Raw genomic sequence first — 230686 nt, 5'->3', positions numbered from 1 at the left:
ACCGACTAAAGAAGAAATCCATGCATTATCGATTCCATGGGCAAATTGGGAATCCTATGCAACCTTTTATTTATGGCGTGTTCTCTATTAACTCACAAATGACAAAACAGAATAAATTTAAGCCCACACAGGTGTTCCTCCGGTAAGTTAAAATATAAATAGGGGACGATCTTAAGCTAGTTCCCATCTGTTTTAAAAATCTGGGGTTGTGGGAATTAGTCGAGACCACTAGTTCCCGTTAGTCCGAAAAATCTGGTATTATGGGCATTAGTCAGGGCCACTAGTTCTCCTTTTACTTAAAAATAAGGAAGCACGGGTATTAGTCGAGAATTCCATTGACCGTTAAAAAAATGGAGTGCTCGATTGAAACTTAGCACTCGATTTATTGGTTTTACACTTGAGTGACAAGAATGAAGGTTACACCAAACTTGTCCTTTACGGTGCCGAATGCTGGGCTAAATGGAACTTCTTCTAAAGGAGCAATTACCTTACCGCCTTGCTGCAAGATACCAAAGATTTGTTTCGTTTTTCCCACGTCATTTATTGAAATATTTATGGTAACAACAGAGTTACCGTTGTGATGAGTTGTAAGCACTTGCTCTTGGTCGCTTTCGTTATTCCCATCAGGAACAGGTAGATTTGGCGCATCGAATAACATGAGTTCACTTTCTCCGATTCGTAGGATTGCATTTGCCACACGTTCCTTTAATGCCTCTGGGCAAGGAATTGGCATATCCCCGTAAGTTTGAAGATTTAGAACTTTTGCTTCCAATACCTTCTCATAAAAACGAACGGCCTCCTTTGCGTTTCCGTCCATAACTATACAGGGGGTTAGTCTTAATGTCATGAAAGGTCAACTCCTTAAGAACAAATTTTCTTCTATTATACTACTTAACCCCACCATTGAAAAATCCAGTACAAATGCATTACCATAGCACATTGAATGCTTCGACTAATCTCTACAAATTGATTGCACCGTATATAAGTGAAGCAAATACGATTAATCCGGGGTGCACTTTTACTTTTTCCATTAATAAATAACTGCCTATTCCTAAAAATAGAACGTGCCCTATCCCTATTTGAAAGTAAGATTCATAGAATGATTGAAATGTCATCACTCCTAGTAGAACCGCAATTGTCGGTTTGACGTAAAGTGTCATACGTTTGACTTGCGGAGATGTCCTAAACTTATACAGAAGGCCCATTAGAGTAAGCATGAGGATAAGAGACGGGGCGACTGTCGCAAATATTGCCAACCCTGAACCAATGTACCCTCCTACTTGAAATCCGATGTAGCCTCCCATCTTTGTTGCAATTGGACCGGGCAGGGCATTCCCCATTGCCAATGCCTCATTAAATTCTTGTGTAGTAATCCAATGATAGTGGTCTACTACTTCTTTTTGAATGAGAGGTATGGTGGCTGGCCCCCCACCATACCCTAAAATGTTCGTTAAGAAAAAGACCCAAAAGACATGCAAGTAAATCATCATATGGACAGTCCCTTCTGCTGGACCCTTTTCTCAGATTTTTTGGAAGGTTTTACAACAGCAATGACTAAAAGGGCTCCTATTACAAAGCCGGGATGAATGCCGAAGAATTCGATAAGGACTAATGCGCCAAGGATGTGCAATGTAGTAAAAAACCACTTGAGCCCTTTAATAGCACTCTGTACGAATTCCCACGTTAAGACTGCAAGCATCACTGCTACAACCGGAACAACTGCCTTTGTCATGCCTTGAACCCATTTCAAATCCTTGAACTGTATTAATGTACTAAGTAATATAATCATTAAAATGATAGTAGGTAAAATGGTAGAAATGATGGCATTCATCATTCCAGGTACGCCGCCAATGCGGAATCCGATATAGCCTGCCATCTTTGTTGCGATAGGACCGGGCAATGTATTTGCAATCGCTAACACATCGCCAAATTCTTCAATATTCATCCATTTAAACCGTTCGACTACCTCTTTTTGAACGAGAGGAATCGTTGTAGGTCCCCCACCATATCCAAGCATACTGCTGCGAAAAAATGCGATAAAAATGTCTCGCTGTTTCATAGAATCAATCCTTTACTATGGATTACCAACTGGCAATTGTCCCATCTGTCCTTGATTCTGTGCCACCCATCAGTACGCCTGTTTCAGGATTTCGCCAAATAATTTGCCCGCGGCCAAAAGAACCTGAGTCTACCGCCACTTGGATGTCATGTCCTTTTCGTACCAATTCTTCAGCAATATGGGATGGGAATGTTTTTTCTATTTCTACGGTTTTATCATTCTTCCACTGCCATCTTGGGGCATCTAAAGCAGCTTGAGGATTTAAATGAAAATCGATCGTATTCATAATGACTTGAACATGACCTTGCGGCTGCATATATCCACCCATTACACCGAATGGTCCAACAGCTTGGTCATCCTTCGTTAAAAATCCTGGAATGATCGTATGGTACGTTTTCTTCCCCCCCTTAAGGGAGTTGTAATGAGCAGGGTCAAGGCTGAAATCATGTCCTCGGTTTTGTAAGGCAATTCCTGTCCCTGGTACGACAACCCCAGAACCAAAGCCCATATAATTACTTTGGATGAATGATACCATGTTGCCCTCTCCGTCTGCTGTTGCCAGGTACACTGTTCCTCCGCGAGGTGGTACACCTGGTGCAGGCGTGCATGCTTCACTTCCAATCAGTGCTTGACGCTGCCGTCCATACGAAGGGCTTAATAGCTCTTTAGCAGTTACCCCCATATGCTTAGGATCTGTAATGTATTGCTTGCCGCAAGAATAGGCAAGTTTCATGGCTTCGAGTTGTTTGTGGTATGTGTCTGTTGTTTCTTTTACTGTGAAATCAAATCCTTTTAAGATGTTCAGAGCCATTAGAGCTACAATACCTTGCCCGTTTGGTGGGATTTCCCAAACATCATAGCCCCGATAGTTTACCTTAATAGGATCAACCCACTCAGGTTTAAAGGCCGCTAAATCATCTTTTGTTAAATGACCTCCATAAGCTTGAGAATCTGCTACAATTTTTTCAGCGATTGCTCCATTGTAAAAGCTTTCACCGCTTGTCCTTGCTATTTCTTCTAGTGTGTCCGCGTGGTCAAGAGACGACCATATTTCTCCGACTTCAGGTGCTCTTCCCTTTGGTGCAAACGTCTCAAACCAAGCTTCGAACTCTGTCCCTGTACATTCTTGTTTGTATTTTTCGAATGCCTTTTTCCAAAAGCGACCAAGTGTAGGTGAAACAGGAAAGCCGTTTGCAGCATAATCAATTGCTGGCTTCATAACTTCTAATAGAGGTAGACGGCCAAAGCGTTTTGATAATTCTACCCAAGCTGCCGGAGCCCCAGGTACGGTTACCGGCAGCCAGCCGTACTTTGGCATACTTTCATGTCCATCTTCTTTTACCTTCTCTATGGAGATATTCATTGGTGCTGGACCGCTTGAATTTAGACCGTGTAATTGTCCTTTTGTCCAAACAAGCGCAAAAGCGTCCCCACCAATTCCGTTCGAGGTAGGCTCGACCACTGTCAAACAAGCAGCTGTTGCAATAGCTGCGTCAATCGCATTTCCGCCTTTTTTCAAAATATCTAACCCTGCCTGTGCAGCCAAAGGCTGGGACGTAGCGACCATTCCATTCTTGGCATATACGACATTGCGTTGTGATGTATATGGATAATGCAAAGCATCAAAATTCATGTTTTATTCCCTCTCCATTCTCTAGCATTTGGATGATTTATCCAATCATTTCTTCTTTGGTTTCTTTTAACTTCCCCTCCGCAAAGAGATGGCAGGAAACCTGATGTCCGCTATCAATGTCTTGGAGAATGGGAATTTTCGTTTTACAGCTTTCATTCGCGACCGGACAACGAGGATGGAATGTACATCCTGACGGCGGGTTAGCCGGACTTGGCAAATCTCCCTTAAGAATGACCCGCTCCCGCTTGGCCTTTGGATTAGCGATAGGTACTGCCGATAATAAAGCTCTCGAATATGGATGGCTTGGGTTGTTGAAGAGCTGCTTTTTATCGGCAATCTCCACCACACGCCCCAAATACATCACGGCAATCCGATCACATAAGTGCCTGACCACTGATAGATCGTGAGAAATGAAGATGAGCGTAAGATTAAACTCCTTCTTCAAATCCTTTAATAAATTCAAGACCTGTGATTGGATGGAGACATCAAGAGCAGAAACCGGTTCATCCGCAATAATCACTCTCGGCTTAAGGATAAGGGCCCGGGCGATTCCAATCCGCTGACGCTGACCACCCGAAAAGTCATGTGGATGACGATCTAAATGCTCTTTCCGAAGCCCTACCACTTCAATAATTTCCTCCATTCTCTTCATCCGTTCCTCACGGGATGACCCAATCCCATGCACTTTCAGCGGCTCAAGCAGAATCTGCCTAATCGTTTTACGTGGATTGAGAGAAGCATAGGGATCCTGAAAGACCATTTGAATATCCTTTCGCATTTGGCGCATTTCTTCCTTGGACAGTTTCGCCAGATCCTTGCCATTGAACAACACTTCCCCAGCAGAAGGATCCAATAACCGCAGAATTGTACGTCCGGTTGTCGATTTTCCACAGCCAGATTCCCCCACAATCCCTAAGGTCTCACCTGGCATCACTTTAAAATCCACTCCATCGACAGCTCGAACATGACCGGTTACTTTATTGAAAAAACCCGTTTTGATCGGGAAGTGTTTTTTTAACCCTTTAATCTCTAAAATTGGCTGCTTTTCGTTCATGACGCATCCTCCTCCTCCGTAACCAGCCAACAGCGGCATTTATGCTGGCTTTCGATTTCCACCAGCTTAGGTGCCTGTTGATGACAAATCTCCTTTGCCCAGCTACAACGGGGAGCAAACCGGCATCCATTCGGCATTTCATAGGGAAGCGGAACAGATCCAGGAATGGTATTCAGATATTCCTGCTCATCCTCAAAGGATGGAATGGAGTCCATAAGCCCCATCGTATAGGGATGCTTCGGATTTTCAAACAAAGTATCTACGTCTGTTTCCTCAACAACTTGACCAGCGTACATGACGATCACGCGGTCGCACATTTCGGCTACAACCCCTAAATCGTGAGTAATCAGCATGATGGAAGTTCCTGTTTTCTTTTTTAAATCTTTCATTAAGTCTAAAATTTGTGCCTGAATGGTTACATCAAGGGCCGTGGTTGGTTCATCGGCAATAATTAATTTAGGATCACACGCCATCGCAATGGCAATCATAACACGTTGACGCATTCCACCTGACAACTGATGGGGATGTTCACCATAAATCTCTTCTGCTCTAGGCATTCCAACCGCCTTTAGCATCTTAATGGCTCGTTCTTTGGCCTCTAGCTTGGAAATATTCATATGGAGAATAATGGCTTCTTCGATTTGCTTCCCTACCGTATGCAATGGATTGAGGGAAGTCATAGGTTCCTGGAAGATCATCGCGATATCATTTCCTCGAACTTTCTGCATCTGCTTCTCCGCAAGGGATATCAGCTCCTTACCTTGGAAGGTTATGCTTCCTTCATTGCTGGCATTGGCCGGCAGAAGTCGCATAACGGAAAGGCTAGTCACACTTTTACCGCATCCGGATTCCCCAATCACGCCTAGCGTTTCACCCGGCTTAATGGAGAAATCTACACCATCGACAACCGAAACGGTACCCTTGTCTGTTTTAAACTTTGTTTTCAGATTCTTAACCTCCAAGATGGCACTCATGTTCACCTCTCCTTTCCATTATTTACGAATTCTAGGGTCCAAGGTTTGCTGTAATCCATCACCTAGTAGATTAAACCCGAGTACAACAAAAAAGATGGCCATACCAGGAAAAATAGTAGCATAGGGAGATTCGGTCATTATGGTTTGGGCCTGGTTTAGCATGCTTCCCCATGATGGAGTCGGCGGTTGCACCCCTAATCCTAAATAAGATAAGGAGGCTTCTGCTAAAATCCCTGATGCCATAGCAAGAGTGGATTGAATAATAATCGGATTAAGTGCATTAGGCAGGATATGACTGAAAATAATGCGAAGATCCTTGACGCCTGTCGCTTTGGCCGCATGAATATATTCCATATTCCGAAGCTGCAGCACCTGTCCTCGTGTAATCCGGATAAAGGCGGGGGCAAAACCAATCCCAATTGCAATCATCGCATTTCCGAATCCATTTCCCAACACGGCGGCAATCGCCAGTGCCAAGATCAGGAAAGGGAAAGCCTGCATGGCATCAACGGAACGCATGACCACCCATTCATCCCAGAATCCGCCAAAGTATCCGGAAAGAAGTCCAATCGGAACCCCAATGAGGATGGCAATGCCTACGGATACTAAAGCCGCTTTAATCGATACTTGTGCACCATAAACGACACGGGAGTAAATATCCCTTCCTAAATCATCCGTTCCAAATAGATGCTCCCCGCCTGGCGGCAAAAGAATAGAGTTATAGTCTTGGGCGTTCGGATCAAAAGGGGCCAACTGGTGGGCAAAAATGGCCATCAAAATCAAAGTTAGAATAATAAGCGCACCTATAACCCCTAATCCTGTTCGCAAAAACTTTTTGACTGTCTTCATTAGGAAACCCCCTTCCCCGCTTTGATTCGAGGATCTATCACTGCATAAAGCAGATCAACTACTAGATTTACACCAACAACTAATACAGCAGATACTAAGATCGCTCCCTGTACGGTTACATAATCACGTTTAAAAACGGATTCTACAATGAGTCGACCAAAGCCGGGAATGGAGAAAATCGATTCGGTAATAACCAATCCTCCAAGAAGTCCGGCAATCATCAAACCAGAGGTAGTAACAACCGGAATCATGGCATTGCGGAGAACATGCCCTAAAATTGTCTTCACTTCATTAAGCCCTTTGGCTTTAGCTGTACGGACAAAATCCATATTGACTACCTCGAGCAAAGAAGAGCGAAGCATTCTCATAAGAACCGCCGATTCTCGAAGACCAGTGGCCAAACAGGGTAAGATCATGGCCATCAAATTCTGTACTGGATTTTCTGTAATAGGAACATACCCAGAGGCTGGAAGCCATCCTAAATTAACGGAAAAATAAATTATAGCCATCATAGCTAGCCAAAAGCTTGGGATACTCATCCCGCCTAAAGCAACAAATGTACTAGTATAGTCGATGAATGTTCCTCTTCTAACGGCAGCAAGGATTCCTGCAGGAAAAGCAATCAGTAAGGCTACCACAAAAGTTCCAATCGTTAATTCAACAGTAGCAGGCAATCGTTGGGAGATTAATTCAGTAACTGGAACCCGATCAGTAATCGATATTCCCAGATTTCCTGTTATAACATGCCCAAGCCAGGTAAAGTACTGAACAATAATTGGTTTATCCAATCCTAATTCTGCCCGAAGTGATTGATAGGCTTCTGGTGTTGCCTCTTGGCCAAGAATGACCCGGGCAGGATCACCCGGAATCAAATGGATAAGAGAAAATGTCAGAACCGACACTAGGAAGAGAATCGGAATGGTTAACAGCAATCGCCTTAAAAGAAATTTCATATCCTTCTCCTCCTCAATATGATTTCTAAATGATCTTATTGCTTGTCTAATTTTTGTGTATGGATGATGCCGTCTGGTACATATTCAAAACCAGTAACTTTCTTAGATACACCAAAACGGTTGAAATCATGGTAAATATGCACGTACTCGGATTCATCATGAACAATTTCCATCGCTTGATCATAGAGCACCTTACGCTTCTTCGGATCCAATTCGATTCGAGCCTGCTTAGCCAGTTTGTCCAATTCCGGGTTTGATACAGCTGAATAGTTGTTTGGCTGACCGGTTACGACAAAATCGAAGAAGCTTTGGTCTGGGTCGGGACGTCCTGACCATCCGAGTTGAAGGGCTTGGAACTTATGATTAGCCCCATTTTCCAGCATCGTACCAAACTCGACCTTCTCTAGTTCTACCTTGATTCCGTAAGGCTTTAACATATTCTGAATAACAGCCCCGAATTGTTCATTGACAGGTGAGGTGCCGATTTGAAATTTAAAGCTGAATCCATTCGGCTTTCCGCCCTTGGCTAACAAGGCCTTAATTTCTTGTTTATTCGACTTGCTCACTTTATCCGAATCTCCATATGCTAGGTTACCTGGTGCGAACGGAGAGTTTGCAGGTGCTCCATATCCATCTAGTACTACCTTGATGAACGCTTCACGGTCGACGGCCATATTTACAGCTTGGCGAAGGTACTTATTGGTGAATGGCTCTTGTTTTGTGTTCAGATAGAACCCTTGGTAGGCCATTCCGGATTCAGCAACCACTTTTGCATTAGGATTGTTATCCAACCCTTTGATTTCCTTAGTCGGAACTTCATCTACAAAATCAAGTTGGCCGGATTTTAGGTTTTGAACCGCTGCTGTACCGTTCGTAAACACTTTGTAATTTAATTCATCAATTTTGACTTTACCATTCCAATAGTTATCATTCTTTTTCAAGGTGACATGGTCGCCATTCACATGTTCCACGAAAACATATGCACCTGTTCCTACAGGATGATTCAAGTAATCATCGCCATACTTCTTCACCGCATCTGGAGATACCATCATTCCAGATCGGTCGGTAAGGATAGAAATAAAAGGAGAGAAGGGTTCAGACAGTTCAATCTTCACCGTTTGCGGATCTACTGCATCTACTTTTTGTACAAAATTCATTTCATTCTTTCGACGCGAATTGTCTGCTTTATCACGCTCGATGTTGAACTTTACAGCATTGGCATTAAATTCAGTACCGTCATGGAACTTAATCCCTTGCTTCAATTTAAGGGTATACACCTTTCCATCTGGAGAAACGTCATAAGATTCGACTAAGACAGGTACAATTTTTCCATCCTTGTCCAGGTCAAACAGTTTGTCATAGATGCTGTTTTGAACTTGGCGATCTACTAAAGCATTGGATTGGCTTGGATCTAAGCTTGGCGGGTCAGCCTTAAGACTAATGTTAATCACTTTTTTGCCTGCAGGTGTGGAAGCCGCAGGCTTTTGAGCAGAATTTTCAGTCGATGCAGATTGATTCCCCCCAGTGCATCCTGTCATCGCAATCATCGATCCGATAATAGCAGTAGCAAATGTAAATCGAGCCTTTTTACTTAACATACTTTCAACCCCCATTTATGATTAGTATTAATTTTTAAACGATTTTACAAATCTGAAAAATATTTATTTTCTGAAATTTCAACTCAAAAAAAATTCACTATCTATACAGCCATTGGAAGAAAGTTCTTATGGTTGTCCGTTTTTCTCCCGCTGCTGTTCTTCTTTCTCCCATTTTTCATGTAGCTTTTCATATCGAATGGCTACGTCATACAAATGTTCCCTCATCATTTGTCTCGCTAGTTCGACATTATGATCTTTGATCGCCTTATAAATTTTCTCGTGGAATTGAATAGTAGATAGCTTATCCGAAATCAAAACCATTTCTGTTTTGGCGGAGGAAAGAAAATCTGCAATAGATTCATAGACTTTCATTAAGACCTGATTTCTTGTTGCTTGGACAATGGCCTGGTGAAATCTTTGGTCCGCTTCAATAATTGGTAAATTGAATTGAATCGCTTTCTTCATCATTTCTAAGGATTGCTCCATCTGAACAAAGTCCTCGTCTATTGCAACTTCCGCTGCTTTCCCGCAAATTTCAACTTCAAGCATCAAACGAAATTCCATGAGTTCTCGGGAATTTTTCGGATCGAGCAGTGCGGACACAACATGCGTGTGAACCAACCCACTCATATCAGTTTTTTTTACAAATACGCCAATCCCCATGCGCTTCTCTAAAATCTCCATATCCACCAGGCTATTTAAGGCTTCTCTCACAGATGATCTGCCTACCTTCAATGTTTCCATTAGCTCACGTTCCGAATGCAGTTTATCACCTACCTTAAATGTCCCCTTTTTAATTTCCTCCAGTATATATTCAGTTACAATACTACTGACTTTTTTCGACATGATCAGCACCCCATTCGTTTTACTTTTCTTATGTAACTTACTTGTCCTATGCGTCTTACATGTCTTACCTGTCTGATGGGTTGTTTTCATTTTATTTAATGTTTTTATTATTGTCAATATTAAATAAAAAGATCTTAGATATAAAATTATTGGTATTTCTTTTTAAAATGTTGGCTGTGTTAAAAGTTAATGTTGATTTAGCCACTCTGTTGATTGGAGAGGAAGGTGCGAAGACTCCTGCGGGAGTACGGAGCAGGAGAGACCCCGCAGGCGCTAAAAGCGCCGAGGAGGCTCCCCGCAACGCCCGCGGAAAGCGAAGCACCTGGAGCGGAAATCAACAGACATGTTTAACACAGCCAAAATGTTAAAAGAGAGGGGGATTCCCTCTCTTTGTCATTTAGTGAACTATGGTACATACTTATTTTCATAGTTCATTAATTTCTATTCTATAAATAGGAATTCTTCTGCGTTAGGAAATGTGACGAGCTTTTTTCCCTTATTGATGACTTACCCTATCCAAACTGCTAAATGAATTAAGCAATATTTGATTCTTCTTTCACATAGTTTGCTGCTGTTTTGTTTTCTTTATAGAAATAAAAAGCAAGATATAGGAAGAATATCATAGGTGCTATAAATGATAACTGTAATGACCCAACCAAATCTGAGAAAAACCCTTGAACGACTGGTCCAACCGCTCCTCCTAAGATTGCCATAACTACAACTCCACCTGCAGTTTCACGATATTTATCTTCAACCGTTTCCAAAGTTCTTCCATAAATTGTTGGCCAGCACGGGCCAAATAGAACGCTTACAAAAATTGCACCATATACTGCCGTCATATTTGGAACTAGTGCTGTATATGCCAATACAATGACACCAATAATACTATACAGTGATAATACGAACGTTGGCTTGAATTTAGTCATTAAAATATTAGCAATTAGTCGACCTACAAAAAAAGCGATAAAGCTGAAAATCATAAAGTTCGAGGCAAAACGTTCATTAATATTTGGATTTAACTCCAAAGCTAAACGAATCGTAAAGGACCATACAGTTGTTTGTAATGCCACATAAATAAATTGAGCCAAAATTCCTTTTTTGAATGGATTATTTTTAGATAAATATTTTAATGTTTCTCCGAGGCTAACCTTTTTCTTGATCTCTTTAGGAATTTCTGGTTTGGCCTTTGGAAATTTCACAATAAGAAACATTACGAGTACAACTAATAGAATAACCAAAATTACTTTATAAGGAAGTAATGTCCGTTGTAGCATTTCTAAGCTATATGCCTCTGCTTCTGCTGGAGTCATATTTGCAAGCTGGGATTTCATGCTTTCCCCATTTGTAAAAACAAAATATTTACCAAGCATGATACCAGTAATATTACCAATAGGATTAAATAACTGGGCCAAATTGATACGTCTTGTTGCAGTTTCTTTTGGTCCTAACATCGTTGTATACGTATTCGCTGATGTTTCTAAAAAACTTAATCCAATGGCAATTCCAAAAATTGCGACTAGAAACATTCCGTAGGTTGCCATGTGTGATGCTGGAAAGAATATGGAACACCCAACAATGTAAAAAAGTAACCCAATAATAATTGCTACCTTATAGCTTGTTTTTTTAATAATGGTTGCTGCTGGGATAGCTATTAGGAAATATCCCCCATAAAATGCACTTTGTACAAATGCAGTTGCCGTATCACTTAAATCAAATACTGCTTTAAATTGCGTAATTAAAACATCATTTAAACTTGACGCTGCCCCCCACAGTGGAAATAGCAATGTTACCAACACGAACTGCAAAATCGGCACACGACTTAAATACCCATCAGAGAATTGAATAATTTTTTTGTTGTTCATGATTTATCCCTTCTTTTCATCATTTTTGTGCCACGAGCAATAGTTCATTTACATCGTCAATCTTCGGTAATGATGGTTGTGCACCAAGCTTCGTAACGGTGAGTGCAGATGCAGCAACTGCTAAATTCAGAGATTGTTCAATGGTCATATTATTCGATAGGCCGTATGCAAAGCTGCCAATAAAAGAATCACCTGCTGCAGTCGTATCTACCGCTTTTACTGTATATGCTTTTACGAATTTCATTTCAGTGTTATTTTTAAAAATGACTCCTTTATTTCCCAATGTAATAATCACATTTTTATATCCTTGCAATAATAATACTTCAGCTGCCTTTTCTGCTGTTTCAAGGTTGCTTACTTCTATATTGGTCAATAAACTGGCTTCTGTTTCATTGGGAACGAAGTAATCCACTTTATCCATATATTTCGGATCAATAGGTTGTGCTGGCGCTGGATTAAGAATAATCGTTTTTCCATGTTTATTTGCCAGTTCAATAGATTTATAGACCGTTTCCATTGGAACTTCTAATTGTAAAACGACAATATCAGAATTGATGATGACGTTTTCAAAAGCCTCAATATCTTTTTCCGATAGTTTTAAATTTGCTCCTGGAACAACAATAATTCGATTATTCCCGTTACTATCAATAACAACATTGCCGACACCAGTACTAGCCTGAGAGTCAAATAAAATGGAATGGTGATTAATATTTTCGGATTTTAATGCATCAATATGTTCTCTCCCGAAGTCATCTTCTCCAAGCTTTCCAATCATAGTCACATCTCCGCCTAATCTTGCAGCGGCAACTGCTTGGTTAGCTCCCTTTCCACCGGTGAAGCGATTAAATGTATTTCCAATTATCGTCTCACCTTCTACTGGTACCTTTGGCGTCTGTACTACTAAATCTGTCATAAAGCTTCCTATAACTAATATTTTTTTCATATGTCATGTTCCCCTTTTACTATTCCTTAATTAATCCCGCTTCTAATAATTGTTTTCCTAAGCTTCCACCTGGATGGAATAAACCAAAATCCTCCTTTTGAAACCCTTTCATTTGCGATAAAGTTATTGCCATTGCATCACCAACTACTAATGTTGCCGTTGAGCTATTTGTTGGTGCTAAGTTTAGTGGATCCGCTTCCCCATTCACTTGAACTTCAAGAGAAATTTCACTGGATTTAGCTAAAGTAGAATCATTGTTTCCTGTAATAGATATAATGGTCGAGCCAATCATTTTAATGGAGGGAAGAGTATCTAGTACTTCTTTTGTCTCTCCACTATTCGAAATAGCAATCACTATATCATCTTTTTCAATCATGCCCAAATCACCATGTACAGCTTCTGTAGCATGAACAAAGAATGCAGGTGTTCCAGTACTTGCAAATGAAGCAGCTAATTTCTTTCCAATATGACCTGATTTCCCAACACCTAGAAAAATTACTTTCCCTCTACAATGAAATATCTTCTCTACCGCTTGCACATAAGCGTCATCAATACTGCTTTTAACTTCCAATATGGAATTAATTTCGGAATCCATTACTTTATTTAACATCTCTGTAATATTCATCATCATTCTCCTCATCCTTTTCCTTAGTAAACATTTTATAGTAATCGATTACTATTACTACAAAAAATATAATTATCGAAAAATCCTTTATATTACGTAATAAATTATCATAAATAATGCTTATTTTATATCTTAATCCTGATTAGATCTAATTTTATATTTAGTTGATTGGATTTTTATAGTAATCGATTTCTATAATGGTTAATTTATCGGCTGTCCCGATTACCAACAGCCGTCAAAAGAATTTTCATAAATAACCATTTAATTCCATTCTCTTACCGAATTCCCTTCGATAAAAGTACTTTCTACTATTATACTTTTCAATTTCTGCCCATTTTTTAGCTGTGCCAATAATAGTTCTGCAACTTTTTTCCCCATATAGCTTGTATCTTGCTCAATGCAGGTAATTCTCGTTTTAAAAAACTCTTGGTTTTCCATTGCACCAAAAGAAACGATTGAGATATCTTCTGGAATTTTTATATTTTCCTCGTTTAATGCTATTATAGTTCCTTTTGTCATTAAGTTATTACAGCTTAATAACGCAGTCGGTAAATCTTTATTGTTTTTTAGGAAAAGTGAAAGCACTTCATATGCTTGTTTTTCATCAAAATCCCCGTAAAAAATCCACTTTTCATCAATTGGCAATCCATAATTCCCCATTGCCATCTTAAAGCCTTCAAGTCTCTCTTTCCCAGTACTAGTATTAAGTTTACCGGTCATAACTCCAACCTTCTCATGACCCTTTTTAATTAAGTACTCGGTAAGGTTATACGCCTCTTTAAAGTTATTAGTCCCAACAAATGGTATAGGCAGAACATTTATTTTTCTATCCACGAGAACAATAGGTACATGTTGCTCTATCAGTCCCGTTAATTTTGAGTTTTCACTATCACTAGGAGCTATAACAATGCCATCGATATGCTTGCTTAATAATAGACGAATAATATCTGCTTCTTTTTCAATTGATTCGTCCGTGCTGCATGTAATTAAGCTATACCCTTCCTCAAAAAGGTAGTCATCAATTTCCTTCGCAATACTGACATAATAGGGATTTTTTATATCTGCCACAATAATTGCAACCAAATTTGATTTTCTAGATCTTAAATTTTTAGCTACCAAGTTCGGCTCATAATTTAATTCTTCTATTGCCTTCAGTACTTTTTTCTTTGTTTCAATATTCACAGGGTAGTTATCATTAAGCACCCTAGAAACGGTCGCAGTTGATACACCAGTATATTTAGCAATATCTTTCATTGTGACATTCTTTAAATCCACCCAGACTCACCCTTTTCCAATCATCAAGATTCCTATCTCACACCAACCGTGAGCAAGATATTTGCAAAAGTACGGGTTTCTCCTGTATTAATTCCAAGAATAATATTTTTCGCTTGAGCTTCTTGATAAAACTCAAAACGTCCTAACTTTTGCAATTCATTTATATTTAGTATATCAAGAAATTCTTTAAATATCTCTGGTTCTTCTCCATTTTCCGGATCCATTACTTCAGCTTTTTCAAAATTCATCGTACTGTTTAATGACTTTAGAACATCCGTTACAGTGGGTAAACCTGGGGTTAACCCAAGAAAAACCTTCGTTGTATTTTCATTAGTACAGGAATTTAGAGGGTAATTCCCATCAGCTATTAATATTTTATCCCCATGTCCGCACGAAGCAACAACTTCTAATATTTTTGGATGGATACAATCGATTGTTAACATGATATTATTCCTCCTCTTTCATAAAAAAACGCGTTTATAGTAATCGATTTCTATTTCATAGTAAAACGTTTACATACAATTGTCAACCAATCATTTTAAAAATATACAGAAAATAAAGGGAATCCGTTTTCTTCCTTCCTGAAAAAAGTACGAATAAAAGCCATTGTCCACTAATATTTACTGCTATAGCATTTAACTCCTTTTTTGTTATTATGCCTAAAACAAAAAGCTCTCCACCAAGGGAAAGCTACTTAGAACTTTATTTGAAATCATTAAAATGGTTGGTAATTCAAGTCTAGCGGTTCTTTCAACTCATGAGCAAGAGATTCAGAAAATGGAACACTTTGAGCTTTATGAAAGTATTGTTATAACAAGAATTTTAATAAATCTTAATATGATTGAATTTTTGTTATTGGAAACAGTTAGATCTCCTGTATCTGTAAAGCATTGCGGCAAAGGTAACAATGGTATAAATTAACGATGTAATAAAAATGGAAAATATTCATAGTGATCCCTAGTCTATCATGTAGTGTTCCTGTTTTAGTTTCTAACAATTTCCATTTCTTATTTTTTAGTGTATCACTCAACAAGCTGATCATCAATAAAACGCATCCTCTTAATTACCTTTCCTTCCTTACTTTTATCATAAACATTGTATTCTTTTTGTGGTTCAGCATCTGACCAAATGATCGATGCAATGAGATCATGTTTATGATGTTCCATCCGATCCGTATTCATGTAACTTTCATCAGGCTGCCAGTCTCTTGGCAAATCGTCACTTTCCCTATAGAAGGACATATAAAAAATCCTATTTTTTCCTTCTATTACTTTCATTTCACCTTCAACTGGATGATTCTTACTGTATTTTTTAACTAATTCTTTCAAATCTTTTAAATCTTTAGGTGGATTCAGAATCATGTAATGCTTTCTAAGAGTTACCACTTCTTCATCCTTTTTACCAACGTTTTGTTCTGTATTGGCAATTTCGAAAATCTTTGTTTCCCCGCTTGATTCCTCATTCTTTGTACATCCAATTAAGTATAATGGAATGAAGAATATACCAATAATCAAAACTAGAATTTTTAAATTAACTTTAATTGCTCAATTCCCCCTCGAATGGGATATCCATTTCCATTAAAGTAACAAAGGGTTTATATTCCCCATCATAATCTTCATAATGCTGTAAGACAAACCAAGAACGAAATCCTGCTAAGTTGACATACATTTTCTCCACATCTGGCTGATCTAGCCCAAAATGATCATATAAACGAACATGCATGACACCTTCAAAGTGATTGTTCTCTACTGAAAAATCTTTTACGGATATCGTATTCCCCCACGTATCATTTACCGTAATGGTAAGTCCGCCTATTCTATCACTCCAGCTGCTAAACGTCGGGTAAGAAGCATTATCCTGTATATTTTGATAAAATGTATTAGTTGCTTTTGTACTTTCATCAAACCGAAGTGCTCCCAAATTTCCTCCATTTTTCTTTATCTCATCAACTATAGCATTTTTGACAAATTCAACATATTCTTTTGTTGTCTCATGCTCACTCGCTTTTTTAGTTAAAGTCTGATTACTATACGCTGTACCAGTTCCCTCCTCAAAATGATCAATCATATCTAAAACAACATCTTCCATTTCTCCCGTAGAAAATAAGCTTGTGGACATTGTCTCGAACTCATCAAAGAGAATACCTGGGAAATATGATTCTAGTAATTGAAGATGGAACATCCAGCTAATGTCAGTCATTTCATCTCCTGTATAATCATTTGTTGTCATATCATTCGCTACATTTCCATTTTCATCATAACCTTCTGGTCGATCTGATTGAAAAATGACTAAATTGGATAAATTAGCGTACAACGGTTTTGAATCCTCATTATCAAAAATTCCATCTCCATCACTATCTTTTTGGTCTGGTAAACTGGTTGGAAAGAAACCTTCAAAATGAATCGTAATTCCAAAAATCTCAAACGTGAATGTTCTGAATGGACCCATTTCTTGCCCATCGGTTAATCCATCTTCGTCACTATCTTTCATGTCAGGATTAGTGTAGATTATACCGTATGGTGTTTTCATTCCTTCCGTTTCATAGGTATCGTATAAGCCATCCCCATCTGAATCTATCTCTTCGCCACTTGAACCATCGCTTTTTACCCCAAGCTTCTTTGAGGAGTCAGTTTTCTTACTCCAAAGCTCCAGCCATTTTTTCTTATCAACAATCATAAATTCACTAAGCTGAGTAGTTTCCACACTTATTGTATTCTTACTTGTATCTAACACAGCGTTAAGGCTTTCAAACATTTCCTCATCTTCATTATACCAAATGATGCCTAAATCATGTTCCACTGTGTCTCCTAGCTTCGCTTCATCATAAGTAAACGTAATGCTTGCTTTATCAAATTCTGATTGAGTATTGATCCCTACAGGAAAACCAATCAGACCGTATAAATTAGCTGTTTTAATATTGCCTTTGTTTGCTGTAATTCTAGTCGTTTTATTTATATTATCCGTTGCACTAAAACTAACTTCTACACTAGTAATTTCTGATTGATCAGGCTGATTCAATGATTTACGAATAGATTGTTTATGGAGTTCTTGTGAATCCGTGATCTCGTCATTATCACTGTCTGCAGTATTCGGATTTGTCTTTAAAGCAAATTCATCTCCATCACTTAATCCATCGCTATCTGTATCATCCTTATTAGGTAATGAATCAAACTGTTGTACTTCAAATCCGTCAGTTAAGCTATCTTGGTCGGAATCTTTCTTCATTATAGCTGTTTGATAAACCTGCTCGTCTTTATTATTCAGGCCGTCTCCATCGCTATCTTGATCTGCGTCACTTATGCCATTATGATCTGTATCATATTTTGTTGGGGAAATAGATGATTTAATCTCATATTCAATATTGTCCTTTAAACCATCCCCATCTGTATCCATTTTAAATGGATTCATTCCCTCTTGGAATTCTATTCCATCTGTTATCGTGTCACCGTCCGTGTCAGAGGTAGATTCAAAGAATTCTGTGTTAAATGTATAGCCTGCTTTTTCAAGTCCGAATAACACTTGTTTATATGCATTTTGATAGGACTTTGATGCAGGGATACCTAGATCTTTTTCTAGAAACTCATTACCTTTTTCAGACATTTTCACAGCGTTAGCCAAATGAGCTTTTATTTTATTTCCATTTTGATCCGATTGATCAGAGATATCTTTTAAGATGCCGATAGCATTTTTATTGACAATTTTATCCGATAAATAAAAATTAAAGAGTATATCTGCAAGTAATACTTCAGTTGGTTTATTAAAATCGTTATTTGATGCATAGCCCCATAGATATATTGTTAACTTATGTTTGATATTCAAGAGCAGATCACTTTTTAGAACTACCTCTTTTATATACTCTTCTTGAACTGCTTGTTCATATTGGTTAATCAATTGTTCAAACATTTCAAGTTCATTCATATCTGTTTGCTTAAAGTCTCCGGTTTTATCAAATTCCCCAATCAGATTATCTAGTGCATTAGAATCTAACTTAGCATTAGAATCTTTTATGACTGTTACGAAACGCTTTAATTCATTTATTGCAACCTTCTCATAGATTAATCCATCTCTGGTATCCTCATAGAATTCATATTCACTTAACCACTGTTTTACATTTTCCACACTAGAATTCTTTTGTTGTCCTTGATTAGCATCGTTAATACCCTTTGCCACCACTGTTTGCCCAATTCCGCCAAAAACAATTGCAAAGCTCAATAAAATACTCAGCATACTTTTTATTTTATTTTTCAAAATGAAAATCTCCTCTATAAAAATATTAATTTAACCTATAAAAATATAACGATATTGAGAGAAGCTGCATGCATTTACTATGGTGGATACTTATAAAACTTATGTGGTTTAATGATCGAAGCATACGATATAGTGGTTCCCATCCAAATAAATATTGTCAAAATCCTTAAGATAATGTCATTAAATCGACTCCTTTACAAGTGTTATTTTTCTAATAGCAACTAGTTGGTAGCTATCAAAAGTATATGTGGTAATATATCCCAAACAATATAATTACTGAATTTTCTGAAAAATCATTAAATCAGAAAGACACCTAATATTTAAGTGTCTTGTCTTTTTAAATTTACCGAACATAAATAAATCTTTGACATAATATATTTTCGGACTGTAAACCAATGAATGAATCCCGTTTCGCTCCCCAACCGTTAATTTGAAACGTGCTAGGGGGATGATGCTTTTTGGTCCTTAGACTGTGGCGAAAATGCAAAAAGCATTGAAGAGCATAAAATAAACAGAAACAGCTCTTATAATTCCTTGAGGGATAAATTCATTTTTTCTCTTTTTCTCCCTAAAAAATAATCTTATCAACTAAGTATTAGTTTACAGATTAAAAATATGGATTATAAGGTAAATATTTCCTATTTATTTTTATCAGACTTATGAATTAATGTGTAGGTTACTTACATTGTTACTTTTTAATTTAAAAAGAATGCCCGTTACTTTTTCGTTACTTTTTAATGCACAAAAAAAAGACGCTACTCCTCAAAGTGGCGTCTGTATCGATGACCTGTGAGGGGTTCGAACCCCCGACCTCAACCCTGTCAAGGTTGCGCTCTCCCAGCTGAGCTAACAGATCTCTTATTTAACTACAAATCTAATTATAGTAAAAAGACCAAAAATGTCAATACCATTTTTACCTTTTTTTAAAAACATCCTCATCACTACAATAACTCCAAGCGCCAGAAAAAAAATTGTCCGCTAGGCCATCAACTAAAAGTCGCTACAGATATTAACCCTTTCACTGTTGCATAAATATTTTTGTTGCAATTACAACTGATCGGAACATAAGCAGACCCCATATCAATTGCTCCACCCTTTCAATGCTAATCAAAAACTAGAACACCAGTTCTAATTTCCTTGAATAAAGAACAAATGTTTGGATATAATAATATTATAAAAAAGAAAGGAGAGATCTACATGGATGGGCTTTTCAATCGTTCAATTGAGGAAAATATTCCATTAGAAATGATTTATTTAGCCGACAACCAAGAATTATCACAACGGAGTTTAATTGTGAAAGAAGTTAATGACGAATACATTCGTGCCTATTGTCTGCTTCGAAAACAAATACGTACCTTTAAACGTGAAAATATTTTATCCATTATGCCTGAATCCCGTTCCAAATCCCGCTTCCTTCACTAAATCCACGCATATATTCACTTTTCATACAGCCCCCTTATTATTAAAAGCATTTCCACTATAGTTTTGTTATAATGCAGTGGTAAAGATTGAATCATGGGGGGTATTATCATATGGAGTTTCCAAAAGGAACAATCAAAGAACTTACTATTCATAGTGGTGAACTTGGAGAGGATATCCAGCTTCTTGTCTATCTGCCAGCAAACTTTTCACCGCTTTATAAATACTCGCTGTTAATTGCCCAGGACGGCCAAGACTATTTCCGGCTCGGCAGAATTGCGCGATTAGCAGACGAGTTTCTTTTTCAAAGAGAAATTGAAAATTTAATAATTGTTGGAGTCCCATATAAGGATGTAGAAGACCGCCGCAAGAAATACCATCCTAGCGGCTCACAAAATCAACAATACATCCGTTTCCTTGCTCATGAATTAGTTCCTTTCCTTGATCAAGAGTTTCCTACCTATCATATGGGCTCGACACGAGCACTTATTGGCGACTCTCTTGGCGGTGCTGTTTCTTTAATGACAGCGCTTCAATACCCACATACATTTGGAAAAGTCCTGCTCCAATCTCCATACGTGGATGAAAAAGTATTAGATTCGGTCAAGAACTTCTCGGAGGGACAGCTATTACAACTCTATCATGTGATTGGGAATCAAGAAACTGAAGTTTCAACAACGGATGGTCGCATAAAAGATTTCCTGTCCCCGAACAGGGCGCTTTCAAAAATTATTTCAGAAAAACCATTTACATATTTTTATGAAGAGTTTAGCGGAAATCATACATGGACGTACTGGCAGCCTGATTTAAGACGGGCACTGAAAATGTTGTTCTAAACTAATTAATATCAACATCGTGTTTAGTTATTTAATATATTTTGAAAATTTGCTATAATATTAAGAAGGTAAAATTTTTGTATATTAAAAGGTAAGTTCATCTAAATGGAGGTATACGTATGAAATTTGGAGTTGTTATTTTTCCATCAAAAAAACTTCAGGATTTAGCTAATTCCTATCGAAAACGTTATGACCCGCATTATGCTTTAATTACGCCACATCTTACATTGAAAACTGCATTTGAGGCGGCCGAAGTAGAAGCGCAAGAATATGCTGATAAATTACGAAGAGTTGCTGCCAGCCACAAGGCCTTTACGTTAAAAACTTCAAAAATCAGCTCATTTCAGCCCGTTAATAATGTTATTTATTTTAAAGTGGACAAGACTGACGAACTAACTGCATTGCATAACGAGGTCAATCAAGAATTTACAGAACAAAACTTAGAATATGCATTTGTTCCACATATCACGATTGGTCAAAAACTATCCAATGATGAGCATTCGGATGTATTTGGCTCACTCAGGATGACCAAAATTGATCATGAGGAAACGATTGACCGCTTCCATCTTCTTTATCAATTAGAAAATGGATCCTGGACCGTTTATGAAACATTTCGTCTTGGAAAGGAATAGTTTAAGTGACAGTAAAGATTGTTGAAAATCAAAAAGAACTTGAAGATGCCTATTCAGTAAGGAAAACCGTTTTCGTTGAAGAACAAGCGGTTCCCTTAGAAGAGGAAATAGATGCCTACGAGGAAGAAGCAAAACATTTTATTATGTACCAAGATGGTTCCCCTGTTGGTGCTGGCCGCTTTCGTCTTGTTGACGGCTTTGGAAAAGTCGAACGGATTTGTGTCATGAAAGAGGCAAGAAATACGGGTGCAGGAAAAGCCATAATGAATGCGATTGAAGACTTTGCTCTTAAAAACGATATTCATAAATTAAAGCTCAATGCCCAAACACATGCCATTCCTTTTTATGCTGGACTTGGTTATGAGGTTGTCTCAGAGGAATTTATGGATGCAGGAATTCCTCATAAAACGATGGTAAAGAAAATATAACCTAAGGAAGAAGCACTTGACGCTTTTGCGGCAAGTGCCTTCTTTGGTAATTCCAGCAATGTTGTTGAACCCCTTTCAGTTCCCTCTTGGTTTTGATATGATAGAACATGTCTTGATTTTTAGATATAGAGGATAATAAATTATGAAAACAGCTATTTATCAAAATCAGAATATTGTTCTTGAGCAATTAAGCAGGGACCAATATCAGAAAATATTTCTTGTCGGAAAAAGTGGTCAGTTGAATTGTCCCATTTGTAACGAATCCGTCCGATTGTTTTTAGGTATCCACAAGGAACCACATTTTTTCCATACAAATTCACCTGAGATACATTGCCCAGATCCCTCTGTTATACTGGAAAAAATAGATTCACAACCATCTTCAGAATTAAATGGATTTAGCATCCCAAAGGGTAGAACTATTACAAAGACCCCGCAAAGCATTGATCATTTCAAAGCCGCCAAAACGATTGAATACACTGTTCCGTTTACTACGACAAGTAACGATAAACAGATGGAACTTTCACCCTTTTTACAGCAACTTGCAGATCATGGAGTTGTTCTTGATGACAGTCAGGCTGCCGCTGTCAAAGAGACAGAAGGTTCTCTATTGGTACTTGCCGGTGCCGGGAGTGGTAAAACTCGGGTGTTAACAGCACGTACAGCCTATATGCTTGCAGACAAACTCATCGACCCGAGGACGATTTTGCTTGTTACTTTCACATCAAAAGCTGCTGCAGAAATGAAGAACCGATTGCTCTCATATCCACAAATGAAACGAGATAAAATTAATCAACTTGTAACTGGTACCTTTCATAGCATTTTTTATCGTATTCTGATGTTCCACGACTCACATAATTGGTCATCAAGCAAACTATTAAAAAAAGAATGGCAGCGAGACAAAATCCTGAAAGAAGCAGGTAGAGAACTCGACTTATCTGAAAAAGAGTTCGCTTATGATGTGGCTCTTCAGCAAATCGGCCTCTGGAAAAACTCTCTGCTAATGCCAAATGAAGTGAAGCCCGCTTCCGAATGGGAAGAAAAAACAGTCTTTTTATATAAAAGGTATGAAGACTATAAGAAAAACGAGGGTCTGTTTGATTTTGACGATATGCTGATTGGCTGCTATCACCTGTTTGCCTCAACCCCTTCATTACTTGAGCAGTATCAAAATCGTTTTCATTATTTTTTAATTGACGAGTTTCAGGATATCAATAAGGTCCAATACGAACTTATCAAACTATTATCTGGAAAACATAAAAATGTTTGTGCAGTTGGAGATGATGATCAAGCCATTTATTCGTTTAGAGGTAGTGACCCAAGCTATTTGTTAGAGTTTGAAAAAGATTTTCCGTATGCAAAGATGGTCACACTTGATCAAAATTATCGATCCTCTCATGAAATCGTTTCGTCTGCAAACCAAATGATTGCAGCCAATAAAATAAGAAGAACCAAAAAGATGAAGGCACAGTTTTCTTCTGGAGCACTTCCACAGTTAATTTTTCCCTATGATGAAGAGGAAGAGGCAACGATGATCGTTACAGATATACAAGAGCGGATATTCCTTGGCGCAAACCCTTCAGACTTTGCCATTCTCTACCGGACCAATGCCGGGTCACGAGCGGTATTTGAAAGACTGGCCGGCTCCAACCTTCCTTTTAAGATTGATATGGATGCAGATGCTTTTTACGATCGTTATATAGTTAGAAGTGCTCTTTCATTTTTAAAGGTGAGCTTAAATGAGGACGACCCACAGGCAATGTCTGATATTTTACCTTTGTTGTTTCTTAAGCAAACCATCCTTAAAGAATTAAAAGCTCAAAGCATCTTAAAGGATTGCAGTCTGCTTGAGGCTCTTTCCCACTTAACCACCGCCCATGCCTTTCAGGAAAAGAAACTAAAAAAAGCGGTCACGATTATTCGGGGGCTGAAGCATTCTTCACCTCACTCTGCACTAGAAAAAGTAGAAAAAGATATTGGCTTTCTTGATTTTCTGAAAAAACGCGGTAACGAGTCTAATAAGCTTGAAAAGGGCTCTGACGATCTTAAGGACTTAAAAGTGGCAGCCAAAAGTTTCGATAATATTGAGGCGTTTCTAGCTCACGCAGAGCATATGTCTGCTATGAACAAAGAAATCAAAAGTTTAAGCAAACATTTTCATGAAGCCATTAGTCTTAGTACCATTCACCGCTCGAAAGGCCTTGAATACAAAACGGTTTATATAATCGGTGCCGTCGATGGCAGTCTGCCCCATGATTTTGCACTTGACGCCTATCGGAATGGTGACTTTACAGCGATTGAAGAAGAAAGAAGATTATTTTACGTGGCAATGACTCGAGCTAAGGAGCAGCTGTTTATCTCCGTTCCAGAAAACAGACGCGGAAAAAAAGCTCATCGCTCGAGGTTTATAGCACCACTAACTAAAAAGAAGAAGACCGATTCCTAATTTAGGAATGCGGTCTCCTTCTTTTTATTTTTTATTAATCATATTGGAAATCGTATTAAGATCAAGCTGCTTGCCATCATTAACAATGGATTTAACAATTTGGTCTTCCATTTCTTTATTCACCGGTTTATTGGCAATTTGAGAAACTCGACGAATCACATTACGGACTGTTTTTTCATCTTTAAAATTAGCATTTTGTAATGAATTCGCTAATTCAAAAATGTCTTTCATATTAACGCCCGTTTTCTTTTCAATGTTTTTAAAAAAACCATTATCCATATTCAAAGATCACGCTCCTTCATAAACTACTTTATTGTATGAAGGAAGAGTAAATTGGTGAATGAAATAGGAAAAGCGTACGCGCCCCCCTGGGCACTTTTTAAGAAAAAAGATGAAAGGGCTGGCCATTTTTTTAGGCCAACCCCTTCCATTAAGCAAGCACTAATTATTAATAGAAGCTTGCACCAACAATGATTAAAAGGATGAATAATACGACGATTAATACAAAAGTTGAACCGCCATAAAAACCGCCGTAGCCGTAACCGCATCCGCCATATCCAAACATAGAATGTCACCTCACTTCTGTAATCTCATTAATAACATATGAAATTACTTTATACTGTGTGTAGGCTCGACATCTATTTCAGTAAATTTCAATATTGTGTAATTTACCCCTTAGGTTTAAAAATTAGTGCCCCAATAAATCCAAAAATAATCGCGGCTGAGATTCCAGAGCTTGTCACCTGGAACATCCCTGTCAATACCCCTATCAGTCCATGTTTCTCTGCATCCTGCAGTGCCCCGTGAACTAAGGAGTTGCCAAAACTGGTAATTGGAATGGTAGCTCCTGCCCCCGCAAAGTCAACTAATGGTTCATATAGACCGAAACCGTCCAATATAGCACCAATAACAACAAGCAAACTCAGTGTATGACCAGGGGTAAGCTTTGCGATATCAAACAAAAGCTGCCCAATAACACAAATAATCCCGCCAATCACAAATGCCCAAAAAAACATAGCTAACATAGGATCACCCCTTATCTCCATTCATTTCAATGGCTACAGCATGTGCAATACATGGTATCGATTCGTTCTGCTGAAAGCTGAGCGGGGACAGCAATGCGCCAGTTGCGACTACTAAGATCCGTTTATATGTACCCTTTTTTAATTGGTTCAATAAATGTCCATACAAGGCTGTTGCAGAGCATCCTGCACCACTCCCCCCCGATTGGACAGGCTGATCATCCTTGTACATTAGTAACCCGCAATCCTGGAATTGTTTTCGTTCTAATTCAAGACCACTTTTGTTAATTAACTCAAATGCTGTATCATGACCTACCCTGCCTAGGTCCCCTGTCACAATCAAATCGTAATAAGAGGGATCTAGTTGAAGGTCGCGGAAATGAGCAATAATCGTATCGGCTGCTGCTGGTGCCATCGCACCGCCCATATTAAACGGATCTGTAAGTCCCATATCGATCACTTTTCCAATCGTTGCCGAGGTTGTAACCGGATGTACCTGCCCTGGCACATTAGGCTGAACAATTGCCACGCCCGCTCCTGTTACCGTCCATTGTGCAGTTGGCGGTTTTTGTCCTCCATATTCTGTTGGATAGCGAAACTGCTTCTCCACTGCAGCATTATGACTTGATGCACCTGTCAGGACATAATTGGCTCCTTGGTAATTGACAACGAAGGAGGCTAGAGCCAACCCTTCCATTGATGTTGAACATGCCCCAAAAAGACCAAAATATGGAATTTGCATGGTCCTTGCCGCAAAACTTGTTGGAGTTATTTGATTGATTAAATCACCAGCAAATAAAAATTGAATCTGTTCTTTTTCAATATTCCTTTTATTTAATGCCGTTCTAATTGCCTGTTCTAACAGTTGCCGATGCGCTTTTTCATAAGTTTCCTTCCCCATCCATAAGTCTTCATATAATAAATCAAAATCATTTGCTAAGTTTCCATTTGCTTCAAATGGTCCGCCAGTCACGCCTGTTGCTGTAATCATTGGCCGGTTGGCGAAAACCCATGATTGATGTCCTTTTAACAATTACAAAACCCCCCACATAACCAACAGCGTTTTAATAAGTGCGACAATAAAGGCTGAGAAAACACCGAAGAGAACGACCGATCCTGCGAGCTTAAACATATTTCCACCTACACCTAAAACAAAGCCTTCCGTTCGATGTTCAATACATGCCGAGATTACAGCATTACCAAAACCTGTAACGGGCACAGCACTTCCTGCTCCGGCAAACTGTCCAAGTCGATCGTAAACTCCAAGCCCAGTTAATAACATTGATAAAAAGACCATAGTTGCCACAGTAGGATTACCTACACTCTGTTCAGTAAAATCAAAATAATAAATATAAAAATAACTGATGGCTTGACCGATCACACAAATAATTCCTCCAACAAAAAATGCCTTAATACAGTTCTTCAGAACAGGCCGTTTAATTTCATGCTTCTGTTGAAGTTGTTGATATTTGCGCTGCTGGGGCGTCATGTTTTTTTGCTTACTCGTTGCCATCTTTTTTCTTCCTTTCTTACTTCATATCTTTGGTCATTTTAACGATTTCGTTAAAACGTTTTTCAGCTTTCTGATGTGTAAGTTTAGAGGATTTCATTTTCTCATCAAGTCTGACTGTTTCTAGAAAAATTTTATAGTCACTTGAGATTGTAAAGTTTTCATCTGGATATTTTTCTTCAAGCATTTTGTTGATGTCTTTTTCAATTTTTTTCATTTTAAATCGGTATAGATGCTTAACCTTATAAACAACCAGTGTATCTTTTTTCCCTTTCACAACTGCCACATCATATAATTCTGGAAACGCGCTTACATCCTGTTCAATTTCTTTTACGTGATCTTTACTTTTATTTTTCTGTGTCACAATCGGGCTAGGATTCGTTGTTTTCATAAGGGTTAATTGGCTATCCTTAACCTGTGGGTTTTGACTACAGGAGGAAAGAAATAATAAACACGCGAATAATACCCATCGATGAATAGTTCTCATATGATTCCCATCCCTTGTTCCATTTTTAAATACCACTACTATGTAGTTTTTTCGACATTGATAAAAATTATGAGTAGTATCTTGCAATATTTATTTATGGTTTAGCAGAAAAACAAAAAACTGCCAGCTAATCTGACAGTTTCTCTAAACTTATCTTGAAGTTTTTTTACCGCAGCCACAACCTGATCCCTTTTGCTTTATGGATTTTGATGGTTGATACATTTGAGTCGATTGGGATAATTGTGTTGATTGTGTTGATTGTGAATACTCAATGGATTGAGTTCTCCTTTTCTTTTGACTCATTATTATCTCTCCTTCGCTGTTAATTCTTTGTTAATTGATTATAGAATATGAACAACCTCCAAGCCTAGTCTCAGCGGACACCACTATTTTTCGATAAAAAACTGCACAATGGACTCGATGATTGAAGCAAATCCCGCAACCCCTAAAATTAAGATAATTGGGAACGAAAAGTCTGGGTAAAGCAGTGATATACTAATAATTCCAGTGGTAGTCCATATCCCTGTACACCAATAACAGCTAAGAAGCTCTCCGAAAAACTTTTTGAGCCCCTTTTCCTTCGGAAGGTAATAAACTTCAATTTCTCCATCCTCAGTTTCTTCTTTTATTTCATTAAAAAAAGGAACCCGAATAAATTCGGTTATTTTATCAAAAACAATTAACCTTGTCAGCCTAAAGCTCGCCAGTGAGAGTAGAAGCAGGTTTAATAAGGTTATTTTCATGATGTAATATCCTTTCTTCCTTTCAAAAACATTTTACCAGCCTAATTTGTTCAAATAAGGCTATTGTCCGTTACCCAAAAGGGCTCTGTTAAATATGTTAGTAATGTAAGAGATATATCGGATAAGGAGGAAAAATAAATGGGTTGTGGAAATAGTAATCATGATTTTCGTAATGGTAATTGCGTTTGCGAAGTCGTTAGAGCCATTAAAGATATACAGGATAATGCTGTAGAAGAAAACGAATGCCCAGAGTGTTCCAGTTGTTTCGCTGAGCCTCTCGGTTCATTGGTATCACCGGTGAGGAGAGATCCTGTCGATACTCGCGTCTTTGTATTAAGTAATGCAGATGGTTCTCCATTCCATGCATTCTTTAGTAACGAAAACAATGCATGTGTATCGATCTACTTCCGCGTAGAGGATGTATTTGACAACTGCTGTGCTACACTTCGTGTATTAGTACCAGGACGTCGCGAAGGTGGAACTTTCTGTCCAGTAAACTTGGTTTCTGGCGGAGATAAGTGCTGCATCAACCTTGAAAAAGTTTGTCAGGTTGAACGATTCCGCGCAAGTAACGACTGCATTACTGTTGATCTAGGCTGCTTCTGCGCAGTGCAATGTATTGCGGATGTTAACTTAGGAATTTGTAATTAAAAATCGAGCCAGTCGGTAAAACGGCTGGCTTTTTTAATTACCAACTATTTCTTTAACCCAATCAGAAGAACATTTTTTAGTGCATGTACTGGCATGATTTTTGTGGTTTGATCATGAAATCGAATTGTTACATCTTCACTATCGTATTCGATCAGATAACCTTGATAGTTTTTTTCCTCAGTAACAAAAACACAAGGAGCAGGTGGGAGGACCTTTGGATAATTTATTAAATAATCTAAGCGCTCTTCTAAATTCATTTCTTTAAAAGGTTTTACCCGATTTAATGATGTTTGTTTCTTTTTCTGAAACTTAGTCATATCTTGTGTTATTTGCTCTTGTACTAGTTGCTTTTTAGCAAGAGAGATTGTCTTTTTACTATCATCCTCGCTCGGCATTTCTTCGTCAGGGTCCACTAGTTCCTGCCTGATTGTATATGTGTCCTGCATGTTTGTGGCAGGAGTTCTAGCAAACGGCTGATGTATATAAAGTAATGGTCCTTTTCTCTTTTTGGTCGACATGCTCAGCACCTCCATTTACGAAATCCTACAATCATATTTATGCGAAATGCCTATACACGTTCATAAAAAAATAAGAAATTTCTACATAAAAACAGCCCGCAATAATTGCGGGCTTCAAAATTATAGGATATGGTATCCGGAATCAACGTGGATGTTTTCACCAGTAATACCACGGGAAAGGTCACTGAATAAGAATACAGCTGTATCTCCCACTTCTTCTGGTGTGGTTGCTCTGCGTAATGGAGCTCTTTCTTCAATTTCTTTTAAGATAGAGTTAAAATCACTGATTCCTTTAGCAGATAATGTTCGAATTGGACCTGCAGAAATCGAGTTGACACGAATGTTTTCTTTTCCAAGGTCTGCAGCTAAGTAACGTACACTAGCATCGAGAGAAGCTTTGGCTACACCCATTACATTATAGTTTTGGATAGCACGTTCTCCACCTAAGTATGTTAACGTGACAATGCTTCCACCTTCAGTCATTAATCCGCGTGCTTCTTTCGCTACGGCTGTTAAGGAATATGAGCTGATATTGTGAGCGAGCAAGAAGCCCTCTCTAGTGGTGTTCAAATATTCTCCGCTTAGTTCTTCTTTATTTGCAAATGCGATGCAGTGGGCAACCCCATGAATGGCCCCAACTGATTCTTTGATTTCAGCAAAGCATTTTGCAACTTCTTCATCACTTGTCACATCACAAGGTAATACAAGTGTCCCTTCAGCTTCTAGAGAACCTGCTAGTTCACGGACACTGCTTTCTAACCTTTCTCCTGCATAGGTGAAAATTAATCTTGCTCCTGCATTGTGAAGGGAGCGGGCAATCCCCCACGCAATACTGCGTTTATTGGCCACACCCATTACTACGTATGTTTTTCCAGATAAAGAAAAATTCATATTGAAAAAGTCCTCCTACAGTTACACATGATATTAGTACTTGGTACTAATTTTACACTAATTTACGAGAAATGAAAAGTTCAACAATCAACATCCTTTTTATAAATAATTTAACAGATTTCGCAAAATTCCAGCTCCCTTTTCAACTCATCTACATACTCCTTGGAGCCAGTAACGATCAACCGATCATTCATCTCCAACTCTGTATCTCCATGTGGGACGATGGAATCCTTGCCCCGAAAGATACGGACAAAAATGATATCGCCTGTAAAAGGAAATTTCCGTAAAGACATCCCATCAAATTGGCTATTCATCATAACAATTTCATAAAGACCTGTCTCTTGATTTGTGAGTATATTTATCACGGTTGGTGATTCAATTAACGCACGAAGTAATACTTTCGTAGACATAAATGCAGAAAACACTTCTATATTATGTTCACGTAAGGTCTCCTCTAAATCGGGACTTTCAATTCGAGCAATGATCCTAGATACTCCTTTTTCTTTCGAAGCGATCGACAATGCTGCGTTTACGTTCTCATCACCTGTTGAAATGACAACAACCTCTGATTGAAATACTTTTGTATTCTCCAGCGTCTCGATTGAATAATCTGGAATTTCAACGATTTCAAATAAAGAATTGGCAATTTGCTTTTCTGATTTCTCCATTTGGGTATGATAAAGAATTGGATCATATAGGCCTGATTTTAATTCTCGAGAAACAGGCAAAGTAGTTTGATTGGCACCTAAGAATGCAACACTAACCTTTTTATTAGCAACCTCTTCTCTTGGGAATAACTTTTTAAAAACAATCGGTGTAAAAATAGACGTGAGGACTGCAACAAGTATTAGTGTTCCACTCATCTCCGCAGTTATGATTTCTAGTCTTTCTCCAATTGTCGCTGCCGCAATGACAAGTGAAAGCGTAGAGGTGAGTAAAAATCCAGATGCAAGAACTGTTTTCAAATCATACCAAATTTTCAAGAGGTACACTGGTACAAGTTTGGATAAGAGTAATCCGGCAAGTAAAAGCGGTATTAATAACAAAAGCTTTTTTTCATTAAAAAGAGACCAAATATCAAGATTTACTCCTACCATTACAAAAAAGATGGGAATCAAAAATCCATAACCAAAAGAATCTAACTTATGTACAAGCTCTTGGTTCGGGGCTAACAACGAAACGAGTACACCGGCTAGAAACGCCCCTAAGATGTTTTCAGCACCCACTGTTTCAGACAGCCCAACTAAAACGATGATCAGTGTAAAAACAGCCCTTGTTCCAATTTGGACTGTCCCTGTTGATAATGATTCGATAAATGTACGGTTTTTAAATCGTTTGCCGAGAAAATAAAGCACAATTCCTGCTGCAAACAAAATAAGTAACAGCCATGTATTCCCATGCCCTGATTCATTTAACGACACAAAGACGGCGAGTAAGATCATGGTCACTAAATCTGCTATAACCGCAATCAATAAGATGATTTGCCCAATAACTGTTTTCATCAAATGGGCTTCTTTTAAGGTTGGTACAACTACCCCTAATGATATGGTCGAAATAATTAGCGTCATTAAAAAGGCATTATCAATGAAACCTGCAAAGACAAATAAAATGGATAAACCAAGTGAGAATATAAATATACCTGCAAAGACCAGTGACGCGACGATAAATGAATTGGGCTCTCTTTTCCCATTCGGAAGTACCTTACGCTTCTTCTCTCCAGAAAAGGCCTTAAAGTCAATTTCAAGCCCACTTAAAAACATGAGAAAGATAAAACCAAGGGTCGATAAAGTTGAGAGCCAAATATCTTCATGGACCACATCGAAACCACTCTTTCCAATGACAAGTCCCATGATAATTTCAGCGACGACCACAGGGATATAATTTAATTTAAATCGATGTAAAAGAATGGGAGTAATAAATGCCATCGTAACAACAATTAATAACGAAATGACTGAAACATGCTGCTCCATAGAAAATACTCCTCCTTTTATACATTAGAATAGAAACTTTTATAAAGGCTCTTTTCGTAAACTTTGTTGCTATTGGAGCTTTATAAGAGTCAATTACTAAGTTTCTAGGTAATTTTCGCACAGGTTCTTACGAAAAGATGACACGAAGCATATAGGTATACGGGTTGATGAACTTATACGAAAAACAACAATCTATGCGAAAATAACCTTTATAAAAACAAACACTTCGACTAAAAATATAAGAGATAAGGAGTTGATCCAATGAAAATTGATGTAATCGGTGATATACATGGGTGTTTAACTGAATTAAAGGAACTCACCTTGAAACTCGGCTATAGATGGGATAACGGATTACCTAGACATGAATCTAGAGTGCTCGGATTTCTTGGTGATTTAACCGACCGCGGACCCGCCTCACTTGATGTAATCGAAATTGTATGGCAGTTAGTTTTTAAAGAAAAAAAAGCTTATTATACGCCTGGAAACCATTGTAATAAGTTATATCGCTTCTTCCTTGGCAACAAAGTTCAGATTGCACATGGACTTGAAACAACTGTTGCCGAATATGAATCATTATATAAAGAAGATCAGCAATCCATTCGAAAAAAATTTATTGAACTATACGAAAGGGCTCCACTTTATTTAGTATTAGACAACAAGAAGCTTGTTATCGCACATGCAGGAATTAAAGAAGAATTTATCGGACAATCCCATGGAAAAGTTAAAGAATTTGTCCTTTACGGAGATATCACAGGCAAAAAGCACCCTGATGGTTCTCCAATTAGAAGAGATTGGGCGAAAGAGTATCATGGTGAACCATGTATCATTTATGGACATACTCCTGTGAACGAGCCTAGGATCATAAATAATACTTATAATATTGATACAGGCGCAGTCTTTGGCGGGAAACTTACAGCATTAAGATATCCTGAAATGGAATTGGTTTCGGTTAAATCTACTATGCCACATGTGGAGGAAAAATTTAAACAATTTGATTGAAGAAGGAAAGCGAGCGCCTTTCGCTGTAACCAACAGCCTAGCTCAACAGAACCAAAAATAAAAAAGGCTGCCACTTTATCATCAAAGTAGGTCAGCCTTTAATAATTCCCCCATATCTTTAGGCAGTAGGGCGGTAAACATCATTTCTTCGCCTAAAAATGGGTGAACAAATACTATCTTCTTACAATGGAGTGCCTGCCGTTCTATTAACGAGACATCTCCTCCATACAAATCGTCACCGAGCAAGGGATGTTTTAAATATGACATATGAACTCTAATTTGATGTGTCCGTCCCGTTTCTAGCGCAAGTTCCAAATATGTAAAAGTCCGATGTCTCTTAAGGACGTGATAATGAGTACAGGCAAATTGTCCATCCTCACGAACTTCCCTTTCAATAATACTATCTTCTTTACGGCCGATTGGGGCCCTTATCGTACCATTGTCTAAGGACATCCTGCCCTCAGCAAATGCCTCATATGTCCGCTTAACTTGCCCGCTTCGCTGCATCATACTAAACAAATGATGGACATGGCGATGTTTAGCAATTAAAACAATTCCTGACGTATCCCTATCAAGCCGAGTAACAATGTGAGAAGTAGCCTGCAGACCACAGTGCTGATAATAACCAACTAGCGCATTCGCCAGACTGCCATCAGGGTGTTCTCGAGACGGAATCGTGTTCATACCTGCTGGTTTATTGACCACCAGCAAATACTCATCTTCATAAAGAATCGATAAGGGAATGTCTTCGCCTAATAGACCCTCACTTGGACATTCTCTGGGAAAAATAACCGTTAATTCATCGCTCAATTCTAACCGATATCGGACATTAACTTCGTCTCCATTTACTAGGATATTTCCGCCCTTGAACTTTATATCTGTTAATGCCGTACGAGAAATCTCTTGCTCTTTTAAAAATCCCCTTACCAACTTGCCTGCATCGCTCTCACCAATGACCCACTTCATTTGAAACTGCTGAGACATTACAACGATCCCCGCCTCTTAGTCCGAAATAAACGAATCATGAACTCTTTTCCAAAACGGAAACGGCCGGAAGCGAGCAAAGCGGATTTTTTCTTCTGGCACCCTAAATTGAATTGACTTTACATCCTTATGAAGCAATGTCAGGTGGTCAATTGTCACTTGAAAATCAGAACGATTGACTGGTTTAAGCATACATGTATGGTGGGCTGGAAGAATTAATGGTGATCCTATTGTCCTAAAGACCTTGTTATTAATTGATGCCATCTCAGCAATTTGAAGGGCAGAAATCGATGGATGGATAATCGCTCCGCCAAGTGCCTTATTATAGGCGGTACTGCCCGAGGGAGTTGAAACACATAAGCCGTCACCACGGAACCGTTCGAAATGTTGTCCGCGAATCTCCACATCCATAACAAGCGTTCCCTCGACACTTTTTACTGTAGATTCATTTAAGGCGAGATACCTAGACTCCTTCCCAGCATGAGAATAACGGATTATGACCTCTAAAAGCGGGTATTCAACAACCTGATAAGGTGTTTTAGCAATTGCAATCACTAGTTTCTCAATTTCATCCGGAATCCAATCTGCATAAAACCCAAGATGTCCCGTATGAATTCCAACAAAAGCCGTTTTATCTAAGCGGCTGCTATAGCGATGAAAGGCATAAAGCAGCGTGCCGTCACCACCAATGGAAACAACAATATCAGGTTGGTCTTCATCGTACGTAAGATCAAAATCAAGTAAATACGTCCTCATTTTGTGCATTAATATATTTGATTTTTGATCCCCTTTTGACGTAATCGCAAATTTCATATATTTTTGGCTCCTTGTGCTGAATGGCTTATCAATAGACGGTCATGGCAAATTAATTCTTCTCTTCTTGTTTGAATTCTTTTTTTCTTGTAAAAAAGGCCTGAGCATCCTGTATTTCACCGCGAATCAATGACATTTCCTCATCTAAACGAAATGCAGCTTCAGATGCTCTTTGCAGTCTCATTTGAATATCACTTGGAAATAACCCCTTGTACTTATAGTTTAAGGTATGTTCAATTGTCGCCCAAAAATTCATTGCAAGCGTTCGTATTTGAATTTCCGCTAAGATATTCTTTTCCCCATGTATTGTTTGAACCGGGTAGCGAATAACAACATGATATGACCGATACCCGCTTGTTTTTTTATGGGAAATATAATCTCTAACTTCAACAATTTCAAAATCATTGCGGTTTCGTAATAAATCGACGACTGTATGAATGTCATCAACAAATTGACACATAATACGCATTCCTGCAATATCCTGCACTTCTTCTTCTAATCGTTCAAGTGGAATACCTTTTTGATTTGCCTTATCAAGAATACTTGCAATCGGTTTAACTCTTCCCGTAACAAATTCAATCGGTGAATGAGTAGCATCAAGGTCAAATTGACCTCTCATCCCCTTTAATTTCACCTTTAATTCTGCAACAGCTTGTTTATATGGGGCTAGAAATTGGTCCCAATGCTTCATAATGTCACCTCAAAAACGAATTATGTTAAGAAAATACTCTCTACTTTTGTAACCATTTCTTTCCCATAATTACTATTACCCTTTATATTATTTAGAACATAATTAAATTCATCATGGAAGTTATTCAGTTCTTTTTGCTCTTCGTTAAAAGTAATCCATACGGGTAATTTTTTTTCTTCTGCCGTTTTTAAGAGTGGCCAGATTTGTTCATGTAAAATGATATATGTATAATCATTCATATCCTCCATTAAATATATGAAAGAATAGTGGTCAGAATCTACAAGAATCTGTTCTCCTGGAACCAACTCAGTGATGGTCTCATTCGTTTCTAACATTAATTTCTCTTCAGTTATGTATGCCTTTTCGATTGTAATTCTTTTCTTCATCTCTTTACCTCCATATCCACTCCCTATTTTAGCATAATACAACGATTTCTCCCAAGGATTGATGTTTAGTTTAGAAATGAGATAATAAAGAAAATTCCCTTCTGGAAGGATGACGAACTTTTGTCGCAAAATATTGAAATTGAATTTAAAAATATACTATCAAAAAAAGAATATGAACACTTCCTTGAATCTTTTAACGTAGGCAAAAATCTAATTTTCACACAGGAAAACCATTACTTTGACACTCCCAATTTCTCCTTAAAGAGTAAAGAAACTGCACTAAGAATTCGCAAAAAGGGCACAAACTACGAAATGACATTAAAACAACCAGCTGCGGTCGGCCTATTAGAGACAAATCAATCTATCAGTGAAGCTGAAGCACAAATAGCCATTCACAGTGGTAAACTTCCACTGGGCATTATTCAACGTCTTATTGAAGAATGCGAGATTTCCTTTTCAACGCTTGAATATTTTGGTTCATTACTAACGAAACGAGTTGAATTCGAATATCAGAAAGGATTACTAGTTTTAGACCATAGTATTTATCTAAGTACAGAAGATTATGAATTAGAATATGAGGCACAAAACTTTCAGGATGGAGAGAAGATCTTTTACGAACTACTTGAATTATTTAAGATTCCTGTACGTAAAACGGAAAATAAAATTCGCCGATTCTATAACCGAAAATACGAGCAATCTTTTCACAATGAATCTTAAATGTATTTCAAATGTAGATTGAAATTGATTGGAGTTATTTCCAACATACTAATTCCTGTTTTTCCTATTAAGAATTGCTCACTTGGCATACATTAATAATGTGTTCAAGTGACAAATTTACATTTTTAAAGCAATTCATTTGAGATATGAAATAGGCATTGATAAAATAAATCTACATAATACATTTAAGGGAGTTGGCAACATGATTGAAAGAAAGCTTTCACCATTTGAATCCATTGGTGAGGAAACTTTACACCGTCTTGTGGACACTTTTTATGGGCTTGTTGCGCAACATCCTGATCTAGCACCAATATTCCCAAATCAATTTACAGAAATTGCTCGGAAACAGAAGCAATTTTTAACTCAATATTTAGGCGGTCCTTCTCTGTATACGGAAGAACATGGTCATCCTATGATGCGTGCTCGTCATTTGCCATTTCCTGTTACCCCAACACGCGCCAAAGCATGGCTATCATGTATGGAACAAGCGATGGACCAAATAGGCTTAGAGGGCCCATTAAGGGATGAGTTTTATTCACGACTTTATCTTACGGCCCAACACATGATTAACACGCCTGATGACGGCGGAATCTCGGGTGAAGAAAGTGAATAGATCAAAGTCTTCAAGCGCCAAACAGCATTGCAGTGATAAAAAGCCGATTGAGATTTATATGTTTATTGACCCTTTATGTCCTGAATGTTGGGCATTAGAGCCTATATTAAAAAAGTTGCAAATCGAATATGGACGTTATTTTTCTATAAAGCATATTTTAAGTGGACGATTAGCCGATTTAAATTTAAGCAAGAAAAAGAATTTTGAGAATATCGCTCAAGTGTGGGAGAAGACTGCAAGCAGGTCAGGAATGTCATGTGATGGAAGCCTATGGTTAGAGAATCCAGTCGATACTCCCTATACTGTTTCCATTGCTTTAAAAGCAGCTGAATTACAAGGTAGACGGGCTGGACTTCGTTTTCTACGGAGAATCCAAGAGGGATTATTTTTAGAAAAACAAAATGTTTCAAATCTAGAGGTGTTAAAAGATTGTGCAAGGAGTTTAGGTTTGGACGTGGAGGAATTCATGTATGATATCCATTCCGAAAGTGCAGCGAAAGCCTTCCAATGTGATCTGAAAATTACTTCTGAAATGGATGTAAAGGAGATTCCTACCTTAGTATTTTTTAATGAGAATGTTGAGGATGAAGGAATTAAGATAACGGGCTCTTACCCATATGAGGTATATGTCCAAATACTAGAGGAAATGCTTTCTGAAAAACCTATTCAATCTCCTCCACCTCCATTAGAAGCGTTTATGAAATTTTTTAAATTTGTCGCCTCAAAAGAAATTGCAGTGGTTTATAATATGTCTATTTCGCAAATTGAACGGGAAATGAAAAAACTACTGTTAAAGCAAGTGGTTGAACAGATCCCCGCTAAATATGGAACGTTTTGGAGATATATCGAAGAGTAAATAAGACGGAAGCGCCAAGGAAAAAAGAAGTTCATTTTTTATACTTGGCGCTTCCACTTATTTTACAAAGGCTATTTTCGCATGGATTGTTATTTTTCGTATAAGTTTCATCAACCCGTATAATTATTTGCATCGTGGCATCTTTTCGTAAAAACATTTGCGAAAAGAGCCTTTACAAAAAATGAAAATGCCTTGCAGTTTCCACACTGCAAGGCATTTTTCTTTTATACGAACAAAGGGGATGGGAGAAATTTTTCACGGTCAAACAAAGGGGTATATGTTTGTTGTGATCAACTTCACGTATATAATATAGCATGCTATTTCTGAGTGAGGCAATAAGTTTGTGCTTTATTTCACATAATTGTCAAATTATCATAAATTCAGAGAATGGACAATAGACATAGTAGTACGAGGAATGAAAACTCACTTTTACGAGGGTGGCATTAAAATTATGAGAAAATTCCCTTTAACGATTATGGTTCTGTTTATTTTGATTGCTTTTTTTCTCCAAATACTTGCACTATTAAAGATCTTCCCGCTTTTTCTCAGTATACCTATATTGTTTGTTTCGATATTTATCTTCGTTAATTACCTTAATGACAGAAAACGATTCAGAGGATTTTAAAAAGGGATGGTTGCCATTTAGGGCACCATCCCTTTTAATTATGCTTGCGATAACAATTGCTCTAATTCATTCAACTTTTCTTCAAATACCTTACAAGCATCTTTAATTGGCTCAGCACTTGTCATATCGACACCAGCTTTTTTCAGCACTTCAATCGGATAATTTGAGCTTCCTGCACTTAGGAAGTCAATGTATCTTTTTACTGCCGGTTCGCCTTCTTCTAAAATTTGCTTGCTAAGGGCAGTAGCCGCACTAAAACCAGTTGCATACTGGTAAACATAATAATTGTAATAAAAATGCGGAATTCTCGCCCATTCTAATCCGATTTCCTCATCTATCACAATATCTTCCTCGCCAAAATATTTTTTATTTAATGCATAATAGCTCTCTGTTAATGCTTCTGCCGTTAATGCCTCGTTGTTTTGTGCCTTTTGATGGATCATATGTTCAAACTCAGCAAACATCGTTTGACGGAACACGGTACCTCTAAAGCCTTCTAAATAATGGTTGAGCAAGTAAATTCGTTTTTGTTCATCATCAATTGTTTTTAATAAATAGTCGTTTAAGAGTGCTTCATTACAGGTCGAAGCCACTTCTGCTACGAAAATAGAATAATTGCCATATGGATATGGCTGTGATTTCCGAGTATAGTAACTGTGCACGGAATGGCCAAATTCATGAGCAAGTGTAAATAAATTATTTACATTATCCTGCCAATTCATGAGGATATATGGATGAGTGCCGTATGCTCCTGAGGAGTAAGCGCCACTTCGCTTTCCTTTATTTTCATGCACATCGACCCAGCGATTTTCAAAGCCCTCTGATAATATTTTCGAATATTCCTCTCCTAATGGAGATAACCCTTTAAGGACTAAATCCTTCGCCTCTTCGTATTTGATTTCCATTTTCACATCTTTGACAAGTGGAGTAAATAAATCATACATATGAATCTCATCAAGACCAAGGACTTTTTTACGAAGCTTCACATAACGATGTAATAAATGAAGATTATCGGTAACCGTATTCACAAGGTTATCGTACACGCTCTCTGGTATATTGTTTGCAGAAAGGGCAGCGTGTCTTGCTGAGTTATACTTTCTTACCCTTGCGTTAAAATTATCCTTCTTCACATTTCCACTTAATGTGCTTGAAAATGTATTTTTAAAATGACCATACGTTTTATATACAGCCTTAAATGCATCTCGTCTCACCCGTGGATCTTTACTTTCCAAAAAGCGAATATAGCGGCCATGTGTAATTTCAACCTCAGCACCATTTTCATCTTTAATAGATGGAAATTCAAGGTCTGCATTATTCAACATCCCAAATGTATTGCTAGAAGCATCCATAACTTCGCTTGCTTCCGCTAGTAATGCTTCCTGTTCTGCTGAGAGGACATGCGGCCTTTGTAGATTAATTTCAGCTAGAGCATGCTCATATAGCTTTAATTCCGGTTTCTCATTTAAGAAACCTGTTACTTGGCTTTCATCTAATGAAAGAATTTCAGGGACAATAAATGCTAATTGACTGGCCGCTTGTGAATACATATTTTTCATTCTGTCATCTAAGCCTTGGTAAAAAGAGTTCGTGGTGTCTTGGTCATAACGCATATGTGAATATGTATAAAGCTTTCCAATTCGTTCCAACAGTTTATCTTGAAACTGGAGCGCTTTATATAGTGTCTCCGCACTTACTCCTAATTTACCTTCAAATTCTTTAATTCCAGGGATTTGGTTTTTTACTTCTTGAAACTCTTGTTCCCATGCTTGGTCATTCGAGAATATATCTTCTAATTTCCATGTATCTTGCTCAGGGATCTCTTTTCTTGCTGGTAGCGATTTTATTGCTGTTTCATTCGCCATCCTTCATCCTCCATTCTATTTTCTTCGAAAAGAAAGTATCATTACTAATATTCTCCTTATCTTACCAATTTCCTTTTAAAAATTGACAGTACAGAAACTATTTATACTTCAATAATAGTATGCCCTTCTGTACATTTTCATTTATCTATTCAATAGGATTTGCTGATATTTTTGAAAAAATATCACCTTTGCTTCCTCTTTTTCTCGATTTGACCTCGGGATAAATATTTTCCGTTTTAATTGAAATATTGTTTCTCCTTTTTTCGTAATAATCCCCAATTTCTCTAATATTAAAAGATACTCAAGAATAGCTACTAACGGATATACCGTTTCAAATTGTGGTAAATGTCTTACAACAATATCTTTACTATAAATCCGTTTATTAAAATGGATCATTATTTCTTGAAGGGTTATTACATCATCAATATTTTTGGCAGCAATGATATCCAAAAATAAATAGGTTTGCCAAATAATCGGGGCTGTTTGAATAACTAGTGAATGAGGAAGCGGGAGTCCAATTTCTGGCGGCAATAAGAAGAGATTCATATTTCTGTTATAAATTTCATTGAGGAATGATTTATGTTGTTTATTAGGATGAAGAGTCCAATTCAGATTCATTTTTTCAATTTCCCTGTTCCAGCTTGATAAATCAAATGGGTTGTTTATGTTTGGTTCTAATAAACCATTCAAGTCCATTTCCTTTATTGGGTAAAAAGAATGATGGGAGAAGGCATTTTTTATAGAGTAAGGGGTAATTGATTCAACAAAATGAAATTGATGTTTTTCGGGGCAATAAGATGGTATATAAAACTTTCCTGAAGCAGTCTTCCGTATGAATAGGTATTGAAAGTTTGATAAAGCAACCATACTATTTCGTTTATGACGTATTTGATTACTAGATAAAATCCATATTGGCTGATAGCCATTCTGAAGATATGAATGGGTTCTCTTAATAAATATGCTTTCTGGAATCGTTGAACATTGGTACTCTAATGCATATTTTTTCCCATTAATCTTGAACATTATATCAGGTCGCTGCTGTATTTCTCTATCATAGTACTCCAAAATAGAAGGGATCTTTTGTTTTATTAACCACTGATAGAGCTGACGTTTGCCCTCCATATGGTAAATTGTTTCATTTTCAAAAAAATCACGGCAAACTCCCCCTTGCTTATGGGCAAAATGAAAAATGCGCTGATCCCCTAGTTTTAGCAAAACACCTTCCCCACAAATAGGGCAAATAAATTCTTCTTTGCTTCGAAGTTCTAAAAGAGCGGCTTTATTGTAATCGAGTCCGAGACAGATACTGATCCCCATTTTTGTTTGTGCAGTTAACAATTATTTCTCTCCTCCTTTTACGAGGATAATTCGTCATAATCTTTAAGAATACCTTTTAACCCACAAAAAAAACTCGCCAAATTTGACGAGTTTGTTAACTATTTATTTAGAGTAAGGGAGAGAGCAGCCTTGCTGTCGATTCAAGCACCTTAAAGCCAAGGTGTCTGTCATGGAAGGTTGCTTTATCCAACTGTTTGGAAAATTCAAGGTCATTTAAATATTCCTCAACTAGTTTTTGTGTACTTTTTGTACGGAACAAGAATGCATTTACCTCGAAATTTAAATGGAAGCTTCTCATATCCATATTCGATGTCCCTATCGAGGCCAGTTCATGATCAACAATAACTATCTTACTGTGCATAAAGCCTCGCTGGTATTCATAAACCTTCACCCCTGCATCTAAAAGTTCAGGAAAGTATGACCTTGAAGCATGAAAGACGATTCGTTTATCTGGTTTGTTAGGTACTAAAAGCCGGACATCAATACCACTCAGTGCAGCTACTTTTATGGCTGAAAAAATATCTTCATCTGGAATAAAATAAGGGGATGCAATCCAAACTGATTTCTCTGCACTTGCAATCATGGAGAAAAATATATTTTTAATAACACTCCACTCATTATCAGGTCCTCCAGCAATTAGCTGTACTCCGCCATGACTTTCATCATCATTCTGGGGTGATAGGTATTCGGCTGTTAAAAAACTGTGATTCGTCATATAATACCAGTCTTGTAAAAAAATTAATTGGAGGGTTCTAACAGCTTCTCCCCGGAGCATTAAATGAGTGTCACGCCAAAATCCAATATGTTTATTTCTTCCCAGATATTCATCCCCAATATTAAGCCCACCAACAAAGCCAATACTTCCATCAATTATGATCATTTTACGGTGATTTCGGAAATTAAATTTATTATTTAAAAAAGGAAGTTTAACTGGTCCAAAAGTAACCATTTCAATCCCTTCATTTTTTAGTTCATTAATATATGAATTTGAAAGTTGCCAAGAACCCACTGCGTCATATAAAAAACGAACTCTAACACCTTGACGCACTTTTTCAATCAGGATATTTTTAATTTCCTGTCCAATATGGTCATGTCTAACAATATAATATTCAAGATGGATATGATGCCTAGCTCTTTTTAACTGCTCTATAATATGCTGAAAGGTTTCCTCACCGTTTGTTAATATTTTTGTGGCTGTGTCAAAGGAAATGGGGCTATTCCCTAGTTTTTGAGCCAGGGTAAATAATTTCCCTTGATGTTCACCCAATAAACTAATCTTTTCATCATTTCTTGGGTCTTCATCCCCTTCTACCGTCAAAAAAGCTTGTTTATCTAAAAAATATTTTTTTCTAAACATTTTTTCTTTACGATAATTCCTACCAAAAAGGAGGTAAAAAATAAAACCAACTAAAGGAAAACTACCAAGGACAACTAACCAAGTTATCGTTTGTGTTGGATGGCGATTTTCAAAGAATATTACAAAGCTAATGAAAATGACAGACAGTGTAACCAATACACTTAAGATACCAAATATCCCACTAGCTAATTGTTCCTTAAAGAAAAACAAGAGTACGGATAATACCAATAAAAATAAAATAACCCTTACTGTGTTTTTCAGTGTCCTCACCTGCCAGATTTTATTTCAAAAAATAATTCATGCTAAAAATACCGATTTCAATATTGAAATCGGTACATTAATTAGCGAAAATATTTCCGTAATTCTGCAAAAACATTGGCAGAAATTATTTCTTTTCCATATTCTTGAATACGATGAATCGTAAGCTGTGTTTCATAACCGTACTCAAGTAAAATACTTAATATATCATCAATTTCATCTTCTTCAAATAAGTCTTCAGGAAATTCTGTAAATAAATAGTACCTTCCCTCAAAATGATAAAGCTTTGTCACTAAATCATCTAATCCTGAACGATTTGATAAACTAATGACATCCTCGAAATCTTTAAAACCTATGAGGAATTCTAATGTCTCTTCCTCAAGTAGGATATCCTCCTCATCAGTATGATTTGGATTAAAATGATGATCGAGTATTTCTTCCATTTTATCATCAACAGGAAACTGATTTATTTTTTCATTAGGAATCGGTAGTTCAAACTTTTGTCCATCTTTTGATATTTGTGCTTTTGTTACAAGAATTTCCAACCCTTTATCAAGTGCTTGGACTTGAATCCAAAGAGGACCTTCAATAACAAACTCTTCCTCATCATGAACCTCATCCATCATTTCCCAAAAGAGTTCTTCACTTCGTTCCCGATTGTACCAGATCTCTTCACGGTCAAAGCCTCTTTCTTCTATATCACCATATGAAATGTAGAATTTAACTGTGTTTTCATTAATGCGTTCAATCTCCATCTAAACATCTCCCTTCCGTTTTCCAGATTGAAGGGACAAAATACCCCCAAGCAGATACCGCCTTAGTATTTACTTAAATCCAAAGATTCTTCATAGGGTGAAAAAGTAAATACTCGTGTACTTTCATTTTATGACAAAAGTACTAATAAGGGAAATAAAAAAGGCTGAAATCTAAAAAACCGTGATAATGCCTAATTATCAACATTACAATAATTCTTTATATTGTAGCAAAGTGGAACTAAAACTACAAATAATTCAAATCTTTTTTTATATACAAAAAAAGACCTCCAAAAAGAAGGCCTATTTATTTAATTAACCATTCGCTGAGCTTCGCGCAGCTGGAACGTTCTAACTCTTCTTGGAAGGAATCGTCTGATTTCATCCTCGTTATACCCAACCTGTAATCGTTTTTCATCAATGATTATCGGGCGGCGTAATAGCCCTGGATTTTCCTTTATTAAACCAAATAGATCTTGAAGCGGCATTGCATCAAGGTTTACATCTAATTTTTGAAATGTCTTTGATCTTGTAGAAATAATTTCATCTGTACCATCTTCTGTCATTCGAAGAATTTCTTTAATTTCTTCCATGGTTAATGGCTCTGAAAAAATATTTCTTTCTGTGTATGGAATTTCATGTTCTTCTAACCATGATTTTGCTTTTCTGCATGATGTACAACTTGGTGAAGTGTATAGTGTTACCATCCGATCTTCACACTCCTCTTTTATTAAGACTATTAATAAATCAAGTATATTGAAGCAAACGATTTGGTTATAATCAGGTTGCAGCAAATTCGATAATAATTATAAATTAGGAATTTATATCATTGATTATACACCACTGTTTCTTAAAAGGGTATCCCTTTTCCAAAAAAAAAATGTTAGACCAAAACATTCAAAAATATTTATTACACTATATTAGACGAATAATTGTCCTAAAAGTTTCATATTTTTTAATAAATTTAACTTAAAAATTCGCAATCATAATTATCCGTTTCTAATAATGTTCGTAAACATTGTGTGAATAAATGAGGGTCTTCATGAAAAAATTTCCTTCATTCTATGTTTAATGAAAATATATGAAAGACCCATTCTCAATTATAAATCCAAAATGAAAACGCATTCATTGATTTTAGAAAACTTACCATTGATATTTAATTTCCTCTTTAATTCAACGGTAAGTTCTTTTACAATAAAGTAGTGGATATTTAATTTTGCACAACAAATATTCTAAGCTGCTGACAAACGGAGGGATTATTACCTTGGGAGCATACATAATGGATTTAACGATTGTTGCTTTACTAATCGTGGGAATCACTGCCTTAATGGGTGTTATTACGAACAGTTTTGGGGAAAAAGTGTTCGGTGGTAAAAATCGTAGTGAATTTGTTGATGAAAGTGCCAAATACCAGACTGGCTGGAAAGCAGTTGGGGGAAAACGGAAATAAGTTAATGGCATTTTTAAGGAATAGGGTTCATAAAAAAACGATCTCAACGTGAGATCGTTTTTTTTATTATTTAGATTGTGCTTTATATTGTTTAAATTCTTTCTCAGAACATAGGACAAAATGACCTGGAGTAACTTCTCTAAATTCCACTGGTTCATTAGGCTCGTAGTTATGACTAGCTGGGTCATAGGATCTCCGTTTACGAGTTCGTTCACTGATTGGATCTGGAGATGGAATTGCTGATAAAAGAGATTGAGTGTACGGGTGAAGTGGGTTTTTATACAGTTCATCCGCAGGTGCAAGCTCAACCATTTTACCAAAATACATAACCCCGATCCGATCACTAATGTATTTAACCATGGAAAGATCATGAGCAATAAAAAGATAGGTCAAGCTTTTCTCTTTTTGTAGTTTTCTCATTAAGTTTACTACCTGAGCTTGGATTGAAACATCCAGTGCTGAAATCGGTTCATCGGCAATGATAAATTCAGGTTGAACCGCAAGTGCACGTGCAATACCAATCCGCTGACGCTGACCACCACTAAATTCATGTGGATAGCGGTTTGCATGTTCTCTATTTAAGCCCACGGTTTCTAGGAGCTCATATACTTGCTCCATCCGATCTTGCTTAGATTTGGCTAACCCATGAATATCGATTCCCTCGGCAATAACATCAGCTATTTTTAATCTTGGATTTAATGATGCATAAGGGTCTTGGAAGATCATTTGCATTTTCCGGTTAAAATCTTTTAATTGCTTCTTAGACTTTTTCCCATGAACGTTAACTCCATCGTATAATACTTCTCCCCCAGTAGCATCATATAACCGGATAATTGTGCGCCCTGTTGTGGACTTACCACAACCTGACTCACCTACTAGTCCCATTACTTCGCCCTTATAGATATCAAATGATACATTATCAACTGCTTTTACTTCATTTATTTTACCTTCATTAAAATATTGCTTGAGATTTTTGATCTCAAGTAATTTTTCTCTTTCAGCCATTTATATCCCCTCCTTTTTTCCAGGGAATTGAGCTTGATTACCAGAAAATTGACTTTGGCGTCTTAAAACAGCAGCTGGCGGTTCCACTTTTGGTGCATCCGGATGCAACAGCCAAGTTGCTGCATAATGAGTATCAGACACTTTGAAGAATGGTGGTTCTTGCTCTAAATCAATCTTCATAACAAATGGATTACGTGGGGCGAACGCATCCCCTTTTGGTGGATCTAATAAATCTGGTGGTGTTCCAGGAATCGAAAATAATTCATCATCTTGGGTATCCATATCAGGCATTGAACTAATTAATCCCCATGTATATGGATGCTTCGGATTATAGAAAATCTCATCAGCAGTCCCAATTTCAACTATTTTTCCTCCATACATAACTGCAACACGGTCGGCTACATTAGCAACAACACCAAGATCATGCGTAATAAAGATAATCGATGTATCGATTTTCTTTTGTAGATCTTTCATTAATTCAAGAATTTGTGCTTGAATAGTAACGTCAAGCGCTGTTGTCGGTTCATCAGCTATGAGAACTTTCGGGTTACAGGCCAAAGCTATCGCGATTACCACCCTTTGCCTCATACCACCGGAGAACTGATGCGGGTATTGATCTACACGTAACTCTGCCTTAGGAATACCAACGAGTTTTAATAATTCAATTGCTCTTTCCTTGGCAGCATGTCTGCTCATATTCTGGTGTTTTATAAGCGGTTCCATAATCTGATTGCCAATTTTCATTGTTGGATTTAGGGAAGTCATCGGATCCTGGAAGATCATCGAAATATCTTTTCCACGGATTTTTTGCATTTCTTTATCTTTTAATTTGGTTAAATCCTTACCTTCAAATAGAATCTGTCCGCTTTTAATTTCTGAATTTTGCTCAGGAAGTAAACGCATGATTGATTTGGTGGTTACAGATTTACCGGAACCAGATTCACCCACAATAGCTAGTGTTTCACCATTATATAAATCAAAACTTACGCCACGAATTGCTTTAACTTCACCCGAAAACGTATGAAACGAAATATTTAAATCTTTTACTTCTAGAATTTTCTCCATTTACATCCACCTGCCTTCTAATCACGCATTTTTGGATCCAATGCATCACGTAATCCGTCTGCAACAAGGTTGAAGCATACCATGATTAATGCAATCATAATAGAAGGAATAATCATTTGATACGGAAAAGCAATCATTGATTTAAATCCTGAATTTACTAATGTTCCTAAAGATGCATGAGGTTCCTGTAATCCTAACCCGATAAAACTTAGAAATGCTTCAAAGAAAATTGCATTCGGGATGGAGAACATCGTATTTATAATAATTACACCAAACATATTCGGAATCATGTGTTTAAAAATAATAGACGAATTTGAAGCACCCAGGGTTTTAGCTGCCAAAACAAATTCTTGACCTTTAAATTTTAATACTTGCGCCCGTACGACACGAGCCATACTTGTCCATCCCGTAATGGTTAAGGCAAGAATAATTGGGATAATACCAGGTTTTAACACGAGAATCATCAATACAACAACGATAAGATTCGGAATACCAACTATAACCTCAATGATCCTCTGCATTACACTATCTATACGTCCACCTAGATAACCTGATATTGCGCCATATGCAACCCCAATAGCCATATCAATTAACGCAGCCATAAAAGCGATAAATAACGATACTTGTGTACCTTTCCACACACGTGCAAATTGGTCTCGTCCTAAATTATCGGTACCAAACCAATAATAGGCATCCACCTTTCGAACTTCATAAGCGTTATATTCGGTACCATCTCTTCTTGACAAGGTACCATCAAACGGAAGCCAGTGAACATCCTCTAAACCTTGGATTCGCGGTGGCAAATTATTATGTTTAGTATTTTGTGTATCGTAGGAATATGGCGTAATCATTGGTCCAACAAAGGCCATGATAATCATAATAACTAGGATGATCATGCTGACTACAGCACCTTTATTTTTCCGGACTCTTAGCCATGAATCCTGCCAGAAATTCAAACTTGGTTTAGAAATTTTTTCACTTTTTGATGGATCAATATGGACAGGAGCAAACATATCCTTTGAAATTGTTATGTCTTTGTTGCTCATTTAGTTTTCCCCCCCGATACACGAATACGTGGGTCGATGATTCCATAAAGAATATCAACAATTAAGATAACTACAATAAATAATACAGCAAATAAAATGTTCGTTCCCATAATAACAGGATAATCATTCATGTTAATTGATTTAACAAACTGCTCACCAATTCCTGGGATTCCAAAAATTTGCTCAATAACAAGTGACCCAGTCATTAAGCTAACCGCTAATGGTCCTAAGACAGTTACAACAGGAATTAAGGCATTTCTCAAGGCATGCTTAAAGCTAATCTGCCAGCGGCTCGCACCTTTAGCTCTCGCTAAAGTAATATAATCAGTTCCTAAAACCTCAACCATTTCTGTACGCATAAAACGCGCTGCAATTGAGATTGGGAACATCGCAAGTGCAATAGTAGGAAGGATCGTATATTCAGGTCCCTTCCATAACATTACCGGAAGCCATCCTAATTTAACCGAAATATAATATTGCATTAATCCAGCAAAAATAAATGATGGTACAGATTTACCAACAACTGCGATAAAAGTAGAACCGTAATCTATCCAAGTGTTTTGCTTTAGAGCAGCAACTACACCTAATAAGATACCTAAAATTGAACCTACAACCATTGCTTGAAAACCTAATTGTGCAGAAGGTCCAAGTCGATTAGCAATAAGTTCTGTCACAGGGGTATTATCAAATTGGAAGGAAACTCCTAAATCCCCTTTTACCAAGCTCACCATATAGTTAAAATATTGAACAGGCAGGGGGTCGTTCAAGCCATATTTATCCAGCAAAATAGCACGCTGAACTTCAGATAGCTTTTCGAAGTTATTAAAAGGACTACCTGGAATTAGCTTCATGAGGAAAAAGGTAAGCGATGTTACGACAAAAAGTGTAATAATCATATAGCCAACACGTTTTAGTATATATTTGACCATGCCTACACCTCCTAATTAGTTAAATTTTCGACATATTGTGACAATTCTCGTACAGGTAAAAAGAGAGTATATTGGTATAATATACTCTCTTTTTTTTTGATTAGGTAAAGTTACTATTTTGTGATTTTAATCCACTGGTAACTATAGTCAGGACCAAATGCATGGTGAGCAAAACCTTGAACCTTAGGATTGATTAAAAGATTAACTGAACGTTGGTAAAGTGGTGCGATTGCCGCATCATCTTCTAACAAGATTTTTTCTGCATCTTGAAGAGCTTTCCAACGATCTTGTGGCTTAGCTACAAGTTCTTCACTAGCTGATTTGATTAACTTATCAAATTCAGGATTGCTATAGTCCATATGGTTTTGTCCGCCGCCAGTAACCCATAGATCCATGTAAGTCATTGGGTCAGCGTAGTCTGGTCCCCAACCACCCATTAATAAATCATAATCCATTGCATCTTCACGAGCGATACGAATTTTGAAAGGAACTGCTTCGATTGTAATTTTTAGTCCTGGTAAGTTTTTCTCTAACTGGTCTTTAATGAATGCATCAGTTACTTTTGAAGTTTCAGTATCTTGACCTACATAAGTAAACTTAACTTCTTTAAGTCCAGTTTCTTTAAGACCTTGTTCCCAAAGCTTTTTAGCTTCTTCTTTGTTAGTGCTTAAGTAAGTTCCAGCAGTATCGCGGAAATCTTTATTATCTAAGAAAGAGAAACCTTTTGGTACAAGGAAATCAGCAGCGATTGATCCGTTTGCTAAAACATCCTCTACTAAAGCTTTCTTGTCTACAGATAGAGCAATTGCTTTACGGATATTAACATTCTTTAATGCTGGGTTCTTTTCGTTCATCTTCAACCACCAGATAGATGGTTCTTGGTAGCGAAGTAAATCTTTTTGTCCTTCAAATTGAGAAAGGATCGCAGCTTGTGCAAGCTTCGGTGTGATATCAGCTTCGCCAGCAGTATATGCGTTAGCAGATGCTTGTGGATCTTTAGAAACGTTAAAGTTAATTTTTTCTAATGTAACGTCTTTTGCATTGATATAATCAGCATTCTTTTCTAATACCCACTCAGTACCAGTAGGACCATCCCATTTAGTCATTTTAAATGGACCATTGAAAAGTAAGTGAGAAGCATCTTTAGCATAGTTATTGCCTTCAGCTTCAACAAACTTTTTGTTTTGTGGATAGAACAATGGGAAAGTTAGGTAAGACTCAATATATGGAAGTGCTCTTACTAATGTAATTTCCAAAGTATAATCATCTAGTGCCTTAATACCTAGATCTTCAACTTTTGCTTTACCAGCAACAATTTCAGATGCATTTTTGATTTTGCCTTCCATGAAGTATGCACCGTATGGAGCAGCAACTTTTGGATCAATTGCACGTTGCCATGCAAACACAAAGTCATGTGCAGTAACAGGATCACCATTAGACCATTTTGTATCTTGTTTTAATTTAATAGTGATAACAGTTTTGTCATCATTATAAGTTGGCGCACCTTCAGCAACTCCAGGAATAACTTTTTGGTCTGGATCTAAACGATATAAACCTTCGTTTGTAGCATTAAGTGTTGTAAAACTTAAAGTGTCTTGAGACATTACACTATCCATAGAAGGAATTTCTGCAGACTCAAGAACATTTAGAACTTGCTCATCAGCTAAAGCGGTTTCTTTAGTGCCAGTTTTGCCTTCATTCTCTTTCTTGCCTTCATTCTTGTCTCCGCCTGAACACGCCGCTAAGAACATGCTTAGAACTAGTGATAGTACTAAAAGTAGTGAAAGTTTTGATTTCTTCACTAGTAGACCTCCCTTTTCTATTATTCTGAAAAATTACTACATTCCCTATTATACATATTTTCTTTTAATTGTACATTATTTTTTTGAATTTAATTTACAGAATAGCAACAATCTTTACGTTAGTGTTACATTTTACTGTGTTACAACCTAGACTTCTACAGAATTTTTGTATAATATACTTAGTGACTCCCTACTACATCAATCTTTTGGAGGTTATTCAGTGAATTATCAGCTTAAGAAACGACTCTTAATAGTTGTATTAACACAACTTGTGATCATTGCTATATCTTTCATTACTTATCACAAAGTTTCTTTGTTAATCTATATCAATATATCTTTTTATTTCACTGCAGTACTACTACTAACCTCTTTACTCGTCTATACTATCCATTCAGGTTTTTTTGATGTTATTTCAAGGTCATTTAGTCTTGCATTTGAAAGAGGGCCCAATAAAAGACGCTTTGAAGAAATCCCTCCTTTATCAGAACTTGTTACATTCAACCAAAAACCACTTGTCTTTTACGGGCTGATGAATGGACTGTTAATGACTTTGGCACTAGTCATATATTATTTTTAACAACTTGAAATTAATTATTCGTTTCATTATAATAAGAGCAATTGTATAGTTACTTTAAAGGCGATGATAAAGAATAGTACGTATTTTCCTTCGTATCAGAGAGTTTGTGGGTGGTGAAAACAAACACGAATAAATACCGAATGGACTTTGGAGCCTCTGTCCGAACAAATAGTATTATGGATTAAAAGTAGGATTAGACGTTATCCTTGCGTTAAAAGGGGTCCAAACTATCTTCGAGATAAATTGGCATTGAGTGACTCTTTTTTGAGTAATTTAGGGTGGTACCGCGAACCATTCGTCCCTATTCGTTTTTGGGGATGAATGGTTTTTTTATATATTTTTTTAGGAGGAAGTTGATTATGAAAACGATTTTTTCTGGTATTCAGCCAAGCGGAACAATAACACTTGGCAACTATATCGGTGCATTGAAACAATTTGTAGAAATGCAAAATGAATACAATTGTTACTTTTGTATTGTTGACCAGCACGCAATTACAGTTCCACAGGATCCACAGACACTTCGAAAAAATATCCGAAGCCTAGCTGCATTATATCTAGCAGTTGGAATTGATCCTAACAAAGCCACATTATTTGTTCAATCAGAGGTTCCTGCTCATGCACAAGCGGGTTGGATGATGCAATGTGTAGCCTATATAGGCGAATTAGAAAGAATGACTCAATTTAAGGATAAATCTACCGGGAAAGAGGCAGTACAAGCAAGTTTATTAACCTATCCCCCGCTAATGGCTGCTGATATTCTCTTATATAACACAGATCTTGTACCTGTAGGAGAAGATCAAAAGCAACATATGGAATTAACACGAGATTTAGCAGAAAGATTTAATAAAAAATACAGTGACATTTTAACCATTCCCGAAATTAGTATTCCTAAGATCGGTGCTAGAATCATGTCACTGCAAGAACCAACGAAAAAAATGAGCAAGTCTGATCCAAATCAAAAAGCCAATATCACACCTTTGGACGATCCAAAGCAAATGGTAAAAAAGATTAAGAGTGCTGTCACTGATTCCGAAGGGATTGTTAAATTCGATAAAGAAAACAAGCCTGGTATTTCAAACTTATTATCAATTTATTCGATCTTGGGTGGAAAATCTATATCTGAAATTGAAGCAATGTATGAAGGAAAAGGCTACGGAGATTTTAAGAGTGACCTAGCAGATGTCGTAGTCAATGTCTTTAAACCAATTCAAGATAGATACTATGAGTTACTTGAATCACCAGAACTTGACCGGATTTTAGACGAAGGTGCAGAAAAAGCAAATTTAGTGGCGAATAAGACCCTAAAAAAAATGGAAACCGCCATGGGACTCGGTAGAAAAAAGAGAAAGTAAAAAAAAGCCTGAACCCCAAAAGATATGTTGTGCATATCTTTTGGGTCAGGCTTTTAGTTTACTTTCGGACCGTGCTCCATTTCCCATAGCTTTTCAAAAAATGGCTGACCTTTTATTAGATTCTCACAAAAAGTTTCATGCCTCTTCGACCAGCCATCCTTTGTTTCCTCAAATAACTGTTCCCATGCTGCTTCAAAATTTAATTCTTGAATCGTTGAATAATTCTCTGGGCACCATTCGGTATACCAATACCTAACCTCCGCTTCATTACTTGATGAGAGTAATTGGTCAAGTGCCATAAATAACAGTTGTTTTAATTGACGTTCTTTTCTGGTTAAACCTCTCATTAATTCTGGTTCAGGTGAGAGAATGTGGTAGTCCTTTATCTTTGGCTGCTCATAAAAGTGATATTTATTAGCTTCATGTTGTCCAATCATTTCGTATACCAACTGCTCTTGTCTAGGTATTAATCTACTTTTGCGTATCGGGATATTATAGCCAATTGTATCAATAGCTAAAATTCCAATCCCATCTGTTACCACGAAGCAATAATCAAGTTGAACTCTTTCATGGTTTTTTCTCAAATAAGCTTTCTGATAGATATCATCTAGTAGTTGTTGAGGTAACTCAGATAAATCATTTTCAATGTAATTAAACAAAATTGGTTCAACTTTCAACAGTGGCACTTGGTCTAACAGTTCCACCCCGTCATCCTTCCGCCATTCATGGAAGTGGCATACATTATAACCGTTTTCTTCCCCTTCAAACCAATTAACCCATACATCATGAAGATACAACATTGTACAACCCCTCACTTCAAGAAACTGTTTGTAAATCAGTATGGGCAGACCTTAGTTAAATTATTCCTTTATATATATTTTGCTCCAATTACATTTATGTACCTCAGATTATTTGAACATGTTTTTTATTTACCTTCATATATATTAGTTTTGATATTGGACTTAGAGATTTGACTATTATAGAAGCAAAAAAAAAATCCACCATGTTAATGGCAGATCTTTAACGTTTTGATTTTGGATTAAAGGCATCCTTTAGGCCTTCACCGATAAAGTTAATTGATAAGATGGTAATCGTGATTATTAATGCGGGTGGGACCCAAATCCAAAGTTTAAATTGGAGAACATCCGGCTCATTTGCCGAATTCAACATATTTCCCCAACTTGGTATTTCTTGTGGCACACCAAAGCCAAGAAAACTTAAACCTGTTTCAGCAACAATCATCGTTGCAAATGTAATCGTTGCTTGAACAATAATTGTAGATAAAATATTGGGCAGAAGATGTTTTATAATTACTTTAGCTGGTGAACACCCAATAGAAATGGCTGCTGTAATATATTCATTTTCTTTTTCGGCGAGGATCTTACTACGGACAATCCGAGCAATTCCGCCCCAGCTTAGCAAACTAATTGTTCCGATTAAGACCCATAACCCGTTTACTTTTCCAAAAAGAATAGCATTTAAGACAATTACAAATACAAGGAATGGAAAGTTTAAGATAAAATCGGTAAATCTCATTAATAAGCTATCTACGGCACCACCGAAATAACCTGAGATAGAGCCGATTAACGTTCCAAGGAAAATAACAAATAATGTACAACTTATCCCTACTAGCAATGATATCCGTCCACCATACAGTAATCTTGTAAATACATCACGCCCAGACTTATCCGTTCCTAGCCAATGTTTACCAGATGGCTCTAACGACATCTGGCCGATGTTAATTCTCGTAATATCCGCGGTAGTAATATAAGGTGCAAGGATTGAAATAATAGTAACAATTAATAAAAAGAGAAGACTAATCATTGCCAATTTATTTTTCACAAATTTCTTACGAGCAATAGCAAAAGGAGATAAACTTTTTTTGGGGGGCGTTACTAAAACATTTTTCTCATTTTGTGTTGCTATTTCCATTTTTTCTCCCCCTTAATCTAGCCTAATTCTCGGATCTACAACACCATATAATACATCAGCTATTAAGTTGCCGATTAGTGTTAAGAAAGAGAATAACATTGTCAACGTCAGTAGTACTGGATAATCCCTTGTCCCGACAGATTGAAGGAATAGTTGTCCAAGACCAGGATAAGTAAAAATGGTCTCAGTAATGATGGCGCCGCTAATAATTGCGACAATATCAAAGCCTAAAAATGTTATAAGAGGAATAATTGAGTTTCTTAAAATATGAACATTATAAATCTTACTTTCTGGCGTGCCTTTTGCTCGTGCTGTGCGAACATAATCCTTACGGCTATTTTCAATAATATCATTCCGTAAAAATTGGGTATAACTTGCTGTACTTAATAATCCTAGAACAACTGCTGGTAAAAAAACATGATGAAAACGACTTAACCACCATTCCAATGTTCCTTCTGTAACACCTATATCCACTGAACCATTAGATGGAAACCAGCCTAACGTAAATGAAAAGAAAAAGATGGCGAATACCCCTGCAATAAATGACGGAATGGCCAACCCTATGTAGTTCAAGCCTCCAATTAGGTTATCTGTTAAGGTATACGGCTTTCGTCCTGCGTAGGAACCCATTATAAACGCGAGGATATAGGTTATTAATATAGATGAAAAACCTAAAAGTATGGTGTTTGGGAGACGTTCTCCAATAACCTCGGATACATCTATTTTGAAACGAGTTGATTTTCCAAAATCCCCCTCCACGAAACCACTAATCCAACGGAAATACTGCTGAGGCAGAGGGTCATTATAACCCAATTTCTCACGCATTTCTGCGATATACTCTGGATTTGTATTTCTTGGATCAATTTCTCCGCTTAGAGAATCACCCGGCATTAGTTTTGCCAAGGTAAATATTACAATGGAGGTAAGGAGTAACATTGGAATCATTCCCAATATTCTTCGAAATGCATATTTCAACATGTGCATTCTCCTTATCTAATAGGCTATGGTAACCACAAACCGTGTAAACCTCATACCCATCTTGTTCAAATGGGAGAAGAAAGTCTACTCCCATTTGATATTCAAGATTGAGTTGGTCTTTTTAAGCCCTAGAACATATTTTATTTCCTCTTAATAAAACTGTAACTATTGCTGAATCCACCATTCATTTGAACGGTTCATACCAGATACATCAAATTTAACGTTCTGAACTCGTTTACTTACAGCCATTGTTTCTTCTAGCTCAGCAATTGGTAATGCAGGTAGATCCTGCATGAATAACTTTTGCCATTGAACATAAAGATCCTTACGTTTATCGTTATCTGTTCCAACAACTTTGATATCAAGTGCTTGATCTAACAATTTATCACTTTCAGCATTTACCCAGCGTGGATAGTTCCAAATTGCTTTTGATCCCCAAAGTGGAGTCGGATCTGGATCGGCACCAGTTGACCAGCCACCGAAGAATACTTCCATTGATTTATCAGCTTTATCAAGCATTTCATAGTATAGGTTAACATCTGTCATCGTTAATTTAGTTTTTAAACCTACTGCTTCCCAATATTGAGTTAATGCCTTGGCCCGAGATTCAAATGTCGGATTATCAGTTGCATAGTGGCTAAAGTTAACAACGAATTTCTTACCCTTTGGATCTTCACGGAAGCCATCCCCATCAACATCTTTGTAGCCTGCTTCATCTAATAATGCTTTAGCTTTTTCAGGATCATATTTGTATTGTTCTAAATCTTCATTAGGGGCAGCGATCCAATGGTTTGTAGGAATTGGACGGTTTACCGGCTTACCTACCCCAAAGAAGAATGCCTTTACCCATTCTTCACGATTGATTGCATAGTACATTGCTTCACGAAGCTTTTTCTCTTGGTATTTTGGTTCATTCATGACGTTTTTCTCGCCATCCCATGTACCTAATCTGAAACCAACATAGTAATAGCTGACCCCAGGATATGTTACAGCATTTACATTATCAAGTGCTTTCACTTGATCAATTATACTTGGATGGAAAGATGTCATATCAAGCGTTCCATTTTTCAGTTCTCCAACAGAAAGGGATGGATCGATAACTTTAATAACAACTTTTTCGATATGTGGCTTGCCGCCAAAGTAATCATCAAATCGTTCTAATTCCACGGATTCACCAGGAATAACTTTCGTTACTTTAAATGGCCCTAAACCCACAGGCTTTGTCCGAACTTGTTCAGATCCCAGCATATCTTTGATTGCAACGCCTTGAAATTCAGTACGGTTCATAGGGTATGTCCAAAGATTATCCAAGTTGTTTACACGCGCTTTATCAAAAGTAATTTGGATGTGGTAATCGTCAATGATTTTAATACCCGCTATTTCTTTCGCTTTTCCATCATGATATTCTTGTGCACCCACGATATTTCTTACGTTATCAAAACGTGCACCTTCATAATCCTTATCAGCAATAACCTTCAATGCGAATTCCCAGTCTTTAACAGATAATTCATCGCCATTGTGCCACTTCACACCTTGCTTGATTTCGAAATCAAACACTTTATTGTCAGTTGTTTTCCATGAAGCGATATGCGGCTGTGCCTTTAGGTTTTCGTCATAATCAATTAAGTTTTCATCAAAGAAGTCAATTACATATTGATCTGATGCATTCTCATAAAAAGTGTAGTTAAATTTACCCTCAGGTGCAGAATCCAATGCATAAACTAGTGTTCCGCCATCCTGTGGTTTTTCAGTTGATTCATCAGTTTTACCATCATTTTCATTTTTCGTTGTACCCGCTTTGTCTCCGCCGCTGCAAGCTGCTAAAAATGCTGATAGAACCAGCATCAATGCTGCCAACATAAGCATACTTCTTTTCTTCATTTGTTTCCCCCCTATAAAGTTTGTATTTTTTACCGCTTTTCTAGTAAAGGTGGCAAGCAACTCGATGAGAGGGCTTCACCTCCTTTAATACTGGCTTACTTTTAGAGCATTCCTCCATTGCCATTGGGCAGCGTGGATGGAATGTGCATCCCGTTGGAGGATTGATTGGGCTTGGCACGTCCCCTTTTAAGATAATCCGCTCTTTTTTTACCCTCGGATCAGGAGACGGAATGGCTGAGATTAAGGCTTGAGTATAGGGATGGAGAGGCTCTGCGTATAAGCTGCCTTTATCCGCAACCTCCACCATATTACCTAGGTACATGACACCAATTCGGTCACTCATGTGTTTAACCACACTTAAGTCATGAGCAATAAAGAGAAAAGTAAGGTTAAATTCTTCCTGTAAGTCTTTTAACAAATTTAAAACCTGTGATTGGACTGATACATCGAGTGCTGACACAGGTTCATCAGCAATAATTAGTTTTGGCTTTAGTGCTAAAGCTCTAGCAATTCCAATTCTTTGGCGCTGCCCCCCAGAAAATTCATGCGCATATTTATAGTAAGCATCTGGAGGTAACCCAACTTTATTTAATAAATCCATGACTTCTTGTTTTAATTTAACCTTTGATTTTTTGGAAAAGTTATAAATTGGCTCTGCGATAATATCTCCAACCATTTGCATAGGATTCAAAGAGGCATACGGGTCCTGAAACACCATTTGCATATCCTTTCGAATCTCTCGAAGTGATTTACCAGATACTTTGGTGATGTCTTTACCATTAAAAAGAATTTTGCCCTCCGTTGGTTTTAATAATCGAAGGATGGTTTTTCCTGCAGTTGATTTACCACAGCCAGATTCACCAACAAGCCCAAGTGTTTCTCCCTTTTTAATCTCAAAAGAAATATTATCCACTGCTTTTACATTCCCAATAGCCCGCTTTAAAAAACCGCCTTTAACAGGGTAATAGGTTTTAAGATTTTTAATTTCTAATAGATTTTCAGATTGTAAGGAAGTTAGGTCGCCCTGTTTATGTATTGAAACGGTACTCATGATCTCACCCCTTCTTTTGGTTTACTTGTTTCAAAGAGCAGACAGGCAACTTCATGGCCTTGTTCTACCTCTTCAAGTAATGGGGTAATTGCCGTGCATTCCGGCATTGCTTTAGGACACCGGTTCGCAAAACGGCAGCCTGCTTTGGGCATATTTATTAGCGAGGGGACGATTCCTTTAATCGAGCTTAACCTTTCTTCTTGTCCATCCATTTTTGGGATTGCCCCCAATAGTAAACTAGTATATGGATGTTTTGGATTATGGAAAAGCGTATCTACATCTGTGCGTTCTACCATTCTACCAGCATACATCACCATTACTTCATCACACATTTCAGCAATAACACCCAAATCATGTGTTATTAAAATAACGGACATATCGTTTACTGATTGAATTTCTTTTAGAAGTTCTAATATTTGAGCTTGAACCGTTACATCTAGCGCAGTCGTAGGTTCATCTGCAATTAATAATTTCGGCTGACATGCAATTGCAATTGCAATCATCACTCTTTGCCTCATCCCGCCAGATAGTTGATGTGGATATTCATCAACAATTTTTTCGGGTCTTGAAATTCCAACACTTTTTAATAGTGCGATTGATTTTTGCCTTGCCTCTTTCTTAGTCATTTTAAAATGATTAAAAAGGACTTCCTGTAGCTGGTAGCCAATGGTAAAGACTGGATTTAATGATGTCATTGGCTCTTGGAAAATCATTGAGACATTTTTTCCTCGGATTTTATTTATTTGAGAGTCAGACATTTTCTCTAGATTTATTCCATCAAAAATAACCTCTCCTGAATGAATTTTCCCGCTTCCCTGAGGCAGTAACTTCATAATTGAGAGACTCATAACTGATTTACCACAACCAGACTCTCCAACAATACCAACTATTTGACTTGGCTTTACAATAAACGAAACGTTATCTACTGCATTGTAATCAGTTCCGTCAATATCAAATGCCGTCTCTAAATTTTTCACCTCGAGCAGTGGTGCCTCTTTTTGCAGCGATTTTTTTGTGCTCATAGTACACCCTCTAACTTTTTAAATTATTCTGTTTATTCACACTATTAGAAAAATTCTATTACAAAATTGTTACAAACGCAACACTTTTTTGCATATTTTCTAATATTTACTATTTATTATTTTGAAAAAAAGCCTATTTTATTGGCTTTTTTTCGATGTAGTTATTATAGTAATCTAGGTATTTTATTGCGGGATTTGCAAATGATAGTTTTGCAGAATAATGTTTAGTTTGGTAAAAATGTTTAACAATATTAAATCCAACTGCATAACCGAGTAACTTAGGGAGCCTCCCCTCTCCGTAAAGTAATTCATCGTGTCCTCTTTCATTTTTTTTCGTATCTAGATGTTTTTTTAAATATTTATCCCAAAACATAATTAGCTCCTTTTCATTATACATACGGCACCATGAAGCTAAATATTCCGAACCGCAATATTTTAAAACTGCATATTCGGCTAGACCTTCAATGATTATGGAATCTAGCAAGGTATAGTCTTCCATTCTTTTATTTAACTGTGTTAGCCTGCAGACGTGGTGGTATTCATGGACCAATAGTGCCTCTACCTCTTTCGGATCTTTCATTTGCGAGAGGAAAAGGAACATTTTATCAGGAAACGAAACACCTGCTTTACTAGTCCCTTCTTTAAAAAAGAATCCGCCAGCTTGTGCTACGGGAAAGAGAAATACTGGTATTTCAGGGCCATTCCATTTCTCTTTATAATGATGAAAGAGTTGTTCTACTTTATTCCATGCTGTTTCTTCCTTTAGTCGATCGAAGATAACCTTTGTGGACCTAGACGGCCGGTACATCCCAAAATTCTTTAATTGATTGTATATTTCCTTCGGAGTTTCCACTTTAAAAAATGGTTCTAGTTTTTCACAAATCTTTACTGGTCTGTCAAACTCCTCCTCCAACCATTGATCTGTCCGGATAATGCCCATACCTTCACCCCATTAACATTAGCTCTCTGAACAGTTTATGAAGGTAATGGAAAGTGGTTCATAGAAAAAAATGGATAAACCAAATAACAAAAAAATACGACCAGACAGTAGTCTGGTCGATTAATTGGCTTATTCATATTTTTTGAACACGATCGTTGCATTGTGCCCGCCAAAGCCTAGCGAATTACTCATTGCTGTGTTAATTTCCTTTGGTCGTGCTTCATTTGCTACATAATCTAAGTCACATTCAGGATCTGGTGTTTCATAGTTAATGGTTGGTGGAAGCATGCCGTCTCTTATCGCTAATACCGAAAAGATTGCTTCTACACCTCCTGCAGCACCAAGAAGATGCCCCGTCATAGATTTAGTTGAGCTAATAGCTAATTTATAAGCATGCTCACCGAATACCTCTTTAACGGCAAGGGTCTCAAACTTGTCATTATATCCTGTACTAGTCCCATGGGCGTTAACATAATCAATTTCCTCAGGGTTAAGCCCGCCATCATTGATGGCCATTTTCATTGCACGGGCACCCCCTTCACCACCTGGTGCTGGTGCAGTAATATGATAGGCATCACCCGTTGCCCCATAGCCGACGATTTCAGCGTAAATTTTAGCACCACGCGCTAAGGCATGCTCAAGTTCTTCCAAGACAATAATCCCTGCACCTTCCCCAATGACAAATCCATCACGATTTTTATCGAATGGTCTGCTAGCCGTCTTTGGATCTGGATTTGTAGAAAGGGCAGTATTCGCACAAAAACCTGCGACAGACATTTTTGTAATCGGTGCTTCCGCTCCACCTGATATCATTGCATCGGCATCGCCACGTTGAATTACTTTAAAGGCATCACCAATTGAATTTGTACCTGTTGCACAAGCAGTTACCGTACATGAGTTGAAGCCTCGTGCACCTAATGTAATTGAAACTTGTCCAGTAGCCATATCAGGAATTAACATTGGTACGAAAAATGGACTTACCCTCTTATAGCCTCTCTTTTGAAATATCTCGAACTGCTGTTCAAAGGTTTCCATACCACCAATTCCAGAACCAATCCAAACGCCAATTCGATGTGAGTTATCTTCGTTAATTGGTAAATTAGCATCTTTCACTGCCATTAATGCCGCTGCCACAGCAAATTGTGTAAAACGATCCATTTTGCGTGCATCTTTTCGATCCATAAATGCTTCAGGATCAAAATCAGTTGATTCTGCTGCAACTTTTGCTGGATATTCATCAGCATTGACTCTCGTCAACGGCCCAATTCCAGATTTCCCTGCTAATATGTTTTTCCAAGTAGTTTCGGCATCATTTCCAAGCGGCGTTACTGCACCTATGCCTGTTACTACAACCCTGCGCTTTTCCATATTATCTATCTCCTTCATTCTTATCTTTTTTACAAAACGGTATCCTTATTTTCCCCATTTGATGGCAATCGCACCCCAGGTTAAGCCTCCACCGAAACCTACCATGACAATGATGTCATCATCCTTAATTCTTCCTTCTTCCAAATCCTCCACAATCGAAATTGGAATCGATGCAGCAGAAGTATTACCATATTTATTAATAGTTTTTGACATTTTTTCAACAGGCAATTCCAATCTTTGTCTAGATGCTTCCATGATTCGAATATTGGCTTGATGAGGAATCAGGAAATCGACATCATCTTTTGTCAAACCTGCTTTTTCGAGAACATTAATACAGCTCTCCCCCATTTGCCTTACAGCAAATTTAAAAACTTCCCTGCCATTCATAATAATATATTCATCCTGGTACAAGTGCTTAGATCCTGTTCCATCAGCGCCAAGTTCGAAGGAAAGAATGCCACGATCTTCTGAAACAGGACCGATAATTGTGGCGCCAGCCCCGTCCCCAAATAATACTGCCGTATTACGGTCAGACCAGTCAGTAACTTTCGAAAGCTTTTCCACTCCAACGACTAGGACATATTTATAAACCTCGGTTTCAATGAATTGTTTCGCTGTCACAATTCCGTACATAAATCCAGCACAAGCTGCACTGACATCCATTGCTGCCGCCTTTTTGGCTCCGAGCCTTTCTTGAATTCTGCAGGCAACCGATGGAAAAGGAGTATCAGGAGTAACCGTAGCTACCAAGATTAAATCAATCTCTTCAGCGGTAATACCTGCAGCTTGAATCGCTTTTTGGGCTGCTTCAAAAGCCATGTCTGAAGTATCAACATCATCGGCTGCAATTCTCCTTTCTTCGATTCCAGTCATCGTGCGAATCCATTCATCAGATGTATCCATTATCTTTTCTAAATCTTTATTGGTAACAATTTTTTCTGGTAAATATCTACCGATCCCTACGATCCCTGCTTTCACGCGTTCCATCTCCTTTATTTTTGACAAGATTCTCTATATCCTATTGTTTAATATCAATTATTATGACTTGGTACTAATTTTATCAAATAAAGCGTATTTTAAGCAACTGTTTCTTCTTATTTATTCCTCCGCTAATGTACATTCCTTTTATTCGTTTATTCATATTCTATCTTAAAGAGGTAGTTGAAAGGAGATGTGCTATTAATGGAAGAAAAAAGTCAAAATGAACAGAATAATCTTGAGCGTTTTAATGATTTCATGTTTGGAACCCGCGGCTTAAATCATCGAAAGGATTATCATTCCCAAGAATCTTCAACCAATTCATCATCAATTGATTATGAGCAGCTTATAAATACAATTGATAGCATTATGGAATCAGTAAGTAGTTTAAAACCGGTCGTTCAATCTGTACTAGGACAAATTTTAAAAAAGAAATAAGCTCTCGACGAGTTCGAGAGCTTATTTCTTTTAGATTTCTTTTCGCCCATCGGCTAACCCGAGTTCGTATGCGTCTTGCATGACCTTTGTAAAAAGATTCATAAACGGCTCGATTAATTCCATCGATAATTCCACGCCCGCCTTGTCCAATTGTTCTTTCGCTTCAGGTAAGTATTTCATCGCAATCTGCATAAATTCTAACGTTTTCTCTTGACTAGTCATATTTACTCCTTTAAATGTCATTAGCTAAATGAATCCCTTTATTTCATCATCCCTATTTCCAACATATTCTATACGAAAATCACAACACTTTACAAACGATTTGCATACAACCGTCGAACATGTTCTATTTGTTGTTGAATTGATGTTTTCAAAGGGGTAATTTTTTTTACCGTTATGGTTACAATGTCAGGCTTCAATAATAAAGATTCATCACTATTTTTCATCGCATGATTTTCACTGATATTTAGACATTCAGCACATCTCACCCAATGATTTTTCTTTCCACTTTCAAGGATATAACTGCCTGATTTTCCTGTTTCAATAAGCTCTTCGATCGACTCTATAGCATCATCGATAAAAAGGGCATCCAATGTCCATTCACGTTCATCATTTGTAGTACTTATTTCTTTGTATTTTGAAACCAACACTTTTTGAAACAAAAAAGCTGGCATTTGCCATGGACCATAAATGGAGGGTAAGTAAATAAACTGAGTATTTTTTCCGAATCCTTTTATTAAAGAGAGGAATTTCTCAATCTCTTTCCCCCTAAATGTACTTGTTAGCATCTGAATGGGGAGAATAAAAACAATATTGACTTTGTCCTTATTCCCCTCCAGATATTGAATCATTGGCTTGGTTACGGTTCCATCCTCTAAGATTTCTTCTTTTTTGCTCATAAAAAGGTCATATATTGATATGATAAGACTTGTATTATTCGTAACTTTCTCTTTAACGCTTTTCCACTGGAATAATGAGCGCTCTAATAAATTTGCATTCCGGCCCACTTCAAGTCTTTTTTCTTCAAGAAATGGACTATTATCCGTCTCTTCTAGATGAATGCCCTCAACCTCGATCCCTTTATTTAATAACCTCTTGCAAATATGAAAATTTACAAAATCAAACAAACCGAAAAGTATTGCCCTGTCCATAAACTCTTCCTCCCCACACTATCCTTAATGAATCCTATGCGCATCACGAAAGAATTATTTCTTGTGAAGAGGATGTGGATTACAAGACCGACTCATGGCTGTTGAAAAACCTTATCATAATTTTCCCTAGCTGTTGTTTTTTTTCCGGAAGAATAAACGTTGGATTCATTTCTGTTTTACTAAAAAGTTGTTGATACAATTTAGTCTGATTGTACGCTCTCCCCCCAGACAGGACATGGATTATTTTAACTGGACATTCAAATGGATAAATAATGGATTCTTTCATACTGATAATAGTGTTTTCAAGTACCTTCTGGTCCATTTGATACGCTAATGCTAATTCTCCTAGTAACTTTTTATAAAAAAATTTATGTTCCTTTTCTTGTTCAAGATGACTTTTTAAGGAAAGAATCGGATTAAGCAAAACAACCGATCTTATTGTGTGTTTCATTTTTTCCATTAATTTCAATGCCACCAATGCCCCCATACCTTCAGCCAAAATATGAATTTTGTTATTAAGGATTTCGCTCCGTATTACATGCTGATATAATCTCTCTGCAAGTTCAACAGCATTTTCGCTCCCCCAGTTTCGCCCATAAAGATTCGAGGAAAAAATGGTGTACCCTTTTTCTTTTAACTCGTCGATAATTGCTAACTTACCTTCATTTTGAGTCCAAAAGCATTTACTGTCATCAACAAAATGCCTTTCATCCCCAATAATCAAGATCCCAAATCCTGTAGGCTTTTCTGGGTAGTGAATAATATTCCATTGGGTATCCATCTGAAAATTGCGATTCTCCATCGATAAATCTCCTTTTCCATATTTCCTCACAGTATTGTATGCCGTCTTATTAAAGATGAAAGGGGGTTTGCCTATTTTTTGTATGGAACATGATAAAATCAAGTAAATCTAACCATTAAGTATCGAGCCACATGAAAAAACGAATGGTACAACTTACCACAGGCAGAAGTTTCACTTTATCATTTCAGAATCATATGATAATATTAATAAAGATGTAAAATAGGTTGTTCGAGGTGAAGAATAATGCGTTTTTTTTGGACCCTTTTCTGGTCATTTCTATTAGTGCAAATGCTTACATACGTAGTGAGCTCAATGACTGCAGGTGCTGAATATGATTTCGCTACTGGTACTATTGCTGCAGTTGGTGTAACGATTTTGATTTACGCTATCACTGCATTGATTCCAAACGAGCCTGTCTCAAAACATTAAAAAAAAGTCATCCAAATGGATGACCTTTTTTTATAGGATTCATTATATAACTCCTAAATTAATTTCCCCTTTATTGATACTTATCTCCACTTTTGACTGATCATGTAGTTTACCACTAATAATTTCACGTGCAATTTTAGTCTCGATATTTCTTTGGATGAATCTTTTTAAGGGTCTGGCTCCATAAATAGGATCAAATCCATTGACAGCAATAAATTCTTTTGCATCCTCATTGATGATAATATCTATATGTTGATGTCTTAAGCGATTTTGTAATTCTCTCATCATTTTGGCCACGATATTCTTAATCTCATCTAATGATAATGGCTTAAAAAGGATTGTTTCGTCTATTCGATTTAAAAACTCTGGTCGAAAATGTACCCTTAATTGACCCATCACTTTTTCCCGAACCGTTTCAGAGATTTCATTTTCTGTTTCATTTCGTTCTAGTAAAAATTGTGAGCCAATATTAGAGGTCATAATAATCACCGTATTTTTAAAGTCAACTACACGCCCTTGGGAGTCTGTAATTCTTCCGTCATCGAGTGCTTGAAGAAGGATATTAAAGACCTCAGGATGAGCCTTTTCTATTTCGTCCATTAAGATCACTGAATATGGTCTTCTCCTAACTGCTTCGGTTAATTGTCCGCCCTCTTCATAGCCTATATATCCTGGAGGGGCACCAATTAAGCGGGAAACTGCATGCTTTTCCATATATTCAGACATATCAATGCGAATGATATGTTCTTCACTGTCGAATAAAGACTCGGCCAAAGCTTTGGCTAATTCTGTTTTCCCGACTCCAGTTGGGCCCAAAAATAAAAACGATCCAATTGGTCGGTTAGGGTCTTTAATTCCCGCTCTTGCCCTTAAAACTGCATCTGCTACCAAATTTACTGCTTCATTCTGCCCGATTACCCTTTCGTGCAGGATTGATTCTAATTTGAGCAATTTCTCTCTCTCGCCTTCGACTAGCTTAGAAAGCGGAATTCCAGTCCATCTGGATACAATGTTCGAAATTTCTTCTCCAGTAACTTCTTCACGCAATAATCTTTCATCCTTAGCGGTTGCCGTTTCAAGTTCTTTCAGTTCTTTTTCGGCTAACGGGATTTGACCGTGTCGAAGTTCTGCAGCACGGTTTAAATCATATTTATCCTCTGCTTGTTGAAGTTCTCTGCGAAGTCTTTCCAGTTGCTCCCTTTTCTCCTGCAATTTTTGGATACTTTGTTTCTCATGAAGCCATTTTGCCTTCATTTCATTAGCCGTTTCTTTAAGTTCAGCAAGTTCTTTTAGAAGTGCATCCAGCCTTAGCTTGCTCCCTTCATCAACCTCTTTACTTAATGCTGCCTCTTCAATTTCTAGTTGCATAACCCTGCGAGTTACTTCATCTAACTCTGTGGGCATCGAATCTATTTCAGTGCGGATTAGTGCACAAGCTTCATCGACAAGATCAATGGCTTTATCAGGCAAGAAGCGATCAGTGATATAACGATCCGATAATGTTGCCGCTGCTACCAAGGCGTGATCATGTATTTTAACTCCATGATGAACCTCATACCGTTCTTTTAAGCCTCTTAGAATGGATATCGTGTCTTCAACGTTAGGTTCTTGGACTAGGACCTGCTGAAATCTCCGTTCTAGTGCAGGATCTTTCTCAATATACTTTCGGTGTTCATCCAGAGTAGTTGCTCCAATACAATGAAGTTCGCCTCGTGCAAGCATCGGTTTTAACATATTTCCTGCATCCATAGCACCTTCTGTTTTCCCAGCACCCACAATTGTATGAATTTCATCGATAAATAATAAGATCCTCCCTTCACTCTTTTTAACCTCATTTAATACTGCCTTTAAACGTTCTTCAAACTCACCTCTAAATTTTGCACCCGCAATTAACGCACTCATATCTAATGAAAAAATAGTCTTATCCTTTAAACCTTCTGGAACATCTTTTCTAACTATCCTCTGTGCAAGACCCTCGACAATTGCGGTCTTTCCTACGCCAGGTTCACCGATTAACACCGGATTATTCTTGGTTTTTCTTGATAAAATTCGAATAACATTTCGAATTTCAGAATCACGTCCAATTACAGGATCCATTTTTCCTTCTCTAACCTCAGCAACAAGATCCCGCCCATATTTTTTTAAGGCATCATATCCTGCCTCTGGATTTTGTGATGTCACTCTTTGGTTCCCCCTTATTTCTTTAATTGCTTGTAAAACATGATCTGGTTGTTTCCCAAAAGTTCGTAATATCTTGTGCAAATCGGAGTCATCAGAATATACTGCAGCCAACAAAGTATGCTCGACAGATAAATACTCATCCGAAAATTTTTTCGCAAAATCCTCAGCCTTTACAAGTAATTTTTGAAGCCTCGCCGTTATATATAGTTTTCCTTGTTCCACCCCACTGCCGGTAACCACTGGTTTCTTTGTTAAAAATTCAAGGAGGTCCTTTTTTGTTTTTTCGGAAGACAAACCCGTTCTTTCTAAAATGGCAGATATGAGACTATCTTCTTGCTCCATTAACGATATAAATAAATGAGGTTCATCAATTTCTTGATGATTTTTCTTTACTGCCAATGACTGGGCATCCATCAAACCTTTCTGTAATCGTTCCGTCATCCGGTTCATGTCCATTTTCCTACACCTTCTTTGACCAAATTTGACCTTTGTCTTCATTATAAAACAAACCTGTCTAAAAAGTAAATTTTCTCAGTGTAGAAACCTTCCAGCCTTTCTATTGTTGAGATTAGACAAAAGAAAAAGCCACCCAATGGATGACCTTTTCCATATTAAATTTATGGTTTTCGCTGATATGTCCAAACGCGTTCATCATTAGATGTCTCGGGAAATGCATCCCCTGCTTTTAACCTGATCTTTTTGGGATTATTTACATTACTTCCCGTATCTCCTACTTCAACGTAAACACCATTATTAGGCGCTTTTTTTCCGGATTTAAACTGATGATTTTGTCCCATTCTTTTCCCTCCTTTTCTTCACATTGTTATTATTTCCTTTTGAAGCTCTGTCATTATTGGCATTTCTTACAAATTCATTTATATATCGACATTATTTCCTAAGAAATATGCCAAGCCGGATCGAACTTATGACGATTGTATGAACTTATTGCTCATTTATTGCTAATTATTCTTTGTTAACAATATAATTATAGTATTATCTTGTAAATCCAACCTTGACTGTCAATTTTTTTATATCAAATTTTCGTACCTTTAAAGGTGGTTATGAGTATGCAGTCAGTAAAAGAAATGCCGGTAACACTGTCCCATCTTTTTGATACAGTTCACCATATAAAGAAAGTGGAAAAAGGTACTTTTTTATTCCAGGAAGGATCTCCTGCCGATGAATTGTACATTGTTCAAAGCGGAATTTTGCAAATCAGCAAGATCATTCCTGATGGAAGAGAGCTCACACTACGATTGTGCTCGCGAGGTGATTTTGTTGGCGAATTAAACTTATTCTCCCCTTCTTCTCGATATTTATTAAGTGCGCGGGTTATTGAAAGTGGTGAGGTTGCCGTTATTATGAAAGATACGCTCGAAGAAAAACTATCGCAAAATCTGTCGCTTTCATTTGAATTCATTAAGTGGATGAGCCAACAATATCGAAAAACCCAAACCAAGTTTCGTGATTTGGTTCTCCATGGTAAAAAAGGAGCTCTCTACTCTACGCTTATTCGAATTACTAATAGTTATGGAATTAAAACGAATAAAGGAATTTTGATCGAATTACCACTAACCAATCAAGAGTTAGCAAATTTTTGCGGTACTTCACGGGAAGTTGTCAACCGCTTGTTGAGTGATTTACGGAAGACAGGAATTCTATCTATTGATAAGGGCACAATTACGATACATGATTTAGACTATTTAAAAAGGGAAATTGATTGTGAAGAATGTCCAGTAGAAATCTGTAAAGTGGATTAGATTAGATAAAAAAAATCGGTCATTATGACCGATTTTTTTATGTTAATAAGACTATTTGAATGGCGACTATTGTAAAAAATAGCGCAGAATTGATGATTTCGTAAATACCAATTTGTTTTGGGGTTAACGGTTTCCTATAAAAAATGATTGCTCGTAGTAAACTAGGGATCAAAGCTAAGGCAACAATCCAAGTTCCAAAACTGAAGCAAGCGACCACTAACAATATATGGTAAATCCATGAAATCCATTTAAATTGGTTATTCTTTCTCTCCCTAATCATTGTTTTGACATAAAAGGTACAACCAACAAAAAATAAGACCGAAATTAAAAAAGGGAAAACAATAGTCTCAATGGTTATCCCACCATGGGCTAAATAACTGCTTGCTAAGCCCGCAATGGAAAAGGCAAAAATAGCACTGAGATCATTCATAAACGCGCGATCTTGATTCTTTGAAGTATAGTACGCATTAATCACAAAACACGGAAGCATCAGAAGACCAAAATAAATGATTGATGGTCTTTCGAACAGTGGAATAAGTAAAAGTAACAGCGACGGAATCATATATATAACCGTCCATTTTATATAAAAAGGGATCTTTTTTCTTTTAAATAAAAGGAGCATCGGATAGGTTGCCAAGTACAATAAGAGCCAGCCGATGAAAAACGGAATATGCTTCCAAAGGAAGCCCCCTTCAATGACACCAAGCCAAAAAGGGATGATTAGCATTGCCCATGCACCATGTTGTTTCGGTAGAAATAACTTCATCATTTTCACTCCTTTTCCCTGCCTACCCTAAATATAAGCTAGCATAGCGGAAAAATAAGTGAAACACATCACATAATTACATGAAAAAAGAAGGCCATCGCCTTCTTTTTGTGACAATTTTGTATAGGTTTGAATGGAGTGCAGCAATCTTTTCATCTACTAGGTAACTATCAGCATCTCTAGTTCGGTTAACCCATGAGCGATTGCTACATTTCCATTAACCAGCCTATTATTTATTTAACAAACATGATATCCCCTAATTTGTATTATAGAGGATATCCATATTTCAAGCTGTGATAAAAGTAACAGATTTGACAATTCTATTAACTTTTTTTATCAATTTTATGAACAAGTTCGTTTAGAAATTTCAAAGTCCAGATTATTGCCTTTTTATCATCAATCTGAAAGCAAGGAACCTTCGTTTTCGATGTGAGTTCCATTTCCATTTCTTCTTTCCAATAAATAATTGCTGCCACATTAGATACCTTATTTAATAAAGAAAGGTCATTTTCATTTCTTAATAACAGCAACTTCGGAAAAGTCTCAAGTTTATAACCTTCGATTAAAATCACATCTGGCTGAAAAAATTTCATCAATTCTATCTGATCGTGTAGTGAGTAATAATCGTTCCCTGTTTGAAGGAGGATACTCCCGTCTCCCTCAACAATGGAAGCAAGCGCGCCAGCATTTACATGTTTTTCTGTATCTTTAATCGGTATGTTCTCTGGCTTGCCACCATGACCGTGATGTTTAATGGTAACTGTTTTTACTCCTTTTTCAGCTAACATTTTAATCAACTTTGTAGTAATTGTGGTCTTTCCACTATTTTGATAACCCACCACTTGAAAAATGACCGGCGTTACCAAGGCCACTCGCTGCCCACTTGGTCTTCGAGAAGAAGGACATCTACCTCATTGCCTGCTGAATAGCCTCTAGTTCCGCCTGGAAGAATCATCAACGAATTAGCTCCAGAGAGGCTCATAATGATGTTTGACTTATCGAGACCACTCGGTGTTGCCTTAAGTCTTCCGGCATCGATAAACGAAGAACTTCGTACAAATCTTGTAAACGGATTAGCTTTAGGAAAATCCGCATCTAAAAGAGCTTTTTCTTTACGAAGATGCGGTTTTTCAGAAAAAAGCATTCTTCTAATGATTGGGCGGGCAAACAATTCAAACCCAACATAACATGCGGAAGGATTCCCCGAAAGTCCAAATAGAAGTTTCCCATTATACTGTGCCACAGTCGTCACACTTCCAGGTCGCATGGCCACTTTATTAAAGAAAACCTCCGCACCAAGCTTTTCATAAATTGCTGGCAGATAATCAAAATCCCCAACTGAAACCCCGCCGGTTGTAATTAACAAATCCACTTCGTTTAAAGCATTTTTCACTGCTTCAAAACAAGTGTCAAACTCATCCGGAAGCTTGCCTAAATAAAGGACAATCCCACCTGCTCTTTCTATTTGAGCTGCGATCATATGGGAATTACTGTTACGAATTTTCCCTGGAACTAGAGCCTCGTTGACCTCTAATAGCTCCGTCCCTGTAGCAAATAATCCAACCAGAGGTTTTTTCGCCACGGCCACACGTTCGTATCCAAACGTCGCAAGCATGGCTTGTATCCCGGGATTTATTAAGGTCCCTTTTTTCACCAAAACTTCACCTTGCTTCGCATCCTCGCCTCTAAACGAAACATTGTCACCTTTTTTAAACCTGCGTTTAATTGACATATAGGGGATCCCATTCTTTTCATATATCTGTGCAAGTTCGAACATTACCACTGCATCTGTACCTTCAGGCATCATCGCACCAGTCATAATTCTTACCGCTTGGAACGCTCTAATTACTTTTTTTGACACCATTCCAGCACCAATATGATCGACTACTTCAAATTCAACAATATTGGATAATGAGGCATCACATGTATCTATTGACCTGACGGCAAAGCCATCGTAGGGTGCCCGATCAAAATGAGGCACATCACTTGTTGCTACTAAATCCTCTGATAAAAAGCGCCCATAGCTTTCATTTATTGAAACATGTTCGGTAACACCTTGTAATTGATATTTCATAATTTTTTCGACCGCTTCCCCAATGGGTATCGGTCTTCTTCTTTCGAACAAAATTATCAGCTCCTACCATAAACTTATATGTATTAATTTTGATATGTACCATTTATCAATGATTAATTTTCATTATAAACTTATTAAAAACTTAGTAACATATCAAAAGTCACAAAATAAAGGAATACATCTATAAAAATGAAAATCATAGCGAATGTGTGATTCACGTCACCTAGTTTTTATCCAGTTTAATTTATGATTAGTTTAGCGTTAATAAACAGGATTATTTTTTAAGGAGGAAATATACTATGAGTTTCACGATTACTGCAGATACATTAGTTAAAGATATTGTAAACGAATTACCAAAAACAAGTGATGTTTTCAAAAAAAATCGGATTGATTTTTGCTGTGGTGGTAACATTCCGTTATCGGATGCGGTTATTCAAAATAATCTTAACCTCGATACATTATTAGAGGAATTAAACGTAGTCTTTGAAACATACGAAAACGCTGAGAAAGATGTTGAAGTTTGGACTACCTCTGACTCAACTACTATTATTAATCATGTCATCTCCAATTACCATCGTGTATCTGAAGAGGAACTAACCATGCTTAGTCCCTATATAACAAAAGTATCTCGTGTCCATGGAGATAACCACCCAGAATTATTACAGGTAAATGAACTCTTTTATGAATTCAAAAAAGAATTGATGGAACATATGGCAAAAGAGGAAGCCGTTGTTTTCCCATTAATTAAGCAGCTGGCAGATGGAACGGTTGAAAACCGTGAAGAAGCAATTGCAATGATCGTTGAATTAGAAAAAGAGCATGACCATGCAGGAGAGATTTTAAGAAAAATCCGTGCAGTTACCTCTGACTATACACTTCCTCTAGATGCTTGTGGAACGTATCGTTTAGTGTATGCGCGTTTAGAGGCTTTAGAAGGATTAACCTTTATGCATGTCCATCTTGAAAACAACATCTTATTTCCAAGATATCTATAATAATTAAAACAGCCTGTTATCCCAGGCTGCTTTTTTGTTTACAAAAAACCCTCTTCTTATAAAGAGGGTTTAACCGCCAATATAAGACATTTCTATTTTTTTACGGTTTTTGTATGTTTCTGCGGTTCTTTCGTCTGAATACCGATCATCTCGCCCATTCCAAATGGCACTCACCCGTTCACGTATTTCTTCATCAGAGGCTCCATTTCTCATAAAGTTGCGAATATCATGCCCATTCCCATTGAACAAACAGGTAAAAATCTGACCATTCGCTGAAAGGCGCGACCGTGTACAACTTGTGCAAAATGATTCGGATACAGATGTAATAAAGCCAACATTCACATCTTTATCTTTATAGCGGTACAGTTTCGCCACTTCCCCATAATAGGCCGGATCTACAGGCTCGAGTTCGAATTGTTCTTTCAATAGATAATATATCTGTTTTTTTGTAATGACATCATCCATCTTCCATCCGTTTGTAGAGCCAACATCCATAAATTCGATATAGCGCAGCTCTAGTCCGTTCTCTTTGCAATATTCGGCCATTGGAATAATCTCAGTATCATTTAGACCCTTTTTTACAACCATATTAATTTTAACACCAAGTCCAGCTTGTTTAGCCGCTTCAATGCCCTCCAATACGGGTCCAGTTCCTACCCCGCGTCCGTTAATTTCCCCAAACAGTTCATCGTTTAAGGTATCAAGGCTGACATTAACACGTTTGAGACCAGCGTCCTTTAACTGTTTTGCAAATTTCGGCAGGAGCACACCATTTGTAGTTAATCCAATATCAAGTAAATCCTCTATAACTGACAGTTTCTTAACAAGAATAGGCAAATCTTTCCGAAGAAGGGGCTCTCCTCCCGTTAAGCGGATTTTCTCGACACCCAAACTGACAAATATTTTCGCAAGGCGTTCAATCTCTTCGTAAGAAAGCAACGCGCTTTTCGGAAGAAATTCAAAATCTGGACCAAATTGATCTGCAGGCATACAGTACTGGCAGCGGAAATTGCAGCGATCAATCACGGAAATCCTTAAATCATGCAAGGGTCTGTTTAATTTATCTTTAATAATGGTTTTTTCCATTTATCTCAACTCCATTATTTGAAGAACCTATTTTAAGTGTATCAATAATTCTTAGAAAAGACTGTTACTTTATTCACTATTACAATACTTATTACTTTAAGGCTTATCTTACCAGATGTTTGGCAATCTATATATAATTGTTTTGGGAAAGAGTTCCTTCTGAAGTTTTTTATTCAATTATACAATATTTCAGCTAACCATTAGGAAAATAGTATTTTTTTGTTAGCATAAGTTTTCACTATATTGTCATTGTTTACTTAATATTAATGGCTTCTTGTGAGATAAAATAATACTAACAAGTAAATCATGTTTATTAGGAAAATAATGTGAATATGACACGTAGAGGTGAATCCGATGTCAATGACAATGAAACCAACTCATTCAATTGAAATAAAAGAACTACTTAGATTTGCAGATCGAAAATTTAAAAGTGAAAAAGGAAGCTTTCTTTTTCAAGAAGGAATGGTTGCCGAAGAACTTTACATTATCATTTCCGGAAAAGTTCAAATTAGTAAAATCACATCAGATGGTCGTGAACTTTCATTAAGAATTTGCAGCGAAAATGATATTTGTGGGGAACTAACCCTTTTTACAGATAATCCAAGATATTTATTAAGTGCAATGGTTCTTGAGGAAGGAGAAGTTGTTGCAATTAAAAAAGATGTAATTGAAAGTGAAATATTTCAAAATAGTAAGCTTGCATTTGAATTCATGAAATGGATGAGTGATCATTTCCGTAAAACGCAAACAAAATTTCGTGACCTAGTCTTAAATGGAAAACGCGGTGCACTTTTTTCAACTCTTATTCGTATGTCAAATAGTTATGGGATTCAAAAAGATAATGGAATCCTAATTGATTTGCCGTTAACCAACCAAGAACTGGCTAATTTCTGCGGTACATCACGTGAAAGTACCAACAGAATCTTAAGTGATCTAAAAAGGGATAACATTATTTCTGTTAAAAAAGGAAAAATATCGATTTTGGATTTACAATATTTAAAAAGGGAAATTGATTGTGAAAATTGTTCTGCAGTCTATTGCAGTATTGAATAGGATGGGCAATCATCCTTTTTATTTTCTTTTTATACTTCACACAAGGCTGTCTCACAAAAATGAGACAGCCTTGTAAAATTTTTCTACTTTTCCTGTACTTGCTTCTCTCTTAATGCTTTGGGAATATACACGCAGAATGGCTCGCTTTCTAGATAATCTCCTGTCATTGCATAAGCTCTTGACCTTGATCCTCCGCATACATAGCGGAATTCACAGACACCACATTTTCCTTTAAAGAGATCTGGGTTCCTCAGTGATTTGAATATGGGTGATTCGCGGTAAATTTCTGCTAACGGCGTTTCACGGATATTCCCTGCTTTCACTGGTAATAGTCCACTTGGATATACATCCCCAATATGGGAGATGAACACAAAACCGTTCCCATCATTAACACCTTTAGGGGCACGTCCCAGCCCGTCAATGGAGCCTGTTAGCCCTTTTTCTGTTAATGCACTTAAATACTCAATTTCATCCGTTGTTTCCTTGGCTTCACGCATTTTTTGTTGAATCACAACACGTCGGTAATGCATTGCTTCTGTTGTTTTGATATCAAATGAAACACGTTTGCTTAAATCATACAACCATCTGAATACTTTTTCATGTTGTACGGGAGATATCATATCTGATTCTTGACCTCTTCCAGTTGGAACTAGGAAAAAGACACTCCATAACACACATCCTAAACTCTCAACCATTTTTGCCATCTCATCAAGATAGTCAATATTGTAACGAGAAATCACCGTATTTATCTGAATAGGTAATCCAACTTCATGTAAATATTTTATTTTTTCCATCGTCAGGTCAAATGAGCCCGCTGTTCCCCTAAAATGATCATGAATTTCCGCTTTAGGACCATCAATACTAAATGCCCACCGAGATAGACCTACTTCTTTTGCTTTTTCAATTGCCTCTTTTGTAACATTAGGTGTCGCGCTTGGCGTCATTGATACTCGAACACCTTTTTCAACAGCATATTTTGCAATTTCAAACACATCTTCTCTCATCAACGGATCCCCGCCGGTGAAAACAAGCATCGGATTGTTCATTTCATATATTTGATCAATTAAATTTTTTCCTTCTTCAAACGATAGTTCTCGTGGGTCCCTTCTATACTGTGCATCCGCACGGCAGTGCAGGCATTTTAATTGGCAAGCTCTTGTCAGTTCCCAAATAACAATAAATGGGTCTTTATTAAAATCTCGGCTAAAAGCCATATGGAAACGCCTCCTAATAACGGCTCTTTCAATCAAACAGCCTTATTAACCTGTATTATAAAGGTGTTTATATTCGAAAAAAGTGAACTATCTCACATTCCTGACAAAAGATATGTCTGAAAAGTGAAGTATAAAAAAAAACAGCAGAAATTCTGCTGTTTTTGTTAATATCTTCGTACATTGTTCGGAACCTAAGAACTTTTATTTAATTTTAGCGAATTCCTAAAGCAATTTTCGCATAGCGTGACATCATATCTTTATTCCAAGGAGGATTGAAAACAATATTAACATCTACCTCTTTGATTTCTGGAATATCAGCCAATGCTCGCTTAACTTGGTCCACAATCGTGCCAGCAAGCGGACAGCCCATTGAAGTTAATGTCATCGTAATCGTTGCATTGCCTTCATCATCCATTTCTGTATTATATACTAATCCCAAATTTACGATATCCACCCCTAGTTCAGGGTCAATTACTAACTCTAAAGCACCTAATATATTTTCTTTTAGTTCTTCATTCATTTTAGTTTCACTCCTTAAATATCTTTGTACCAATTTTATTATAGCAAATATCTAGGAATTCCTTTCTAGATTGAGACTTCGTTAAAAAAAGTATATAGTTTTTTTAAACCTTTTGGTGTGAATTTTTTTACAGTCTTGATATAAAATTGTTAACATAGTGAATATAGAAATAATAAAAGTTCTAAGCAGAATGCAACATTTATATTCGCAGTGTAACATGTAAATGAATTTTTTCCTAAAGTGACAATCATAAATTAGTGATGAAATTTATCATTAGAAGGAGTTATTATGGCAGATAAACACTTAATTGCATTAGATTTAGACGGAACTTTATTAAAAGATGATAAAACTATTTCTTTAAAAACAAAAGAGATCATTAAAAAGGCAAGAGAACTAGGTCATATCGTAATGATCGCAACAGGCAGGCCTTATCGTTCCTGTGAGATGTATTATCGTGAATTGAATTTAGATACACCGATAGTCAATTTCAATGGAGCGTTTATGCATTACCCTGGAATTCCCGATTGGGGTTATCACGAACCACTTGATATACGAGTAGCTAAAGAAATAGTTGAAGCGTGCAGAAGTTTTCATTTTCATAATATCATCGCAGAAGTAATCGATGATGTGTATTTCCACTATCATGATGAAAAGCTTTTAGACATTTTTAGTTTTGGAAATCCCAAAATCACCACAGGCGATTTAGCTGATTTTTTAAAGGAATCACCTACAAGCATGTTAATCCATACAGAGGAAGATCAATTAAAGATCATTCGGGACCATTTATCGTCGGTTCATGCGGAAGTAATTGATCATCGAAGTTGGGCTGCACCGTGGCATGTGGTTGAGATTATTAAAGTTGGCTTAAATAAGGCTGTTGGATTAAAAAAAGCGGCTGCTTACTTTGATATCCCTGCTGAAAGAGTTATTGCCTTTGGAGACGAAGACAACGATCTAGAAATGCTTGAATATGCTGGTCACGGGATTGCAATGGGAAATGCCATTGATAAAGTGAAAAATATTGCCAATGATGTTACTTTAAGCAACGAAGAAGATGGAGTGGGACAATATTTGGCAGATTTGTTAAATATAAAATTTTAACCTCTTTTCGCCAGTGTTTACCTAAATGAACATCCCCATTTTGGTACATACTATTTTTTGAGGCAGCGATGCTGTTTCAATAAGAGCCTTGAGCATATTGGAGGGATTCGAATGGGTAAACGAAACAAATCAAAACGCTTTGTCCAGCAAGGAGTGGATACGGTTAGTAAACATGCTGAACGTATTCCCTATCACATGACCTATGCTGAAGCGGAAGCTCAGAAGATGGCCAATGTGCAAGAATCCTCGCTTGGAGGAATATAAACATGGGAAACCAATTGTTCCAAGAAGCACGAAGATTTGTTGAGACGGCGAAAGCTGCCAACCCTGCTGATCTTGATTCTGCTATAGCGAAAGCAAAAAATGCATTAAGCTCTGCTTATGCAAATTCCACTGTGGCAGAGCAAGCCCAGCTCCAACAAATGCAACAAGAGCTTGATCAACTTTCTTAACTAGAAAAGCGGAAGCGCCCTTTGGGCCTCCGCTTTTCTTGTTATTCCTTTCTAAAGAACCCATAGATATTTGTGGTTTGTATGATATTTGTAAATGCATTCGGGTCCACTTCTTTAAGAATTCTTTCCAAATCAAAGAGTTCATAGCGTGTAATGACAACCATTAACATTTCTCTAGCTTCGTTTGAAAAAGCCCCTTTTGCAGGGAGGATCGTAATTCCTCGTACTAGTCGCTCCTGTATAGCTTTTTTCATGTCATCAGATTTTTTAGTAATAATAATCGCGGTTAGCTTTGCATGCCTAGTATGAATGGCATCAATTACTCTTGTTGAGGTGTATAAAGTAACTAGGGTATAGAGGGCTTTTTCCCAACCATACAGAAATCCTGCAGTAATTATAATTACCCCATTCATCACAAGCATATAGGGTCCAATCGGCTTGTCTTTCATTCTAGATAAAACCATGGCAATAATGTCGACCCCGCCTGTTGACGCCCCCCATTTTAACGTGATCCCGACACCAACGGCTAGTATAACACCTCCAAATACAGCATTTAGAAGGATGTCCTTCGAAACTTGATTAATAGGTATTAATGTTAAAAATAACGAAGAAAGAACAACACTAATAAAACTGTATATTGTAAAAGATTTTCCAACTTTTCTCCAACCTAAAATAGCCACAGGAATATTCAGCAATAATAGTAAAAATCCCAGCGAAACATGGATAGGAGTATAGTCACTTAACACTTTTGAAAGTAGTTGGGCAATCCCTGTAAATCCACTTGAATAAATATTTGCCGGAATTAAAAATAAATTCATTGCTAGGGCAGCTAACAATGCCCCCGCTGCAACCACTCCTAGTTTCTTTGTCTGGAGCCATATCATTTCAATTACCCCTTTTTTAAGAAATTATGCACCCTTTGTTGTTTTCTGTGATAGATAATTGTATTTTTACGGTGAAACCGATAAACTGAAACTATAAATTGTTTGAAAGCAGGTGAGCTACATGCAGGTACGAATACTAGCTGATAGCGCATGCGATTTACCCAAAAGTTTTTATGAAGAGCATCATGTCACATTATTACCTTTAAAAGTTGAGATTAATGGCAATGAATATGAAGATGTAAAAAACATTGATCCAATCACCGTATATGAGGCAATTCGAACAGGAATTGTTCCAAAAACATCTCAGGTCTCTCCGCATCTGTTCGAGGAAGTTTTTACCGAAATGGCAGAAAAGGATGAAGATGGGATTTACATTGCATTTTCTTCCGAATTATCTGGTACATATTCTACTGCTGTTATGATTCTTGACCAAGTGAAGGAAAAATATCCAAATTTTAATTTAACAATTGTCGATACAAAATGTGCATCATTAGGATTTGGACTAGTCGTTAAAGAGGCAGCGGCTCTTGCTTTAAAAAATGTAGGAAAAGAAAAGATTTTAGAAGATGTTTTGTTTAGAAGCCAACATATGGAGCATCTCTTTACTGTTGAAGATTTAGATTATTTAGCAAAAGGTGGCCGAGTCTCAAAAGCATCAGCTTTCCTAGGGGGATTATTGAACATTAAACCCATTCTAAATGTAGAAGATGGGAGACTGGTCCCGATTGAAAAAATACGCGGGAAGAAAAAAGTAATGAGGCGCATCATCGAAATCATGAAGGACCGCGGAGATGATATGGATAACCAAGTAATTGGAATTAGCCATGCAGATTGTGTAGAAACTGCATCAGAAATGAAAGCAATGATTGAAGAAGAATTCCATCCGGTTGAGGTTTTGATTACCTCGATTGGTTCTGCCATCGGCTCCCATACTGGTGCTGGTACGATTTCAATTTTCTTCTTAAATAAAATTCCATCGTAAAATAAAAAATGAGTGGGGTTTACACCTCACTCATTTTTTATTATTCATTTATGGTCTGTCTTCTTGGAGTATTGATTTTTTCCAGCTTGACGATTTTTTTCAAGCATCATATTCTTTTCATGGCGAAGGGCATTGTTGTCTTTCGCTTTTTTATCGTTGTCTGAAGTATGCGGCATAACCTTACCCCTTTCAAATAGATTCACACTTAGTTTCTGTCAATTTGAAAAGAGTATGTAAATACAACTTAATCTTTCTTCACATATGTCCAGTTGCCTTCCTGGTATACCCTTCCATCCTTCAAAAGCTTTCCAAGAGCACGTTTAAAAGCACCTTTGCTTAAATTAAACCGATCTTTAATATCTTCAGGCATGCTTTTATCGTTATATGGCATGGCACCGTTTCTGCTCATCATATACTCATATATCCGTTCTGCATCTAAATCCTGTGTTTCTTCTTTTCTTGCCAGTAAGGAAACGTTGATCGTTCCATCTTCTTTAACATCAATAATGCGCCCTTCGACTTTTTCACCAATACGAGGCTCTTGTTGTCGTTGTGACTCGTGAATGAAACCTTTAAAACCTTCAATTGTGTAAATCCAACTGCCGACTTTGGCTGTTCGATAAATATGTCCTTGCACATTTTTATTGAAATTTGCTCTTGTAGCTTTTACAGAGATGGATTCAATCACCGGGTCACTGGCGAGCTTCGCATAGAGCAGATAATTACTGCTTAACTTTAAAGTAATATAGACTAAATCTCCAGGCTTTGGCCAGACAGATTTATGAACGGGCAAATCATCAATCCCTAACAATATATCCTTTGGAAGTCCAATATTTATAAAGACACCAATTCGCGGATTTGAGTCTGTTACCTTTACCCAAGCATAACGTCCAATCGCTATTTCTGGAATATTGGTTGAAGCAGAGATTCGACCTTCCGAATCAACATAAAGGAAAACCTCTACCTCATCATTTTCTTCAAATTCTTGATGGGCTTGATTAAAATGCAGTAAAACATCTTCATTCCCGTCTGTTAAAAAATAGCCAAATGAAGCTTTGCGGGCTACAGTTAATGTGGTTGTTTGACCGATTAGTTCATATAAAGACATATATAACTCCTCTTTTCTTTTCACGGAGAATTAGTTTATTATTCGAAGCGTTCCAGTCTACCCCTTGCTAACAGGCGCTTCCACGTTAAATAGTTGTTTGAACTGCTATATTTTACTATAATGTACCCATAAAGGGAAACTTTAGCAGGTGTGGTTTTAAGATATCGTTATAAAATGGAGGTTTTGTTATGTCAAAAGATAGCTCATTTGATATTGTATCTCAAGTAGACTTATCTGAAGTATCAAATGCGATTGCCCAAACAATGAAGGAAATTGGCACTCGCTATGATTTTAAAGGCAGTAAAAGTGAAGTATCACTTGATAAAGATAAAGAAGAGCTTGTTCTTGTGTCCGATGATGAATATAAAATGGACCAGCTAAAAGATGTTTTATTTAGTAAATTAATGAAACGCAGCGTTCCAGTTAGAAACCTTGATTACGGGAAAATTGAAAAAGCATCCGGCGGAACAGTCCGTCAACGAGCTAAACTGGTTCAAGGTATTGATAAAGAAAATGCAAAAAAAATTAATACCATTATTAAAAATAGCGGTGTCAAGGTCAAAAGCCAGGTTCAAGACGACCAAGTGCGTGTTAGTGGAAAGAACCGGGATGATTTACAAAAAATTATCTCACTCGTCCGTGAAGCGGACTTAACTGTGGATGTCCAGTTTATTAATTATCGATAATGGAAATGGCGAAAGGATAAAAATCCTTTCGCTTTTTTATTATGGCTCTTTTAGTAAACTTTGTTGCTTTTTGAGCTATATAAGATTCATTTACTAAGTTTCCTGGCAATTTTCGCATATGTTCTTACGAAAAGATGCCACGAAGCATCTAGTTAAACGGGTTGATAAACTTATACGAAAAACAACAATCTATGCGAAAATAGCCTTTATTATCTTTATTTTTCATAATTTAACCTATTTATCTAAAACTAATATGGAGTAAACACATGGAGGTTTTAGGAAATGAGCAATAATCAAAATAAACAAAAGCAAACCTTTCCACCCCAGCATCAAAATCATCAGCCTGGAATAGAAAGTGAAATGAATCCTCGTCCCATTTCAGTAGATCCCAATTATAAATCAGGGGGGAAATTAGCTGGTAAAACAGCGATTATTACTGGAGGCGACAGTGGAATAGGCAAATCTGTAGCCATTTATTTTGCCAAAGAAGGAGCAGACGTAGCGATTGTCTATTTAGAAGAGCATCAAGATGCTGAAGAAACAAAGCAAATGATTGAGGCCGAAGGACGAAGATGTCTACTTTATTCGGGTGACATCGGCAGTGAGGATTTTTGTAAGGATACCGTCCATAAGATTCAATCTGAATTTGGGAGGGTAGATATCCTTGTCAATAATGCGGCGGAACAACATCCACAAAAAAGCATATTATCGATTACTGCGCACCAATTAGAAAAGACGTTCCGAACAAATATTTTCTCCTTTTTCTATATGACGAAAATGGTCCTCCCCTTTTTAAAACAAGGGGCATCCATTATTAATACTGCTTCCATTACGGCCTATAAGGGGCACGAACAGTTATTAGATTATTCCGCAACCAAGGGGGCGATCGTTTCCTTCACCCGCTCTTTAGCATTGTCTCTTGCGCCTCAAGGCATTCGCGTTAATGGTGTGGCACCAGGTCCCATTTGGACCCCGCTGATCCCATCCACTTTTCCAGCAAACCAAGTTGCTACGTTTGGTTCGAATACTGCGATGGGTAGAGCAGGACAACCATATGAATTAGCTGCAAGTTATGTTTTCCTAGCATCAGATGACTCCTCCTATGTCAGTGGACAAATGATTCATGTAAATGGCGGAGAAATTATCAATGGATAAAGAAAAGCGGAAGCGCCCTGTTCAGCGGCGTATGGCCTGGAGCGCTCCAACTGAGATAAAGGAAACACGAAGAGCCGAAGGCGCATTCGTGCTTGACTTATCGTAGGGCGGAGAGCGAAGGACACTAGCCGCTAGGGCGCTGGAGCTAGACAGTATCTAAGTTCAAAAACTTATACTTACTTATCACTTAAAAAAATGTCGGGGAAAGCCCCCGACATTTTATCGTTTGTTTTTTCTTAATTTAATTAGAAATAAGAAAAATAATAAGTAAACAACAACTAGTCCAGCAATTAATGGAAAATTGATACCGCTTTTTTCAGCTGCGACATATACTTCCGAATTATCCCGATCTAGAATAATCATATATTTATTATCATCACTTTTAACTTTATCTCCACCAAGCAAGCCCCTCAGTTCTTTCCCGCCTTTAATCTGGTCATTGGTTAACGTAACACTTTGAGACTTGCTCGAATTATTGATGGCAATAATTGAAGTTTCGCCTTTATAAACTCGCTTATAAACAACCATTCCCTTTTGATCATAAAGCATTTCCATTGTTCCTCTTGTTAAGGAAGGGAGTTGATTCCTTAATTCACCCACCTTGGTTATATAATCAATTAGTTCCTTTTCAGCCCTGAAACTCATTTGCCCGCGGTTATCAGGAATTCCTTCCCCATTTAAAGCAATTTCCGTACCATAGTAAATGACGGGAATTCCAGGGGTGGTATAAAGGTACAATAATGCCGTTTTCCAGCGTGAGCCTGGGAATTGTTTCTTCGCCACAATATCACTCGTAAATCTTGACGCATATTCGTTATCCATAAAATTAGCCCGTAAAAAGGAATTCTGAATTGTATCAGCATCAGAGTAAAGTGTGGTAAATGACTGATCCGTACCAGCAAATGTCTTTCTTAACTTTTCACTGTACTGATAATTTACTACACTGTCTATCCCGGCAGCTTTATATTCTTGTATATCTAAGGAAGCATTATTTGATGATACCCCTAAAAGGAAGAAGTCTTTCTTTTCCTTTTTTACTTCAGTTGAAAAATTAGTCCAAAAGCTTATCGGAACATAGTTTACTCCTGGTAAGCTTAGCCCATCAATATTTGTTTTATTAATCCACCATGTTGCAGCATCGATTAAGTACTTTTTTACCTCTGGATTGTCCTGATTAAGGTCAGGCAATCCATCAATCCAGCCTTCCTCTATATCCTTCTGATTCGCATTTCCAGATGTGAGCTCCTGTTTTTGATGAAACCAATCCTTCTTGCTGGAATCACTGAGCCAAGGATGGTCTGCGGCCACATTATTCGTTACAAAATCAATCACTACCTTCATCTTTCGCTTATGTGCTTCTTTTACTAATGTTTGGAAAGACTTCAAAGTGCCAAAATGTTCATCAACTTTGTAAAAATCCTTTACCCAAAAGCCATGGTACCCATTTTTGTCATTGTCAAAAATGGGAGTTAGTCGGATCGCAGTAAAACCCATATCATGTATGTAATCTAACTTATCAATAATTCCTTGAATATCCCCGCCATTATATGCTAAAGGATCTTTTGCATTTACATCCATGTCATTATTCTGATCCCCATTGTTGAAACGATCGATCATGATAGAATAAACAGATTCATCCTGCCATAAGCGGTCTTCCTTTTCTACCGCTGCATATGCAGAAAGAGATGAATTAAGTAATAACAAGATTAAAATAAGTGTAATTTTTTTCATTTCATAATATCCTCCTCTAAAAAGGGAAGAGGATATCCTCTTCCCTACACCATTTTAATCTAATCAAGTTTTTATTCCAAATTTAAGTTCTTAATCCATCAAAAATTCACACTTAATTCACTATATTAATATTGTAATCCTTAAACCAAGTGTGTAGTTGCACAAGATACGCCAATAATTGAGGTCCTGTCATCAATTGGCCAAACCAAGGTTCTTGAAATGAATTTCCACCAGACTTCACGATATCTTCAAGTTGCTCTTTATTAAAAAATTCATGCAATACTGAGGACCGATCCTGTAAAATATCCTCTACCAGTTTTTGAACAGCAATGGTATAGGCAGGATTGTGTGTTTTTGGATACGGGCTTTTTTTACGATACAATACTTCTTCAGGTAAAATACCTTCAAATGCTTTTCGGAGGATGCCCTTTTCCCTCCCACGATACATTTTAATTTCCCACGGGATATTCCACACATATTCAACGAGGCGATGGTCAGCAAAAGGAACCCTAACTTCCAAACTGGCACCCATGCTCATTCGGTCCTTACGATCAAGCAGGGTAGTCATAAAGCTAATCATATTAATATAAAATAATTCTCTACGCTTTGATTCTTCTTCGCTTTCACCCTCTAACCTTGGGGTTTCAGCAATCACCTGATGGTACTTTTCCAATACGTAATCATTTAATTTTAGTTTTTCCTGCCAATGTGATTTCAACAATTTATGTCGTTCTGATAGAGAACGCATCCACGGAAACCCTGGACGTTCTAAATCTTGTTTTCGATGAAACCATGGGTACCCCCCGAATATTTCATCTGCACATTCACCGGACAGGCTGACAACAAAATTCTGTTTTATTTCTTTACAAAACCAAAGTAACGAGGAATCAACATCAGCCATCCCTGGCAAATCCCTAACATGGGTCGCTTCCACCAAATCATTGACCAATTGTTGTTGAGAAATGATTTTGTTGTGGTGCATGGTCTTAAATTTATCCGTAATCATCTGAATAAATTTCCCATCAGCATCTGGTTGGAATTCAGTTGAAGAAAAGTATTTGTCATTTCCTTCATAATCAATGGAATAGGTGTGGAGCTGTCCTTTGTTTTGCTCTTGGAAACCCTTAGCGGCAATCGCTGTGATAATACTTGAATCCAAACCGCCAGACAAAAAGGTACTTAGTGGAACATCGGAAACAAGCTGTCTTGTTACAGCATCTGTTACTAAATAGCGGACCTTCTCAGCTGTCTCCTCCACGGTGTCCTTATGTTCTTCACTTTTAACATTCCAATAGCGCCAAATTTTTAGACCATTCTTGGAAAACGTCAAAGCATGAGCTGGTCTTAATTCATTTATTCCTTTAAACACACCGGAACCAGGTGATCTTGAAGGGCCAATTCCAAAGATCTCAGCAAGACCCTCTCGATCGATTTCAGTTTTCACTTCTGGATGGGATAAAATAGCCTTGATCTCTGATGCAAATAAAAGTCCTTTTTGGTGTTCTTTGAAGAATAATGGTTTTACCCCTAAACGATCACGTCCTATAAAGAGTTGTTCCTTCTTGCTATCCCAGATTGCAAATGCATAAATTCCGTTCAAATGATTTACACACTCTTCCGCCCATTCTATATAGGCAGATAATAGAACTTCTGTATCAGAATGACCTTTAAATGAATATCCTTTAGTATGGAGAACTTTGCGGATATCTTCTGTATTATATAATTCCCCATTGTAGCAAATTGTGTAATTACATCCGTCTTTTTGTTTGGTCATTGGCTGTCTTCCCCCTTCAGGGTCAACAACTATAAGTCTTTTATGGCCAAAGGCAACATTTGCCTCAGACCAGATGTTTGTTTCATCAGGACCTCTTTTGGCCAGGGTAGTTGTCATTTTCGTCAATATATCTACTTCATTCTTGATGGATTTTTCAAAATTAATCCAGCCTGTAATGCCACACATTTCCTTTCACACTCCTCATTAACAAAGGCTAATTTCGCATTTATTGCTGTTTTTCGTATAAGTTCATCAACCCGTACAACAATGTGCTTCGTGGCATCTTTTCGTAAGAACATTTGCGAAAATCGCCTAGAAACCAATTGACCCTTATTAAGTTCCATAAGCAACAAAGTTTACGAAAAGAGCCTTACCAAAACTACTGTTCATGAATTCATGTTTTTATAGTATTCAGCCCAGAGGAAATGGTTAATTGTCCAAATCGAAAAGCGGAAGGCAACGTCAGTTAGTCAGTTTATTAGGTTGAAAAAATAAAACTTTATTTTCAGTTATAAAATTCCATGAAGATGTCTAAAAAGAATATGATATCATCTGGCACGGAGGTTAATAATGAATCGACAACAACGAATGAGACTATATGATTTTCAGGAAAGGGCCTACACAGAAGGAACAGTTGAACAGATTAATGATCAATGGATCTTCTTTGATGAGGAAACGGAGGAAGCTGAAATGTTAGATGATTACCTTCAGCAAGAAATAGAAGTCTTCCGAATGAATCGTTGGAAGAAAGGTAAATTGTATGAAACAGGCAAAGTCCGAATTGGAAACGAAGCCACTATGCTGCGTAATCATGATTTAGTTAGGATTAGGAAACATTTAGTATACTCGCTTGAGAGGCTGTTAGATGGAATAAATGATGATGCCTTTTTTCAATTTGTTACTACCTTAAACTCCTTAAACTTTTCCATTTATGATTGTATCTATTGTTATAACCATTTATCCTTCTTATCGGATGAAAATCGTAAGGATGGCGTAAATTTTTTAGTTTTTGATAATCAGGAGCAAATTTGTAATGTCCAACACCATTTTTGTTATTTTGAAAAGGTTAATGATCGATTTGAATTTACATTAAATACCGGAAAACGATTAGTGATTGAGAAAATGATTTCATGAGCAAAAAGCGCAAGCGCCCATTTAGCGGCGTATGGACTGGAGCTCTCCAACCGAGATAAAGGAAACACGAAGAGCGTTAGCGATTCGATGTTGACTTATCGTAGGCAGTAAAAATTCTTTAGAATTTTTACGTGGAGAGCGAAGTACACTAGCCGCTGGGTGCTGGAGCTGGATTCAGAGAACCATTTTAATTTTTCCACAATTAATTATTTTATAATCTTCTATACATAGAAAAAGGCATGGGCTTCCACGCCTTTTTCTTTTGGAAACAAATTTAGTTCCCAATGTATTTTGAATAAAGCAATTTTGCTTGGATAATATCATTCGTACCATGAATCAATACACGTGCATCCCTAAACACAACGATAGAAGTATCTTCATCAGGAGAAAATTGAAGCAAATAGTCATTACCAGATACATTGCCACTTTTTTCAAGTAACTCAGCTAACTTTTTTACGTCCAATTCGCGTTTATTTCTCGGATTGATCTGGACAGTATTGCGTCCGCATAACGTTGTATATGCAATCTGTTGTTGTGAGGATCGGTCTAGAAAATCAAATTGATGGTTTACACATGTTGGACAATTAGGATTTCTCCCCTCGGAAATATCCATTTGCATGGTGGAATAATCCCAAATATCAATTTGTTCTAAATGAGGTGTAGTCTTTTCCCCTATTAATATTTTGACAGTTTCCAGGGTTTGAAAGGAACCAATAATATCTGTTAACGGTGACAATACACCTACTGTATCGCAAGTCTCCCCTGTCCCAGTAGGAACATGTGGGAAAAGACAGCGATAGCAAGGAGTTTTTCCTGGGATGATTGAAGTAAACATACCTCTAGAACTGACAGCAGCACCATGAACCCAAGGAATTCCGTACTTAACAGCTACATCATTGATTAAAAAGCGTGTCATAAAATTATCGGTGCCATCCACGATACAATCCATTCCTGTTAATAATTCTTCGGCATTATCCAGGTTTATATCAGCGATATGTGCATCGATTGTAACAGTTGAATTAATTTTATTTAACCTTTTTTGTGCGGCGATCACCTTTGGAAGCTGTAATTTTGCATCCTCTTCATCGAAAAGTGACTGCCGCTGCAGATTTGATAATTCAACCAAATCCCGATCAATTAAACGTAAATAGCCAACCCCTGAACGGACGAGATGGTTTGCAATTACCGTACCAAGAGCTCCAACACCGACAATTGCCACTTTACTATTCAACAATTTTAATTGACCTGACTCCCCAACCGGTTGAAAAAGAATCTGTCTTGAATAGCGCTCTAAATTACTCATGATATACCTCTTTTCTTAACAAAACTGAACTTATGCTTAACAAAAGGAAAAGTTATATTACTATCATCTTAACAAATTATTTATTATTGTCGTTTAGAAATAATTATAATTTTAAAAATAATGAAAAAGAGATATAATAAAAAATAGGTTAAAGTATAATTTTGGAAGGAATCTCTTTTCTCAATATCTAATAGTGTAAGAGATTTGTATCTATTTTTTAAAATAAGAAAGTGAGGGGAAAACTTTGAATCTAGGTGGTTTTAAAAACAAGGAAATCCTGGTCAATTTAACAAATGGAGTAGTTGTTTACCGAGCCATCAACGAAGAAGATGCAGCAAAATACATAGGCGGTCGTGGCCTAGGGGTTAAGTATGTATTAGATAACGGTCCTGAAGTCGAGCCTTTATCTGCTGAAAACATTTTATGTATTATGACAGGTCCTGTCACCGGATCACGTTCTTCCATGAGCGGACGCCTTTGTGTTGTCACCAAATCTCCGCTAACTGGCACCGTTACGGATTCCCATATTGGCGGATGGACGGCTGCACGTCTTAAGTGGGCAGGGGTCGATAATATTATTTTTTCAGGAAAAAGTGACAAGCCCGTATACCTCTATGTAGAAGATAGTAAAGCAGAACTTCGCGATGCTTCTAACTTATGGGGAACTAGCACTAGAGCCTTTATCCAAGCAATGAAAGATGAACATGGAGCAGATGACCTTAGTGTTATGACAATTGGTCAAGCGGGCGAAAACACTGTACGCTTTGCCTCATTTATTAATGAGCATGACCGGGCAGCTGGTCGAGGTGGTACAGCCGCAGTTGCAGGCTTTAAAAAATTAAAGGCGATTGTCATTAAAGCACCTCAAAAAGGCAATATGCCGCAGCCAAAATTAGAAACTGATTACAAAGATGCCAATAAAAAAGCAGTAAAAGCAATCCTTGATGGCGGCTTAACTGCTCCAAACAAAGGCGGATTATCCGTCTATGGCACAAATGTGTTAACTAACTTAATCAATGAAGTGGGAGCGCTTCCAACTAAAAACTCCCAACTAACACACTGGGATGAAGCAGAAAAGCACAGTGGCGAATATTACAACACGAATTTACGTGTGGCAAACAATACCTGCCATGCCTGCCCTGTTGGTTGTAAAATTGAAGTAGAAGTAAAGGATGGCAAATACAAAACACGTGTAGAAAGCATTGAATTTGAATCTGCCTGGTCACTTGGTTCTAACTGTTTATTAAGTGATGCGGAAGCAATTTCATATATGATCGATCGCTGTAATGAATATGGTCTTGATACAATCGAGCTTGGCCACTGTTTCTCTGTTACAATGGAAGCCTTTGAGAAAGGGATCATTTCAGAAGAGTTAAACTGGGGCGATGCAGATTCCATGATTGAATTAACCAAGAAAATCGCATACCGCGAAGGGTTCGGAGGGATTCTTGCTGAAGGACCAGCACGTGCGGCGGAATCTTGGGGAGCGCCTGAATTATCCATGTCTGTTAAGGGTCAGTCTATCCCAGCTTATGATCCACGTGGAATTCAAGGTATTGGACTGGGTTATGCAACAAGTAACCGCGGGGCCTGCCACCTGCGCGGATACACTGTTGCCAGTGAAATTGCCGGTATACCTGAACCAACTGACCGCTTAAAACCAGAAGGAAAAGGCGAATTATTAAAAGTATTCCAAGACATGCTCGCCTTCTCCGATTCTATGAATATATGTAAGTTCTCCTCCTTCTCAGAAAGCGCGGAACATTATGCTGAACAATATAGTGCAATGACAGGGAATCAGCTGACAGCAGAAGACGTTATGAAGGCCGGGGAGAGAATTTATAATCTTGAACGTTATTATAATAACCTTGCTGGATTTAATAAGCGGGAGGATGACTTCCTTCCAAAACGGTTTACAGAAGAACCGGCATCTGGAAACAGTGCAGGACATGTCAGCCATATGGACATCATGCTTGAAGAGTACTATCAAGTCCGCGGCTGGAAAGACGGTCTCGTCACAGATGAGAAACTACGTGAATTAGGTATTATCGATCCTGAAACACAACAAACTGTCTAAGAAAATATCAAAAAAACTTCTGCACACAAAGTGCAGAAGTTTTTTTATCCACCGATTCTCGTTGTTTTAAAGCGGTAATTTTTGATTACCTCATTGAGAGTATGATCGTCAGGAGCACAAAAACGCACTTGGACGGAATTTATTTTAAAACTTGAAGTAAATGAAATTTCTTCCTCCGATATGATTTGTCCACTCCAGTTTTCCGCTTCATATATGTAAGGGAACGTGGCAGTCATTGGCTTAGCACCAAGTTCTTCAAAATACATGCCAAGATGTTCAATCCTTATCCCCCGAAACTCTAAATCTCTTATTATCATATCAGCCACCGGCTACCGGCGGAAATAGAGCAAATTGATCCGTCTCAACTACTTTCGTTTCTAAGTCATCCAAATGAATGATATTTCTCCCATTTACATAGACATGAACAAACGGGAGCAGTTCCTTTTCAGCTGTAAAGATTTCATCTTTTAATGGTGGAAACATTTCAATCATTTTATCAAGTACATCTATTACTCGTTCACCATCAGGTTGAACGTCTACCGTTACCCCTCCACATATTTGACGGAGATTAGCAAACACTTTCACGAGCATATGGATCCTCTCCCCTCTACTTATTTCCATATTAAAACACAAAAGTTATCATTGTCACGATGTTTATTATATTTTACAAATAAAAGAAGACTGCCGTGTTCGCAGGCAGCCTTTGTTAGTTATGATTACATTTTATGGGTGTAAAAATGACATAGGCAATTTCCCGCCTAGATATAAAACAAGGACCCATGCGATAACGAACTGAATCCAAAATACAGATGTTCTTCTTTTATTCGCTACACGGCTAAGGATCATTTCGAATAATCCAATTACCCATAGTCCAACAACCGCTTTTAAAACATACCAAACGTCAATCTTGTAAACCGAAAATAGAAGCCCTACCCCTGTTGCAATAATTAGCAAATATAATACTCGTAAAATCATATGAACGATTTTAGCACCTTTTTCTTTTCCACCTTTATGTAAGAAAAGTGCAACAATAAATAAGATTAGTGCTAAAAGCCAAGCCGTGATATGTCCGTGAATCAATAGTGCCCCTCCTAATGTATAAAATTTCATTGTTTTCGAACCTAATCATACCATAAACAGTTAATAAACACGAAAAAAAGTAAATCAAATATAGTAACAAGCATAGGAATACTATAATAGAATTGGGTACTAATCTTTATTTCTGAATGGTATTTTTCAGTGTTCCAATCTTTTCAATCGTGACTTCCATTTGATCACCGGGAGATAAAAATTTAGGGGGTTTAAACCCTTTCCCTACCCCAGCTGGTGTTCCAGTCGCAATAATGTCTCCTGGTTCTAGTGTCATTCCTGCTGATAGAACGGAGATAATCTCTTCAATCGGAAAAATAAAATTCTTTGTGTTTGAGTTCTGCCTTACCTCCCCATTTACCACCGTATGAATACTTAACTGATTGGGATTTTCAATCATACTTTTGTGGACAATCCAAGGGCCCATCGGACAGGTCGTATCAAGGCTTTTGCCGATAAAAAATTGCTTGTGGCGCGATTGTAAATCTCGTGCGGTTACATCATTAAGAATGGTATATCCAAAAATATAATCCAAGGCTTCTTCTTTTTTTATTCCCTGACCTTTTTTACCAATGATGACGGCAAGCTCACCTTCATAATCCAATTGATTCGTTACATTTTGGTGGGTTAGCACCTTTTCATTAGGTCCAATAACTGTTGTTGGTGCTTTCGTAAAGACCATAATATGCTCAGGTATATCTGCTTCACTACCCATTTCAATCGCGTGTTCCGCATAATTTTTCCCTACACAAAAGATATTCTTACTTGGTTTTGGAATTGGTGCTAATAGTGTTACCTCTTCGATTGGAATATAAATTGAATCTGTATTTTCTCTTGTTTCTGCCCAATCGATTAACCCATTAACTTTTTTGATAAAGATCTCTCCATCAGTAATACATTCCAGCAAAGAAGAAGGGAAGCTTTTTTGCCCTGTCATTACTTCTTCTGCAGGATTAAGTAAAAGCACTTTTGTATCTTTTGTGTCAACCAAGCCCACAAATGATTCCTGTTTATATTTGACTGTTACAAATTTCATGATTTCACCTCAAGTTTTAAATTAACTACACTTATTATTTTAAAATAAACATTTTAATCGAACAAATATAAAGGGGTCACAAAAAACTGATCCCCGACTAATAGGGATCAGCTCTTTACTATTTTTAAATTCGTGAGGAGTCCTTTCATTTTTTTACTCCTCATTGTCTATAAACACTGAGGCTGGGATATTAATTCCAGATTCCATCAGACGATCATAAAATTTAGGGCGGACACCAGTTGATATTAATTGTCCAATAATTTTCCCCTCTGAGTTAAGCCCTTCTTGTTTAAAGGAGAAGATATCTTGAAGAACAATATTTTCATCTTCCATTCCTCGTATTTCAGTTATATTAACTATTTTCCTTGTTCCATCTTTCAAACGGGTTTGCTGTATAATTACATCTATCGCCTTGGCTATATGCTCCCGAATTGCTTTTATCGGAAGGTCTACACCTGATAAACGAACCATTGTCTCTAATCGTGCAATCATATCCTTTGGACTTTTTGAATGCCCTGTCGCCAATAATCCCCCTTGGCCCCTATTCATAGACTGGAGAATATCAAATGCTTCTTCACCGCGTACTTCCCCGATGATGACCCGATCGGGACTCATCCGTAATGTGTTCCTCACAAGCTCGTGAATAGAGTCTGCCCCTTCTTCCACATTAGCAGGCGGTTGTGTCTCAAGAGAAATCACATATGCTTGTCCCAATTGTATCTCTGCAATATCCTCAATCGTTACAATCCTTTCACCCTCAGGTATAAAGTTTGAGAGTACATTTAGCGTGGTTGTTTTCCCAGAACCCGGGCCACCACTAACAAAAATATTTAATCGAGCTTTCACACATGCATCCAGAAAGTTAGCCATTTCCTTCGTCACTGTTCCAAAGTTAATTAAATCGTCAATTTGGCGAGGATACTTTGAAGATTTCCTGATAGTGATTGTTGGCTCATTTAATGCCAAGTGAGGAATCATCGCATTTACATGTGACCCATCTGGAAGCCTGGCATCTAAAATTGGCAAACTTTTATCAATTCTCCGACCTAACGGGGCGACAATTTTATCAATCACCTTCATGACATGTTCATTGTCGCGGAATTGGACTGGGGTTAAAACTAACTTCCCTTTTCGTTCACAGTATACTTGTTTAGGACCATTCACCATAACCTCTGACACATCTTCATCTAATAGAAGGGGAAATATGGGTCCTAGGCCATTTAGGTCATTGATTGGTTTATCAATTTGAATCTCCCCACATAGCTGTCCTTTTTCTGGAATTTGATCGAGTAAGCCCATAAGTTTTCCACCCACCTTTAATCGTTTTTACCTCAAGGGAAAAGCCTCAAGCCGCCAGCATCAAATGGACGGATTTTTCCTTCTAAAATAGAAATAACCCCGCCATTACCGATAGGGGGGTAAAAATCAAAGAAAACTATATAGACATAGGAAACCTATGCAGACATAGCATAACTAATATGAAACACCCTATCTTTCGGTAACTGGCTGGCATAATGCAAATGCACCTTAGCCCCTGTAGCTTTGCGTCACTGATTTTCATCAACTTTGCCTTTATCGAGATTCAGTGTTTATTTTTCCAACTGATCTCTTAATCACATAATAGTCCCTTTTCGATTTATCGAATATCCTACTAATTTATCATTTATCGTCGAAAATAACAGGTAATTATAACCGCCTTTAAAATATACCCCTATAAAGTTACTAACAAATATGAATAAGCACAATTTGGCTCCTGTTTTAATTATTTGGGCGATTGAATCACATTACTTTTGCCCAAACATAGGATGTAGAAGATACTATGAAAAAAGGGTGTTGAAAATGCCAGCAATTGTTGGAGTTGCACAGGTCATTACACTTGGGAGCAGTTCTGTTTTCCATATTGGAGATGTTTATAAAATTATGCCATTCTCGGCTGCAAAAACCTTTTCCGGCGCTGGATCCTTCAACACGGGGGATAGCCTACAGCTCCATAATAATGTTAGTTCTACAAATACCCATGATCCAGATGTTTACGATCAAGGGATTGCACTGAATGCATAAATGAGTAGGTGGGTGTAAATGAATTTTTATATACAGCAGTCCATTCAAATAAATTTCATTAAAATTGGCGGAATTACCAATTCCTCGGTTTTACAAATAGGCAGTGCTGGGATTATCAAACCTATGGCTCATTTATATAATACCGGAGGATTTACACAACCTGCACCACAAACTTCAGGCACTTTATCAGGAGCACCAGCAGTACCCCTGCAAGCTGCCGTTAGAAAACAGGATAAGTAAGACCGTCCTAATCGATATTATTCGGGTAAAATTATTGGCGAATTAATTGTGAGGTGATTATATGTATCAGGATTATTCCCAATATCTTCAATGGCTGCAGATGTGTATTCAAGCCCAGGAGCAGAGAATTCTAGCTTTAGAGAATGCTCTCCAGAAAATGAAAGAAGATATCAAAAAATTAAATGAAAAACAGTCCATTCATGTAGACAAAATTGAATATAAATTTGATCAATTGAAGGTTGAGACTCTCGAAGGGACATTGAATATCGGTCTAAACCCGTCCGATTTATCCGGAATTGAAGACTTCGCAATCCAAAATCAGTCCTTAACCACCCCAATTTCACCAAAACTGCAAATGCAAAGATCAATGAAAATCGAGGAAGCGATTTACAGATATTTAGAAACGGATTTACCTCCAATAGTTGAGGCTGCCCAGAGGGAATTAAACGTTCAACCGAATGATGAATATTTATCGTTCATAAAACAAGACATCAGGAAACAGCTTCCAAGCAGGATTGATTATCATTTAACCTCCAATTCCTCTAGCAGCCGTTCTTCTGAAAATGCCCCTTCGGACGATTTTATTATTGAAGAACTAAAGAAGGAAATTCGAAATGGGGTGAATGTTTTTTTCAGCAATTTACCTGAAAATCTGAAAGGGATGAAAACAGAATGAACTTTCAAGTTTATAACCGTGAACTCTTTGTCGAAAACATAAAAATTACTGGGGTATCAAGTTCATCGTTAGTAATGGTGGGCGATACGGAAACAATTCAGTTGGCGTCAACTTTTGATACACCCGCGGAATCCTTAATCATTGGTCCGTTTGTTCCTCTTTCACCGGAGTGATCATCATGCTGCAGAGAACCTCTTGTGTAGATAATATAATTATTAAAATCGTCTCTTTTTCCTCTACAGTACAGCTAGGGGATTCTTGTATAATCAATGGACTTTCAAGTGCACTCGCTGTCCAAAGGGAAATCGAATTTTTTTATGGCAACGAGGGGAATATGGCCAATTATCGGGTTTATTCCGAACCTATTCCTTTTCTCCCAATTAATGAATCTTTCTCATACTACCGTCAAAATCCAAACCCACTCATTAAGGTTAGTAAGATTGATATTACTGGAATAGCTGCAGGGTCACTCTTACACGTTGGGAACAGCCGCCATATTTCCATGGAGGCGAGAGTTAAGCATATTCGGCAGTTACTTCCAAGTTCCTAGAAAAGAAGTAGATGTAGGCGAACAGGGACAAAAATAATAGCATAAGTTACTATAAAGGATGATTAGTAAGTTTACTAAAAAGGATGTTTGTCATGCCAGCGATTATCGGCCCCGTTCAAATAGTTCACGTAAGTGGAGGGATTGTACAATTTGGAGATACTGTGTATATCTCTCCAAAGAGCGCCTCAAAGACAAATGCAGGTTCAGGTGCATTTAATACTGGTGGATTCATTGTGTCTAATTCAGGATTAAGTGGTACGAATGTACTTGATACGAAAGTAGTTGACCAGCCAATTGTAGATAATAATTAAAAAATGACATAAACCAACCTAAATGGTCTATGTCATTTTTCTTGTATTAAGGCTATTTTCGCATAGTTTGTTGTTTTTCGTAAAAGTTCATCAACCCGAATAACTAAATTCTTCGTGGCATCTTTTCGAAAGAACATTTGCGAAAATTGCCTAGAAACTTAGTAGATGACCCTTATTAAGCCCCAATGGCAACAAAGTTTACGAAAAGAACCTTTATTAATCTTTTTCAACCTTCAAAATATGGGCCCCATCAAAGAAAAACAAATACCTTTCCGTGACTTTTCTTTTCCAAATTTGTTCTATTGCTCGGGTATATAAGTTAATTTGCATCTTGTAGCGATTTTCAAGAATGGGTTTTGCTTGTTCAAACCCTCCTTTATAGCGTTCAGAAATTCGGTCAGTCTTATAATCCACCAAAACAAGCCCATTTTCATCCTCAAAGATACAGTCAATAATCCCTTGTACAAATACAGATTCTTCTTCCTCGTTCCAAGCAGGATACACATCTCGAGCATGCATGGAAAGGGTAAATGGAACTTCTCTGTTGATTGTTTTAGCATTAAAATACCTTTGCCCCAAATCTGAATGGAAAAATTGAACAATCAAGTTTTTATCGATTACTGCAGCCTGTTCGGGTGTCAACAATTCATTGTTGACCATCCATGTTAATTGTTCATGAAGAGATTCCGGACTAATTGATTTAGTTAAATCGACGTGCTGCATGACCATGTGCATGGCTGAGCCACGTTCAGCTGGACTTAATTGCTTTTCCTGCATAAATTTTGGGCGTTTGACAATCGATTTTTTAAAGTGATTTACAAGATCCGTCCCGCTTTGCTCATCCGCTATTTCTCTTTGGCGTTTTATTTCAGAAACGGATTGTTTCGAGCGATGAACCGCGGCATTTGAATAGGAATATTCCCAATCTAAGCGTGACTTAATTTCTTCAGCAAAAGGTGAAGTGGTTGGGACAAGTTCACCTTTTTCGACACTTTCAAGAAAATAGTCCCCTTCCATTCCTTCTTCTGGTTCCTTCTGCTTCACTTCCTCAGCACTGATCAGAGAAATTCTCCATAAAGAAGGATGACTTGTGATTTCTTCAGGAACAAGGGCATGAACGGCTTCACCACTCCTAAATTCCCTAGAGTCCTGGTGGCGGACAAGGGCTGGACCAATCCAATCAATATAGCTTGAAACAGCTGCCCGTTCATAATCCTTTAGCAACCATTCTGGATTCGATGCAACGTCCTGCCATTGGTCAATTTTTTTGAGCGCATCTTTCAGTGTTGCGGTTAAATAAAGCTTTTCTTTTGCCCTAGTCATGGCCACATATAAAATACGCATTTCTTCGGCTAGCATTTCCATTTTCTTTTTTCGCTTAAAAGCAATTTGTGGTAAGGATGGGTATGAAATTCTTTTTTCTGCATTTACATATTTAGAAGCAAATCCATATTCTTTATCAAGCATAAAGGGTTTACGAATATCCGCCATATTAAAGGTTCGTGCCATCCCCGCCATGAAAACGACAGGAAATTCAAGACCTTTGCTGCTATGAATGGTCATAATCCGGACAACGTCCTCTTGCTCACCAAGGGCCCTTGCTGCCCCGAGATCGTCCCCTCTTTCAATCATTCGTTCAATAAACCGAAGGAATCTGAACAGTCCTCGGAAAGTAGTTTGTTCGTATTGCCGTGCTCTGTCGTATAATGCTCGAAGGTTAGCTTGACGCTGTTTTCCTCCTGGCAAACCACCAACAAAATCATAAAACTGGGTATCTCGGTATAGTTGCCAGATTAACTCAGACAGTGAACCCTGCCTTGCCATAGAGCGCCATTCCGTCAGAAAATCATAAAACCGGCGCAGTTTGTCGTAAAATACTGCTGTATTTTCAGCTTGTTTACTCTTGCAAAAGGCAGTAACCGCCTCCCAAAAAGAACCTCGCTTCTGATGAATACGGATTATTGATAGGTCTTCCTCATTCAACCCAACAATGGGTGACCGTAATACAGCTGCAAGTGGGATGTCCTGAAAAGGATTATCAATAACACGTAAAAGAGAAATCATAATAGCGACTTCCGTTGCATTAAAATACCCTGTTGAAAGGTTAGCATAAATAGGAATCCCTTGCTGCTTGAATTCCTCAATGATTTGTGGAGCCCATGTCATTGAACGGAGCAGTATTACTGTATCCCGATACATAAGCGGCCGATTAGATTTCGTTTTTGTATTATAGACAGGTGCTCCACTAGCTACTAATTCCTTAACTTTCGAAGCAATAACCCTAGCTTCAAGTTGAGATTGCTCCAGACCAACTGCATCAAATTCTTCTGATCCAGTCTCTGCTTCACCATCGAGTGCCACAGATGATCCATTCTCCTCAACATTTTGATTAATAAGCAGAAGTTCAACCGGATAAGGATCCTCTTCTGGATAAGGTGCGCCAGCACGTAACTCTGCCGCCTCGTCGTATTCAATTTCGCCAACCTTGACTCCCATAATTTGTTTAAATAAATAATTGGTAGCATCGAGCACTTCTTTTCGGCTTCGAAAATTTCGTGCTAAATCAATACGTAATCCGGTCGATTCTCCGTCAACTTTAAAGCGGTTATACTTGCCTAAAAAAAGGTTCGGCTCAGCCAAACGAAAGCGGTAAATCGATTGCTTAACATCTCCGACCATAAACATATTTCCACTCTGCTCATCTTTCTTAGTTACCAGCTTCAAGATTGTTTCCTGTACCATATTTGTGTCTTGATATTCGTCACAATAAACCTCTTTAAAATGCGCTTGGTAAGCAAGTGCGGCATCCGATGGGAGAAATTCTCCCGCAGGTGAGATTTCTTTTGTCAAAATCCCTAGACAGCAATGTTCTAAATCGGCATAATCCACAAGCCCTTTTTCTCTTTTTACCTTTTCAAACCGTTGAGAAAATTCTTTTACAAGATGAACCAAAGTTTCAATTAATGGGAGCATCTCTTTCATATCACTTAAAAAGCTCTCAGGCTTTCGAGAGAATAGTTCTTCTTTTATATCTTGAATTTTTTTCTTCGCTTTATCACGAAGCTTTTGGGCCTTCTCTGTTAGTTCTTTATCAAAGTTGTCACCTTTCACTTGTTTTGCCCGTGAAAAGGACCAGGTCTGCATAGCTTGATAAAGTGTTTCCCAAGAGTCCTTCTTGGCAAGAAGAAGGGTATCAATCATCTTTAAATCATCTAAAAAGTTTTCAGCTCTAGGTGCAGGTCCGCCTGGGAGCTTTGTTACTTCCAAGCCGCGCTTAATCATTTCTCTAGCAGCTTCTAATTGAAGTTCGATATCAAAAAGAAGTGCCTGGATAAAGGAAAGGTCCGCTATATTTTGAATCGCCGAAACATCATACATCGAAATGATTGACTTTAAATATTGATTGGGCAATGGATTTGATCTAGCAAAATCGTAAATAGACCGAACAATATCCATTAAAGCAGCATCACTGCGGTCATTGGTGAATGAATCTACCAAGTTAAAAAATGCTTCATTATCTTTTCTTCCATATTCTTCTTCAAATAATTCGTCCATTACTTCATCTCGGATTAATTGTGCCTCTGTTTCATCGGCAATTCGAAAACCGGGATCGACATCGATTAAGTAATAATACTTCCGAATCACTTCCATACAAAAGGAGTGAAGAGTTGAAATGGATGCCTTGTTTAGTAAGCTGAGTTGCTTTCTTAAATGACGCGACATGGGGTCCGCATCAATGGCTTTTTCGAGGGCTTCCCCAATTCGATGTCGCATCTCAGCTGCCGATGCGTTCGTAAAGGTCACCACTAATAATTCATCAACATCAATTGGGTCAACTTTTGAAAGAATCTTTTGGATCATTCTTTCCACTAGTACAGCAGTTTTTCCAGAACCTGCTGCAGCTGCGACAAGGATATCTCTATCTTTGGCCATTATTGCTTTCCATTGGTCATTTGTCCATGTTACATCTTCAGGCTTGGGCGGGATAACAACATTACTCAAGATTCTCGTACCTCCTTCCTAATGAGTTCTAATACATCTTCTTTTGAATGCGGGGTGAGAACCCGAAATTGATTATTTTCAATTGCCTCATCAAACTGACAAACTGACTTATATGAACAAAACGTACAGGGGGTTTTTTCCTTTAACTTATATGGAGCTATATCGATTTGTCCATCGATAATAGCGTTACCTGTTTTTAGATATAAGTTACGGACATAAGTCTTTAGGTCATCAAATTCTGATAGACTAGCAACTTTTGATTTTTTAGATAAATTCCCATCTTTTTTAATGCCTGCAGCAATAATTTGCGAATCACCTGATTCAAGAGTTTTGTCCATAAGCCGAATCACATTTTGATCACTAACCATTAATCCATTCATTTTAAATTTTTTCATCATTTCCTTTTCTATTTCATCAATTGATAACATTTTTGTTGTATTAATAAAGGGATTATGAACATGGAAATAGAGAACTCCAGCAGGACTGGCTTTCATCTCTACCAATTCATTCGAATGGGTCATGACAATATCAAGGTAAGTTAACATTTGCAGTGCAAGTCCATAATATACTTCGCTAAAATTGACATCCTTTTCACTCGACTTATAATCAATTACTCGTAAAAAGACGCTATCATCTGCAGCTTTTGCCTGATCGACTCTATCTATTCTGCCGGCTAATTCCATTCTTTTCCCGTTTTTCAATGAGAACGATAATGGCGGAAGCTTTCCATTTGGTCCGAATCCTAGTTCCAAACCGATAGGTGAAAAACCACTCACTTTTGCATGCTCACTTAAAACGACTGAAGCACGAGTAATTATTTGTTCCAATTTTCTTTTAATATAATGATGGCGCTCAGAACTTAATAATATTTCATTTTGCAATTTAGGGGCCAATGTCTTGACTGCTTCCTTTGAGAGGTCTTCACATTGTTTCCTTGAAAGCTCAGCCCAAGAAAGATTTTGTTCATTAACAATATCGGCAATCTGTTTTAAGGCAGCATGGAACAGCTCCCCGATATCAGGAGCCTCTAACCGATAGACTTGGCGATCCCGGAGCTTTAAACCATGCTGAGCAAAATGAGAAAAAGCACAGGAGTTATATAATTCCATTCTGGAAACACTGGCTTGAATGGCTTCACCATATAATTCATCTGCAACCTCTTTTGAAAGCTTAACGGTTTGGTTCGAATAAAACAGGCTTGAAAACACTTTTTGTGCTTTTGCCTTCCCTGAACTCTCAAGATAATAGTTGTAAACATCCCACCAAAGATTAGAAATGGGATACCCTCGTTTTTTCCATTGAAGTTGGGAATTGAGGTATGACAATGTCGTTGTAAAATTTGAAATAAAACTCAGTTGACTCCGTTCCGAAACTTGCGATGGATCTGATACGTAGAAAAGCTCATTAGCACCCGGAAACATGTCTTTTATTCTCTTAATATACGACGAAGGAATTAATGCTTTTCCTTCATCATTCGCGAGTGGGTAACAAACAAAAAGGGCTTCTGATGGTGCAGTAAAAGCCTTATAAGCCAAGTAGGTTTCATCGAGCAATCGTGTCCTGCTGCTTGGTGCGATATTGACTCCAGCTGCTAAAAGGATTTCTCTGTCTTCATCTGAAAGGATCCCTTCATCAGAAATTTTTGCAGGCAGGATTCCTTCACTGACACCCACTACAAACACGACTTTTATTTCATTGAGCCTTGATTTTTCTAAATCCCCAATCAAAACCTGGTCCAGTGCAGGGGGAATAAGGGAAAAATGTAAGGACTCAAATCCCGACTCTAATACAGCAGCGAATGACTTTAACGTGACTGGTTCATCCCCCAGTATTTCAACATATTGATCCAGAAGATCGATTACAGCATTCCACACTTGTTCGTGCTCACGCATTTTTACAAGATTACCCTTTTCTTCGGCGGCAACTTTCCATTGTTCAAGCTTTGCCGGGACATCCAATTCCTCTAGCAATAAATAGATAGCTTCACAGAGTTTTCGACCAGAATCAGCTTTTTTCAAACGTCTTGAAAGTCGTAATAACGGCGCTGTTATCATAAGTTTTAATTCATTTAACTCTTGTTCCATTTCTTTTTCCGCATCAGTTTGAGAGGTACCCTCTAATTCCAGCCCTCTAATGCGACGATAGCTCCACCGATCCTTTTTCGTCCATTTACTTCCGTTAATTCCGTAAGCTAGACAATAATTTTCTAGTTTGTCCATTTTCTCACGCATTTTAGCGGAACTTTCCTGAAGCGGATATAACAATTCTGTCTTTATCACTCTGAATACTGGTTCATAACGCCAGTAAGAATTAATCACTTCTAGACTCGAACGAATGAATTCGATGAGCGGATGGTTCAGCATCGTCCTTTTTTGATCAATAAAATAGGGAATCTGATAATCGTTGAAAACTGGTTCAACAATTTCATGATAGTCCCCTCCATTTCTGATTAATAAAGCAATATCCCGATATCGGTACCCTTTTGTCCTAACAAAATCACGAATCTCTCTGGCAATTCCTTCAATCTCAGCTCTTCGGTTTACTGCTTGGCAAATATTAATATTCGACTCGCCAAAATACGGTACTGCAGGCCGAGTATCAAATTTTTCTTCCAGATGACCTAATGACAGATGAGTCCATTTTTTTTGTTCCTTTAAAATGACAGATTGATCCATTTCGATCCCATTTGCTTTAGCTAAATCATAAATGGCAAAACAAGTTCCACCTGTTAAACGGAACAAGTCAAGTTCATCAGGGGCTGTATCAAAGGATACGTGATCTGTTGTAAGTGCGATTGAAACGGTTTTACACTGCTTCATCAATTCCAATATGACACGATATTCCTGAGGCGAAAAACTATCAAACCCATCAATATATATATCTGCATCTTTTAAATAGGTTGAGCAGGATACTTTCTCCGCTAAGAGGGTAAAGTAGTCTTCTGAATCGATATATTTTCCAAAAATTTCGTCCTCAAACTTTTTATAAATAATTTCAAAATCTTTGATTTTATCATGTAAGGCATTGCCAGCAGCTGTGTCTTCACTCGATTGAAGTGAGCCCTGAATTAGCTCCTCTGGTCTTATACAGTATCGTTTAAATTCAGTTATCATTTGCTCAAGTTGTTTGATAAATCCAGTCTTATCGGCAGCACGCTGAAAAAGCCTTAGTTGCTCCTTCTGCTCTTCGATAATTTTGCGAATGAGCATGCTCATCCCTACACTGCTTAAATGGATTCGGCTAATCCCACCTGTTTCTTGCAAGATTCGCCAAGCCATTCGAGAAAAACTATATACTTGAGCGCGAATCATTCCACCAATCGCTGGGTCTGTCGCCAAGCGATATTCAGATAAAAAAGTCATCTGTTCTGGAACGATATAAATAATCGGTGTGCCTTCTGGGTCTTCCAGCAGCCGCTCCTTTATTTCTTCAAGGAACATAGCAGTTTTGCCGCTTCCTGACCGCCCAATTACCATTCTTAATGACATGAAAAAACCTCGCTTTCCCCAACCATTCAAAACCATTATATTTCTCATTTTACCACAAAATAAGCACAAACGTTTGGAATATCATAGAGCCGATTCAAGCCATAATTGGTAAATTCTACGATGTGAGCCTTTTTAAAGTCTATATACCAATAAATATTTAATGAATTAATGCGGTGAATTGTTGAAGTAATTGAATAAAATAAAAGGCTGCCGAGGTTTTTCGACAGCCTTACACGATTTATCATCGTGTTAAACCTTTTAATCTTTGAACTAAAAATGGACGTCCATTTCATTTAATGGCCAGTAGCGTAAATCCACTTTACCTACCACTTGACTTGCTGAAATAAAACCGAATTGACGGCTGTCCCAACTACCTAATCGATTATCACCAAGCACAAATAACTTTCCATCAGGGACTGTATTTTCACCGGTAATTTCCTTTAAACTGAAATCACCAGTAATCCTTATTCCAGGTGTTTTTTGTTTATACACATCTAAAAATGGCTCTTCAAACTTATGCCCATTGATATACAACTGATCATCACGATATTCAATCTTATCACCTGGCAAGCCGATAATCCGTTTTACAAAATCTTCTTTTTCATTGGCATGAAATACAATGACATCAAATCGATTCAATTCCCCCACTTGATAACCAAGCTTGTTAACTACCAGCTTGTTTCCATCCTGCAGCGTTGGCATCATTGATTCGCCTTCTACTACATAATTCGAAAAGAAAAATGTACGAATAAAAGCAAAAATAATGATTCCAATCGCAAAAGCCTTAGCCCATTCCATGCCTTCCTTTTTCCATTCAATCTTCATTAACGCTCCTCCGTTTCTCCTGCTTATAGTTTCTATCTATTTCACCATTATGGTCAGTTTCCGTATGCTTATTCATTCTACCTTCAATTCGTCTGCCAACAATCCACAAAATGAAAATAATAAGCAATACTACAACAGTTCGAAGCGGCTTAGTCAGCAATGACTGGAGATCATAGCCAACAAAACTAATCGTGAAAATCATCACCATTTTTCCAATACATACGGCTAACATGTATTGAGCAAGGCGAATTTTAGAAAGACCTGCAACAATATTTACTACAGCTGAAGGTGTAAATGGAAAACAAAGCAGTAAAAAGAGGGGACCAAATCCATGACGATCTACCCAATCCATTAATTTACGGACCTGCGGGTGCTTGGGCAAAAAAGATAATAACTTTTGCTGCCCATACCTTCTGACTAGTAAAAATACGAGCATTGCCCCGATACAGGCTCCGAGCCATGAATATAAGAATCCTAACCAAAGTCCAAAAGCACTTGCATTAGCCATTACAAATAAAAACAATGGGAGAAATGGCATGAATGCTTCTATGACAATAAGCAATACGCCTGGTATGGGACCTAAGGCACGATATTCCTGAATCAAACTCATAATATGTTCAAGCGTAAACCATGCTTTTAATGATTCAATGTCCATCAGATTTCCCCTCATTTTTTTACTAAGGCTATTTTCGCATAGATTGTTGTTTTTCGTATAAGTTCATCAACCCGTAAAACTCTATGCCTCGTGGCATCTTTTCGTAAGAACATTTGTGAAAATTGCCCAGGAACTTAGTAAATGACCCTTAAAAAGCTCCTAAAGCAACAAAGTTTACGAAAAGAGCCTTTACTAAATAGCAGTGCTTTGATTACTTTGTAATAAATTGATGTAGTGCCTCTTTATTTTTTTCGACATCAATATCTAATACTGCTCCTTCCCCAGCTATTCGTGCATCCGAATAGCTATTTTCGACAGGAATTCGTAACGTATCGATATTTCCGCGATCATTCGAAAAGAAATCTTTAGCCATAAATGTTATATCTGAAGTGTCCATATTTGTATTCACATACGGCGCCACTACTCCAATAAGTTTTGGGAGTTTTGGAATCGTTTGCAAGCCCATTAATTGATCTCCAATGGCCTTTACCGCCTTTTGTTGACGTTCTACCCTGCCAAAATCACCGATGGCATCATGACGGTAGCGAACATAACCAAGCATTTCCTCTCCATTTAATCTTTGCAGACCTGGCTCTAAAGTTACATCTATATTTTTAGACATTTTTTTCTCTACATCTATCTCTACCCCATTAGGGAATGCTTCATCAATAAGTTGCACAAAGCCTTGAAAATCCACAATGACATAATATTGTAGGTCAATATCAAAATTTTGCTTGATTGTTTGTCTCATTAACTCTGGGCCGCCGCGTGCAAAGGCAGAGTTCACTTTATGTTTACCATGCCCCGGAATCTCGAGGTAACTATCCCTCATAATTGAAGTTAGCTTAAAGGTTCCTTTGTCTTCATTATAATGAACAATCATGATTGTATCCGCTCGAGACTTTTCCTTGCCTCTTGCATCACTTCCGAGCACGAGGATATTTGTACCTCCATACTGATCCTTTTTTCCTTCAAAAGTATAGACAACATTTGAAGCTTTTTTATCAATTTTTTTTAGTGATTGGTTAACACCCAGTCTGTATTGATAATAAGCATACCCTGCCACTGCCCCAATGAGCAGTATAAATACTAGTAAAACGGATGGCCATCTTCTATTTTTCTTCACTTGATGTTTATCAGATCTCATTGTTATCTCACCTATTCATCCATGTTTTTTATTCTCCTATTTAATGACTGTTATTTCTCTTTAGGGGTTTCCTCATTTAATTCATTTTCCCCTATCCGATATCCTTCTATTAATAAAAACTTTCTCATATAACAACTGAAAATTTCAATAAATAAAACTCGTCCAATGACGAGTTTTGGTTAATGTAAAGGCCTATTGCTTTTGATGTTTCTTTTTTGTAAAATAAAGTAGAACATTTGTTCCATTAAGAATGAAAGGTGTGACTAAAAAATGACCAGAATCCCCGAAGATGATCGAGACATAATGGAAAAGGCTATGTATTTACCAATGGTTCTAATTATCTTAAACAGGGATTTAACCGTTGTTGAAAAAAGCCCGTTTAAGTTAAAACAACCATATTTAGATTTAATTGAGGAAACGATGAAGGAAATACAGAAGGAATTGGCCATTGTAAAACAATATATGAAAAAAAATAAACTTCAGGTGATTGAAACAAAACGGGACGATGCTTTTACGCTGTACAGTTTTATTTATAAAGGCTATGAAGAAAACCATAATTACTTTAACCCAAGAATCCGTAATAAGGTTCAGGAATTAATGGAGGCCTATTTGTTAAAAAAACATCTGTCCCGTTAATGGTTAGCAATTCGAGACTTATTTTAGGTTTTTGGAATGAGCATCGTATTCAAAGGATTTTTCCAGAGCATTTATTGATTGGGGCCCACGTGCCATATAAAATAATCTTTTCCCATTACTTTCTATTCTTTGCATGAGCTTTGTTTTTAATAATGAAGTTCTTAACATTTGGCCTTCAATTGTACTTACTGGTACTGGAAATATGTGCGATTGTTTATTGCGGAAAATGATCATTGTTTTTTGAGCGGATACGCGGCGATAACTCTCAACATGTTCAAATGAAATCCATATACACTCAGGAATTAGCGGCGAAACCGTAGGAAAAAAATAGATGTTGTTCGTTGGTTCAATGATGATTGGGAGTTTTCGGTAATAGCCAATTAATTGCCGTGTGCCTCTTTTCCTGCTTTCGTAATCAACACCAAAATAAATGCAACTCTTTTTGATTATATCCAATGGCTTAAAGGGCGATAAGAATTCATCTTCTAATTCCACTGAACGCGAATAAACTTTCCCTCCATATACAACTGGTTCTACATACATCGTGCATGAATTGATTTCATATTCTTCGATTTGAGTTTGTTTCAACCCATTCAACTCCTTTTTCCATCTTATCCACCATATCTTACCATTCCCTGTTTTTTATTCCGTCACTTTTCTGAATTGTTCCTAAATTATTCACAAAATTTAGGCTAAATAAATATTTATTTTAAAATTATAAAATGAATGATAATCCTCGAAAAAAACCATATAATTTTAAAAAGCATCAGAGGTGATTTTCATGAATGAAAAATCATACACGGAATTAATGAAACTTGGTGCCATGAAACGCAATCGGCTGAAAGAGAACTTCGTCCAGGATTTATACATCGAAATACTGTTGTCTGAAATTCAGTTAACTGTCGAGAGAGAAAAATTACTGCAAAAAATCGATGAGGCCATTGATTGTCGAGACAAAAAGTCATTTCTCCATTTATCCGGGCAACTAAAGGAAATTAACAAAAAATTTGGGACGTAAACTACTTTTGATAAGCCGTCAAAAATTGACGGCTTTTTTATTTTTATCCATAAAAAAGGCGAATATATCTATGATTAGATAATCCGCACTTTTCAGTCATTCTTCTGCTAGTAATAATCTATTTATTCCTTTGTTTCAGTTCAAATTCTTCGAGCATGGAAATTCGGTCGAGCATGGAAGGATGGGTATACCTAAAAATTTTGACTAATAGCGGTGGATTTACTTGACTTAAACCAGATCGGGTTAGTTCCTGGAAAGAAGTGATTGCAGCTTCTGGATTTTTGGTCATTTCTATCGCATATTTGTCTGCGCGTGTTTCTTGATAACGAGAAGTAAAATTGGTAAATGGACTTGCCGCAAATAGGAGCATCGAAAGGACCATAAAAAATAACGGCAAGGAGCTGATATCACGGACATCTGAAATTTTTAATTCCTTTCCCCAGCGCCTTGTTGCCCAATTCATAATTCTATAGGCCAAATACAATCCAAGCAATGAAATCAGCAAATAGCCAGCAATCCCAAAATAAATATGTTTCTCAACATAATGGCACATTTCATGAGCCATGATAAATAATATTTGATTATCATTCAGTTTATTTAAGGTAGTATCCCATAGAACAATTCTAGCATTAGAGCCTATTCCTGTTACATACGCATTTAAAGCATTTGTTTCATCAGACATATTCACTTCAAATACATGCTGTGCTGGAATTTCAGCCTTATTAGCCAACGCCAAGATTTTTGTTTCCAATTCTTTATTTTGTAATGGATAAAAGTCATTATATAAGGGATCAATCACTACTGGTTGAAGATACATCATAAATAAAGTAAACGGAATTGATAATAGCCATCCATAAAGCCACCATCGTTTTTTACTTTTTTTCATAAGCCAGTATAATACTGGAACAATTATCAACCAAGTCCCATAATTAATCCAAAAGTCAATTAACTCATCCTTCATCCAGGAAGCAAAGGATTGTGTTGATATATTATATGTTTTAGCTAAAGAATAACTAATGTAACTTAACGGAAATGTCGCCACATAAGCGAAAATAGATAGCCAGATTAGATAAATAGCTGTTTGAAGCAGTTTATACCTTGAGGAGCCTACTGCCCAGCGTTTGATTGCTTTTGATAACCCGAATAATAATATTAAGAAATATAAAAGCCATTCCAACGGAGTTGATAAGAAAAATAATAAATTTCTTATTTTGGAATATTCCTCAGTCAGCATAAGTTCTCGTCCATTTAAAAAAGTGGTCGGGTCAGCCTTCGATCCTTCGTATTCGAAAGGAAGGCTTGTATCAGCAAAGTAGAATAAATACCAATAAATAAGCAATCCATATAGAATGTAGCCCAAAACAGCATAGACTCCCATTTTTCTCGCCATGATTTGTCCCCCTTTGTACAAACTCTCTATACTTAGTTTAGTTAAAAAAGTATAAAATAGAACTGGAAATAAGAAAAGCGCAAGCGCCTTCGTGGTAATAAACAAGCAAGATTAATAGAGAAAAAAATAAAAGCCAGTAGTAAATACCGGCTTACATAAGATAGGAATATATGGATAGAACAGCGATTGAACCGAGGACGACTATAATGACATTAGCGCCTAAAAAGGCAGCAATAAAGGCAGCAGCGGCTCCTAACACCCCGTACCATATATCGTTCTTCTGGATTAAAAGAATGGAGGGAAAAATTAACGCACCAAGCGTGGCAAACGGAACATTTTTTAATACCCCTTGAATAAAAGGCGGGAGTTCTTTCCCTTTAAATAAAACAAAAGGCATCATACGGGGAATATATGTAACCAAACCCATTCCAAGGATCATCCATACTATTTCAGTCTTCATGTCTTACACTCCGATTCCTCATTTTAATAACTTCAGCTGTTTCGATAATAATGGCAGATAGAAGGGTCGCCGTAACAATTGCCCAACCTTGAGCCATGAGATTTCCAATGGTAAAAATCGAGTTAAAAACTGCACCCAGTACCGCCAAGAAAATCACTTTGACGCTTTTTTTCATGGAAGGGACTAGAAGGCCAATAAACATTGCATAAAGTGCAACTCCCATGCTTTCTTGTAAGGTTTGTGGCAGACTCGCTCCAATTAAATGCCCAAGCCCGGAAAAAATTACCCAACTGGAGTATGAAACGGAAATTACACCGAACAAAAAGCCAGTTGCCGCAGTGCCGTCTTTTGTAGCGACAACAGAAAATGTTTCATCTGTAATGCCAAAAGAATAAATTAACTTATTAACAAGATGGTCCTCTTCTACCTTTTCATTCAGTGATGTGCTCATCAGAAAATGCCGGATATTTACAATGAAGGTCGTTAGAATGATTTCAAATATTCCTGTCCCATAGGCTATGAGGCTAAGTGAAATATATTGGGATGCGCCAGCAAACACAATCAGACTCATTAATACCGTTTCATAGATAGATAGTCCCGAAGTCTTAGCAAGGAGACCAAAAGTCAACGCAATCGGAAAATAGCCAATCGCGATACTTAACCCAGCTTGGATTCCTTTTTTAAATTCAGATGTTTCTCTACTAAAGGCTAGATCCGCCAACCTGATTCCCCCTTGTTGCATCACTCATATAAACATAAATAATAGCAAATTTTCTGTTAAAGGGAAATAAAAAAAACATGGCGCCAAGCACCATGTTCTGTTTATTTCCCCTTAAAGGCAGGTTTTCTTTTTTCAGCGAAGGCATGCAGTGCTTCGATTCGATCCTCTGTTGGGAGTGTTACTTCATATGCCTTACGTTCAATTTGTAATCCTGTGTTTAAGTCAGTATTCATCCCATTTTTAATTGCAAACTTGGCCTGTTGGACTGCAATTGGGCCATTAGCCAGTATTTGCGAACAAAAAGCAAAACACTCTGTCATTAATTCCTTTCGCTCCACAACCTTTGTTAGAAGTCCAAAGGTAAAAGCTTCATCAGCAGACAAGCGACGTGCCGTCAAGATGAGCTCTAAGGCCTTAGCCTGACCAATCAAGCGCGGAAGGCGTTGAGTCCCTCCTGCACCTGGAATGATCGCTAGACTCGTTTCCGTTAAACCCATCAGTGCTTCTTTTGCTGCAATACGGAAATCACAAGCCAAAGCAAGCTCCATTCCTCCGCCAAACGCAAATCCATTTATTGCGGCAATAGTCGGTTGGGGCAGACAATCAATCGCCGTAAAGACCTCATTAATTTTATAAAGATTTCGCTTCACTTGTTCATCCGATAATGTTTTTCTTTCCTTCAAGTCTGCCCCCACACTAAATGCCTTTTCACCAGCACCAATAAATAGGACGGCCCGAACTTCTGAATTACTGCGAATTTCTTCAACCTTTTTCTGTAGGTCGAGTAATGTCTCATAATTAAACGCATTTAGAGAATCGGCCCGATTGATTGTAACAACTGCCACATGATTGTTTATCTCCAGCAAAATTGGTTCCATAATGCTCCCCCTTAAAAGGGCAGGTTAACATACCTGCCCACAATGTAAATATTAGTTACTGACAGTTTGGGCTACCTGTGACTTTAGGACCCTTCTTAATATCTTCCCGGTTGTATTCTTAGGAAGTTCTTCAATGAATTCAATCAAGGATGGAATTTTATATTTGGCCAAATGTTCCCTGCAATAATCTAGTAATTGCTCCGTTGTTAGCTCGGGGTTCTTGCTGACAACAAAGGCTTTAACAGCCTCACCAAGATTTGGATCTGGAATGCCGAGAACAGCGACCTCTACAACATCAGTATGATTATAAATAACCTCTTCCACTTCACGCGGGTAGACATTATAGCCGCCAACTAGGATGAGATCCTTTTTTCGATCAACAATATAAAAGTAGCCATCTTCATCCATTCTGGCAAGGTCTCCGGTATGAAGCCAGCCATTCCGTATCGCCGCTTCCGTTTCCTCCGGTAGTTTATAATAACCCTTCATTACATTAGGACCACGGACGATAAGTTCTCCCACCTCACCAACGGGTACTTCTTCACCAAGCTCATTAATGACTTTATTTTCTACACGAAGGATGGATGTTCCAATTGATCCAGGCTTACGCGGGCGATCAAGCGGATTAAAGCAAGTAACAGGAGAAGCCTCAGACAAGCCATAACCTTCCGATACTATTACATTAAACTTTTGTTCGAAATTCTTTAAGAGGGCAACAGGTAAGGAAGCTCCTCCTGAAATACATAAGCGTAAAGATTTTAGGTCTTCAGGATTTCCGTCAGGATATTGGAGGAGGAAATTATACATGGTCGGGACACCTGCAAAAACAGTGGCCTGATTTTCTTTGACTAGTTCAAAAATTTCTCTAGGACTAAATTTAGGTGCAATTAATAGTGTGGCCCCACTTAATAAAGGTGCATTTAAGGCAACTGTCAAACAGAAAACATGGAACATCGGAAGAACGGTTACTACCTTATCATCGGAATTCATTTTCAAATATTCACTAACATCTTTAGCATTACTATACAAATTCTTATGGGTTAACATCGCACCCTTTGGTTTGCCTGTTGTGCCCGACGTATAAAGAATAATAGCTGTATCATCGTCATTGAGTTTAGGTCCCTTAAAGGTTAGATCACCAGAAGCAAGCACCAATGAAAACGATTTCATTTTTAAGGAGCCTGATAATGCTTCTATTTTTGATTCAACACTGCTAGTTGGCGACGTTTCACAAAATACGTAATGTTCGATTTTTGGCAAGAAAGTATGCATTTTTTCTACTAATGGGATCGCAAGGTCTAGTGCGATCACTACCTTGACGTCACCATTATTTAATATGTAACCTATTTCATCTGAAGTGTAAATGGGGTTCACGGGAATTACAGTTACTCCTAACCGTAGTGCCCCATATAAACTGATAACAAAGTGTGGTGAGTTACCTAACAATAATGCGATATGATCTCCTTGTTTGACTCCTAATTTTTCGAGACCAGATGCAAATTTCGTAATTGCACCATCCAATTCAGCATAAGTACATGTTTGGTCCATATAATAATAGGCTGGTTTAGTGGCAAAGTTCTCCGCTGCTTCTTCAAAACGTGATAAAAGATTCATCGTTCTCCCCCTTTGATGAATGAATACTCATTCATAAAATTGCAACAATTTTCTAAACATATTATATTAAAAGAAATGAACCTATTCAAGTATAATACTAGAAAATTCTGAAAAAAATAAAACACAGCGTTTGAAAACGCTGTGCCTCGCCTCTTAATATAATAAATTTAAAAACTCATCCTTTGCTATATTTCCAAAGTAATGGGTCGTGTCAATATCTGTAAGTGCCTTGTCAATTTCACTTTTTTCATAGCGCCTGCCCTTTAATTTCTCCTCAATTTCACTTACATCACCCACGCCAAAAAAGTCACCGTAGATTTTACAATTTTCAATAACCCCTTTATACACCTCTAAACGGACATCGATGCTGCCTACCGGGAAGCGGTAAGAGTGCTGTAAATTGAACTTAGGTGATCTTCCGTAATTCCATTCCCAATTTTGGTAGCGTTCTTTTGATAGTTGGTGAATCTTTTCCCAATCCTCATCCGTAAGAACATATTCTGGTATTTCTTCTTGTCCCTCAAAAATATTCTTTAGCAATAAAGAACGGAATTCACCAATTTCCAACTTGTCAGTAAGAAACTCAGAAATATTAGCAACCCGGCTTCGGACTGATTTAATTCCTTTTGATTCTATTTTATCTTTCTTTACCTTTAAAGCTGAGACCACGTTATCTATTTCTGAATTAAGCATTAGCGTGCCATGGCTAAACATTCTGCCCTTAGTTGAAAATTGGGCATTTCCAGAGATTTTTCGACCTCCTACCTCTAGATCATTTCTACCACTTAATTCAGCTTTTACCCCTAATTTATTTAATGCCTCAACGACTGGCTCAGTAAATTTACGAAAGTTATGAAAGCTCTCTCCGTCATCCTTGGTGATAAAACTAAAATTTAAATTGCCAAGATCATGATAGACCGCCCCACCGCCAGACAGCCTGCGGACAACTTTAATGCCATTACTCTCAACATATTCGGTATTAATTTCTTCAATGGTATTTTGATTCTTACCAATAATGATGGAAGGTTCATTTATGTAAAATAATAAATAGGTTTCATTGATATCAAGATTTTTCAGTGCATACTCCTCAATTGCCAAATTTATTTGTGGATCTGTGATCCCCTTATTATCGATGAATAACATAGTATTCGGCCCCTTCTTATAGTGAAATAGATTGAAACTCTTCTGCGAGCTTAATTATACCAGTAAATTCAGTGGATGCTTCAGTAATTAACTGAGGGAGTGATCCATAGTGAGGCAAATGAGTTAATATTAATTGCTTAACTTCAGCTTTATGTGCGAACTTACCAGCGTCGATACTGTTCATATGTCCAGCCGACTTTCCATTTTGATGTCCATAAAAGTTACATTCACATAACAGTAAATCAGCATTTTGACTGAACTGGATAAAATCATCTTTAAATGAACTATCACCAGTGTAGACAATGACTTTTCCAGCCGCTTCTATTCTCATCGCGTAGCATGGGGCGGGGTGATCTGTTCTAAGAAAAGAAACATGAAATGGACCAATTGTGAGAACCTCATTAGGATAATAGGCAACCCCTTTAGTAATCTCTTTATAGGTTAATTTGCTAAATTCATATCGATCCAAATCGTGACCATATAAAGGCAGGGTTTGGATCTCCTTTCCTAAAAATCCTTGAATTAATCTCGCATGCTGTAAGACGCCAATATCTGCGATATGATCAGGGTGGTAATGCGAAAGGATCACCGCATCCAGGTCTTCAGGCTGGATAATGTTTTGTAACTTCGAAAGTACCCCGCTGCCACAATCGATTAATAATTGAAAGCCATCATGTTCAAGTAGATAACCAGAGCTCGCCTCATTTTGTTTCGGATATCCACCCCAAAACCCGATAACTGTAAGTTTCAATATAACCCCTCCAAATCAATGTTTATATTCTTAATATACTCAAAAACCAATATCTTTTCATTCTTAAGCAAAAAACCAGCCTGAAATCATGGGCTGGTTTTGCGTTCTTTTTTTATTCAGTAATCTGATGCTTAAATTTGTGATTAAATCTCATTGAAAAATAAGCAATGGTTCCTAAAGCGAATGCAAGCATAAATCCTAATAGAATCATGAAATTTTGCCACATGAAACTGTAGTCACCACTTGATATTACAGCCTTAAAGCCTTGAACCGAATAACTCATCGGCAGATAAGCATTGAAATGCTGTAAGAAGTTAGGAATTAATTCAAGCGGGAATGTCCCTGCGCTTGTGGTTAATTGTAAGATCAAGATAATAATTGCAATAAAGCGTCCCGCATCTGCAAACACCGATACAAGGAGTTGAATTAACGCGACAAACGTTAAGCTTGTTATAATTGAAAAGAGAATAAACTTTGGAATGCTTTGTACTTCAAGACCTAGTCCTCCAAGGAGAATTACGTCAGCAAGCAGAGCTTGGAAAATTCCAATCCCAGCCATGATTGAAAACTTACTTGAAAACCAGTTAAATCCATTTGCAGGAGCGATTGCCGTTTCGCGAAGTGGAAAGACAATCGATAGAAGCAATGCACCCACAAACAGCCCTAATGAAAGGAAGTATGGTGCAAAACCGGTTCCATAGTTTGGTACATGGTTAATATTTTCATTATCCAGTTTTACCGGGTCAGCCATCATATTATAGGTCTTTTCATCGGAGTGGACCTTGGCTGCTTCGTCAGCACCATCTGAAAGCTTATCTGCTAATTCCTTTGCACCCTCAGAAAGCTTGGTGGTACCGTCTTTTAACTGCGAAGAACCATCATCTAATTGCCCTGCACCAGATGATAGTGCTGATGCACCCGTTGTTAATTGATTCAAACCATTATTCAAGTCGGAGGCGCCTGTTTTTAACTCACCAGAACCTGATGCTAATTGACCAGTTCCTGCGGTCATTTGATCAGCACCATTAGCCAGTTGACTCATTCCTTCAGAAAGATTATTTGACCCATCTGCTAATTTTGATGAACCTACATATAAAGCATGGATCCCTTTCTGTAATTCCAGCTGGCCTCCATTTATTTTGCCAATACCTGAAATCAATTGATCAAAATAAGGGCTTGTTTGGGCTGTAATTTTATCCTCTAACCCTTTCGATGACCCTGCTAATTTTTCATCTACTCCGGTTTTGAACTGGCTAAAACCTGCATCTATTTTAGGCTTTAGTTCCGATAAAATTTGCTGCTCTAACTGTTCTTTTGTTGGGGCACTTTTTTGTTCATTTGCCATTATACCTTGAACAAGTGCTGGATCTACTTTGTTCTCAATTAAAGTTTGGGCTAATTTCTGCATTTTCTCTGTTTGCTGAGTCAGTGTTTGCGCAGCAATTTGGGATGCTAAACTGTTGGTTAACTGTGTTTGAAATTGATCAATGCCTGCATGAAGATCGACGACACTTCCATTCAATTCCTTTTCAATTCCTGAAGCAATCCCTGCGGGAAGGTCACGTTTTAATTGTTCTGCCCCCGCAGATGCCTCTTTTGTACCGGCAATAAGCAACGGAAGGTTGGCATCTGCCTTAGCTAAGCCGGTTTTCAGTTCAGATGATCCTGCTTCTAATTGTTTAGAACCTGAAGCTGCAGCTTTAACACCATTGTCAAATTCAATTGACTTTTCGGCAAGGGTTTCTAGTCCGTTATAGAGTTCTTTGGAACCCGCTGCAAGTTTGTCAGAACCGGCATCAGCCGATTTCATCCCATCGTTAAATAGGATTGACTTTTCAGCAAGGGTTGCAAGTCCTTCATGTAAATCTTTAGAGCCTTTATTTAGTTCAACCGAACCATCACTTAACTGCCCTGCACCATCGCTCGCCTTCACTACACCATTGGCAAGCTCGCTGACTTTATCAAACATGGTTTCTGCATAAGTCTCTGTTACCTTGGAAGCAACGGCTGTTTTTATTTTTTCTGCTGCTGTGCCGCCTATTTGAGCAGATAGGAAGTTATAGCTTTCATTAGGTGTATAGATTAACTCCAGCTTCTTCGGTTGCTCATCCAATAATGTTGTCGCATTTTTTGAAAAGTCCTTGGGGATTTCGATAACCATATAATATTTTTGATTTTTTAAGTTATCATAACCCTCTTTTTTATCGACAAACGAGAAATCAAATTGCTCATTTTCCTTTAACTTAGATACTAAATCGTCACCAAGCTTCAGATGGTCTCCATCAAGTGTTGCACCAGCATCTCCGTTTATAACAGCAACCGGGAGCTCATCAAGCTTTGCGTATGGGTCCCAAAATGCCCATAAAAACATTCCCGCATATAAAACAGGGACAAACATGACTGCAATAATAGGGATTAATACTTTTTTATTTCTTAAAATAGCAAGCAGCTCTTCCTTAACGAGCAGGTTTTTCATTTATAATACCTCCTTTTTCTTTATGACCATATTGTTCATTTGGTCAATTTTCTGCAAAAAATAAGGACTATCCATCGACAATCCTAAACAACATTCAACTAAATTGACCGTTTGAACGAATTGGTCATTTAATACTTTTAGAGTATACATCGATTCCCATATGTTTGCAAGCAATAAAAAGAAGCTGTAATCACAATAAACAGCTCCTTTTTTAGAAATTTTCTCTTTTTAAATAATCTAGGACATTTTGGACGGCTGCCTCACCTTGATCAATGCAATCTGGGAGTCCAACACCGCCATAAGAAGAACCTGCTAAAAATACCCCAGGTAACTCAACCTTCATATGCTCTAAAATGTTAGCCACGCGTTTTTTATGTCCTACTGTATATTGGGGCATAGAATTTTTCCAACGTGAAATAATTGCAAAATCCGGGCTCATGGTGATATCCATGGTCTTTTTCAAGTCATCTAAAACAATCTTAATAATCCTGTCATCTGAGAGGTCGACGATTGTCTCATCCCCTGACCTTCCGACATAACAGCGGAGTAATAGTTTCCCTTTCGGTGTTGAATGTGCCCACTTTTTATGCGTCCAAGTACAGGCAGTGATTGAATAATCACTGTTCCTAGAAACGACGAAGCCCGTTCCATCAATATCATTTTTGACTGCTTCTTCTGGAAAGGCTAGAGCCACAGTTGCTACAGATGTCGAAGGGACAGATTTAAAAGGATCAAAAAAACGGTAATCCGCAAACATTGATTGGGTTATCTTATGAGGAGTTGCTGCAATAATGCTATCTGCCACTAATGTCTCCCCATTATTGAGATAAACATCATATTTATGTCCGTTTTTTATAATTTTATCAACACGATGCCCTTTTAAGATTGATTTAGGATCTATTTTTGCTTCTATCGCTTCAGCGAACGATTGAAGTCCCGTTTTAAATGTTAAAAAACCACCTTTAGCCTTTTCCTTTCGATCAGGCGTTTTTGGTTGGGAAGGAGTGGTTTTTTTCATACCAATGATTAGGCTTCTATATTTCTGTTCTACCTCATAAAATTGCGGAAAAGTAGACATGAGGCTTAAATGATCAATATCTCCAGCATAAATCCCAGACAATAATGGTTCAATTAAATTTTCAACAACCTCATTTCCTAGTCTTCTTCTGAAGAACTCACCCAAAGATTGGTCCTTTCCACTTTCTGACCTTGGTAGAATGAAATCTGCTGCAGCTCTTAGTTTCCCGGGAATGGAAAATAGACCAGTTGTGATAAAAGGTCCAACTTCAGTAGGAATTCCCATAATTGAACCACCTGGCATAGAGTGCAGTTTTTCGTTAACTAAAACGAATGATTTACCCGTGGAATTATGGACTAATTGATCATCCATCCCTACTTCCTTTGCAAGCCTACTAATACTCAACTTCCGGGCTAAAAAAGAATCGGGCCCTCTCTCAATTGTAAAACCATCCCTGATAACGGTTTGCATTTTACCGCCGAGACGGTGTGAAGCTTCGATTAGCTTAATCTCGATTGGGAGATTATCTTCCTGAATCGCTTTTTGAAGATAGAAAGCGGATGTTAGCCCAGCAATCCCTCCCCCAATGATGATAATTTTTTGTTTTTCTTCCGCCACGGTGGTCACCTTCTTCCAATAAACTATCTGAAGCTTATTCAGCGGTCATTTTAAGAACGACGGTCGACAATGCATCAATAAATTCTTCCTTAGCATTAGGCATTTCTGGACGATAATAACTTGCACCTAATTCTTCCGTCACTTTTCTACATTCAAAATCATTATCATACAGCACTTCAAGGTGTTCACACACAAACCCCACAGGTGCATATACAAATGCTTTATAATGATGCTCATTATATAAATCCCGAGTTAAATCCTGAACATCTGGACCAAGCCATGGCTCTGGTGTTTGCCCCGCGCTTTGCCAGCCAACTACATAATTTTGTATACCTGCCTGTTTAGCAATTAAGTCCGCTGTTTCTCGAAGTTGGCTCGGGTAAGGATCACCAAACTGGAGAATCTTTTCAGGAAGACTATGTGCGGAAACAATCAGAACTGCTTGATCCTTTTTCTCTTGAGGCATTCCTGCATAGACTTCCTTTAGCTTTTCAACCCAATATCCAATGAACTTTGGTTCCTGATACCAGCTGTCAATAGTTCTAATTTTTAGTCTGCCGCCCAATTTTTCTGCTTCTTCTAATGCTCTACCATTATAGGATTTAATGCTGAAAGTTGAAAAATGAGGAGCAAGAACGATACTAATAGCCTCTTCGATGCCGTCAGCATGCATTTGTCTCACTGCATCCTCTATAAAGGGTTTGATGTGTTTTAACCCAAGATACATTTTGAATTCTATGTCTGGTTGAATTTTATTTAAATGTTCTTCGAGTTTTTCTGCTTGCTCGAGGGTAATCTTAGCTAGAGGGGATATTCCGCCAATAGCTTCATACCGACTTCGAAGTTCTTTGATCATTTCCGGAGTAGGCTTCCGTCCGTGTCGAATGTGAGTATAGTATCCTTCTAAATCATCTAATGTATATGGGGTACCGTATGCCATTACTAACAGCCCCATCTTCTTTTTTGTCATGTCCGCACCTCATTATCAAATCTGTTTGCCTTTTCCCAAATTTTTAAAAAATCGATTGGGTTTGGGCCACTAAAAGCTTGGATGCCCCTAATGACCCATTATAAAGCAACCCATTTTATTGTGCCAAAAAATTGGACTCCTTACCAATTTTAAAACTTAAGATGGGACTTTAACGACTAAATTTTGATGCTGAATACTCATGGACAAAAGAGGCTAATTTTTTCAACGTTTCAGGATTAACAGAAGGGAATACACCGTGACCTAAATTAAAGATGTAGCCATCATGTGCCATTCCTTGGTCTAAAATTGCCTTTGCCCTTTCTTCAATTACTTCCCATGGAGCTAACAAAATAGCTGGGTCAAGGTTCCCTTGGATAGTTTTATGGATGCCCATTTCTCTTGCTTGTTGGACCTGCAAACGCCAATCTAAACCAACCACATCAAGTGGCAGGTCATTCCATTCTAAGGCAAGATGACTCGCACCAACACCGAACATAATTAACGGAACATTTTCCTCTTTTAATGAAGTAAAGATACGATTCATAACAGGCTTAATGAAATAACGATAATCCTCTACATTCAACGCTCCCACCCATGAATCAAAAATCTGGATAGCACGAGCCCCCGCTTTGATTTGGGACTTCACATATGTAATGATCATGTCGCCAAGTTTGTCCATTAATGCAAACCATGCCTTCGGCTCAGTGTACATAAAAGCTTTTGTTTTATTATAGTTTTTAGAAGGTCCTCCTTCGATCATATAACTGGCAAGTGTAAATGGTGCACCAGAAAAACCGATTAATGGCACGGATAGCTGCTCCTCAGTTAATAATCTAATTGTATCTAATACATAAGGAACATCCTCTTCTGGATTAATTTCTCCTAGTTTTTCAACATCTGCTAAAGAACGAATTGGATTATCAATAACTGGTCCAATTCCACCCTTTATTTCTACTTCCATGCCGATTGCAGGAAGGGGTGTCATGATATCTTTATATAAAATCGCTGCATCAACGTTATATTGCTCAACTGGCAAGCGCGTTACATACGCACATAACTCAGGCTGGTGAGTGATTTCAAAAAGGGAGTACTTTTCTTTAATTGCTCTGTACTCTGGCTGCGATCGGCCCGCCTGACGCATATACCAAACAGGGACATGGTCTGTTTTCTCGCCCCTTGCTGCTTGTAAAAATGTTTCATTAATCGGTCTTGTCATTACTATAGTCCACCTTTCAAAGACATGTCTGTCTGTTGTCCATTTTAATATATATAGGATGAATTTAAAACTTACAGATTCTTTCTAAACTGTAATTACTATATCTATTAATCCTATTTGTGTATAGCTAACGATATTAACTGTCAAAAAAAAGTCGTTTTTACGTTTGATAATTTGTTGAATTTGGCAGGTTTTCCCTAAAGATTTTTTCACTTTTCCCTCTCACCACTTAGGCCAATTTTCATATTCTGTATTACATCCAACAGGGCTATAGCCCCCTGGGTGAATGAAAGGAGGGACTAATATGATTGTCGAGCTTACTGCTCTTCATTGGATCTACGTGACCTTTATTATCCTTATTATTGGATTTATGGTCATGAGAAGAGACACTTCAATTGTATGTATCGTCGGTATTTTCCTAATTGCTATTACAGCAACGGGTTCGTTAAGTCATTCGATAAGCAGTATTTTCAACAGTTTCAGTTATGCTATTACAGAATTATTATCTACTATTCTTGTTATTTCAATAATTGTTGCGATGAGCAATACATTAACAGTAACCGGAATTAATGATGTTATGATATCACCTTTTCGAAAGCTCATACGCAATCCAACACTAGCGTATTGGACAATCGGGATTTTAATGATGGTGATCTCATGGTTTTTCTGGCCTTCACCTGCTGTTGCCTTATTAGGGGCAGTTCTACTTCCAGTTGCGATTCGTGCAGGACTTCCAGCTCTTGGCGTAGCAATGGCAATGAACTTGTTTGGTCATGGTATTGCTTTATCAGGTGACTTTGTTATTCAAGCTGCTCCTAAGCTAACCGCTGATGCGGCTGGTATTCCCATTCAAGATGTCATTGATGCAAGTATTCCGTTAGTGTTTATCATGGGGCTCGTTACAACCGTTGCTGCCTTCTACTTCTTAAGAAGGGACATGAGACGCGGGGTACTAACTACTTCAACCTCAGTCAGCGCGGATTCTCCAGTTGAAGAAACCACAGCTCAACCTACACTTTTATCACTTGGGCAAAAACGTTTTTTTGCTTTTTTAGTTCCATTATTATTTGCAGCGGACGTTGCCGCTATGTCAATCCTTGATTTAGCTGGTGGGGATGCCACTGCATTAATCGGTGGTACCTCCATTCTTATTCTTCTAATGATTGCTTTAACAAGTCATAAAAATAAAGGCTTAGAAAAAACAACCCAATATCTAATAGAGGGTTTCCAATTTGGATTTAAGGTTTTCGGTCCTGTAATCCCAATTGCTGCATTCTTCTACTTAGGTGATGCGGGATTTGGGAAAATTATTGGAGACTTTTTACCAAAAGCGTCGCACGGAATTGTGAATGACTTAGGTGTATCCCTTGCCAGTATCGTTCCGTTAAGTAAGGAAGTTGGAGCAATTACTCTGACTACAGTAGGGGCTATCACTGGTTTAGATGGTTCAGGCTTTTCAGGAATTTCTCTTGCCGGCTCTGTAGCAAGCCTTTTTGCAGTTGCCATCGGCAAGGGTGCTGCTACATTGACAGCCCTCGGGCAAATTGCTGCCATCTGGGTTGGGGGCGGGACACTTGTCCCATGGGCGTTAATCCCTGCTGCCGCTATTTGTAATGTGGATCCATTTGAACTTGCAAGAAGAAACCTACTCCCAGTTGTGATTGGTCTCGTAGTGACAACCATTGCAGCGATGTTCCTCATTTAGACCAAGCAAAGAGGCTGATCTCTAATCAGCCTCTTTGCTTATTTTATTCGTTTTTTAAAATAGTTGTATAATAGAATCCAAATCACAACCCAAAGATAACCTATTGCATAGCCACCCAGTACGTCCGATGGATAATGAACCTGTAAAATAATCCTGCTGGCACCAATTAAGAGAAGTAAGATAGCTGTGATAACAGCAATAGTTATTTTTCCTGCCTTAGTTTTTGCTTCTTCCAGTAGGAGATACGCAATCATAAAATAGACAATCATCCCAACCATGGCATGTCCACTTGGAAAACTATAACTTTTTACCAGAACAAGATGCTCAAGGTCTGGTCTGGGGCGCTCAAAAAAATCTTTTAATAACTTACTTACTTCATTTCCGATTGCCACTGATAAAGCCAGTGCAGCGGCACCGAGATAATTTCTCTTTTTTAATAACAGCCAAGCTAGCGCAAGTATGGCTGCAACTCCTATCCCTTTCTTATCGCCCATTTCTGTTACTTGAATGAAAAATGGAATGACTGATTTAGGCACGTGTGAAAATAGCCCTACTACCTTTTCATCAATCCAAAAATGACTGTTCATAGTAACCTTAATGCATGTAAACACAGACCATAAAACAGCAATAATAATAAATAGATAGGAAAAATTCCGTTTGTTTTCTCGTTCCATTCGCCAATCCCTTTCACACTTCTCATCTAATAAAAATTCTAGTAAAAGTATAAATAAAATGAATATAAAAATCTACTTTATAGTATAAAAGTGTTAAAATAGTTTGAAAATACTTTCTTCATTTCTGAAATGTTTGGGGGAATAGGATATGTTAAATGAACTGTTTACCGCACTTGAAGGTTCCTATGAAGAAATGGTTGCTATTCGCCGCTATATGCATCAGCATCCCGAATTATCTTTTCAAGAGTACAATACGGCAAAGTACATTCAATCATTTTATGAAAATCTTCAAATCGAAGTCAAAGGTAATGTTGGCGGGAATGGTGTGGTTGCGAAGGTTTATGGAAAAAAACCAGGTAAGACCGTGGCATTGCGAGCAGATTTTGATGCTTTACCCATTCAGGACGAAAAAGATGTTCCTTACAAATCCTTAGTACCAGGGGTAATGCACGCCTGTGGGCATGACGGCCATACTGCGACGCTCCTTGTCCTTGCCAAAACGTTAAATCACCTAAAAGACGAATTGGAAGGCACATATGTCTTTATCCATCAACATGCGGAGGAGTATGCTCCAGGCGGAGCGATTTCAATGATTGAAGATGGCTGTTTAGAAGGTGTGGATGTAATTTTTGGAACTCATTTATGGGCAAGTGAACCAACAGGAACGATACAATATCGAACTGGACCAATCATGGCAGCGGCAGACCGTTTTGAAATTGATATTCAAGGCAAAGGCGGGCATGGAGCGCAGCCACATAAAACCCAAGATGCCATCGTTATTGCTTCCCAACTTGTTTTAAATCTGCAGCAGATTGTCAGTCGCAGGGTGAATCCGATTGATTCCGCCGTTGTCACGATCGGCTCATTCACAGCTCAAAATGCATTTAACGTTATTGCCGACAAAGCCCAGCTCATAGGCACCGTCCGGACCTTCAATGATGACATCCGTCAATTTATTGAGGATGAAATGGACAGAATCATCGCGGGCACATGTGCTATGACGAGAAGTTCTTATAATTTTAGATATAATCGGGGTTACCCAGCAGTGGTCAATCATGAAAATGAAACAGCATTTTTGATCTCCTGTGCACAGCAAATCGCTGAAGTCACAACAATCGAAGAAACTGAGCCGCAAATGGGCGGTGAAGATTTCGCATATTATTTGCAAAACGTGCCTGGAACGTTCTTCTTTACTGGCGCAAAACCTAATGGAACAGATTCAGGCTACCCACACCACCACCCTAAATTTGATATCGATGAAAAAGCAATGTTAATTGCAGCAAAAACACTAGGTGTGGCGGCTATTAACATTCATCGTAACCATTAAGGAAAATCCCCTCGACTCAAATTGGGTCAGGGGATTTTTGTAGTATTCTTAATCGATAGGCGTTCATAGCTGTTTCTCCTAAATGTTTAAGAAGATTGTTATTGGCATATGCACCGACAAATGCACCAATTCCTGGCACAAGTTGAAGCATTTTTGCGAGGTCGATATAATCCCGGTATTCCTGCTGAAATTTGCGCCAATCCATTTCAACAAGCGTCTCTTTACGATTCTCCCAGTTTTCAATTTCAGTGAATGTATGCCTACGGATGTCTTCACTTGAAAAGGCTAGTTGAAAAACATGAAGGATAAAAAGTCTTTCTGCATACTCCTTTGTATTAAAACCATAGATGGAAGCAGCTTCAAAAAGGAATTTCATCTTAATGGACAGCAGCAAAGGAAAGTCAGCCAATCCAAGCAAAATTCCACCTGCACCGGTCCCCGCTCCTTCGATCATTGCGGTCTTCTGAAATGCAGCAATTTTTTTTGCAGCCAATTCATCCCTTTCTTCCAAGGTTAAACCACGTGCTTGATCCTTATTCGTTGTCATCTGAGAACCAAATAAAGTAGCTTTGACCATTGCTTTGATACTTTCTGTCATTACCTCATGAACCTTTTCAGGGATTAATTCATTTATCTTTCCTTGAGCTTTTTTCGATATGCGATTCATCATTCCCGAACGTCTTGTTAATTTCCGCTTCCATTCTTCAACTTCCTCATATACTCTTAATTCATACTCGTTCATATGCCACCCCTCCACAATAATATTTATGCATATATACGAAAATTTCCGCCCATTAGTTTCAAAAAAATCCCCTTTTATTCAAAAGGGGATGGGGGCGATTATGCTTTTAACCGATTTTTTGCGTAAATATAAACAAAAAGATAGGTGAATACAAGTCCAGCAAGTAAAAATAGCAACGCAATCATTAATTCACCTTTAACCAAAATTAACAGGGCATAGATAACCGTCTGGATAGCTAAGATGGTCATTAATAAAGATGAAAACGCTGCTGTTTTATATCTCTTTTCGATGGGATATAAATCCACCCATAACTTGTTTTGATGATGATTCCAAAGCGGAAGAAGTTGAAAACCTGTTAAATATAAAAATAATATTCCTAGTAAAATTTGGCCTATTCCAAAAGAAATAAAATAAATCGCAAACGCGCCAATTACAGTTAAACGCGTAAAGAGACCCAGATAATCAGATGATCGTAAGAAAGCTCTCGAAAACAAATAAAGATATGTATTCTCTCGGGAAAATGCGATCCGGTTAAGGAATAAATCTAGCCACTTTCTTCTTTTAACCGTATCCCTTAATTTCGGAACATCGGTAAACATGTTAGCCAACCGATAAAAAGAAGCCATTCTTTTCTCTTCTTGATTAATTAATAAATCCCATTTAAGTCCCATTTTGTTTGACTGCACAGAAAAAGTTCGATAATACAGTGCACAAACCACCACAATTACTAACAAAATAAACAGGTTAGCTTGTTTAAATAACAAAAAGGTAAAAGTTGCATTAATACAATAGCGGACAACAAGGTCCCATCTATGAACAACTGATTGCACGAAAAAGTCAATTCGCCAACTTGCCGCTAAATTCCATGCCTTTACCAAGAGGAGAATAATAAAAAAAGGCAAAAATGAACGGAAGCCATTACCGCTAATATGTGCATACATTGGCATCAATACAGCTAAAACCATGAGGAGAAGGTATCCTTGGAAAACAAGACTTGCAATCCCAGAACGAAGGAAATATCCTTTTAATTTATCCTCAAGGGGGAGTATAAATATCTGATCAGCATCAAGCAGAAAATTGTAAACTGGACTGTAGGTTAACAAAAATCCTATAATAACCGCGATAACTATTTCTACAGGAAAACCAGCGGGCAGGTTTTCGATCCAATTTTGATAATAAAATGAAGCCGTCCCAAGTAAAAACAATAAGACTACGACAAGATGCCCATTAAAAATATAGCGCAAATATTTTCCTAAATCCTTAATACGACCACTAGCTCGTTCCTTCCAAAGCTTTTTATCATCAAACATAATTTTCTTCCTTTGTTAATTGAATATACAGATCATCTAATGAAGCAGTCGGCATTGAAAATTCCTCTCTCAACTCAGCCAACGTCCCTTTTGCACGTATTTTTCCTTCATGCAAGATCACAAAGCGATCACAATACTTTTCAGCCGTCGCGAGAATATGAGTGGACATTAGGATGCCTGCACCGTTATCTTTCATTTTCTTCATTAAATCAAGCAGAGATTGAATCCCCAGTGGATCCAGTCCAACAAACGGTTCATCAACAATATACAATGATGGCTGAATTAAAAACGCACACATAATCATTACCTTTTGTTTCATACCTTTAGAAAAATGGGCTGGAAACCACTTTAATCGCTTTTCCATTCGAAACTCATTTAATAATGGACTTACGCGTTCTTTATACATAGGCTCATCAAGACCGTACGCCATCGCTGTAAGTCTTAGATGTTCCTCAAGTGTCAATTCTTCGTATAAAACAGGAGTTTCTGGTACAAATGTAAACAATTTACGATAAGCTTCTTTATTTTCTGTAAAGGTTTGTCCTTTTATTTTTACTGCACCTTTGTGGGGCTCCATTAATCCAATTATGTGTTTAATGGTTGTACTCTTCCCCGCCCCATTTAAACCAATAAGTCCGACAAGCTCTTTTTCATTTACTTCAAAGGAAATATCTTTTAAGACAGGGTTCCTGGTATATCCACCAACAAGATTTTCGATCATTAATAAAGACATTTGCAACGTCCTTCCTAAGCAGGATTATCTTTTTATTTTAACAAATTGTCCTTGATAAAAATAGGAATTCAAATTTTTATCATTTTTTTTGTATATTTCTTTTATCATCGGACATTATAATATTCGAAGGGGAAACAACTTAACTCGATGAAGTGATTCATCAAAATTTGAGATGAGGTGTCTGTTAAAGACAATTAACATTTCATAAAAGTGAGCTTCCAATTCGTTTCAGATAAGGGGATGGTTGTTTTGTACAACGTGCACTGTAACCATTTTGAGTTCTAGTAACACCAAGTAACTGTTTATCTTAAAAAAATAAACATTAAATGAGGTGTTTACCGCAGATCGCTACCTGTTTTTATAAGTTGGGAAAACATATAAAAACACAATAGGGGATGGTCAGCTTGAACAATAATGTTTCTTTATAAAAACACTCTACGAAAAATGAGGTGTTTATCAAAGAACACTCCTAATGAACGTACCTTTTGAAGCAATTCCCCTTCGAGAGGGCAGGATTCCATGCGGATCCTGCCTTTTTCTTTTTTTAGTTTGTATGGTAAAATAATACAAACAATATTGAAGGGAAAGTGTATGAATGAGCGATTGTATTTTTTGTAAAATTGTTAATGGAGAAATTCCAGCTGCAAAGGTTTTTGAGAATGAACACGTATTAGCCTTTTTAGATATTACGCAGGTAACAAAAGGACATACTTTGGTTATTCCGAAAGTACATAAAGAAAATTTATTTGAATTAACACCAGAAATCGCCAGAGACCTGTTTGAAGTTGTCCCCGCCATTGCTAATGCCTTAAAAAAAGAATTTAATCCCATTGGATTGAATACCCTTAATAACAATGGTGAACATGCGGGTCAATCTGTATTTCATTATCATATGCATTTACTGCCCCGTTATGGAAAAGGCGATGGATTTGGCGCAGTATGGAAAAGTAATCAAAGTGAGTATACATTCCAAATGTTAGCGGACATGGCTGCAACTATTAATAAACAAGTTGAAAAATAAGATTTTTTCAATTATCTGAAAATTATATCTTTATTATTAGTAAATTATTATGTTATAATGAAAACAAGTTTTTCGCTGCAGGCAAATAGTGCACTGCAGGAGAAACAAATAGATTAGTATAGCAGAGGAGAGAAGAGAAATGAATACAAAGAACATTGTAGTTTTAGCACTATTGGCGGGGATTGGGGTAGTTTTGCACACGGTAATGCCTAGTTTTCTTGGAATAAAACCTGATATGATGCTCGCGATGATGTTTTTAGGAATAATCCTTATACCTGAGATAAAAAGTGTCATGCTTTTGGCAATTGTAACTGGAATATTGTCTGCATTAACCACCGGTTTCCCAGGTGGACAAATTCCTAATATCATTGATAAACCTATCACTGCTTTAGTTTTCCTCGGTTTATTTTTAGCTTTAAAGAAACACCGAAATTCAATTGTTAGTGTTGGTGTATTAACTGCCATCGGAACTCTTGTTTCAGGTACAATCTTTTTAACAGCCGCATTCTTTCTAGTGGGTTTACCTGCATCATTCACTGCATTATTTGCTGCAGGAGTTTTGCCGGCTATCGCACTGAATACCGTTATTATGATTATTTTATATCCTGTCGCCCAATCAATAGTGAAGCGAACTAAATTAACAACACCTTCCGTCATTCAAAAATAATGTACGGGATCCTTTTTAAGAAAAGAACCCAGCGGGGTTCTTTTCTTAATATAACTCTATAAAAATTTAGTGATTAATACTGCAATTAGCAGAAAAACCCCTCCACATCCAAATAAAGCAGCAGCTCTTTTCTTTAAAAGTTGTTTAGGTGGATAGACACCGGGTCTTGTTAATCCTAAAAAGTATTTGATTGCACCCAGAAAAAGGATAGCACTAAAAATAAAAAAAATGATGGCAGCAATTTTCAACTTTCTGTTCCCCCTATTTAGTTTAAAAGTTCGAACAATTGTTGTAACTATTTATATGTTTACCCGTCCATTCCTATGAACAAGGTCTGAATGTTTAAACATAAGTAGACTTTTTTGAAAATTACAATAGATTATTGTTCTAATTTTTAAAAATTTTGTGAATTATATCTTTATTAATTTTTATTTTATTGGCATAATGAAAATAGAGAAATATAAAAGTAGGTGAAAATGGGGATGACTGAAAAACAATATTCAATGAAGGAAGCTATGATTTTTACTCAGAGAGTTGCACAATTAAGTAAAGCCTTGTGGAAAGCGATTGAAAAAGACTGGCAGCAATGGATAAAGCCTTTTGATTTAAATATTAATGAACATCATATTCTATGGATCGCCTATCATTTAAATGGTGCTTCCATTTCGGATGTGGCCAAGTTCGGGGTTATGCATGTTTCAACAGCATTTAATTTTTCGAAAAAGTTAGAAGAGCGAGGTTTGCTTCAATTTTCAAAAAAGGTAAATGACAAACGGAATACGTATATTCAACTAACTGACGAGGGGGAAAGTATTTTACTTCAACTCATGGAAACCTATGAGCCGAATGGCAATGCTGTATTTACTGGTGCTTTACCAATCCGTGATTTATACGGTAAGTTTCCAGAGATTGTTGAAATGATGGCGATCGTCCGTAATATTTATGGTGAAGATTTCATGGAAATCTTCGAACGTTCTTTTCATAATATTGAAAGTCGATTCGTTGAAGAAGATGGGAAGCTAAAGAAATCACAAAATACTGAGCAAGAACTCGTATAATAGTTTTTATAAGTATTTTTCCAACTCTTGAAAAAGTGATAGGTAAAATTTCTGTGTTAAACATGCATTAATAACGTTCCTAATCTTTAGTGTTGGTGGTAACGATGATGATAATTCATGAAAAAGCGGATGGAAATATACGTACCCTTCCGCTTTTTGTTCTTCATATTTTATGTTCAATCTGTCACATAAAGAATAAAACTTCCTTACTTCCTGTTCAGTTAATCCATTTTCAATTATAAGTTTATATAATTCGAGCTTCGGATCGTTGAGCAACTTTAATAATAGCTTTTGATGATATTCAAGAACGTTTATTCTTTCGAGCAATTCATGTTCATTCATCCACTAGGCCTCTTTCTTTTCAGAATGTTTACATTTATATATCTTTATTATTAACCTTTTAAAACATTGGGTAAACCATTATTCATTATAACATTGAAAATTTTTAAGAAAGAACTTCTTTTACAAATCAAATAGGTTCATACAATTTACTTATGAGCCTGACATTCTTCCATTCTTTTTGACTATCTTTTTTTTGCAATTTTTGATATTGTATTAAACATAACACGAACATCAGGGAGGGAATCATTGATGATCTCCATTTTTATTGTCTTCGCTATTTTCATCTTGTTTTATGTAAATAAAATGACCAATTCACTTTGTATGCAAAAGGAAATCCCTGAAGAAAACCAACATAAGGTATTTCGTACCATTAATATCCTCATTACGATTCTTCTGATATCTTCATACGTGGAAATTTTATATACATAATCCAATTAGAACGACGACCGAAAAAGGATATGTATTAAATAACAAATAGAAGCGATGAGAGAATTCTCATCGCTTTTAGTTTGTGACTTTATTAATAAACCCAAGAAGCTCCGATGATTATTAATAAGATAAATAGGACAACCACTAACGCAAAGCCTGCGCCGTAACCTACACCACCAGACATGTATTTACCTCCATTCATTAATGAACTTTTGTGCTAATTAAAACCAAGAAGCTCCAACAATAATTAATAGTATGAAAAGTACTACAATTAGAGCAAAGCCCGCTCCAAATCCATGGCTCATCGTAATACCTCCTTTTTCATTTACTACGATATACTATTCAACGAGCCGTCAATTCGTTTAGGCACTTCCCATTTTTTTTTGAAAAGTTCAACTTCCTTATTGTGAAAAATTTCAAAAAATAATCATGGTTATTATTTTTGCAGTAGTTACCATTTATGTTATAGTAGAGTTTGTGGACAAGAAATTACTGTTTAGGAGAGATTTCATCATGAAAAAATGGATATTAGCCCTTACATTAACCGGTGGAGTACTTGCATTAAGTGCATGTAATCAAAATGGTTCTGATACAGTGGCAGAGAGCAAAGTTGGTAACGTTACACAAGAGGATCTCTACAATACGATGAAGGAAAAGTATGGTAATCAAGCCCTTCAGCAATTAGTGTATGAAAAAGTACTGTCAAAGAAATACAAGGTCACTGATAAGGAATTAAATGCAAAAATCGATCAATTAAAGGCAGATCTTGGTGCAAATTTTGAAACTACTCTTGCGCAGTACGGCTATAAAAGCGAAGAAGATTTGAAGAAAACCATGAAGTTAGGCATGATGCAGGAAAAGGCTGCAATGAAAGGCGTTACGGTAACTGAAAAAGAATTAAAGGATTACTATGCTACTTATCAACCAGAAATTAAGGCTCGTCATATTCTTGTTGCAGATGAAAAAACGGCTAAAGAAGTGAAGAGCAAGCTTGATAAGGGAGAAAAATTTGAAGATGTTGCAAAGAAATATTCAACTGATGAAGGTACTAAGGAGAACGGTGGAGATTTAGGCTGGTTCGGTACTGGTAAAATGGATCCTGATTTTGAAAAAGCTGCATATGCATTAAAAGTTAATGAAATTAGTGGTCCTGTTAAGTCACAATTTGGTTACCATATTATTCAATTAACTGATAAAAAAGAAAAAAAACCATTTGCTGAAATGAAGGACGAAATCGAAACTAAAGTAAAATCTTCTAAATTGACTACAGAAGAAATCAATAAAGCGATGCAGCGTGAACTTAAAGATGCTGATGTAAAAGTTAGTGATAAAGACTTAAAAGATGCACTTAAACCACAAACTGGAACTGCAGCTGCTGCACAATAAAACATAAAAAGCGGAAACGCCTTTAAAGGCGCTTCCGCTTTTTTATTCCCCTGCCACTTCAAGTTCTTCCCGTTTTTCTCTTTCACGTTCGAGACGTTTCATATATATTTCGCCTTCCTGCTCAATGTTTTCCATTTCTAACTGTCGTTCTTCCCTTCCTGTTTTTAAAGCCATTAGTGCACTTATTACAATACCAACCACAACTGCATATACCCAAATAGGAATAGTCAATTTATCTTGCTCCTTTCATAGTGGTTGTCCACTTTTACTAAATCATATTCGTTTAATATGAAATTATGAACTTATGGGCAAAAAAAAATAACCCCTAAAAGAGGTTATTTTACTTGTGAAACACCGGCTTATAAAAGGAGCGATTCTCTAACGCAAAAATTCTTTCTGTAAATTCACCTGGCTTCACTCTTTCCAAGGCTCGGTCAAGCATATTCATTTTCGCGTCAAGATTATCGATATAATGCAGAATTTCTGCTTCTTTAATCATTGGTGGTTTTGGACTTCCCCATTCAGCCTTTCCATGATGACTTAGTACAAGGTGTTGAAGAATAAGTACTTCTTCACCGGAAATACCTAGCTCTTCCGCTGCTTTACCTATTTCATTGATCATTATCGTAATATGACCTAGTAAATTCCCTTCAATTGTATATACCGTTGAAATCGGACCTGAAAGTTCCAGAACTTTACCCATATCATGCAGAATAACTCCTGCATAGAGTAAATCTTTATCAAGACTAGGATAAAGATTGGCAATTGATTTAGCTAAGTCGAGCATACTAACAACATGAAACGCAAGTCCTGATACAAATTCATGATGATTTTTTGTTGCTGCTGGAAATTCTAAAAAGGCCTGCTGGTGCTTTTTAATTAAATGTCGTGTTATTCTTTGGATATTAGGGTTTTTCATGTCAAAAATATATTGAGTGAGTTTACCTGCCATTTCTTCTTGGCTCAATGGTGCGGTCTCTAAAAAGTCATCCAACTTAACGTCATCAGATGGCCCTGTCCGTCGAATTTGGCGGATTTTCAATTGATTTTTCCCTCGATAATTTTGGACATCGCCTAATATTTTTACTATACTTTGCGGAGCGTAGCTCTTTCCATCCTCATCATTAATATCCCAGAGTTTTGCCTCTATTTCCCCGCTTTTATCTTGAAGAATAAGTGTCAAAAAAGGTTTACCGTTACTTGCAATCCCTTTGGTTGAACTTTTAATAAGTAGAAATAATTCTACCTGCTCTCCAACTTCATGCTTTAATATTCCTTTACCCATATGATTCACGTCCTTCCCACTAGTAAGAGTATAACATATCCTATTATGACTCTATGAAATTATCTGAACAGCACCTTTTTCTAGAAAAAGCACATTTTCCCTTTGAAAAAAGTCCAGCAAATGTTTATGACAAGTAAAAAATAATAGTTGATTTGTTTCCATTCCTTTAAGTAGTTCAAGCACTTTTCCCGTTCTTTTCGCATCAAAATTAACGAAACTATCATCGATAATAATTGGAAACTGATATTTCTCGTAAACTGTAACGGCAAAGGAAAGCCGAATGGCTACGTATAACTGTTCGGTTGTTGCTTGACTTAGTTCATTTGCCTCAAAGATGGTCCGATCCTTTCGTTCAACTAAGAAACCTGAACCAGTATTTTGCAAGTGAATTCTTTGATAGTTTCCATCAGTGAGAAATGACAAATATTCTTCCGCTTTCGAAATCATCCTTGGTAAATGTACGTTTTTATACTTTTCAATCGTATTCCAGAGAATATCTTGGGCTATGCAGTAGACAGACCACTCCTTTACTTCCTCTTCAAGCTCAAATTTTTTCTGCTTAAAGTGATGGAGAATATCTGAATACACACCGCCCTCTTCTAATACTTGAATCTCGTACTTGATGGAAGCATGTTCTTCCTGAAGTTCTTTTAGTTTAATTTCCAATTCATGAACTTGTTGATTACATTCAGCAATTAATTCTTCACATTGATGCATTTGGAGGAAAGTTTCCCTCTCTAACTCTGAGAGGATTGAATATTGCAGCTGGCTCCGTAGCGATTCAAGCCTTTCCCACAGTTTTCCTTTTTTTTCTGCTTTAGCGCCAAGTTCATAAAATTGTTCCTCTGATTCCACCATTGCCGAAGAGAGGAGGTTGTTAAATTCGGTTTGTAGATGCTTAAATGCTTGTGTCTTTTGCTCTAGATCTGCTTTAAGATCGCTAATTTTTACTAGTCTCTCCTGATTCACAATTTGCTTACCATGTTCGTCCTTCAACTTATTGCGCAGTAAATAGGCTGCATTGTATAAATCTAAGCCTTTTTCATGTAAATAAAGATTCACAAAATGCTGAAGACCTTTATTTATTTTTTCCTGTTGCTGATCTATTTGTTGAAGTCTGGAATGGCAGTGTTTTTTCTCTCTGCTAATTAACTTATACTGTTCAATTAGTTTAAAAGCTTCCAGTAAAAAGGATTCTGCAATATACTCAGGTATTTTCAGTTCACGGCTAATGGAAACTAGCTTTTCATTCGTTTGGGCTTTCTCTAACTCCCATTGTTCGAATTTTGCAATGATCTTTTCATATTGAGAATGTTGGTGTTTTAACTTAATTTTTACAATTTGAAGCTCTTCTCCCCGTTGATTATCCACGGCTAATTGTTCTTCTAGTCTAGAGATTTCTATATATTTTGTTGATTGTAATTTTTGCTTTAACAGTTCTTCTTTTTCTCGTAACCGATTTAACTTTTGATTAAGTTCTTCATCTTCCGGCTGCTGCTTAATTCTTGTCATTAATAGAATTAAAAATATACAACCGAGTGTCCCTATCGTAACTAAAACCCATTGCTTTGAAAACAATCCATAAAGAGAAACAGCAATTAAAATAACTTCAAAAAGTAAAAACTGATATTTCTTCTGCTTTCCTTCTCTAACTATAGTCTCTTTTTCTCGTTTACTGACCTGTTGATAGAAGTCTATCTTGTCTCGTAAGGAGCTTAATTCTCCTTCAATGCCTTGCTTATCATTTTCCGAATTTACCTGCTCCTCAAGAGCTTGCCGTTCTTGCTTTGTAAGAATCTGTCTCTCGGAAGATCGGACCTCTTTTTCGATTTCCTCCAATCGGCCTTTTTCTTCTTGATATTGATTCTCTAATTCTTCCTTAACTTCTTTTAGCTTTTGTATTTTCCCAGATACAACTTCAACCTGGTTTTTCATATAAATATTTGTATTAATAGCAAAGATATCTTCTTCATCTATGTTTAAATGAAGTTTTTCCCTAGTAATTGATAGCTCTTCTTCTAACGCTAACAGATTTGTTTCGCACTGCAGTTTTTCCTGCTTTAATTGGTCATAGACAGGAACCTGATCAAGTAAGGCTAAAAGGTCAGGTTCATGTTTAAGAAATTCTTGGTCGGGCTGTATCCCTGCTACTTCTTCTTTCAAATTTCTAATTCTTTCAGAAATGCTATTAATCTCTGCGTTATAAGGATGGATAAGTTGATTGATTTTTTCGATTCTCTCAATCCCACGAACAGGAAATTCCACTTCTCCTAATTCGTTAAGCTCTTTCATTGTCCACTTTTCATCTTTGACAATGGATTCGATCCTTTTCCACTCATTTAGTTTTTCTATCTTTTCTCTTATCCCCTGTAAAGAACAGTTTACATCGTTCATTTCCTGTTGTAGCCATTCTTTCTTTTCTACTAAGTTTGTATAATTTCTATTTTTGCCTTCTGCAATTTTCAATTCTTTATTTATTTCATGAAGTGCTTGTAACTTTTCATTCAATATGGGTTTCTTGCCAGACGGCTTAAAACGAGTATCCAGCTCTTTCTGCAGAACTACTTCTGTTTTTGACAACCTTTCTGTTCCTAATGTCCCCGCGGAAAATAGGAATTTTCCAATCTCCTCACTTTTCATCTGATGTATATTTTGTAACCCATGCAAATTAAAAGAAAAAATAGATTGGAATAAGTTTTTATCAAAGTTTGCTGTTAATTCCTTAAGTAGTTCTTCACCACCCATCTTACCATTGTCCATAAAGACCTTAACATCCCCAGCAGCTTTTCCCTTTACTCGTTCAATTACTGCACCACCGTAATCTTCATGGGAAACTCTGATTTTACCGCCGTATTTGGTACTTTGTTTTGGTTCGTAACGGAGCTCGGCTGTTTGTTGTTTTGTGGGGAAACCGAAAAGGATGCTATGGATAAAGGCCATAATCGTGGACTTTCCAGCTTCGTTTTCTCCATAGAAAACTTGAAAATCATGAAGGTCCGTTATTTCCACATTCTCTAATTGGCCAAAGCCATATATATGCAACTCTATAATTTTCAAATCTCCTCACTCCTTTCTCTATGATTGATAAAGTAAATCGATAAGCAATTTCTCTGCTTTGTTAACCAGCTCTTTTTGCTCAGCAGTTGATAAATGTGCGATATATTTTCTCCCTAATTGATGTTCGTATAGGGGGGACAAGGCTGTCTCTACATTGTCATAATGGTCAACTGTTTGAAATAGTTCAGCAAAAAAGTTTGCGTCACTTTTTAACTTCTCTTTATCTATTTCCTGCCCTTTAACCATAGTTAAGTCCACAACCCAAACAAAGGATTCCTCTTCTTTTTCCTCTTCTAGTAGTAGTTCTAACAGTTCGCCCTTCACGCTTCTTTGTTCACGCTCATCCATTAATTGAATATTTTTCAAGAATAGAGATAATAACGTTCCCTTTTGTTCCCTTCGCACACTATTGATGGTTGTTTGGCATAAGTGTAAAACCTCGAGGAAGTTTTTTGCAGAAGCAGCATCAATCATTATTTCTTCCCAGATAATATCGGACGTTTCTAAAAAATTCATTTCCTTATCAAGATCTGTTAATGTGATATGATAAATACCTTTCACACCGGTTTCTTTCTTATTCCTTCCTTGAATATTACCTGGATAGATAATCGGCGGAGTTTCAGATAGAACAGCCCTTTTATGGATATGCCCTAAAGCCCAATAATCAAAATCTTTTTGATGTAAGTCGCTAATGGAAAAAGGCGCATAGTTATCGTGCTCAACTCCTGCACTTACATTTCCATGCAGAATCCCGATATGAAAGTCTGCACCATCTTTCTTTATATAATCATCAATTTTTCTATCATAGACATGCCGTGTCGGATAACTAAAGCCATAAAGATTAACGATATCACCATTCTTGGTATGTAAAACTTTGGTTTCTACCTCACTATTAAACACATGAACATTTGAGGGTAGGTCCAAGTGAACCCATGTTCCATTTAAATGGTCATGATTCCCGTGGATAACATAAACTGGAATACCCTCTTCAGCCAACTTAAGCATCTCTATCCGAAACCGAGATTGTGCGCGTAGGCTGCGATCCTCACCATCGAATAAATCGCCAGCTATAATGACAAAGTCAACCTGATGGTTAATTGCAGCCTCAGTCACCTTTTTTAAGGCTGTAAAGGTACTCTCTTTCACTCTAGTAAAGATATTTGGCGGCAAGTGCTTTAAGCCCACCATCGGGCTGTCCAAATGCAGGTCTGCTGCATGGATAAATGATATCTTTTTCATAAAATATTCCTTTCACATCTTTTCTCCATTGTAGCACCACTGAAATACGAATGCACGTTCTTGTCTGTCTTTTAATGAAAAAAAGAGCATTTACCGACTGGTAAATACTCTTTTCTCTCTTCTTTATTTATTCTTTGTTAATTGTAATGCTTTTTTAATATCTTTAAATGAGTTTGATTGTCCGTACATTAATACACCGCCACGATATACTCGAGCACCAAATATAGCTAAGAATGTAATAGTCGCAACTAAGACTCCAATTCCTACTAGAGCCTCCCAGGCTGGAATTATCAACATTCCCACTCTCAGAAACATGATCATCGGTGTAAAGAACGGGATGAACGATGTCACCGTTATGAACGGAGCATCAGGCTTCCCTAAGCCAAACATAGCAATCATAAACCCGGCTACCACAAGCATTGTCATCGGCGTAATCATTTGTTGAACATCTTCGATTCTGCTGACCAGTGACCCGAGAAATGCTGCAAGTGTTGCATAAAGGAAATAGCCTAGAATAAAGAAAATAACAGCATAAATAATCGTTGATAGTGGAATATCACCAAACCCATATACACCGAAGAATCCTTCTTTTAAAGACTCCATATTTTGTTTAAACGAAAAATAACCTACTGACAGAAATACAGCCAGCTGTGTAAGGCTTAATAAACCTATTCCAATTATTTTTGCAAACATCTGTTTTATGGGCGAAACACTTGAAATTAAAATTTCCATTACCCTAGACGACTTTTCTGTCGCTACCTCCATCGCAATCATATTTGCGTACATGATTACTGAAAAATAAATAATAAACAGCAAGACATAAACTAGACCACGCGCCTGATTTAGTTCCTCTTCTGTTTTAGCATTCTTCTCAAGAGCCATTTTTGTAAAAGATATTGGTTCATAGAGCTTTTCAAGCTGATCAGGTGTCAAATGAATCTGTGATGCAGCAAGGACCGTTTTTAATTGCTGAAGACCCGATTGGAGATCTGTAAACAATGGAGAATCTGCAATACTCATTGCTTTATATGTAGCGAACGGAAGTTTTTCCTCATTTAATTTAAGGAGTACCATCCCTTGGTAACTTCCTTCTTTAACTTCCTTTTCAGCCTCTGCTGCAGTGCCTTCAAATAGAGTTAGTTTTACATCTTTATTAATTGTACTAACTTGCTTTTTAAATGGTTCGTATAGTTGGCCCGTTTCATCAATGACTGCCACATTTTCTTTCCCGCCATTTTTATCAAAGATATCAATGATATTTTGTAAATTTGTTAAGGCTAAGACAATTGCCAATGTTAAAAGGGTTGTGATGATAAACGATTTTGTTTTTAATTTATTCAAATAGGTGTGGAACAAAATAATCCAAAAATTATTCATATGAGCCACCTATTTTCTCGATAAAAATATCATTTAATGTTGGCTCTTCAAGGGCAAATTTCCGAATAAAACCTTGATTGACAATTTCCTTAAGAATATTTTCTGCTATGGACTCTCCTTCAATTTGCAGAAGAATTCCTTCCATAGTAGCTTTATACTTAACAACACCAGGATAATCTTTTAAGAAATCTAATGGAAAATCTGCATGGATTACGAGGTTCTTTTTACCAAAGGAACGCTTTATTTCTTTTAATGAACCATGCACTACTGGGCTCCCTTTATGCAAAATACAAAGATGTTCACACATTTCCTCGACATGCTCCATCCGATGGCTCGAGAATACGATGGTTGCACCATTTTCTCTCAAGGATAAAACTGCGTCTTTCAACATTTCCACATTAACTGGATCTAGTCCGCTAAATGGCTCATCCAAGATTAGTAATTTAGGCTTATGGACGACAGCCGCAATAAATTGAATTTTTTGTTGGTTCCCCTTGGAAAGCTCTTCAACTTTTTTATTTTCATACTCGGGAATTTTAAATCGTTCCAGCCATGACTTTAATTCTATAAGCACTTCAGATTTTTTCATCCCTCTTAACCGGGCAAGATAGACGATTTGGTCACGAACCCTTAGTTTTGGATACAAACCTCTCTCTTCGGGAAGATAGCCGACCAAGCGACTGGTGGAATAATCAATTGGCTTCCCATCCCAAGTAATCCTTCCACCGCTAGTGTCGAGTAATCCTAAGATCATCCGAAAGGTTGTTGTTTTCCCTGCACCATTAGCCCCTAAAAAGCCAAACATTTCTTTTTCAGGAATCACTAAAGATAAATCATCCACGGCAGCAAAATTTCCGAACCGTTTCGTGACATGTTCAAGTTTAAGAACCATTTTACACACTCCTCTCCATTTTATTACGAATATAACAATTTTTGGTTTCATTTTATTTTTGCGCAATTTTATAAATTATGTGAAAATAAATAGTATCAAGATTTTTTTAAGGGGTTGTTGAAATGAAAACGTATAAATTAACTGCATTTGAACGCAACGGGGAAAAGATATTAGACGAATCCTTCCAGGCTGAACATGATGATGAGGCAAAAGAAATCGGTGAAAAACTGTTATCAGAAAAAAGCCTATTAGAACGTACACACCGATGCGCTTCACCAAGCGGTAAGCTCATACTTTTCCACTCCTAGTTACAAAAAAAACAAAGAAGCCATCGGCTTCTTTGTTTATTTCCCTATAAATCTAGGCGGTCTTTTTTCAATAAATGCTTGAATTCCTTCTTGGTGATCTATCGTTTCACGCATTTTTTGTTGGGAGTATTTTTCTAATTCTAAGATTTTCAGTAAATATGGACGATGCATATCTGCTAATATCTTTTTCGTTTTAATCATTGCCTGAACAGGGCGGCTTAACCAATCTGCGATTCTAGCATCTAATGTCTCCTGAAGCTTACCAGTCGCGACTTCTTCGATTAAACCTAAAGCAAATGCCTCTTCAGCATTCATCATTTTCCCGTCCCAGATTACCTGTTTCGCTTTTGTTTCTCCCAATTTTTTCTCTAAAAAGAAATGGGCCCCGCCATCTGGAATCAAACCGATCCCGATAAAATTCATTGCTAGCTTACTATTTTTTTCAGCGATAATATGGTCAGTTGCTAGCGCAAGGCTAAAACCTAAGCCTGCCGCAGCACCTGTAACAGCACTAATTGTTAGTTTAGGCATGCTGTAAAGTGTAATAATTAGTTCGCTAATGCTGTCCATAACTGGATAGAAATCACTTTCGTTCATGTTTGAAAGCATGGTTTTAATATCGCCGCCTGCTGAAAAGGCTCTTCCTTTTCCTGTTATAACGACAATATCAATTTCATCCGATTCGCTAATTTCCTTTAGCTTACAGACAAGCCCCTTAATCATATCTGAATCCATGGAGTTTAAAGACTCTGGTCTGTTCATTTCTATTGTCGCCACACGCCCTACAATATTAACATTCACCTTATCCGTTATAAAGTTTATCGACACGTGAAACCCTCCCATCCTCTTGAATCAATTCCATTATATATGGAATTGAGGAGATAAATATATAAAAGTTTTTTAAAAATAGTGAATTTTCTATCTGTCGAATATCTTATTCACAAATCGACAAGCTTAAAAACGAAAAAGATATCAACGACAAATCTCGTTGATACCTTTTTTGTTTATTTTTTGATAATATTCATCTTTCTTAAAAACTCAATTGGTTGTTGCTTTCTAAAGTGTTCTTTAACCATATACGCAACACCTTGTTCATTCTGTGACCTTGTGACCCAATCTGATGCTTTCTTCACTACGAACTCAGCATTCCACATCGATACTCCCAGACCAACAGCTTCAAGCAAGGGAATATCATCTATGCCATCACCGATATAGACCATTTCTTTTCTTTGAATTCCTAGTTGGCTCGCAAGGTATGATAATCCTGATAACTTTGAAACACCCGTTGGGACAATATCTAACCTTAAAGAATCCAGCTCAATTAAATCAATCTCTGTATACATTTTTCTAAGTGCCTTTTTCGCATCTTGAAGATCGCTCTCTTCTTCAAAATAAACTTCAATCTTTGGAGGGCTCACTGGCTGGTCATGTAAATATTCAGTAAGTGACGAAACAAATTGCTGCGAATAGAATACCGGATCTCCTGAGGTAAAAACAGTTTTATTTAACAAATTATTATTAAGTTTTAATTTATTTGCTAATGAAAATTGTTCGTGAACAAGACGAATTTGACATGGCAGCGCCTCTAAGAAGCTTATTGTATCGTAGGCGATATCCTCATTTATCCTTTTTACATAAATTGGTTTGTCCTCAGAACTTGCAATAAATGCACCTTGATGGGTAATAAGGGGTGATTTTATTCTTAACGCCTTAGCTACCTTTCTTGCGGAGGGAAAACTCCGTGATGTAACAAGCGTGACATATATTCCTTTTTGCTGAACATATTCAATTGCCTCTTTTGTTGATTTATGGATTTTTCCGTTTGTTTGAAGAAGTGTGCCATCAATATTTAACGCAAGCAAGCGATAGATCATTACGTTGCCCCCTGTTCTTGGTGAAATAGCCTTTATAACACTTTTATGATTTTTTAGGCATTTGTAGAACAGAAAAGCAGTGCTTACTTTACTGGTCATTTCGAATCAAGCGATTTTCGAAAAACCAGGGTTTTCGAAAAGAAAAAGCCTTCGGTATTCTTTCCGAAGGCTTGCTGTTTTTAGTTTACATTTTTCCGTATAAATCTTCTAAAGGTTTCATAATTACTTTGTTTAGTTCCTCAATCACCATGCTCATCCGTTGTTCCGCTTGCATTAACCTTGCAATTTTTTCATTTTGCTGAACGAGTCCTACGGTTGACTGTGCTTGTTGTATCTCTTGTTCAGAAATAATCTGCCCCGCCATTTGTTTCTGTTGCAGGTCCATTTGAATTTGACGGAACTTATCAAACATTTGTTTTGCTGTTGGATCAGCATTTACTTCTTTGTAAGCCTGTTGTAGTTGTGTATATTCATCACTTTGACGAATGGCTGTTTCTAACGCATAGGCGGAATCATATAAATTTACTGCCATTGGGATCCACTCCTTTTTAAAAATACGCTTTTCTAATCCGAATCAACTATAACAAACTATTCACCAAATTGCGAGAATGTTCATATCACCATCTAGATTCATGTAACATACATTACTATATCAACTAATGCCCATAAAGAAAAACTGGTTCCAATTATTGATTGAAATTGAGGAATGCATATGTTTTTTCCATTAACTCAGGTTACCATCAAGCCAAGAAAACCTAAGAATAAGAACGACAGTCTTGTGCAAATGTCTAACCAATTGTTTACTAGTTTAGGGTTAAAAAAGAATTTTCAATTGAATATAAAATTAGGAAAGAAGACGATACAAACAACTGTCCAAACAGTCGAGCTTGACCAAAAAGATTTGATGCTTATACCTGAACATATTCTTATAAATTTTTGTCTCCCCATCCAAAGCTATAAATTTCAGGCAATCTTTCGTCCTGATTTTCAAACACTCGAGCTTGGACCTTTGATTGGGCTATTAACTGATTTCCCTTCCAAAAAACAGGAGGAGCCACACTTTCGGTCGATTCATGCTTTTTGCGAGGAACTTCATCAAGGTATTACTGATACAGGTGGCTTTTTTTTCGTTTTTTCATATGATGAATTTTTAAATCGAGGTTATTACCTGATTAACGGGAAATGGAGTCCGTTTGAGCATCCTATACCTGATGTGATTTACAACCGGATCCATTCCCGCAAACTTGAACACTCTGAACAATTTAGGCACTTTCGTAACAGAATTGAAACCTTGCAGATTCCATTGTTTAATGAACGCTTTCTGTCAAAATGGGAAGTATATAATCAAATATTTCAAGAAAATAACCTCTTTCCCTATATACCAAAAACGAAAATCTACACAAAAGAGCACCTGTATGAACTTGCTCAAGAATTTGAAACAGTTTTTATTAAACCTGTTCATGGCAGTCAAGGGAGAAATATTATCAAATTGACCAAGGAAGATGAAAACCACTACACCTTACAATCCTCGATTACATCACTTAACAACAATTCTAGTAATAAAGTCTTCTTAGACGAAATCCACCACCTAATTAAGCCTTTTCTCCATAATCGATTTTATCTTATTCAACAAGGTGTTGAATTAGCTAGCTATGAATCATGTTCGATGGACTTTAGGGTGTTATGTCATAAAAATCTGAACAACCATTGGCAAGTTACCTCTATTGTGGCAAGGGTCGCAGCAAGTGACGAGTTCGTTTCCAACATTGCAAGAGGAGGAAGAATACTTAGACCGTTAAATGTTCTACGTACAAGTGTAGGGACTAAAAAATCATTAGAGGTACTCGCACTTATGAAGGAATTAGCCCTTGAAACAGCTTCGATTATTAGTAACTCTTCAACAGGGATCACAGGAGAACTTGGGATTGATATTGGCGTGGACCAATACGGAAAGCCATGGATCATTGAAGTAAACTCGAAACCTTCGAAAAACTTTGAGGATGGATTAGGAAAAATAAGACCATCAGCAAAAGCGCTCATTCAATTTTGTACGTTGCTTGCATTTGATTCGATAATAGAAAAGGAGGATCAGTAAAGTGATTGTATTTGGAATAATGACAACAAGCATGGAGAGTGAGCCGGCATATATAACCGACATCGCTAACCTTGCAGAATCCTGTGGGATGGAATGCTATCGCTTCATCCCTACCAACATAAATCCACTTACACTACAAGTAAATGGAAAAAAATTCATTCCATCAACAAAATCCTGGGTCGACAATGAGTTTCCCATTCCTGCGATTGTTTATGATCGCTGTTTTTATGGTGATGATGACCACTCAAAGCAATGTATCCCGATTGTATCTTGGCTAAAGAACAGACCCGATATAACCTTTTTAGGCTATGGGCTCCCAAATAAACTAGACCTCTATGAAGTATTAAAAAGTACAGTATTATCAGCTTACTTACCTCTGACTCAATCGGCTTCCAATACGAATATCGTGTTAAATGAATTAACAATTAAGAAACGAATTATTTTAAAGCCAATTAATGGTTCTCAAGGCAACGGCATTTATTATTTGAAGAAAAACAACAAATCTTGGCATGTTAAAACGGAAAAACACAAAAATATAATTTCACGGATTTTCCCTAATGAAACTAAGCTCACTAAATGGCTACAACCACTTATCAGCAAACGACCGTACCTAATGCAACCGTATTTAGAATTATCTAATGATGAATTACAGCCATTTGACCTTCGCATTCTCTTACAAAAAAGGCATGATGGAAAATGGGGAGAAATGGGCAGAGGTATTCGAATCGGGAGTACTGGAGGGATCCTTTCGAACTTAAGTGCAGGTGGTTCCATTCTTCCATATGCTGATTGGTCATCCTCTTTTCTGCCCGCTAAAAAAGAGTACATCAATCAGGAAATAGAGTACATTCTTTCTAATCTCCCTCCTATTCTTGAAAATGCCTTTTTACCGTTATTTGAGATCGGCATCGATATTGGAATAGCAAAAAACGGATCTATTTGGATTCTAGATATCAATTCGAAGCCTGGCCGGAAGGTCCTCCTTCATACACAGCCAGACATAAAGGAGACATTAAACCTTGCCCCACTGCTTTATGGAAAACACTTAAGTCAGTTGGATTTAAAAGAAAGGAAGAGCTATTATGAGAAAACACTATCTCATTGAAGTTGCTCAAAATGATCAATTAGTGGTGTTCGTTCCTCCGGCAATGCTGCGAGAAAAAGAGTTAACACGGCTTGCCTTTGGCTCAAGATCTTTAGAGGTTGATTTTATCCCACATCCTGATCATGATGATCGGATTTCCATAAGCCGGAAAATTCAACAAGCACTCCAATTTCCTAGTTTCAACATTCCACTACATGTCTTTTACGATATGCAAACTCTTATGATTGGTCCACTTGTAGGTATTTTTACAGCAGGATTTACTTCCTTACCATTAGAACCGATTGGTGATCGAACACAGTTTTTTTCAAAACTCCTATCCGTTAATAAAATGGTGGGTGCCATACCATTTGTGTTTGGAGAACAGCATATTGATTGGGATCTTGGCACCATTAAAGGGTATTTTTATCATAATAGCGGTTGGGAGTCGGTTGACATTCCCTTTCCTAATGTTATTTATGATCGCCTTCCAAATCGAAGAAGCGAAAACAACCCACGATTAATTAAAGTGAGGGAACGATTGCAAAAAGAGTATCTTATCCCATGGTATAATCCCGGATTTTTCAATAAACTGGACATTCATGAAAGGCTTATTCAGGACGATACCGTTTCTAATTTCCTTCCTGAAACATTACCATTTTCATCCTTCTCCTCCATCGAAACGATGCTATCTAACCATGGTCATGTTTTCATCAAACCTAAAAATGGCAGTCTCGGTTTAGGTGTACACCAAATTATTTACGATAAACACAGTGATGATTATTTCTGCCGATACCAAGATGCAAGTGGTGTAAATCGATTGAGGAAATTTTCAAGTTTAGAACGCTTAATGGCGACCGTATTTGCGAATCAATCCCTAGAAAACATGCTTGTACAACAAGGAATTAATTTACTCCGAAGTGAATCCCGTTCCATTGATTTTCGAGTCCACACCAATAAAGATGATTTGGGCAATTGGCATGTGTCTGCGATGGCGGCAAAAATTGCAGGACCAGGCAGCGTGACAACACATACAAGAAACGGTGGAGATATCAAGATAATGGAAGAGATTTTCTCTACTGAGGAATGTATTTTGTATAATGAGAGACTCTCCAATGCCGCATTGCTTCTGAGCGATGCGTTGGATCAGCATGTAGAAGGCATTATTGGTGAAATTGGTTTTGATTTAGGTATCGATCGAAAAGGTGAAGTTTGGCTCTTTGAAGCTAATTCCAAACCTGGAAGAAGCATCTTTACTCATCCCGAGTTAAAAGATTTCGATTTGCTAACCCGAAAATTATCAATTGCATTTGCGGTCTTTCTTACCGAGCAATCCTTATTACACCCAGAGGGGTTATTCAAATGAACACCCATTATTCAGGTCCTCTAATTGGGATTATGACGGTAAGAAAAGCAAATGGTTCCATTGCCGGAAATGGCCCGCTTTTTATAGCATTGCAAAAAAAGCTTATTTCACTAGATGGAGTAAGCTTTGTTTTTACACCAGAAGAAGCAAATACAGATCTTATTACAGGCTATACTTTTTTACCTGAACAAAATCACTGGGTAAAGGAAAAATTTCGCTACCCAGACCTAGTATATAACCGAATTCCTTTCCGTAACTCTGAACAAAGCGAGCAATGCCAGCAGTTTCTTGCCCTATTAAAGGAGAAAAATATCCCCTTTTTTAATCCATGTTTTATCGATAAATACGAATTATATGAAGTGCTTAAAAACCATCCGCTTCTGCAAACTTTCCTGCCACAGACCATCCTTATCCAAGGGAAAAGGGACTTGTTCAATTTTCAAAAGAAGCATAAAAGTATTTATTTAAAGCCTGCCCAATCTTCAAAAGGAAAAGGTATTTTTCGCTTAAAGTGGACTGGCGCTTCTAAACTTCAATTAGACGGAATTCATCAGCATGAAATATATAAATCCCTTGATCATTTCTGGGAAAAATGGGGCCAAAAATTGCTTATCAAAAACTACTTAGCCCAAGAGGAAATACAGTCCGCCCAGTATAAGGGAAACCGTTTCGATTTTCGGATCCTTGCCCATGCAAATGAAGCTGGATACATGGTAACAGGAGTTGGGATTCGGCAATCACAGGAACAAGACATTACTACACATATTCCATCCGGCGGCAGACTCTTGCCCTATGAACTTTTAAAATCACAGGAACATGATCGTTTTATTGAAACAATTGTCCCTGAAATTGGGATGGCATTATCTCACCGATTTGGTTATTTCGGAGAATTCTCTATTGACGCCGGAGTAAGCACGACTGGTCATTACTATATTTACGAAGTGAATTCCAAACCAATGAGCTTTGACGAAGTAGAAATAGAAGAAATGAAAATAGAGCAACTTTGCCGCTTATTCCTCCAACTCTCCAATTATGATAACTGACAGAAAATTCATATTTAAATATTCCCCCAAACAAGTTAAGCTATATGTAAGATCATTAAAAGGGGGAATTCACGTTGATAATGCACTTTCAATTCAAACCATTATTTGAAAATAAAAATATTCCTGGCTGGAATTTTTCCTTTTATCATAAAAAGCAAAGAGTTACGGGAATTTACCACCAAACAGGGAAAATAGAATGGACTACAAATGTGCCCGAACAGGAAGAAATTGAGGCCTTGTCCAGTCAGATCCATGAGTTAATGCTTTATCATGTTTATGAATAATCTAAAATAGAGTTCATAGTGCATGAAAACTTCCTTTATCCGCAAACTAAATATAGTTTTGGGAAAGGGATGATAGTGATGGACAATGAAAAAGACAAAGTTACGGATTCAGGATCTGCTAATGAAGGCAGAGATAAGGTGTTTATGGATGTTGACCGTATGATTAACGAAGGCATGTCAGGTGGTTCTGTCCATTTCCGAGAAGAGTCAACTAATATCGAAGAAGCGCGTGACCTTCAAGAAGAACAACCACCTTATGAATGCGATTAAATACAACTTCCAATAAAACAGGCTAGCCTTTATTAACTATGGCTAGCCTTTCTTATTTTTCCGCATTCTTAACAACTGGTATACTATCAGTAGTTTCAATAAAATTATTATAAACGGGGAACACAACAATGCTAAGAAAATTATTGTCTATTTATGAAAATTCTATTTTGTTTCCAGATAAACCAGACAAGCTTTCAGACCAGTTTTATATATTTTTCAACGCGCTGGAAAAGGAGTGGATTGGGATTCCTAAATCTGAGGTATCTGAGAAGGAATTAACCCTCCTCCAAACTTTATACCAGTTAGTTGACACACAATATGCTGTCAAAAATTCTTCAGCCATGGGATGGGATAAGTTTTTACTAGAGGATGGTCCGCCACCATCTTATAAGGCTGAGACAAATCTACGTTTCATCCAGTTTCAAATTATCGGCGATGATACGAACCAAATTGAGATTGAGTCTGCCTTAAAAGGATTCTTTACGGAAGAAGTCATCATCATTTGGGAAAACAAAAGTCGAGGGATTGTGATTGAAGAGTGCACGACAGTCTCACTCTCAGAAGAAGAATTAATATCCATGTCAGAAACATTAGAAAGTGATTTTTATGTCAAAATCTTTTTCTTTATTGGAAAGTTCACTTCCTTTAACGAGCAACTTCGTTCAAAGTTTCTTCTTGAGAAAGAATACTTTTCCTTTGGCATGACTAATCTTGTAACCCAAATGAATATTTTTACATTTGAACGGGTTTTTCCTGCCTATGTCGCTTATCACCTGCCAGTGGATTTAAAACCCAAGGTTAGTCAGGGAATATTTGAAGTTTTTAATGATGATCCTGAAATGTATTCTACTATCAAAGTTTTTCTTGAGAATAATTTAAATGCTAGTTTAACGTCCAAAAAATTGTACATCCATCGAAATACACTTCAATATCGAATCGATAAGTTTATCGATCGGTCCGGAATTCAATTAAAAGATTTTTACGGTGCCTTTACAGTCTTTTTAGCTTGTCTTCTATTTGAACAAAATCAAAAAAAGTAACAATGTGCCCAAAAAAGCGTTTTCATTCTTTGTGCAGTTTGTCTCTACCTATTATCTGCCTCTAATTGTAAACTATTATTAACAAGTTACAGGGAGGAATTAAAAATGGCAGAGTTAAAATTAGATCACATTTATAAAATTTATGATAATAAAGTAACGGCTGTACAAGACTTCAATTTACATATTGAAGATAAAGAATTTATCGTGTTTGTTGGACCTTCTGGGTGCGGTAAATCTACTACACTTCGAATGATCGCTGGTCTTGAAGATATTTCTAAAGGCGATTTCTACATTGATGGTAAAAGAGTGAACGATGTAGCACCAAAAGATCGTGATATCGCGATGGTTTTCCAAAACTATGCCCTTTACCCACACATGACCGTTTATGATAACATGGCGTTTGGCTTAAAACTGCGCAAGTTCCCAAAAGATGAAATTGACCGTCGTGTACAAGACGCAGCTAAAATCCTTGGTCTGGAAGCTTACTTAACTCGTAAACCTAAAGCTCTTTCCGGAGGTCAGCGTCAACGTGTGGCATTAGGCCGTGCGATTGTACGTGATGCAAAAGTATTCTTAATGGATGAACCATTATCAAATCTTGATGCCAAGCTTCGTGTTCAAATGCGCGCCGAAATTGCTAAGCTCCACCGCCGTTTAGACACTACTACCATCTATGTTACACATGACCAAACAGAAGCGATGACAATGGCAACACGACTTGTCGTAATGAAAGATGGTGTCATTCAACAAGTTGGTTCTCCTAAAGAAGTATATGAAAAGCCTGAAAATGTCTTTGTTGGCGGCTTTATTGGATCTCCAGCAATGAACTTCTTTAACGGAAAACTAGAGGATGGAAAATTTGTCATTGGAAATGCTTCACTTGTTGTTCCGGAAGGAAAAATGAAATACCTTCGCGAGCAAGGGTATGTTGGAAAATCACTTATTCTTGGTACTCGTCCGGAAGATATTCATGATGAACCTGTTTTCATTGATGCATCATCTGGATCAAAAATTAAAGCACAAGTCGATGTTGCCGAGTTAACTGGTGCAGAATTAATGATTTATTCAAGCATTGGCGGACAAGACTTTGTAGCTCGCGTTGATTCACGTGGTGATATTCATCCTGGTGATTCTTTAGAACTAGCGTTTGATATGAATAAGGCACATTTCTTTGATGAAGAAACTGAATCAAGAATCCGCCCGTAATAAATAAGGAAAGCTAAGCCCCGCTTCGATAGCGGGGCTTATTCTTTTATAAAAAATACTTCTTCGATATTGCATGCTGGGCACCGATATACATGGGGGCACTTATGACCCGAATATGTATCGGGATACCCATCTTCCATTTTCATTAAGTCTATTTCCATATATGGACTGTAATCATCATAAAAATCCATCAAACGACCACTTTCCATCATAGGCTCACCGCAAGTTGAACATAATAAGTAGGCTTCCCGGAAACCATTACATACTGGGCATTCTAACATTCCATTCACCCTTTTTATTTATTTTTATAACCTTAGTTTGTGTTAACTTACATGCCATATGTAGTGGAATAAACTACCAATTAAATTTTCGAATAAGTCTTTTTGTTTTAATCATAATAAGTATTACAAAGCAAGCAACCATTACACACGATGGATGAAACCAAAAAGGGTAATAGCCGGTGCAATTCCGACACATCCAACCAAACCAATGTTTTAAGAATGAATCTCCAACTTGTAAAAATTTATCAAAAGTAATATTGATAATATGGGTTAGGCCAAGGCGGCAATGGTTTAATCTCCATTATGGTTCAACTCCATACTGACCCCAAACTTATTAAGAGGAGTGTTATTCAACTATGGCAGCTAACAACAACTCTAATCAACTTCTAGTACCAGGCGTCGAACAAGCTCTTAGTCAAATGAAGTATGAAATTGCTTCAGAATTTGGTGTAAATCTTGGTGCTGACACTACTTCACGTGCCAACGGATCTGTTGGAGGAGAAATTACAAAACGTCTAGTAGCAATGGCTGAGTCTCAACTTGGCGGATTCCAACGCTAATCTTTAGTAAACCAAGTAAATACAAATAAATATTATGGCTTAGCCCCTTCCTTTGGAAGGGGCTTTCATTTTGTTAGATCATATGTTCAGGCTTGACCCATTTTGAAAACTGTTCTTCAGAAACATAACCTATTTTTATAGCAGCCTCCCTTAACGAACAATTTTCTTTAAAAGCTAATTTGGCAATTTCTGCTGCCTTTTCATAGCCAATATAGGGGTTTAATGCTGTAACAAGCATTAAAGAGCGATTTAAGTGATCCTTTAGAATCTCTTCATTAGCCTGAAGCCCGATGGCACAATTTTTATTAAAAGATCTGATCCCATCTGAAAGGAGACGAACCGATTGGATAAAATTATTAATAATAACTGGTTTAAAAACATTTAACTCAAAATTCCCTTGACTTGCCGCAAAGGCGATTGCCGTGTCATTTCCATAGACCTGGCATGTTATCATTGTCAATGCTTCACTTTGAGTTGGATTTACCTTACCGGGCATAATTGAACTCCCAGGCTCATTCGCGGGTATACTAAGTTCACCAATCCCACTGCGAGGTCCACTTGCGAGCCAGCGGACATCATTAGCTATTTTCATTAAATCGGCGGCCAAAGCTTTTAGCGTCCCGTGAACATGTACAAGCTCATCGTGACTGGTTAAAGCATGGAATTTATTTTCTGAGGAACGAAATGGATATCCAGTAAATGTGGAAATTTGCTCAGCCACCATATTACCAAACTGTGGTGGAGCATTGATTCCTGTACCAACTGCCGTTCCTCCTATCGCCAAATCCAGCAGATATTGACTTGCCTCTTTGATCATCCTCTCACATTTATCAAGCATTACCCGCCATCCGCTGATCTCTTGTCCCAGCGTCAGTGGTGTTGCATCCTGCAAATGAGTTCTTCCTATTTTTATGATTTTTGAAAAATCCTTTTCTTTGACAAGAAACGTATTTTTTAGTTCTGATATAGCAGGTAGGAGTTCTTCGATTATCTTTTTATAGGCAGCAATATGCATGGCAGTTGGAAAGGTATCATTCGAGCTTTGCGACATATTAACATCATCATTTGGATGAATTTTTTCATCTAAAGCACTTTGGTCCTTTAAATATACATTTGCCTTATTGGCTATGACTTCATTTACATTCATGTTGGATTGAGTTCCACTGCCAGTTTGCCAGACTACCAATGGAAAATGTTCATCCAGTTCTCCGTTAAGAATAGAATCACATACTTTTTGTATCGCCTTTAATTTACTTTCACTGATCTTTCCTAATTTAAAATTGACGATTGCTGCAGCCTTTTTAATAAAAACCAAACCATAAATTAATTCCATCGGCATCTTTTCGGAGCCAATTTTAAAATTTTCCTTGCTCCGTTGTGTTTGCGCTCCCCAATATTTATCAATGGGTACACGAACCTCACCAAGCGTATCTTTCTCTATTCGATAATTCTCCATTTTTCATCCACACCTCACTATTTCGTATACTTCAATATATATACCCATTCCTATCCATTTTATTAAAGGAATAACAATTTACTTATAAAAAAAACTGCAGACACTTGTCTGCAGTCAGTTAGTCGAGAAAGGGCATTTTTCTTGGCATTTTTTATTTTGTCAGAATCTAAATACTAAATTTAATGATGGCCCCTGCAAATGGGCCTGTTGATTTCCGCTCCAGGCACTCGCTTTCCGCGGGGAGGTCCTGAAGCCTCCTCGGCGCTTTGGCGCCTGCGGGGTCTTCAGTGACCTCTTTATCCCGCAGGAGTCGAGTGCCCTCCTCTACAATCAACAGGGAGGCAAATCAACCTAAAGTATTGCAACACACTTTTTCAAACCCTGCTAAGTGTGTCACATTCCTTTTTATATTTTGGCATACTACAGTAAGAAGTGCCTGTTCGCTCACATTCTTCAATCCCCAAGCCAGCAGTAGCGAAGCCCGTACAGTTCTACTTATTTTTATTATTTATTAGTTGACCTGAAGGTCTTTATTGAAAACACTCTGTTGAATGGTGCGGAAGGCACGAAGACTCCTGCGGGAGTACGGGTCAGGGGAGACCCCGCAGGAGCGCAGCGACGAGGAGGCTCCCCGGCACGCCCGCGGAAAGCGAAGTGCCTGGAGCGCCTATCAACAGACATTTTTAATATCTATATACCAATAATATTGTAACTAATTAACGCAGTGAATTTTTGAAGTGATACAATAAAAAGGCTGCCGAGGTTTTTTTCGACAGCCTGACTGCAGATACTTGTCTGCAGTTAACGATTTAATGTTTAATGATTGTATATCCGATATAATAAGAAAGGATTAAAAAACTACCGATTAATAACACGACTGAATATTCTGACATATATATCCCACCTCTATATTAGTAAATGCTTAAACATTTTCAAAATATCATAAGTGGTGGGTATCGCAAGTGATGAATATTACACTTTATTGGCTAAGAGGTGAATTTTTTGTGAACATTTGCCTTTTTGGAGCAACAGGCAGAGTTGGCACGATTATTTTAGAAAATGCTTTATCCACTCAACATTCCGTCCAGGTTCTGGTGAGAGATAAGAGAAATCTAAACCATACAGGAGATGGCCTTCTTGTTATGGAAGGAAATGTTCTAAATGAAACGGACATTGCGAACAGCTTAACTGGAACTGATGCAGTGATTAGTGCTTTAAATACCGCAGGTACCACCACACTGTCTGATTCAATGCCATTTATCATTAAACATATGAAAGAGCAAGGCATACAGCGAATTATTACGATTGGAACGGCAGGGATTCTGCAGGCTCGGTCAGCTCCCCATTTATATCGGTTTCAATCATCCGAGTCAAAACGGAAAAGCACTCGTGATGCGGAGGAACATTTACGGGCCTATTTATTATTAAAAGAGTCCGGACTCGATTGGACTATTGTATGTCCGACCTACTTGCCTGTGGGGGAAAGAATAGGGCATTACAGATATGAAAAAGACTTTCTGCCAGATGATCCTTCATCGATCTCTATTTATGATACTGCGGATTTTGCCTTTAGTCAGCTATTTAGTGAACAATTTATAGGCTTCCGAGTAGGACTTACCTATTAAAAAGATCCCCTAAGCATGATTTATTAAAGGGATTACTTGTCTAAGCGACCGAACTCTCCTTATCCGTGTAAGTTCGGTCTTTTATAAGGCTTCTAATCGACCCTTCTCTCCTTAAAATCAGAGAAAATGGTCTTCATAAGGGCGATGATGACCAAATTCTTCCGGAAAACCAGAGAAAATGGTCTTCATCACGGTGATGATGACCAAATTCTTTCGGACAGCCAGAGAAAATGGTTTTCATAAAGATGATGAAGACCAAAAGTGAGAGGACGGTCGCTTATAGGGACAACCAGCGCCCAAGCCCCCGAACTTAAGTAAAGTTTTTCTAGCCAGCCAAATCCGTGCTGCCCTGCTGGAGCTGATACATTTGATAATATTTACCTTTATTCTTCATTAATTCATCATGGGTCCCTTTTTCAACAATCATTCCCCGATCCAAAACAATAATTTGGTCGGCATTTCGGATCGTTGATAACCGATGGGCAATGATAAAGGTGGTTCTCCCTTTTTTCAGAACTTCCATGGCTTCTTGAATCAAAGCCTCTGTCTCTGTATCAATACTTGAGGTGGCTTCATCTAGGATCAGAATGGCTGGATTAAATGCAAGTGCACGTGCAAAGGAAATTAACTGCCGCTGCCCGCTCGAAAGCGTACTTCCCTTCTCTAATACTGGTTCATCATAACCATTTTCTAAGTTCTTAAATACTTTTTCAGCCCCAACATCCTTTAATGCTTTCTCCACTTTTTCTTTCGTAATCGTAGGATCATTAAGACTTACATTGGAGGCAATTGTCCCTGTAAATAAATAAGGATCCTGTAAAACAATCCCCATATGGTTACGGATGGATTGACGGGGTATCGTTTCAATATCTCTTCCATCAATCGTAATTTTTCCTTTTTGGCAATCATAAAAACGGAACAGTAAATTCATAATTGAACTTTTTCCTGATCCCGTATGGCCAACGAAGGCAACTGTTTCACCGTGCTTGGCTTCAAAATCAATATTCTTTAGGACATATTCTCCTTCTTTGTAACCAAATGAAACATGATCAAATGATACATTCCCTTTAAACCGAGCAATTCTCTCACTACTAACATTTTCGCCTGGTTCATCCATCAGCTTAAATACACGTTCCCCTGCCACAAGAGCCAGTTCTAAATTAGCCAGTTGATTGACAATCCCCTGAACTGGTTGAAAAAGTCGGTTGATATAATCAACAAAGGCATATAGCACTCCTAGTGAAAGAATGGTAGAAGTATTCAGTGCCTGACCCCCAAAATACCAAATAAATGCCACAAAAATGAGATTTCTTAATATCCCGACTAGGTTATGAGAGGTTAATGAATTTAAACTTAGCAGTCTATTTTGGTACGTAAAATACTCATGGTTAAGATTTTCAAAATCTGCTTTTGTTTCTTTTTCGCGACCGAACGCCTGGATTATACTCATCCCTTGGATAGACTCATTAATCATTGCATTAATTTCGCTATTTCTAGACCGAATTACACGGTTGTATTTAGACGCATACTTCCGGTAAATTAACACCCATACATAAAGAATAGGCAATAATAATAAACAAATGGCCGCAAGTTTTGCATTCAAAATAAACAAAGCCACATAAATACCTGTGATATAAATGGAACTCGTAAAAAAGGTAGCGAGAACCGTAACATATAACTCACGGATCGCCTCCGTATCATTCGTAATTCTTGCTACAACTTTCCCTGCAGGCAGATTATCAAAATAATTAATGGGTAGACGTTGTATCTGACCGTATACATCTTCACGCATTTTTTGAATAATACGATTAGCTGATTTTTGCAATAAAAAGCGTTCTCCGTACTGAAAAATGGCTGAAACCACCAAGAGTCCAAAATAAATGGCCAATAATCTAAAAATAGCTGGGATCTCAGGCTGGTAAAAGGCTAATATTTCAGACCCCTTGAGGATTTTCGCCTGTAATTCAGCCCTTCGATCACCATTTTTTATCACCAATGTTCCATCTTTTAATGTTCGCCTTCCATCAAATTCAAGCTTTTGGTTAATGAAAACAAACTTTGATCCTACTTGCAAAATCCGAATTTGTTTTCCCTTTTGTTCATTACCCAAAATATACTTTTCTCTTTTGTAAAATTTCCCCTCATACTTTACTGCTTTATCCCCACTTGTTGTTTCATACCATACCGATTCAATCCCTAATATATGCTGATCAATAATATTTTTAGCAATAAACGGTCCAGCGAGATCGGTTACGACAGAAATGGTCAGCATGATCAAAGCTGCTAAAATAATTTTCTTATACGCAAAAGCATATCTTGCCAATCTTTTCCCTGTTGTCATGCTTGCACCCCTTCCTCTATCTTCCCCGCAATCTGCTGGCGGATAAATTGTTCCTTATACCACCCATTATGTTCGAGGAGTTGCTCATGTGTCCCTTCTTCGACAATCTTGCCTTCATCTAAAACAATAATATGGTTGGCATGCTGGACAGCTGACATGCGATGGGTGGTAATGATTGTGGTCTTGTCATTTCTTACCTTTCTGATATTGTCAATGATTCGTTTTTCAGTTTTGGCATCAACTGCAGATAGGGAATCATCAAGTATAAGGATCTCTGGATTTTTGATAAGCGCTCGCGCAATGGAGATCCGCTGTTTTTGCCCGCCTGATAAAGCCACGCCCTTCTCTCCAACGAGCGTACTTAATCCCTCTGGGAGCAGTTCTAAATCCTTACGAAACGCTGCTAAATCAATGGCCTCTGCTAATTCTTCATCGCTCGCATCCATCCTGCCAAAGAGAATATTCTCTTTCACACTTCGAGAAAACAGTACGTGATCTTGTGGCACATAACCAATCCAATTGCGAACTTGATTCAAGGTTTGCCTCTCTAAAGGTACCCCTGATATGGATACTTCTCCATCGCCTAGAGGATACTGTCTTAATAATTGCTTAATAAGGGTGGACTTTCCTGACCCTGTTTTACCAACAATGCCCAATGTCTGCCCCTGTAGAAGCTTAACATCAATATTTTTAAGATTATCATTTTTAGAAGATGGATAACGGAAGGTTACCTTTTGATAATCAATCCGATCTGCACCTTCTATGGAAACAGGGGCGGTAGGATTGACGACTTCTTCCTTATAGCTAAGTGTTTCATTAACGCGGTCGAGTGAAGCATTTCCCCTTTGCATTACATTGATTAACTCGCCAATTGCGAACATTGGCCAGATCAGCATCCCTAAATACACATTAAATGAAACAAGATTGCCCAATGTGATTGATTGATGAAAAACTAAATAGGCACCATACCCAAGGCCAATTAAGTAACTAATGCCGACAAGCACCTTAATCGTAGGGTCAAATAAAGCGTCTATTTTTGCAACCTTAATATTCTTATAGTAGACATCTTCCGTGAGTTGATGAAATCGATCGCTATCAGCTACTTCTTGAACATAAGCACGGATAACCCTAACTCCTGCAACAGATTCAAGTACTCGATCATTCAGTTCACCAAAGGCATCCTGGGCTTCCGTGAAGCGAGTATGAATTCTGTTCCCATAAATTTTCATCAATATGGCCATAAATGGAAGCGGAATAATGGCCGCTAACGTTAATTCCCAGCTAATAAAAATCCCCATCGTTAACAGTAATGTCAGCATCCAAACACTTGAATCCACGAGAGTCAGAATTCCAAACCCTGCAGTAATTGAAATGGCTTTTAAATCATTGGTGGCTCGTGCCATTAAATCACCAGTCCGATTTTTTTCATAAAATACTGGAGTCATTTTTAATAAATGGTTGACGAAACGAGACCTAAGTTTCCTTTCAACGAGGAAAGCGCCTCCAAACAAGCGATACATCCAAACATAGGTGATCGCATAGGATGACACCATGATTGCCAAAAGTATGCCAAGGTATTTTATTATTTTCTCTTTACTTATACTGCCGACATGAATATCATCAATCGCCATTCCTATTAATTTAGGCGGCATCACATCCAAAATACCAACTAGAATTAATAGTGTGATCGCGATACAATAGCGCTGCCAATTTTCTTTAAAGAACCAACTTAATTTTTTTAAAACCGCAAACATAGCTGACTTCCCCCTTATGATTTACTATCCGCCTTCTAGCGCTCCTGTTGTGTTTCCAGTCCAAGATCCTTCCAAATATCTCATCGACTTTTCCTCCCACTCATTTGTTTTTGACCTATAAAAAAAGACATACCGCAGTAGTGCAGTATGCCTCCTTTTAAAAAAGGGACAAAAAAACACAGTGTACGTTTCAAAAGAGAACGTAACCTGTGTTTTTGCCATTAATCAATTTTAAAATTAACAGGAAATTTCTTCAGGACAGGTTACATTCAAATATTCAATTGCTAATAAGACTTGATTGAATTTAGTCATTTGGTAACCCTCCCTTTCCTTTTTTTTCATCCTTTGTTAGATTATCACCAGTTCTTTTAAAAGTCAATTCCCATTTTTCAGAATTGTTTCTAACATCTTTCGACATATTGAAAATTCATTAATGCCCCTTCCATTTCTTCTGCCATTTCTCCTTTTGTTTATTCCATTTCTCTTCCCACTTTTGAACCTCATTATTAAAGCTTCCTGGTAAATTAAAACGATTTTTAGCAGCCTCTTCCTGCTTTTTCTTTTCAATCAATGTGGCAATATGAGCGACATTAAAGCTTTCGGATGCCTCATTCGCTAAAGCATTGGTCATCACTTCCCGAAAAACAACTGCCGCCCCTTTATTGCTGGTCGGAGTTATATAATGCTCCGCATCTGTTTTATCATAACCAACCCAAATCGCACCGACCAGCTGTGGTGTATAACCAACAAACCATTGGTCCTTCAGGCCATTTATACCTTTTATCGGAACTTGAGTGGAACCAGTTTTCCCTGCCGTTTCTCGGCCTGGTATTTGGGCTGCAGTACCTGTACCTTGTTCCACGACACCAAGAAGCATAGTTGTCATATTGTCAGTTACGGCTTTTGTTGTGACTCTCTCTTTTTTTGCTTTCCAGACAGCAACAACATTTCCTTCAGCATCAACGATTTTCTTAATAGCATGGGCCTTCATTCTTACACCACCATTTGGAAAAACAGAGAAAGCTTCAGCCATATTTAGTGGAGAGACTCCTTTATGCAAACCACCTAAAGCAAGGGATAAATTACGGTCATTTTTGTCTAATGTTATTCCAAACCGCTTAATTGAATCCAATCCTTTTTCAATCCCAAGTTCATTTAGCAGCCAGACCGCAGAAACGTTTTTTGATTCTTTCACTGCTTCATACATTGGTACCTGACCAGCATATTGATAATCGTAATTACTAGGTTGATAATCGCCAAATGACATTGGTTCATCTTTTAACATATCACTAATCTGCCAACCTTCTTCCAGTGCTGGTGTATAAACAGCTAATGGCTTAAAGGAAGAACCTGGCTGGGCCTCTAATTGCGAAGCTCGATTATACCCCCTAAACGTATGTTTTCCTCTGCCTCCAACAATAGCCTTGATTCCGCCTGTCTTTGGGTCTATTAGGACACCACCGCTCTGAACTAGACGATCGTTTCCTTCTTGGAATAAGGAATCATTTTGATACGTCTCTTCCACGGCTGTTTGCATCACTGGTTCAAGTTCTGTAAAAATTTGATAGCCACCTGTTAGTAATTCATCCTGTGATAACCCATATAAGTTTATTGCCTCATCTAAAACCTGATCAACATAGTATGGAAATTTGCCCCGGAATGGGTCACCGCCCCCATCATTCAAAATTACTTTTTCGTGAATTGCTTTTTCATACTGCTGACTGGAAATATACCCTTGGTTTTTCATTTGTGCTAATACTAGATTTCGCCGTTCCGTCGCCTTTTCCATATGTTCATATGGATTAAGGGCAGATGGCGCTTTAATTAGACCTGCGAGTAAAGCAGATTCACTGATTGATAGGTCGTTAACATCTTTGGCAAAGTATTTGCTGGCAGCCGTTTTAATTCCCCATGCACCGTTTCCAAAATAAATTTGATTTAAATACATCTGAAGAATCTGTGGTTTCGAATATTCTCGTTCAATCTGAAGTGCTAAAAAAACCTCCTCCATCTTCCTATTTAAGGTTTTTTGTGATGTGAGCAGGGTATTCTTTGTCAATTGCTGGGTAATGGTACTGCCGCCTTCTACCATTCCTCCCGCTTTTAGGTCACGCATTAGTGCCCTTGATGTCCCAATAAGGTCCACACCGCTATGTTGATAAAATCGACGATCCTCAATTGCAATGATTGCGTTTTTCATTGAATCAGGGACCTGCTTTATGGAGACACCCTCATTTTTATTCGCCGACACTTTACTTGCTATTTCCTCATTGACATCGTAAAAAACCGTTGCCTGAGGCAACTCATTCTTAAGACCTGAGATATCTGCATCCTTGGAAAAATAATAAAGAAGTCCAAAAAAACTTAAGATGATAATTAACGTTGAAAGTACTAGTATCTGGAGTAAATGCCACTTTTTCCAGTTTTTAAATATGGCCGTTACTTTCTCTTTAAATACCAAATGAAAAACATCCTTTTCTGTAATCTTTAACAGGTATAATTTCGATTATCGGTTGGTTTTTATGACTATTTATCATAAAAGTTAATACAACAACGATTAGTATTCCAAAAAAAAGAAAAAAGATGGGCCGGATTCCCATCTTTTGTTATTTATTCATTTTTAGCTAATTCTTTAAACCGTTGTTTCGATACCTTTTCATCAATACTGCTAAAGATTCGATAATTTCCTTCATCCAAAATACGAAAATGCTTACTAAGAATATTTTGTTGAAGAATATACCCATTCTTCTTTGATACCACTCTCCACCAAACTCGTCCGCCTAACGTTTTTGATTTTCGAATATCTATTCCTTCACGGGCTACCGTTTCTAGTACTTCAAGTGGTTCATTGCCAAATAAAAATTGAACTGTTTCGGTCTCACGAAATAATGCACAAATCGAAACCACGGTGGACCAGTTGGCAAGAACCCTGCCTTTTTCAATTTGAACAAGTGTTTTCTTTGAGACACCAATAATATCTGCCATTTTATCCTGAGTGTAGCCGACTTCTGTCCGTATTAGGCGAAGCTTTTCTGAAACCTGCATTATAATTTCATCTCTGGTCACGTTAAGCCCTTCCTTCAATTGCAACTAGTGTAATTTTACACTAGTTTACTGAATCATTCAAACTTTAGCATAAAAAAACTGCTACCTTTATAGATAGCAGTTTTCATTAGTTAATGTAATTTGGATGGTATTCCGCATTTGCTGGAACATGAATCTTTCAAATCACATGCCCCGCATTTTCCCTTTTTCGATTTGTTTATAAACCTAACTAAGGACCAAGTTGCATATCCAAAAATAGCTGCCCCTATTAAAATACTGGCTATCATTTGCTCCACCTCATTTAAGAAGACTCTTTTCGTAAACTTTGTTGCTATTGGAACTTTATAAGTATCATTTACTAAGTTTCTAGGCAATTTTCGCAAATGTTCATACGAAAAGATGTCACAAAGCATATAGTTATACGGGTTGATAAACTTTTACGAAAAACAACAATCTATACGAAAATAGCCTTTAAGAATCACACAATTCCAAACAATTTGCCACCTTGATAAATCACCAAAGAAAGAACGTAAGCAATCGCAAATGCATAAATCATAGAAAAAGCCGTCCATTTCTTTGAATTTGTTTCTTTATAGATGGTTGCTACCGTCGCAAGGCATGGGATATATAACAAAATGAAAACCATGAAACTAAAGGCAGCAAGCGGAGTATAATAGTCAGCCAATAACCCTTGCAAACCTGCATCATTCGGAACAAAATAGATAATATTCATAGTAGAAATAATTGCCTCTTTTGCCAAGAACCCTGTAATTAACGAGGCTGATGCCTGCCATGTTCCAAATCCAATAGGATCAAATATTGGGGCAATTACATTCCCAATCATGGCTAAATAACTATCATCCATGTCAACCTTTAACCCATGGGGACCTGCAAAAGATAACAACCAGATAAAGACAGAACCTGCAAAAATAAATGTTCCAGCTTTTCGGACAAAACCTTTCCCTTTATCCCAAGTACTCCTCCAAAGTGATTGAAATTGAGGGAGCCGGTAAGGGGGCAGTTCAATGACAAATAATGAAGTTTCTGATTTTAGTAAAGTAGCGGAAAAGATTTTTGCTAATACCAATGCAACTATGATCCCCAGTACATATAGACTCAGAACAACTAATGCCTTACTTCCTGCAAAAAATGCTCCTACAAATAACGCATAAACGGGCAATCTTGCTGAGCAGGACATTAACGGGGTAAGTAATATGGTTACCAGCCTTTCCCTTGGAGTCTCTATGGTTCTTGCTGCCATAATTCCTGGTACATTGCACCCAAACCCAATCATCATTGGAATAAACGCCTTCCCATTTAATCCAACTGATTCCATAATCCGGTCCATTACTAATGCAACACGGGCCATGTAACCAGAATCTTCTAATAAAGAAATAAAGAAAAATAGGATAAAGATTTGTGGGACAAAAACTAGTACGCCGCCTACCCCTGCAACCAACCCTTCAATAATTAATGCATGAATAAATCCTGAGGCATGAATGGCGGTTAATGCCGATTCAATCCATTCTGTAATTGGCCCTGTTAAAAATCCATCCAAAACATCAGATAATGGCGTTCCGAGCCAATCAAAAGTCAGCATAAACATCACATACATCAGCAGCAAGAAAATAGGCATTCCTAAAAAGCGATTCGTAACAATTCGATCAATTTTCTCAGAAAGTGGAATCTCGAAATTACTTTTTCTAGCAACTTCTGCGACAATTTGCTCGATGATTTCTTTTCTTTTTTGATAAATAAAGTTTGCTAATGATTTTGCATTAAATTTTTTTTGTAAGTTTGACTCCAAGTTAGTTGTTAGAGTATTAAGGCTTTGTTCATCAACTATACTCTTAAGGTAGTTTCTTACGTATTCGTTTCCTTCAAAATATTGAAGAGCTAGAAATCGTGCAGAAAGGCCAGTTTTTCCATTAATCTCCGCTGTCAATGTTCCAATCGCTTCTTCAACTTCTATTCCATAGTAAATAAGGTTCTTTTTGGCAGGCTGGATTGATTGAGTAGAAATGACCTCAACTAATTTATCACAGCCCTTACCGCTTCTTGCCACGACCGGAATAACCGGCACCCCTAGAATATCTGAGAGCTTAGTTGCATCTATTTGAATCCCGCGCTTATTTGCCACATCAACCATATTAAGTCCAATAAGTGCTGGCTTTTTAAACTCTAACAATTGAAAAGTCAGATGTAAATTACGTTCTAATTGTGAAGCATCTAATATATTTAGCAGGCGATCCACTGATTCATTTAGAAAGAAGGATGTAACAACTCCTTCATCCTTTGATAACGGATTTAGAGTGTATACTCCTGGTAAATCAATTAAATGACCAATATTATTTTTAAAAATGCCAACTTTCTTTTCAACGGTTACACCGCTCCAGTTACCAACATACTCATAGGAACCTGTTAGATTATTAAACAAAGAAGTTTTGCCTGTATTGGGATTTCCAATTAGAGCGATTTCCATTATACTCTCTCCACTTCAATTTGAACTGCTTCACTAAGGCGAATACCTACACATTGTCCACAAGATTCAATCATCACAGGCCCGCCAAATGGCATGATACACTTTACACATACTTCTGATCCTTCCGTGATCCCTAAGTCAAGTAATCTCCTTTGTACGAGATGACCCACATGAGAAATATCAATAATTTTTCCTTTATCTCCTGCTTTTAAAGCACCAAACATATATATCACCCTATTCAAGTTAATTGAGAATGATTATCTTTCTATATTGTCATTTTAGCACCTTATAAGAGTTTTAAAGGATGACAAATATGTCAAAAGTTCGAAATTTACAGTAAAAAAAAGTATCTCGATAGAATTTAAGACTTTTATTATAATAGTAAGGAGGATTTTCTATTTCTCCATCGAATAAACAATGTAAGCAGTTTTTTGTCAATAACATAGGGGGAAAACCGCATGTTCACGGAAAACCAAATAGATTTAATTGAGTTTTTTAATCTAAATAGACAGAAATTAATTCAAAAATGGGAAAATGCCATTGTTACCACTAAAGCTGATCCTTTTAAATTAAAAATTCACGATAACGGCGAGGCATTACTCGAAGTTTTACTTAATATGCACAAAATGAAGGAAGAAGAGATATTAGAGATAATTGAAAAACTTGCCATTGAAGTATCGGAGGAAAGAGTTCTTGCTGATATTAACCTTGGGGATTTTGTTTATAATGTAAATCTTGGCAGGTCAGTTTTATACAGTCAATTAAGCGATACTGGGATCCCATGGGAAGCTATGCAAGAAGGATTAAACAGGATAAATTTTTGTTTTGATAAATTTCTATACTATGCTGTTTCCCATTACTCTGAGGCAAAGAACAAAATAATTGAAGAAAAAACCATGCACATTGATTCTACCCATCAAGATCGATTGACATTGCTTGGCCAGATGACATCAAGCTTTATTCATGAGTTTAGGAACCCATTAACATCTGTTCAAGGATTTATCCAATTGCTGAAAGCTGATTACCCGGAGATGAAATATTTAGATATCATTTCTAGTGAGTTAGATCAACTTAATTTCCGCATTTCGCAATTCCTCCTTTTGTCAAAAAAGGAGTTAATCGGAAAAGAAAAAGATGACTTCAATTTAAATAAATTGGTTGAAGAAGTATTAAACTTTCTTTATCCAAGCATTCTCGATGGAAAAGTAAAAATAAGAAAAGAACTAAGTGAAGATATTACTCTTAATGGATATGCAGATGAAATTAGACAGGTATTAATCAATATCATCTTTAATGCGATTGATGTATTGAATCATGATGAGAATCCCAATCCAACAATCGAGATTAATAGCAGTCTCGAAAATCAGTTCATCAAAATCAATATTTCCAACAATGGACCCATAATCCCCGCTGAACTAAGAAAATCAATTTTCGAACCGTTTTTTACGACCAAAACTCTAGGTACGGGGCTAGGCTTGTTTGTATGTAAAGAAATTATTGAAAAGCATAAAGGGACTTTAGAATGTGACTCTTTTCCTGAAAAGACTACATTTTCGATTCTCTTACCGATAGCCGCCTTAACCCCTTAAACTTCTTAAAAAGGAAATTGCATAGCACGAGTGACCAATCCCACTTTCTTAAAAGCAGGGATTTTTTTATTTTAAGAACAACACACCTTTAGAAAAAAGCCTTATTTAATCATCCCGCTAAGAACCTATTATGCATATGATGAACTAAAAATTTTTATCGGGAGATTAGACCAATGTTTACATTAAAAGTGGATAATGAAATTGAACTCCAGTTATTTCAGCAGCATCATGCCTTAAGACTATATAAATTAGTTGAAGAGAACCGCAAACATCTGCGGGAATGGATGCCCTGGGTGGATAGCATGAATTCTCTCCATCAGTTTGAATCCATTATACCGATTTGGCTAAACCAATTTGCAGAAAATAGTGGAATGAACGTGGGGATACTCTATAAAGGCGAGCTTGTCGGCTCAATTGGGTTACATCAAATAGATTGGCACAACCGAATGGCAAGTATCGGTTATTATCTCTCAAAGAAGGCAGAAGGTCATGGCATCATAACAAGATCAGTTCATGCCTTACTAAACTACGCCTTTTTCCAATTAGGATTAAATCGTGTTGAAATTCGCTGTGGTGTCAAAAACAAAAAAAGCCGTGCTATACCTGAAAGACTAAGTTTTAATAAGGAAGGGATTATTAGGGAAGGCGAACAATTATATGGACGCTTTCATGACCTCTTTATTTATAGCATGCTTGCCCGAGACTGGAATAATCGAGTTCCGTATATTACCACACCCCTTACCACCTAGTTCCTATAAATGCTGCCATTTGGGCAGCATTTTTTAGGTCGATTTGCTAATAGATTTTTTTTTTGAAATAATGTATAGAGACCAACGTAAGTGAGGTGGCATGCCTTACCTCTTGTAAGGTGATAGATGATTTGGATGAATGTAGTTATTATTGTTATCCTAATAGCCTTTACTGCCCTATTTGTCGCTTCAGAATTTGCGATGGTAAAGGTACGAACCACGAGAATTGATCAATTACTATCCGAGGGAAATCCAAGAGCAGAAGCTGCTAAGAAGGTAATTTCTAATTTGGACGGCTATTTATCCGCTACACAGGTTGGGATTACAATAATCTCCTTAGTTTTAGGCTGGCTTGGTGAGCCCACTATTCGCGAACTGCTCAACCCTGTATTTAACCTGATTCAAATACCCTTATCACTTAAACACATTATTTCGTTTATCTTTGCTTTCATTGTCATAACTTTTTTCCATGTTGTCATTGGTGAATTATCACCGAAAACGATTGCAATTCAAAAATCAGAAGAGATTCTCTTGTTTTTTGCTCGTCCGCTTATTTTGTTTTATAAACTGATGTACCCTTTTATTTGGATTCTAAATCGGTCTGCACGGTTTGTTACTGGTCTATTCGGCGTAAAACCGGCATCCGAGCATGATATCGTCCTTTCAGAAGAAGAATTGAGGTTAATTCTTTCACAAAGCTATGAAAGTGGAGAAATAAATCAATCCGAATATCGATATATGAACCGAATATTTGAATTTGATAATCGGATTGCAAAAGAAATTATGGTTCCAAGAACTGAACTTGTAACTCTTTCCAAAGATGCCTCTATGGACGAAATAATTGAAAGAGTAAAGGAAGAAAAATACACAAGATATCCCTTAATTGATGGGGACAAAGACAATATTTTAGGGGTTATTAATATTAAAGAGGTTTTAACAGATTGCATCCAGCAAAAATGTACTGGCGACCAACCGCTTCTTCCCTATCTAAAGCCAGCCATACATGTCATTGAAACTATCCCAATTCAGGAACTTCTGGTCAAACTGCAAAAAAACCGTTCCCATATGGCCGTTTTATCTGATGAATATGGCGGGACAGCAGGAATTGTCACGGTTGAAGATATTCTTGAAGAAATTGTTGGTGAAATACGGGATGAATTTGACTTGGATGAGATCCCTCTTATTCAGAAAAAAGCAGATGGTCATTATATATTAGATGGTAAAGTTCTGATCAGTGAAGTAAACGATCTCCTCGGCACAACTCTGAATGAGGAAGATGTCGATACAATTGGCGGTTGGTTTTTAACACAAAAGTTTGATGTACATAAAGGGGATACCATCGAAAACGACGGATTTGTATTTCAAATTAATGAGATTGAAGGTCACCATATCTTGTATATTGAAGTAAGTAGAGCAAAAACAGACGAAAAATTAGATGTAGAAGCGGCTCCAAAATAGGAGCTGCTTTTATTAAGGATATTTTCGCATAGATTGTTGTTTTTCGTACAAGTTCTTCAACCCTTATAATTATATGCTTCGTGGCATCTTTTCGTAAGAACATTTGCGAAAATTGCCCAGAAACTTAGTAATTGACCATTAATAAGCTCCAAAATCAACAAAGTCTACGAAAAGAGCCTTTATTAAAGTTAATTTTTGTAATATTTCGTCTTTATTGTTCATATTCACTATGTTTTCCCATAAAATATAGTTATCAACTAATATACTAACCAGAACGTTTGACTGTATAGTTCAAATTCTTTATAATTATTGTTAATTTAAAAAATTGTCGAGGTGGTAAAATGACCATTAGACGAGATTAGCAGAAAACAAGAAAAAAAATTCAAGGCAATATAAGTTAATTTTTTTATCAAACTGGGAGGTGACTCCTTACCTGTCTAAAACAGGATAAGGGAACTTATTTGGACATATTTAACTTGGTTATTATAGCCATTTTAATTGCGTTAACTGCTTTTTTTGTTGCTTCAGAATTTGCTATTATCCGAGTCAGAAGCTCCAGAATTGATCAGTTAATTGAAGAAGGAAATTCGAGTGCTGTAACTGCTAAAAGAGTGATTTCTAATCTGGATGAATATCTTTCTGCCTGTCAATTGGGAATAACGATAACTGCCCTTGGTTTAGGCTGGCTCGGTGAATCGACTTTTGAAAAGTTGCTCCATCCGCTGTTTGAAGAATTAAACATTCCCGAGAGCTTTAACCAAGTATTATCTGTAGGCTTTTCATTTGTAGCAATTACCTTTTTACATGTAGTTGTTGGTGAACTTGCTCCAAAAACATTGGCCATTCAGAAGGCAGAATGGATTACATTAGTGATGTCACGTCCGCTTGTTCTTTTTTACAAGGTTATGTTCCCTGTTATTTGGCTGCTTAATGGTTCAGCACGAATTACAACTAAATTCTTTGGGCTTAAGCCTGTTTCTGAAAACGAAATTGCCCATACAGAAGAAGAGCTTCGAATTATCCTTTCTGAAAGCTACAAAAGTGGTGAAATTAACCAATCAGAGTTTAAGTATGTAAATAAAATTTTTGAATTTGATAACCGTATTGCTAAAGAAGTTATGGTGCCAAGAACGGAAATCGTTTCGTTATCAAAAGATGATACATTAGAGACTTTTCTTCAGGTATTACGTGAAGAAAAATTTACTCGGTATCCGATCATTGATGGGGATAAGGATCATATTATTGGTCTTATCAATATAAAAGAAGTAATGACTGATTTAATTGGTAATGAAAAACTTGCAGAACGGACTCTAGAAAACTATACTCGACCAATTATTAGAGTAATAGAAACAATTCCAATTCATGACTTATTAGTAAAAATGCAAAAAGACCGTGTTCATATGGCTATATTAATGGATGAATATGGCGGTACTTCGGGACTTGTTACGGTTGAAGATATCCTTGAAGAGATTGTTGGAGAAATTCGTGACGAATTCGATATGGATGAGATTCCAGAGATTCGAAAAATTAAAGAAAACCATTATATTATCGACTCTAAAGTTTTAGTTAGTGAGGTTAATGATCTTTTAGGTGTCGAAATTGACGACGAAGATGTGGATACGATAGGCGGTTGGATTTTAACCGAAAATTACGAAGCAAAAGAAGGCGATATTCTCCTTCATGAAACATATTCCTTCAAAATTCTCGATATGGAAGAGCATCATATTAAATATATCGAGGTAACAAAAAATAGCAATAATGAAGAGGCAGTCAGTCAACAAGTTTCAATATCCAATTCAGAAGTGCTTTCTTAAAACGATTCTAAACCAGACGGATTTTTTCCGGTCTGGTTTTTTTATTAGACATCATAGTACTTTTGACCAATCAAACAACCTCTTTTAAGCATACTCTAATTTCAAAGGAGGGGAAGAATATGGATCGTTTAGCAAATTTATTTTTGGCTTGTATCTTAGCAGGCTTCGCTTTAGTTCATATGCCAAGCATTTCATTTCTAGCTGGCCTGTCATCATTTTTCCATGTTGTCGGCGCACTTGCAATTTTAGTATTTTCTTTAGTCTTGCTTTACCTTGGACTTAAAGCACTATTCAAAGAGTTGTAAGCGTTTTCTCTATAAAAACAAGGAGATCAGATTGCTAGTAATCTGATCTTCTTACTTTCTTGATAAAAAATGATTATTTAGATTTAAAAATAAGCAATTCTTCTTCAATTTTAGCGATTTTTACTAAATGAGAATCAAGACGTCGATTGATATGCAGTACTTCGCTATGGTGTGTCTCTTCAATCCGCTGAAGCGATTCTTTTATATCAGAAAGATCAATTTGATTTACTTCCACCCTATGTTCAATGCTATCCATTTTTTCAAGACGGGAAAGTCGCTTTTCTATACTTTCTAATGTTTCATTTAATGTACGGAATAAACCTTTTATATCATTAACATTATCTGTTAGCTTATCGAATTCTTGCACCATTGTAAAAACCCCCTTCTTTGCTCTTATCTTATCATCATTTTCCCTATATATATGTTACAATATCAGTAACACTTGCTCGGAGTAAAATTAGTTAATATTTCCAAACCCTTAATACATATCCCCCACATCCACACTGATCAATAAATTTAATTTTTACTTTATCACCGTACAAGGCCTCTATTAACGGCTGTAAATAAGTAGTAGGGTTTCCGAACGCAGATGCTGTCACAAGATTTACATAGCAGCCCGCCTTCGTTTCTTCCACTGCTTGAAGTGCATCAGCCATTATCATGTCAATATTTAGTTCGTATTCATCATGCTCTAAATCCTTTGTCCAATCTTTATCCATATATTCCTCCATAAAAGTTACTTTTATTAGTTATTAAAACTTTTTTTGAGAAATAAGTTGTGATTCATTGCACACAAGTGAACGTTTTAAGAAATAAAAATGAACATTTTAATAAATCATTAATACTTCGTGAATTAAGTCACATGCAAAACCGATTAAAAATTATAACCTTTTAATATAGAGAAATGGAAAACTGACATTATTTTTCTACTATCGAAGATCACTCCATTTCTTTCCTTTATGAATGAATACCTAATAGGAAAAGGTTGGTGCATTAAGATGTTCATTTCTATCGACGAAAGAGCTGCCACATGGTTCACAAAAGAATTTGAATTTCACAAACCATTTTGCATTCGGATGTTTCCTCAATACGCCGGTTTTGGAACAAAGCATAAAGGTTTCAGCCTTGCTTTTTCAGCCGAAGCACCTGTTCATGCTGGATATTCTAATGAAATTAATGGAATTACCTTCTTTGTTGAAGTTAATGATATTTGGTTCTTTGAAGATACCGAAACATCCTTAACTATAGATGACCGCCTGGAAGAAATAATGGTCAAATACCATGAACCTTCAAGCTTAGCGGTAAATTAATTCCTTTTAAAAAGCAAAAAAAACAAGCCAGTATGGTTTCTCTGGCTTGTTTTTTAACTGCATGATTTGGCTGCTGAATCTGATGAAAGTTTGAAAGATTAGGTTAGTTTACTTGTTTATCCACGCTTGGCGGAAGTAATTTTTCACTTTCAAATACTTTCCCAAGTTTTTCTTCCCCTTGAGTGAAGGTTGCTGTTGCAGCATCAAAATTAGGTGTATCTTTTTTTAATTCTTCGGCTTTAGCTTGGTATGAAGCTGCAAAATCCTTAATTGCCGCTTCAAGGTCAGCTTTTTTGTCTTTTAATGATGCAGGAATTTGATAATTATTTAGCTCAGAAGCAACCGCCGCTGCCGATTCACTTGCTTTTGCCCGATCTTCAGCAGTTGGTAATTCTTCTGGTTTAGCATCTTCTTTCGTTGCCATTGCAACATATGAATTTAAATCAGCATCTTTTGCGTTGATTTTATTTCCAAGATCCATATAAAATCTAACTAATTCCTTTTTAATATCCACTTTCGTAGCAGCCTCTTCTTTTGCTTCCTTCTTATCTGTTTTTCCTTCATTATTGCTTGAACAAGCAGTAAGACCAAATGCCATCATAATCGCTGATACTACTAACAAGAACTTTTTCATTTCCAACTCTCCCTAATTTTCTAATTTAAAAACCTTGTTTATTTTACAACATTTGATTAGACGAAAAAAATATTAGAGGGTTTCAAAAAGTTAATTTTTTTGAAACATTTCTGGCTAGCATTTTGTATTTTTTCGCCATCCAGGTGTATCTAACAATGGTTAATATTTGTCACCGGTTAACATAATAATATGGAGGGAGTTGAATATTTTTGGGTGTTCTTATTTTATTTGGTCTGCCAATTTCATTAGGCACGATGAAATACCAATCAGTTATTTTTACTGTTTTAGTTTTTATTGGGATTGGAATTGGCGCAATAACTGTTTATTCGATGAATCAAAAGTATTTTAAAGGATCTATGAACAAAGATAAGTCTATAAAAAATTCGTTAAAAACAGGACAAAATACTGAGAAAAATTTCCCCATTATTAATGTTTCCATCGAAGAAATTCGAAAGGCAATCAGAGAGTTTTCTGACAATCTACCTAAGGGTGTCTATCGGACGATTCTTGTTCAGAAAGACAATAGCATTGACTTTAAGCAACTTGCTCCATTTCTTGGTGGAATTCCACCCAAAATGTTCTATATGTCTAAAGAAACCTATGATCTATTTGAGGAAAGTGAGAAGCATATTCCAGTGGAAATGGATTTAGTTCAAAGGGCAGTTGACTTATTTGTAAAAGAGCATAAGGAATACCCAATGTTAAAATTTGACCCTCATCATAAAGTAAATTATTTTCAGTTAGGACAGGAGAAATACCTAAAGGAAGAACCTAAAATACAATTTTATATTACCGACCTTGATGGTTTAATCACGCATATTAAACCTCAGAAAAAGAAAGTGGAAAACACCTCTCATAGTTGAGGGGTGTTTTCCACTTCAGAAATTTATCAACCTTGTTTTTTACTACTAGACCTTAGATTTAGCAAATAATCCATATTTAAGTAATTATTTTTGCTTTTTTTTTATTAAAATTGAGATAATAGCAATAGACAATAATATTTCTCAAAAATGAGGGGTTTCAAAGATGGTAAAACGTAAGAATAAAAAAACACAGCATTTAGCAACGATTTTTCTTGCTGTGATGGGAATCGGCTTTCTAGCAACTATTCCAATAAAAGATTCAGTCTGGGGAATAATCCTGCAAGGGGGATTTGAAGCAGGTCTGGTTGGAGGATTAGCCGACTGGTTTGCCGTCACAGCATTATTCCGGCATCCACTTGGTATTCCTATACCACATACAGCTCTCCTTCCAAAAAATCGTCATAGAATCATTGCCGGTATAATTTCAATGTTAGAAAATGATTGGCTGACAAAAGAGAGCATTCGTAAGAAAATTGATACTATTAATTTTACTGAAAAAATATTTGAGATAGTTGATAATGAATTACCTTCACCAGCAGTACAAAAGAATTTCATAATGATGTCTAAACATTTGATAAAAATATTTGATATGAAAAGATTCTCTCCCCTGCTAGAAGAAGAAATCAAATCTCGAATCCACGAAATTGATAGTAAGAATTTTCTCCCCCTGCTTATTGATCAGGTTACGATTAGAGAATATGATGAAAAAGCACTAGAATATGTCCTTAAAGAGATTGATGAATGGGCAAGGAAGGAAAGTACAAAATATAAACTCGGTGGGTTGGCTATCGATGCGGTGGAAAATATCAAAGCCGATGGTTTTATGCAATTTGCATTAAAATCATTTAGTAACCTGGTTAACGAAGATAAATTGGGCAGTATTATCCAAAGCCTTATTTTAAAAGGGGTAGCTAGCTTCCAAGACCCACTAAATCAAAACCGACAAACATTAATGATTCATATTGATAATAAACTACAATCGTTAAAAAATGATCAAAAGGTCTATGATGAACTGAATAATTTTAAAACGCAGCTTATTGAAAAATGGGAATTACAAGAACAAATTGTTGGATTATTAAGTCAGATTGAACAAAAAGCTAATGATTTTATTGATAAACCAAACTTTTATGATGAGTATCTCCTCCCAATCATTAAAAATGGCATAGATCAAATCAAATCAAATCCAGAAAAAGTGCTTTCTATTGATGCTTGGATTAAGAACCACATTTCAAATTTAGTTGATAAAAATCATTCGAAAATAGGCATTCTTGTTAAAGAAAATTTAGAAAAACTAGATGATAAAACTCTTATTAAAATGGTTGAAACAAACGTTGGAAAAGACCTGCAATGGATCCGAGTGAATGGTGCTGTTTGTGGATTCCTTATTGGGCTTGTCTTAGTTGGGATTAAAGCGTTTTTTTAAGTCACTTTTGAAAGGCTGCCAACTAGGCAGCCTTTTTTCCTATATGAAATTCATATTTTGTCCTCATGAAATTAGGTTCTTTTTCGGAATATTCCTACATATCTAGTACTGTAGTCACAACTTTTCAGTAAAAAAGGGAGGCTGAAAAATGGCAGTAAAATTGATAAAAATTTCTGTGGTGTATTTTGTCATTGGGGTTTGCATGGGTATGTATATGTCAATGACAGAAAGCTTCGACTTCACATCGGTCCATGCCCATATTAATTTGTTAGGTTGGCTGACTATGGCTGTCGCTGGTCTCATCTATGTTGGTTTCCCAAGTGCTGCAGAAACAACACTCGCAAAGGTTCACTTTTGGCTTCATAACATTTCTCTTCCCATTATGATGATTGGACTTTGTTTTTTAGTAACAGGGACGAAAAGTGCTGCACCCGCAGTAGCAACTGGTGGCACATTAATGGTATTAGGTATCATTGTCTTTGCAATTAATATCCTTAAAAACGTTAGGAGTTAAACGGCACTTTTAGTTTTTATTTTTTGCATTTACAGGTTAGACAAAAGACGCCTATTTTGGCGTCTTTTTTTCTAATGGTACGTTTCTAAAAATTTCATTCTAAGTTTACTTTTTTCTTCATCTGGTAACTTGCTATTATAATTATAAATAGCCCCTTCCCAATCTCCATACATTGGATTTGGAAAAAGAATCAGTTTTTTACCGAACTCTTCCCTGTACTTATCCACCGTTTGATTTCTCACTGACAATGATAATACATCAAATCCGTTGAAATCCCCAAGGTTATCACCAAATAATAAGACAATTTCGTGTGTCCTCGCCACTAGGCGGCGGCGTGTTTCTTTCCCAATTTCACCAGGTTGCAATAATAACACGTGATCAGAATCTGCTTGAGGTGCACCCACACTCTGTAAATTCTTCAAAGTTGCATCTTTTTGTGATTGGTGTCGGTTGGAAATATAATAAATCTCCACACCTAAAGATTTTGCATACTGCAAAAATTCTATTGCTCCCGGAAGTGGTTTTGCTTCAGCCCGTTTGAACCAACTACTCCAATTAAAAGGAATTCTTCTTCCTGCCACTACATACCACGCCTGGTGAGGGCTGTTATTTAATATAGTTTCATCGATATCAAGGACAATTGCCGGCTTTAAAGCATTCTTTCCTCTTTTTTTACTCATGATCTCGTCCAATCTCATTCTTCCTATGTTATAGCCTTGATAGTATAATCCTTTTGCTTCTCCAGCTTTTTGAAACCAAAGAACGGACATCGTATTTTGTTCAGACAAACTTGCCACTGTTTCTGCATTTGCATCAACACTAGATAGAAAAATGGTTATAACTACTGCTGTGAACAGGGTAATAATTTTATTCAAGACCAACACCAATCCCTCTTTTAATTATAGTGTTAGTATGTGAAATAGTAGCAATTCCAATCATCCATCGGGATTGTTCTTTTGTCTAACAGCTGAACAATACGATACCGAACAGACAACCAATCAGGATAGCAACATTATCATTCCAATTGTCATTACACAGCCATCGGAGTTTTATTAGATACCTTCATCGTACGACCCGTCTTACTCGGCAATGGGCTTTTTGGCCTTCAAAAAAGCACACGGCAGAGGTAACATGTAATTCAGCAAATTAATTCACATCAAAAAAAGCAGTGGGAGACCCCACTGCTTTTGCTTGTCTCATGATAATTATTTAACTAACTCGTTCTTCCACATTATCCTGGTTTGTGTTTCGTTTATGAAATCCTTTAGCATAATAAACCGCAACCAAGAAGACTAAGAATAATGGTCCAATTACTAATGCAATTCTCGTATCCGGATTATAAGCCATTATCCCAATCACAAATGCTAAAAAAGCTAATGAAAGATAAGAAGTAAAAGGGAAAAGTGGCATTTTATACTTTAGACCTTGCGCTTCAGTCGGCTTTAAAGTTTTACGATAGCGAATTTGTGATAAAAGAATGACTCCCCAAGTCCAGATTGCTCCAAAGGTTGCAATACTCGTCACCCACGTAAATACTTTTGCAGGAACAATATAATTTAAGATAACACCAATCAATAAGGCACCTGCAGAAGCGACAACTGCTACACCTGGAACCCCATTTTTAGTTACTTTTGCGAAATTCTTTGGCGCCTCATCATGCTGGGCTAGGTTAAATAACATCCGTGCCGTACTAAAAATCCCACTATTACATGATGACAGTGCTGCTGTAAGTACGACGAAGTTAATGATACCTGCTGCTCCTGGGATCCCGATTTGTTCAAAGGTAAGAACGAATGGGCTACCTTTTGTACCAATTTCTTCCCATGGATAAATAGACATAATTACGAATAAAGCACCTACGTAAAAAATAAGAATACGCCAGAAAACAGAATCAATTGCTCTTGCAAGAGATTTTTCAGGGTTTTTAACCTCACCTGCTGTAACCCCAATCATTTCAATTCCAAGATAAGCAAACATTACCATTTGCAAGGATAATAAAACCCCTTTAATCCCATTAGGGAAAATACCGCCGTGTTCCCATAAATTTTTAATCCCTGTCGCAATACCGCCGTTGCCAATTCCAAAGATAATCATTCCAACACCGATAGCGATCATTGCAATAATCGTAACAATTTTAATTAAAGCAAACCAAAATTCTAATTCTCCATATGCTTTGACTGCTAGAAAATTGACTGTGGCCATTATGACTAGTGCAGAGAGTGCCCAGATCCAACGTGGAACATCTGGATACCAATACTCCATGTAAATTCCTACAGCTGTAATCTCAGCCATACAGGTCACGACCCATAAAAACCAATAATTCCAGCCTGTAATGTATCCAGCAAGTGGTCCTAAATAATCACGTGCATATTTACTAAAAGAACCTGCTACTGGTTTTTGAATCGCCATTTCTCCAAGTGCACGCATAATAAAAAACATAATTAATCCGGCAACCGCATATCCAACCAATATTCCTGGTCCCGCCATTTTTATTGCTGTTGCAGAACCAAGAAATAGTCCCACCCCGATGGCTGCCCCTAAAGACATCAAGGTGATATGCCTTTCTTCTAATCCACGGTGAAGCTCTTTACTTTGAGTGTTTTTACTCATATAAATCCCCCTTTATGAATAAACTTTAGAATTTCTCTCATCCCATTGAAATAATTTCTTTACTTTATTACTATAGCAATGTTATTCTCCACTTTTAAGCTTTTTATTACATTTACCTCCTTATACCTATATGGCAACGCTTTCAAAAAAGATAATTATTAAAATATTTACTCTTTTAGGATTACTCGAAATCATTTTAACATTATTGCGAATTAATTATTTTGTAAAAATACATGAAATTATCAAATATTTTTTGTAAAATTAAACAAAGGCATTTTAAGAACTTAATATGACTTCCATATTTCATTATAAATTAATCGGGGGTAATCATTTTGAATACTAGACTACATGATCCATTTAAGACTGCCTTTGAAAGCTTAGATGAATTTGCCGACCTTATTAGTCAGGTACTAATGTGCCCTATTACCATTGAGGATGCAAACCACCGCCTGCTTGCCTATAGTACACATGATGAACGGACAGATCCAGCGCGAATTTCTACCATTATTGGACGGAGGGTGCCGGAAAAGGTCATTAATCAATTATGGAAAGAAGGAACGATTCCTGCTTTACTTAAGACCCAAGAGCCGATCCGTGTGAAAAACATGAATGACATTGGTCTTAACAATAGAGTCGCTATTTCAATTTGGAAGCAAGATGAAGTGATTGGATTTATTTGGGCGATAGAAATTGATAAATCCTTAACTGATGAAGATTTCATTCTTTTAAAAAAAGCGGCTGATTCCGCAAAAAATAAATTATTACAACTTCAGACGAGAAAGAACAAAAAAGATGAACGCTCACAAGAATTCTTTTGGAAGCTTTTAACAGGTCATTTAAAAGTAAAAGAGGAGATTTTCGACCATTTCCATTCCCTACAATTAACACCGCCAACGTCTTATGCGGTTCTTGTATTCCAATTCCAAGAAAATATCACAAACAAAGTAGAGCAATCCATCTCATATTTATTGAAAACAAATCAACGGATTAAAATTATTCTTTACACAATAGATTGCAATCAACTCATTCTATTGGTATCCACCACTAAAATCGAGAACCCTTTTAATGAACTTGATCAATTTGTAAAATTCTTTGTTCTTCAAATGAATGAAAGATATGGAATTAAGGAGATTAAACCAGGATATAGCAGCATTTATGAGGACTATTTACAAACAAACAAAGCCTATAAGGAAACATTGGATGTTTTATCAATTAAAGAAAAATTCCCTTTTGAGACTAAGGATATTTTTAATTATCAAAAGCTGGGGATATATCAAATTTTAGATTTGATTTTAGAAAAAAGACAAACAGAAGCATATGAGAATTATTCATTGAAACGACTTCATGAATATGACCAAAAACACAACAGTAATTTAATCGAAACATTAGAGGTTTTCTTAAATAAAGATAACAACATAAATGATGCAGCCAAGGAACTTAATGTCCATGCTAATACTTTAAATTATCGGCTTAAACGTATCATGGAAATTGGGGATGTTAATTTCAAGGATCCTAATCAAAAAATGATCCTCTACTTAGATTTAAAGCTCGAAAAATATCAGGGGATTTGAACGTTTTGTGAAAATCCCCAAAAAGAGTGAAAATCTTTCTCTTTTTTGAACAAAGAAATTCTCTAGGAAACATTCTATACTTTAGCCATAGCAAAACACTTACATGTAACTAGAGGAGGAAATATCAATATGTTTATTGGTGTACCTAAAGAAATTAAAAATAATGAAAATCGTGTAGCTCTAACTCCTGCAGGTGTTGTCTCATTCCTAAATGCCGGCCACATAGTATTAATGGAAAAAGATGCAGGAATTGGAAGCGGTTTCACTAACGAAGATTATGCTAAAGCTGGTGCTGAGATTATCGATAGTGCTGAACAAGTATGGACTAGAGCGGATATGATTATGAAAGTAAAAGAGCCGCTTTCAATTGAATATAAGTACTTCCGTCAAGGTTTAATCTTGTTTACTTATTTACACCTTGCTGCTGAGCCAGCATTGGCACAAGCTCTTAAAGAGTCAGGCGTCATCGCTGTTGCTTATGAAACAGTATCAGCAAACCGAACTCTACCACTTCTTACACCAATGAGTGAAGTAGCAGGACGTATGGCTGCTCAAATCGGAGCACAGTTCTTACAGAAAAATAACGGCGGCCAGGGAATCCTACTCGCAGGTGTACCAGGGGTAAACCGCGGGAAAGTTACAATTGTCGGTGGTGGTATTGTAGGAACTAATGCAGCGAAAATGGCCCTCGGTTTAGGCGCTGACGTGACAATTATTGACTTAAGTGCGGACCGCCTTCGTCAGTTGGATGATATTTTTGGAAATCAAATCAAAACATTAATTTCTAATCCTTTCAATATTGCTGAAGCGGTAGCAGAAGCTGATCTTCTAATCGGTGCGGTTTTAATCCCGGGTGCAAAGGCACCTAAGCTAGTTACAGAAGAAATGGTTAAATCGATGAAACCTGGATCTGTAATCGTTGATGTTGCGATTGACCAAGGTGGAATTGTTGAAACCATCGATCATGTGACAACACATGACAATCCAACATTTATCAAACATGGTGTTGTCCACTATTCTGTTGCAAATATGCCTGGTGCTGTTCCTAGAACTTCAACTCTTGCACTTACAAATGTTACGGTTCCATATGCATTGCAAATCGCTAATAAAGGGGTTTTCAAAGCCATTTCTGAAAATGCTGCTTTACATCTTGGCGTTAACGTTGCCAACGGAGAAATCACATATGAAGCAGTAGCAAAAGATCTTGGATATGATTATGTAACAGTAGAAAAGGCATTAGAAAAAGAGCTTTCAGCTATTTAATAGCTATTCTTTCCCCTCAAGAAATCTCTTGAGGGGATTTTTGATGATGGGGGATGTTCATATGAATCAATTAAGTTACCGCGATACATGGGCAGAAATTTCACTAAATCATATTAAAGAAAATTATCATCAATTCAGACAGTTTATCTCCCTTAACGTCAAAATCATGGCTGTAGTCAAAGCTGATGGATACGGACACGGAGCAACTGAAATTGCAAAATCAACCATTGAAGCTGGTGCAGATTATTTAGCAGTCGCCATTTTAGATGAGGCTATCGCTCTTAGAGTGTCAGGGATCACTCACCCCATTCTCGTTCTCGGGTATACTCCGACACGTTCAGTTAAGGCCGCTATTTTAGAGAATATAACTCTAACAGTCTTTGAACATGAAGTATTGGATGAAGTCATCCTCCAATCGAATATCTTAAGCAAAACAGCTTCTATTCATTTAAAAATTGATACCGGTATGTCTAGAATTGGTGTTTCTTCCCATAAAGATGCGCGAATACTTGCACAAAAAGCTACTAATTCACTACATGTCTATCTTGAAGGGGTATTTACTCATTTCGCGAACGCTGATAACGAAAATACCCATCTTACCTATTCACAGTATAATCAATTCCAATCAATCGTGGAATATTTGGAGAACCATGGTATTTATATACCTATAAAGCATTGCTGTAACAGTGCAGCAGCAATGAAATTTCCGGATATGCATCTTGATATGGTTCGAATTGGAGTTGCCTTATATGGTTTGTATCCAGATTCTTCGTTAAAAAAGCATATGATCCAGCTAAAGCAGGCAATGACCTTTAAAACGAAAATTGCAGCCATAAAAAAAGTAGCTGCCACGCAGGCAATCAGCTACGGATGGACTTGGAAGCCGGAAAGAGAAAGTATGATCGCTACTCTTCCACTTGGATATGCTGACGGGCTCTCCCGGCTTTTATCGAATCAAGGAAAAGTACTGGTACATGGCAACCTAGCAAATATCACTGGACGAGTTTGTATGGATCAAACAATGATAGATGTAACTGATATTAGCAACTGCTCTGTTGGTGATGAAGTAACTATTTTTGGTCACAGCAATTCCTCTTTTCAATCAGTCGATCAGATTGCAGGGAAGATGGGTACCATCCATTATGAAGTGGTCTGTTTAATTGGGAAGCGCGTTCCAAGAGTGTATGTGACCAATAAAAATAAGATTGAACCTGCTGAATACATAAAGATCAACTAGTTTGCTTATAAGGAAAGAAGGCAGCTATTCAAATAGCTGCCACCCTTTTATTCTCGCTTTATTTCACTTTCTCATTAATAATTTCCTCAAGGTCACTCCAATTTACGATTCGTGGGAAATTTGTATGTCGATTATAAGATTGATCCCGAAGAAAAATGTTTATAGATTCGTCTAGCAATGTATTTAATATTTCTGGTTTATCATCAAAGTAATAATCGAGATGTAATTTTTTAATGATTTCTACTTTTTCATGGTCCTGCATTCCGTAATAGAATCTCTCATCATGAACAGGAAAGCCATTTTTTATTAACCATACCTTCGTCCGCTCACCATGTTCTTTCGGTCTTGCTGTTATATAATAAATTTCGTGCCCCTTCTTCTCTAATTGTTGTAACACTTCCACGGCGCTTGGATAAGCTGGACATGATGTATAATATATTTCTTCTAATGAACTATTCCACATTTCTTTTCCTTGTATATCCGTTAATCCAAAAGGTTCATGTATTTCCACTCGTTTTAAATTTTGAAAAACCTCAATTGGAACATTCTGGTTCAACTTCTGATTATATATATTAAAGGCATGCTCTCGTAGATTTATCAATGTATCATCAATATCAAAACCAAATCTCATCACATAATTCCCTCTTTTGTATAACTTGGGTAGCCAATAAATTTATAATCTTTTCCAATTTTTATGATCGATGTATCTACTAAATCCACTGCATCAGCCATTTTCTCTATTCCTGTCCCTTCCAGGAAAGTAGGTGCATCCTTTCCACCAATTAATTTTGGTGCAAAATATAGGATGACTTTATCAATACATTTATTTTCTAGAAAAGAGGCATTAATGGTCCCTCCTCCTTCAATTAATACAGAAGAAACCAAGTTCTCACCTAATATTTGGACAACTTCCTTTGGATCTACTTTTTCTAATCCATTGGTGACAAAAACTTTTAACCCTAAAGACGTTAATGTTTTTTCCTTGTCCCTATCATAATTCTTGCTTGTAAAAATCCACGTTTCTGCTAGGTTATCGGTGACAACTTTTGATTCTAACGGAATCTTTAAAGTAGAATCCAGAATTACTCGAATCGGATTTCGCCCATTAGGAATTCTTGTTGTTAATTCAGGATTATCTTTAATTACCGTATTAACTCCGACGAGGATAGCCATATTCTCATTCCGAAGATGATGGACATCGGTCCTTGATTCTGCCGAAGTGATCCACTTACTATTTGATGCATAAGTGGCAATTTTTCCATCTAATGTTACTCCTGATTTTAAAGTGACAAAAGGCTTTCTCTCGACAATGAATTTATTGAAAACTTCATTCATCTTTTGCGATTCCTCTTGAAGCACTCCAGTGATCACTTCGATTCCAGCATCTTTTAGTATTTTGACACCATTACCTGAGACGACAGGATTTGGATCAAGTGTCGCAATAACAACTGTTTTAATTCCAGCCTCAACGATGGCGACAGCACAAGGGCCTGTCCTGCCATAATGGGAACATGGTTCTAATGTGACATAGATAGTACCACCCTTTGCTGCTTCACCTGCCATTCTTAAAGCATGAATTTCAGCATGCGGCTCTCCCACTTTTAAATGAGCACCAATTCCAACTACTCGGTTATCATTCACAATTACTGCTCCAACAAGTGGATTGGGGTCTGTTTGGCCTTTCATGGCTTTGGCATTATTTAATGCTAATTCCATATAGAATTCATGGTTAGTCATTTGGACAAGTCTCCTTATCTTTTAAATGACCCGAACGTCTTATTTTTGTCTGAAGGTATTTTTCATTATACTCAGATACATCTCCCCACAATGGTTGTCTTCTTGAGACCTCTAAACCAGAGTTTTTTAAGGCTTCTAATTTTTTCGGGTTGTTTGTCATAAGTGTTACAGGTTTTGATCGTAATGCTTTAAGAACTAAAATCGCATCTCCATAATTTCGAGAATCATCAACAAAGCCAAGGCCTTCATTTGCTTCGACCGTGTCATAACCGTTTTCTTGAAGAACATATGCCATTGCCTTACTAAATAAACCAATTCCTCTTCCTTCATGGTTAGCTAAATAAAACAATGCTCCTGTGCCATGATCTGAAATCATCTTCATTGACTGTTTTAATTGGTAACCACAATCACACCGCTTACTTCCAAATATATCACCTGTATGGCAAATCGAATGAAATCTTATAATGGCATCATCAGCATATTCAAAGTCCCCATATACTAACACGCTGGATTGTTGAAACTCTGCTAGGTTTACCGAAGATAATTTTTCAATAATTCTTTCAAAGTCTTCCGTAACCTCATCGCAATTCAGCCAACAGTACCATTGGAAAACGACTGTTTCTCCATATAAATTAACTGGTAGTCGAATCGGACCGACTAAGTATATCGCTCCCTTTTGTGTTTTAATTAATTTGATTTTGTCTTCTAACACAGAAAGAACATTTGGGCTGAGCGTCTGTTTCATCGTATTTATCCCCTTTTTAGCATAGTGTTCACTTCATCGCCCAAGACATTCATGAAATGATTTCCTCTCACCTTTTTGCGAGAGAAATAAAATATAGGCTATCTTGATAGTACAAGATAGCCTAAAGGAATTACAAATATTTACGATGTACCCCTTTACCATCATAGGAGAACAACATTTTTCTTTCTTCGATCATCGATTCAATATGGACAGGTCTACCCCAAATTTGCTGGATGTAAGGAAGAACTTTTTCTAGATACTTAACATCGAGTTCTACGCCTTCATACCAGTGTTTTAAATAAAGTTCACCATTTTTTAAATAATCGCCATCATTGACTGTAATGTATGGGAATCCCCCATTTACGCGCATATTAACAAGTTGATCACGTACCTGTTCCCATTGTTTATCAACAATTTTGTAGTCCCTGCCTTGTTTCTGAAAAAGATACATATCTTCACGCATGACTAGGTCCTTATTTAGATAGTTCCGCAAGAAGGAAATATCAGACTCCACTTCACGAACTTCAAATATTTTTTCTCGACCAGACCCTGGTACTACTCCTCTTTGCTTCATCTCCTCTGTTGGATTATTGTACCGCTCTTCAATGTCCTCAAAAATCTTTATGCCTAAGTAATATGGATTGATGCCCGTTTTGGAAGGCTGCACCACTCCAGCATTTAATTTTGCAAATTCGATTGCTTCACCACTTGTTAAATCCATTTCCCTTAATATCCTTTGATGCCAATAAGAAGCCCAGCCTTCATTCATGATTTTTGTTTCAAGCTGCGGCCAGAAGTACAGCATTTCCTCCCGCATCATTGTCAAGATATCTCGTTGCCAATCAGTTAACTCTCTGCTGTAGGTTTCAATAAATAATAATAAATCCTTCTCTGGCTTTGGAGGAAATTTTCTTTTTCGTGGGTGATTCGTTTCCTTTTTATCCTTTTCGTCTAATCCCCATAGATCATCGTATGGCGTTACAGCTTGAACTTCTTGGTCATCATCTTCCTCGTCATCCCCAATGGACCAAGATAGCTTTGGTCTCATCAGTGAGGGGTCAATATGTTCATCAATGGCCAATACCGCGTCAAGGAAGGTTTCTACCTCTTTTTTCCCGTATTGAATTTCATATTGATGGATTCTTTCAGCCGTAGCTGCCATACTTTCTACCATATCCCGTTTAGTGTTCTGAAAACGAACATTGTTTTTAAAGAAGTCACAGTGTGCTAAAACATGGGCAACAATTAATTTATTTTGAATAAGGGTGTTAGAGTCAAGCAAAAAGGCATAACATGGGTTTGAATTGATAACTAATTCATAGATTTTACTAAGACCTAAATCATAATGGAGTTTCATTTTGTGAAATTGCTTTCCAAAGCTCCAATGTGAAAATCGGGTTGGCATACCATATGCCCCAAATGTATAAATTATTTCAGCAGGACAGATTTCGTAGCGCATGGGGTAAAAATCCAAACCAAACCCGGTAGCGATTTCGGTGATTTCACTGATAGCATATTCCAGTGAATTACGGCCTTCCACATTCATTTGCCATTCCCCCTTTTCCTCTTACCACAATGTATGAAGTAAAAAGGGGAATGATGAAACAAGATAGAAAAAACAATAGGCAAGTATCTTTAATTTGGGACTTTTTTAGCCTCTTTCGCGAGTTTTATACCTACATAACGATTTCGTTTCCATTCCTTTTGAAAAACAGATAAAGGTGGATTGGTTTCCCCAACTAAGTAACTAATTTCAATTGTCATCGCTGGCCTGTGATACGTTGTGATAAACCAATCTGTAAACCCGCCTCCCATTGCATTTTTTGTCGGCATCGTTAATTTATAACCGGTTAATTTCGAAATTTTTTTTGCAATCCGTTTATCTCGTTTCAGATTTTTTCCGTTTTTATAATTCCAAAAAATTTCTCTTCCTGCTGTATGATAAGCAACGGCAATCGTAGGATTGATTTCCTTGATAAATTTCGTTAAGGATTTTACTTCTTTCGATTCAAGTGGTTTTTCCCCTTTATAAAATTTATACCAAGGAGAGTCAGGTTGTTGATCAAGACTTTCCCATCCTGCTGGATATTGCCTGTTTAGGTCTATTCCCATACCATTAGCCTTCCACCGCTCAAAGTTATCTGACCCATCATTCATTTTTAGTAAAAGCTTTTGGTGCTGAGATGAAAAACCTTTAAAATCGTTCTGTTGGATGGCTACACCATCAGGATTTAACATTGGTACAAACCAAAGGGAGACCTCATTGAAAATTTGATGGGACTTGAATCCGAGAAACCCGCTCTCATTATAAGTGGCTGAATAGGACTCAAGCATTTTCATTAACATCAGGCTCGTCAACCATTCTCGGCCATGATGCGAACCAATCAATACTACGTTTTTTGTTCCTTTTCCGAGTCTAATGGCCCAAATGTCTCGTCCAAAATGAGTTTTGCCAATTGATTTGATTTTTATTTTCTCTTTATATCTCTGGTTTATTTTCGAAAGGTCATCTTCTAACATTTCATAACTATAGGGTTTATTGACTTCCACTATTTTCGCGCTTGTCACCTTTTCCTGTTGAAGGGATAAAAAAATGATAATACAGATAAAAATTTTAGCCATATGACCTCCACTTTGTTCAATCTAAAAAATATATGCAGGTAAATGTTGAAAACAGCGCAAACAGTGGGTGTCCAACATTTTCTGCGAAAGTTATCGTCAAAATATCATACAATAATCTCAACTCCTAATAAGGAGGAGATAAAAACAAATGAATAAAATGGATTATGATCGAGCGTTATACTATACACATCGGTCTGAGTGGGATAATTTGCTGATTTTAATGGTACGAACAAAAGACCAATTTTTATCAAAAAGAATTGAACAATTCCTGCATGCTTACAATTTTGAACGTGATTACGCTGTAATTGAAACCAAACTATATAACCTACTTCGCTACATTGACCATGCGAATGAAACCGTAGAACCTGACCCTAATGAGATACCGATGTATAGTCTTTCCTAAATTAACATGTGAATACAAATTAAATTGAGAAACTTTTTACTACCGGATAAAAGAATTCCACCACCAAAAAAACACGGCTTCCTCGGAATGGAAGCCGTGTTTTAAAATTCAAAACGAGCTGATTATGTTAATCACTTGATCGGAAATTGTTTAAATTTCCTGAACCATTTTCATTTTATTGTCAACTAACGTCATAAAATCATTTTCAATTGTTTTTAGTTTTGCTGTGCTTTCTTCCAAACTTTTACTATTAACACCAAAATAGAATTTCACCTTTGGTTCCGTACCAGATGGTCGTAAACAAACCCATGAACCATCCTCGAAACTATACTTTAAAACATTCGATTTTGGTAAATCAATCGTTTCTTCACCCTTATCTGTTACGCGAGTACTTGTTAAATAATCTTCCGCAGTGGATACAGCCAATTTTCCAAGGCTGGTAATCGGCTCTGCTCGGAACGATGCCAATAACTGTTGAATCGTCTCTGCCCCTTCTTTACCTTTTAAGGTTAGCGAGCGCAGGCCCTCTTGGTAATATCCATACTTTTCAAATACCTGTATCAACCCTTCATAGAGGGACATGCCTTGTTTCTTATAAAAAGCACACACTTCTGTTGCTAAAAGTGCTGCTTGAACAGCATCTTTATCCCGTGCAAAATCGCCAATTAAATATCCGTAGGATTCCTCATAGCCAAATAAAAATTTACGATTGCCATCTGTCTCATACTGATTGATTTTTTCTGCGATAAATTTAAATCCTGTTAAAACATCGACAGTTTCTAATTGATACGCCTCAGCAATTTTTCTGCCTATTTCCGATGTAACAATAGTTTTTAAAACAACGCCATTTTCGGGAAGTGTTCCTTTTTCCTTTTTTTGAGTGATAATATAATCCAGTAATAGGGCACCCGTTTGGTTACCGGTAAGAACTACATATTCTCCTTCAGGATTTAAAACAGCAATCCCTAAACGGTCGGCATCAGGGTCTGTTGCAATAAGAAGGTCTGCGCCCACTCTTTTCCCATCCCGAATTGCTAATTCGAAGGCGGCATGTTCTTCAGGGTTAGGACTTTTTACGGTTGAAAATTCAGGATCTGGAAGTTCCTGTTCTTTGACGATCGTTACATTTTCATAACCCAATGCAGCAAGTGCAGCACGGACAGGCTTGTTAGCAGTACCATGTAATGGAGTAAAAACAATTTTGAGATCCGTTTCTTGAGCCAGGGCTGGATTCTCAGATATAGTTGTTAATTTCTCTGTATAGGCCTGGTCAATTTCCGTACCAATCGTTTTAATGAGTCCTGCTGTTTTTAATTTTTCTTCACTATACACTTCAATCAATAATTCATTTTCAATCTCATTTACCTTGGCAATAACCTTGTCTGCGGCGTCTGGCGGAAGTTGGCCACCATCCGATCCATAAACTTTATAACCGTTATACTCAGGTGGATTATGGCTTGCGGTAATCACAATGCCTGAAAAGGCGTTTAAATATCTTAAGGCAAATGATAATTCAGGAGTAGGTCTTAATTCGTCAAACACATATGTTTGTATACCCTTTGTGGCTAATGTTTTAGCAGCCTCCAGCGCAAATTCTGGAGATTTATGACGTGAGTCAAAAGCAATGACAACTCCGCGTTGTTTTGCTTCCATTCCATGGTTTTCTATGTATGCAGCCAGCCCAGCGGATGCTTTGCGAACAGTATAAAGATTCATACGGTTAGTACCAACCCCTATTTCTCCACGCATACCACCAGTTCCAAATTCTAAATTTTTATAAAAGGCTTCTTCTAACTGCCTCTCATCCTTCATTAAGTCTTTCAACTGGTTCTTTAATTCAGTATCCAATTCTTCAAATTCCATCCAACTCTTAGCTGTCTTTTTCCAGTCCATCGGGATCCCCTCCAAATTCTGTCTACTGTATATTGTTTCTAATTCCATCTTTGTTAATCCTTTAAAAATCTCCTGAAATTAGCCGACAAATTTCGCAGAACCAAATTTATTCAGTTCTTTTTCTATATTACCTCAAAATCAACTAATATTAGTAGAAAAAAATAAAAGTCTGCAGCTGCAGACTTTTCCTTAGTTAAACTAGTAACTCATTATCGGCTTTAGTATAGATACTTAGCATAGACGCTCTAATACTTTTCGCCTCTTCAAAATGTTCATATTTAAATGGAAATAACAAGCCAAACTCCTTTAATGTCTCAACATTCTTATTAAATAGTGAAGCGTACTCTCCATCAGGTTGAGTGGCCTCTAAAATCGAGATTAAAGTTTGGATGCAAGTCATGACCTGAAAGGCATCTTTTAATGTATTGAAATCTTCAGAAGTATGCAGAACCTTTAATCGCTCAAACTGACAAATCTCCTCATCAGTAAAATAGAGCGGAAATATATTTGAATAGATGTACCTCACCAGCCCGTTAATTTCCTCTTCTTGACTTGGTGTCGAGGCAAACACAATTTTCACTATAAACCCACCTTTGCCATCGCTTATTTCTGTCGTATTATATATGATAGAATAACATAACTAAGTCCGTATTAACGGTGGTAATTATAACCTAAAGGAGAATTACATGCTTAACACAATGCGAATGGGAGAATGGTTTCAAATAACAGTCCCTTTAGAATGGAATGGCCAAACCATTGCAGATATATTCCGGCATGTCTGGGAATCCCCCAAAAAGTTAACTCACTCTTTTAGAATGGAAAATAAAGTTTTAGTAAATGGGGATCCCGCTAACTGGAATATGCCTCTTATTAAAGGTTCTAAGATACAAATAAAACTATTTGAGGACGAAAATATAGAAATCTTCCCAAACTTCATTGATATAGACATTCTATATGAGGACGAACATGTTTTGGTGATTAACAAGCCACCCTTTATGAATACCCATCCAAATGACCTTAAAGCTGATCAAAATACACTTGTTAATGCTGCCCAATTTTATCTGCAAGCAAAAGGGGAAAATAGGAACATTCGACAAATACATCGATTAGACCGGGACACATCAGGTGCCATCCTCCTTGCTAAACATGCTCTAGCAGGGGCTATTTTGGACAATATGCTCCTTAAAAGGAATATTAAAAGAACCTACATTGCTTTAGTTCATGGGGTGTTAAAGCAAAGAACAGGGACAATTAACGCACCAATTGGCCGGGATCGCCATCATGCAACCAAAAGAAGAGTTTCTCCATCAGGGCAAGCTGCAACTACCCATTTCACTGTATTAAAGGTAGACAAAGGGAAACAACAAACTTATGTAAAATGTTGGCTCGATACTGGGAGAACACATCAAATTAGGGTTCATTTAAGTCATTTGGGACATCCTTTAGTCGGAGATACATTGTATGGAGGGAATTCAATTGTGAAAAGACAAGCACTCCATGCAGCAAAACTTGAGTTCATTCATCCCTTTACTCAAGAGAAGATTGTATGTCGTGCGCCATTTATAGATCTGCCTGTTATTTTTAAAGATATTGACATCTATTCACTATAAAAATTGATGCAAACATCAAAAGCCTCCGAGCTTATCGGAGGCTTTTTAAAAGCAATGGATTATTATCTATCCGTTTTTCTAAAGGCTCGTAGAATGAAACTTACTAGCAAGACCAAAACGGCTGAACCTATGATTGCAGGAACTATTGCAAAACCAGCGACCTGTGGTCCCCAATTACCTAAAATCGCAGTTCCAAGCCATGCGCCAACAAATCCTGCAATGATATTACCAATTATGCCGCCAGGAATATTTCTTCCAACGATAAGGCCTGCTAACCATCCAATAATCCCACCAATAATTAATGCCCAAATGAAGCTCATTCAGTACACTCCTTTTTAGTATTCAATTATTTGTTTCAGGCAGTATTGGAAAAGTAACTTATTTTCATGCTACCTGTACCTATAAAGTACCCTATTTTCCTTTTTATACTCAGAAAAGAAAAATCTTAGCAAGGGTAACAAAGGGGTACATAAATACCTCGAATATAGGCAAAAGTAAAAAAGCCTCTATCCTTAAAATGAACTATTCAAAAATATTCAATGTTAAGATTTTGTAAATATACATAGACTTTGTTCCGTTAAAATGAACTATTCAAAAAATTCTAATGTTAAGTTTTTGTAAAGTTATATAGATTTTGTTTCTTTTTTCGACATTTTTCAGATAAAATTACTTGGGTTGGTGTACAACACTTGTTTAAATGAAAATGGGGGTAATCACATGGCATTCAAAAAAGTCGATAAATTCTCAGTATTACTTAGTAATATTTCTGCAAACCTAAAGGAAAGTGCAAATTTCTTTACAGATTACAAATTAAAAAATGTGAGTGATTTGAAAATTTTCTCAGAAAAAATGAAGGAACTTGAAACAAAAGGAGATACATATGTTCATGAAGTAATCAAAGAATTGAATGATGCCTTCATCACTCCAATTGAACGTGAAGACATTCTTCACCTAGCGATGAGTATGGATGATGTCCTCGATGGACTTGAGGGATGTGCTGCATTATTTGAAATGTACTCTATTACAAACGCAGATGACTTCATGAAGAAATTTGTGGATGCTATTCAAGGAAGTGTTCATGAAATTGACAAAGCTGTTGAACTTCTTTCAAATAAAAAGTTACAGCAAATAAGAGAACATGCCATTAAGATAAAAGATTTTGAATCCAACTGCGATAATATCTTACGCCAGTCGATTAAAAATTTATTTACGGTAGAAAAAGATCCAATCCGGATTATTCAATACAAAGAGATTTACGAAAACCTTGAAGATATTGCCGACTATTGCCAAACAGTTGCCAATACTCTCGAAACCATTATTATGAAAAATGCTTAAGGAGCAAACATATGAGCGTTGTATTAATTCTAACAATATTAATTGTAATTGGTGCCCTTGCATTTGACTTTATTAATGGTTTCCATGATACCGCAAATGCAATCGCAACCTCTGTATCAACAAAAGCTCTAAAACCACGCCAAGCAATACTTTTGGCAGCGGTAATGAATTTTGTGGGAGCATTGACATTTACAGGAGTAGCTAAGACCATCTCAAAGGATATCGTTGATCCATTTTCCCTAACTGGTGGTCATACCGGATCCATCGTTATTTTTGCAGCATTACTTTCCGCAATCATCTGGAACCTACTTACATGGTATTACGGTATTCCTAGTAGTTCTTCTCATGCAATTATCGGTTCTATTGCTGGTGCAGCCATTGCTGCAAAAGGATTCGAAGTCATAAAAGCAGATGGTTTTATTAAAATTCTCCAAGCATTAATACTATCACCTATTTTAGCTTTTACAGTTGGATACATTGTTTACAGCATTTTTAAAGTTGCCTTCAAGAACTTTAATTTAACCAAAACGAATCGAAACTTTCGTTTTATTCAAATTGCAACCGCGGCATTGCAATCCTATTCACATGGAACGAACGATGCACAAAAATCCATGGGGATTATCACCATGGCCCTGTTAGCTAATGGTTATCTTCATACTGATGAGGTTCCTTTTTGGGTACAACTCTCTTGTGCGATTGCAATGGGACTAGGTACCTCGATTGGGGGATGGAAGATCATTAAAACAGTGGGTGGGAAAATTATGAAGATTCGTCCGATCAATGGTGTTGCTGCAGATTTAACCGGTGCAGCCATCATTTTCGGAGCCACTTATATCCATCTACCAGTCAGTACCACTCACGTTATCTCTTCAGGGATACTAGGGGTAGGTTCTGCACATAGGCTTAAAGGAGTAAAATGGGATACAGCTCAACGGATGTTGATTACATGGGTAATTACACTACCAATTACCGCACTTTTAGCTAGTATCATTTACTTCATTTTAAATTTCTTCTTTTAAAAGTAACAACCAGAAAAATTTTCTGGTTGTTTTTTTTACCATTCTTTTAATTCAGTCTGTTTTTTTGACTATATCACTTCTAAATGTATCGAACTTTCATATTTTTATGTAAGAGGACAAGTTTTGGAGTGATGGAATGTGAAGGAAAAAATGGCAGCTATGCTGCTTGGGAGTATACTGTTAAGCCTTGGCGTGAACGGATTTCTAGTTCCCTACCACCTTCTTGATGGAGGCGTCATCGGCTTAGGACTAATCATCCATTATTTTTACGGGTGGCCGACTGGACTAAGTATTATTGTTTTAAGTCTTCCTTTATACGTTCTAGCTTGGTTTTTTGAAAGACGCTATTTCTACTATAGCCTCCATGGTCTGATTATTTCTTCTTTTTGTATCGATTTTTTTTCCTTTATCAATGGCAAAATCAATATAGGGATATTACCAAGCACCATCATTGGTGGCTTACTTGTCGGTATAGGGATAGGTCTTATGCTTCGTTATGAAACCAGTACGGGTGGGACAGATTTACTTGCACAATTGTTAACTAAATTTACTTCTATCAATATTGGCATCATCATTTTCTTAATAGATGGTCTTGTCATAACAAGTGGTATTCAGGTTGTTGGATTAGAAAAGTTCTTCTATTCTCTTCTCACAATCATATGTGTTGGCTTTATGACGACCCTAACTGTTAACAGAAACAATAATGAACATTTTCCTTACTATTAACCTAAAAGGGCAATAAAAAAGTAAAACGCTAGATCTTCACTAGCGTTTTACTTACCTCATTCTACCTTCACTTATTATCAATCGTTCGATAGGTCTCTTTCATAATTCCATATGATTTTTTCAACCGTTCATAATAGGCTGGTTCCTCCCACTTCTTCCAACTGTACAAAAATGTATCAGTTTGATGAAGCTGATTATTCCTTTGGATAGGTAAAGTCTGCATGACTTTCCCATGATCTGTTAGCACAACAGCCAGCCGAATTCCACTTGTTTCAACGCTGCTAGATAAACCTCTTTCCCATAGATCTCCCATTACTTCTTTCAAACTGGGATCTTTTACATTTAATAGCTGCCATGGAATCCTTCCTTCAATCACTTTTCTATCCTTACTAATGCTAACATCTGTTAAAGAGTCGAATTCTTTATTATTTGGATTGGCATTCCCAAACTTCAATTTTCCTGTCTCGTAACTTGCAAATGGAATAATTTCCTTTGTGGTTGGGATGGTTAATTCCTTATTAAGAGCAAGTCTAATGGGATGAAACACTCCGTTATTCTTTTGCTTCACATATGGCTGTTCCTCAACCATCTTCAGCAAATGAGCGTACTGATAATAAAATGTATCATAATAACTATCGACCATTATTCTTGAAGTCTCTGGCCCTGTAAGTTTGACTAAAAAATCAATTCCAAAGTCTGTATTTATTGAAAGTTTATTTTCTAATGGAATATGGTTTTGACCTTGTTGGTTGATGGAATCAAGCAGCAGGTACGTTGCTTGGTTACGGAAATCTACTGGACGATTATATTTTAATAGAAAATATAAATATCCATTATCTGAAGACAACCGTATGTCTTTTAAATTGACCTGCTTATCTGTCATATGAAAACCATTTTTTACTCCTGCCATCTCCCAATCCTTGGCATTACCGTCAACAAGGATTTCTGTTTCCTTTTTTCCTGGCTCAAATCCTATTAACCCAAAGTGCTGTTCATTTGTTTGCAAGTTATTCCAAAATGGTCTTCGATCGGGATTATCAAAATCCATGGTATTCCATGTTCGCTTAAACCATTCATCCTGCCAGGAGAAGACAAGTCCCCCCATGTAGCCTTCTTTAACAATCGATTCGTACAGATGCTTATTTATATTCCCTTGTTCTTCTTCTGAATGAAAACCCTGGTTCATTCCGTAAGCGTTCTTATGTGTTAACCCTCTGGAAGCTGGTACACCAAATTCTGCAACCAGCACAGGCATTTGATGGGCAGCTCGGAGGTCATTTAAGTAACCAGCATAATTATTTTTCTCACCTTTTGCATCGATATAATTAAGGTATGACTTCTCTAAGTTAAGAAAATCAGGATAATATGGGTAAATATGATAGGAAGCAAATAAACCTGAAGTAAATTGATGTGATGCTTTAATATGATTAGGATTCACTGAAACCATATCTTCGTTCGCCAATGGTTCAACTGGATGCTTCAACATATCAGTAGTAACCCAGTTCGTAAAACTCATTGAATGCTGCCACTGATATTGCTTTGCTTCATATTCAGCCGCATAGTCCATTAAACCTGCCAGCCAGATTTCAAAAGGATTAGCTGCTTCTGTTTTAAAGTAATCCCCTGTATATTGTCTAATTTCCGAGTGCTTATCATTTGTGTTATTCACCATAGCCGGGTCCCATTCAGTGCCGACAATAAATCCCAGAACATACTTTGAAATATCATAATTATAGACACCTGACGCATGTCCAGGCCGGTCCGGAATGTCTGCTTTACCATGGATAATATCAATCATATTTTTAATTTCCAGCTTTGCATCATCTCGATTTACTTTGGCAAAGGCATCCTGTGTCTGAATTAGATTCTCTTCATTAACCCATGTCCCATGAAATAAGAATAACGGCTTTTTAGCGATTTTGTTATATTCATAAAAGGATTCGTAAAATTGTGGTGGGTGGAGCGTGTAAATTCTAATTGCATTAGCATTCATTGCTCCTATTTCTTTAAACCATCGAAAGTATTCATCTTTTGTAATCGCCGTCTCCCCAGGAAAGTAACCGGGTTTTCCTATCCCCATGTTTACACCCTTAATTAAAAAATCTTCCCATTTCCCTCCCTTTTGAATTTGTATATAGGATTTTCCTGTTTTACTGTTTACTTTAATCCCATCACGTTCGACAATATTCACTTTTTCTTGATGGGTAACATGATGTAATCCATTTTTTAAAATGTCCTTCATCATAGGCACATAGGTTTCCCAATAAAAAGATCCGCCGGAACCAAAAGTCTTCTTCCAAGTATCCAAACCTTTAGTTTGGTAAATTCCTGGAACTTCAGCTTCGTCAGCAAAATCTCCTGAAAAGTAATAGGAAGAATATTTAGCATTTTGGTGATAGATAACTGCTGGAAAATAAGTTGGAATCCCATATCCCTTAAGTTTTTCTTTTGCTTGCGAAGTTATCGGCAGCGAATAGGCTGCCATAATTTCATTTTCATCTTTGGCCTGAATGATATCGAACCAATATGTATACTTTCCATCAATACGGTGAGTAAAATGTTTTCTACCGTTCTTTGTCAATTCAAAAAGAAGTCCTTCATCCTTAATATCCTTTTCAGCAACAACCACTATATAATTATTTTTACTAACAAAAACAAATCCCTCACCTGTAAACGACCATTTCTTATTTTGTTTCTCATAATTCTTTTTTACCCATTCAGGTACTTCTGTGCTTTTAAGGTCGGAAAAGAACCGTCCGATCCAGCCTGACCATTCAACATTAAGTAAATTAGAAATCTCAGCCTTTGATGATTCTGATGTAGGACTCGCAAACGTATTAAATTCTGCTATTAATGTTTTTCCTGTTGATTGAATAAGCTCCTTTTTTATTTGATTAACTTCACTGGATTGAAGTCCTCCATAAATCATTGAAGAATGTTTCCCTAACGGATTTTCGCCGAAAAACTCCTCTTTATATACTCCATATTGATCCGTTAAATAGATTACATCGTATTTTTTTAAATCCTTTGGCAAAGGAGCAATCGTATATTTCTTCCCTTCCTTTGGTTCAAATCCTTTATAATCATCAGTAACCGAATATGGTTTTTGCCCGTTTATAAAATATTTAGCATTATTTAGAATCCAAACCAAACCTTTATGTTCTCTATAAGAAGAATTTGGAACGGTCTTATCGACAATTAACATGTTTAATTTTTTTACGGGTTGAATTTGCCATAGCCAAAAGGGACAAGTAATAATAATTAAAAAAAGAACGGTATAAATGATTAAATTAACTGGTTTTTTCATTCGGAAACACCTTTTCTTTTCATTTCTCCCCAACTGCGATCACCTATGATCATCTGCCAAATTCCCTCACATCTCCAATACACGGTCAGCGGCCTGTACCAAATGGTTTCTGTTAAGGAATATAAAAATAACTTCATGATATCTGATACTTTTGGATACTTGGTTAGACTCCATTCTTCCAATAGAACCGATGTCATCGAAAAAACAGAACCATATAAACAGGAGAGGAGAAATAACAAAATTGCAAATTCTATATAGCTGCCTCCAAGAAATAAACAAAGTATCATGAATAGGTAGCCTAAGAATTCAATAACTGGCCCAAAAAATTCGACAATCCAAAAGTAAGGGAAAGATACTAAACCAATCGAACCGTATTTAGGGTTAAATGTAATTTTCCTATGAGTCCATAAGCTTTCAAGTAATCCTCTATGCCAGCGTCTCCTCTGTCTGCGGAGGAATATCATGTCCTCAGGAACCTCAGTCCAACAAACAGGATCCGGTACATAGACAATCTTTTTCTTTATTTTTTTTTCCTTTAAGAGTCGATGGATCCTAACAACTAATTCCATATCTTCTCCGACCGTATCTGTTTTATAGCCACCTGCAGTAATCACCCAGTGCTTCGAAAAAACGCCAAATGCACCTGAGATAATTAATAGAAGATTGTGCCTGCTCAAGCCAATTCTCCCCATTAAAAAGGCACGTAAATATTCGATGATTTGCATAACAACCAAAGGTTTATTTGATAACCCGATTTTTTGAATATGACCATTTTTGATTTGGCAGCCGTTCGCAATTCGAACACTTCCACCCGAGGCAATTACCTCTTCATTTGAATCAATAATGGGCTTCATCACCTTTAAAAAGGCATCCTGTTCCAGAACAGAATCGCCATCTAACGAACAAAAATAAGGGTAATGGGAAAAGTTAAGACCGACATTAAGAGCATCCGCCTTTCCACCATTTTCTTTATCAATGAGAAATAAATTTGATAAAATATCAGATTGATATATCCTGCCAATTGGTTTGGTATCCACTTGCTTTCTAATCACTTTTTTTATTTCCTGCATATCATAGTGCTCTATTACTTTTGCAAGTGTTTGATCGGTTGAACCATCGTTCACCACAATCACTTCAAATGTTGGATAATTTACACTTAATAATGAACGGACACTCTGAATAATCCCTGCTTCTTCATTGTAAGCTGGTACAATAATTGAAACTGGTTTTGTATAAAATTCATCCGCATAATCTTCAAATGCTTGAACTCTGTCAAGTTGATACCCCTTCCGCAGCTGGAAAAAAGAGATAACCATAATAACAGAGTAAAAAGAAATGACAATCACCATATATACAGCGATAAACCATGCAAATACGGTTACAACATTTCCCCACTCTAAAATCGCCATTTTCTAAACCCCTTTATGAAGCCATTCCCATGCCATATCCTTAGCAAATGCATCTTTAGATTTTTCGTATACTTCTTGCAAAATCTGGTGCCCATTTGGAAATTGGCAAATGGCTTGTCCTGCTTGTGAACGAACCCACCACGTTTGATCATGCAAAAGTTCAATTAACCTTGATATCCCTTTAACTTCTTTTAATGCACCAATAAGTTTGGCCGCAACCATTCTTTCTTCCCAAATAGTAGAATAAAGAAGTTCTAAGTAGGGTTCTGTATTTTTTACATATCCTATTTCTGATAAAGCTTTTAAGGCTCGAAGTCTAATTTCCCCTTTATATGTCGAAAAGATATTTTCAAGAAACGGAAGATAATTGGTTTCTTTTTTTATAGAAATTACATCAAGAATGGCTTTTTGTAATGGCGTACTGCTTTTATGAAAATGTAGAATAAATTGTTCAAATTGTTGCTGCTCAAGCTGGACTAAAATTGTACGGTATTCAAATTCAGAGAAAGACTGGTAGTGGGTTATTATCATTTCAAAGAAATATTCATATTGAAATAAGGCAAGGATTCTCAAAGAATGAATAAGTTCTTCATGGGAAAGCTTCTTTTTCGTTGTTAGCAAATAGATATCATCAATCAGTAGATTTAGTTTGAAATCCTCAATATGATAGAGAGTATTCATCCGTTGACTCCACTTCTTACTTTTAAGTTGCTTTTGATAATATTCTGCTAAATACATGGATGCTAACTCCGATAAACGTTTCTTTTCATCTTCGCCTTCTAAAATTTTGCTAAACCTGCTTAATAGTTCTTCGATGGCTTTCTGTTCAAGTACTGATTTAGGAGACAGTCCCCTAGAATACCCCCCCTCCATTAGCATTGTAAAAAGTATGGATTGATAATTTTCGATAAAATGCTCAATCGCTTTTCTATTTTTTATATCTATTGTTTTTCTTACCATTAAATATATTAATAAAACCACTAACAGCCCTAAAATGGTTATCGTGAGAATGGTTAGGAAATATAACTCATTATTTAGCATGCTATTTCATCCTTTTGATTAACCGTTCTATCCTTGCTTGAAGTTCTTTTATACTAAAAGGTTTGGTCATATAATCATCTGCCCCAAGCTTTAATGCTTTTTCAATGTCCGCCATTCTTTTTCGCCCTGTCAACATAAGGATATGAATATTTGTTCTATTTTCTAATTTTTTTACCTTCTGTAGAATTTCGACCCCATCCATGATAGGCATAACACCATCGAGGATAAGAAAGTGTTCTCCTTTTTCGATAATGCGGTTTGATTCAAAAAATTGTAACCCATCTTCATATGCAACAAGATCTAATTCATACTGATCAAAATTCATCACCTTAAGTATTTTCATTAGGATGGATCTAATAATCGCATCATCATCAATAATCGAAACGAATAAGGTTTCTTTAGATACACTTTCAACTTTTAACTCATTATTAAATTCCATAATCGACCTACTCCCTGAATGAAAATCGTTTAAAGCTGAATAAAGATTTTTCTCTTTGTTTGATTGATTGGTTTTACTATTCCCTTTTTTCTTAACATTTTTAAGGTATCTAAAGTTTATTATTAATAAAACCATGTGTCACTATAAAATTGCAGAATATGTCGAAAAATAATATTTTTCGACGAATTTTCTTAGGTTGAAAGTGCAAAAAAGGATCCAGTAAACTGGATCCCGAAATGGTTATTATATAAGACTTTTAACTTTATTTGTACAGCTGTCCATTGCCGCCATAATCGAGCCCCGAAATTGCTTTTCCTCTAGAGTAACAACAGCCTCAATAGTTGCACCACCTGGAGTACATACATTATCCTTCAATTCTCCAGGATGTTTCCCTGTTTCTAGAACCATTTTTGCAGCCCCTAGAACTGCTTGAGCTCCAAGCCGATACGCTTGAGCCCTAGGTATTCCTTGCCTTACTCCTCCATCAGCCATCGCTTCTATTAGCATATAAACATATGCGGGAGAGGAACCACTGATAGCAGGAACCGCATCCATTAGCTTTTCTTCCAACCGTTCGGTTTTACTAAAAGTCTGGAACAAACGCTCCACCTCAATGATCTCTTGTTCGGTGAGATACTCATTCGCACATATCACACTCATACCTTCACCAACTACAGATGGAGTGTTAGGCATTGTCCTTATGGACTTTACTGGGAAACCAAATGAATGCTCAATATCTTTTAATGTAATTCCAGCAGCAATCGTTACTATGATTGCTGTTGGTTTTATATCTTTCTTGATTTCCTCGATTATACTTGCATATAGATCAGGTTTCACCGCAATTATAAGAATGTCGGCAAACGTTGCAACATCTCTATTATTTAATGAAGTGTATATTTCGTACTTTTGATTAATAATCTTTGTCGTTTCTTCTGTCCTGGCACTTACCATGATGTTTTCTTTGGGAATCGTTAATGACTTAACCATTCCCTCCATCATTGCCTGAGCCATTTTTCCCGCTCCAATAAAACCTATGTTCTTTTTCACGTCAATCTCCCCACTTATTTAAACATTTCATTCTCCAATACGATGATATTTTCCTTGTAAGTTGTTCTCCCTATGTCTTTTGTATTTTCCACTAGCCTGTATACCTTATCACAACATTGTTTAGCACCTGCAACTAATAAAGGCACACCAATAAAATCAATTTTTAACCCCCTGGAGAAAAATCCACCCATGGACATGGCAAAAGGTACGGTTGGTGAAGTATTGGAGAAAATGATTTTTTCATCAAATTTAAATTTTTCTTGCAGCAACAAACTCATTTCTTTTAATGCAGGAACCACATATTTGTTTCTTTTCCGTCCAATCGTATAAACAGAATTTCCATCTTCATCAATTCCATGGAAAATAAGCTTTCCAAAATCAGCTTTGGTCAATTTATTGAAATACTTCGCATTTAATATTTCTTCTGTTGTCAGTTTTCGTTCGGATTGTGGTAAATTTTTTAAATGGTAGGCCGCTGCTAAAGAAGTTGTATGAGTTCCGCCATAATCATTATAAATATAAATCATCATATCATCCTTTTAATTTTTACTATGTATAGTATGCTCTAAATTGCAGATGCCAATTCAAGGTAACTTTCCTCCCTATAAAAAAGAGAAGTTTATCCCAATTGGATAAACTTCTCTTCTACTTATTTAGTTAAATCCTGAGGTGAAAAAGCTCCTGGAAGTAGGTCCTTTACTAGGACTTTTTGTAAATCACCTTTTAAATTAGTAAGCACTACTTCCATTTCAGGATCACAAAGCTCAGAGATCACTTGGCGACAGGCACCACAAGGAGGTACAGGTCGATCGGTGTCTGCCACGACAACGAGTGAATCAAATTGTGTAATCCCTTCAGAATACGCTTTAAACAAAGCAGTTCGCTCTGCACAGTTAGTCATACCATATGCTGCATTTTCAATATTGCAGCCATGGAATACTTGACCTTCTCTTGATAATAGAGCTGCACCGACTTTAAAATTAGAATATGGTACATAAGCAAACTCTCTTGCTTTATTTGCTTCAACGATTAGGTCGTTCGTTTCCATCATGTTCACCCTCGCCAAAATTTAATGCTGAACTAATTTGGTTATCCATTCAAGGATTACACCGCCAAAGTACACCCCAAAAACACCTACTACTGCTGAAAAAACTGGGGGTGCAGGTAAAGGAAGTTTTAAGAATTTAAACAACATACCCACTATTAGACCGGCAATTAATGCCATTATTACGTCTCTCATAGAATTAACCTCACAATAAGATTTTTAGTAATTGCTTAGAGATAACTCACCTTTACTAATTGAAACACCAGAACTTGCACCAATCCGAGTCGCTCCTGCTTCAACCATTGCTAGTGCATCCTCACGGCTGCGGACTCCACCAGAAGCTTTCACACCAATTTCTGGGCCAACGGTTTGACGCATCAAGCGAATATCCTCAACAGTTGCCCCTCCTGTTGAAAAGCCTGTTGATGTTTTTACATAGTCTGCCCCAGCCTTTACAGAAATTTCACATGCTCTAATTTTTTCTTCTGTTGTTAACAGGCACGTTTCGATAATTACCTTTACTAATGCTTTTCCTTTAGCAGCCTCAACGACCGCATGGATATCTCTTTCCACCAAATCGTCTTGCTTACCTTTTAGGGCACCAACATTAATTACCATATCGATTTCATTGGCTCCATTTTCAATAGCATTTTTAGTTTCAAATGCTTTTGTTTCTGGTGTTGCTGCCCCTAGAGGAAAACCAATTACTGTACATACTTTTACTTCAGGAGTATCAGCTAGCATTTCAGAAGCTGTACGAACCCAAGTAGGATTCACACACACGGACGCAAATAAATATTCCTTAGCTTCTTCCACTAATTTTACAATTTCTTCTTTAGATGCATCTGCCTTTAATAATGTATGATCAATCATTCTTACTACTTTCTGTGTCATATTCTTTGTCCCCCTAATAATGAAAAATTTATATATAAAAATTTAATGTCGATTATCACAATGTAACTATATCAAACACACTGAACATTTGTAAATACATTTATGAACAAATGTAAAATATTTTTTCTTCATAAAAAATGTTAGTTTTTAATTCCTATCAAGCAAGAATTGTGCGGTAAACTGATCCGTAATAAGCACGTTTGCATATTCGCCTTTTAATGCGCCATATATACCCTCAATTTTATTGGGCCCGCCTGCTACAAGAATGGACTGATCCTTTCTCTTCAAATCCTCTAAATTTACTCCGAGTGTTCGCTCATTAAGACTCTCGTTGCATATTTGTCCGTTTTCATCAAAGAAACGAGAGCAAATATCACCAACCGCTTTACCATAAAGGGATTCCAGGTCACTCTCAGTAAAATAGCCTAACTGAAATAATAAAGAGTCTGTTTTAATTGGACCAATGGTAAATAGAGCAATATTCGCCTGACTTCCTAACTCAAGGATTTTTCGGATATGACGATCTGCCTCCATTGCCTGTTTTACAACCACATGGTCCACAATTGCAGGAAGCGGAAGGTTGTGCGGTGTAGTGTGAAATGCTTTACCAAAAAGATATAAAATCTCTGATGCGTAGGTATTTGTTTCAGCGTGACTAACACCACCCTTTAGTTGGACAACCTTTACTCCTTTTACAAATTTCTGCTTTAATTCAACCGCAATATGATAGAGAGTTGTACCCCATGTCACACCAATGATGTCATCATCTTTAACAATTTGATCTAAGTAAATGGCCGCTTTTTCTCCAAGGTAATTTTTTATCATGTGATCTTCATATTGTGGAATCGATGCGACAATTACTTTCTTAAGATTGAACTTTTTTTCAAGTTGTGTTGCAAGGTTCTCAACATCTTGTGTTGGATCTAATATATTGATTTGGACAATACCATCACTTTTTGCCTGCTGCAATAAACGCGATACAGTGGGACGGGAAATGCCTAGTTTTTTAGCAATTTCATTTTGATTATAATCCAATAAATAATAGAGCTTGGCGGCTTCAATGACTTTTGTTAATTTTTCACGATCCACTGTTATCACCTTTTATATAATATTTTCTCTTTATTGTAACAAAAAAAACAAACGATATCACAGATATTAAACATTTGTAAAAGTTATAATGAATTTTATTTCAGATTTATAAACGAAGCTTAGACTGGAAAATGAATTTTCAGCAACTATTATGGGGAACATTTATTAAGATATTATCGGGTTAGTCACGAGGAAATAGACATGAAAGAGTCATCCGTTATTCATCCGTTCTTCTGTATACTTATATAAGGAGGCGATACTGTGCAGAAATTTGGCGGGTATATTTACCGAAATCGTAAGTGGGTACTCGTAATTTGGGTGATCGTTATTTTACTCTTAGGGACGTTTGCATTAAAACTGCCGACCGTTCTTAGTGGAAATGGTTTTGAGTATAAAGGTGAATATAATAAAACACGTCAACTTCTCGAACAAGAGTTCGGACATTCTAAATCCTCCATTATTCTGGTCTTTGCAAAAAACAAAAACGTCAGAGATGAGGATTTCAGACAATTTATTGCAGCCAATTTTGAAAAATTAAAAGGCTTTGATGACGCGAAGCAAATTATTTCCCCTTTGGAACGGGATGGAATGATAAAAGATCAATATGCCTATGGGCTTCTTTCTTTTAACAAGGATGCTGAAAACCTAGGGAAAGAAATTACCGAATTAAAAACTTTACTTATAAATAAAACAGGTCTAAAGGTAACAATGACCGGGGAACCGATTATTGTCCAAGACCTTAATACTGCAAGCCAGGAAGATTTAGCGAAAGCGGAAATGATTGGTCTGCCTATTGCTTTAGTAGTTCTTATCCTTGCCTTTGGAGGTCTTATTGCTGCATCTCTACCCATTATCATTGGGGTAGTTTCCATATTATGTACAATGGGAACCGTTTACTTTTTTAGCTATGGTGCTAATTTATCAATCTTTATTTTAAATATTGTTCCAATGATTGGGTTGGCGTTAAGTATTGATTTTGCCTTGTTATTTATTAATCGATATAAAGAAGAATTGAAAATAAAGTCGATAAAGGATGCACTTGAAATAACAGTTTCAACTGCCGGTCGGTCCATCATCTTTTCAGGACTCTGTGTCTTTATTGGTCTATCCGCGTTGTGGTTTATTAAAATAGATATTTTTCAGAATGTTGCTCTTGGCGGAATGACCGTTGTGTTAATTTCTGCCGTTTGTGCATTAACTTTTCTTCCCGCACTGCTTGGCGTGTTGGGAACTAAAATCAACAAATTAAGTATTTTGCCAGTAGTGGACAAGCAAACAATAAGTTTTTGGCACAAGTTTGCAAAATTTGTAATGAAGCGCCCAATTCTTATGTCAGTAGCAGCCCTGGCTATTCTTTTTGCAGGATTGATACCTGTGAAACAAATGATTTTAACAATCCCCGGCACGGAGTCCCTGCCGCCAAATTACCCTTCAAGAACAGCCTTAGAAATATATAAAGACCATTTTGTTGCGAAAGAAAAACGAGAGGAGAAAAAAGTGATAGTCATCCTTGAATCGAAAGGTAATATTCTTGAGCAAAACAATCTTAAAAAAGTAAATAACGTGATTAAAAACTTTGAAAAAGATACACTTGTGCAAACGGTAAACTCTCCTTTTTCTGCAACTGGATTAAAGGACGAAAAGCAACTTTATCAAGCACTCACCTACGGGAATAAAACAAAGTCAGCCCCGATCAGGAACTACTATATTAGAGATAATAAAATGCTCATAGAGGTATATTTAAAAACAGGTGAACATTCCGCTAAAGCAAGACGATGGGTAAGTGAATGGTCTAATAGGGATTTAGGCTTAAAGGCTGGATTTGGCGGGTCGATTAAATTTGAACAAGAAATTTTTTCTGAAATATACCAAAAAGCACCAGACGGACTATTAATGATTGTGATTTCTACTTTGGTCATTCTAATAGCAGCTTTTCGCTCCATTCTTATTCCATTGAAAGCAATTCTAATGAACGTATTAAGCCTTGGATGCACCTTTGGAATCCTTGTCTGGATTTTCCAGCAAGGTCATTTTGGCCTTACACCTGTGGATATTGCGTTAATTTTACCTGTATTTGTTTTCACGCTGGTTTTTGGACTTTCAATGGATTACGAAGTGTTTCTCATCTCGAGAATTCAGGAATTTTATTTAAAAACCGGAGATAATAGTGAAGCGACAATTTCTGGTTTGACCTATACTAGTAAAATTATTACTTCAGCTGCAGCTATAATGATCGTCGTGACCGGCGCCTTTGCCTTTACCGGTGTTATGCCAGTTAAGCAGCTAGGTGTAGGGATTGCCATAGCTATCTTTATTGATGCAACCATTGTGAGGATGGTGTTAGTTCCAGCACTGATGAAACTACTTGGCGATTGGAACTGGTGGTTTTTTGGAATAAAAAATAAAAAACAGCTGATGAATAGAAAAAAGCCAGCCTAAGGGCTGACTTTTTTCTATTTTTTCCGATCATTATTGCAGAGGGTTAACATTGTATTGGTTAAATGTTCTTTGCATAAAGATCACTCGGGATTCTGCTTAAAACCACGTACAAACTTACTGGTTCTTTCCCAGTATTATTAAAAGACATTTCTTCATGGCTGTTAACATGGATTAAATCTGCCTCGGAAACCTCTGCTTCTTTTCCATCAATAAAAATTGTTCCATTCCCTGCAACGACATAAATATATACTTCAGTTCCTGGATGTTTATGTGTTGGCAATTGTTGACCTGGTAAAAAATTCAATACAAAAGCTGTCGTTTCACCTTTTTTATAAATAATCCTTTTTGTGAATTTTTCTTCACTATATTCCATATATGCCTTAACTGAATTCTTTTCCATTCATAATTCCTCCTTATGAATCTCTGTTCACTTCTATAATAATTGAAAATGATTTTCAATTAAGTGAACCTAATCACTTAATGTATTGTGTCACAAACTTTATATAAAAATAGGCAAAAGCCAGCTATTATTCAGCTGGCTTTTCGGCTTATGTTCTAACCACTTCTAAAAGTGAGGCTCCCTTTTGTAGTGCTTTTTTATTGATCTCTAGTAAATGATGCTTATCTGAAGAAAGAACCTTTTTTAATGACTCCAGCACGGATTCTGGAGAAACGATTCTGGTAGATTCCAAAAACGCCCCTAATAAAATCAAATTAGCAACTCGAGCATTTCCAAGATCGTTGGCGATATCCGTTGCCGTCAATTCAATGATCTTTATATCTTTTCGTTTTGAATTTCTTACCACTATAGAAGAATTGACAATTAATAGCCCGCCGGGACGAACTCTAGGCTCAAATTTATCAAATGAAGGATTATTTAAAACAATCGCTGCAGATGGAGTTGTAACAAGCGGTGAACCCACTGGCTCATCACTGACTATAACCACACAATTGGCTGTCCCTCCTCGTTGTTCGGGTCCGTAAGAAGGTAGCCATGAAACACCTTTTCCTTCCAGCATTCCAGCATAAGCAATCAGTTGCCCCATAGACATGACACCTTGACCGCCAAAGCCTGCAATGATAATCTCTTCAAGCATCGGTTATTTCCCTCCCTTAAAAACACCAAGAGGATATACGGGAACCATACTTTCCTTCACCCACTCCAGTGATTCAGCAGAGTCTAGTCCCCAATTGGTTGGACAAGTTGATAATACCTCTATTATAGAGAACCCTAGCCCTTTTTTCTGTGTTTCAAACGCTTTGCGGATTGCACTTTTTGCCTTTTGTATATGTTGAACATCATGGGATGAAACACGTTCAATATAAGCAGCTCCATCTAGTGTGGCTATCATCTCACATACCTTTATTGGCGATCCTTGGAGGCTGACATCCCGGCCGAATGGTGTAGTGGCCGTTTTTTGGCCAATAAGTGTTGTTTATGCCATTTGTCCTCCCGTCATGCCATATATGGCATTATTAACGAAAATTACTGTTATATTTTCCCCTCTTGCAGCCGCATGGATGACTTCACTTATACCGATCGAAGCAAGGTCGCCGTCTCCCTGGTAAGTAAACACAAACCGATTAGGTAAAACCCGTTTCACTCCGGTTGCTACTGCAGGGGCCCTGCCGTGTGCTGCTTGCGTCATATCACAATTAAAATACTCATACGATAACACTGAACATCCGACCGACGCGACGCCAATTGTATCTTCTAAAATATCCATTTCTTCTAATACCTCACCAACTAGACGATGGATGACACCATGGGTACAGCCAGGACAGTAATGTGTAGGTTTATCAGTCAATCCGCTTGTTTTTTTAAACACAGTCTTCATTGTCATACTGATCCCCCTCCTGCAATGGTGATAATCTTTTCGTAAATTTCTTCTTGAGTTGGGACTACTCCACCTGTCCTGCCGAAAAAGTCCACCGGAGCATGGCCATTTACAGCAAGTCTTACATCCTCAAGCATTTGCCCTGCGCTCATTTCTACGGAAATATAGGCCTTAACTCGATCCCTAGTTTCAATAAACGGCTTTTCAGGAAATGGCCAAAGTGAAATTGGCCGTATTAACCCCACTTTTACGCCATTTTGTCTTGCTCTATTTAAAGCATTCATTGTAATTCTTGCAACTGTTCCGAAGGCAACCATAATATAGTCCGCATCATCCGTGAGATAAGTTTCATATCGTACTTCGCTTTCTTTAATTCGGGCAAATTTCTGCTGCAGACTCCAGTTTCGCTTCTCTAAACCCTCCGCGTCGAGTTCAAGTGAGGTAATAATTTTCGGACCGCCATCGCCGCGTATTCCTGTTGTTGCCCAATCCTTTTCTATTTCCTCCCGATTGGACTGTTCCCTAAACTCAACCGGTTCCATCATCTGGCCTAGCATCCCATCGCCCATCAAAATGACTGGTGTTCGGTAGCGGTCAGCGATATCAAAGGCATGTTGTGTTAATTCGACGATTTCCTGCAAGCTTGCTGGAGCAAGAACAGGTATATTATAGTCACCGTGTCCGCCGCCTTTTGTAACTTGGAAATAATCAGATTGAGCAGGCTGTATATTGCCTAAGCCCGGTCCCCCGCGGACAATATTACATATTACAGCAGGAAGTTCGGCACCGACTAAATAAGAAATGCCTTCTTGTTTTAGGCCAAAGCCTGGACTTGAGGAAGAAGTCATGACTCTGACACCTGTACTCGCTGCACCATATACCATGTTGATGGCCGCTATTTCACTTTCTGCCTGAAGAAATAACCCTCCTACTTCTGGAAGCCTTCTAGCCATATAGGCAACCAATTCACTTTGGGGTGTAATTGGATAACCAAAAAAATATTTACATCCTGCATGAACTGCAGCTTCAGCAATTACTTCATTTCCTTTCATTAGCACTTTCCCCATAGATAACGCTCCCTTCGAATCACACAGTCTGTAATATTTTTACCTGTCGGTAAACAGCAATAACAGAATCTGGACATATTTGTGCACATTTTGCACAACTGATACAATTCTCCTGGTCGATAACCGTTGCCGGTCGATATCCTTTTCCATTCAAATAGTCTGCTAAAAAAATAACGTTTGTTGGACATACTTGAACACAAAGGCTACAAGACTTGCAGATATCCTCATTAAAAATGACCCTTTTTTCCATAAAAGATCTCCTCCTTTATCCTTCCCATGGCGATTTCATATACCGATCAATAAATACAACGTTATGGTTGGCCGCAAACTCTTGTGCATCATCCTTCAGGTGTTTTGAAATAGACGTATACAAAAGTGGAATTTTAAGACTTTCTGCCAGTTCATTGGCTAACTCAAAGCCTGTTTGAATATCTTGCATTCTTGTTTCAATCCCGATATTTGAATTATTAATAATCCCTGTTACTTGGAGTCGAGAAGCCTTTTCAATCTGTTCCACGGTAAACAACGCCCCATCTAAGGTACTAACATACGGTCGATTCTTATTTAGGACAAAAAGAAGTTCTGGTCTTAATTCCTTCCATTCGTGATAGTATTGTCCAAGTGCTGTTGCGCCGTCTTTATCACCACCAGCATCGACAATTAATCTGTATCTATGATCATGCAAAACACGATAAATTTCTCCAGATACTATGGGCAGGTCTGATGTGGCAAGATGACTTTTTGGTGAAATTAATTCAATATCATGTTGCAAAAAAGTACCTGCTACATCCCGAGAGCGATAGTACGGGTTAATAATATCTAAATCATTTATGGCGACTTTTTCAAACCTTTGTCTTTCAGTTAAGGCTAAATTAATAGCAATCTCTGTTTTCCCGCTTCCAAAATGACCTGATAAAATGGTAATCTTTCTTTTTGGATTCATCGATAGAATCCCCCCTTAAAAATCGTAAGCGTTTCCAATATCAAATCCTAAAAAATTTTCCAATAATACTCTCTTTCCATTATATGATAAAGAGAAATCAAACCGCTTTGATCAAAGTCACATGTCACTTGATTGTCAAAAAGAATGGGCAGCGCACAATCGGTGCTTACAAAAAACTGAGGTTTTCAATGAACTTTTCTGTTAATTTACTTTAAATCATAATTCCAGCAGGAAAACGAATACTAAGATTACCTTTAATGCAGGTTTATGAAGGAGGTACTCTAATTGTACAGAAAAACGTTTATTTTCCTTATCATTCTCACACTTTTTAGGCTCTCTCATCCTATCTTTTCGATTCAAGCGGAGAATACTCCAGTTCAGCCAGGAGTCGTTGATTTACGTATCCTAGAAACAACTGATTTGCACGCATCCTTAGTCAATTATGATTATTATCAAACAAAAGTAGACAATCGAATAGGTCTAGTCCAAACAGCGACACTTATCCGTAAGGCAAGGAAGGAAGTACAAAATTCATTACTATTCGACGATGGAGATCACCTTAAGGGCAATCCCTTTGGTGAGTATTTAGCCAGAATCCGTGGTATCCATAAAGGAAAAATTCATCCTGTGTATCGTGCCTTTAATTTTTTACATTATGATGCTATCGCTATTGGTAATCACGAATTTAACTACGGATTAGGATTCTTAAATACAGTAGTAAAGGGAGCAAAGATGCCAGTCCTTAATGCGAATGTTTTCTCCGTTAAAAAGAAAAAGCCCTACTTTACTCCCTATGTCATTTTGAAAAGAAATGTAATTGACCAGAGCGGAAAAAAACATAAACTAAACATTGGGGTAATCGCTTTTATGCCGACACAAATTATGAGATGGGATAAGGCAAATCTTGAAGGAAAGGTTATTGCTAATCCAATTGTGGATACAGCAAAAGAGTTTATCCCGATCATGAAGTCAAAAGGAGCAGATATCATTGTTGCCCTTGCCCATACAGGTATCAGCTCAGCTCCATATAGTGATGAATCGGAAAATGCTGCCTATTATTTAACAACAATCCCTGGACTTGATGCTATATTGGCGGGACATTCCCATAACGTCTTCCCTGGACCAGTATATAAAAATTATCCAAATACCAACATCGAAGAGGGACAAATCAATGGTAAACCAGTCGTGATGGCTGGAGCTTTTGGTAGTCGTTTGGGGATAATCGATCTCAAACTAAAAAAAATCAATGGTAAATGGGTGGTTTTAAATGGGATTTCCTTCACAAGACCAATTGCTAATGATTCAGGTTCTCCGCTTATTAAGAAGGATAAACGACTATATCAGTTAATAAAAAAAGAACATCAGGAAACAGTTGATTTTATCAATAAATTGGGACTCTAAAAGTTAAAATTTTCTTTACATTCAATGATTACTTTAATAAAATAATAAAGAAAATATAAATGGTGGTTTTATTGGGGGGAGTCTGTCACACAGGCTCCTTTTTGTCGTTTTCACAAAATGTTCCATTTAAAACTCGGGAGAAGAGGTTATCACATGTCAACACAAGCACTAATCGCATTAGGTGTATTTTTAATTACCTATGCTTTTATCGTCACAGAAAAGATCCATCGTACGATCATTGCCATGGCCGGCGGAATTATGATGGTATTACTAGGAATTGTTGGACAGGAAAAAGCTCTGCACCATATCGACTTTAATACACTCGGGTTATTGACCGGTATGATGATCATCGTTGCCATAACTTCTGAGACAGGTCTGTTCAAATACATTGCTATTTGGGCAGCAAAAAAAGTGAAAGGAAATCCTTTAAAAATTTTGCTGGTGCTCGGAATTATTACTGCATTGGGGTCAGCCTTTCTAGATAATGTAACAACGGTATTATTAATGGTACCAGTTACGTTCAGTATCACGAGACAATTACGCGTAAATCCAATCCCCTTTTTAATAACGGAAGTAATTGCTTCTAATATTGGCGGGACATCCACTCTGATTGGCGACCCACCAAATATCATGCTTGGCAGCGCCGTCGAGGAACTTACCTTTATGGCCTTTATTAATAATCTTACGGCGATATCATTCTTCATCTTATTTGTAAATATTGGAATCTTAGCATTTATTTATCGGAAGCAACTTCGTACAACAGATGAATTAAAGGCCAATTTAATGGACTTAGATGAAAAGGAAGAAATAACGGATCCAAAGCTATTAATTAAATCATTAATTGCCCTCTCGTTTACAATATTGGGATTTTTCCTCCATCAGCTTTTTCATATTGAATCTGCTACAGTCGCATTAGCTGGTGCCTTTCTGTTACTTCTTTTAACAGGGGAAAAATATTTAGATAAAGCATTTTTGAAAGTAGAATGGACGACCATTTTCTTCTTTATCGGATTGTTTGTATTAGTATCAGGATTGATAGAAACAGGGATAATTTCGTTATTAGCAGATTACTCGGTCCACTTGACCGGGGGAGATGTTGCATCTACATCAATATTAATTCTCTGGGTTAGTGCCATTGCATCTGCATTTATTGATAATATTCCATTTGTTGCAACAATGATTCCCATGATTAAAGATATGGGCGAACTCGGAATTACTAATTTAGAACCACTTTGGTGGAGTCTATCCTTAGGGGCATGCCTTGGCGGGAACGGCACATTAATTGGTGCTAGTGCCAATGTGATTGTTGCGGGTCTTGCCGCGAAGGAAGGACATCCAATTAGTTTTGGAAAATTCATGTTAATCGCCTTTCCATTGATGATTTTATCAATCCTTATCTGTACCGTTTACATATATTTAAGATATCTAATTTAGGAGGTCTATGATGAAAGTAGCCTATACATTTAATAAGCAGCTTCTCGACCTGCACGAGGCAGTTAACGGAGATGATTTTGAATTTACACTAACCTTTTTTGATAACAATTGGAAGAAAAAAATGGAGAAAATCCGAGAGCATTTTGATGCAAATAGCATCCTAACTGATATTCATTTCTATATTCACCCAAATAATAGGTTTCAAATAATCGTAAGGAAAGACTTTTATAATGAATTTATTATCGAGCTGTTTAGACAACAAATCGTTCAAGAGATAAAATGGATATAAAATTAGGCTGCCATCAGTTTGGCAGCCTTCTTCTATGCTAAAAAGTCATTCTCCTGAAGTTATTCCATCCAGTTTGTATGGAAAACCCCTTCTTTATCAATACGTTGATAGGTGTGAGCACCAAAGTAGTCACGTTGAGCTTGCAATAAATTCGCTGGAAGTGTTTCTGTACGGTAACTATCATAATAAGCGATTGCACTAGCAAAGGACGGTACAGGAATGCCGCGCTCAATCGCAACTGCAAGGACTTGACGTAACGCTTGCTGATAGTTCTCAACGATTTCTTTAAAGTATGGATCTAACAGCAGGTTTGCTAATTCTGAATCACGGTCATATGCATCTTTGATTTTTTGTAGGAATTGAGCACGGATGATACATCCACCACGGAAAATCATCGCAATATCACCATATCGAAGATTCCAATCGTATTCTTCAGATGCCGCACGCATTTGAGCAAAACCTTGGGCATAAGAACAAATTTTGCTCATATACAGAGCTTTACGGACCGCTTCAATCAACTCTTCTTTATTACCCTCAAATGGTTTAACCTCTGGACCATTCAGTACCTTACTCGCTTTAACACGCTCATCCTTCATCGCAGATATAAAACGTGCAAATACGGATTCAGTAATAATTGGAAGTGGCACACCTAAATCTAAGGCGTTTTGACTTGTCCATTTACCTGTTCCCTTTTGACCCGCTGTATCTAGAATTAAATCTACCATTGGTTTACCAGTATCTTCATCAACTTTTGTAAAAATATCGGCAGTAATTTCAATTAAGTAACTATCTAATTCGCCTTTATTCCATTCAGAAAAGACGTTGTGAAGCTCCTTTGCATCTAAACCAAGAATATTTTTCAAGATAAAATAAGCCTCAGAAATTAATTGCATATCCCCATATTCGATTCCGTTATGAACCATTTTCACATAATGACCAGCACCATTTGGACCAATGTAAGTACAGCATGGATCGCCTTCCACTTTAGCAGAAATTGCTTCTAAGATCGGCTTTACAAGATCATATGCTTCTTTTTTCCCACCAGGCATGATTGAAGGACCTTTTAAAGCTCCTTCTTCTCCACCGGAAACTCCAGTCCCAATAAAGTGGTAGCCTGCTGTTTCTAATTCTTTATTACGTCTAATTGTATCTTGGAAAAAGGTATTTCCTCCATCAATGAGAATATCCCCTTTTTCTAAATATGGCTTTAAAGAATCAATGGTTGCATCCGTTGCTGCGCCCGCCTTAACCATTAATAAAATTTTTCGTGGTTTTTCTAAGGAATTGACAAATTCCTCTACAGAATGGGCCCCAACAAAATTTTTACCTTCTGCCTCATTTTTTAAAAAAGCTTCAGTTTTGTCATATGAACGATTAAATACAGCGACAGAATAACCGCGACTTTCAATATTTAAGGCAAGATTTTTACCCATAACGGCTAAACCAATAACACCAATTTGTTGTTTAGACATACTATCCCTCTTTCTTAATTAATACTATTTAGATAACCATATTTCTTTCATGAATACAATAAAAAAGTGCTTAATTCTTGTCGTTTTAATCAGATGATGTTGGGAAAGGCCTGGTGTTCCTTCCACTGCTTATCTTACTGGCACCTCCATTTAGCATAACCATAAACTCCGAATGGCTGATCATACATTTCAATAGTTTTACCATCCTTTGTTAGTTTTATATTTAATAACCTTAACTGATAGTTCAGTCGGTACATACTCTGTAAACCCTTACAAAAACCCACCGCCTTTTAATGGAAGAACTGATATAATATGATTAGACACACAGGAAATACCCGAAATGGAGGATATAAATGGTTACCGGGGATGCGGCATATATAAAGAAAATTAATCGCTCTTTAATCATAAGAAAAATTGTTAAAGAAGGAATGATTTCGAGGGCAGATTTATCAAAAGCCACTAATTTGACAAGAGCAACGATCTCAGCACAGGTTGCTGACCTATTGGAAGAAGGATTAATAATAGAGACCCAGCTTGAGCATTTCGCAGTTGGAAGAAAGCCGATTATGCTCTCTTTAAACGGAAAAGCTGGCTATGCACTTGGGATTGACCTTGATTATGGACAAATCTCATTTACATTATCAGACCTTCTTGGCTGTCCTGTCACATCAAATATTATCCAAATAAATACTACAGATTATAATGAAATTCTTCATCTACTCATTCAACAAATCAAAATGTTAACAACAGACTTTACTAATAGCCGCTATGGTATTGTGGGAATTGTAATTGGAATCCATGGTCTAGTTACAAAAGACGAAGTAATCCACTATGTTCCACGATTTAATTGGCATGATATCAACCTTAAGAGTGATTTAGAACGAGAAATTGATACGGCTATTTACCTTGAAAACAATGCAAATCTAAGCTCTTTTGCTGAACGGGTTTATGTTCATCATGAAACAGACAACTTGTTATCTGCGACCCTCTATTCCGGGATCGGACTAGGCATGATGATGAACAATGAATTTTTACGAGGACATGACGGATTTGCTGGTGAAATAGGTCATATGATTGTTGTTCCACATGGTAAACCATGCAATTGCGGAAATAAGGGTTGCTTGGAAAAGTATGCTTCGGAGTCGAGCTTTTTTGAACATCTATCTGAAAAAAGACAAATCAAAAGTCTAACATACGAACATATTCAAAGCTGGCTTGATGAAGGTGATGAGGAAGTGCAAGATCTAATGGAACAATTCCTTTTCTATTTATCCATTGGATTGAACAATATGATTAACATGTATAACCCAGACTTGCTAGTGCTTGATAGTGAGCTGTTGCGGATGTATCCTGACTCACTCAATAAAATTAGCGGAAATCTGAATTCTTCAATCAGTCATTATCGTGAATTAATGATCACTACAATTGGAAAAAAATCTTGTGTCCTTGGAGCATGTGCACTTGCTATCAAAAAATTTCTTGATGTCCCTATGTTAAATTTATCCTACGAGATTAAAACTAACCAATTTAGAAGCGCAATCATTTAATATGCTTATCCCTTTTATAGCATTAGAACAACAAACTCATAAGCCTGTCACGGTCTAGTTAATAAATTGGGGTTTCCTACTACTATGGGAAGCCTTTTTTTATTATCTACTTTGTCATAAATATCTAATTCATAGTATAATTGGAAGGATGCATTAATTCAATCATTAATATTTTAAAATAGTACTATGAATTTCATACACTATACCAGGAGAGTATTCATGTTAAAAGATTTTGTCTCAAATGCAGCAATATTAATTGCTACCTTCTCTATTATGGGAGTGTTATTTAAAGAAAAGCCAATAGATACTAATTCACCCCGATCATCAAAACTCTATTGGGGACTTTGTTTTGGGATTTTGGGAAATGTCTTAATGGCTTTTAGCATTCAAATAAATTCAAGTACGATTGCCGATTTACGCCATTTGGCCATTGTTATTGCGGCTACTTTTGGTGGAGTGTTACCGGCATTATTGTCTGCCTTTCTAATTGCTGCTGGAAGAATTCTTCTTTTTGGCATTAATGAATCATCCATACTCGGAGCAATCGGAGCAATTCTCACTGGCGTACTTTGCGGGAATATCTCAAATATAAACATTTCAAGAACCCTTAAAGCATTTCTCATGAACCTAATCGGTTTGGTGATTGTTTCAATCATTTTTTTCATCCGCGTTGAAGATGTTCAGATCCTTAAAACTGTGTTAACTATCCATTATCTTATTTCTTTCATTGGCGGTTTTTTAGCCTATCACTTCTTTGATTTTGTGGTACATTCTTATGAAGCACAAAATCAATTAAAACATAGTTTAATAAAACTAAAAGAAACGGAAGAGAGGTTTCGCCTTATAGCCGAATACTCTAGTGACATGATAACCATGCACAATGAAAATGCAGAATACAAATATATTTCACCTGCAGTTAAAGAGATCATTCATTATGAGTATCCCGAACTTCTAGGTAAAAAAATGGAGATGTTTATTCATCCTGATGATATTTGCCCTACATATGATATGTTTAAAAAAGCATTAGAAGAAGGTTCTTCTAATTCAACCTACCGTTACCGTACTAAAATGGGAGACTATGTTTGGATTGAATCTGCACTAAAAAGTGTATATTTTGAGGAAGATGGCAGCAAAAAAGTCATTATAGTATCAAGAAATATAACCGACCGAAAACTAACAGAACAAAAGTTACAAGAAGCAAATGAACTTCTAAATCGTCTCTCCTATATGGATGGTCTAACTGGGATAAACAATAGAAGGTATTTTGATGAAGTTCTTGTGAAAGAATGGTCAAACTCTTCTACCAACCATGCTCCCATCACTTTAATTATGTTCGATATTGATTACTTTAAAAAATACAATGACACTTATGGTCATCTTACTGGTGATTTTTGTTTACAATCGATTGCTCAGGCCATTAATAATCAGATTACAGTTAACTCTGATTATACTTTTTGCCGTTATGGCGGAGAAGAATTTGCCCTTATCTCCCCTTCCACAAGGTTAGAAGAAGGGATGAACATTGCGAAACAAATACAAGACACCATTCGGTCACTAGAAATCCCTCATATTAGTTCTGACATTGCTGATATTATTACATTAAGTATTGGGGTTGCCTCTCTTGTCCCCGCGGAATCTGTCATGCCTCAAGAAATAATACAAATGGCTGATAATGCTCTGTATGCCTCAAAGACAAAAGGGAGAAATACAATTTCAGCTACTCAATTAAGCATGGAAGGTTTGTAAAAACACAAGCCTTCTTTTTAATAATGGCTCTGTTCGTAAACTTTGTTGCTTTTGGAGCTTAATAAGGGTCATTTACTAAGTTTCTTGGCAATTTCGCAAATGTTCTTACGAAAAGATGCCACGAAGTATCTATTTATACGGGTTGATTAACTTATACGAAAAACAACAATCTTTGCGAAAATAGCCTTAATAATTTAAAACACCATATTTTCTTTTTTCTAAATTATGCAAATATTGTTGTATAATGTGGAAATTACATGTAAAATTTCCCTATTAGCCCAATTTGGATGGTGACGTTAATGGAAATAACGAAGCATCTTTTTTTAGACCTCTCACTTTTTATTATTTTAATGTTTTTGAGTTTAATTTTTTTTGATCATATAAAAAAATTTACCCTATCTAAATCCTCACTAATTATCTTGTGTATTGTCATGCTTTGGTTATGTATCCAATTCTCATACAATCCGGCTCCATATGCCAGGTACGATTTAAGGATTATCCCTTTAGTGCTGGGGGCACTTTATATCGGAATTGGTCCCATTCTTACAGTCGCCATTATAGTCATACGGGGCTTCTACGGCTTCGATTTAGGCTTTTTTCAAACGGTCATACTTTGTGTACCTCTCGGAATAATTTTCTGGAGATTATATCCATGGTTTTTAAAGCAAGTTCCAGGACGCCGTATTTTTGTTACAGTATGCATAGGAATGATCCTTGGCATTGTAACTGTTATCGGGATGAGTTTCGGAGATAACCACTCCTATTGGCTGGATGCTTGGTTTGCCTTCCTGTTCATTCCCACACTCGGAATTGGCATCATCTCATATGGGATAGAATTTATCAGAAGAAATAACGAAATGCAGCAACAGCTAATTAAAGCTGAAAAATTAAAAGCCGTGGAACAGATGGGAGCTGCTATCTCACACGAAATCCGTAATCCATTAACGGCTGCTAGTGGTTTTGTTCAACTCCTTCAGGATGATTACCTTTCAAGACATAAAAGAAAAGAATACTTATCGATTGTAAAGGAAGAATTAATTTCCGCTGAACGAGTTATTCAAGATTATCTGACTTTCGCGAAGCCATCGTTGGAAGCACTTGAGGAAATTAATGTAAAAAGCGAACTGCGGCAAATAATCAATATTCTTCAGCCTTTAGCTAATCAGAATTCAGTAGAAATCATTACTGATTTCTCCGTAATTGGGTTTATTAAAGGGGATGGCCAGAAGTTTCGTCAGTGCTTTGTGAATGTCATCAAAAACGCAATTGAATCAATGCCTAATGGCGGATATTTAACGATCATCACTGAATTTAGTAAAAACTATGTAACTATAAGTGTAAAGGATACAGGTATCGGCATGACCCAAGAACAACTGGAGCGACTAGGAGAACCATTTTACTCAACAAAAGGGAAAAATGGAACAGGCTTAGGTATGATGGTTGTTTATAGCATTGCCCGTGCCATGGATGGAACGGTCTGGGCAGAAAGCGAAATCGGGGTAGGAACTATTTTTCATTTTAAATTTCCTACCATTTCGTCCATATTAAATATGGAGTAAACTAAAAAATAAGCAAACCGACAGGAGAAAACGCTTCTGTCGGTTTACTTATACAAAATCCCTTATTTTCCTATAAACATTTGTGTCCAATGTTTTCCTGTTGCTTCATATCCTACCCCAATATGAGTGAAATTAGCACTTAGGATATTTTTACGATGACCTTCACTATTCATCCAAGCCGTTACTACTTCTTGTGGTGTACGTTGTCCTTGAGCAATATTTTCGCCTGCAGATTTATAGGTCACACCGAAGTCTCTCATCATGTCAAATGGTGATCCGTAAGTAGGGCTTGTATGTGAAAAATAGTTCTTTTGCTGCATATCCAGTGATTTTTTCTGAGCTACTCCATTAAGTTGTGCATCTGCCTTTAAAGCTGGAAGTCCATTTTTACTACGTTGTGCATTGGTTAAGTTAATAACTTGTTGAACGTACTGACTAACAGCTCCAGTGGTTGGAGTATTTTGAGTTTGAGCCGGCTGTTTTGGTGCTGGTGCTGGTGTTGGTGTTGTTTGCTTTGGTGCCGGCGTTGTTTGCCTTGGTGCTGGTGCTGGTGCTGGCTGATTTGGTGCAGGTGCTGTTTGCTTTGGTTCTGGTTGATGAATAGGGGCTGGCTGTCCAGTTGGTGCTGGCTGCCCAGCAGGTGCCTGTCCTGTCGGCATTTGTTGCTGGATATATGGCTGAATCTGCTGAAGCGCCCAATTTCTAGGATCAACAGTAATATACTGAAATTTTGCATCTCTGATCAATACGGCTCTTGTATGTGGATATTGGTTACTGTTCAAAGATGTCTGATACGCAGAAATCATATCATTATTGTAATCATTTTTCTTGTTCTTCCGTTTAGTATTGTAAAAATTTACATCAAGGTCTGATTCACTGTTATTATTGTTCGTGTAATCTTCAGTTAACGGACCATTGTGGTCAATCCCATCATCTCTGCCATTACGGACATCCATATTAGGGGTGGTATATCTGGTGTTCATCCCTACACGATTTGTCGTCTGGTCATTTAGATCATTTTTATCATTGTTATTACAAGCAGCAAGCCCCATTGTTAAGACCGCTGTTAAAAGTAAGCCCATTGGTTTTTTTATCAATCGAAATACCTCCTCCTAAAATTCTTGTTGCCTCCTTAGTTTTTATATTTTTCAACGAAAGTATCGATGGAAAATAAACCTAACATAATGAAAGTGAAAACCGCCACTTTCAAAAAAAAAAACCAACAAATACATTGTCGGCTTCTCTAACATGATTTATTTTTCCAGCATTGGAATGCGTTCTTTATATTTGTCAATAAGTTCTCGATTATGTTCATTTGCACCATCTGTATTACCACTTTTAAAGATTGGCGGTACAAAGTCATTTTCAGCCATTAGGCTGATTGCTTCAACCATTATTCCATTAACAATTGCGGTCCCAATAACCGTTGAACCTGAACCAAAGTTTACACCTAGAGACTCGTGCTCCATTAAGGCATCCCCGACCATAATATGATTATCAATGGAAAGGTCAGCCGTATGATACAAATATTTACCACTTTTATGTCTCGACTTCACAGCTTTTGTATAAACGTACGATGTGATACTAATGACAAACGCACCTTTATTTTTAGCAATCTCAGCAACATCTATGGGCACGGGATTCCTGCCAGAGGTTGATGCAACAATAACAACATCTTGAGGTTGAATCTTCACTTTCGTCATGAATTGTTTTGCAAAGTCATTTTTTTGTTCTAGTTGGGATGATCGAACAGCACCTTTATGAAGCATTAATTCTTCGATTAGAATTGGGTTTATTGGCACAAGTCCACCGGCTCGGTAAAATAGTTCTTCCCCAAGCATATGAGAGTGTCCACACCCAAAAACATGCACGATTCCATCCATTTGGATGCACTGAGCGACTTTTTCTGCAGCTTTTTTGAGGTTTTCATTTTCATCCTTTTCGATTAAGCTTAATAAATCTTTAAGCTTTTGAAAATAAAGAGTGAACAGATAGATAACCTCCTTTGCTTTGTTTTTAGCGTTTCATTTGAATCATAAACTTATAACGATCAGCACGATATATCGATTTAACGAATTCAACAGGGGTATTGTCTTTTAAAAATGTATTTCTTTGGATGAGCATAACCGGTGCGCCTTTATTGATTTTTAAATAATTGGCTTCACTTTGATTAGCGACAGAAGATTCAATGATCTGAGAAGCACTATCGATTCTTAAGTTTAACTGCTCTTCAATGTATGCATATAGGGATTCATTCACAATTTGTTCTGTAAGACCTTTAATGAGATTTGCTGAAATATAATTAATTTCTAAGGCCATTGGAACATTATCTGCCATGCGAATCCGCTTGATCTCGTATACAGGACCATATTCAGAAATCATAAGCTGACCTGCTATTAGTCTTGTCGCAGGAATAATTTCAAAATGAATTAATTGGCTCCCTGGTTCCAATCCCCTTGCCTTCATATCTTCTGTGAAGCTTGTTAATCCTTGGAGTGGCTGTTCGAATTTTCTTTCTGCAACGAAAGTTCCCTTTCCTTGTAAGCGATACAAATATCCTTCATTCACTAACTTTGTAAAGGCTTGTCTAACTGTCATCCGGCTTATTTGATATTTTTCCGCATATTCTCTTTCTGGTGGAAGAGAATCACCGGGAAGCAGTTCACCGTTTTCAATTAACTCCTTGATATTTTCTTCAATTTGATAATAAATCGGAATGGGAGAATTCTTATTAATCATTTTCCTCCAACTGCATCCTTTCCTTAAAATAGGCACCTAGGTTTAATGTTGAAAGAGAATCATCAATACCTTTTTAGCATTGAACCTTTAGATCTGCTATTGCCACTTTATCTGCAATAATTGTAACACAAGGATGATTTTTCAACACTGATGCAGGAAAACTTTCATGTATGATCTCACCATCCAAAAGTCTAGCTAGTGCTTCTCTTTTCTCTTCACCTGAAACCAGAAGAAGAATTTCTTTGCTTTTCATAATGGTGGAAATGCCCATCGTAATCGCTTTAGTAGGCACCTCTTCGATCCTGTTAAAATATCTTGCATTGGCTTGAATGGTCGATTCCTCTAACTCAACAATATGCGTTTTAGAACTAAAGGAAGTTCCTGGTTCATTGAATCCAATATGCCCATTACTGCCAATCCCGAGAATCTGTAAATCAATGCCACCATGCTTAGTAATTAAATCTTCATAACGTTTACACTCTTCTTGAAAATCAGCAGCAATTCCGCTTGGAACGTTTGTATTAGCTTTATTAATATTAATATAATTAAAAAGTTGGTTATCCATAAAATAGCGATAGCTATTCTCATTATCTCCTGAAAGCCCAATGTACTCATCCAAATTAAAAGTGGTTACCTTCTGATAAGATGTCCCGCTCTTTTGGTGATCCTCGATTAAGCATTTGTATGTTCCGATTGGAGTCCCTCCTGTTGCCAATCCAAGGTTAATACTTGGATTCTGAACTACCTTTTTAATTATATATTCAGCTGCTCTCCTACTCATTTGCTGGTAATCTTGTACTTCAATGATCTTCATTTTTAGATTTCCTCCTTTTTAAAAGCAATTGCCCCACGGCATAATGTCATATAAACTTCCATATTTTCGTCCAAAATAACAATGTCTGCATCTTTTCCAACAGTTAAACTGCCTTTCCGGTCATAAATATTCAGCTGTTTTGCTGGATTTACTGAAGCCATTTCAATGGCTTCATCCAGCGAACAGTCTGTGTATGAAATGATATTTTTTACTGCTTGCCCCAATTTCAAGATACTTCCGGCCAAAGTTCCATCCACAAGGACTGCTTTTCCATCCTTAACGGTAACTTCTTGGCCTCCTAGGTCATACTGACCATTTTTCAAACATTTTGCTCGCATCGAATCTGTTATTAAAATTAATCCATCACTTTTCTTTTGTTTGAATGCAAGGTTTACCATTTCTGGTCGTACATGCACCCCATCCACGATAATTTCTGCTTTTAATTCGTTATGCAAAAAGGCCGCACCCACCACACCGGGTTCACGATGATGAAGCCCCTTCATCTGATTAAAAAGATGGGTTACGTGATTTGCCCCTGCTCCAATAGCTTCGCAAACCTCATTATAGGTTGCATCAGTGTGACCAAGTGATGCAACGATCCCATTCGCCTTTAAATATCGAATCATGTCTAAACCGCCTGGCTGCTCTGGTGCAAGTGTGACAAGTTTAATATGACCATTCGTAAGTTTTTGCCACTCTTTAAACAAAGCAAGGTCTGGCTCAATAATATGTTGAATTGGTTGTGCCCCTGCCATTTTTGCGTTAACAAACGGTCCTTCAAGATGGAGTCCGAGAATTTCGGCCTGACCATTTGCTTGATGTTCTTCAATGTATTGCCCAGCATTGATTAAAGCATTTTCAATTTGTTTTCCTTCTTGGGTCATCGTGGTAGCTAAAAAGCTTGTAGTTCCTTCTTTAGGTAATGCTGCAACCATTGTGTCCAGGGCTTCCTTGGTTGCATCCATTGTGTCGGCACCCGCCACACCATGGATATGAACATCGATAAAACCCGGAACAGCTTTGAAATGGGCAGGAATTTCAATCACATGAAAGCTTTCTATATTAGATAGCTCATTTACTGAACCTATTTCCAATATATTTTGATCTTTTATTTTAATATAACCATCATTAATGATTTGGTCGTCTGCATAAATTTGAACACCTTTAAGTAGAATATGATTAACTCTTTGCTTCATTTTTCAATACTTCCTTTCAGGTCCTATATAAATCTTAGCATCACCTTTATCTAGTTGTCTATACCAATATATATCTAATTTCAAAAAACATGGCAATTAAACCCTTTAAATTACTGGATATTCAATAATTATTCATAGTTTGCAAAAAATATATATAAATTGGTATAGACATCTATAAATGATTAATGGTATAGTTACTATGGAAAAGCGCTTACACCAACACCTTTCAAAAAAAGAGGGGACGCTACTATAGGTTTCCCTTTTGATGAAGAAATTCATAATTATAGGTTATTTTAAAATTTATTAGGGGGGAAATATGATGAAGAAATATTTACAAAGAATTGGTCGTTCATTGATGTTACCTGTAGCTGTTTTACCGGCTGCAGCCATATTGATGGGTATTGGTTATTGGATCGACCCTACAGGTTGGGGGGCGGGTAGTCCGCTAGCGGCATTCTTAATTAAAGCTGGATCATCAATAATTGATAATATCCCTATTTTGTTTGCCGTTGGGGTAGCACTAGGGATGGCGAAAGAGAAAGATGGTTCATCAGCGTTAAGTGGTTTGGTTGCCTACTTAGTAGTGACAACCTTGCTTTCACCAGGCTCAGTGGCATTGCTCGAAGGGATTAAACCAGAAGAGGTTGATCCTGCGTTTGTAAAGATCGGTAATGCTTTTGTTGGTATTCTTTCTGGTATTGTTGCTTCCACGATGTACAATCGCTTTAGCCATGTTAAATTACCTGATGCTTTAGCATTTTTCTCTGGTAAGCGTCTAGTCCCAATCATGACTGCGGTTTCTATGCTTGCCGTTTCGGCAGTATTATTCTTCTTATGGCCTGTTATCTTTACAGGACTTGTTTCATTTGGTAAAGGCATTGCTCATTTAGGTGCTTTTGGCGCAGGTTTATATGGTTTCTTTAACCGTTTATTAATTCCCACAGGGTTGCATCATGCCTTAAACTCAGTATTCTGGTTTGACGTAGCCGGAATTAATGATATCGGTAATTTCTGGGCTGGGAAGGGAACAAAAGGCGTTACTGGTATGTACCAAGCAGGATTCTTCCCTGTAATGATGTTTGGTTTGCCAGCAGCAGCATTAGCCATGTACCATACAGCGAAGGACAAGAAGAAAAAGGCAGTGGCTTCCTTAATGTTAGCCGCAGGTTTCGCAGCATTCTTTACTGGCGTAACAGAGCCAATTGAATTTGCCTTTATGTTTGTAGCTCCAATGCTTTATTTAGTGCATGCGATTTTAACAGGTATTTCCTTAGCCATCGCAGCTGCATTCCATTGGACGGCTGGATTTGGTTTTAGTGCTGGTTTAGTTGACTTTATTTTAAGTTCAAGATTACCGTTAGCAAACCACCCTTACATGTTACTAGTTCAAGGTTTAGTGTTTGCTGTAATTTATTATTTTTTATTCCGATTCATCATTACAAAATTCAACTTAATGACTCCTGGTCGTGAAGAAGATGATGAAGAGTCTTCTGAGCTTACCGTTGCAGCAGGTGAAAGCAAATTTTCCGTAATGGCAGCACAAATTTATGAAGGATTAGGCGGAGACGCAAATGTAACTTCTGTAGACAATTGTGTAACGCGCTTAAGAATGGAAGTAAAAGACATGAACACAGTCGACCAACAAAAAATTAAAGCGACTGGTGTACCTGGCATCAATATTGTTGGGAAGCAAAGCATTCAAGTGATTGTTGGAACCAATGTACAATTCGTAGCAGACGAAATTGTAAAACTTCGTAATGGGACGAAGCGAATTAATAAAACTGAAATTAATTCGAATTTAGCACAAAAAGTGGCGGCTCCGGTTGAAACTAATGGACTCTCACCACTTTCTGAAAAAGATTTTGTTATGCCAATCGAAGGGGAAATTATCCCGATTACTGAAGTACCGGACCAAGTTTTCTCACAAAAAATGATGGGTGAAGGGTTTGGTATTATACCATCTAAAGGTATGGTCGTGTCACCAGTGGACGGAGAAATCATGAATGTTTTCCCTACTAAGCATGCAATCGGGATTAAATCAAAGCAAGGCTATGAAATCCTTATTCATATTGGCTTGGATACCGTAAATTTAAAAGGTGAAGGCTTTAATGTACTTGTCAAAGAAGGACAGCAAATAACTAAAGGTCAGGAAATCCTGAGCTTCGATCTAGAATTCATTAAGAAATCAGTACCATCAGTTATCACACCAGTTATCTTTACAAACTTAAGCAAATTAAATTTAAAGAAACAAGGGCACTCAGCTCAAGGTCAAGAAGGAATCCTATCAATTGAATAACAACAAAAATCGACAGGTGCCAGGCACCTGTCGATTTTTTAACAAGCCTATTTTCGCATAGATTGTTGTTTCTCGTATAAGTTCATCAACCCGTATATCTATATGCTTCGTGGCATCTTTTCGTAAGAACCTTTGCGAAAATTGCCTAGAGACTTAGTAAATGACCTTTATTAAGCTCCAATAGCAACAAAGTTTACGAAAAGAGCCTTTAACAAAGCTCACCCACAATTTTTGTCCCATGAACTTCACTAATATTTAATATACTTGCGATATTACTTAAGTTGTTGTCAGTAATTCCCCCGCCGGGTAGAATAATAATTCGGTCAGCCGCATAATCCACAAATTCCTTCAACCGGCTAAGGTTGTCTTCAATTGATTTAGAGCATGATCCTCCGTGTGTTAAAATTCGATTGACTCGATGTCTCACAAGCCAATCAATAGCTTCAAACTGATATTCATCTTTTATCTGATCAAATGCCATGTGAAAGGTTACATCCAGTCCTACTGCAGATTCAAGCAGGTTGAGCATGGCCTCCTCATCAATCCAATCAGAATCATTTAAGCAGCCAATCACCACTCCATCTGTCCCTAACTGTTTGAAATGGGTAATATCATTTTGCATAATCTCAATTTCCTCTTTAGTATAAATAAAGTTTCCGCCTCTAGGCCTAACCATGGTCATTACCTTCGTATTTTTGGAGTGACAATATGAAATGGTTTTTGCAGCTACCCCGTGACTAACAGTAGTGCCTCCGACAGATAAGTTGTCACAGAGCTCAATGCGATTCCCCCCTTTTTCAATAGCCACAGAAACCAATGTAAAATTCTCTACACAAACTTCTTTTAGCATATACACCTACCCACCTTTCAAATACAACTTAAAGAATACTCTAGGAACACTAAGCAAAT

Annotated in this window: 234 protein-coding genes, 1 tRNA gene, 1 pseudogene, 1 riboswitch and 1 other annotated feature (1 of these 238 cut by a window edge); of the genes and pseudogenes, 80 read left to right on the top strand and 156 right to left on the bottom strand. The window is 37.2% G+C overall.

The annotated features are described in order from the left end of the window. Positions 1 to 91, top strand: partial view of a DNA-3-methyladenine glycosylase family protein gene (locus ACJ004_RS01180; protein ID WP_410891254.1) — the 3' end only. 755 nt of this gene lie to the left of the window's left edge; only the last 91 of its 846 coding nucleotides appear in the window; the start codon falls outside the window, past its left edge; the stop codon is at positions 89 to 91. 300 nt (positions 92 to 391) lie between these two features. Here the strand turns inward: ACJ004_RS01180 and ACJ004_RS01175 are convergent, their stop codons facing one another. The 15 genes from ACJ004_RS01175 to ACJ004_RS01105 form a co-directional block, all read right to left on the bottom strand. After that, complete coding sequence (locus ACJ004_RS01175) at positions 392 to 847, bottom strand: VOC family protein (RefSeq protein WP_410890711.1); 456 nt, start codon at positions 845 to 847, stop codon at positions 392 to 394. A gap of 112 nt (positions 848 to 959) precedes the next feature. Next, positions 960 to 1487 (bottom strand): chromate transporter, encoded by a 528-nt coding sequence (locus ACJ004_RS01170; protein ID WP_410891253.1) that lies wholly within the window; start codon positions 1485 to 1487, stop codon positions 960 to 962. Further along, positions 1487 to 2059: a chromate transporter gene (locus ACJ004_RS01165; RefSeq protein ID WP_410890709.1), complete on the bottom strand. Its 573-nt coding sequence runs from the start codon at positions 2057 to 2059 to the stop codon at positions 1487 to 1489. Before ACJ004_RS01165 ends, ACJ004_RS01170 begins: the two co-directional genes overlap by 1 nt. Positions 2060 to 2081: 22 nt before the next feature. Beyond that, positions 2082 to 3692 (bottom strand): gamma-glutamyltransferase, encoded by a 1611-nt coding sequence (gene ggt / locus ACJ004_RS01160; protein WP_410890707.1) that lies wholly within the window; start codon positions 3690 to 3692, stop codon positions 2082 to 2084. Positions 3693 to 3729: 37 nt separating this feature from the next. Then, the gene (locus ACJ004_RS01155; RefSeq protein ID WP_410890705.1) at positions 3730 to 4746 is read right to left on the bottom strand and encodes an ABC transporter ATP-binding protein; all 1017 of its coding nucleotides are present in this window, start codon (positions 4744 to 4746) and stop codon (positions 3730 to 3732) included. Further along, positions 4743 to 5720 (bottom strand): ABC transporter ATP-binding protein, encoded by a 978-nt coding sequence (locus ACJ004_RS01150; protein WP_410890703.1) that lies wholly within the window; start codon positions 5718 to 5720, stop codon positions 4743 to 4745. The genes ACJ004_RS01155 and ACJ004_RS01150 overlap by 4 nt, the downstream gene beginning before the upstream one ends. 18 nt (positions 5721 to 5738) lie before the next feature. Then, complete coding sequence (locus ACJ004_RS01145) at positions 5739 to 6569, bottom strand: ABC transporter permease (protein ID WP_410890701.1); 831 nt, start codon at positions 6567 to 6569, stop codon at positions 5739 to 5741. Then, on the bottom strand, positions 6569 to 7522 hold the full coding sequence (locus ACJ004_RS01140; RefSeq protein WP_410890700.1) for an ABC transporter permease: 954 nt from the start codon (positions 7520 to 7522) through the stop codon (positions 6569 to 6571). The genes ACJ004_RS01145 and ACJ004_RS01140 overlap by 1 nt, the downstream gene beginning before the upstream one ends. Positions 7523 to 7557: 35 nt before the next feature. Next, complete coding sequence (locus ACJ004_RS01135) at positions 7558 to 9120, bottom strand: ABC transporter substrate-binding protein (protein WP_410890698.1); 1563 nt, start codon at positions 9118 to 9120, stop codon at positions 7558 to 7560. Between the two features lie 126 nt (positions 9121 to 9246). Further along, positions 9247 to 9966 (bottom strand): FadR/GntR family transcriptional regulator, encoded by a 720-nt coding sequence (locus tag ACJ004_RS01130; protein WP_410890696.1) that lies wholly within the window; start codon positions 9964 to 9966, stop codon positions 9247 to 9249. 533 nt (positions 9967 to 10499) lie between these two features. Next, positions 10500 to 11828: an L-fucose:H+ symporter permease gene (fucP, locus tag ACJ004_RS01125; protein ID WP_410890694.1), complete on the bottom strand. Its 1329-nt coding sequence runs from the start codon at positions 11826 to 11828 to the stop codon at positions 10500 to 10502. A gap of 19 nt (positions 11829 to 11847) precedes the next feature. Beyond that, the gene (gene rbsK, locus ACJ004_RS01120; RefSeq protein ID WP_410890693.1) at positions 11848 to 12771 is read right to left on the bottom strand and encodes a ribokinase; all 924 of its coding nucleotides are present in this window, start codon (positions 12769 to 12771) and stop codon (positions 11848 to 11850) included. Between the two features lie 19 nt (positions 12772 to 12790). Beyond that, positions 12791 to 13396: a KpsF/GutQ family sugar-phosphate isomerase gene (locus ACJ004_RS01115; protein WP_410890691.1), complete on the bottom strand. Its 606-nt coding sequence runs from the start codon at positions 13394 to 13396 to the stop codon at positions 12791 to 12793. A gap of 261 nt (positions 13397 to 13657) precedes the next feature. Further along, complete coding sequence (locus tag ACJ004_RS01110; RefSeq protein ID WP_410890689.1) at positions 13658 to 14671, bottom strand: LacI family DNA-binding transcriptional regulator; 1014 nt, start codon at positions 14669 to 14671, stop codon at positions 13658 to 13660. A gap of 32 nt (positions 14672 to 14703) precedes the next feature. After that, positions 14704 to 15114, bottom strand: a complete 411-nt coding sequence (locus tag ACJ004_RS01105) for an RbsD/FucU family protein (protein WP_410890687.1) — start codon at positions 15112 to 15114, stop codon at positions 14704 to 14706. A gap of 277 nt (positions 15115 to 15391) precedes the next feature. Here ACJ004_RS01105 and ACJ004_RS01100 point away from each other — a divergent pair, with 277 nt between their 5' ends. Further along, a complete protein-coding gene (locus tag ACJ004_RS01100; RefSeq protein WP_410890686.1) occupies positions 15392 to 15592 on the top strand; it encodes a hypothetical protein in 201 nt (66 codons plus the stop codon). 101 nt (positions 15593 to 15693) lie between these two features. Here the strand turns inward: ACJ004_RS01100 and ACJ004_RS01095 are convergent, their stop codons facing one another. The 3 genes from ACJ004_RS01095 to ACJ004_RS01085 all read right to left on the bottom strand — a co-directional run bounded on the left by ACJ004_RS01095 (position 15694) and on the right by ACJ004_RS01085 (position 19775). Further along, a complete protein-coding gene (locus ACJ004_RS01095) occupies positions 15694 to 16185 on the bottom strand; it encodes a hypothetical protein (protein WP_410890684.1) in 492 nt (163 codons plus the stop codon). 22 nt (positions 16186 to 16207) lie between these two features. Further along, positions 16208 to 18919 (bottom strand): DUF3289 family protein, encoded by a 2712-nt coding sequence (locus tag ACJ004_RS01090; protein WP_410890682.1) that lies wholly within the window; start codon positions 18917 to 18919, stop codon positions 16208 to 16210. Between the two features lie 783 nt (positions 18920 to 19702). Continuing rightward, positions 19703 to 19775 (bottom strand) — tRNA-Val (locus ACJ004_RS01085). A gap of 341 nt (positions 19776 to 20116) precedes the next feature. Between ACJ004_RS01085 and ACJ004_RS01080 the strand changes: the two genes are divergently transcribed. The 5 genes from ACJ004_RS01080 to ACJ004_RS01060 all read left to right on the top strand — a co-directional run bounded on the left by ACJ004_RS01080 (position 20117) and on the right by ACJ004_RS01060 (position 24677). Continuing rightward, entirely contained in the window at positions 20117 to 20341 is a 225-nt protein-coding gene (locus ACJ004_RS01080) for a hypothetical protein (RefSeq protein WP_410890680.1), read from the top strand. Between the two features lie 110 nt (positions 20342 to 20451). Next, entirely contained in the window at positions 20452 to 21174 is a 723-nt protein-coding gene (locus ACJ004_RS01075) for an alpha/beta hydrolase (RefSeq protein WP_410890678.1), read from the top strand. A 119-nt stretch (positions 21175 to 21293) separates the two neighbouring features. After that, positions 21294 to 21806, top strand: a complete 513-nt coding sequence (locus ACJ004_RS01070; protein ID WP_410890677.1) for a YjcG family protein — start codon at positions 21294 to 21296, stop codon at positions 21804 to 21806. Positions 21807 to 21811: 5 nt separating this feature from the next. Then, positions 21812 to 22234 carry a GNAT family N-acetyltransferase gene (locus ACJ004_RS01065; protein ID WP_410890676.1) on the top strand — a complete coding sequence of 141 codons (423 nt, stop codon included), beginning with the start codon at positions 21812 to 21814 and terminating at the stop codon, positions 22232 to 22234. Between the two features lie 142 nt (positions 22235 to 22376). After that, positions 22377 to 24677 carry a UvrD-helicase domain-containing protein gene (locus tag ACJ004_RS01060; protein ID WP_410890674.1) on the top strand — a complete coding sequence of 767 codons (2301 nt, stop codon included), beginning with the start codon at positions 22377 to 22379 and terminating at the stop codon, positions 24675 to 24677. Between the two features lie 24 nt (positions 24678 to 24701). Here the strand turns inward: ACJ004_RS01060 and spoVIF are convergent, their stop codons facing one another. The 8 genes from spoVIF to ACJ004_RS01020 all read right to left on the bottom strand — a co-directional run bounded on the left by spoVIF (position 24702) and on the right by ACJ004_RS01020 (position 28439). Next, complete coding sequence (gene spoVIF / locus ACJ004_RS01055; RefSeq protein WP_410891252.1) at positions 24702 to 24956, bottom strand: sporulation-specific transcription regulator SpoVIF; 255 nt, start codon at positions 24954 to 24956, stop codon at positions 24702 to 24704. A gap of 169 nt (positions 24957 to 25125) precedes the next feature. Next, positions 25126 to 25242 carry a YjcZ family sporulation protein gene (locus ACJ004_RS01050; protein WP_410890672.1) on the bottom strand — a complete coding sequence of 39 codons (117 nt, stop codon included), beginning with the start codon at positions 25240 to 25242 and terminating at the stop codon, positions 25126 to 25128. A gap of 103 nt (positions 25243 to 25345) precedes the next feature. Continuing rightward, complete coding sequence (spoVAE, locus tag ACJ004_RS01045) at positions 25346 to 25702, bottom strand: stage V sporulation protein AE (protein ID WP_410890670.1); 357 nt, start codon at positions 25700 to 25702, stop codon at positions 25346 to 25348. A gap of 4 nt (positions 25703 to 25706) precedes the next feature. After that, on the bottom strand, positions 25707 to 26732 hold the full coding sequence (gene spoVAD, locus ACJ004_RS01040; RefSeq protein ID WP_410890668.1) for a stage V sporulation protein AD: 1026 nt from the start codon (positions 26730 to 26732) through the stop codon (positions 25707 to 25709). Then, on the bottom strand, positions 26733 to 27212 hold the full coding sequence (gene spoVAC / locus ACJ004_RS01035) for a stage V sporulation protein AC (RefSeq protein WP_410890666.1): 480 nt from the start codon (positions 27210 to 27212) through the stop codon (positions 26733 to 26735). A gap of 16 nt (positions 27213 to 27228) precedes the next feature. After that, positions 27229 to 27696 (bottom strand): sporulation protein, encoded by a 468-nt coding sequence (locus ACJ004_RS01030; RefSeq protein ID WP_410890664.1) that lies wholly within the window; start codon positions 27694 to 27696, stop codon positions 27229 to 27231. Between the two features lie 150 nt (positions 27697 to 27846). Continuing rightward, a complete protein-coding gene (locus ACJ004_RS01025; protein WP_410890662.1) occupies positions 27847 to 27999 on the bottom strand; it encodes a hypothetical protein in 153 nt (50 codons plus the stop codon). An 83-nt stretch (positions 28000 to 28082) separates the two neighbouring features. Further along, positions 28083 to 28439 carry a DUF1360 domain-containing protein gene (locus ACJ004_RS01020; RefSeq protein ID WP_410890660.1) on the bottom strand — a complete coding sequence of 119 codons (357 nt, stop codon included), beginning with the start codon at positions 28437 to 28439 and terminating at the stop codon, positions 28083 to 28085. 138 nt (positions 28440 to 28577) lie between these two features. Between ACJ004_RS01020 and ACJ004_RS01015 the strand changes: the two genes are divergently transcribed. After that, complete coding sequence (locus tag ACJ004_RS01015) at positions 28578 to 29090, top strand: CotY/CotZ family spore coat protein (RefSeq protein ID WP_410890659.1); 513 nt, start codon at positions 28578 to 28580, stop codon at positions 29088 to 29090. A 44-nt stretch (positions 29091 to 29134) separates the two neighbouring features. Here ACJ004_RS01015 and ACJ004_RS01010 read toward each other — a convergent pair whose 3' ends face one another. The 3 genes from ACJ004_RS01010 to ACJ004_RS01000 form a co-directional block, all read right to left on the bottom strand. Beyond that, positions 29135 to 29608, bottom strand: coding sequence for a CotO family spore coat protein (locus ACJ004_RS01010; RefSeq protein WP_410890658.1), 474 nt, complete (start codon positions 29606 to 29608; stop codon positions 29135 to 29137). Positions 29609 to 29728: 120 nt separating this feature from the next. Continuing rightward, positions 29729 to 30499 (bottom strand): enoyl-ACP reductase FabI, encoded by a 771-nt coding sequence (fabI, locus tag ACJ004_RS01005; protein WP_410890656.1) that lies wholly within the window; start codon positions 30497 to 30499, stop codon positions 29729 to 29731. Between the two features lie 110 nt (positions 30500 to 30609). Beyond that, positions 30610 to 32469 (bottom strand): monovalent cation:proton antiporter family protein, encoded by a 1860-nt coding sequence (locus ACJ004_RS01000; protein WP_410890654.1) that lies wholly within the window; start codon positions 32467 to 32469, stop codon positions 30610 to 30612. 261 nt (positions 32470 to 32730) lie between these two features. Here ACJ004_RS01000 and prpE point away from each other — a divergent pair, with 261 nt between their 5' ends. Next, a complete protein-coding gene (prpE, locus tag ACJ004_RS00995) occupies positions 32731 to 33468 on the top strand; it encodes a bis(5'-nucleosyl)-tetraphosphatase PrpE (RefSeq protein WP_410890652.1) in 738 nt (245 codons plus the stop codon). Between the two features lie 81 nt (positions 33469 to 33549). Here prpE and ACJ004_RS00990 read toward each other — a convergent pair whose 3' ends face one another. From ACJ004_RS00990 to ACJ004_RS00975, 4 genes are read right to left on the bottom strand one after another with little or no spacing between them, the layout of a single operon-like run. Beyond that, complete coding sequence (locus tag ACJ004_RS00990; RefSeq protein ID WP_410890650.1) at positions 33550 to 34452, bottom strand: RluA family pseudouridine synthase; 903 nt, start codon at positions 34450 to 34452, stop codon at positions 33550 to 33552. A gap of 18 nt (positions 34453 to 34470) precedes the next feature. Beyond that, the gene (locus ACJ004_RS00985) at positions 34471 to 35265 is read right to left on the bottom strand and encodes an NAD kinase (RefSeq protein ID WP_410890648.1); all 795 of its coding nucleotides are present in this window, start codon (positions 35263 to 35265) and stop codon (positions 34471 to 34473) included. A gap of 52 nt (positions 35266 to 35317) precedes the next feature. Then, a complete protein-coding gene (gene yjbM, locus ACJ004_RS00980; protein ID WP_410890647.1) occupies positions 35318 to 35956 on the bottom strand; it encodes a GTP diphosphokinase in 639 nt (212 codons plus the stop codon). 20 nt (positions 35957 to 35976) lie between these two features. Then, positions 35977 to 36342 (bottom strand): UPF0738 family protein, encoded by a 366-nt coding sequence (locus ACJ004_RS00975; protein WP_410890645.1) that lies wholly within the window; start codon positions 36340 to 36342, stop codon positions 35977 to 35979. A 120-nt stretch (positions 36343 to 36462) separates the two neighbouring features. On the opposite strand from ACJ004_RS00975, the gene ACJ004_RS00970 reads away from it, so the two are divergent. The 3 genes from ACJ004_RS00970 to ACJ004_RS00960 all read left to right on the top strand — a co-directional run bounded on the left by ACJ004_RS00970 (position 36463) and on the right by ACJ004_RS00960 (position 38528). Beyond that, positions 36463 to 37059, top strand: coding sequence for a CYTH domain-containing protein (locus tag ACJ004_RS00970; protein WP_410890644.1), 597 nt, complete (start codon positions 36463 to 36465; stop codon positions 37057 to 37059). Positions 37060 to 37261: 202 nt separating this feature from the next. Continuing rightward, the gene (locus ACJ004_RS00965; protein ID WP_410890642.1) at positions 37262 to 37672 is read left to right on the top strand and encodes a globin domain-containing protein; all 411 of its coding nucleotides are present in this window, start codon (positions 37262 to 37264) and stop codon (positions 37670 to 37672) included. Then, positions 37638 to 38528 carry a ClpXP adapter SpxH family protein gene (locus ACJ004_RS00960; RefSeq protein ID WP_410890641.1) on the top strand — a complete coding sequence of 297 codons (891 nt, stop codon included), beginning with the start codon at positions 37638 to 37640 and terminating at the stop codon, positions 38526 to 38528. Before ACJ004_RS00965 ends, ACJ004_RS00960 begins: the two co-directional genes overlap by 35 nt. Before the next feature lie 663 nt (positions 38529 to 39191). Here ACJ004_RS00960 and pepF read toward each other — a convergent pair. The 5 genes from pepF to spxA form a co-directional block, all read right to left on the bottom strand. Further along, positions 39192 to 41015, bottom strand: a complete 1824-nt coding sequence (gene pepF / locus ACJ004_RS00955) for an oligoendopeptidase F (RefSeq protein WP_410890639.1) — start codon at positions 41013 to 41015, stop codon at positions 39192 to 39194. Positions 41016 to 41156: 141 nt separating this feature from the next. Then, positions 41157 to 42353 carry a competence protein CoiA gene (locus ACJ004_RS00950; protein WP_410890637.1) on the bottom strand — a complete coding sequence of 399 codons (1197 nt, stop codon included), beginning with the start codon at positions 42351 to 42353 and terminating at the stop codon, positions 41157 to 41159. Between the two features lie 106 nt (positions 42354 to 42459). Continuing rightward, positions 42460 to 43971, bottom strand: a complete 1512-nt coding sequence (gene cls / locus ACJ004_RS00945) for a cardiolipin synthase (protein WP_410891251.1) — start codon at positions 43969 to 43971, stop codon at positions 42460 to 42462. A gap of 80 nt (positions 43972 to 44051) precedes the next feature. After that, positions 44052 to 44723 carry an adaptor protein MecA gene (gene mecA, locus ACJ004_RS00940; RefSeq protein WP_410890635.1) on the bottom strand — a complete coding sequence of 224 codons (672 nt, stop codon included), beginning with the start codon at positions 44721 to 44723 and terminating at the stop codon, positions 44052 to 44054. Between the two features lie 308 nt (positions 44724 to 45031). After that, positions 45032 to 45427 carry a transcriptional regulator SpxA gene (spxA, locus tag ACJ004_RS00935; protein ID WP_026566143.1) on the bottom strand — a complete coding sequence of 132 codons (396 nt, stop codon included), beginning with the start codon at positions 45425 to 45427 and terminating at the stop codon, positions 45032 to 45034. Positions 45428 to 45999: 572 nt separating this feature from the next. Here spxA and ACJ004_RS00930 point away from each other — a divergent pair. Continuing rightward, the gene (locus ACJ004_RS00930) at positions 46000 to 46170 is read left to right on the top strand and encodes a hypothetical protein (protein WP_410890634.1); all 171 of its coding nucleotides are present in this window, start codon (positions 46000 to 46002) and stop codon (positions 46168 to 46170) included. A 66-nt stretch (positions 46171 to 46236) separates the two neighbouring features. Here the strand turns inward: ACJ004_RS00930 and ACJ004_RS00925 are convergent, their stop codons facing one another. The 5 genes from ACJ004_RS00925 to ACJ004_RS00905 form a co-directional block, all read right to left on the bottom strand. Then, positions 46237 to 47175, bottom strand: coding sequence for an ABC transporter ATP-binding protein (locus ACJ004_RS00925; RefSeq protein WP_410890632.1), 939 nt, complete (start codon positions 47173 to 47175; stop codon positions 46237 to 46239). Further along, the gene (locus ACJ004_RS00920; RefSeq protein ID WP_410890630.1) at positions 47176 to 48240 is read right to left on the bottom strand and encodes an ABC transporter ATP-binding protein; all 1065 of its coding nucleotides are present in this window, start codon (positions 48238 to 48240) and stop codon (positions 47176 to 47178) included. A 17-nt stretch (positions 48241 to 48257) separates the two neighbouring features. Next, entirely contained in the window at positions 48258 to 49286 is a 1029-nt protein-coding gene (gene opp3C / locus ACJ004_RS00915) for an oligopeptide ABC transporter permease (RefSeq protein ID WP_410890628.1), read from the bottom strand. Then, the gene (opp3b, locus tag ACJ004_RS00910; RefSeq protein ID WP_410890626.1) at positions 49283 to 50215 is read right to left on the bottom strand and encodes an oligopeptide ABC transporter permease; all 933 of its coding nucleotides are present in this window, start codon (positions 50213 to 50215) and stop codon (positions 49283 to 49285) included. The genes opp3C and opp3b overlap by 4 nt, the downstream gene beginning before the upstream one ends. 113 nt (positions 50216 to 50328) lie before the next feature. Continuing rightward, positions 50329 to 52017 (bottom strand): peptide ABC transporter substrate-binding protein, encoded by a 1689-nt coding sequence (locus ACJ004_RS00905; RefSeq protein ID WP_410890625.1) that lies wholly within the window; start codon positions 52015 to 52017, stop codon positions 50329 to 50331. 220 nt (positions 52018 to 52237) lie between these two features. Here ACJ004_RS00905 and ACJ004_RS00900 point away from each other — a divergent pair, with 220 nt between their 5' ends. After that, the gene (locus ACJ004_RS00900) at positions 52238 to 52594 is read left to right on the top strand and encodes a DUF3899 domain-containing protein (protein ID WP_410890624.1); all 357 of its coding nucleotides are present in this window, start codon (positions 52238 to 52240) and stop codon (positions 52592 to 52594) included. A gap of 54 nt (positions 52595 to 52648) precedes the next feature. Beyond that, positions 52649 to 52900, top strand: a binding site (T-box leader). Between the two features lie 50 nt (positions 52901 to 52950). Then, positions 52951 to 53946 (top strand): tryptophan--tRNA ligase, encoded by a 996-nt coding sequence (trpS, locus tag ACJ004_RS00895; RefSeq protein WP_410891250.1) that lies wholly within the window; start codon positions 52951 to 52953, stop codon positions 53944 to 53946. A 53-nt stretch (positions 53947 to 53999) separates the two neighbouring features. On the opposite strand, the gene ACJ004_RS00890 is transcribed toward trpS, so the two are convergent. From ACJ004_RS00890 to ACJ004_RS00850, 9 genes are all read right to left on the bottom strand, one after another. Further along, positions 54000 to 54746, bottom strand: a complete 747-nt coding sequence (locus ACJ004_RS00890) for a YjbA family protein (protein WP_410890623.1) — start codon at positions 54744 to 54746, stop codon at positions 54000 to 54002. Between the two features lie 220 nt (positions 54747 to 54966). Beyond that, complete coding sequence (gene opp4C / locus ACJ004_RS00885; protein WP_410890622.1) at positions 54967 to 55878, bottom strand: oligopeptide ABC transporter permease; 912 nt, start codon at positions 55876 to 55878, stop codon at positions 54967 to 54969. Between the two features lie 12 nt (positions 55879 to 55890). Continuing rightward, the gene (opp4B, locus tag ACJ004_RS00880; protein WP_410890621.1) at positions 55891 to 56856 is read right to left on the bottom strand and encodes an oligopeptide ABC transporter permease; all 966 of its coding nucleotides are present in this window, start codon (positions 56854 to 56856) and stop codon (positions 55891 to 55893) included. Between the two features lie 165 nt (positions 56857 to 57021). Next, entirely contained in the window at positions 57022 to 58737 is a 1716-nt protein-coding gene (gene opp4A / locus ACJ004_RS00875; protein ID WP_410890620.1) for an oligopeptide ABC transporter substrate-binding protein, read from the bottom strand. Positions 58738 to 58777: 40 nt separating this feature from the next. Beyond that, a complete protein-coding gene (locus ACJ004_RS00870; RefSeq protein ID WP_410890618.1) occupies positions 58778 to 59788 on the bottom strand; it encodes an ABC transporter ATP-binding protein in 1011 nt (336 codons plus the stop codon). Then, positions 59785 to 60810 (bottom strand): ABC transporter ATP-binding protein, encoded by a 1026-nt coding sequence (locus ACJ004_RS00865; RefSeq protein ID WP_410890617.1) that lies wholly within the window; start codon positions 60808 to 60810, stop codon positions 59785 to 59787. Before ACJ004_RS00865 ends, ACJ004_RS00870 begins: the two co-directional genes overlap by 4 nt. Before the next feature lie 133 nt (positions 60811 to 60943). After that, positions 60944 to 61750, bottom strand: a complete 807-nt coding sequence (locus ACJ004_RS00860) for a DUF2268 domain-containing putative Zn-dependent protease (RefSeq protein WP_410890616.1) — start codon at positions 61748 to 61750, stop codon at positions 60944 to 60946. A 129-nt stretch (positions 61751 to 61879) separates the two neighbouring features. Next, positions 61880 to 63118, bottom strand: coding sequence for a beta-ketoacyl-ACP synthase II (gene fabF / locus ACJ004_RS00855; RefSeq protein WP_410890615.1), 1239 nt, complete (start codon positions 63116 to 63118; stop codon positions 61880 to 61882). A gap of 45 nt (positions 63119 to 63163) precedes the next feature. Further along, positions 63164 to 64096 carry a beta-ketoacyl-ACP synthase III gene (locus ACJ004_RS00850; protein ID WP_410891249.1) on the bottom strand — a complete coding sequence of 311 codons (933 nt, stop codon included), beginning with the start codon at positions 64094 to 64096 and terminating at the stop codon, positions 63164 to 63166. Between the two features lie 204 nt (positions 64097 to 64300). Here ACJ004_RS00850 and ACJ004_RS00845 point away from each other — a divergent pair, with 204 nt between their 5' ends. Continuing rightward, positions 64301 to 64534 (top strand): hypothetical protein, encoded by a 234-nt coding sequence (locus ACJ004_RS00845; RefSeq protein ID WP_410890613.1) that lies wholly within the window; start codon positions 64301 to 64303, stop codon positions 64532 to 64534. Positions 64535 to 64564: 30 nt separating this feature from the next. Here ACJ004_RS00845 and ACJ004_RS00840 read toward each other — a convergent pair whose 3' ends face one another. From ACJ004_RS00840 to ACJ004_RS00830, 3 genes are all read right to left on the bottom strand, one after another. After that, positions 64565 to 64756 carry a ComZ family protein gene (locus ACJ004_RS00840; protein WP_410890611.1) on the bottom strand — a complete coding sequence of 64 codons (192 nt, stop codon included), beginning with the start codon at positions 64754 to 64756 and terminating at the stop codon, positions 64565 to 64567. Positions 64757 to 64845: 89 nt separating this feature from the next. Next, complete coding sequence (locus ACJ004_RS00835) at positions 64846 to 65685, bottom strand: hypothetical protein (protein ID WP_410890610.1); 840 nt, start codon at positions 65683 to 65685, stop codon at positions 64846 to 64848. Positions 65686 to 65764: 79 nt separating this feature from the next. Continuing rightward, on the bottom strand, positions 65765 to 66487 hold the full coding sequence (locus tag ACJ004_RS00830; RefSeq protein ID WP_410890608.1) for a hydrolase: 723 nt from the start codon (positions 66485 to 66487) through the stop codon (positions 65765 to 65767). Positions 66488 to 66730: 243 nt separating this feature from the next. Between ACJ004_RS00830 and ACJ004_RS00825 the strand changes: the two genes are divergently transcribed. Then, the gene (locus ACJ004_RS00825; protein ID WP_410890606.1) at positions 66731 to 66916 is read left to right on the top strand and encodes a YjzD family protein; all 186 of its coding nucleotides are present in this window, start codon (positions 66731 to 66733) and stop codon (positions 66914 to 66916) included. Positions 66917 to 66958: 42 nt separating this feature from the next. Here the strand turns inward: ACJ004_RS00825 and clpB are convergent, their stop codons facing one another. Both clpB and ACJ004_RS00815 read right to left on the bottom strand, forming a co-directional pair. Next, positions 66959 to 69553: an ATP-dependent chaperone ClpB gene (clpB, locus tag ACJ004_RS00820; protein ID WP_410890605.1), complete on the bottom strand. Its 2595-nt coding sequence runs from the start codon at positions 69551 to 69553 to the stop codon at positions 66959 to 66961. A gap of 161 nt (positions 69554 to 69714) precedes the next feature. Next, complete coding sequence (locus tag ACJ004_RS00815; protein WP_410890603.1) at positions 69715 to 69894, bottom strand: YjzC family protein; 180 nt, start codon at positions 69892 to 69894, stop codon at positions 69715 to 69717. A 270-nt stretch (positions 69895 to 70164) separates the two neighbouring features. Between ACJ004_RS00815 and ACJ004_RS00810 the strand changes: the two genes are divergently transcribed. After that, on the top strand, positions 70165 to 70857 hold the full coding sequence (locus ACJ004_RS00810; protein ID WP_410890602.1) for a Crp/Fnr family transcriptional regulator: 693 nt from the start codon (positions 70165 to 70167) through the stop codon (positions 70855 to 70857). A gap of 37 nt (positions 70858 to 70894) precedes the next feature. On the opposite strand, the gene ACJ004_RS00805 is transcribed toward ACJ004_RS00810, so the two are convergent. The 3 genes from ACJ004_RS00805 to ACJ004_RS00795 form a co-directional block, all read right to left on the bottom strand. Next, positions 70895 to 71623, bottom strand: coding sequence for a YwiC-like family protein (locus ACJ004_RS00805; RefSeq protein ID WP_410890601.1), 729 nt, complete (start codon positions 71621 to 71623; stop codon positions 70895 to 70897). A 323-nt stretch (positions 71624 to 71946) separates the two neighbouring features. Next, entirely contained in the window at positions 71947 to 72495 is a 549-nt protein-coding gene (mobB, locus tag ACJ004_RS00800; RefSeq protein WP_410890599.1) for a molybdopterin-guanine dinucleotide biosynthesis protein B, read from the bottom strand. Continuing rightward, positions 72483 to 73748 (bottom strand): molybdopterin molybdotransferase MoeA, encoded by a 1266-nt coding sequence (locus tag ACJ004_RS00795; RefSeq protein WP_410890598.1) that lies wholly within the window; start codon positions 73746 to 73748, stop codon positions 72483 to 72485. Before ACJ004_RS00795 ends, mobB begins: the two co-directional genes overlap by 13 nt. 248 nt (positions 73749 to 73996) lie before the next feature. Between ACJ004_RS00795 and ric the strand changes: the two genes are divergently transcribed. After that, entirely contained in the window at positions 73997 to 74692 is a 696-nt protein-coding gene (gene ric, locus ACJ004_RS00790; protein ID WP_410890597.1) for an iron-sulfur cluster repair di-iron protein, read from the top strand. 69 nt (positions 74693 to 74761) lie between these two features. Here ric and moaA read toward each other — a convergent pair whose 3' ends face one another. Continuing rightward, positions 74762 to 75778: a GTP 3',8-cyclase MoaA gene (moaA, locus tag ACJ004_RS00785; protein ID WP_410890595.1), complete on the bottom strand. Its 1017-nt coding sequence runs from the start codon at positions 75776 to 75778 to the stop codon at positions 74762 to 74764. Between the two features lie 360 nt (positions 75779 to 76138). On the opposite strand from moaA, the gene ACJ004_RS00780 reads away from it, so the two are divergent. Further along, positions 76139 to 76831, top strand: coding sequence for a Crp/Fnr family transcriptional regulator (locus ACJ004_RS00780; protein WP_410891248.1), 693 nt, complete (start codon positions 76139 to 76141; stop codon positions 76829 to 76831). Between the two features lie 83 nt (positions 76832 to 76914). Here ACJ004_RS00780 and ACJ004_RS00775 read toward each other — a convergent pair whose 3' ends face one another. Together ACJ004_RS00775 and ACJ004_RS00770 are read right to left on the bottom strand one after the other, a co-directional pair. Further along, positions 76915 to 78045, bottom strand: a complete 1131-nt coding sequence (locus ACJ004_RS00775) for a TIGR04053 family radical SAM/SPASM domain-containing protein (protein WP_410890594.1) — start codon at positions 78043 to 78045, stop codon at positions 76915 to 76917. A gap of 211 nt (positions 78046 to 78256) precedes the next feature. Further along, a complete protein-coding gene (locus ACJ004_RS00770) occupies positions 78257 to 78565 on the bottom strand; it encodes a metal-sulfur cluster assembly factor (RefSeq protein ID WP_410890592.1) in 309 nt (102 codons plus the stop codon). A gap of 288 nt (positions 78566 to 78853) precedes the next feature. Between ACJ004_RS00770 and ACJ004_RS00765 the strand changes: the two genes are divergently transcribed. The 3 genes from ACJ004_RS00765 (at position 78854) to ACJ004_RS00755 (ending at position 80118) form a co-directional block, all read left to right on the top strand. Further along, complete coding sequence (locus tag ACJ004_RS00765) at positions 78854 to 79666, top strand: Cof-type HAD-IIB family hydrolase (protein ID WP_410890591.1); 813 nt, start codon at positions 78854 to 78856, stop codon at positions 79664 to 79666. Positions 79667 to 79777: 111 nt separating this feature from the next. Next, positions 79778 to 79930, top strand: a complete 153-nt coding sequence (locus ACJ004_RS00760) for a hypothetical protein (protein WP_166258563.1) — start codon at positions 79778 to 79780, stop codon at positions 79928 to 79930. A gap of 2 nt (positions 79931 to 79932) precedes the next feature. Continuing rightward, the gene (locus tag ACJ004_RS00755; RefSeq protein WP_410890590.1) at positions 79933 to 80118 is read left to right on the top strand and encodes a DUF3813 domain-containing protein; all 186 of its coding nucleotides are present in this window, start codon (positions 79933 to 79935) and stop codon (positions 80116 to 80118) included. 41 nt (positions 80119 to 80159) lie between these two features. Here the strand turns inward: ACJ004_RS00755 and ACJ004_RS00750 are convergent, their stop codons facing one another. Further along, positions 80160 to 81002 carry a YitT family protein gene (locus tag ACJ004_RS00750; RefSeq protein WP_410890589.1) on the bottom strand — a complete coding sequence of 281 codons (843 nt, stop codon included), beginning with the start codon at positions 81000 to 81002 and terminating at the stop codon, positions 80160 to 80162. Between the two features lie 121 nt (positions 81003 to 81123). On the opposite strand from ACJ004_RS00750, the gene ACJ004_RS00745 reads away from it, so the two are divergent. Next, a complete protein-coding gene (locus tag ACJ004_RS00745) occupies positions 81124 to 81984 on the top strand; it encodes a DegV family protein (protein ID WP_410890587.1) in 861 nt (286 codons plus the stop codon). Positions 81985 to 82028: 44 nt separating this feature from the next. On the opposite strand, the gene ACJ004_RS00740 is transcribed toward ACJ004_RS00745, so the two are convergent. Beyond that, positions 82029 to 82160 carry a DUF3941 domain-containing protein gene (locus ACJ004_RS00740; protein WP_410890586.1) on the bottom strand — a complete coding sequence of 44 codons (132 nt, stop codon included), beginning with the start codon at positions 82158 to 82160 and terminating at the stop codon, positions 82029 to 82031. Between the two features lie 68 nt (positions 82161 to 82228). Further along, on the bottom strand, positions 82229 to 83092 hold the full coding sequence (locus tag ACJ004_RS00735) for a CvfB family protein (RefSeq protein ID WP_410890585.1): 864 nt from the start codon (positions 83090 to 83092) through the stop codon (positions 82229 to 82231). Positions 83093 to 83280: 188 nt separating this feature from the next. Between ACJ004_RS00735 and ACJ004_RS00730 the strand changes: the two genes are divergently transcribed. Together ACJ004_RS00730 and ACJ004_RS00725 are read left to right on the top strand one after the other, a co-directional pair. Beyond that, positions 83281 to 83778 (top strand): YajQ family cyclic di-GMP-binding protein, encoded by a 498-nt coding sequence (locus tag ACJ004_RS00730; RefSeq protein WP_410890584.1) that lies wholly within the window; start codon positions 83281 to 83283, stop codon positions 83776 to 83778. 282 nt (positions 83779 to 84060) lie between these two features. After that, positions 84061 to 84933, top strand: coding sequence for an SDR family oxidoreductase (locus ACJ004_RS00725; RefSeq protein WP_410890582.1), 873 nt, complete (start codon positions 84061 to 84063; stop codon positions 84931 to 84933). A 219-nt stretch (positions 84934 to 85152) separates the two neighbouring features. Here the strand turns inward: ACJ004_RS00725 and ACJ004_RS00720 are convergent, their stop codons facing one another. The 3 genes from ACJ004_RS00720 to ACJ004_RS00710 form a co-directional block, all read right to left on the bottom strand. Continuing rightward, positions 85153 to 86664, bottom strand: a complete 1512-nt coding sequence (locus tag ACJ004_RS00720) for an alpha-amylase family glycosyl hydrolase (RefSeq protein ID WP_410890581.1) — start codon at positions 86662 to 86664, stop codon at positions 85153 to 85155. A 112-nt stretch (positions 86665 to 86776) separates the two neighbouring features. Continuing rightward, positions 86777 to 88624 carry an asparagine synthase (glutamine-hydrolyzing) gene (gene asnB / locus ACJ004_RS00715; protein WP_410890579.1) on the bottom strand — a complete coding sequence of 616 codons (1848 nt, stop codon included), beginning with the start codon at positions 88622 to 88624 and terminating at the stop codon, positions 86777 to 86779. After that, positions 88570 to 88782, bottom strand: coding sequence for a hypothetical protein (locus ACJ004_RS00710; RefSeq protein ID WP_410890578.1), 213 nt, complete (start codon positions 88780 to 88782; stop codon positions 88570 to 88572). The genes asnB and ACJ004_RS00710 overlap by 55 nt, the downstream gene beginning before the upstream one ends. A gap of 226 nt (positions 88783 to 89008) precedes the next feature. Here ACJ004_RS00710 and ACJ004_RS00705 point away from each other — a divergent pair, with 226 nt between their 5' ends. Beyond that, positions 89009 to 89572: a DUF2777 domain-containing protein gene (locus ACJ004_RS00705; protein WP_410890576.1), complete on the top strand. Its 564-nt coding sequence runs from the start codon at positions 89009 to 89011 to the stop codon at positions 89570 to 89572. A 274-nt stretch (positions 89573 to 89846) separates the two neighbouring features. Here ACJ004_RS00705 and ACJ004_RS00700 read toward each other — a convergent pair whose 3' ends face one another. Beyond that, positions 89847 to 90875, bottom strand: a complete 1029-nt coding sequence (locus tag ACJ004_RS00700) for a ThiF family adenylyltransferase (protein ID WP_410890574.1) — start codon at positions 90873 to 90875, stop codon at positions 89847 to 89849. Between the two features lie 244 nt (positions 90876 to 91119). On the opposite strand from ACJ004_RS00700, the gene ACJ004_RS00695 reads away from it, so the two are divergent. Continuing rightward, the gene (locus ACJ004_RS00695; RefSeq protein WP_410890572.1) at positions 91120 to 92952 is read left to right on the top strand and encodes an aldehyde ferredoxin oxidoreductase family protein; all 1833 of its coding nucleotides are present in this window, start codon (positions 91120 to 91122) and stop codon (positions 92950 to 92952) included. Between the two features lie 44 nt (positions 92953 to 92996). Here the strand turns inward: ACJ004_RS00695 and ACJ004_RS00690 are convergent, their stop codons facing one another. The 5 genes from ACJ004_RS00690 to ACJ004_RS00670 form a co-directional block, all read right to left on the bottom strand. Beyond that, positions 92997 to 93269, bottom strand: a complete 273-nt coding sequence (locus ACJ004_RS00690) for a MoaD-like domain-containing protein (RefSeq protein ID WP_410890571.1) — start codon at positions 93267 to 93269, stop codon at positions 92997 to 92999. A gap of 1 nt (position 93270) precedes the next feature. Beyond that, positions 93271 to 93543, bottom strand: a complete 273-nt coding sequence (locus tag ACJ004_RS00685) for a ubiquitin-like small modifier protein 1 (RefSeq protein WP_410890570.1) — start codon at positions 93541 to 93543, stop codon at positions 93271 to 93273. A 132-nt stretch (positions 93544 to 93675) separates the two neighbouring features. Further along, positions 93676 to 94032 (bottom strand): YisL family protein, encoded by a 357-nt coding sequence (locus ACJ004_RS00680; protein WP_410890569.1) that lies wholly within the window; start codon positions 94030 to 94032, stop codon positions 93676 to 93678. Between the two features lie 136 nt (positions 94033 to 94168). After that, positions 94169 to 95077 carry a fumarylacetoacetate hydrolase family protein gene (locus ACJ004_RS00675; RefSeq protein WP_410890567.1) on the bottom strand — a complete coding sequence of 303 codons (909 nt, stop codon included), beginning with the start codon at positions 95075 to 95077 and terminating at the stop codon, positions 94169 to 94171. A 153-nt stretch (positions 95078 to 95230) separates the two neighbouring features. After that, positions 95231 to 96376 (bottom strand): TadA family conjugal transfer-associated ATPase, encoded by a 1146-nt coding sequence (locus ACJ004_RS00670; RefSeq protein WP_410890566.1) that lies wholly within the window; start codon positions 96374 to 96376, stop codon positions 95231 to 95233. A gap of 195 nt (positions 96377 to 96571) precedes the next feature. Further along, positions 96572 to 96658, bottom strand: a riboswitch (cyclic di-GMP riboswitch). 258 nt (positions 96659 to 96916) lie between these two features. Here ACJ004_RS00670 and ACJ004_RS00665 point away from each other — a divergent pair. From ACJ004_RS00665 to ACJ004_RS00640, 6 genes are all read left to right on the top strand, one after another. Then, positions 96917 to 97138, top strand: coding sequence for a spore germination protein (locus ACJ004_RS00665; protein ID WP_410890565.1), 222 nt, complete (start codon positions 96917 to 96919; stop codon positions 97136 to 97138). Between the two features lie 18 nt (positions 97139 to 97156). Beyond that, the gene (locus tag ACJ004_RS00660; RefSeq protein ID WP_410890564.1) at positions 97157 to 97378 is read left to right on the top strand and encodes a spore germination protein GerPB; all 222 of its coding nucleotides are present in this window, start codon (positions 97157 to 97159) and stop codon (positions 97376 to 97378) included. Positions 97379 to 97439: 61 nt separating this feature from the next. After that, entirely contained in the window at positions 97440 to 98054 is a 615-nt protein-coding gene (gene gerPC / locus ACJ004_RS00655; RefSeq protein WP_410890562.1) for a spore germination protein GerPC, read from the top strand. Continuing rightward, the gene (locus tag ACJ004_RS00650; protein ID WP_410890560.1) at positions 98051 to 98227 is read left to right on the top strand and encodes a spore gernimation protein GerPD; all 177 of its coding nucleotides are present in this window, start codon (positions 98051 to 98053) and stop codon (positions 98225 to 98227) included. Before gerPC ends, ACJ004_RS00650 begins: the two co-directional genes overlap by 4 nt. Positions 98228 to 98232: 5 nt before the next feature. Then, positions 98233 to 98604, top strand: a complete 372-nt coding sequence (locus ACJ004_RS00645) for a spore germination protein GerPE (protein ID WP_410890558.1) — start codon at positions 98233 to 98235, stop codon at positions 98602 to 98604. A gap of 92 nt (positions 98605 to 98696) precedes the next feature. Further along, on the top strand, positions 98697 to 98915 hold the full coding sequence (locus ACJ004_RS00640) for a spore germination protein (protein ID WP_410890557.1): 219 nt from the start codon (positions 98697 to 98699) through the stop codon (positions 98913 to 98915). Between the two features lie 216 nt (positions 98916 to 99131). On the opposite strand, the gene addA is transcribed toward ACJ004_RS00640, so the two are convergent. The 5 genes from addA to ACJ004_RS00615 form a co-directional block, all read right to left on the bottom strand. Further along, a complete protein-coding gene (gene addA / locus ACJ004_RS00635) occupies positions 99132 to 102917 on the bottom strand; it encodes a helicase-exonuclease AddAB subunit AddA (protein WP_410890556.1) in 3786 nt (1261 codons plus the stop codon). After that, on the bottom strand, positions 102914 to 106405 hold the full coding sequence (addB, locus tag ACJ004_RS00630; RefSeq protein ID WP_410890554.1) for a helicase-exonuclease AddAB subunit AddB: 3492 nt from the start codon (positions 106403 to 106405) through the stop codon (positions 102914 to 102916). Before addB ends, addA begins: the two co-directional genes overlap by 4 nt. Positions 106406 to 106675: 270 nt before the next feature. After that, positions 106676 to 107230: a signal peptidase I gene (gene lepB / locus ACJ004_RS00625; RefSeq protein ID WP_410890552.1), complete on the bottom strand. Its 555-nt coding sequence runs from the start codon at positions 107228 to 107230 to the stop codon at positions 106676 to 106678. Further along, entirely contained in the window at positions 107220 to 107885 is a 666-nt protein-coding gene (locus ACJ004_RS00620; protein WP_410890550.1) for a TVP38/TMEM64 family protein, read from the bottom strand. The genes lepB and ACJ004_RS00620 overlap by 11 nt, the downstream gene beginning before the upstream one ends. Before the next feature lie 211 nt (positions 107886 to 108096). Continuing rightward, positions 108097 to 109032, bottom strand: a complete 936-nt coding sequence (locus ACJ004_RS00615) for an LCP family protein (RefSeq protein WP_410890548.1) — start codon at positions 109030 to 109032, stop codon at positions 108097 to 108099. Between the two features lie 270 nt (positions 109033 to 109302). Here ACJ004_RS00615 and ACJ004_RS00610 point away from each other — a divergent pair, with 270 nt between their 5' ends. Next, the gene (locus ACJ004_RS00610) at positions 109303 to 109668 is read left to right on the top strand and encodes a YhjD family protein (protein ID WP_410890546.1); all 366 of its coding nucleotides are present in this window, start codon (positions 109303 to 109305) and stop codon (positions 109666 to 109668) included. Positions 109669 to 109686: 18 nt separating this feature from the next. Here the strand turns inward: ACJ004_RS00610 and ACJ004_RS00605 are convergent, their stop codons facing one another. Next, on the bottom strand, positions 109687 to 110256 hold the full coding sequence (locus ACJ004_RS00605; RefSeq protein WP_410890544.1) for a competence protein ComK: 570 nt from the start codon (positions 110254 to 110256) through the stop codon (positions 109687 to 109689). A gap of 193 nt (positions 110257 to 110449) precedes the next feature. Here ACJ004_RS00605 and ACJ004_RS00600 point away from each other — a divergent pair, with 193 nt between their 5' ends. Then, positions 110450 to 110686, top strand: coding sequence for an IDEAL domain-containing protein (locus ACJ004_RS00600; RefSeq protein WP_410890542.1), 237 nt, complete (start codon positions 110450 to 110452; stop codon positions 110684 to 110686). Between the two features lie 118 nt (positions 110687 to 110804). Here the strand turns inward: ACJ004_RS00600 and ACJ004_RS00595 are convergent, their stop codons facing one another. From ACJ004_RS00595 to hemE, 12 genes are all read right to left on the bottom strand, one after another. Further along, complete coding sequence (locus tag ACJ004_RS00595) at positions 110805 to 112076, bottom strand: M48 family metallopeptidase (RefSeq protein WP_410890541.1); 1272 nt, start codon at positions 112074 to 112076, stop codon at positions 110805 to 110807. A gap of 151 nt (positions 112077 to 112227) precedes the next feature. Continuing rightward, positions 112228 to 112536, bottom strand: a complete 309-nt coding sequence (locus ACJ004_RS00590; protein ID WP_410890539.1) for an AzlD domain-containing protein — start codon at positions 112534 to 112536, stop codon at positions 112228 to 112230. Then, positions 112526 to 113257, bottom strand: a complete 732-nt coding sequence (locus tag ACJ004_RS00585; protein WP_410890537.1) for an AzlC family ABC transporter permease — start codon at positions 113255 to 113257, stop codon at positions 112526 to 112528. The genes ACJ004_RS00590 and ACJ004_RS00585 overlap by 11 nt, the downstream gene beginning before the upstream one ends. A 101-nt stretch (positions 113258 to 113358) precedes the next feature. After that, positions 113359 to 114135: an enoyl-CoA hydratase-related protein gene (locus ACJ004_RS00580; RefSeq protein WP_410890535.1), complete on the bottom strand. Its 777-nt coding sequence runs from the start codon at positions 114133 to 114135 to the stop codon at positions 113359 to 113361. A 51-nt stretch (positions 114136 to 114186) separates the two neighbouring features. Further along, entirely contained in the window at positions 114187 to 115749 is a 1563-nt protein-coding gene (locus ACJ004_RS00575) for a fatty acid--CoA ligase family protein (RefSeq protein ID WP_410890534.1), read from the bottom strand. A 153-nt stretch (positions 115750 to 115902) separates the two neighbouring features. Then, positions 115903 to 116892, bottom strand: a complete 990-nt coding sequence (gene lplA / locus ACJ004_RS00570; protein WP_410890532.1) for a lipoate--protein ligase — start codon at positions 116890 to 116892, stop codon at positions 115903 to 115905. 16 nt (positions 116893 to 116908) lie between these two features. After that, the gene (locus ACJ004_RS00565; RefSeq protein ID WP_410890530.1) at positions 116909 to 117643 is read right to left on the bottom strand and encodes an MBL fold metallo-hydrolase; all 735 of its coding nucleotides are present in this window, start codon (positions 117641 to 117643) and stop codon (positions 116909 to 116911) included. Between the two features lie 112 nt (positions 117644 to 117755). Then, on the bottom strand, positions 117756 to 120119 hold the full coding sequence (locus tag ACJ004_RS00560) for a YhgE/Pip family protein (protein WP_410890528.1): 2364 nt from the start codon (positions 120117 to 120119) through the stop codon (positions 117756 to 117758). Further along, positions 120120 to 120293 (bottom strand): hypothetical protein, encoded by a 174-nt coding sequence (locus ACJ004_RS00555; RefSeq protein WP_410890527.1) that lies wholly within the window; start codon positions 120291 to 120293, stop codon positions 120120 to 120122. It abuts the gene before it with no gap. 37 nt (positions 120294 to 120330) lie between these two features. Continuing rightward, complete coding sequence (hemY, locus tag ACJ004_RS00550) at positions 120331 to 121755, bottom strand: protoporphyrinogen oxidase (RefSeq protein WP_410890525.1); 1425 nt, start codon at positions 121753 to 121755, stop codon at positions 120331 to 120333. A gap of 34 nt (positions 121756 to 121789) precedes the next feature. After that, positions 121790 to 122725, bottom strand: coding sequence for a ferrochelatase (hemH, locus tag ACJ004_RS00545; protein ID WP_410890523.1), 936 nt, complete (start codon positions 122723 to 122725; stop codon positions 121790 to 121792). 169 nt (positions 122726 to 122894) lie between these two features. Continuing rightward, the gene (gene hemE / locus ACJ004_RS00540; protein WP_410890521.1) at positions 122895 to 123941 is read right to left on the bottom strand and encodes a uroporphyrinogen decarboxylase; all 1047 of its coding nucleotides are present in this window, start codon (positions 123939 to 123941) and stop codon (positions 122895 to 122897) included. A gap of 304 nt (positions 123942 to 124245) precedes the next feature. On the opposite strand from hemE, the gene ACJ004_RS00535 reads away from it, so the two are divergent. Beyond that, entirely contained in the window at positions 124246 to 125646 is a 1401-nt protein-coding gene (locus ACJ004_RS00535) for a hypothetical protein (RefSeq protein WP_410890519.1), read from the top strand. A gap of 38 nt (positions 125647 to 125684) precedes the next feature. On the opposite strand, the gene ACJ004_RS00530 is transcribed toward ACJ004_RS00535, so the two are convergent. Beyond that, positions 125685 to 126320, bottom strand: a complete 636-nt coding sequence (locus ACJ004_RS00530) for a phosphatase PAP2 family protein (protein WP_410890517.1) — start codon at positions 126318 to 126320, stop codon at positions 125685 to 125687. 148 nt (positions 126321 to 126468) lie between these two features. Between ACJ004_RS00530 and ACJ004_RS00525 the strand changes: the two genes are divergently transcribed. After that, a complete protein-coding gene (locus ACJ004_RS00525) occupies positions 126469 to 127647 on the top strand; it encodes a M20 family metallopeptidase (protein WP_410890515.1) in 1179 nt (392 codons plus the stop codon). 16 nt (positions 127648 to 127663) lie between these two features. Here the strand turns inward: ACJ004_RS00525 and ACJ004_RS00520 are convergent, their stop codons facing one another. The 3 genes from ACJ004_RS00520 to ACJ004_RS00510 all read right to left on the bottom strand — a co-directional run bounded on the left by ACJ004_RS00520 (position 127664) and on the right by ACJ004_RS00510 (position 130432). Continuing rightward, entirely contained in the window at positions 127664 to 128389 is a 726-nt protein-coding gene (locus ACJ004_RS00520; RefSeq protein ID WP_410890513.1) for an EcsC family protein, read from the bottom strand. Between the two features lie 98 nt (positions 128390 to 128487). Then, positions 128488 to 129699, bottom strand: a complete 1212-nt coding sequence (locus ACJ004_RS00515; RefSeq protein WP_410890511.1) for an ABC transporter permease — start codon at positions 129697 to 129699, stop codon at positions 128488 to 128490. Then, positions 129692 to 130432: an ABC transporter ATP-binding protein gene (locus ACJ004_RS00510; protein ID WP_410890509.1), complete on the bottom strand. Its 741-nt coding sequence runs from the start codon at positions 130430 to 130432 to the stop codon at positions 129692 to 129694. Before ACJ004_RS00510 ends, ACJ004_RS00515 begins: the two co-directional genes overlap by 8 nt. Positions 130433 to 131027: 595 nt before the next feature. Between ACJ004_RS00510 and ACJ004_RS00505 the strand changes: the two genes are divergently transcribed. Further along, positions 131028 to 131453 (top strand): HIT family protein, encoded by a 426-nt coding sequence (locus tag ACJ004_RS00505; RefSeq protein ID WP_410890508.1) that lies wholly within the window; start codon positions 131028 to 131030, stop codon positions 131451 to 131453. A 139-nt stretch (positions 131454 to 131592) separates the two neighbouring features. Further along, positions 131593 to 132120 carry a tryptophan transporter gene (locus tag ACJ004_RS00500; RefSeq protein ID WP_410890506.1) on the top strand — a complete coding sequence of 176 codons (528 nt, stop codon included), beginning with the start codon at positions 131593 to 131595 and terminating at the stop codon, positions 132118 to 132120. 56 nt (positions 132121 to 132176) lie between these two features. On the opposite strand, the gene yhzF is transcribed toward ACJ004_RS00500, so the two are convergent. Further along, positions 132177 to 132368 carry a membrane protein YhzF gene (gene yhzF / locus ACJ004_RS00495; RefSeq protein WP_410890505.1) on the bottom strand — a complete coding sequence of 64 codons (192 nt, stop codon included), beginning with the start codon at positions 132366 to 132368 and terminating at the stop codon, positions 132177 to 132179. A gap of 234 nt (positions 132369 to 132602) precedes the next feature. Here yhzF and ACJ004_RS00490 point away from each other — a divergent pair, with 234 nt between their 5' ends. Next, positions 132603 to 133178 carry an HTH-type transcriptional regulator Hpr gene (locus tag ACJ004_RS00490; protein ID WP_410890503.1) on the top strand — a complete coding sequence of 192 codons (576 nt, stop codon included), beginning with the start codon at positions 132603 to 132605 and terminating at the stop codon, positions 133176 to 133178. A 6-nt stretch (positions 133179 to 133184) separates the two neighbouring features. On the opposite strand, the gene ACJ004_RS00485 is transcribed toward ACJ004_RS00490, so the two are convergent. After that, positions 133185 to 133520, bottom strand: a complete 336-nt coding sequence (locus ACJ004_RS00485) for a DUF1878 family protein (protein WP_410890502.1) — start codon at positions 133518 to 133520, stop codon at positions 133185 to 133187. Between the two features lie 249 nt (positions 133521 to 133769). Between ACJ004_RS00485 and ACJ004_RS00480 the strand changes: the two genes are divergently transcribed. Continuing rightward, positions 133770 to 133949: a hypothetical protein gene (locus ACJ004_RS00480; RefSeq protein ID WP_410891247.1), complete on the top strand. Its 180-nt coding sequence runs from the start codon at positions 133770 to 133772 to the stop codon at positions 133947 to 133949. Positions 133950 to 134040: 91 nt separating this feature from the next. Here ACJ004_RS00480 and ACJ004_RS00475 read toward each other — a convergent pair whose 3' ends face one another. Both ACJ004_RS00475 and ACJ004_RS00470 read right to left on the bottom strand, forming a co-directional pair. Next, positions 134041 to 134133 (bottom strand): YjcZ family sporulation protein, encoded by a 93-nt coding sequence (locus ACJ004_RS00475; protein WP_410890501.1) that lies wholly within the window; start codon positions 134131 to 134133, stop codon positions 134041 to 134043. Between the two features lie 37 nt (positions 134134 to 134170). Continuing rightward, positions 134171 to 134254, bottom strand: a complete 84-nt coding sequence (locus tag ACJ004_RS00470) for a YjcZ family sporulation protein (RefSeq protein ID WP_410891246.1) — start codon at positions 134252 to 134254, stop codon at positions 134171 to 134173. Between the two features lie 208 nt (positions 134255 to 134462). Between ACJ004_RS00470 and ACJ004_RS00465 the strand changes: the two genes are divergently transcribed. Continuing rightward, the gene (locus tag ACJ004_RS00465) at positions 134463 to 135335 is read left to right on the top strand and encodes a peptidylprolyl isomerase (RefSeq protein WP_410890500.1); all 873 of its coding nucleotides are present in this window, start codon (positions 134463 to 134465) and stop codon (positions 135333 to 135335) included. 42 nt (positions 135336 to 135377) lie between these two features. Here the strand turns inward: ACJ004_RS00465 and ACJ004_RS00460 are convergent, their stop codons facing one another. The 6 genes from ACJ004_RS00460 to ACJ004_RS00435 form a co-directional block, all read right to left on the bottom strand. Further along, positions 135378 to 135566 carry a sporulation YhaL family protein gene (locus ACJ004_RS00460; RefSeq protein ID WP_410890499.1) on the bottom strand — a complete coding sequence of 63 codons (189 nt, stop codon included), beginning with the start codon at positions 135564 to 135566 and terminating at the stop codon, positions 135378 to 135380. A gap of 109 nt (positions 135567 to 135675) precedes the next feature. Then, positions 135676 to 136620 (bottom strand): 3'-5' exoribonuclease YhaM, encoded by a 945-nt coding sequence (gene yhaM / locus ACJ004_RS00455; RefSeq protein ID WP_410890498.1) that lies wholly within the window; start codon positions 136618 to 136620, stop codon positions 135676 to 135678. 51 nt (positions 136621 to 136671) lie between these two features. Then, on the bottom strand, positions 136672 to 139677 hold the full coding sequence (locus ACJ004_RS00450; protein ID WP_410890497.1) for an ATP-binding protein: 3006 nt from the start codon (positions 139675 to 139677) through the stop codon (positions 136672 to 136674). Between the two features lie 18 nt (positions 139678 to 139695). Beyond that, positions 139696 to 140916, bottom strand: coding sequence for a metallophosphoesterase family protein (locus ACJ004_RS00445; protein ID WP_410890495.1), 1221 nt, complete (start codon positions 140914 to 140916; stop codon positions 139696 to 139698). A 123-nt stretch (positions 140917 to 141039) separates the two neighbouring features. Further along, the gene (locus ACJ004_RS00440; protein ID WP_410890493.1) at positions 141040 to 142293 is read right to left on the bottom strand and encodes an ABC transporter permease; all 1254 of its coding nucleotides are present in this window, start codon (positions 142291 to 142293) and stop codon (positions 141040 to 141042) included. Next, positions 142286 to 143185 carry an ABC transporter ATP-binding protein gene (locus tag ACJ004_RS00435; RefSeq protein WP_410890491.1) on the bottom strand — a complete coding sequence of 300 codons (900 nt, stop codon included), beginning with the start codon at positions 143183 to 143185 and terminating at the stop codon, positions 142286 to 142288. Before ACJ004_RS00435 ends, ACJ004_RS00440 begins: the two co-directional genes overlap by 8 nt. A gap of 122 nt (positions 143186 to 143307) precedes the next feature. Here ACJ004_RS00435 and ACJ004_RS00430 point away from each other — a divergent pair, with 122 nt between their 5' ends. Beyond that, positions 143308 to 143493, top strand: a complete 186-nt coding sequence (locus ACJ004_RS00430) for a YhzD family protein (RefSeq protein WP_410890489.1) — start codon at positions 143308 to 143310, stop codon at positions 143491 to 143493. Positions 143494 to 143529: 36 nt separating this feature from the next. Here the strand turns inward: ACJ004_RS00430 and ACJ004_RS00425 are convergent, their stop codons facing one another. The 3 genes from ACJ004_RS00425 to ACJ004_RS00415 all read right to left on the bottom strand — a co-directional run bounded on the left by ACJ004_RS00425 (position 143530) and on the right by ACJ004_RS00415 (position 145899). Beyond that, positions 143530 to 144321: an enoyl-CoA hydratase gene (locus ACJ004_RS00425; RefSeq protein WP_410890487.1), complete on the bottom strand. Its 792-nt coding sequence runs from the start codon at positions 144319 to 144321 to the stop codon at positions 143530 to 143532. Positions 144322 to 144497: 176 nt separating this feature from the next. Further along, entirely contained in the window at positions 144498 to 145367 is an 870-nt protein-coding gene (locus ACJ004_RS00420) for a Cof-type HAD-IIB family hydrolase (protein ID WP_410890485.1), read from the bottom strand. A gap of 184 nt (positions 145368 to 145551) precedes the next feature. Next, positions 145552 to 145899 (bottom strand): YlbF/YmcA family competence regulator, encoded by a 348-nt coding sequence (locus ACJ004_RS00415; protein ID WP_410890483.1) that lies wholly within the window; start codon positions 145897 to 145899, stop codon positions 145552 to 145554. A gap of 180 nt (positions 145900 to 146079) precedes the next feature. Here ACJ004_RS00415 and ACJ004_RS00410 point away from each other — a divergent pair, with 180 nt between their 5' ends. The 8 genes from ACJ004_RS00410 (at position 146080) to ACJ004_RS00375 (ending at position 153752) form a co-directional block, all read left to right on the top strand. After that, positions 146080 to 147462, top strand: coding sequence for a YheC/YheD family endospore coat-associated protein (locus ACJ004_RS00410; protein ID WP_410890482.1), 1383 nt, complete (start codon positions 146080 to 146082; stop codon positions 147460 to 147462). Between the two features lies 1 nt (position 147463). Next, complete coding sequence (locus ACJ004_RS00405) at positions 147464 to 148567, top strand: YheC/YheD family endospore coat-associated protein (RefSeq protein ID WP_410890480.1); 1104 nt, start codon at positions 147464 to 147466, stop codon at positions 148565 to 148567. Continuing rightward, positions 148545 to 149909, top strand: a complete 1365-nt coding sequence (locus ACJ004_RS00400) for a YheC/YheD family endospore coat-associated protein (protein ID WP_410890479.1) — start codon at positions 148545 to 148547, stop codon at positions 149907 to 149909. The genes ACJ004_RS00405 and ACJ004_RS00400 overlap by 23 nt, the downstream gene beginning before the upstream one ends. After that, a complete protein-coding gene (locus tag ACJ004_RS00395) occupies positions 149906 to 150952 on the top strand; it encodes a YheC/YheD family endospore coat-associated protein (RefSeq protein WP_410890477.1) in 1047 nt (348 codons plus the stop codon). The genes ACJ004_RS00400 and ACJ004_RS00395 overlap by 4 nt, the downstream gene beginning before the upstream one ends. Before the next feature lie 74 nt (positions 150953 to 151026). Continuing rightward, positions 151027 to 151236, top strand: a complete 210-nt coding sequence (locus ACJ004_RS00390) for a YheE family protein (RefSeq protein WP_410890475.1) — start codon at positions 151027 to 151029, stop codon at positions 151234 to 151236. A gap of 78 nt (positions 151237 to 151314) precedes the next feature. Further along, complete coding sequence (locus ACJ004_RS00385) at positions 151315 to 151506, top strand: hypothetical protein (protein ID WP_410891245.1); 192 nt, start codon at positions 151315 to 151317, stop codon at positions 151504 to 151506. A gap of 128 nt (positions 151507 to 151634) precedes the next feature. Next, entirely contained in the window at positions 151635 to 152546 is a 912-nt protein-coding gene (locus tag ACJ004_RS00380; RefSeq protein WP_410890473.1) for a PucR family transcriptional regulator, read from the top strand. A gap of 105 nt (positions 152547 to 152651) precedes the next feature. Then, positions 152652 to 153752, top strand: coding sequence for an ABC transporter ATP-binding protein (locus ACJ004_RS00375; RefSeq protein WP_410890471.1), 1101 nt, complete (start codon positions 152652 to 152654; stop codon positions 153750 to 153752). A gap of 38 nt (positions 153753 to 153790) precedes the next feature. Here ACJ004_RS00375 and ACJ004_RS00370 read toward each other — a convergent pair whose 3' ends face one another. Then, positions 153791 to 154033, bottom strand: a complete 243-nt coding sequence (locus ACJ004_RS00370; RefSeq protein WP_410890469.1) for a hypothetical protein — start codon at positions 154031 to 154033, stop codon at positions 153791 to 153793. A gap of 356 nt (positions 154034 to 154389) precedes the next feature. On the opposite strand from ACJ004_RS00370, the gene ACJ004_RS00365 reads away from it, so the two are divergent. Next, positions 154390 to 154593 (top strand): alpha/beta-type small acid-soluble spore protein, encoded by a 204-nt coding sequence (locus ACJ004_RS00365; RefSeq protein ID WP_168242404.1) that lies wholly within the window; start codon positions 154390 to 154392, stop codon positions 154591 to 154593. 73 nt (positions 154594 to 154666) lie between these two features. Here the strand turns inward: ACJ004_RS00365 and fumC are convergent, their stop codons facing one another. Next, positions 154667 to 156049 (bottom strand): class II fumarate hydratase, encoded by a 1383-nt coding sequence (fumC, locus tag ACJ004_RS00360; protein ID WP_410890467.1) that lies wholly within the window; start codon positions 156047 to 156049, stop codon positions 154667 to 154669. Positions 156050 to 157053: 1004 nt separating this feature from the next. Here fumC and ACJ004_RS00355 point away from each other — a divergent pair. After that, complete coding sequence (locus ACJ004_RS00355; RefSeq protein WP_410891244.1) at positions 157054 to 157674, top strand: NAD(P)-dependent oxidoreductase; 621 nt, start codon at positions 157054 to 157056, stop codon at positions 157672 to 157674. Between the two features lie 325 nt (positions 157675 to 157999). Here ACJ004_RS00355 and ACJ004_RS00350 read toward each other — a convergent pair whose 3' ends face one another. From ACJ004_RS00350 to ACJ004_RS00320, 7 genes are all read right to left on the bottom strand, one after another. Then, complete coding sequence (locus tag ACJ004_RS00350) at positions 158000 to 160015, bottom strand: ABC transporter ATP-binding protein (protein WP_410890466.1); 2016 nt, start codon at positions 160013 to 160015, stop codon at positions 158000 to 158002. Further along, positions 160012 to 161769 (bottom strand): ABC transporter ATP-binding protein, encoded by a 1758-nt coding sequence (locus ACJ004_RS00345; protein ID WP_410890464.1) that lies wholly within the window; start codon positions 161767 to 161769, stop codon positions 160012 to 160014. The genes ACJ004_RS00350 and ACJ004_RS00345 overlap by 4 nt, the downstream gene beginning before the upstream one ends. A gap of 430 nt (positions 161770 to 162199) precedes the next feature. Beyond that, positions 162200 to 164230, bottom strand: coding sequence for a transglycosylase domain-containing protein (locus tag ACJ004_RS00340; RefSeq protein WP_410890463.1), 2031 nt, complete (start codon positions 164228 to 164230; stop codon positions 162200 to 162202). Positions 164231 to 164379: 149 nt separating this feature from the next. Further along, on the bottom strand, positions 164380 to 164835 hold the full coding sequence (locus ACJ004_RS00335) for a helix-turn-helix transcriptional regulator (RefSeq protein WP_410890462.1): 456 nt from the start codon (positions 164833 to 164835) through the stop codon (positions 164380 to 164382). 110 nt (positions 164836 to 164945) lie between these two features. Beyond that, entirely contained in the window at positions 164946 to 165101 is a 156-nt protein-coding gene (locus ACJ004_RS00330; protein WP_410890460.1) for a FeoB-associated Cys-rich membrane protein, read from the bottom strand. Between the two features lie 191 nt (positions 165102 to 165292). Continuing rightward, a complete protein-coding gene (gene feoB / locus ACJ004_RS00325) occupies positions 165293 to 167296 on the bottom strand; it encodes a ferrous iron transport protein B (RefSeq protein WP_410890458.1) in 2004 nt (667 codons plus the stop codon). Further along, positions 167296 to 167520: a FeoA family protein gene (locus ACJ004_RS00320; RefSeq protein ID WP_410890456.1), complete on the bottom strand. Its 225-nt coding sequence runs from the start codon at positions 167518 to 167520 to the stop codon at positions 167296 to 167298. Before ACJ004_RS00320 ends, feoB begins: the two co-directional genes overlap by 1 nt. A gap of 234 nt (positions 167521 to 167754) precedes the next feature. Here ACJ004_RS00320 and ACJ004_RS00315 point away from each other — a divergent pair, with 234 nt between their 5' ends. The 5 genes from ACJ004_RS00315 to ACJ004_RS00295 all read left to right on the top strand — a co-directional run bounded on the left by ACJ004_RS00315 (position 167755) and on the right by ACJ004_RS00295 (position 173211). Beyond that, positions 167755 to 168885: a histidine kinase N-terminal domain-containing protein gene (locus ACJ004_RS00315; protein WP_410890454.1), complete on the top strand. Its 1131-nt coding sequence runs from the start codon at positions 167755 to 167757 to the stop codon at positions 168883 to 168885. A gap of 173 nt (positions 168886 to 169058) precedes the next feature. Next, on the top strand, positions 169059 to 169634 hold the full coding sequence (locus ACJ004_RS00310; protein ID WP_410890452.1) for a GNAT family N-acetyltransferase: 576 nt from the start codon (positions 169059 to 169061) through the stop codon (positions 169632 to 169634). Positions 169635 to 169760: 126 nt separating this feature from the next. Beyond that, positions 169761 to 171092, top strand: coding sequence for a hemolysin family protein (locus tag ACJ004_RS00305; RefSeq protein ID WP_410890450.1), 1332 nt, complete (start codon positions 169761 to 169763; stop codon positions 171090 to 171092). A gap of 461 nt (positions 171093 to 171553) precedes the next feature. Further along, positions 171554 to 172906, top strand: coding sequence for a hemolysin family protein (locus tag ACJ004_RS00300; RefSeq protein ID WP_410890448.1), 1353 nt, complete (start codon positions 171554 to 171556; stop codon positions 172904 to 172906). 119 nt (positions 172907 to 173025) lie between these two features. Next, positions 173026 to 173211: a hypothetical protein gene (locus tag ACJ004_RS00295; RefSeq protein ID WP_410890446.1), complete on the top strand. Its 186-nt coding sequence runs from the start codon at positions 173026 to 173028 to the stop codon at positions 173209 to 173211. 73 nt (positions 173212 to 173284) lie between these two features. On the opposite strand, the gene ACJ004_RS00290 is transcribed toward ACJ004_RS00295, so the two are convergent. Continuing rightward, complete coding sequence (locus ACJ004_RS00290) at positions 173285 to 173581, bottom strand: hypothetical protein (RefSeq protein ID WP_410890444.1); 297 nt, start codon at positions 173579 to 173581, stop codon at positions 173285 to 173287. 91 nt (positions 173582 to 173672) lie between these two features. Next, entirely contained in the window at positions 173673 to 173930 is a 258-nt protein-coding gene (locus ACJ004_RS00285; protein ID WP_410890442.1) for a CGCGG family putative rSAM-modified RiPP protein, read from the bottom strand. A 279-nt stretch (positions 173931 to 174209) separates the two neighbouring features. Here ACJ004_RS00285 and ACJ004_RS00280 point away from each other — a divergent pair, with 279 nt between their 5' ends. Beyond that, positions 174210 to 174521 (top strand): HesB/YadR/YfhF family protein, encoded by a 312-nt coding sequence (locus tag ACJ004_RS00280; protein ID WP_410890440.1) that lies wholly within the window; start codon positions 174210 to 174212, stop codon positions 174519 to 174521. A 103-nt stretch (positions 174522 to 174624) separates the two neighbouring features. Here the strand turns inward: ACJ004_RS00280 and ACJ004_RS00275 are convergent, their stop codons facing one another. Beyond that, complete coding sequence (locus ACJ004_RS00275; RefSeq protein WP_410890438.1) at positions 174625 to 175155, bottom strand: YgdI/YgdR family lipoprotein; 531 nt, start codon at positions 175153 to 175155, stop codon at positions 174625 to 174627. 209 nt (positions 175156 to 175364) lie between these two features. On the opposite strand from ACJ004_RS00275, the gene ACJ004_RS00270 reads away from it, so the two are divergent. From ACJ004_RS00270 to ACJ004_RS00260, 3 genes are all read left to right on the top strand, one after another. Further along, complete coding sequence (locus ACJ004_RS00270; protein ID WP_410890436.1) at positions 175365 to 176018, top strand: DUF3939 domain-containing protein; 654 nt, start codon at positions 175365 to 175367, stop codon at positions 176016 to 176018. Positions 176019 to 176181: 163 nt separating this feature from the next. Next, positions 176182 to 177441: a DUF445 domain-containing protein gene (locus ACJ004_RS00265; RefSeq protein WP_410890434.1), complete on the top strand. Its 1260-nt coding sequence runs from the start codon at positions 176182 to 176184 to the stop codon at positions 177439 to 177441. 148 nt (positions 177442 to 177589) lie between these two features. Beyond that, positions 177590 to 177955, top strand: coding sequence for a cytochrome-c oxidase (locus ACJ004_RS00260; RefSeq protein WP_410890432.1), 366 nt, complete (start codon positions 177590 to 177592; stop codon positions 177953 to 177955). A 71-nt stretch (positions 177956 to 178026) separates the two neighbouring features. Here ACJ004_RS00260 and ACJ004_RS00255 read toward each other — a convergent pair whose 3' ends face one another. Both ACJ004_RS00255 and alaP read right to left on the bottom strand, forming a co-directional pair. Beyond that, positions 178027 to 178830, bottom strand: a complete 804-nt coding sequence (locus ACJ004_RS00255; RefSeq protein ID WP_410890431.1) for a 5'-nucleotidase, lipoprotein e(P4) family — start codon at positions 178828 to 178830, stop codon at positions 178027 to 178029. Between the two features lie 334 nt (positions 178831 to 179164). Next, positions 179165 to 180565, bottom strand: a complete 1401-nt coding sequence (gene alaP / locus ACJ004_RS00250; protein WP_410890430.1) for an alanine permease AlaP — start codon at positions 180563 to 180565, stop codon at positions 179165 to 179167. 332 nt (positions 180566 to 180897) lie between these two features. On the opposite strand from alaP, the gene ACJ004_RS00245 reads away from it, so the two are divergent. The 3 genes from ACJ004_RS00245 to alr all read left to right on the top strand — a co-directional run bounded on the left by ACJ004_RS00245 (position 180898) and on the right by alr (position 184636). After that, on the top strand, positions 180898 to 182136 hold the full coding sequence (locus ACJ004_RS00245) for a PucR family transcriptional regulator (protein ID WP_410890428.1): 1239 nt from the start codon (positions 180898 to 180900) through the stop codon (positions 182134 to 182136). 129 nt (positions 182137 to 182265) lie between these two features. After that, entirely contained in the window at positions 182266 to 183399 is a 1134-nt protein-coding gene (ald, locus tag ACJ004_RS00240) for an alanine dehydrogenase (RefSeq protein WP_410890426.1), read from the top strand. 61 nt (positions 183400 to 183460) lie between these two features. After that, positions 183461 to 184636, top strand: coding sequence for an alanine racemase (gene alr, locus ACJ004_RS00235; RefSeq protein ID WP_410890424.1), 1176 nt, complete (start codon positions 183461 to 183463; stop codon positions 184634 to 184636). Between the two features lie 58 nt (positions 184637 to 184694). On the opposite strand, the gene ACJ004_RS00230 is transcribed toward alr, so the two are convergent. From ACJ004_RS00230 to ACJ004_RS00210, 5 genes are all read right to left on the bottom strand, one after another. Further along, complete coding sequence (locus ACJ004_RS00230; protein ID WP_410890422.1) at positions 184695 to 185267, bottom strand: 5' nucleotidase, NT5C type; 573 nt, start codon at positions 185265 to 185267, stop codon at positions 184695 to 184697. After that, entirely contained in the window at positions 185267 to 186373 is a 1107-nt protein-coding gene (ribD, locus tag ACJ004_RS00225; RefSeq protein ID WP_410890421.1) for a bifunctional diaminohydroxyphosphoribosylaminopyrimidine deaminase/5-amino-6-(5-phosphoribosylamino)uracil reductase RibD, read from the bottom strand. Before ribD ends, ACJ004_RS00230 begins: the two co-directional genes overlap by 1 nt. Further along, a complete protein-coding gene (locus ACJ004_RS00220; RefSeq protein ID WP_410890420.1) occupies positions 186366 to 187118 on the bottom strand; it encodes a GTP cyclohydrolase II in 753 nt (250 codons plus the stop codon). Before ACJ004_RS00220 ends, ribD begins: the two co-directional genes overlap by 8 nt. Before the next feature lie 130 nt (positions 187119 to 187248). Further along, positions 187249 to 188664, bottom strand: a complete 1416-nt coding sequence (locus ACJ004_RS00215) for a SpoVR family protein (RefSeq protein WP_410890419.1) — start codon at positions 188662 to 188664, stop codon at positions 187249 to 187251. Between the two features lie 89 nt (positions 188665 to 188753). Continuing rightward, on the bottom strand, positions 188754 to 189740 hold the full coding sequence (locus ACJ004_RS00210) for a M14 family zinc carboxypeptidase (RefSeq protein WP_410890418.1): 987 nt from the start codon (positions 189738 to 189740) through the stop codon (positions 188754 to 188756). Positions 189741 to 189888: 148 nt separating this feature from the next. On the opposite strand from ACJ004_RS00210, the gene ACJ004_RS00205 reads away from it, so the two are divergent. After that, complete coding sequence (locus ACJ004_RS00205) at positions 189889 to 190143, top strand: YhdB family protein (protein ID WP_410890416.1); 255 nt, start codon at positions 189889 to 189891, stop codon at positions 190141 to 190143. Between the two features lie 150 nt (positions 190144 to 190293). On the opposite strand, the gene ACJ004_RS00200 is transcribed toward ACJ004_RS00205, so the two are convergent. Together ACJ004_RS00200 and ACJ004_RS00195 are read right to left on the bottom strand one after the other, a co-directional pair. Continuing rightward, on the bottom strand, positions 190294 to 192036 hold the full coding sequence (locus ACJ004_RS00200; protein ID WP_410890415.1) for a phospho-sugar mutase: 1743 nt from the start codon (positions 192034 to 192036) through the stop codon (positions 190294 to 190296). A gap of 193 nt (positions 192037 to 192229) precedes the next feature. After that, on the bottom strand, positions 192230 to 192616 hold the full coding sequence (locus ACJ004_RS00195; protein ID WP_410890413.1) for a YhcU family protein: 387 nt from the start codon (positions 192614 to 192616) through the stop codon (positions 192230 to 192232). Between the two features lie 106 nt (positions 192617 to 192722). On the opposite strand from ACJ004_RS00195, the gene ACJ004_RS00190 reads away from it, so the two are divergent. Beyond that, positions 192723 to 193646, top strand: coding sequence for an RluA family pseudouridine synthase (locus ACJ004_RS00190; RefSeq protein ID WP_410890412.1), 924 nt, complete (start codon positions 192723 to 192725; stop codon positions 193644 to 193646). A 62-nt stretch (positions 193647 to 193708) separates the two neighbouring features. On the opposite strand, the gene ACJ004_RS00185 is transcribed toward ACJ004_RS00190, so the two are convergent. Next, positions 193709 to 193966, bottom strand: coding sequence for a GlsB/YeaQ/YmgE family stress response membrane protein (locus tag ACJ004_RS00185; RefSeq protein WP_410890410.1), 258 nt, complete (start codon positions 193964 to 193966; stop codon positions 193709 to 193711). A 397-nt stretch (positions 193967 to 194363) separates the two neighbouring features. On the opposite strand from ACJ004_RS00185, the gene ACJ004_RS00180 reads away from it, so the two are divergent. The 3 genes from ACJ004_RS00180 to ACJ004_RS00170 all read left to right on the top strand — a co-directional run bounded on the left by ACJ004_RS00180 (position 194364) and on the right by ACJ004_RS00170 (position 196726). Continuing rightward, entirely contained in the window at positions 194364 to 194981 is a 618-nt protein-coding gene (locus ACJ004_RS00180; RefSeq protein ID WP_410890408.1) for a DUF47 domain-containing protein, read from the top strand. Between the two features lie 11 nt (positions 194982 to 194992). Then, positions 194993 to 196000, top strand: a complete 1008-nt coding sequence (locus ACJ004_RS00175) for an inorganic phosphate transporter (protein ID WP_410890406.1) — start codon at positions 194993 to 194995, stop codon at positions 195998 to 196000. Positions 196001 to 196138: 138 nt separating this feature from the next. After that, on the top strand, positions 196139 to 196726 hold the full coding sequence (locus ACJ004_RS00170; protein WP_410890405.1) for a YitT family protein: 588 nt from the start codon (positions 196139 to 196141) through the stop codon (positions 196724 to 196726). 67 nt (positions 196727 to 196793) lie between these two features. Here the strand turns inward: ACJ004_RS00170 and ACJ004_RS00165 are convergent, their stop codons facing one another. The 10 genes from ACJ004_RS00165 to deoR all read right to left on the bottom strand — a co-directional run bounded on the left by ACJ004_RS00165 (position 196794) and on the right by deoR (position 206997). Continuing rightward, positions 196794 to 200033: a hypothetical protein gene (locus ACJ004_RS00165; protein ID WP_410890403.1), complete on the bottom strand. Its 3240-nt coding sequence runs from the start codon at positions 200031 to 200033 to the stop codon at positions 196794 to 196796. Then, positions 200030 to 201442 carry a glycosyltransferase family 2 protein gene (locus ACJ004_RS00160; RefSeq protein WP_410890401.1) on the bottom strand — a complete coding sequence of 471 codons (1413 nt, stop codon included), beginning with the start codon at positions 201440 to 201442 and terminating at the stop codon, positions 200030 to 200032. The genes ACJ004_RS00165 and ACJ004_RS00160 overlap by 4 nt, the downstream gene beginning before the upstream one ends. A gap of 3 nt (positions 201443 to 201445) precedes the next feature. Then, a complete protein-coding gene (locus ACJ004_RS00155; RefSeq protein WP_410890399.1) occupies positions 201446 to 202483 on the bottom strand; it encodes a HEAT repeat domain-containing protein in 1038 nt (345 codons plus the stop codon). Position 202484: 1 nt separating this feature from the next. Beyond that, positions 202485 to 202922, bottom strand: a complete 438-nt coding sequence (locus ACJ004_RS00150; RefSeq protein ID WP_410890398.1) for a response regulator transcription factor — start codon at positions 202920 to 202922, stop codon at positions 202485 to 202487. Positions 202923 to 203165: 243 nt separating this feature from the next. Beyond that, positions 203166 to 203969, bottom strand: coding sequence for a pyrroline-5-carboxylate reductase (gene proC / locus ACJ004_RS00145; RefSeq protein ID WP_410890396.1), 804 nt, complete (start codon positions 203967 to 203969; stop codon positions 203166 to 203168). Between the two features lie 14 nt (positions 203970 to 203983). Further along, positions 203984 to 204496 (bottom strand): DUF3189 family protein, encoded by a 513-nt coding sequence (locus ACJ004_RS00140; RefSeq protein WP_410890394.1) that lies wholly within the window; start codon positions 204494 to 204496, stop codon positions 203984 to 203986. 122 nt (positions 204497 to 204618) lie between these two features. Further along, positions 204619 to 205017 (bottom strand): cytidine deaminase, encoded by a 399-nt coding sequence (locus tag ACJ004_RS00135; RefSeq protein WP_410890392.1) that lies wholly within the window; start codon positions 205015 to 205017, stop codon positions 204619 to 204621. A 21-nt stretch (positions 205018 to 205038) separates the two neighbouring features. After that, positions 205039 to 205209, bottom strand: coding sequence for a DUF1427 family protein (locus ACJ004_RS00130; protein WP_410890390.1), 171 nt, complete (start codon positions 205207 to 205209; stop codon positions 205039 to 205041). 24 nt (positions 205210 to 205233) lie between these two features. Beyond that, positions 205234 to 205908 carry a deoxyribose-phosphate aldolase gene (gene deoC, locus ACJ004_RS00125; RefSeq protein WP_410890388.1) on the bottom strand — a complete coding sequence of 225 codons (675 nt, stop codon included), beginning with the start codon at positions 205906 to 205908 and terminating at the stop codon, positions 205234 to 205236. A 147-nt stretch (positions 205909 to 206055) separates the two neighbouring features. Continuing rightward, the gene (deoR, locus tag ACJ004_RS00120) at positions 206056 to 206997 is read right to left on the bottom strand and encodes a DNA-binding transcriptional repressor DeoR (protein ID WP_410890386.1); all 942 of its coding nucleotides are present in this window, start codon (positions 206995 to 206997) and stop codon (positions 206056 to 206058) included. Positions 206998 to 207258: 261 nt separating this feature from the next. Between deoR and ACJ004_RS00115 the strand changes: the two genes are divergently transcribed. Beyond that, positions 207259 to 209436, top strand: a complete 2178-nt coding sequence (locus tag ACJ004_RS00115; RefSeq protein ID WP_410890385.1) for an MMPL family transporter — start codon at positions 207259 to 207261, stop codon at positions 209434 to 209436. A 58-nt stretch (positions 209437 to 209494) separates the two neighbouring features. On the opposite strand, the gene ACJ004_RS00110 is transcribed toward ACJ004_RS00115, so the two are convergent. From ACJ004_RS00110 to ACJ004_RS00080, 7 genes are all read right to left on the bottom strand, one after another. Beyond that, entirely contained in the window at positions 209495 to 209836 is a 342-nt protein-coding gene (locus ACJ004_RS00110) for a cupin domain-containing protein (protein WP_410890383.1), read from the bottom strand. A gap of 148 nt (positions 209837 to 209984) precedes the next feature. Next, positions 209985 to 210533, bottom strand: a complete 549-nt coding sequence (locus ACJ004_RS00105) for a 2-oxoacid:ferredoxin oxidoreductase subunit gamma family protein (protein ID WP_410890381.1) — start codon at positions 210531 to 210533, stop codon at positions 209985 to 209987. A gap of 3 nt (positions 210534 to 210536) precedes the next feature. Beyond that, positions 210537 to 210788, bottom strand: a complete 252-nt coding sequence (locus tag ACJ004_RS00100; protein ID WP_410890379.1) for a hypothetical protein — start codon at positions 210786 to 210788, stop codon at positions 210537 to 210539. An 84-nt stretch (positions 210789 to 210872) separates the two neighbouring features. Further along, complete coding sequence (locus ACJ004_RS00095; protein WP_410890377.1) at positions 210873 to 211280, bottom strand: thiamine pyrophosphate-dependent enzyme; 408 nt, start codon at positions 211278 to 211280, stop codon at positions 210873 to 210875. Then, positions 211277 to 212341: a 3-methyl-2-oxobutanoate dehydrogenase subunit VorB gene (locus ACJ004_RS00090; RefSeq protein WP_410890376.1), complete on the bottom strand. Its 1065-nt coding sequence runs from the start codon at positions 212339 to 212341 to the stop codon at positions 211277 to 211279. Before ACJ004_RS00090 ends, ACJ004_RS00095 begins: the two co-directional genes overlap by 4 nt. 19 nt (positions 212342 to 212360) lie before the next feature. After that, a complete protein-coding gene (locus tag ACJ004_RS00085) occupies positions 212361 to 212591 on the bottom strand; it encodes a 4Fe-4S binding protein (protein ID WP_410890375.1) in 231 nt (76 codons plus the stop codon). A 15-nt stretch (positions 212592 to 212606) separates the two neighbouring features. Next, the gene (locus ACJ004_RS00080; protein ID WP_410890374.1) at positions 212607 to 213284 is read right to left on the bottom strand and encodes a hypothetical protein; all 678 of its coding nucleotides are present in this window, start codon (positions 213282 to 213284) and stop codon (positions 212607 to 212609) included. A 285-nt stretch (positions 213285 to 213569) separates the two neighbouring features. Between ACJ004_RS00080 and ACJ004_RS00075 the strand changes: the two genes are divergently transcribed. The 3 genes from ACJ004_RS00075 to ACJ004_RS00065 all read left to right on the top strand — a co-directional run bounded on the left by ACJ004_RS00075 (position 213570) and on the right by ACJ004_RS00065 (position 216408). Further along, positions 213570 to 214685 (top strand): metallophosphoesterase, encoded by a 1116-nt coding sequence (locus tag ACJ004_RS00075; protein ID WP_410890372.1) that lies wholly within the window; start codon positions 213570 to 213572, stop codon positions 214683 to 214685. 153 nt (positions 214686 to 214838) lie between these two features. Further along, complete coding sequence (locus ACJ004_RS00070) at positions 214839 to 216119, top strand: ArsB/NhaD family transporter (protein WP_410890370.1); 1281 nt, start codon at positions 214839 to 214841, stop codon at positions 216117 to 216119. A 10-nt stretch (positions 216120 to 216129) separates the two neighbouring features. Further along, complete coding sequence (locus ACJ004_RS00065; RefSeq protein WP_410890368.1) at positions 216130 to 216408, top strand: hypothetical protein; 279 nt, start codon at positions 216130 to 216132, stop codon at positions 216406 to 216408. A 59-nt stretch (positions 216409 to 216467) separates the two neighbouring features. On the opposite strand, the gene gndA is transcribed toward ACJ004_RS00065, so the two are convergent. Further along, a complete protein-coding gene (gene gndA, locus ACJ004_RS00060) occupies positions 216468 to 217880 on the bottom strand; it encodes an NADP-dependent phosphogluconate dehydrogenase (RefSeq protein WP_410890366.1) in 1413 nt (470 codons plus the stop codon). Positions 217881 to 218233: 353 nt separating this feature from the next. Here gndA and ACJ004_RS00055 point away from each other — a divergent pair, with 353 nt between their 5' ends. From ACJ004_RS00055 to ACJ004_RS00045, 3 genes are all read left to right on the top strand, one after another. Beyond that, positions 218234 to 219427: an ROK family transcriptional regulator gene (locus tag ACJ004_RS00055; protein ID WP_410890364.1), complete on the top strand. Its 1194-nt coding sequence runs from the start codon at positions 218234 to 218236 to the stop codon at positions 219425 to 219427. 219 nt (positions 219428 to 219646) lie between these two features. Beyond that, entirely contained in the window at positions 219647 to 221173 is a 1527-nt protein-coding gene (locus ACJ004_RS00050) for a sensor domain-containing diguanylate cyclase (RefSeq protein WP_410890362.1), read from the top strand. Between the two features lie 431 nt (positions 221174 to 221604). Beyond that, a complete protein-coding gene (locus ACJ004_RS00045) occupies positions 221605 to 222732 on the top strand; it encodes an ATP-binding protein (RefSeq protein ID WP_410890360.1) in 1128 nt (375 codons plus the stop codon). A gap of 62 nt (positions 222733 to 222794) precedes the next feature. Here ACJ004_RS00045 and ACJ004_RS00040 read toward each other — a convergent pair whose 3' ends face one another. From ACJ004_RS00040 to nagA, 5 genes are all read right to left on the bottom strand, one after another. Further along, positions 222795 to 223829: a CAP domain-containing protein gene (locus ACJ004_RS00040; protein ID WP_410890358.1), complete on the bottom strand. Its 1035-nt coding sequence runs from the start codon at positions 223827 to 223829 to the stop codon at positions 222795 to 222797. A gap of 156 nt (positions 223830 to 223985) precedes the next feature. Then, on the bottom strand, positions 223986 to 224723 hold the full coding sequence (locus tag ACJ004_RS00035; protein WP_410891243.1) for an SIS domain-containing protein: 738 nt from the start codon (positions 224721 to 224723) through the stop codon (positions 223986 to 223988). Positions 224724 to 224748: 25 nt separating this feature from the next. After that, complete coding sequence (locus ACJ004_RS00030; protein ID WP_410890357.1) at positions 224749 to 225471, bottom strand: GntR family transcriptional regulator; 723 nt, start codon at positions 225469 to 225471, stop codon at positions 224749 to 224751. A gap of 73 nt (positions 225472 to 225544) precedes the next feature. Beyond that, positions 225545 to 226285: a glucosamine-6-phosphate deaminase gene (gene nagB, locus ACJ004_RS00025; RefSeq protein WP_410890355.1), complete on the bottom strand. Its 741-nt coding sequence runs from the start codon at positions 226283 to 226285 to the stop codon at positions 225545 to 225547. Between the two features lie 2 nt (positions 226286 to 226287). Further along, a complete protein-coding gene (nagA, locus tag ACJ004_RS00020) occupies positions 226288 to 227481 on the bottom strand; it encodes an N-acetylglucosamine-6-phosphate deacetylase (protein WP_410890354.1) in 1194 nt (397 codons plus the stop codon). 319 nt (positions 227482 to 227800) lie between these two features. Between nagA and nagE the strand changes: the two are divergent. Beyond that, positions 227801 to 229237, top strand: a pseudogene (nagE, locus tag ACJ004_RS00015) (N-acetylglucosamine-specific PTS transporter subunit IIBC); the annotation flags it as partial. 111 nt (positions 229238 to 229348) lie between these two features. After that, a complete protein-coding gene (locus ACJ004_RS00010; protein ID WP_410891242.1) occupies positions 229349 to 229777 on the top strand; it encodes a PTS sugar transporter subunit IIA in 429 nt (142 codons plus the stop codon). Positions 229778 to 229985: 208 nt separating this feature from the next. Here the strand turns inward: ACJ004_RS00010 and ACJ004_RS00005 are convergent, their stop codons facing one another. Continuing rightward, a complete protein-coding gene (locus ACJ004_RS00005; RefSeq protein ID WP_410890352.1) occupies positions 229986 to 230627 on the bottom strand; it encodes a copper homeostasis protein CutC in 642 nt (213 codons plus the stop codon). Between the last annotated feature and the right edge of the window lie 59 nt (positions 230628 to 230686).

This window comes from Neobacillus sp. 204 (assembly GCF_046562815.1).
Taxonomy (GTDB): Bacteria; Bacillota; Bacilli; order Bacillales; family Cytobacillaceae; genus Neobacillus.
Note: the sequence above shows the minus strand (reverse complement) of the source record. Positions and strands in the feature narration are given on the sequence as shown.

Bases quoted from the DNA above. Each gene is read 5' to 3' on its own strand.
- ACJ004_RS00595 (WP_410890541.1), bottom strand. From the start codon at position 112,076: ATGGCGAGAAAAATGGGAGTCTATGCTGTTTTGGGCTACATTCTATAT.
- ACJ004_RS01025 (WP_410890662.1), bottom strand. From the start codon at position 27,999: ATGAGTCAAAAGAAAAGGAGAACTCAATCCATTGAGTATTCACAATCA.
- fucP (WP_410890694.1), bottom strand. From the start codon at position 11,828: ATGAACAACAAAAAAATTATTCAATTCTCTGATGGGTATTTAAGTCGT.
- ACJ004_RS00030 (WP_410890357.1), bottom strand. From the start codon at position 225,471: ATGATTAATAAGAATTCTCCCATTCCGATTTATTATCAAATTGAAGAA.
- ACJ004_RS00315 (WP_410890454.1), top strand. From the start codon at position 167,755: ATGTTCACGGAAAACCAAATAGATTTAATTGAGTTTTTTAATCTAAAT.
- ACJ004_RS00290 (WP_410890444.1), bottom strand. From the start codon at position 173,581: ATGGTGCAAGAATTCGATAAGCTAACAGATAATGTTAATGATATAAAA.
- hemH (WP_410890523.1), bottom strand. From the start codon at position 122,725: ATGACAAAAAAGAAGATGGGGCTGTTAGTAATGGCATACGGTACCCCA.
- ACJ004_RS00175 (WP_410890406.1), top strand. From the start codon at position 194,993: ATGAGCGTTGTATTAATTCTAACAATATTAATTGTAATTGGTGCCCTT.
- ACJ004_RS00350 (WP_410890466.1), bottom strand. From the start codon at position 160,015: ATGACAACAGGGAAAAGATTGGCAAGATATGCTTTTGCGTATAAGAAA.
- ACJ004_RS00500 (WP_410890506.1), top strand. From the start codon at position 131,593: ATGAATACAAAGAACATTGTAGTTTTAGCACTATTGGCGGGGATTGGG.
- ACJ004_RS00685 (WP_410890570.1), bottom strand. From the start codon at position 93,543: ATGCTCGTGAAAGTGTTTGCTAATCTCCGTCAAATATGTGGAGGGGTA.
- ACJ004_RS01170 (WP_410891253.1), bottom strand. From the start codon at position 1,487: ATGATTTACTTGCATGTCTTTTGGGTCTTTTTCTTAACGAACATTTTA.
- ACJ004_RS01075 (WP_410890678.1), top strand. From the start codon at position 20,452: ATGGAGTTTCCAAAAGGAACAATCAAAGAACTTACTATTCATAGTGGT.
- ACJ004_RS00810 (WP_410890602.1), top strand. From the start codon at position 70,165: ATGCAGTCAGTAAAAGAAATGCCGGTAACACTGTCCCATCTTTTTGAT.
- spoVAC (WP_410890666.1), bottom strand. From the start codon at position 27,212: ATGGCAACGAGTAAGCAAAAAAACATGACGCCCCAGCAGCGCAAATAT.
- ACJ004_RS00640 (WP_410890557.1), top strand. From the start codon at position 98,697: ATGCCAGCGATTATCGGCCCCGTTCAAATAGTTCACGTAAGTGGAGGG.
- ACJ004_RS00660 (WP_410890564.1), top strand. From the start codon at position 97,157: ATGAATTTTTATATACAGCAGTCCATTCAAATAAATTTCATTAAAATT.
- lepB (WP_410890552.1), bottom strand. From the start codon at position 107,230: ATGAAGATTGAATGGAAAAAGGAAGGCATGGAATGGGCTAAGGCTTTT.
- ACJ004_RS01050 (WP_410890672.1), bottom strand. From the start codon at position 25,242: ATGTTTGGATATGGCGGATGCGGTTACGGCTACGGCGGTTTTTATGGC.
- ACJ004_RS00150 (WP_410890398.1), bottom strand. From the start codon at position 202,922: ATGGAATTTAATAATGAGTTAAAAGTTGAAAGTGTATCTAAAGAAACC.
- ACJ004_RS00065 (WP_410890368.1), top strand. From the start codon at position 216,130: ATGAAAGTAGCCTATACATTTAATAAGCAGCTTCTCGACCTGCACGAG.
- ACJ004_RS00615 (WP_410890548.1), bottom strand. From the start codon at position 109,032: ATGAGATCTGATAAACATCAAGTGAAGAAAAATAGAAGATGGCCATCC.
- ACJ004_RS00845 (WP_410890613.1), top strand. From the start codon at position 64,301: ATGGAAGAAAAAAGTCAAAATGAACAGAATAATCTTGAGCGTTTTAAT.
- gndA (WP_410890366.1), bottom strand. From the start codon at position 217,880: ATGTCTAAACAACAAATTGGTGTTATTGGTTTAGCCGTTATGGGTAAA.
- ACJ004_RS00230 (WP_410890422.1), bottom strand. From the start codon at position 185,267: ATGAGATTTGGTTTTGATATTGATGATACATTGATAAATCTACGAGAG.
- ACJ004_RS00205 (WP_410890416.1), top strand. From the start codon at position 189,889: ATGAATAAAATGGATTATGATCGAGCGTTATACTATACACATCGGTCT.
- opp3C (WP_410890628.1), bottom strand. From the start codon at position 49,286: ATGAGCAACAAAGACATAACAATTTCAAAGGATATGTTTGCTCCTGTC.
- ACJ004_RS01030 (WP_410890664.1), bottom strand. From the start codon at position 27,696: ATGAGAACTATTCATCGATGGGTATTATTCGCGTGTTTATTATTTCTT.
- ACJ004_RS00410 (WP_410890482.1), top strand. From the start codon at position 146,080: ATGTTTTTTCCATTAACTCAGGTTACCATCAAGCCAAGAAAACCTAAG.
- gerPC (WP_410890562.1), top strand. From the start codon at position 97,440: ATGTATCAGGATTATTCCCAATATCTTCAATGGCTGCAGATGTGTATT.
- ACJ004_RS00575 (WP_410890534.1), bottom strand. From the start codon at position 115,749: ATGAATCTTTTATCACGTTTTGAAGAAGCAGCGGAGAACTTTGCCACT.
- ACJ004_RS01155 (WP_410890705.1), bottom strand. From the start codon at position 4,746: ATGAACGAAAAGCAGCCAATTTTAGAGATTAAAGGGTTAAAAAAACAC.
- ACJ004_RS01175 (WP_410890711.1), bottom strand. From the start codon at position 847: ATGACATTAAGACTAACCCCCTGTATAGTTATGGACGGAAACGCAAAG.
- ACJ004_RS00580 (WP_410890535.1), bottom strand. From the start codon at position 114,135: ATGGAACCAATTTTGCTGGAGATAAACAATCATGTGGCAGTTGTTACA.
- ACJ004_RS00590 (WP_410890539.1), bottom strand. From the start codon at position 112,536: ATGAAGACTGAAATAGTATGGATGATCCTTGGAATGGGTTTGGTTACA.
- ACJ004_RS00385 (WP_410891245.1), top strand. From the start codon at position 151,315: ATGGACAATGAAAAAGACAAAGTTACGGATTCAGGATCTGCTAATGAA.
- ACJ004_RS00080 (WP_410890374.1), bottom strand. From the start codon at position 213,284: ATGAATCCAAAAAGAAAGATTACCATTTTATCAGGTCATTTTGGAAGC.
- ACJ004_RS01140 (WP_410890700.1), bottom strand. From the start codon at position 7,522: ATGAAATTTCTTTTAAGGCGATTGCTGTTAACCATTCCGATTCTCTTC.
- ACJ004_RS00465 (WP_410890500.1), top strand. From the start codon at position 134,463: ATGAAAAAATGGATATTAGCCCTTACATTAACCGGTGGAGTACTTGCA.
- clpB (WP_410890605.1), bottom strand. From the start codon at position 69,553: ATGGACATGAACCGGATGACGGAACGATTACAGAAAGGTTTGATGGAT.
- ACJ004_RS00330 (WP_410890460.1), bottom strand. From the start codon at position 165,101: ATGATAGCCAGTATTTTAATAGGGGCAGCTATTTTTGGATATGCAACT.
- mecA (WP_410890635.1), bottom strand. From the start codon at position 44,723: ATGGAGATTGAACGCATTAATGAAAACACAGTTAAATTCTACATTTCA.
- ACJ004_RS00990 (WP_410890650.1), bottom strand. From the start codon at position 34,452: ATGTCTCAGCAGTTTCAAATGAAGTGGGTCATTGGTGAGAGCGATGCA.
- ACJ004_RS00815 (WP_410890603.1), bottom strand. From the start codon at position 69,894: ATGGGACAAAATCATCAGTTTAAATCCGGAAAAAAAGCGCCTAATAAT.
- ACJ004_RS00275 (WP_410890438.1), bottom strand. From the start codon at position 175,155: ATGAAAAAGTTCTTGTTAGTAGTATCAGCGATTATGATGGCATTTGGT.
- spxA (WP_026566143.1), bottom strand. From the start codon at position 45,427: ATGGTAACACTATACACTTCACCAAGTTGTACATCATGCAGAAAAGCA.
- ACJ004_RS00535 (WP_410890519.1), top strand. From the start codon at position 124,246: ATGATTGTCGAGCTTACTGCTCTTCATTGGATCTACGTGACCTTTATT.
- ACJ004_RS00415 (WP_410890483.1), bottom strand. From the start codon at position 145,899: ATGGCAGTAAATTTATATGATTCCGCCTATGCGTTAGAAACAGCCATT.
- ACJ004_RS00440 (WP_410890493.1), bottom strand. From the start codon at position 142,293: ATGAATAATTTTTGGATTATTTTGTTCCACACCTATTTGAATAAATTA.
- ACJ004_RS00560 (WP_410890528.1), bottom strand. From the start codon at position 120,119: ATGAAAAACCTGCTCGTTAAGGAAGAGCTGCTTGCTATTTTAAGAAAT.
- ACJ004_RS00210 (WP_410890418.1), bottom strand. From the start codon at position 189,740: ATGGCTAAAATTTTTATCTGTATTATCATTTTTTTATCCCTTCAACAG.
- ACJ004_RS00380 (WP_410890473.1), top strand. From the start codon at position 151,635: ATGCTAAGAAAATTATTGTCTATTTATGAAAATTCTATTTTGTTTCCA.
- ACJ004_RS00370 (WP_410890469.1), bottom strand. From the start codon at position 154,033: ATGTTAGAATGCCCAGTATGTAATGGTTTCCGGGAAGCCTACTTATTA.
- alr (WP_410890424.1), top strand. From the start codon at position 183,461: ATGAATCAATTAAGTTACCGCGATACATGGGCAGAAATTTCACTAAAT.
- ACJ004_RS00285 (WP_410890442.1), bottom strand. From the start codon at position 173,930: ATGGATAAAGATTGGACAAAGGATTTAGAGCATGATGAATACGAACTA.
- ACJ004_RS00675 (WP_410890567.1), bottom strand. From the start codon at position 95,077: ATGAAATTTGTAACAGTCAAATATAAACAGGAATCATTTGTGGGCTTG.
- ACJ004_RS00890 (WP_410890623.1), bottom strand. From the start codon at position 54,746: ATGTTGTATCTTCATGATGTATGGGTTAATTGGTTTGAAGGGGAAGAA.
- ACJ004_RS00825 (WP_410890606.1), top strand. From the start codon at position 66,731: ATGCGTTTTTTTTGGACCCTTTTCTGGTCATTTCTATTAGTGCAAATG.
- lplA (WP_410890532.1), bottom strand. From the start codon at position 116,892: ATGTTATTCATCGATAATAAGGGGATCACAGATCCACAAATAAATTTG.
- ACJ004_RS01100 (WP_410890686.1), top strand. From the start codon at position 15,392: ATGGTTGGTAATTCAAGTCTAGCGGTTCTTTCAACTCATGAGCAAGAG.
- ACJ004_RS00650 (WP_410890560.1), top strand. From the start codon at position 98,051: ATGAACTTTCAAGTTTATAACCGTGAACTCTTTGTCGAAAACATAAAA.
- ACJ004_RS00050 (WP_410890362.1), top strand. From the start codon at position 219,647: ATGTTAAAAGATTTTGTCTCAAATGCAGCAATATTAATTGCTACCTTC.
- ACJ004_RS00490 (WP_410890503.1), top strand. From the start codon at position 132,603: ATGACTGAAAAACAATATTCAATGAAGGAAGCTATGATTTTTACTCAG.
- addB (WP_410890554.1), bottom strand. From the start codon at position 106,405: ATGTCATTAAGAATGGTAATTGGGCGGTCAGGAAGCGGCAAAACTGCT.
- ACJ004_RS00200 (WP_410890415.1), bottom strand. From the start codon at position 192,036: ATGGACTGGAAAAAGACAGCTAAGAGTTGGATGGAATTTGAAGAATTG.
- ACJ004_RS01145 (WP_410890701.1), bottom strand. From the start codon at position 6,569: ATGAAGACAGTCAAAAAGTTTTTGCGAACAGGATTAGGGGTTATAGGT.
- ACJ004_RS00805 (WP_410890601.1), bottom strand. From the start codon at position 71,623: ATGAAGTTATTTCTACCGAAACAACATGGTGCATGGGCAATGCTAATC.
- ACJ004_RS01115 (WP_410890691.1), bottom strand. From the start codon at position 13,396: ATGAATATTACAGAGATGTTAAATAAAGTAATGGATTCCGAAATTAAT.
- ACJ004_RS00180 (WP_410890408.1), top strand. From the start codon at position 194,364: ATGGCATTCAAAAAAGTCGATAAATTCTCAGTATTACTTAGTAATATT.
- ACJ004_RS00105 (WP_410890381.1), bottom strand. From the start codon at position 210,533: ATGCTTGAAGAGATTATCATTGCAGGCTTTGGCGGTCAAGGTGTCATG.
- ACJ004_RS00745 (WP_410890587.1), top strand. From the start codon at position 81,124: ATGCAGGTACGAATACTAGCTGATAGCGCATGCGATTTACCCAAAAGT.
- ACJ004_RS00930 (WP_410890634.1), top strand. From the start codon at position 46,000: ATGGATTTAACGATTGTTGCTTTACTAATCGTGGGAATCACTGCCTTA.
- spoVAE (WP_410890670.1), bottom strand. From the start codon at position 25,702: ATGTTAGCTATGTTTTTTTGGGCATTTGTGATTGGCGGGATTATTTGT.
- ACJ004_RS00085 (WP_410890375.1), bottom strand. From the start codon at position 212,591: ATGGAAAAAAGGGTCATTTTTAATGAGGATATCTGCAAGTCTTGTAGC.
- opp4B (WP_410890621.1), bottom strand. From the start codon at position 56,856: ATGTTGAAATATGCATTTCGAAGAATATTGGGAATGATTCCAATGTTA.
- ACJ004_RS00445 (WP_410890495.1), bottom strand. From the start codon at position 140,916: ATGAAAAAGATATCATTTATCCATGCAGCAGACCTGCATTTGGACAGC.
- ACJ004_RS00420 (WP_410890485.1), bottom strand. From the start codon at position 145,367: ATGATCTATCGCTTGCTTGCGTTAAATATTGATGGCACACTTCTTCAA.
- ACJ004_RS01105 (WP_410890687.1), bottom strand. From the start codon at position 15,114: ATGTTAACAATCGATTGTATCCATCCAAAAATATTAGAAGTTGTTGCT.
- deoC (WP_410890388.1), bottom strand. From the start codon at position 205,908: ATGACACAGAAAGTAGTAAGAATGATTGATCATACATTATTAAAGGCA.
- fabI (WP_410890656.1), bottom strand. From the start codon at position 30,499: ATGAATTTTTCTTTATCTGGAAAAACATACGTAGTAATGGGTGTGGCC.
- ACJ004_RS00775 (WP_410890594.1), bottom strand. From the start codon at position 78,045: ATGGCTTTTAGCCGAGATTTTAATAAAGACCCATTTATTGTTATTTGG.
- ACJ004_RS00600 (WP_410890542.1), top strand. From the start codon at position 110,450: ATGAATGAAAAATCATACACGGAATTAATGAAACTTGGTGCCATGAAA.
- ACJ004_RS00135 (WP_410890392.1), bottom strand. From the start codon at position 205,017: ATGGAAACGAACGACCTAATCGTTGAAGCAAATAAAGCAAGAGAGTTT.
- ACJ004_RS00700 (WP_410890574.1), bottom strand. From the start codon at position 90,875: ATGAGTAATTTAGAGCGCTATTCAAGACAGATTCTTTTTCAACCGGTT.
- ACJ004_RS00710 (WP_410890578.1), bottom strand. From the start codon at position 88,782: ATGGAACTTAATAAGGGTCAATTGGTTTCTAGGCGATTTTCGCAAATG.
- ACJ004_RS00755 (WP_410890590.1), top strand. From the start codon at position 79,933: ATGGGAAACCAATTGTTCCAAGAAGCACGAAGATTTGTTGAGACGGCG.
- ACJ004_RS00220 (WP_410890420.1), bottom strand. From the start codon at position 187,118: ATGAAACAGACGCTCAGCCCAAATGTTCTTTCTGTGTTAGAAGACAAA.
- ACJ004_RS00475 (WP_410890501.1), bottom strand. From the start codon at position 134,133: ATGTCTGGTGGTGTAGGTTACGGCGCAGGCTTTGCGTTAGTGGTTGTC.
- ACJ004_RS00485 (WP_410890502.1), bottom strand. From the start codon at position 133,520: ATGAATGAACATGAATTGCTCGAAAGAATAAACGTTCTTGAATATCAT.
- ACJ004_RS00830 (WP_410890608.1), bottom strand. From the start codon at position 66,487: ATGGAGAATCGCAATTTTCAGATGGATACCCAATGGAATATTATTCAC.
- ACJ004_RS00765 (WP_410890591.1), top strand. From the start codon at position 78,854: ATGGCAGATAAACACTTAATTGCATTAGATTTAGACGGAACTTTATTA.
- ACJ004_RS00185 (WP_410890410.1), bottom strand. From the start codon at position 193,966: ATGAGCTTCATTTGGGCATTAATTATTGGTGGGATTATTGGATGGTTA.
- ACJ004_RS00435 (WP_410890491.1), bottom strand. From the start codon at position 143,185: ATGGTTCTTAAACTTGAACATGTCACGAAACGGTTCGGAAATTTTGCT.
- ACJ004_RS00100 (WP_410890379.1), bottom strand. From the start codon at position 210,788: ATGATAGCCACACTAGATGGAGCTGCTTATATTGAACGTGTTTCATCC.
- ACJ004_RS01070 (WP_410890677.1), top strand. From the start codon at position 21,294: ATGAAATTTGGAGTTGTTATTTTTCCATCAAAAAAACTTCAGGATTTA.
- ACJ004_RS01010 (WP_410890658.1), bottom strand. From the start codon at position 29,608: ATGTCGACCAAAAAGAGAAAAGGACCATTACTTTATATACATCAGCCG.
- ACJ004_RS00705 (WP_410890576.1), top strand. From the start codon at position 89,009: ATGAATCGACAACAACGAATGAGACTATATGATTTTCAGGAAAGGGCC.
- ACJ004_RS00005 (WP_410890352.1), bottom strand. From the start codon at position 230,627: ATGCTAAAAGAAGTTTGTGTAGAGAATTTTACATTGGTTTCTGTGGCT.
- ACJ004_RS00725 (WP_410890582.1), top strand. From the start codon at position 84,061: ATGAGCAATAATCAAAATAAACAAAAGCAAACCTTTCCACCCCAGCAT.
- ACJ004_RS00045 (WP_410890360.1), top strand. From the start codon at position 221,605: ATGCTTTGGTTATGTATCCAATTCTCATACAATCCGGCTCCATATGCC.
- rbsK (WP_410890693.1), bottom strand. From the start codon at position 12,771: ATGAAAAAAATATTAGTTATAGGAAGCTTTATGACAGATTTAGTAGTA.
- asnB (WP_410890579.1), bottom strand. From the start codon at position 88,624: ATGTGTGGCATTACAGGCTGGATTAATTTTGAAAAATCCATCAAGAAT.
- ACJ004_RS00505 (WP_410890508.1), top strand. From the start codon at position 131,028: ATGAGCGATTGTATTTTTTGTAAAATTGTTAATGGAGAAATTCCAGCT.
- ACJ004_RS00960 (WP_410890641.1), top strand. From the start codon at position 37,638: ATGACGGCGGAATCTCGGGTGAAGAAAGTGAATAGATCAAAGTCTTCA.
- ACJ004_RS00130 (WP_410890390.1), bottom strand. From the start codon at position 205,209: ATGAGAGACGTAATAATGGCATTAATTGCCGGTCTAATAGTGGGTATG.
- ACJ004_RS00920 (WP_410890630.1), bottom strand. From the start codon at position 48,240: ATGGAGAAAATTCTAGAAGTAAAAGATTTAAATATTTCGTTTCATACG.
- ACJ004_RS00090 (WP_410890376.1), bottom strand. From the start codon at position 212,341: ATGGGGAAAGTGCTAATGAAAGGAAATGAAGTAATTGCTGAAGCTGCA.
- ACJ004_RS00835 (WP_410890610.1), bottom strand. From the start codon at position 65,685: ATGGACAGGGCAATACTTTTCGGTTTGTTTGATTTTGTAAATTTTCAT.
- spoVIF (WP_410891252.1), bottom strand. From the start codon at position 24,956: ATGGATAATGGTTTTTTTAAAAACATTGAAAAGAAAACGGGCGTTAAT.
- ACJ004_RS00760 (WP_166258563.1), top strand. From the start codon at position 79,778: ATGGGTAAACGAAACAAATCAAAACGCTTTGTCCAGCAAGGAGTGGAT.
- ACJ004_RS00510 (WP_410890509.1), bottom strand. From the start codon at position 130,432: ATGTCTTTATTAATGATCGAAAATCTTGTTGGTGGATATACCAGGAAC.
- ribD (WP_410890421.1), bottom strand. From the start codon at position 186,373: ATGACTAACCATGAATTCTATATGGAATTAGCATTAAATAATGCCAAA.
- ACJ004_RS00780 (WP_410891248.1), top strand. From the start codon at position 76,139: ATGACAATGAAACCAACTCATTCAATTGAAATAAAAGAACTACTTAGA.
- ACJ004_RS01150 (WP_410890703.1), bottom strand. From the start codon at position 5,720: ATGAGTGCCATCTTGGAGGTTAAGAATCTGAAAACAAAGTTTAAAACA.
- ACJ004_RS00740 (WP_410890586.1), bottom strand. From the start codon at position 82,160: ATGCCGCATACTTCAGACAACGATAAAAAAGCGAAAGACAACAATGCC.
- ACJ004_RS00865 (WP_410890617.1), bottom strand. From the start codon at position 60,810: ATGAGCACAAAAAAATCGCTGCAAAAAGAGGCACCACTGCTCGAGGTG.
- ACJ004_RS00295 (WP_410890446.1), top strand. From the start codon at position 173,026: ATGGATCGTTTAGCAAATTTATTTTTGGCTTGTATCTTAGCAGGCTTC.
- ACJ004_RS00110 (WP_410890383.1), bottom strand. From the start codon at position 209,836: ATGGAAAAGAATTCAGTTAAGGCATATATGGAATATAGTGAAGAAAAA.
- yhaM (WP_410890498.1), bottom strand. From the start codon at position 136,620: ATGGGTAAAGGAATATTAAAGCATGAAGTTGGAGAGCAGGTAGAATTA.
- ACJ004_RS00055 (WP_410890364.1), top strand. From the start codon at position 218,234: ATGGTTACCGGGGATGCGGCATATATAAAGAAAATTAATCGCTCTTTA.
- ACJ004_RS01080 (WP_410890680.1), top strand. From the start codon at position 20,117: ATGGATGGGCTTTTCAATCGTTCAATTGAGGAAAATATTCCATTAGAA.
- fabF (WP_410890615.1), bottom strand. From the start codon at position 63,118: ATGGAAAAGCGCAGGGTTGTAGTAACAGGCATAGGTGCAGTAACGCCG.
- ACJ004_RS00720 (WP_410890581.1), bottom strand. From the start codon at position 86,664: ATGAAAAAAATTACACTTATTTTAATCTTGTTATTACTTAATTCATCT.
- ACJ004_RS00215 (WP_410890419.1), bottom strand. From the start codon at position 188,664: ATGAATGTGGAAGGCCGTAATTCACTGGAATATGCTATCAGTGAAATC.
- ACJ004_RS01015 (WP_410890659.1), top strand. From the start codon at position 28,578: ATGGGTTGTGGAAATAGTAATCATGATTTTCGTAATGGTAATTGCGTT.
- ACJ004_RS00870 (WP_410890618.1), bottom strand. From the start codon at position 59,788: ATGAGTACCGTTTCAATACATAAACAGGGCGACCTAACTTCCTTACAA.
- ACJ004_RS00375 (WP_410890471.1), top strand. From the start codon at position 152,652: ATGGCAGAGTTAAAATTAGATCACATTTATAAAATTTATGATAATAAA.
- fumC (WP_410890467.1), bottom strand. From the start codon at position 156,049: ATGGAGAATTATCGAATAGAGAAAGATACGCTTGGTGAGGTTCGTGTA.
- ACJ004_RS00320 (WP_410890456.1), bottom strand. From the start codon at position 167,520: ATGTTTGGTGCTTTAAAAGCAGGAGATAAAGGAAAAATTATTGATATT.
- ACJ004_RS00530 (WP_410890517.1), bottom strand. From the start codon at position 126,320: ATGGAACGAGAAAACAAACGGAATTTTTCCTATCTATTTATTATTATT.
- ACJ004_RS00260 (WP_410890432.1), top strand. From the start codon at position 177,590: ATGGCAGTAAAATTGATAAAAATTTCTGTGGTGTATTTTGTCATTGGG.
- ACJ004_RS00520 (WP_410890513.1), bottom strand. From the start codon at position 128,389: ATGAACGAGTATGAATTAAGAGTATATGAGGAAGTTGAAGAATGGAAG.
- nagA (WP_410890354.1), bottom strand. From the start codon at position 227,481: ATGAAGCAAAGAGTTAATCATATTCTACTTAAAGGTGTTCAAATTTAT.
- ACJ004_RS00395 (WP_410890477.1), top strand. From the start codon at position 149,906: ATGAACACCCATTATTCAGGTCCTCTAATTGGGATTATGACGGTAAGA.
- ACJ004_RS00280 (WP_410890440.1), top strand. From the start codon at position 174,210: ATGTTCATTTCTATCGACGAAAGAGCTGCCACATGGTTCACAAAAGAA.
- ACJ004_RS01165 (WP_410890709.1), bottom strand. From the start codon at position 2,059: ATGAAACAGCGAGACATTTTTATCGCATTTTTTCGCAGCAGTATGCTT.
- ACJ004_RS00095 (WP_410890377.1), bottom strand. From the start codon at position 211,280: ATGACAATGAAGACTGTGTTTAAAAAAACAAGCGGATTGACTGATAAA.
- ACJ004_RS00160 (WP_410890401.1), bottom strand. From the start codon at position 201,442: ATGGCGATTTTAGAGTGGGGAAATGTTGTAACCGTATTTGCATGGTTT.
- ACJ004_RS00925 (WP_410890632.1), bottom strand. From the start codon at position 47,175: ATGGCTGAAAGAGAAAAATTACTTGAGATCAAAAATCTCAAGCAATAT.
- opp3b (WP_410890626.1), bottom strand. From the start codon at position 50,215: ATGGTCAAATATATACTAAAACGTGTTGGCTATATGATTATTACACTT.
- pepF (WP_410890639.1), bottom strand. From the start codon at position 41,015: ATGGCGAATGAAACAGCAATAAAATCGCTACCAGCAAGAAAAGAGATC.
- ric (WP_410890597.1), top strand. From the start codon at position 73,997: ATGAGTTTCACGATTACTGCAGATACATTAGTTAAAGATATTGTAAAC.
- ACJ004_RS00770 (WP_410890592.1), bottom strand. From the start codon at position 78,565: ATGAATGAAGAACTAAAAGAAAATATATTAGGTGCTTTAGAGTTAGTA.
- hemE (WP_410890521.1), bottom strand. From the start codon at position 123,941: ATGACAAGACCGATTAATGAAACATTTTTACAAGCAGCAAGGGGCGAG.
- ACJ004_RS00140 (WP_410890394.1), bottom strand. From the start codon at position 204,496: ATGATTTATATTTATAATGATTATGGCGGAACTCATACAACTTCTTTA.
- ACJ004_RS00470 (WP_410891246.1), bottom strand. From the start codon at position 134,254: ATGAGCCATGGATTTGGAGCGGGCTTTGCTCTAATTGTAGTACTTTTC.
- ACJ004_RS00670 (WP_410890566.1), bottom strand. From the start codon at position 96,376: ATGGGCTTACTCGATCAAATTCCAGAAAAAGGACAGCTATGTGGGGAG.
- ACJ004_RS01000 (WP_410890654.1), bottom strand. From the start codon at position 32,469: ATGGAGCAGCATGTTTCAGTCATTTCGTTATTAATTGTTGTTACGATG.
- ACJ004_RS00305 (WP_410890450.1), top strand. From the start codon at position 169,761: ATGATTTGGATGAATGTAGTTATTATTGTTATCCTAATAGCCTTTACT.
- ACJ004_RS00665 (WP_410890565.1), top strand. From the start codon at position 96,917: ATGCCAGCAATTGTTGGAGTTGCACAGGTCATTACACTTGGGAGCAGT.
- ACJ004_RS00430 (WP_410890489.1), top strand. From the start codon at position 143,308: ATGAAAACGTATAAATTAACTGCATTTGAACGCAACGGGGAAAAGATA.
- yjbM (WP_410890647.1), bottom strand. From the start codon at position 35,956: ATGAAGCATTGGGACCAATTTCTAGCCCCATATAAACAAGCTGTTGCA.
- ACJ004_RS01020 (WP_410890660.1), bottom strand. From the start codon at position 28,439: ATGAAAATAACCTTATTAAACCTGCTTCTACTCTCACTGGCGAGCTTT.
- ACJ004_RS00965 (WP_410890642.1), top strand. From the start codon at position 37,262: ATGATTGAAAGAAAGCTTTCACCATTTGAATCCATTGGTGAGGAAACT.
- ACJ004_RS00610 (WP_410890546.1), top strand. From the start codon at position 109,303: ATGACCAGAATCCCCGAAGATGATCGAGACATAATGGAAAAGGCTATG.
- ACJ004_RS00010 (WP_410891242.1), top strand. From the start codon at position 229,349: ATGCCAATCGAAGGGGAAATTATCCCGATTACTGAAGTACCGGACCAA.
- opp4A (WP_410890620.1), bottom strand. From the start codon at position 58,737: ATGAAGAAAAGAAGTATGCTTATGTTGGCAGCATTGATGCTGGTTCTA.
- ald (WP_410890426.1), top strand. From the start codon at position 182,266: ATGTTTATTGGTGTACCTAAAGAAATTAAAAATAATGAAAATCGTGTA.
- ACJ004_RS00860 (WP_410890616.1), bottom strand. From the start codon at position 61,750: ATGGGCATTATCCGGACAGATCAATGGTTGGAGGAGGAGTTTGACAGA.
- ACJ004_RS00345 (WP_410890464.1), bottom strand. From the start codon at position 161,769: ATGTTTGCGGTTTTAAAAAAATTAAGTTGGTTCTTTAAAGAAAATTGG.
- nagB (WP_410890355.1), bottom strand. From the start codon at position 226,285: ATGAAGATCATTGAAGTACAAGATTACCAGCAAATGAGTAGGAGAGCA.
- ACJ004_RS00265 (WP_410890434.1), top strand. From the start codon at position 176,182: ATGGTAAAACGTAAGAATAAAAAAACACAGCATTTAGCAACGATTTTT.
- ACJ004_RS00525 (WP_410890515.1), top strand. From the start codon at position 126,469: ATGTTAAATGAACTGTTTACCGCACTTGAAGGTTCCTATGAAGAAATG.
- ACJ004_RS00985 (WP_410890648.1), bottom strand. From the start codon at position 35,265: ATGAAATTTGCGATTACGTCAAAAGGGGATCAAAAATCAAATATATTA.
- ACJ004_RS00400 (WP_410890479.1), top strand. From the start codon at position 148,545: ATGAGAAAACACTATCTCATTGAAGTTGCTCAAAATGATCAATTAGTG.
- ACJ004_RS00750 (WP_410890589.1), bottom strand. From the start codon at position 81,002: ATGATATGGCTCCAGACAAAGAAACTAGGAGTGGTTGCAGCGGGGGCA.
- ACJ004_RS00620 (WP_410890550.1), bottom strand. From the start codon at position 107,885: ATGGACATTGAATCATTAAAAGCATGGTTTACGCTTGAACATATTATG.
- feoB (WP_410890458.1), bottom strand. From the start codon at position 167,296: ATGGAAATCGCTCTAATTGGAAATCCCAATACAGGCAAAACTTCTTTG.
- ACJ004_RS00480 (WP_410891247.1), top strand. From the start codon at position 133,770: ATGATCTCCATTTTTATTGTCTTCGCTATTTTCATCTTGTTTTATGTA.
- moaA (WP_410890595.1), bottom strand. From the start codon at position 75,778: ATGGAAAAAACCATTATTAAAGATAAATTAAACAGACCCTTGCATGAT.
- ACJ004_RS00730 (WP_410890584.1), top strand. From the start codon at position 83,281: ATGTCAAAAGATAGCTCATTTGATATTGTATCTCAAGTAGACTTATCT.
- ACJ004_RS00070 (WP_410890370.1), top strand. From the start codon at position 214,839: ATGTCAACACAAGCACTAATCGCATTAGGTGTATTTTTAATTACCTAT.
- ACJ004_RS01060 (WP_410890674.1), top strand. From the start codon at position 22,377: ATGAAAACAGCTATTTATCAAAATCAGAATATTGTTCTTGAGCAATTA.
- ACJ004_RS00190 (WP_410890412.1), top strand. From the start codon at position 192,723: ATGCTTAACACAATGCGAATGGGAGAATGGTTTCAAATAACAGTCCCT.
- ACJ004_RS00515 (WP_410890511.1), bottom strand. From the start codon at position 129,699: ATGTTTGATGATAAAAAGCTTTGGAAGGAACGAGCTAGTGGTCGTATT.
- ggt (WP_410890707.1), bottom strand. From the start codon at position 3,692: ATGAATTTTGATGCTTTGCATTATCCATATACATCACAACGCAATGTC.
- ACJ004_RS01130 (WP_410890696.1), bottom strand. From the start codon at position 9,966: ATGTCGAAAAAAGTCAGTAGTATTGTAACTGAATATATACTGGAGGAA.
- ACJ004_RS00365 (WP_168242404.1), top strand. From the start codon at position 154,390: ATGGCAGCTAACAACAACTCTAATCAACTTCTAGTACCAGGCGTCGAA.
- ACJ004_RS00645 (WP_410890558.1), top strand. From the start codon at position 98,233: ATGCTGCAGAGAACCTCTTGTGTAGATAATATAATTATTAAAATCGTC.
- ACJ004_RS00155 (WP_410890399.1), bottom strand. From the start codon at position 202,483: ATGCTAAATAATGAGTTATATTTCCTAACCATTCTCACGATAACCATT.
- ACJ004_RS00840 (WP_410890611.1), bottom strand. From the start codon at position 64,756: ATGACTAGTCAAGAGAAAACGTTAGAATTTATGCAGATTGCGATGAAA.
- ACJ004_RS00165 (WP_410890403.1), bottom strand. From the start codon at position 200,033: ATGAAAAAACCAGTTAATTTAATCATTTATACCGTTCTTTTTTTAATT.
- ACJ004_RS00690 (WP_410890571.1), bottom strand. From the start codon at position 93,269: ATGATAATAAGAGATTTAGAGTTTCGGGGGATAAGGATTGAACATCTT.
- ACJ004_RS01135 (WP_410890698.1), bottom strand. From the start codon at position 9,120: ATGTTAAGTAAAAAGGCTCGATTTACATTTGCTACTGCTATTATCGGA.
- prpE (WP_410890652.1), top strand. From the start codon at position 32,731: ATGAAAATTGATGTAATCGGTGATATACATGGGTGTTTAACTGAATTA.
- ACJ004_RS00310 (WP_410890452.1), top strand. From the start codon at position 169,059: ATGTTTACATTAAAAGTGGATAATGAAATTGAACTCCAGTTATTTCAG.
- alaP (WP_410890430.1), bottom strand. From the start codon at position 180,565: ATGAGTAAAAACACTCAAAGTAAAGAGCTTCACCGTGGATTAGAAGAA.
- opp4C (WP_410890622.1), bottom strand. From the start codon at position 55,878: ATGGAAATAGCAACACAAAATGAGAAAAATGTTTTAGTAACGCCCCCC.
- ACJ004_RS00975 (WP_410890645.1), bottom strand. From the start codon at position 36,342: ATGAAGAAAAGAATTACAATCGAAAAGGCATACATAACTGAAGAGAAA.
- ACJ004_RS00735 (WP_410890585.1), bottom strand. From the start codon at position 83,092: ATGTCTTTATATGAACTAATCGGTCAAACAACCACATTAACTGTAGCC.